Annotated in this window: 192 protein-coding genes, 1 tRNA gene and 2 pseudogenes (2 of these 195 running past the window's edge); 79 read left to right on the top strand and 116 right to left on the bottom strand. The window is 67.4% G+C overall.

The window, feature by feature from the left end; translation table 11 throughout:
• From Y958_RS17655 to Y958_RS17635, 5 genes are all read left to right on the top strand, one after another.
• Window positions 1-155, top strand: the final stretch of a protein-coding gene (locus Y958_RS17655) for an ABC transporter permease (protein WP_088873287.1). It extends 1,009 nt beyond the left edge of the window; 155 of the gene's 1,164 nt are visible here — the last part of the coding sequence; its start codon lies beyond the left edge, outside the window; the stop codon is at window positions 153-155.
• Window positions 156-180: 25 nt separating this feature from the next.
• Window positions 181-1,398, top strand: a complete 1,218-nt coding sequence (locus tag Y958_RS17650) for an ABC transporter permease (RefSeq protein ID WP_088873286.1) — start codon at window positions 181-183, stop codon at window positions 1,396-1,398.
• Window positions 1,399-1,877: 479 nt separating this feature from the next.
• Window positions 1,878-2,384, top strand: a complete 507-nt coding sequence (gene flaF / locus Y958_RS17645) for a flagellar biosynthesis regulator FlaF (protein WP_088873285.1) — start codon at window positions 1,878-1,880, stop codon at window positions 2,382-2,384.
• 160 nt (window positions 2,385-2,544) lie between these two features.
• Complete coding sequence (locus Y958_RS17640) at window positions 2,545-3,276, top strand: hypothetical protein (RefSeq protein ID WP_145727840.1); 732 nt, start codon at window positions 2,545-2,547, stop codon at window positions 3,274-3,276.
• A 160-nt stretch (window positions 3,277-3,436) separates the two neighbouring features.
• The gene (locus tag Y958_RS17635; protein WP_145727841.1) at window positions 3,437-3,796 is read left to right on the top strand and encodes a hypothetical protein; all 360 of its coding nucleotides are present in this window, start codon (window positions 3,437-3,439) and stop codon (window positions 3,794-3,796) included.
• Window positions 3,797-3,850: 54 nt separating this feature from the next.
• Here Y958_RS17635 and Y958_RS17630 read toward each other — a convergent pair whose 3' ends face one another.
• From Y958_RS17630 to Y958_RS17555, 16 genes are all read right to left on the bottom strand, one after another.
• Window positions 3,851-4,549 (bottom strand): putative metalloprotease CJM1_0395 family protein, encoded by a 699-nt coding sequence (locus Y958_RS17630; RefSeq protein ID WP_244909570.1) that lies wholly within the window; start codon window positions 4,547-4,549, stop codon window positions 3,851-3,853.
• Between the two features lie 282 nt (window positions 4,550-4,831).
• Window positions 4,832-7,549 carry a flagellar hook-basal body complex protein gene (locus tag Y958_RS17625; RefSeq protein WP_088873281.1) on the bottom strand — a complete coding sequence of 906 codons (2,718 nt, stop codon included), beginning with the start codon at window positions 7,547-7,549 and terminating at the stop codon, window positions 4,832-4,834.
• Window positions 7,550-7,990: 441 nt separating this feature from the next.
• Window positions 7,991-8,272: a hypothetical protein gene (locus Y958_RS17620; RefSeq protein ID WP_088873280.1), complete on the bottom strand. Its 282-nt coding sequence runs from the start codon at window positions 8,270-8,272 to the stop codon at window positions 7,991-7,993.
• Window positions 8,273-8,284: 12 nt separating this feature from the next.
• Complete coding sequence (locus tag Y958_RS17615; protein ID WP_088873279.1) at window positions 8,285-10,432, bottom strand: hypothetical protein; 2,148 nt, start codon at window positions 10,430-10,432, stop codon at window positions 8,285-8,287.
• Entirely contained in the window at window positions 10,429-11,838 is a 1,410-nt protein-coding gene (gene flgK, locus Y958_RS17610) for a flagellar hook-associated protein FlgK (RefSeq protein WP_088873278.1), read from the bottom strand. Before flgK ends, Y958_RS17615 begins: the two co-directional genes overlap by 4 nt.
• Before the next feature lie 210 nt (window positions 11,839-12,048).
• Entirely contained in the window at window positions 12,049-13,419 is a 1,371-nt protein-coding gene (locus Y958_RS17605) for a LysM peptidoglycan-binding domain-containing M23 family metallopeptidase (RefSeq protein ID WP_244909569.1), read from the bottom strand.
• 26 nt (window positions 13,420-13,445) lie between these two features.
• Window positions 13,446-14,210, bottom strand: coding sequence for a protein-L-isoaspartate(D-aspartate) O-methyltransferase (locus Y958_RS17600; RefSeq protein ID WP_088873277.1), 765 nt, complete (start codon window positions 14,208-14,210; stop codon window positions 13,446-13,448).
• Window positions 14,207-14,989: a 5'/3'-nucleotidase SurE gene (gene surE, locus Y958_RS17595; protein WP_088873276.1), complete on the bottom strand. Its 783-nt coding sequence runs from the start codon at window positions 14,987-14,989 to the stop codon at window positions 14,207-14,209. The genes Y958_RS17600 and surE overlap by 4 nt, the downstream gene beginning before the upstream one ends.
• 10 nt (window positions 14,990-14,999) lie before the next feature.
• Window positions 15,000-16,271, bottom strand: coding sequence for a serine--tRNA ligase (serS, locus tag Y958_RS17590; protein ID WP_088873275.1), 1,272 nt, complete (start codon window positions 16,269-16,271; stop codon window positions 15,000-15,002).
• Window positions 16,272-16,385: 114 nt separating this feature from the next.
• Window positions 16,386-17,219, bottom strand: a complete 834-nt coding sequence (gene tatC, locus Y958_RS17585) for a twin-arginine translocase subunit TatC (RefSeq protein WP_088873274.1) — start codon at window positions 17,217-17,219, stop codon at window positions 16,386-16,388.
• A 16-nt stretch (window positions 17,220-17,235) separates the two neighbouring features.
• Window positions 17,236-17,805, bottom strand: coding sequence for a Sec-independent protein translocase protein TatB (gene tatB / locus Y958_RS17580; RefSeq protein ID WP_088873273.1), 570 nt, complete (start codon window positions 17,803-17,805; stop codon window positions 17,236-17,238).
• Window positions 17,806-17,937: 132 nt separating this feature from the next.
• Window positions 17,938-18,165: a Sec-independent protein translocase subunit TatA gene (locus Y958_RS17575; RefSeq protein ID WP_088873272.1), complete on the bottom strand. Its 228-nt coding sequence runs from the start codon at window positions 18,163-18,165 to the stop codon at window positions 17,938-17,940.
• A gap of 165 nt (window positions 18,166-18,330) precedes the next feature.
• Window positions 18,331-18,735, bottom strand: coding sequence for a hypothetical protein (locus tag Y958_RS17570; RefSeq protein WP_088873271.1), 405 nt, complete (start codon window positions 18,733-18,735; stop codon window positions 18,331-18,333).
• A 49-nt stretch (window positions 18,736-18,784) separates the two neighbouring features.
• Window positions 18,785-19,042, bottom strand: coding sequence for a hypothetical protein (locus Y958_RS17565; RefSeq protein WP_088873270.1), 258 nt, complete (start codon window positions 19,040-19,042; stop codon window positions 18,785-18,787).
• A gap of 25 nt (window positions 19,043-19,067) precedes the next feature.
• Window positions 19,068-19,382: an ArsR/SmtB family transcription factor gene (locus tag Y958_RS17560; RefSeq protein WP_211098677.1), complete on the bottom strand. Its 315-nt coding sequence runs from the start codon at window positions 19,380-19,382 to the stop codon at window positions 19,068-19,070.
• 113 nt (window positions 19,383-19,495) lie between these two features.
• Entirely contained in the window at window positions 19,496-20,608 is a 1,113-nt protein-coding gene (locus Y958_RS17555; protein WP_088870575.1) for an ISAs1 family transposase, read from the bottom strand.
• Between the two features lie 183 nt (window positions 20,609-20,791).
• Between Y958_RS17555 and trmFO the strand changes: the two genes are divergently transcribed.
• On the top strand, window positions 20,792-22,159 hold the full coding sequence (gene trmFO / locus Y958_RS17550) for a methylenetetrahydrofolate--tRNA-(uracil(54)-C(5))-methyltransferase (FADH(2)-oxidizing) TrmFO (RefSeq protein ID WP_088873269.1): 1,368 nt from the start codon (window positions 20,792-20,794) through the stop codon (window positions 22,157-22,159).
• 18 nt (window positions 22,160-22,177) lie between these two features.
• On the opposite strand, the gene Y958_RS17545 is transcribed toward trmFO, so the two are convergent.
• Window positions 22,178-23,035, bottom strand: coding sequence for a phytoene/squalene synthase family protein (locus Y958_RS17545; protein WP_088874060.1), 858 nt, complete (start codon window positions 23,033-23,035; stop codon window positions 22,178-22,180).
• 211 nt (window positions 23,036-23,246) lie between these two features.
• Here Y958_RS17545 and Y958_RS17540 point away from each other — a divergent pair, with 211 nt between their 5' ends.
• Entirely contained in the window at window positions 23,247-25,502 is a 2,256-nt protein-coding gene (locus Y958_RS17540) for a TonB-dependent receptor (protein WP_244909568.1), read from the top strand.
• A gap of 81 nt (window positions 25,503-25,583) precedes the next feature.
• On the opposite strand, the gene wrbA is transcribed toward Y958_RS17540, so the two are convergent.
• On the bottom strand, window positions 25,584-26,189 hold the full coding sequence (gene wrbA / locus Y958_RS17535; RefSeq protein ID WP_088873268.1) for an NAD(P)H:quinone oxidoreductase: 606 nt from the start codon (window positions 26,187-26,189) through the stop codon (window positions 25,584-25,586).
• A gap of 46 nt (window positions 26,190-26,235) precedes the next feature.
• Window positions 26,236-26,964 carry an alpha/beta fold hydrolase gene (locus Y958_RS17530; RefSeq protein WP_088873267.1) on the bottom strand — a complete coding sequence of 243 codons (729 nt, stop codon included), beginning with the start codon at window positions 26,962-26,964 and terminating at the stop codon, window positions 26,236-26,238.
• A gap of 185 nt (window positions 26,965-27,149) precedes the next feature.
• Between Y958_RS17530 and Y958_RS17525 the strand changes: the two genes are divergently transcribed.
• A complete protein-coding gene (locus Y958_RS17525; RefSeq protein ID WP_186291459.1) occupies window positions 27,150-27,989 on the top strand; it encodes an IclR family transcriptional regulator domain-containing protein in 840 nt (279 codons plus the stop codon).
• Between the two features lie 20 nt (window positions 27,990-28,009).
• On the opposite strand, the gene Y958_RS17520 is transcribed toward Y958_RS17525, so the two are convergent.
• From Y958_RS17520 to Y958_RS17510, 3 genes are all read right to left on the bottom strand, one after another.
• Window positions 28,010-29,164 carry a CaiB/BaiF CoA transferase family protein gene (locus Y958_RS17520; RefSeq protein ID WP_088873265.1) on the bottom strand — a complete coding sequence of 385 codons (1,155 nt, stop codon included), beginning with the start codon at window positions 29,162-29,164 and terminating at the stop codon, window positions 28,010-28,012.
• Between the two features lie 36 nt (window positions 29,165-29,200).
• Complete coding sequence (locus Y958_RS17515) at window positions 29,201-30,013, bottom strand: citryl-CoA lyase (RefSeq protein ID WP_088873264.1); 813 nt, start codon at window positions 30,011-30,013, stop codon at window positions 29,201-29,203.
• A 63-nt stretch (window positions 30,014-30,076) separates the two neighbouring features.
• Window positions 30,077-30,640: a VOC family protein gene (locus Y958_RS17510; protein WP_088873263.1), complete on the bottom strand. Its 564-nt coding sequence runs from the start codon at window positions 30,638-30,640 to the stop codon at window positions 30,077-30,079.
• A gap of 215 nt (window positions 30,641-30,855) precedes the next feature.
• On the opposite strand from Y958_RS17510, the gene Y958_RS17505 reads away from it, so the two are divergent.
• Together Y958_RS17505 and Y958_RS17500 are read left to right on the top strand one after the other, a co-directional pair.
• Window positions 30,856-31,824 carry a squalene/phytoene synthase family protein gene (locus Y958_RS17505; RefSeq protein WP_088873262.1) on the top strand — a complete coding sequence of 323 codons (969 nt, stop codon included), beginning with the start codon at window positions 30,856-30,858 and terminating at the stop codon, window positions 31,822-31,824.
• A 249-nt stretch (window positions 31,825-32,073) separates the two neighbouring features.
• Window positions 32,074-32,670, top strand: a complete 597-nt coding sequence (locus tag Y958_RS17500; protein ID WP_088873261.1) for a superoxide dismutase — start codon at window positions 32,074-32,076, stop codon at window positions 32,668-32,670.
• 111 nt (window positions 32,671-32,781) lie between these two features.
• Here the strand turns inward: Y958_RS17500 and Y958_RS17495 are convergent, their stop codons facing one another.
• Complete coding sequence (locus tag Y958_RS17495; RefSeq protein ID WP_186291458.1) at window positions 32,782-33,159, bottom strand: Mth938-like domain-containing protein; 378 nt, start codon at window positions 33,157-33,159, stop codon at window positions 32,782-32,784.
• A 117-nt stretch (window positions 33,160-33,276) separates the two neighbouring features.
• Window positions 33,277-33,627, bottom strand: a complete 351-nt coding sequence (yajC, locus tag Y958_RS17490) for a preprotein translocase subunit YajC (protein ID WP_040849264.1) — start codon at window positions 33,625-33,627, stop codon at window positions 33,277-33,279.
• A gap of 253 nt (window positions 33,628-33,880) precedes the next feature.
• On the opposite strand from yajC, the gene Y958_RS17485 reads away from it, so the two are divergent.
• Window positions 33,881-34,783 carry an ATP-binding protein gene (locus tag Y958_RS17485; protein WP_425600686.1) on the top strand — a complete coding sequence of 301 codons (903 nt, stop codon included), beginning with the start codon at window positions 33,881-33,883 and terminating at the stop codon, window positions 34,781-34,783.
• A 305-nt stretch (window positions 34,784-35,088) separates the two neighbouring features.
• Window positions 35,089-35,568: a Ros/MucR family transcriptional regulator gene (locus tag Y958_RS17480; protein ID WP_040849265.1), complete on the top strand. Its 480-nt coding sequence runs from the start codon at window positions 35,089-35,091 to the stop codon at window positions 35,566-35,568.
• A gap of 103 nt (window positions 35,569-35,671) precedes the next feature.
• On the opposite strand, the gene torT is transcribed toward Y958_RS17480, so the two are convergent.
• Window positions 35,672-36,856, bottom strand: a complete 1,185-nt coding sequence (torT, locus tag Y958_RS17475; protein ID WP_088873258.1) for a TMAO reductase system periplasmic protein TorT — start codon at window positions 36,854-36,856, stop codon at window positions 35,672-35,674.
• A gap of 319 nt (window positions 36,857-37,175) precedes the next feature.
• On the opposite strand from torT, the gene Y958_RS17470 reads away from it, so the two are divergent.
• The 4 genes from Y958_RS17470 to Y958_RS17455 are packed head-to-tail and all read left to right on the top strand — an operon-like array spanning window position 37,176 to window position 42,547.
• Window positions 37,176-38,543, top strand: a complete 1,368-nt coding sequence (locus Y958_RS17470) for a DUF1800 domain-containing protein (protein WP_088873257.1) — start codon at window positions 37,176-37,178, stop codon at window positions 38,541-38,543.
• 13 nt (window positions 38,544-38,556) lie between these two features.
• The gene (locus Y958_RS17465; protein ID WP_088873256.1) at window positions 38,557-39,810 is read left to right on the top strand and encodes a DUF1501 domain-containing protein; all 1,254 of its coding nucleotides are present in this window, start codon (window positions 38,557-38,559) and stop codon (window positions 39,808-39,810) included.
• Between the two features lie 59 nt (window positions 39,811-39,869).
• On the top strand, window positions 39,870-40,502 hold the full coding sequence (locus tag Y958_RS17460; protein ID WP_088873255.1) for a phosphohydrolase: 633 nt from the start codon (window positions 39,870-39,872) through the stop codon (window positions 40,500-40,502).
• Entirely contained in the window at window positions 40,499-42,547 is a 2,049-nt protein-coding gene (locus Y958_RS17455) for a tetratricopeptide repeat protein (RefSeq protein WP_088873254.1), read from the top strand. Before Y958_RS17460 ends, Y958_RS17455 begins: the two co-directional genes overlap by 4 nt.
• 69 nt (window positions 42,548-42,616) lie before the next feature.
• Here Y958_RS17455 and Y958_RS17450 read toward each other — a convergent pair whose 3' ends face one another.
• The 14 genes from Y958_RS17450 to Y958_RS17385 form a co-directional block, all read right to left on the bottom strand.
• Window positions 42,617-43,213 (bottom strand): cadmium resistance transporter, encoded by a 597-nt coding sequence (locus Y958_RS17450; protein ID WP_088873253.1) that lies wholly within the window; start codon window positions 43,211-43,213, stop codon window positions 42,617-42,619.
• A gap of 55 nt (window positions 43,214-43,268) precedes the next feature.
• On the bottom strand, window positions 43,269-44,291 hold the full coding sequence (locus Y958_RS17445) for an aldose epimerase family protein (RefSeq protein WP_088873252.1): 1,023 nt from the start codon (window positions 44,289-44,291) through the stop codon (window positions 43,269-43,271).
• Window positions 44,288-45,751 carry a D-xylose transporter XylE gene (gene xylE, locus Y958_RS17440; protein WP_088873251.1) on the bottom strand — a complete coding sequence of 488 codons (1,464 nt, stop codon included), beginning with the start codon at window positions 45,749-45,751 and terminating at the stop codon, window positions 44,288-44,290. The genes Y958_RS17445 and xylE overlap by 4 nt, the downstream gene beginning before the upstream one ends.
• Before the next feature lie 144 nt (window positions 45,752-45,895).
• On the bottom strand, window positions 45,896-47,674 hold the full coding sequence (locus tag Y958_RS17435) for an IlvD/Edd family dehydratase (RefSeq protein ID WP_088873250.1): 1,779 nt from the start codon (window positions 47,672-47,674) through the stop codon (window positions 45,896-45,898).
• On the bottom strand, window positions 47,667-48,530 hold the full coding sequence (locus Y958_RS17430) for an SMP-30/gluconolactonase/LRE family protein (protein WP_186291470.1): 864 nt from the start codon (window positions 48,528-48,530) through the stop codon (window positions 47,667-47,669). Before Y958_RS17430 ends, Y958_RS17435 begins: the two co-directional genes overlap by 8 nt.
• Before the next feature lie 18 nt (window positions 48,531-48,548).
• Window positions 48,549-49,310 carry a D-xylose 1-dehydrogenase gene (xylB, locus tag Y958_RS17425; protein WP_088873249.1) on the bottom strand — a complete coding sequence of 254 codons (762 nt, stop codon included), beginning with the start codon at window positions 49,308-49,310 and terminating at the stop codon, window positions 48,549-48,551.
• A gap of 69 nt (window positions 49,311-49,379) precedes the next feature.
• Window positions 49,380-50,561 (bottom strand): fumarylacetoacetate hydrolase family protein, encoded by a 1,182-nt coding sequence (locus tag Y958_RS17420; protein WP_088873248.1) that lies wholly within the window; start codon window positions 50,559-50,561, stop codon window positions 49,380-49,382.
• Between the two features lie 138 nt (window positions 50,562-50,699).
• Entirely contained in the window at window positions 50,700-51,503 is an 804-nt protein-coding gene (locus tag Y958_RS17415) for an anti-sigma factor family protein (protein WP_088873247.1), read from the bottom strand.
• Window positions 51,500-52,048, bottom strand: a complete 549-nt coding sequence (locus Y958_RS17410) for a sigma-70 family RNA polymerase sigma factor (RefSeq protein ID WP_186291457.1) — start codon at window positions 52,046-52,048, stop codon at window positions 51,500-51,502. The genes Y958_RS17415 and Y958_RS17410 overlap by 4 nt, the downstream gene beginning before the upstream one ends.
• A 12-nt stretch (window positions 52,049-52,060) precedes the next feature.
• Window positions 52,061-52,411 carry a cupredoxin domain-containing protein gene (locus Y958_RS17405; protein ID WP_088873246.1) on the bottom strand — a complete coding sequence of 117 codons (351 nt, stop codon included), beginning with the start codon at window positions 52,409-52,411 and terminating at the stop codon, window positions 52,061-52,063.
• 12 nt (window positions 52,412-52,423) lie between these two features.
• Window positions 52,424-53,389: a metallophosphoesterase family protein gene (locus Y958_RS17400; RefSeq protein WP_088873245.1), complete on the bottom strand. Its 966-nt coding sequence runs from the start codon at window positions 53,387-53,389 to the stop codon at window positions 52,424-52,426.
• Window positions 53,390-53,466: 77 nt separating this feature from the next.
• Complete coding sequence (locus Y958_RS17395; RefSeq protein ID WP_040846938.1) at window positions 53,467-54,519, bottom strand: LacI family DNA-binding transcriptional regulator; 1,053 nt, start codon at window positions 54,517-54,519, stop codon at window positions 53,467-53,469.
• 311 nt (window positions 54,520-54,830) lie between these two features.
• Window positions 54,831-57,749 carry a TIM-barrel domain-containing protein gene (locus Y958_RS17390; protein ID WP_244909567.1) on the bottom strand — a complete coding sequence of 973 codons (2,919 nt, stop codon included), beginning with the start codon at window positions 57,747-57,749 and terminating at the stop codon, window positions 54,831-54,833.
• Between the two features lie 75 nt (window positions 57,750-57,824).
• A complete protein-coding gene (locus tag Y958_RS17385; RefSeq protein WP_186291456.1) occupies window positions 57,825-59,477 on the bottom strand; it encodes a GH35 family beta-galactosidase in 1,653 nt (550 codons plus the stop codon).
• 298 nt (window positions 59,478-59,775) lie between these two features.
• Between Y958_RS17385 and Y958_RS17380 the strand changes: the two genes are divergently transcribed.
• The 6 genes from Y958_RS17380 (at window position 59,776) to Y958_RS17355 (ending at window position 72,346) form a co-directional block, all read left to right on the top strand.
• Window positions 59,776-60,309, top strand: a complete 534-nt coding sequence (locus Y958_RS17380; protein WP_088873244.1) for an isochorismatase family protein — start codon at window positions 59,776-59,778, stop codon at window positions 60,307-60,309.
• A 953-nt stretch (window positions 60,310-61,262) separates the two neighbouring features.
• Window positions 61,263-64,136 (top strand): TonB-dependent receptor, encoded by a 2,874-nt coding sequence (locus tag Y958_RS17375; protein ID WP_088873243.1) that lies wholly within the window; start codon window positions 61,263-61,265, stop codon window positions 64,134-64,136.
• A gap of 123 nt (window positions 64,137-64,259) precedes the next feature.
• Entirely contained in the window at window positions 64,260-65,933 is a 1,674-nt protein-coding gene (locus tag Y958_RS17370; RefSeq protein ID WP_088873242.1) for a tryptophan halogenase family protein, read from the top strand.
• A 496-nt stretch (window positions 65,934-66,429) separates the two neighbouring features.
• Window positions 66,430-69,363, top strand: coding sequence for a TonB-dependent receptor (locus Y958_RS17365; protein ID WP_088873241.1), 2,934 nt, complete (start codon window positions 66,430-66,432; stop codon window positions 69,361-69,363).
• Window positions 69,364-69,510: 147 nt separating this feature from the next.
• A complete protein-coding gene (locus tag Y958_RS17360) occupies window positions 69,511-71,037 on the top strand; it encodes a tryptophan halogenase family protein (RefSeq protein ID WP_088873240.1) in 1,527 nt (508 codons plus the stop codon).
• Window positions 71,038-71,101: 64 nt separating this feature from the next.
• Window positions 71,102-72,346 (top strand): DUF418 domain-containing protein, encoded by a 1,245-nt coding sequence (locus Y958_RS17355; protein ID WP_186291455.1) that lies wholly within the window; start codon window positions 71,102-71,104, stop codon window positions 72,344-72,346.
• 65 nt (window positions 72,347-72,411) lie between these two features.
• Here Y958_RS17355 and Y958_RS17350 read toward each other — a convergent pair whose 3' ends face one another.
• Window positions 72,412-73,161 carry an SGNH/GDSL hydrolase family protein gene (locus Y958_RS17350; RefSeq protein WP_088873238.1) on the bottom strand — a complete coding sequence of 250 codons (750 nt, stop codon included), beginning with the start codon at window positions 73,159-73,161 and terminating at the stop codon, window positions 72,412-72,414.
• Window positions 73,162-73,231: 70 nt separating this feature from the next.
• Window positions 73,232-75,706 (bottom strand): glycoside hydrolase family 3 protein, encoded by a 2,475-nt coding sequence (locus tag Y958_RS17345; protein WP_244909566.1) that lies wholly within the window; start codon window positions 75,704-75,706, stop codon window positions 73,232-73,234.
• A 481-nt stretch (window positions 75,707-76,187) separates the two neighbouring features.
• On the opposite strand from Y958_RS17345, the gene Y958_RS17340 reads away from it, so the two are divergent.
• Window positions 76,188-78,587 (top strand): glycoside hydrolase family 95 protein, encoded by a 2,400-nt coding sequence (locus Y958_RS17340; RefSeq protein WP_088873237.1) that lies wholly within the window; start codon window positions 76,188-76,190, stop codon window positions 78,585-78,587.
• Between the two features lie 36 nt (window positions 78,588-78,623).
• On the opposite strand, the gene Y958_RS17335 is transcribed toward Y958_RS17340, so the two are convergent.
• The 5 genes from Y958_RS17335 to Y958_RS17315 all read right to left on the bottom strand — a co-directional run bounded on the left by Y958_RS17335 (window position 78,624) and on the right by Y958_RS17315 (window position 87,162).
• Entirely contained in the window at window positions 78,624-80,291 is a 1,668-nt protein-coding gene (locus Y958_RS17335) for a methyl-accepting chemotaxis protein (RefSeq protein WP_088873236.1), read from the bottom strand.
• 41 nt (window positions 80,292-80,332) lie between these two features.
• Window positions 80,333-81,124, bottom strand: a complete 792-nt coding sequence (locus Y958_RS17330) for a transporter (RefSeq protein ID WP_186291454.1) — start codon at window positions 81,122-81,124, stop codon at window positions 80,333-80,335.
• A 131-nt stretch (window positions 81,125-81,255) separates the two neighbouring features.
• Window positions 81,256-82,737 carry an efflux transporter outer membrane subunit gene (locus tag Y958_RS17325; protein ID WP_088873234.1) on the bottom strand — a complete coding sequence of 494 codons (1,482 nt, stop codon included), beginning with the start codon at window positions 82,735-82,737 and terminating at the stop codon, window positions 81,256-81,258.
• The gene (locus Y958_RS17320; protein ID WP_088873233.1) at window positions 82,734-85,907 is read right to left on the bottom strand and encodes an efflux RND transporter permease subunit; all 3,174 of its coding nucleotides are present in this window, start codon (window positions 85,905-85,907) and stop codon (window positions 82,734-82,736) included. Before Y958_RS17320 ends, Y958_RS17325 begins: the two co-directional genes overlap by 4 nt.
• Before the next feature lie 4 nt (window positions 85,908-85,911).
• Window positions 85,912-87,162, bottom strand: a complete 1,251-nt coding sequence (locus tag Y958_RS17315) for an efflux RND transporter periplasmic adaptor subunit (protein WP_145727933.1) — start codon at window positions 87,160-87,162, stop codon at window positions 85,912-85,914.
• Between the two features lie 633 nt (window positions 87,163-87,795).
• On the opposite strand from Y958_RS17315, the gene Y958_RS17310 reads away from it, so the two are divergent.
• From Y958_RS17310 to Y958_RS17295, 4 genes are all read left to right on the top strand, one after another.
• The gene (locus Y958_RS17310; protein ID WP_040845380.1) at window positions 87,796-88,053 is read left to right on the top strand and encodes a hypothetical protein; all 258 of its coding nucleotides are present in this window, start codon (window positions 87,796-87,798) and stop codon (window positions 88,051-88,053) included.
• Entirely contained in the window at window positions 88,050-88,235 is a 186-nt protein-coding gene (locus Y958_RS17305) for a hypothetical protein (RefSeq protein ID WP_040845379.1), read from the top strand. The genes Y958_RS17310 and Y958_RS17305 overlap by 4 nt, the downstream gene beginning before the upstream one ends.
• A gap of 147 nt (window positions 88,236-88,382) precedes the next feature.
• Window positions 88,383-89,159 (top strand): ribonuclease T2 family protein, encoded by a 777-nt coding sequence (locus Y958_RS17300; protein WP_186291453.1) that lies wholly within the window; start codon window positions 88,383-88,385, stop codon window positions 89,157-89,159.
• Complete coding sequence (locus Y958_RS17295; protein WP_088873230.1) at window positions 89,156-89,353, top strand: hypothetical protein; 198 nt, start codon at window positions 89,156-89,158, stop codon at window positions 89,351-89,353. The genes Y958_RS17300 and Y958_RS17295 overlap by 4 nt, the downstream gene beginning before the upstream one ends.
• 58 nt (window positions 89,354-89,411) lie before the next feature.
• Here Y958_RS17295 and gatA read toward each other — a convergent pair whose 3' ends face one another.
• Both gatA and gatC read right to left on the bottom strand, forming a co-directional pair.
• On the bottom strand, window positions 89,412-90,896 hold the full coding sequence (gene gatA, locus Y958_RS17290) for an Asp-tRNA(Asn)/Glu-tRNA(Gln) amidotransferase subunit GatA (RefSeq protein ID WP_088873229.1): 1,485 nt from the start codon (window positions 90,894-90,896) through the stop codon (window positions 89,412-89,414).
• Window positions 90,896-91,183, bottom strand: coding sequence for an Asp-tRNA(Asn)/Glu-tRNA(Gln) amidotransferase subunit GatC (gene gatC / locus Y958_RS17285; protein WP_040845375.1), 288 nt, complete (start codon window positions 91,181-91,183; stop codon window positions 90,896-90,898). Before gatC ends, gatA begins: the two co-directional genes overlap by 1 nt.
• Window positions 91,184-91,284: 101 nt before the next feature.
• Here gatC and ruvX point away from each other — a divergent pair, with 101 nt between their 5' ends.
• Window positions 91,285-91,863 (top strand): Holliday junction resolvase RuvX, encoded by a 579-nt coding sequence (gene ruvX, locus Y958_RS17280; protein ID WP_088873228.1) that lies wholly within the window; start codon window positions 91,285-91,287, stop codon window positions 91,861-91,863.
• 6 nt (window positions 91,864-91,869) lie between these two features.
• Window positions 91,870-92,796, top strand: coding sequence for an AEC family transporter (locus Y958_RS17275; RefSeq protein WP_088873227.1), 927 nt, complete (start codon window positions 91,870-91,872; stop codon window positions 92,794-92,796).
• A 62-nt stretch (window positions 92,797-92,858) separates the two neighbouring features.
• Here Y958_RS17275 and Y958_RS17270 read toward each other — a convergent pair whose 3' ends face one another.
• From Y958_RS17270 to Y958_RS17250, 5 genes are all read right to left on the bottom strand, one after another.
• Window positions 92,859-94,181: a sugar MFS transporter gene (locus Y958_RS17270; RefSeq protein ID WP_211098676.1), complete on the bottom strand. Its 1,323-nt coding sequence runs from the start codon at window positions 94,179-94,181 to the stop codon at window positions 92,859-92,861.
• A 135-nt stretch (window positions 94,182-94,316) separates the two neighbouring features.
• A complete protein-coding gene (locus Y958_RS17265; RefSeq protein WP_088873225.1) occupies window positions 94,317-95,912 on the bottom strand; it encodes a carboxylesterase/lipase family protein in 1,596 nt (531 codons plus the stop codon).
• 78 nt (window positions 95,913-95,990) lie between these two features.
• On the bottom strand, window positions 95,991-98,222 hold the full coding sequence (locus tag Y958_RS17260; RefSeq protein ID WP_244909565.1) for a beta-glucosidase: 2,232 nt from the start codon (window positions 98,220-98,222) through the stop codon (window positions 95,991-95,993).
• Window positions 98,223-98,263: 41 nt separating this feature from the next.
• Window positions 98,264-100,258 carry a glycoside hydrolase family 3 protein gene (locus tag Y958_RS17255; protein ID WP_186291452.1) on the bottom strand — a complete coding sequence of 665 codons (1,995 nt, stop codon included), beginning with the start codon at window positions 100,256-100,258 and terminating at the stop codon, window positions 98,264-98,266.
• A gap of 109 nt (window positions 100,259-100,367) precedes the next feature.
• Entirely contained in the window at window positions 100,368-102,557 is a 2,190-nt protein-coding gene (locus Y958_RS17250; RefSeq protein ID WP_088873224.1) for a TonB-dependent receptor, read from the bottom strand.
• Between the two features lie 645 nt (window positions 102,558-103,202).
• Here Y958_RS17250 and Y958_RS17245 point away from each other — a divergent pair.
• The gene (locus Y958_RS17245) at window positions 103,203-104,237 is read left to right on the top strand and encodes a LacI family DNA-binding transcriptional regulator (protein ID WP_088873223.1); all 1,035 of its coding nucleotides are present in this window, start codon (window positions 103,203-103,205) and stop codon (window positions 104,235-104,237) included.
• Window positions 104,238-104,394: 157 nt separating this feature from the next.
• Entirely contained in the window at window positions 104,395-105,684 is a 1,290-nt protein-coding gene (locus tag Y958_RS17240; RefSeq protein WP_088873222.1) for an Hsp70 family protein, read from the top strand.
• A 71-nt stretch (window positions 105,685-105,755) separates the two neighbouring features.
• On the opposite strand, the gene Y958_RS17235 is transcribed toward Y958_RS17240, so the two are convergent.
• The 6 genes from Y958_RS17235 to Y958_RS17210 form a co-directional block, all read right to left on the bottom strand.
• Window positions 105,756-105,905: an entericidin A/B family lipoprotein gene (locus Y958_RS17235; RefSeq protein WP_081486420.1), complete on the bottom strand. Its 150-nt coding sequence runs from the start codon at window positions 105,903-105,905 to the stop codon at window positions 105,756-105,758.
• Window positions 105,906-105,937: 32 nt separating this feature from the next.
• Window positions 105,938-106,402, bottom strand: coding sequence for a hypothetical protein (locus Y958_RS17230; RefSeq protein ID WP_088873221.1), 465 nt, complete (start codon window positions 106,400-106,402; stop codon window positions 105,938-105,940).
• Between the two features lie 50 nt (window positions 106,403-106,452).
• The gene (locus Y958_RS17225; RefSeq protein WP_040843868.1) at window positions 106,453-106,698 is read right to left on the bottom strand and encodes a hypothetical protein; all 246 of its coding nucleotides are present in this window, start codon (window positions 106,696-106,698) and stop codon (window positions 106,453-106,455) included.
• Window positions 106,699-106,817: 119 nt separating this feature from the next.
• Entirely contained in the window at window positions 106,818-107,300 is a 483-nt protein-coding gene (locus Y958_RS17220) for a ferritin-like domain-containing protein (RefSeq protein WP_088873220.1), read from the bottom strand.
• Window positions 107,301-107,606: 306 nt separating this feature from the next.
• Window positions 107,607-108,446 carry a lipid-binding SYLF domain-containing protein gene (locus tag Y958_RS17215; protein ID WP_088873219.1) on the bottom strand — a complete coding sequence of 280 codons (840 nt, stop codon included), beginning with the start codon at window positions 108,444-108,446 and terminating at the stop codon, window positions 107,607-107,609.
• Between the two features lie 130 nt (window positions 108,447-108,576).
• Complete coding sequence (locus Y958_RS17210) at window positions 108,577-108,777, bottom strand: CsbD family protein (RefSeq protein ID WP_088873218.1); 201 nt, start codon at window positions 108,775-108,777, stop codon at window positions 108,577-108,579.
• A gap of 497 nt (window positions 108,778-109,274) precedes the next feature.
• Between Y958_RS17210 and Y958_RS17205 the strand changes: the two genes are divergently transcribed.
• From Y958_RS17205 to Y958_RS17195, 3 genes are all read left to right on the top strand, one after another.
• The gene (locus Y958_RS17205; protein ID WP_040843864.1) at window positions 109,275-109,433 is read left to right on the top strand and encodes a DUF3309 family protein; all 159 of its coding nucleotides are present in this window, start codon (window positions 109,275-109,277) and stop codon (window positions 109,431-109,433) included.
• Between the two features lie 307 nt (window positions 109,434-109,740).
• The gene (locus Y958_RS17200) at window positions 109,741-114,129 is read left to right on the top strand and encodes a response regulator (RefSeq protein WP_088873217.1); all 4,389 of its coding nucleotides are present in this window, start codon (window positions 109,741-109,743) and stop codon (window positions 114,127-114,129) included.
• A gap of 302 nt (window positions 114,130-114,431) precedes the next feature.
• On the top strand, window positions 114,432-115,118 hold the full coding sequence (locus tag Y958_RS17195; protein WP_088873216.1) for a TetR/AcrR family transcriptional regulator: 687 nt from the start codon (window positions 114,432-114,434) through the stop codon (window positions 115,116-115,118).
• Between the two features lie 75 nt (window positions 115,119-115,193).
• Here the strand turns inward: Y958_RS17195 and Y958_RS17190 are convergent, their stop codons facing one another.
• The 3 genes from Y958_RS17190 to Y958_RS17180 all read right to left on the bottom strand — a co-directional run bounded on the left by Y958_RS17190 (window position 115,194) and on the right by Y958_RS17180 (window position 117,370).
• Window positions 115,194-116,282, bottom strand: a complete 1,089-nt coding sequence (locus Y958_RS17190) for a GGDEF domain-containing protein (protein ID WP_186291451.1) — start codon at window positions 116,280-116,282, stop codon at window positions 115,194-115,196.
• A 257-nt stretch (window positions 116,283-116,539) separates the two neighbouring features.
• Window positions 116,540-116,869, bottom strand: coding sequence for a hypothetical protein (locus Y958_RS17185; protein ID WP_088873214.1), 330 nt, complete (start codon window positions 116,867-116,869; stop codon window positions 116,540-116,542).
• Between the two features lie 102 nt (window positions 116,870-116,971).
• Window positions 116,972-117,370 (bottom strand): acyl-CoA thioesterase, encoded by a 399-nt coding sequence (locus Y958_RS17180; RefSeq protein WP_040843418.1) that lies wholly within the window; start codon window positions 117,368-117,370, stop codon window positions 116,972-116,974.
• Window positions 117,371-117,558: 188 nt separating this feature from the next.
• Between Y958_RS17180 and Y958_RS17175 the strand changes: the two genes are divergently transcribed.
• Together Y958_RS17175 and Y958_RS17170 are read left to right on the top strand one after the other, a co-directional pair.
• On the top strand, window positions 117,559-118,824 hold the full coding sequence (locus Y958_RS17175) for a CaiB/BaiF CoA transferase family protein (protein WP_088873213.1): 1,266 nt from the start codon (window positions 117,559-117,561) through the stop codon (window positions 118,822-118,824).
• A 71-nt stretch (window positions 118,825-118,895) separates the two neighbouring features.
• The gene (locus tag Y958_RS17170) at window positions 118,896-119,771 is read left to right on the top strand and encodes a dienelactone hydrolase family protein (RefSeq protein ID WP_088873212.1); all 876 of its coding nucleotides are present in this window, start codon (window positions 118,896-118,898) and stop codon (window positions 119,769-119,771) included.
• A gap of 402 nt (window positions 119,772-120,173) precedes the next feature.
• Here the strand turns inward: Y958_RS17170 and Y958_RS17165 are convergent, their stop codons facing one another.
• Together Y958_RS17165 and Y958_RS17160 are read right to left on the bottom strand one after the other, a co-directional pair.
• Entirely contained in the window at window positions 120,174-120,908 is a 735-nt protein-coding gene (locus Y958_RS17165; RefSeq protein WP_088873211.1) for an SDR family NAD(P)-dependent oxidoreductase, read from the bottom strand.
• A 110-nt stretch (window positions 120,909-121,018) separates the two neighbouring features.
• A complete protein-coding gene (locus tag Y958_RS17160; protein ID WP_088873210.1) occupies window positions 121,019-121,525 on the bottom strand; it encodes an Lrp/AsnC family transcriptional regulator in 507 nt (168 codons plus the stop codon).
• A gap of 160 nt (window positions 121,526-121,685) precedes the next feature.
• On the opposite strand from Y958_RS17160, the gene ald reads away from it, so the two are divergent.
• The 6 genes and pseudogenes from ald (at window position 121,686) to Y958_RS17130 (ending at window position 127,192) form a co-directional block, all read left to right on the top strand.
• Window positions 121,686-122,801, top strand: a complete 1,116-nt coding sequence (ald, locus tag Y958_RS17155; RefSeq protein WP_088873209.1) for an alanine dehydrogenase — start codon at window positions 121,686-121,688, stop codon at window positions 122,799-122,801.
• A gap of 183 nt (window positions 122,802-122,984) precedes the next feature.
• On the top strand, window positions 122,985-123,179 hold the full coding sequence (locus tag Y958_RS17150) for a hypothetical protein (protein WP_145727932.1): 195 nt from the start codon (window positions 122,985-122,987) through the stop codon (window positions 123,177-123,179).
• Window positions 123,180-123,184: 5 nt separating this feature from the next.
• Window positions 123,185-123,526: a cupin domain-containing protein gene (locus tag Y958_RS17145; protein WP_088873207.1), complete on the top strand. Its 342-nt coding sequence runs from the start codon at window positions 123,185-123,187 to the stop codon at window positions 123,524-123,526.
• A gap of 211 nt (window positions 123,527-123,737) precedes the next feature.
• Window positions 123,738-124,598, top strand: coding sequence for a site-specific integrase (locus Y958_RS17140; RefSeq protein ID WP_088870550.1), 861 nt, complete (start codon window positions 123,738-123,740; stop codon window positions 124,596-124,598).
• A gap of 12 nt (window positions 124,599-124,610) precedes the next feature.
• Window positions 124,611-125,798, top strand: coding sequence for an IS91 family transposase (locus Y958_RS17135; protein WP_088870551.1), 1,188 nt, complete (start codon window positions 124,611-124,613; stop codon window positions 125,796-125,798).
• A gap of 400 nt (window positions 125,799-126,198) precedes the next feature.
• Window positions 126,199-127,192, top strand: a pseudogene (locus Y958_RS17130) (IS630 family transposase).
• Here the strand turns inward: Y958_RS17130 and Y958_RS33035 are convergent.
• The 9 genes from Y958_RS33035 to Y958_RS17085 form a co-directional block, all read right to left on the bottom strand.
• Window positions 127,087-127,617 carry a DUF4262 domain-containing protein gene (locus Y958_RS33035; RefSeq protein WP_088873206.1) on the bottom strand — a complete coding sequence of 177 codons (531 nt, stop codon included), beginning with the start codon at window positions 127,615-127,617 and terminating at the stop codon, window positions 127,087-127,089. The pseudogene Y958_RS17130 and the gene Y958_RS33035 overlap by 106 nt on opposite strands.
• Before the next feature lie 46 nt (window positions 127,618-127,663).
• Window positions 127,664-128,029, bottom strand: a complete 366-nt coding sequence (locus Y958_RS17120) for a hypothetical protein (protein WP_145727559.1) — start codon at window positions 128,027-128,029, stop codon at window positions 127,664-127,666.
• 86 nt (window positions 128,030-128,115) lie between these two features.
• Window positions 128,116-130,392: a putative bifunctional diguanylate cyclase/phosphodiesterase gene (locus Y958_RS17115; protein WP_088873204.1), complete on the bottom strand. Its 2,277-nt coding sequence runs from the start codon at window positions 130,390-130,392 to the stop codon at window positions 128,116-128,118.
• Between the two features lie 96 nt (window positions 130,393-130,488).
• Window positions 130,489-130,923, bottom strand: coding sequence for a response regulator (locus tag Y958_RS17110; RefSeq protein WP_145727560.1), 435 nt, complete (start codon window positions 130,921-130,923; stop codon window positions 130,489-130,491).
• A 107-nt stretch (window positions 130,924-131,030) separates the two neighbouring features.
• Complete coding sequence (locus tag Y958_RS17105) at window positions 131,031-133,421, bottom strand: response regulator (RefSeq protein ID WP_088873203.1); 2,391 nt, start codon at window positions 133,419-133,421, stop codon at window positions 131,031-131,033.
• Window positions 133,422-133,694: 273 nt separating this feature from the next.
• Window positions 133,695-133,937 (bottom strand): hypothetical protein, encoded by a 243-nt coding sequence (locus Y958_RS17100; protein WP_145727562.1) that lies wholly within the window; start codon window positions 133,935-133,937, stop codon window positions 133,695-133,697.
• Window positions 133,938-134,131: 194 nt separating this feature from the next.
• Window positions 134,132-135,445: a pentapeptide repeat-containing protein gene (locus Y958_RS17095; RefSeq protein WP_276328591.1), complete on the bottom strand. Its 1,314-nt coding sequence runs from the start codon at window positions 135,443-135,445 to the stop codon at window positions 134,132-134,134.
• A gap of 156 nt (window positions 135,446-135,601) precedes the next feature.
• The gene (locus tag Y958_RS17090; protein WP_145960798.1) at window positions 135,602-137,953 is read right to left on the bottom strand and encodes a hybrid sensor histidine kinase/response regulator; all 2,352 of its coding nucleotides are present in this window, start codon (window positions 137,951-137,953) and stop codon (window positions 135,602-135,604) included.
• Between the two features lie 147 nt (window positions 137,954-138,100).
• The gene (locus Y958_RS17085) at window positions 138,101-140,905 is read right to left on the bottom strand and encodes a M16 family metallopeptidase (RefSeq protein WP_088873199.1); all 2,805 of its coding nucleotides are present in this window, start codon (window positions 140,903-140,905) and stop codon (window positions 138,101-138,103) included.
• A gap of 343 nt (window positions 140,906-141,248) precedes the next feature.
• Here Y958_RS17085 and Y958_RS17075 point away from each other — a divergent pair, with 343 nt between their 5' ends.
• From Y958_RS17075 to Y958_RS17055, 5 genes are all read left to right on the top strand, one after another.
• On the top strand, window positions 141,249-141,896 hold the full coding sequence (locus Y958_RS17075) for a paraquat-inducible protein A (protein ID WP_088873197.1): 648 nt from the start codon (window positions 141,249-141,251) through the stop codon (window positions 141,894-141,896).
• Window positions 141,893-142,612, top strand: coding sequence for a paraquat-inducible protein A (locus Y958_RS17070; RefSeq protein ID WP_088873196.1), 720 nt, complete (start codon window positions 141,893-141,895; stop codon window positions 142,610-142,612). The genes Y958_RS17075 and Y958_RS17070 overlap by 4 nt, the downstream gene beginning before the upstream one ends.
• Window positions 142,605-144,242, top strand: a complete 1,638-nt coding sequence (locus Y958_RS17065) for a PqiB family protein (RefSeq protein WP_004273373.1) — start codon at window positions 142,605-142,607, stop codon at window positions 144,240-144,242. The genes Y958_RS17070 and Y958_RS17065 overlap by 8 nt, the downstream gene beginning before the upstream one ends.
• Window positions 144,239-144,898: a PqiC family protein gene (locus Y958_RS17060; protein ID WP_088873195.1), complete on the top strand. Its 660-nt coding sequence runs from the start codon at window positions 144,239-144,241 to the stop codon at window positions 144,896-144,898. The genes Y958_RS17065 and Y958_RS17060 overlap by 4 nt, the downstream gene beginning before the upstream one ends.
• Before the next feature lie 203 nt (window positions 144,899-145,101).
• Window positions 145,102-146,781 carry a methyl-accepting chemotaxis protein gene (locus tag Y958_RS17055; RefSeq protein ID WP_088873194.1) on the top strand — a complete coding sequence of 560 codons (1,680 nt, stop codon included), beginning with the start codon at window positions 145,102-145,104 and terminating at the stop codon, window positions 146,779-146,781.
• A gap of 67 nt (window positions 146,782-146,848) precedes the next feature.
• Here Y958_RS17055 and Y958_RS17050 read toward each other — a convergent pair.
• Window positions 146,849-147,316: pseudogene (locus Y958_RS17050) on the bottom strand (DUF3833 domain-containing protein).
• Between the two features lie 235 nt (window positions 147,317-147,551).
• On the opposite strand from Y958_RS17050, the gene Y958_RS17045 reads away from it, so the two are divergent.
• On the top strand, window positions 147,552-148,688 hold the full coding sequence (locus Y958_RS17045) for a DUF5694 domain-containing protein (RefSeq protein WP_211098675.1): 1,137 nt from the start codon (window positions 147,552-147,554) through the stop codon (window positions 148,686-148,688).
• 64 nt (window positions 148,689-148,752) lie between these two features.
• On the opposite strand, the gene Y958_RS17040 is transcribed toward Y958_RS17045, so the two are convergent.
• From Y958_RS17040 to Y958_RS17015, 6 genes are all read right to left on the bottom strand, one after another.
• Window positions 148,753-148,828 (bottom strand) — tRNA-Phe (locus tag Y958_RS17040).
• Between the two features lie 210 nt (window positions 148,829-149,038).
• Window positions 149,039-149,251, bottom strand: coding sequence for a DNA gyrase inhibitor YacG (locus Y958_RS17035; protein WP_088873193.1), 213 nt, complete (start codon window positions 149,249-149,251; stop codon window positions 149,039-149,041).
• An 11-nt stretch (window positions 149,252-149,262) separates the two neighbouring features.
• Entirely contained in the window at window positions 149,263-150,579 is a 1,317-nt protein-coding gene (locus Y958_RS17030; RefSeq protein ID WP_088873192.1) for a ribonuclease E/G, read from the bottom strand.
• 13 nt (window positions 150,580-150,592) lie between these two features.
• Window positions 150,593-151,189 (bottom strand): Maf family protein, encoded by a 597-nt coding sequence (locus Y958_RS17025; RefSeq protein WP_088873191.1) that lies wholly within the window; start codon window positions 151,187-151,189, stop codon window positions 150,593-150,595.
• 47 nt (window positions 151,190-151,236) lie between these two features.
• Window positions 151,237-151,455, bottom strand: a complete 219-nt coding sequence (gene infA / locus Y958_RS17020; protein ID WP_044559220.1) for a translation initiation factor IF-1 — start codon at window positions 151,453-151,455, stop codon at window positions 151,237-151,239.
• A gap of 220 nt (window positions 151,456-151,675) precedes the next feature.
• The gene (locus Y958_RS17015) at window positions 151,676-152,233 is read right to left on the bottom strand and encodes a thermonuclease family protein (protein WP_186291450.1); all 558 of its coding nucleotides are present in this window, start codon (window positions 152,231-152,233) and stop codon (window positions 151,676-151,678) included.
• A gap of 249 nt (window positions 152,234-152,482) precedes the next feature.
• Between Y958_RS17015 and cysQ the strand changes: the two genes are divergently transcribed.
• The 6 genes from cysQ to Y958_RS16985 all read left to right on the top strand — a co-directional run bounded on the left by cysQ (window position 152,483) and on the right by Y958_RS16985 (window position 159,182).
• Window positions 152,483-153,283, top strand: a complete 801-nt coding sequence (cysQ, locus tag Y958_RS17010) for a 3'(2'),5'-bisphosphate nucleotidase CysQ (RefSeq protein WP_244909564.1) — start codon at window positions 152,483-152,485, stop codon at window positions 153,281-153,283.
• A gap of 128 nt (window positions 153,284-153,411) precedes the next feature.
• Complete coding sequence (locus Y958_RS17005) at window positions 153,412-154,728, top strand: SAM-dependent methyltransferase (protein ID WP_088873188.1); 1,317 nt, start codon at window positions 153,412-153,414, stop codon at window positions 154,726-154,728.
• Between the two features lie 153 nt (window positions 154,729-154,881).
• The gene (locus tag Y958_RS17000; protein WP_186291449.1) at window positions 154,882-156,384 is read left to right on the top strand and encodes a replicative DNA helicase; all 1,503 of its coding nucleotides are present in this window, start codon (window positions 154,882-154,884) and stop codon (window positions 156,382-156,384) included.
• A 19-nt stretch (window positions 156,385-156,403) separates the two neighbouring features.
• Window positions 156,404-157,564 carry an alanine racemase gene (gene alr / locus Y958_RS16995; protein ID WP_244909563.1) on the top strand — a complete coding sequence of 387 codons (1,161 nt, stop codon included), beginning with the start codon at window positions 156,404-156,406 and terminating at the stop codon, window positions 157,562-157,564.
• A 56-nt stretch (window positions 157,565-157,620) separates the two neighbouring features.
• Window positions 157,621-158,391 (top strand): MlaE family ABC transporter permease, encoded by a 771-nt coding sequence (locus Y958_RS16990; protein ID WP_004274441.1) that lies wholly within the window; start codon window positions 157,621-157,623, stop codon window positions 158,389-158,391.
• Window positions 158,388-159,182 carry an ABC transporter ATP-binding protein gene (locus Y958_RS16985; protein WP_088873185.1) on the top strand — a complete coding sequence of 265 codons (795 nt, stop codon included), beginning with the start codon at window positions 158,388-158,390 and terminating at the stop codon, window positions 159,180-159,182. The genes Y958_RS16990 and Y958_RS16985 overlap by 4 nt, the downstream gene beginning before the upstream one ends.
• A 44-nt stretch (window positions 159,183-159,226) precedes the next feature.
• Here the strand turns inward: Y958_RS16985 and Y958_RS16980 are convergent, their stop codons facing one another.
• Both Y958_RS16980 and Y958_RS16975 read right to left on the bottom strand, forming a co-directional pair.
• Complete coding sequence (locus Y958_RS16980; RefSeq protein WP_004274439.1) at window positions 159,227-159,595, bottom strand: hypothetical protein; 369 nt, start codon at window positions 159,593-159,595, stop codon at window positions 159,227-159,229.
• Window positions 159,596-159,831: 236 nt separating this feature from the next.
• Window positions 159,832-161,208: an amidohydrolase family protein gene (locus Y958_RS16975; RefSeq protein WP_244909562.1), complete on the bottom strand. Its 1,377-nt coding sequence runs from the start codon at window positions 161,206-161,208 to the stop codon at window positions 159,832-159,834.
• A 229-nt stretch (window positions 161,209-161,437) separates the two neighbouring features.
• On the opposite strand from Y958_RS16975, the gene radA reads away from it, so the two are divergent.
• The 3 genes from radA to purF all read left to right on the top strand — a co-directional run bounded on the left by radA (window position 161,438) and on the right by purF (window position 165,086).
• Entirely contained in the window at window positions 161,438-162,865 is a 1,428-nt protein-coding gene (gene radA, locus Y958_RS16970) for a DNA repair protein RadA (RefSeq protein ID WP_088873183.1), read from the top strand.
• 6 nt (window positions 162,866-162,871) lie between these two features.
• Complete coding sequence (locus tag Y958_RS16965) at window positions 162,872-163,570, top strand: CvpA family protein (protein ID WP_040850101.1); 699 nt, start codon at window positions 162,872-162,874, stop codon at window positions 163,568-163,570.
• 61 nt (window positions 163,571-163,631) lie between these two features.
• Window positions 163,632-165,086: an amidophosphoribosyltransferase gene (gene purF, locus Y958_RS16960; protein ID WP_004274437.1), complete on the top strand. Its 1,455-nt coding sequence runs from the start codon at window positions 163,632-163,634 to the stop codon at window positions 165,084-165,086.
• A 154-nt stretch (window positions 165,087-165,240) separates the two neighbouring features.
• Here the strand turns inward: purF and Y958_RS16955 are convergent, their stop codons facing one another.
• Window positions 165,241-165,651, bottom strand: coding sequence for a hypothetical protein (locus Y958_RS16955; RefSeq protein WP_004274436.1), 411 nt, complete (start codon window positions 165,649-165,651; stop codon window positions 165,241-165,243).
• 654 nt (window positions 165,652-166,305) lie between these two features.
• Here Y958_RS16955 and Y958_RS16950 point away from each other — a divergent pair.
• Window positions 166,306-166,692, top strand: a complete 387-nt coding sequence (locus Y958_RS16950) for a hypothetical protein (RefSeq protein WP_088873182.1) — start codon at window positions 166,306-166,308, stop codon at window positions 166,690-166,692.
• 15 nt (window positions 166,693-166,707) lie between these two features.
• Here Y958_RS16950 and Y958_RS16945 read toward each other — a convergent pair whose 3' ends face one another.
• The 3 genes from Y958_RS16945 to Y958_RS16935 all read right to left on the bottom strand — a co-directional run bounded on the left by Y958_RS16945 (window position 166,708) and on the right by Y958_RS16935 (window position 171,230).
• On the bottom strand, window positions 166,708-167,349 hold the full coding sequence (locus Y958_RS16945; RefSeq protein ID WP_145727564.1) for a hypothetical protein: 642 nt from the start codon (window positions 167,347-167,349) through the stop codon (window positions 166,708-166,710).
• 132 nt (window positions 167,350-167,481) lie between these two features.
• On the bottom strand, window positions 167,482-169,014 hold the full coding sequence (locus Y958_RS16940) for a Ppx/GppA family phosphatase (protein WP_088873180.1): 1,533 nt from the start codon (window positions 169,012-169,014) through the stop codon (window positions 167,482-167,484).
• Between the two features lie 29 nt (window positions 169,015-169,043).
• Entirely contained in the window at window positions 169,044-171,230 is a 2,187-nt protein-coding gene (locus tag Y958_RS16935; RefSeq protein ID WP_186291448.1) for an RNA degradosome polyphosphate kinase, read from the bottom strand.
• Window positions 171,231-171,404: 174 nt separating this feature from the next.
• On the opposite strand from Y958_RS16935, the gene Y958_RS16930 reads away from it, so the two are divergent.
• Window positions 171,405-171,935 carry a SixA phosphatase family protein gene (locus tag Y958_RS16930; protein ID WP_211098674.1) on the top strand — a complete coding sequence of 177 codons (531 nt, stop codon included), beginning with the start codon at window positions 171,405-171,407 and terminating at the stop codon, window positions 171,933-171,935.
• 441 nt (window positions 171,936-172,376) lie between these two features.
• Window positions 172,377-173,408 (top strand): methyl-accepting chemotaxis protein, encoded by a 1,032-nt coding sequence (locus Y958_RS16925; protein ID WP_040850092.1) that lies wholly within the window; start codon window positions 172,377-172,379, stop codon window positions 173,406-173,408.
• A 55-nt stretch (window positions 173,409-173,463) separates the two neighbouring features.
• Here the strand turns inward: Y958_RS16925 and Y958_RS32810 are convergent, their stop codons facing one another.
• Entirely contained in the window at window positions 173,464-174,627 is a 1,164-nt protein-coding gene (locus Y958_RS32810; RefSeq protein WP_276328593.1) for a M23 family metallopeptidase, read from the bottom strand.
• Between the two features lie 191 nt (window positions 174,628-174,818).
• Here Y958_RS32810 and Y958_RS16915 point away from each other — a divergent pair, with 191 nt between their 5' ends.
• Window positions 174,819-175,796, top strand: a complete 978-nt coding sequence (locus tag Y958_RS16915) for a malate dehydrogenase (RefSeq protein WP_088874048.1) — start codon at window positions 174,819-174,821, stop codon at window positions 175,794-175,796.
• A gap of 67 nt (window positions 175,797-175,863) precedes the next feature.
• Here Y958_RS16915 and Y958_RS16910 read toward each other — a convergent pair whose 3' ends face one another.
• Window positions 175,864-179,064, bottom strand: a complete 3,201-nt coding sequence (locus Y958_RS16910; protein WP_145727565.1) for a phosphoenolpyruvate carboxylase — start codon at window positions 179,062-179,064, stop codon at window positions 175,864-175,866.
• A gap of 316 nt (window positions 179,065-179,380) precedes the next feature.
• Here Y958_RS16910 and Y958_RS16905 point away from each other — a divergent pair, with 316 nt between their 5' ends.
• On the top strand, window positions 179,381-181,282 hold the full coding sequence (locus tag Y958_RS16905; RefSeq protein ID WP_088873177.1) for a CYTH and CHAD domain-containing protein: 1,902 nt from the start codon (window positions 179,381-179,383) through the stop codon (window positions 181,280-181,282).
• Between the two features lie 16 nt (window positions 181,283-181,298).
• Here Y958_RS16905 and Y958_RS16900 read toward each other — a convergent pair whose 3' ends face one another.
• The 3 genes from Y958_RS16900 to Y958_RS16890 form a co-directional block, all read right to left on the bottom strand.
• The gene (locus Y958_RS16900; RefSeq protein WP_186291446.1) at window positions 181,299-181,997 is read right to left on the bottom strand and encodes an HdaA/DnaA family protein; all 699 of its coding nucleotides are present in this window, start codon (window positions 181,995-181,997) and stop codon (window positions 181,299-181,301) included.
• A 66-nt stretch (window positions 181,998-182,063) separates the two neighbouring features.
• Complete coding sequence (locus tag Y958_RS16895) at window positions 182,064-183,215, bottom strand: AI-2E family transporter (protein ID WP_088873175.1); 1,152 nt, start codon at window positions 183,213-183,215, stop codon at window positions 182,064-182,066.
• 71 nt (window positions 183,216-183,286) lie between these two features.
• Window positions 183,287-184,531 carry a DUF2066 domain-containing protein gene (locus Y958_RS16890; RefSeq protein WP_088873174.1) on the bottom strand — a complete coding sequence of 415 codons (1,245 nt, stop codon included), beginning with the start codon at window positions 184,529-184,531 and terminating at the stop codon, window positions 183,287-183,289.
• A gap of 147 nt (window positions 184,532-184,678) precedes the next feature.
• On the opposite strand from Y958_RS16890, the gene purM reads away from it, so the two are divergent.
• Together purM and purN are read left to right on the top strand one after the other, a co-directional pair.
• Window positions 184,679-185,746: a phosphoribosylformylglycinamidine cyclo-ligase gene (purM, locus tag Y958_RS16885; RefSeq protein ID WP_088873173.1), complete on the top strand. Its 1,068-nt coding sequence runs from the start codon at window positions 184,679-184,681 to the stop codon at window positions 185,744-185,746.
• Window positions 185,734-186,411 carry a phosphoribosylglycinamide formyltransferase gene (gene purN / locus Y958_RS16880; protein ID WP_088873172.1) on the top strand — a complete coding sequence of 226 codons (678 nt, stop codon included), beginning with the start codon at window positions 185,734-185,736 and terminating at the stop codon, window positions 186,409-186,411. The genes purM and purN overlap by 13 nt, the downstream gene beginning before the upstream one ends.
• Before the next feature lie 3 nt (window positions 186,412-186,414).
• On the opposite strand, the gene Y958_RS16875 is transcribed toward purN, so the two are convergent.
• Together Y958_RS16875 and Y958_RS16870 are read right to left on the bottom strand one after the other, a co-directional pair.
• Complete coding sequence (locus Y958_RS16875; protein ID WP_088873171.1) at window positions 186,415-186,765, bottom strand: hypothetical protein; 351 nt, start codon at window positions 186,763-186,765, stop codon at window positions 186,415-186,417.
• Entirely contained in the window at window positions 186,762-187,232 is a 471-nt protein-coding gene (locus Y958_RS16870; protein ID WP_244909561.1) for a MarR family winged helix-turn-helix transcriptional regulator, read from the bottom strand. Before Y958_RS16870 ends, Y958_RS16875 begins: the two co-directional genes overlap by 4 nt.
• 121 nt (window positions 187,233-187,353) lie before the next feature.
• Here Y958_RS16870 and Y958_RS16865 point away from each other — a divergent pair, with 121 nt between their 5' ends.
• The 3 genes from Y958_RS16865 (at window position 187,354) to Y958_RS16855 (ending at window position 191,918) form a co-directional block, all read left to right on the top strand.
• Complete coding sequence (locus Y958_RS16865) at window positions 187,354-188,847, top strand: FAD-dependent oxidoreductase (RefSeq protein ID WP_088873169.1); 1,494 nt, start codon at window positions 187,354-187,356, stop codon at window positions 188,845-188,847.
• Between the two features lie 101 nt (window positions 188,848-188,948).
• Window positions 188,949-189,176, top strand: coding sequence for a hypothetical protein (locus Y958_RS16860; RefSeq protein ID WP_004272315.1), 228 nt, complete (start codon window positions 188,949-188,951; stop codon window positions 189,174-189,176).
• Between the two features lie 321 nt (window positions 189,177-189,497).
• The gene (locus Y958_RS16855; protein WP_088873168.1) at window positions 189,498-191,918 is read left to right on the top strand and encodes a tetratricopeptide repeat protein; all 2,421 of its coding nucleotides are present in this window, start codon (window positions 189,498-189,500) and stop codon (window positions 191,916-191,918) included.
• A 4-nt stretch (window positions 191,919-191,922) separates the two neighbouring features.
• Here the strand turns inward: Y958_RS16855 and Y958_RS16850 are convergent, their stop codons facing one another.
• The 11 genes from Y958_RS16850 to Y958_RS16800 form a co-directional block, all read right to left on the bottom strand.
• Entirely contained in the window at window positions 191,923-192,273 is a 351-nt protein-coding gene (locus tag Y958_RS16850) for a tRNA-binding protein (RefSeq protein ID WP_338039498.1), read from the bottom strand.
• A 107-nt stretch (window positions 192,274-192,380) separates the two neighbouring features.
• Window positions 192,381-193,844 carry an NCS1 family nucleobase:cation symporter-1 gene (locus Y958_RS16845; RefSeq protein ID WP_088873166.1) on the bottom strand — a complete coding sequence of 488 codons (1,464 nt, stop codon included), beginning with the start codon at window positions 193,842-193,844 and terminating at the stop codon, window positions 192,381-192,383.
• A 92-nt stretch (window positions 193,845-193,936) separates the two neighbouring features.
• Entirely contained in the window at window positions 193,937-195,397 is a 1,461-nt protein-coding gene (gene hydA / locus Y958_RS16840) for a dihydropyrimidinase (protein ID WP_088873165.1), read from the bottom strand.
• A 43-nt stretch (window positions 195,398-195,440) separates the two neighbouring features.
• Complete coding sequence (locus Y958_RS16835) at window positions 195,441-196,133, bottom strand: TetR/AcrR family transcriptional regulator (protein WP_088873164.1); 693 nt, start codon at window positions 196,131-196,133, stop codon at window positions 195,441-195,443.
• A gap of 40 nt (window positions 196,134-196,173) precedes the next feature.
• Window positions 196,174-197,430: a Zn-dependent hydrolase gene (locus Y958_RS16830; protein WP_088873163.1), complete on the bottom strand. Its 1,257-nt coding sequence runs from the start codon at window positions 197,428-197,430 to the stop codon at window positions 196,174-196,176.
• Window positions 197,431-197,445: 15 nt separating this feature from the next.
• On the bottom strand, window positions 197,446-198,732 hold the full coding sequence (preA, locus tag Y958_RS16825) for an NAD-dependent dihydropyrimidine dehydrogenase subunit PreA (protein WP_088873162.1): 1,287 nt from the start codon (window positions 198,730-198,732) through the stop codon (window positions 197,446-197,448).
• Between the two features lie 18 nt (window positions 198,733-198,750).
• A complete protein-coding gene (locus Y958_RS16820; RefSeq protein WP_088873161.1) occupies window positions 198,751-200,079 on the bottom strand; it encodes an NAD(P)-dependent oxidoreductase in 1,329 nt (442 codons plus the stop codon).
• A gap of 170 nt (window positions 200,080-200,249) precedes the next feature.
• A complete protein-coding gene (aptA, locus tag Y958_RS16815) occupies window positions 200,250-201,545 on the bottom strand; it encodes an omega-aminotransferase AptA (RefSeq protein ID WP_088874047.1) in 1,296 nt (431 codons plus the stop codon).
• Between the two features lie 427 nt (window positions 201,546-201,972).
• A complete protein-coding gene (gene ndk, locus Y958_RS16810) occupies window positions 201,973-202,395 on the bottom strand; it encodes a nucleoside-diphosphate kinase (protein WP_040844830.1) in 423 nt (140 codons plus the stop codon).
• A gap of 107 nt (window positions 202,396-202,502) precedes the next feature.
• Window positions 202,503-203,171, bottom strand: coding sequence for an ATPase (locus Y958_RS16805; protein ID WP_211098673.1), 669 nt, complete (start codon window positions 203,169-203,171; stop codon window positions 202,503-202,505).
• The gene (locus tag Y958_RS16800; protein WP_088873159.1) at window positions 203,168-203,515 is read right to left on the bottom strand and encodes a type II toxin-antitoxin system Phd/YefM family antitoxin; all 348 of its coding nucleotides are present in this window, start codon (window positions 203,513-203,515) and stop codon (window positions 203,168-203,170) included. The genes Y958_RS16805 and Y958_RS16800 overlap by 4 nt, the downstream gene beginning before the upstream one ends.
• 132 nt (window positions 203,516-203,647) lie before the next feature.
• On the opposite strand from Y958_RS16800, the gene Y958_RS16795 reads away from it, so the two are divergent.
• On the top strand, window positions 203,648-205,534 hold the full coding sequence (locus Y958_RS16795; protein ID WP_088873158.1) for an ABC-F family ATP-binding cassette domain-containing protein: 1,887 nt from the start codon (window positions 203,648-203,650) through the stop codon (window positions 205,532-205,534).
• 270 nt (window positions 205,535-205,804) lie between these two features.
• Window positions 205,805-206,476 carry a class I SAM-dependent methyltransferase gene (locus Y958_RS16790; RefSeq protein WP_244909560.1) on the top strand — a complete coding sequence of 224 codons (672 nt, stop codon included), beginning with the start codon at window positions 205,805-205,807 and terminating at the stop codon, window positions 206,474-206,476.
• An 11-nt stretch (window positions 206,477-206,487) separates the two neighbouring features.
• Here the strand turns inward: Y958_RS16790 and Y958_RS16785 are convergent, their stop codons facing one another.
• Together Y958_RS16785 and Y958_RS16780 are read right to left on the bottom strand one after the other, a co-directional pair.
• Window positions 206,488-207,633 (bottom strand): acyltransferase family protein, encoded by a 1,146-nt coding sequence (locus Y958_RS16785; RefSeq protein ID WP_276328592.1) that lies wholly within the window; start codon window positions 207,631-207,633, stop codon window positions 206,488-206,490.
• 147 nt (window positions 207,634-207,780) lie between these two features.
• Window positions 207,781-208,752, bottom strand: a complete 972-nt coding sequence (locus Y958_RS16780) for a LysR substrate-binding domain-containing protein (protein ID WP_186291444.1) — start codon at window positions 208,750-208,752, stop codon at window positions 207,781-207,783.
• A gap of 139 nt (window positions 208,753-208,891) precedes the next feature.
• On the opposite strand from Y958_RS16780, the gene Y958_RS16775 reads away from it, so the two are divergent.
• Window positions 208,892-209,350, top strand: coding sequence for a RidA family protein (locus Y958_RS16775; RefSeq protein WP_088873155.1), 459 nt, complete (start codon window positions 208,892-208,894; stop codon window positions 209,348-209,350).
• A 5-nt stretch (window positions 209,351-209,355) separates the two neighbouring features.
• Window positions 209,356-210,573 carry an aminotransferase class V-fold PLP-dependent enzyme gene (locus Y958_RS16770; protein WP_186291443.1) on the top strand — a complete coding sequence of 406 codons (1,218 nt, stop codon included), beginning with the start codon at window positions 209,356-209,358 and terminating at the stop codon, window positions 210,571-210,573.
• On the opposite strand, the gene Y958_RS16765 is transcribed toward Y958_RS16770, so the two are convergent.
• Window positions 210,570-211,346, bottom strand: coding sequence for an SDR family NAD(P)-dependent oxidoreductase (locus tag Y958_RS16765; protein ID WP_088873154.1), 777 nt, complete (start codon window positions 211,344-211,346; stop codon window positions 210,570-210,572). The genes Y958_RS16770 and Y958_RS16765 overlap by 4 nt on opposite strands.
• 249 nt (window positions 211,347-211,595) lie before the next feature.
• Between Y958_RS16765 and Y958_RS16760 the strand changes: the two genes are divergently transcribed.
• The 3 genes from Y958_RS16760 to Y958_RS31475 all read left to right on the top strand — a co-directional run bounded on the left by Y958_RS16760 (window position 211,596) and on the right by Y958_RS31475 (window position 214,147).
• Window positions 211,596-212,465, top strand: coding sequence for a YicC/YloC family endoribonuclease (locus Y958_RS16760; RefSeq protein WP_088873153.1), 870 nt, complete (start codon window positions 211,596-211,598; stop codon window positions 212,463-212,465).
• A 26-nt stretch (window positions 212,466-212,491) separates the two neighbouring features.
• Complete coding sequence (gene gmk, locus Y958_RS16755; protein ID WP_088873152.1) at window positions 212,492-213,154, top strand: guanylate kinase; 663 nt, start codon at window positions 212,492-212,494, stop codon at window positions 213,152-213,154.
• Window positions 213,155-213,607: 453 nt separating this feature from the next.
• Window positions 213,608-214,147: a hypothetical protein gene (locus Y958_RS31475; protein ID WP_145727566.1), complete on the top strand. Its 540-nt coding sequence runs from the start codon at window positions 213,608-213,610 to the stop codon at window positions 214,145-214,147.
• A 58-nt stretch (window positions 214,148-214,205) separates the two neighbouring features.
• Here the strand turns inward: Y958_RS31475 and Y958_RS16750 are convergent, their stop codons facing one another.
• The 5 genes from Y958_RS16750 to Y958_RS16730 form a co-directional block, all read right to left on the bottom strand.
• Entirely contained in the window at window positions 214,206-215,696 is a 1,491-nt protein-coding gene (locus tag Y958_RS16750) for a GDL motif peptide-associated radical SAM/SPASM maturase (protein ID WP_088873151.1), read from the bottom strand.
• A 78-nt stretch (window positions 215,697-215,774) separates the two neighbouring features.
• A complete protein-coding gene (locus Y958_RS16745) occupies window positions 215,775-215,957 on the bottom strand; it encodes a DUF1843 domain-containing protein (protein ID WP_040847175.1) in 183 nt (60 codons plus the stop codon).
• 29 nt (window positions 215,958-215,986) lie between these two features.
• Complete coding sequence (locus tag Y958_RS16740) at window positions 215,987-216,166, bottom strand: DUF1843 domain-containing protein (RefSeq protein ID WP_088873150.1); 180 nt, start codon at window positions 216,164-216,166, stop codon at window positions 215,987-215,989.
• A 59-nt stretch (window positions 216,167-216,225) separates the two neighbouring features.
• Window positions 216,226-216,408, bottom strand: a complete 183-nt coding sequence (locus Y958_RS16735) for a DUF1843 domain-containing protein (protein ID WP_040847170.1) — start codon at window positions 216,406-216,408, stop codon at window positions 216,226-216,228.
• A gap of 281 nt (window positions 216,409-216,689) precedes the next feature.
• Window positions 216,690-218,114 (bottom strand): MATE family efflux transporter, encoded by a 1,425-nt coding sequence (locus tag Y958_RS16730; protein WP_088873149.1) that lies wholly within the window; start codon window positions 218,112-218,114, stop codon window positions 216,690-216,692.
• Window positions 218,115-218,228: 114 nt separating this feature from the next.
• Between Y958_RS16730 and Y958_RS16725 the strand changes: the two genes are divergently transcribed.
• The gene (locus Y958_RS16725) at window positions 218,229-218,666 is read left to right on the top strand and encodes a MarR family winged helix-turn-helix transcriptional regulator (RefSeq protein WP_088873148.1); all 438 of its coding nucleotides are present in this window, start codon (window positions 218,229-218,231) and stop codon (window positions 218,664-218,666) included.
• 9 nt (window positions 218,667-218,675) lie between these two features.
• Here the strand turns inward: Y958_RS16725 and Y958_RS16720 are convergent, their stop codons facing one another.
• Both Y958_RS16720 and Y958_RS16715 read right to left on the bottom strand, forming a co-directional pair.
• A complete protein-coding gene (locus tag Y958_RS16720; RefSeq protein WP_145727567.1) occupies window positions 218,676-219,557 on the bottom strand; it encodes a hypothetical protein in 882 nt (293 codons plus the stop codon).
• Window positions 219,558-219,639: 82 nt separating this feature from the next.
• Window positions 219,640-220,578, bottom strand: coding sequence for a GlxA family transcriptional regulator (locus tag Y958_RS16715; RefSeq protein WP_088873146.1), 939 nt, complete (start codon window positions 220,576-220,578; stop codon window positions 219,640-219,642).
• Window positions 220,579-220,710: 132 nt separating this feature from the next.
• Here Y958_RS16715 and Y958_RS16710 point away from each other — a divergent pair, with 132 nt between their 5' ends.
• Window positions 220,711-221,517: an SDR family NAD(P)-dependent oxidoreductase gene (locus Y958_RS16710; RefSeq protein WP_088873145.1), complete on the top strand. Its 807-nt coding sequence runs from the start codon at window positions 220,711-220,713 to the stop codon at window positions 221,515-221,517.
• Window positions 221,518-221,586: 69 nt separating this feature from the next.
• Here the strand turns inward: Y958_RS16710 and Y958_RS16705 are convergent, their stop codons facing one another.
• The gene (locus Y958_RS16705; protein ID WP_244909559.1) at window positions 221,587-224,040 is read right to left on the bottom strand and encodes a penicillin-binding protein 1A; all 2,454 of its coding nucleotides are present in this window, start codon (window positions 224,038-224,040) and stop codon (window positions 221,587-221,589) included.
• 146 nt (window positions 224,041-224,186) lie between these two features.
• Window positions 224,187-225,551 carry an N-acetylmuramoyl-L-alanine amidase gene (locus Y958_RS16700; protein WP_145727568.1) on the bottom strand — a complete coding sequence of 455 codons (1,365 nt, stop codon included), beginning with the start codon at window positions 225,549-225,551 and terminating at the stop codon, window positions 224,187-224,189.
• Between the two features lie 719 nt (window positions 225,552-226,270).
• Here Y958_RS16700 and Y958_RS16695 point away from each other — a divergent pair.
• The 3 genes from Y958_RS16695 to Y958_RS16685 form a co-directional block, all read left to right on the top strand.
• The gene (locus Y958_RS16695) at window positions 226,271-229,411 is read left to right on the top strand and encodes an Rne/Rng family ribonuclease (RefSeq protein WP_088873143.1); all 3,141 of its coding nucleotides are present in this window, start codon (window positions 226,271-226,273) and stop codon (window positions 229,409-229,411) included.
• A 214-nt stretch (window positions 229,412-229,625) separates the two neighbouring features.
• On the top strand, window positions 229,626-230,285 hold the full coding sequence (gene pncA / locus Y958_RS16690) for a bifunctional nicotinamidase/pyrazinamidase (protein WP_088873142.1): 660 nt from the start codon (window positions 229,626-229,628) through the stop codon (window positions 230,283-230,285).
• A gap of 213 nt (window positions 230,286-230,498) precedes the next feature.
• Window positions 230,499-230,686, top strand: the 5' portion of a protein-coding gene (locus Y958_RS16685) for a glycosyltransferase family 2 protein (protein WP_244909558.1). It continues 526 nt past the right edge of the window; 188 of the gene's 714 nt are visible here — the first part of the coding sequence; its start codon is at window positions 230,499-230,501; its stop codon lies off the right edge, out of view.

Below are 230,686 nucleotides of genomic sequence, written 5' to 3'. Positions count from 1 at the left end.
AGCTCGCGTCGGGCGCCATCCCGGGACTGGCGTTGACCCTGCCCGTTGCCGGCCTGGGCGTGGCCTTCATGCTGCTTCTCGGGGTGGTGACCGGCTTCCTGCCGGCCTGGAACGCGCTGCGCCTGAACATCGTCACCGCCCTCGGGCGTCTGTGACCCGCCCTCGGAAGGAAACAACGTCATGCGCGTGTTCAACGAGATCGCGGTGGTCACCACCATCTGCATCAAAAGCATTCCGCAACGCTTCTGGGCCTCCTTCTCCACGGTGGTGGCGGTGGGGCTGGTGGTGACCGTGCTCCTGGCCTTCCTGGCCATGGCGGCGGGCTTCCAGCAGACCCTGCGCGGCACGGGCACCAAGGACATGGCCATCCTGATGCGGGCGGGGTCGCAGGCGGAACTGAACAGCGGCGTCACCCGCGATCAGGCGCGCCTGATCGAGGAGGCGCCGGGCGTCATGAAGGACGCGGACGGCAAGCCCCTGGTGTCGCCCGAGCTCTACGTCATCGTCGATGGCGTCAAGAAGACGGCCGTGCCGGCCGACGGCAACCTGAAGAAGGCCCCCCGCTCCAACCTCACCCTGCGGGGCCTGGGGCCCGCCGGCATCGCCGTGCGGCCCGGCCTGAAGATCGTGGAGGGCCGCGCGTTCAAGCCCGGCACCAATGAGCTGATGGTGGGCCGGGCCCTGCAGAAGGATTTCGCGGGCGTGGACGTGGGGGATACCGTCAAGCTGGGTAACAGCAATTGGCTGGTGGTCGGCGCCTTTGAATTGGGCGGCAGCGTCTTTGAATCCGAACTGTGGGCCGACACGCCCGAGGTGCAGGACCTGTTCCACCGCCAGAACGTCTTCCAGTCCATCCGTGCCCGCCTGACGGGCCCCGACGCCCTGAAGGCCTTGTCGGACTATGCCGCCAACGACCCGCAGCTGAAGCTGGACGTGACGACGGAGGCCGACTATTACGCGCAGCAGGCCAGCCGCACCTCCGACCTGATCCAGAAGCTGGGCTGGCCGCTGGCCATTGCCATGGCGTTCGGCGCCCTGGCCGGCGCCCTGAACACCATGTACAGCTCGGTGGCGGCCCGCGCGCAGGAAATCGCCACCCTGCGCTGCATCGGCTTCAGCGGCACCTCCTCCTTCATCGGGACGCTGCTGGAAAGCTTGGTGCTGGCGCTGGTGGGTGGGTTCGTCGGCACGCTGGTCACCTGGGTGCTGTTCGACGGGCTGACAGGCTCCACCCTGTCGGGCGCCAGCTTTTCCCAGATCGTCTTCACCTTCCACCTGACACCGGCGGTGGCCCTGCAGGGCGTCATCCTGGCCCTGGTGGTGGGCCTGGTGGGCGGCGTGTTCCCCGCCTGGCGCGCGGCGCGCATTCCCATCGTGGAGGCCTACGGCACGCCTTGAGCCACCGCCCAATCCCCGGGCACGAGCTTCAAAATATCTTTACCTTTTTACCTTAAACACGTCTCTCGAGGACGGCGGCGGCTGCCCCCAATTCCTGGCCCACCCCTTGCAACACTAGCAGGTGCAGGGCCCGGGAATGGGCGCAGGCCGGCATTTGTTGCCGGGTTGCTGGTCCCAAATGAGTATGGGATACTTGCAAGTCGGCATTATTGGCATACGCCTCGTGCGTGCGACCCCGCTTAGGGTAGCCACAAAGAGGTAGCCGATGATGTGGAACCGCCCGCTGGGCGGTCGGGAATGAGAGGGCCCGGTAGGCGTTCCCTAGAGGATGGGACCCTTCCGGTAAAGGTAGAGGGCGGCATCGGCACCGTCCCGTCCGTCGTTGACCAGCCTGCGGGAAAACAATCCTGGGCCGGCGCGCCGGACGGTGTCGCGGACCCGCCACCCGGAAACGAGTTAGCCAGGGATCACGTGATCTGATGAAGCCTTCGGCCGGATATACCAACCGTCCCGCGTCGGACAATCCCCGCGACATCGAAGCCTGGGGCCTGACGGAAGCTGCGCGTCGGCTGATGCTGGCGGCGCAGACGCCCGAGAATCCCGAACCCCTGCGCCAGGCGTTGTCGCTGAACCAGCGCCTGTGGACCATCTTCCAATCCTCGATGGCGGAGCCCGACTGCCCCCTGCCCAAGGATTTGCGCGAGAAGATCCTGGTGTTGTCCCTGATCGTCGACCGCCAGACCTTTGAACGGCTGGGCGACCTGGACGTCACCAAGCTGCACTCGCTGATCGACATCAATCGCAACATCGCCGCCGGTCTGTCGCAGCGTCCCGCCGACGCGGCCGCACCTGCCCCCGCACCCGCCGGAATGGCCCCGCGGGCGCCCATGATGGCCCCGCCGGCCGCCGGCCCTGGGGCGCAGCGTCCCGGCATGGCGCCGGGCGTGGCGGCAGGTGGTGTGGGCAAGTTCAACATATCGATTTAAACGGTCGGCGGCGCCAAAGCGGGCGCGAAAAATGAGACGTCGCGAAGGTTATCGCGGTAAATATCTTGCATTTTATGCTTTCATTCCGCAGACTAATGCAAGGTAGTCAGGACCACTCTCTCCCGCGTGGATGCGGGAACCGGCAATAGGGATCGTTCCCGTGAGCAACGTCGCAACAACCGCAACCTCGGCCGGCGCCAGCTCGAACGCCTCGGTGTTCGCGCAGCTGGCGCAAATCCAGTCGCAGTTGGCGGCCCAGAACGATGCCATCGCCGCCCAGGGCTCGGCCCAAACGTCCAATGCCATCGGCACCCCGCAGGACTTCACCAAGTCCGTGTCGAAGTCGCAATACAACACCGTCGCCTCGGCCACCGACATCGGCACGGTGATCAAGGGCCAGACGCGCGTGAACGCCTTCGGCAGCCTTGCCGCCGGGGACCAGGCCGATTACCTCAGCTTCAAGCTCTCCCGCAAAGGCGCCATCAACCTCGGGCAACTGAACCTGGATCAGACACGGGTTCAGGTCATGACCAAGACCGGCGTGGTCATGGCGGATAGCGACAGCAAATCCGGCAAGGCGTATGACGCCTACAACGCCATGGTCAACGGGCAGCAGTCCCTGGACTCTGGCACCTATGTGCTGAAGATATCGCGCGCCACGGGCGTCAAGCTGACCGAGAAGGTGAACTACGGTGTCCAGGTCGCTGCGGGCGACTATTCCAAGGACTACACCACGACGATCAAGGCCGCGTCCTCCACCGCGGCGATCTCCTCCAGCGCCGCCGCGATCTCTGGCGCACTGAGCGACCAGATCACCACCATGAAGAATTGGACCATCGGCCAAACGGGCACGCAGAAGCTGATGGGCAGCATGATGGATCTGTTTGCCTGAACAGGCCTTTCCGCCTGCAGGAACGCCAAGAAGCCGGCCATCACCGATGGCCGGCTTTTTAATTTGGAATTCCTGGCAAAGGTGTGATGATAAACACACCCTAAGGGTTGCAATCGGCACACCCTGGGCAAGGATTTCATCATAGCGGCGGGAGGTTGGTATGAAGACAATGACCGGCGTGCTGGCGGTGACCTTTATCATTTTGGCGGGCGCCGCCTCCGCCGCGGCGACCACGGGTGCCGCCACTCCCTACTGGAGCCCCGGTGGGGGCCTCGCCGCCGTCAACCCGGTTTTCAGTTATGACGCCTCCACGCCTTACGGTCATCCGCCAATCGTGGAGCCCAAGGGCATGACCGCCGCGACCAAGGCGCGCCTGACCAATGTGGCTCAGCGGGTGGACAGCCTGATCGATCAGCACAAGTGCGCCGACGCTGCCACGCTGGCCAAGAATGAGGGCGGTGCCGTCATGGCGGACATGGCGACCAAGATCTGTGCCCTGCGGTACAGCGACGCCAAATAAGACCGTTCTTTTCCGACGTTCGGCCAGCGACACCCGTCGCTGGCCATTCGCGTTTCAGGCGATCAGCGCCAGGGGCTGGGCGGCGGCGGCCTGGGCGGCCTGCACAATGCTGGCATCCAGCGCCCCCTGGCTTTTCCGGTAGGCGGCGGCCCCCTGCCGAATGGTGACGCCGCCGGTTCCCACCCGACCTGCCTCCACACCGGCTGTACCGCCGGAATCCGAAGCGCCACCGCTGCCAGTCGTGTCGCCATTGGCCGTCCCGCTACTGGACGTGCCGCCATCGGCTTGCGTTTTCTGCTTAGCCTCTTCCCCTTGGGCGGCGACAATGCCGGCCTGGGCCTGGGCAGCCACGGCGCGATCCTGACCGGAGGGATCAGCCGGCGCCAAGGCGGCGCGGCGCACCGTTTCCAGCTTGGTGATGGTGGCCTGGGGGTCGCCCTGGATCGAGCCGATGTCGATGGCGACCTCACCTGCCGTGGCGTAGTGCTGCCCATCGGGGCCGGTGGTGAAGGTGAAGGATTCCGACCCCGCGTAGGGCCCGCCCGCCGCCTTGTGCGCCGCCTCATGCGCCCGCACCGCCCGGTCCACGGTCTTGAGCTTGTCAACCTGCTGCTGCTGGGCATCGCTCAGCTTGGTGCCATCGCTGGCCGTGCCGTTGCCAGCCGCCTGGGCGCCGCCGGACTGCTTGGCCTGAGCCTGGCCCCGGACACTGTAAGGGTTGGGCGCCTGCCCAGATGGGCTTGCGGCGGTCACAGCCGCCCCTTGCCCCACCGCGGCGACGGCAGGGGTTGGGCCCGTCAGGGCGCGTGCCCAGACGGGCGACGCGGAAATGCCACCAAGGGCGGACATGCCGAAGCGGTCGCATTATTCTTAATAATGCAAATACTTCAGCACCAACCGTCCGCCGGCGCAAGACAAAGCCGCCCGCATCCTGCCGAGGACGCGGGACGGCTCTACCTAACCACCTGATGCGTCTGCCCTTCGGGCCCCGGACAGCGGCAATCTGCCACGCCGGGACCGTCAGGACGCTACGCCTTACCGCTTCAGGTTGATGGTGTCCTGCAGCAGGTCGTCGGCGGTGGTGATGACCTTGGTGTTGGCGGTGTAGGACCGCTGCGCCACGATCAGCTGGGTGAATTCCGACGCGATGTCGACGTTGGAGCCTTCCAGGCTGCTGGAGGCGATGTCGCCGGCGCCGTTCACGCCCGTGTCGTTGAAGCGGGCCTTGCCGCTGTCCACGGTCTCGGTGAAGACGTTGCCGGTGGAGCGCGACAGGGCGTCCGGGTTGTTGAACAGCACGATCGGAACCTTGGCGATGGTCCGCTGGCGGCCGTTGTCGTAGTTGGCCAGCACGGTGCCGTCGGCGTTGATCTGCACGTCCTTGAAGGTGCCGGCCGGGCTGCCGTCCTGCACCTTGGAGGTGACGTTGATGTTGGTGCCGTCGAACTGGGTCAGACCGGAGGACTGGCCGAAGTTGCCCAGGTTCAACACGATGTGCTGCAGGCCGTAGCCGAAGTCGAAGTCGAAGCCCACCTGGGCTGCGGCGTTGGCGCTCTGGTCGGCGCTGACGGTGGCGTTGCCGGTACCAATGGACGAGGTGTCCATGTGGCTCAGCGTGCCCGCCTGCGCTGTGGTGCCATCGGACAAGGTGCCGCCGAAGGTCAGGTTGATGTGACCCGGCGTCTTACCGACCACCACGCCCGGCGTGGAGGCGCTGGAACCGCCCGGGATGCTGGTGTAGAAGGCGGCGGCGTCGGTGTTGCCGGTCAGGGTGATGGTGCCGCCGGACGAGGTTGCCTGCACCGGGATGCCGGAGATGGCGTTGATCTTGGCCGCGATCTTGCCGCTGATGTCGGCCAGGCTGGTCTCGGTGCCGTCGGTCGTATAGGTGATGGCCTGGGAGAAGCTGGGCGGCAGGTTCTGGGTGGTGGACAGCGTGGCGTCGTTGGCCTTGGTCTGCAGTGTCAGGACACCGCCCGCCGACGACTGCACCGTGAAGGGTGAGTTGGTGTCGGCCGTGACCCGGGACGCCAGGTCGGTGATCACCGACTGCACATCCGGATAGTTGGCGATGTTGGAATTGGTCATCTGGATGTTGTAGGTCGAAGACCCCAGCGAGACGCTGTACAACTGGCCCACCTGCGGCGCCGTGGTGGCGCCATAGGGCGTTGCGAAGTCGTAGGTGTAGGTGGTGGGCGCGCCGGCATTCAGCTGTTCGACCGGCAGCACCGACTTGGCCTGCGGCGACTGGACGGTGAAGCTGTAGCTGGTGCCCACGTCACCGGGCTGCCCGGTGATGCTGATCTTCTCCACCTCTTTCGACCCGGTGGTGTTGCCGACGTAAGTCGACTGCGTCGCCGTGTTGGTCAGGCCGGCGGAGTCCACGGCGGAGGAGCTCTGGGTGAAGGTGACGCCGTTGCCACCCTTCACGGTCACCGTACCGTTGGACGGCGTGGCGGTGAGGCCCGTGGTGCCGGTGTCGACATTGATCAGCGACGCCAGTTTCTGCACCACGCCGTTGATGTTCGACAGGGAGCCGAGGTTCTGCGGCGTCACCGTGACCGAGTAGGTCGTGCCGTTGACGTTCATGCTGTAAACGTCATCGATGTTGATGGTGTTGCCGACAAAGGTCGAGGTGTGGATTTCCGGCGTCGTCGCGGTGGCGGTCTGCACCAACGTATCGGTCGAAGTGTGCGTGGTGATGGCACCGGCGTTCACGCTCTGGTCCAGCGTGAATGGCGTGCCGGGCGTCTTGGCTGCCAAGCGCAAGGCGCCCGTCGACGTGACCGTGGCCAGCACGCCGGAGGAGGTATCGGCGCCGTTGATCTTGTCGGCCAGGGCCTGGGCGATGTCCTTCATGCCGCTGAATTGCGCGGCGTTGGCCGTGGTGATGTTCTGGCTGTACGTGGTGCCGTTGACCACCACGGAATAGCTGTCGCCGACGTTGAAGCCGTAGGCCGGCGCCACCGCCGCCGTGGCGAAGGTCACGTCGTCGACCTGGGCGCGGTCGTTCTTGCCGGTCAGCAGGCTGCTTTCGGTGATAGCGGCGGGGAAGCCGGTGTTCAGCAGCGATTGGATGGGTTGCGACCCCTGGCTGCCGTCGGCGGTGACGCCCAGCTGCCAAGTGCCGTCGGTATTGCCCTGACGCCAGGACAGGTTCAGGTTGTGGGCCGTGCCTGCGCTGTCGTAGACCTGGATCTGGGTGGGCGTGATGCCGCCCGACGGGTCGGTCGGCAGGTTCGCCTTCAGGTCGATTTCCTTGGTCGGCACCGGGCTGTCGATGTCCGACTGCACCTGCACCGGCGTGGCGGAGGTGGCGTATAGGCCCGTGGTGCTGTCGTAGGAGAAGCCGTTCAGCGCGAAACCGGAATTGTTGACCAGGGTGCGGCTGGAGTTCAGCGAGAAGCTGCCGTCACGGGTGTAGAAGCGCTCGGTCGACGCGGTGGTCGTGCCGTTCACCGTCGTCAGCTTGCTGACGCTGAAGAAGCCGTTGCCGCGGATGGCGATATTGGTCGGCGTGTCCGAGGTCGAGATGGTGCCCGACACGTTGTTGACGTAGTTGGGCGAGGCCTGGACACCGCCCGCCTGGTACTGCGTGTTGCTGGCCGAGATAACCAGGGATTCGAACGATGTGTCGATGCGCTTGAAGCCCGTCGTCTGGGCGTTCGCGATGTTGTCGGAGATGTTGCTGAGCGCGGTGGACTGCGCCTGCAAACCGGAAATGCCGACGGACATCGAGCCGAAAATGCTCATGGTGCTGGCTCCCAGGAAGAGCGGTTGCGTATCTGGATCTCAAGGAAAGCAAGATAGATGCCAGTTTGCGAAGATTGGCGTGGCACCCACCATTTCCCCCGGCAGGGGGCGCTTCTCCCTGGGGAGTGCTCAATAGATTATTGTTATTATTGGATATTCTTGAAAAATGGGCCCCACCACCGCCATCACGTCGCGCGTCGCACCGCCTGGCAGGATGTGCCGCGGCAGCGGAGCACCGGGCCGTTTTTTCCTACCGGCTACCCCAACCCGGCCGTTTCTTCCCGGTAGGCGTCGCTTCGGTTCCGGGCCGGTAAACCGCAGCCCAAAAGCAAGGAAGGCCGGGCTGGTCTTCCCCCTTTTGGGGAGACCGGCCCGGCCTTTTCCTGGTCCGTTCCTGCGGGTCCCTTTTGGACCCTGACGCGTCGGAGAACGTCTGTCGGATCAGGCGCCCTGCTTCACCGAAAACTCACCGGAGCGCACGCTCTCAGCCAGGATTTCCAGGTATTCGGCGGTGGTGGTCTTACCGTACTTGGCCAGGATGCCGTAGATGGAGGCCATCACGGACATGGTGCCGATGGTGTCGTAGGGCACGCCCTCGCTGGCGGCGTTCACCCAATAGGCGTTGAACTGGTCGAACAGGCGGGCGCGCTGGGCCTCGTCGTTCACCGGAGCGGCGGCGACGGTGGCGACGGCGAAGGCTTCTGCAGGCGTATAGGCGTTCATGGCAAGGTCTCCTCAGCTCAGGAAGTTGACAAGGGAAAGGGAAGCGATTTTGCCGGCAACCGTGTAGGCGCCCTGCTGTTGGTTCAAAGCCGCTTGCAATTGTGCGGCCACAGTCGTCGGATCGACGTTCTGGATGTTGGCGATCTGGTTCTGGATATCGTCCATGGCGTTCTTGTGGTTGGTCGCCGCCGTGCCCAGGACGCTCTGCGCGTTCACCGTGCTGGCGTCCAGCTGGCGGATCTGCCCCTGGGCCTGCACGATGGTGGAACGCGCGGTGCTCATCATCGCCGTGTAACTGCCCGGGTTGCTGACCGCGGACAGCATCTGCTTGATGCCGATGATCAGGTTCTGGATGGCGGGGTCGTTGGAACTGACGCCGTAGGTCGCGGTGGTGCTGTCGTCCACGTTCAGCGTGCTGCTGGCGAAGGCGGCCGTGCTCTGCGCGCCGCTGGTGTACTGCGTGTCGTAGACCGCCAGGCTGGGCGGGCTGGTGATGGTGGTGCTGAACGAGCTGGCATCCTGGAAGGGGTCCAGCGTGTTGGTGGTGAAGCTGTTCTGGTTGGTATTGTTCTGCACCGTCGCCGTGGTGGCGAAGCGCTGCGTCCCGGTGCCGGTCAGCGTCAGCTGCGCGCCCAGCGGCGGATTGGCCGTGACCACCGCATCGGCCGAGCGCTGCGGGTCGGTGTTGATCACGCCGGCCAGCTTGTTGGCCACGTAGTTCATGGGGCCGTTCGGGTCGGCCTTGGCCGCAGCGATGTCGCCCGCCGTCATGACGTAGCTGTATGTCGTCGGCCCGCTCACCTTGTCGTATGAGATGTTGTTGGCCGGATTGGCATCGTCGCTTGTGACGTTGACGGTATTGCGATTGCCCATGGTGATGGTGAACACGTCACCGACGTCCACGCTGGCGCCGCTCAGGTTCACCTGGTCGATCTGCTGCTGACCCGTGACCGGGGGTACGGCGGTGGGATCGGCCGCGATGGCCGGCTGGGTCATGAACTGGGCGTAGATGGCGTCCTGTCCGTCGTTCGTCGCCGGCGTATAGGCCGCGGCCGGTGTGGCGGCACCACTCTCGGTATTGTTGTAGCCGGGCTGGCTGTAGACGTTGGACTGGGCGGTGAAGGTGTAGCCCGCGTCCATGCCGGTCAGCGTCATCACGTTGCCGGACACCGAAGCGACCACCGGCGGGTTCGGCTTCTGGCCGTTGAGGATGGCCGTCTGGTTGGGCCCGTTGACCTGCGACGCCAGGCCGTTGAGGATGTCGGACGGGCTGGTCTCGCTGCCCGTGGTGGTATAGGTGTAGCGCTTATCGCCCACATACATCTCGTACGTGTCGCCCGCCACGCCCAACGTACCCTTGAAGGTCATCTTGGTGACCTGCTTGGTCGCCGACAAGTCACCCACGGGCTGCGTGTCGTACCGGCTGCCGGCGAAGATGTAGCGGTCACCGGCCTTGGTGTTCAGCAGGCTGGACAGTTGGGTCAGGGCGCCCTGCAACAGCGCCTTGGGCGCCGACAGGTCGGGATACCCTACGCTGAACGTGGCGCTGCCCGTGCCCTTCAGCTGGTTGATGTCCAGCGCAATGGTGGACCCGTCACCCGGCCCGCCCGTCATTTCGAAGGTCTGCTGGCCGTCATCGGGCGGGATGGTGGTGAGGTTCAGCGTCTTGGTCGACACGCCGCCCATACCGTCGCTGACGGTCACGTCATAGCTGCCGATCTTCCCGGAATTGGAGGGAACGGCGCTGACCGTATAGGTGGCGGCGGCGTTGAACACGGACTTGGTCGTGTCCACCGACAGGCCCAGGTTGCCACTGTTGGACGAGGTGACCGCCGAAATGGTGGGATTGCCGGCGCCAGCCGGGATGTTGGCCGAGCTCAACAGATTGGAGACGATTTTCTGCATCGACGACAGCGCCGTCTCCGTCGCGTTCACCTGGGTCGTGGCTGCGGTGATGGCGCTGGAATAGCCGGTGCGCTGGGCGTACTGGGCCTTCAGGGCCAGCAGCTGGTTGGCCTGGGTGCCGTAGGCGGACAGGTCCTGCGACTTGATGCCGGTGTTGAACTGCTGCTGCAGCTCGGCCAGCGACGTCGAGTTCCCATTGATGCCGTTCAGCATCGACAGGTAGCTGCCGTAGGTGCTTACACGGGAGATGGTCATGTCACGGCCTGCGTCAGGGTGTCGAACATCTGCCCGATGACCGAGATCACGCGAGCGGTGGCCGAATAGTTGCGCTGGAGTACCTGCAGGTTCGCGACCTCCTCATCCATGTTGACGCCCGTCGAGCTGGCGTAGCGCGTCTGCAGGCTGGTCATGAAGGATGAGGTGGTGGTGGCCTGGGTGTTGACGTTGGACTGGATGGTGGACCAGTTGCTGGACACCTGGTCGGCCATGCCGCCGTAGCTGACGTTGGTGAGGGTCAGGCCATCGGCCGTCATGGTGCGGCCGGTCGCGGTCATGGCGCTGACCATGGCGTTCACGGCCGACTGCTTGATGGTCTTGGTGCCGTTCAGCAGGTCCTTGTTCACCGCCAGGGTACCGGCGTCGCTGCCCGAGAACAGGCCGCTGGCCAGTTCGCCGTCGTTGGTGGGGCTGGCCTTGTTGTAGGCGTCGGTGATGCTGGTGGGCTGGCCCGCCTGCGTCGTGCCGGTCAGGGCACCGGCCACGGCGTCCAGCTGCGACTTCAGCTTGCGGAAGACTTCGGTTGTGGCGTCGCCGCTGGCCGGGGCTGGCGAGCTGTCGGCCACCATGTCCAGCAGGCCGCCCAGCTTGCCGCCGCTGATGGCGGCGGTGATGTCGGCGCCGCCGGCGCCTGAGATCACTTTGCCGTCATAGCTCAGCTGGGTGGCGGTGCCGTCCACCAGCGTGGAGCCCGTGGGCGTGAAGACGGCGATGGAGCCGTCGTCGCGCTGCGTGGTGCGGATGTTGATCATCGAGGACAGGTCGCGCAACGTGGCGTCGCGCTGGTCCTCGAAATCGGCGGTCGGCTGGTTGGCGGCCTTCAGCTGGGAGATGGTGGCGTTCAACTGGTCGATCTGGGTCAGATCGGTGTTGATCGACTTCACCGTCTGGGTGATGTCCCCCTTGGCCTGGACCACCATCTGGTCCACCCCCGCCGACAGGGTGTGGATGGTCTGCACCAGGGCCTGGGCCTTCTGCACCACCTGGTTCTGTGCCACGGCATTCTCAGGCGTAGCCGACAGATCCTGCAGGGCGGAGGTGAAATCCTGGAACGCCTGGGTCAGCTTGGGCGTAGCGCTGTCACTGGAATTGGTGGAACTGGTGGTGCCCAGCATGCCGCCGATCTGGCTCATGTACTGGGACAGCACCTGCTGCATCCCGTTCTCCGACGTCGTCCCCTGAAGCTGAGCCTGCAGGGCCACGTCCACCGATCGCGAATACTGCGAGATGGTGACGCCGCTCAACGGATCGGTCGTTTGCGAAACGGTATGTTTCGTACGATCCGGGCTGTTGGCGTTGTTCATGTTGTCTGAAACGACCTGGATGCCGGCCTGAATGACATTCAGGCTGTTGGCGGCCGAATTCAGCGCGCTGAACAAACTCATGGGACCGGGCCTCGGTGGCGGGGACTTCCGCGCAGGGGACCGACCCCCATGGCCGATCCGTCCCCCACTACGCAAACCCCGGGCCACTTGGTCCGGCAAATTAGGGCGTTGGAATTATTCGTATTTTTGCAAACTGCCGGAAAAGGCAAGGGCGGCAAAATCTGCCGCCCCACCTCTATTCCCGAGTCCCGCTAGGCAGGGATGACCGGGCTAGCGGACACCTTTGCCCGGATCCAAAACATCCATGGGATCCAAGACCTTATTGCCCTGCCGTACTTCAAAGTGCAGCTGCGGGCTGGTGACGTTGCCGGTGGCGCCCACGGTACCGATGCGCTGCCCGCGCGCCACCTTGGCGTTGGCTTCCACCATGATCTGGTCCAGTTGGGCGTAAGCCGTCACCATGCCGTCGGCGTGCTGGATCAGCACCAGGTTGCCGAAGCCGCGCAACTGGTTGCCGGCATACTTCACCACGCCGGCGTCGGCGGCCACCACCGGTGTGCCCGTGGGGGCGGCAATGTTGATGCCGTCGTTGTACTGGCCGCCGGGCTTGGCCCCGTGGGTGGAGATCACCTGCCCCGTCACCGGCCACAGGAAGCGCGCGCCGCCCTTCGGGGCGGGGGCTGGAGCTTCAGGCGCCGGCGTGGCGGGCATGGCGGACGGCGGCGGTACCGAGGGGCCGGCGGCGACCACGGCCGGCGGAGTGGCAGAGCCGGGGGTACGCGTGGTTGGCGCTGAGGAAATGGCGGGGGCGGCGGAGGACGGCGCACTGGTGGGCTCGGACGAGGAGCCTGGCGTCACGGGGGCCCAGCGCGCGGCGGGCGCGGCCGTGGCGCCCGGCGGGATGGCGGCGCCGGTGGTGCCCGTGGGCAGCGGGGCCGCCGCCGGGGCCGAGGCCGACGGGGCCGCCAGTTCCTGGCTTTCCACCGTGCGGCGCGGGGCCACCGTGACGGGCGGCGGGGCGGCCGATACCTGCGGTGCGGGGGCGACCGAGACGGGCGCGCGGCCGGCGCTGGTAACGCCCGGCCGCGGCGCGGCCGCCGGCGGGGGCGCCTCCGCGACCGTGGGTGCGCCGCCCGGCGGCGTCCAGGCCGGGGCTGGACCGGCATGCGGCAGGTTCAGGGTCTGGCCCACGCGCAGCAGGTAGGGCGGCGCCAAGCTGTTCAGGCGCGCCAGTTCGCTGCTGTCGACGTTGAAGGTCCGGGCGATGCCGTACAGGGTGTCGCCCGGCTTGATGACGTAGGTGTGCGGCGTGGGCACCACCAGGCGCTGCCCGGCCGTGACCGTGTAGGGCGGCTGCAGGCGATTCTCGTCGATCAAGTCGCGCAGCGGAATGTTGTAACGCTTGGCCACGTCATAGATCGTCTCCCCCTTCGATACGAAGATGACGTTGGCCGGCGTGGGCGGTGGCGTGACCACCGGCGCCGGCGGCTCCGACCGGGTGGCGCAGGCCGACAGGCCGAATGCCAGGACGCCCGCCAGGGCCCCCTGCATCAGCAGCCGGGACAAGCCGCTCGTGGAATCGAGGGTCATGGTCGGAAGGGCGGCGGCACCGGTCATCCGGTGGAAAGTCTTCAAGGCCATCGCGCTTTGTCGTTCGAGGGAAGGCATCACGCCCGCTGATGGATTACGTCGGAAAAGTCGGGCGGAATTAGGGCCGGCGGAGGCATATCACCCCGCTCCATCCCCCCCTGCCCCGGTGCGGCCTGTCCCCGTCCGGGTTCGGCTCGCCCTGGCTCAACAGGGACTTCGGGTAACAGGGGCACGAACCGTACCGGCCACAGCTGCTCACGCTCCACCCCCGTCTCCGTCTTACGCAGGCGCACGACATGCAGGCTGCGGCGGTCGGCGCCCAAGGGTATGACCATGATGCCCCCCACCGCAAGCTGGTCCATCAGGTCGGGCGGCGGATCCATGCCGCCTCCCGCCGTCACCAGGATGCGCTCGAAGGGCGCCGCCTGGGGCCAGCCGCGCATACCGTCGCCATGGCGTGCGGTGATGTTATGCAGGCGCAGGGCCTGGAAACGCCCCTCCGCCTCCGCCAGCAAGGGTCGGTGGCGCTCGATGGTGTAGACCCGGCGGGCGATCTTGGCCAGCACTGCCGCCTGATAGCCAGACCCGGTGCCGATCTCCAGCACCTTGAGCCGGTCGCTCAGCTGCAGGGCCTGGGTCATCAGCCCCACCACCATGGGCTGGCTGATGGTCTGCCCATGGCCGATGGGCAGCGCCGTGTCCTCATAAGCCTGGTCGTGGAAGGTGGGGGGCACGAACACCTCCCGCGGGATCAGCTCCATGGCGCGCAAAACGTCCGTGCTGTTCACGCCATTGCGGCGCAACAGCATCAACAGACGGATCTTGCGCGCAGCACTGCTCACCCGAATACCCCCTCCAGCCGCTTCAAGGTCTCGTAGTGCGTCAAGTCCAGGTGGATGGGCGTGACGGAAATGCCGCCCAGCGCCTCCACCACGTGGACATCGGTGTCTTCCGGCACCTCGTTCAATCCCCGCGCGGCGCCAATCCAGATATAGGGACGGCCTCGGGGGTCCATGCGCTCGAACAAATCGTCGCCGGCCTTGCGGTTGGCATGGCGCACCACGTGGATGCCGGCCACCTTGTCCGGATCCACCGCCGGGAAGTTCACATTCAGCAGGACATGGCGCGGCCACTCCACGGCCAGGCCCTTGCGCACCACCTCCGGCCCCCAGCGCTCGGCCGTGGCCCAGTCGGGATCGCGGCCGTCGCGCAGGCGCAAGCTGAAGGCGAAGGCCCGGACGCCCAGGAGGGTTGCCTCCATGGCGGCGGCGACGGTGCCCGAGTAGGTCACGTCCTCGCCCAGATTCTGGCCGTGGTTCACGCCAGACAGCACCACGTCCGGTCGCTGGTCGGCCATCAACTGGTTCACGGCCAGCAGCACACAGTCGGTGGGCGTGCCGTCGACGGTATAGCGCCGGTCGGCCACCCGCTTCATGCGCAACGGGCGGTGGATGGTGAGTGAATGGCTGGCGGCGGACTGCTCCGCCTCCGGCGCCACCACCCAGACATCGTCGGTCAGCTGGCGCGCGATGCGCTCCAGCGCCGCCAGGCCGGGGGCGTGGATGCCATCGTCATTGCTGATCAGGATGCGCAGGGGGCGGTCTTCCCCCGGGGCCCGCATCGGCGTGCCCTCAGCCACGGACGATGCGCTCCAGCCCGTTCATGTAGGGGACCAGAACCTCGGGCACGCGGATGGAGCCGTCGGCCTCCTGATAATTCTCCATCACGGCCAGCAAAGCGCGGCCCACTGCCACGCCCGAACCGTTCAGGGTGTGGACGAACTGTGTGTTCTTGTCGCCCTTGTTGCGCCAGCGGGCCTTCATGCGGCGGGCCTGGAAGTCCCCGCAGTTGGAGCAGCTGCTGATCTCGCGATACATGTTCTGGCCCGGCAGCCAAACTTCGATGTCGTAGGTCTTGGCGGCGCTGAAACCCATGTCGCCGGTGCACAGGGTGACGGTGCGGAAGGGCAGACCCAGGCGCTTCAGCACCGTTTCCGCCGCCTCGGTCATGCGCTCATGCTCGGCGGCCGACTGATCGGGCGTGGTCACGCTGACCATCTCCACCTTGTAGAACTGGTGTTGGCGAATCATGCCGCGGGTGTCGCGGCCGGCGGCACCCGCCTCGGCACGGAAGCAGGGTGTGCGGGCCGTCATGCGCAGGGGCAGTTCTTCCGCGTCCAGGATGCTGTCGGCCACCAGGTTGGTCAGCGGCACCTCCGCCGTGGGGATCAGCCAGTGGCCGGTGTTGGTCTGGAACAGATCCTCGGCGAACTTGGGCAACTGGCCAGTGCCGTACGCGGCCTCGTCCCGCACCATCAGGGGCGGCGACACCTCTGTATAGCCGAACTCCCGGGTGTGGGTGTCCAACATGAAGTCGCCCAGCGCGCGCTCCAGCCGGGCCAGCGGCCCCTTCAGCACGGTGAAACGGGCGCCCGACAGCTTGGCGGCGGCGCTGAAATCCATGAAGCCCAGGGCCTCGCCCAGGTCGAAATGCTCCTTGGCGTTTTCGATCACGGATGGCGTGCCGACGCGGTGGCGCTCCACATTGTCGTGCTCGTCCTTGCCCTGCGGCACGTCGGTGGCCGGCAGGTTGGGGATGGTCGACAGCAGGCGGTCCAGCTCTTCCGACAGCGCCTTCTCGGTGGCCTCGGCCTCCGCCATGCCTTCCTTGAGGCTGGCGACCTCGTCCATCAGCGGCTGTGCGTCCTTGCCGTCCTTCTTGTAGGCGCCGATCAGCTTCGACGCCTCGTTCCGGCGGGCCTGCATGTCCTGCAGCGCCGTCTGGGCCGCGCGGCGGCGGGCGTCCAGGTCCAGCACGACGGCGGACTGGGGCGGCAACCCGCGGCGGGCCAAGCCGCCGTCAAAGGCTTCGGGATTGTCGCGGAGAACGCGGAGGTCATGCATGGCAGGCTTCTTGGAAGACGGTTAGACATTGGTCACCGACTTATAAGCGGGAAGCCCCACCGGGGTCCAGCCCGCCCCGCCATTTTGGCCCCACCCCTGGAGCAAGGCCCGGCATCAGCCGGGCGTGCCCTCGCCGTTCGCGGCCTTCTCTTCGGCTTCCGCCTTCGCCAACTCCCGCGCCCGGCTGCGCTCGATACGGCGGGGGGCGAACACCGACACCTCGTACAGGACGATCATGGGTGCCGCCAGGGTGGTCTGGCTGATGGGGTCGGGCGGCGTCAGGATGGCGGCCAGCACGAAGATCAGCACAATGGCATAGCGGCGCTTAGACGCCAGCTGATCAGCGGTCAGAATGCCGACCCGCACCAGCAGGCTGAGCAGAACCGGCATCTGGAAAGCGATGCCGAAGGCGAAGATCAGCGACATGGCGAAGGACAGGTATTGTTCCACCCGCGTCTCGGCCACGATGGGAACAACCCCTGCCCCGCCCTTCTGCTCAAAGCTGAGGAAGAAGCTGAGCGCCGTGGGCATCACGAAGAAATAAACCATGCAGGTGCCGAGCAAAAACAGCACCGGCGTCGCCAATAGGAAGGGCAGGAAAGCCTTGCGCTCATGCTTGTACAGGCCGGGCGCCACGAACTTCCAGATCTGCTGGGCGATGATGGGGAAGGCGATCAGCGCTGCCGCCCACAAGGACACCTTCACATAGGTGAAGAAGGCCTCGGTGGGCGCGGTGAAGATCAACTTATGCTCCGGCGCATGTTCACCCCAGGCCTTGACCATGGGGACCAGCAGCCAGCCGTAGATGCGGGCGGCGAACTGGTAGCAGACCAGGAACGCGACCAGCAGGGCGGACAAGGAAATGATCAGGCGGTTGCGCAGCTCGATCAGGTGATCCAGCAGCGGCATGCGCGAAGCGTCGATTTCGTCTTGGGTGGGATCGGCCATGGGGGCGCTGGCCCTATCAGGATTTGGTCAGGGCCGGCGCATCGGCGCCAGCGTGTTCGGCGTGCGGCGCCGGGGCCGCCGATGCCACTGGGGCCACCGGCACAGGCTCGGCCGCCGCCTCCGGCGTCGATTCAGGCAGAATCAGGGGCATGGCGGGGGAGCCGATGGCCGGCAGCTCGGCTTCCGCCGTCTCGACCTTGGGCTGGGTTTCGATGGTTCCCTCAGGGCTCCCCTCTGAGGCTCCCTCGGGTGCGGCGGTCGGCGCGGGCGTGACTTCGGTCGCCGTCAGCGACGCGGTAGGGTTGATCTCCAGGGCCTGGCGCACGCTGTCGGTGGGGTCCACCATCTTGGTGACCTCGGCCGTCAGGTCGAATTGTGCCACCTTCTGGGCCTGCTTGCGCAGATCCTCAAGCTCGGCCTGGCGCACCATGTCATCCAGGTGGGACTGGAAATCACGGGCCAGCAGGCGCGCCTTGCGCATCCACTTCCCGGCGGTATAGAGCGCCACCGGCAGGTCCTTGGGTCCGATGACGACCAGCGCCACCACACCGATGAGCGCGAGTTCGGACCATGCGATGTCGAACATGGGCGGCGTGCCTTATTCCCGACAATTCCCCGACGTCGGCCCACAACGGCTGCGGGCGCGGTTGCACCCCGGCCGTTCCGGCGCGACGGATCCGTCCAGCGGGGCCCGGCGTCCGCCTGACCCCGAACCGGTTCAGCCCTTGGAAACGGTGTCCTTGGGCGCGGAGGTCGTCGAGGCGTCCGTGTGGCCATCGATCGAGCGGGGCGCCGAGGCGCCGCCTTCTTCCTGTTCGTTCAGGCCGGCCTTGAAGTTCTTAATGCCCTTGCCGAAGTCACCCATCATACGGGGCAGGCGGTTGCCGAACAGCAGCAGGGCGATGAAAAGAACGATCAGCCAGTGCCAGATGCTAAAAGAGCCCATGGGTGGGTCCCGTGTCCTGAATAAGGTGTAGGTCGATAACGACGCCCGTGAAGGCGCGGCACTATGGCATGGCGGTGCCGCCCGCCGCAATGCTTGGCCTCCTAGAGGTGGGGACGACCGGCGCCCGATGTAAGCCCCCCGCCCGGCGCCGGTCATCCCGTCGCATCAGCGCCACGCCCAGCGGTCACCGGACTGGGTCACATAGCGGTCAATGACATAGCGCCAGGGGATGATGAACCAGTAGATGGCACCGATACCCACCGCGAAGATGTTTTCCGCCATGCCGTCGTCGATGTGACCGGACATCCAGGCCGGCAGCGCCACCCGCGCCAGCCAGATCATCTTCCACGTCAATTCGAACATCAGCAGGGGCAGCATCTGCAGTGGATAGCGCACACCCAGCAGGCACAGCAACGTCAACGCCCCCAACATGCAACGGACCACGCCCTGGTTGAAGCTCCAGTCCGCCGCCGGGTCCAGGATCTCGGGCCAGGTCAGCCCGCCCATGGCCAGCGCGATCAACAGATAGCCCGCCCGCAACAGATAAAGCCGAAACACCGATATCGTCATTTCCCTGTCCCCTGTTTTGATTTTGATGGGCACGCCCGGCGACCGGGCCCTATTCCACTTCGCGTAGGATGCGTTCCACCGCAGCAAGGCTGGCGGCCAGCTTGGCCATGTCGCCCGTCAGCGCCGCCAGGGCGGCCCGGGTCTCCGCCTGGGCCGCGATCGCCCGCTCGGCCAGGGCGCGATAGCCGGCCTCGGTCTCCAGCTTGGCGCGAGCCGCCACGGCGGCGGAGAAGTACTTGAAGCCGAAGATCAGCACGAAGGTGCCGAAGAACAGCAGCAAGGTAAGAAGATAGATACTGGGCGACATTCTTTTGTTCCTTCAGTTCAAGGTCTTATTCGGTCTTGGCACTGAGCGTCGCCGCCGCCTGGACCAGTAGGTCCGGCGTCAGATGCACTGCGAAATCCGCCACCGCGAAGAAGTTCAGCGCCTTGCCGTCCGGCGACAACTCCAACTGGCTGGTGACCAGCCCCGCCTCTTCCAGCTTCTGCAGGTGCAGGTGCAACAGCGGCCGGCTGATACCGACCTGCCGCGCCAGCTGGCTAACATAGCTGCGACCCTCGGCCTTCAGCGTGGCCAGGATCCGCAGCCGGTGCGGATTAGCCAACGCCGACAGCATCGTCAGCAGATCGTCTCCGGAAATGGACAAGCGCAAACCCCATCGGACATGTGTCAGTAAATTCTTACAGGTGTCAGCGAATTGCAAGCGCCTTTTCCGGCGCCCGCATCGACCCCACGTCCAGGGGAATCGCTTGAAGGGGGTTATGCGGACTGTGTGATGACGGCGTGAAGGTATTGGGTATCCCATGCGGCGGATTTTCTTCGGACTTTGAGGCTGTGCTTATCCTTTGCGCCGCGCAGGAGGTTCAAGGCCATGTGTCGGATGGTTGCCATGTTGTGGGGGCCGTTGCCGGATCTGAGACGGCTCAAGTCTTCATGGAAGACGACATCGAGGACCCAGTGGAGCCGGTTTTCGATATGCCAGTGGGCTCGGACGGCATGAGCGAAGAGGCGCGTGTCGAGTTTTTGAGATGACAGGTAGTATCGGCGTTCCCGGCTGGTTTTGCCGTCACGCTCGATCTCGGCTTCGACCATGGCGATGGCCTTGAGGCCGGGGAAGCGGGGCTCGCCGGGGAAGCGGCGGTCTGTGGTAAGCCAGTCAACTTCGTGGCTGACGACATGGCGGCGCACCTCGATGCGGCCGTGCTCGCCATCGGTCGTGTCGAACGTGTCGGCGGCAGGCAGATCGTCGAAGTGGCGGATGACCTCGCTGTGCAGGTTGGGCCAGTTCTCTTTGATGGCCAGCAGGTAATCGGCGCCTTTATCGAGAATCTTCTGGGCGATCTTGGTCTGGCAGCCCATCGCATCGATGGTGACGAGCGCCCCGGTCAACGCCAAGCGGTCGAGCAGCAACGGAATGGCCGTAATCTCATTCGACTTGGCCTCGCAAGCTTGCTGGCCCAGCACCAAGCGCTGCCGGCTGGCCCAGGCTGAAACGAGATGCAGCGGATTGCGATCCTTCGCCCGGTCATGCGTCCGCCGCGAGGTCTTACCGTCGATCGCGACGATGTCGGGCTCGGCCTCGCGCAGCCCCTCGACCCAGTCGCCGAAGCATCGCGCAAAAAGATCGCCGTCGAGCGCGTTGAGGATGTCGTTCAGCGTATCGTGGCTCGGAATCCCGCCCGCATAGGGCAAAAACCGCCGCAGGAAATCCCGGTTCATCGTGCCCCAGCGCCGAATCTCGACGAAATCCTCAGCCCCCGCGATCGTTGCGCAGAGCACCACAAGCAGAATCTCCGGCAGTGGATAAATGACCTTCCAGGATTGCCGCGGATCGCTGAGCGCCGCAAAATGGTCGAGAAGCGAACCGGCCATCGAGAACTCCAGATCAATGGAGCCTCCTACGAATCACAGATCGCCACCGCTCCGAAAGCCCCGTCTTGTCAAGACCCGCTTCAAGCGATTGCCGTGACCCCACGTCCCAGGGCTTGACGGACGGCGCCGGCTGGCGTCTCTGGCCCCACACGGTTTCAGTTTTGTTGAAGGCAAGATCTGGTCATGAGCGACACCCCCACCATCCCTCCCGTGCACGTCATTGGCGGCGGCATGGCCGGCAGCGAGGCCGCTTGGCAGCTGGTGCAGGCCGGCGTGCCCGTGGTGCTGCATGAGATGCGGCCCGTGCGGGGGACGGAGGCGCACCAGACCGAGCATTTCGCCGAGCTGGTCTGCTCCAACTCCTTCCGTTCCGACGATCATGAGTATAACGCGGTGGGCCTGCTGCATGAGGAGATGCGGCGCTGTGGCTCCCTCATCCTGGCCTGCGCCGATGAGCACAAGGTGCCGGCCGGCGGCGCGCTGGCCGTGGACCGCGACGCGTTCGCCCTGGCGGTCACCGCCAAGCTGACCGCCCACCCGCTGGTGACCGTGGTGCGGGACGAGGTGGCGGGCCTGCCGCCCGAGGAATGGGACAGCGTCATCGTCGCCACCGGCCCCTTGACCTCACCCGCCCTGGCGCAGGCCGTGCTGGACCTGACGGGGGAGGCGCAGCTGTCCTTCTTCGACGCCATCGCCCCCATCGTCCATTTCGACAGCATCGACCTCAGCAAGGCCTGGTTCCAGTCGCGCTACGACAAGGTCGGCCCCGGCGGCACGGGCAAGGACTACATCAACTGCGCCATGGACAAGGCTCAATACGAGGCCTTCATCCAGGCCCTGATCGAGGCCCCCAAGACTGAGTTCAAGGAATGGGAAAAGGACACGCCCTATTTCGAGGGCTGCCTGCCCATCGAGGTCATGGCGGAGCGGGGCCTGGACACCCTGCGCTATGGCCCGATGAAGCCAGTGGGCCTGACCAACCCGCATGACGAGCGCCGGCCCTATGCCGTTGTGCAGCTGCGCCAGGACAACGCCTTGGGCACGCTGTACAATTTGGTCGGCTTCCAGACCAAGATGAAGTACGCCGACCAGACGCGGGTCTTCCGCATGATCCCGGGCCTGGAGAACGCGGAGTTCGCGCGCCTGGGCGGCCTGCACCGCAACACCTTCCTGAACAGCCCCCGCCTTCTGGATCCGACCCTGAGGCTGAAGGCCGCCTCGCGCCTGCGTTTCGCCGGGCAGATCACCGGCTGCGAAGGCTATGTGGAAAGCGCCTCGGTGGGCCTGATGGCCGGCCGTTTCGCCGCCGCCGAACGCTTGGGGACCACACTGCCCACCCCGCCCGTCACCACCGCCTTGGGCGCCCTGCTGAGCCACATCACCGGCGGGGCGGAGGCCGAGACCTTCCAACCCATGAACGTGAACTTCGGCCTGTTCCCCTCGCCCGAGGAGCGCGACGCGCGCGGCCGCGAGCTGCGCGGCAAGGAGCGCAAGCTGGCCTACACGCGCCGGGCGCTCAACGACTTGGCTGGCTGGCTGGGGGCGGACTGACTGGGGTAAGAGACCCTGTCACCACCTGCCGCTAAATGCCGCCCAGGCCAGCCGAGCGGCCCGTAGGCCATCGGGGCGCAGCAGCTCCGGGGCCAACGGATCGTGGCTGGCCTTGGCCAGGCGGGCCAGCGACAGGCTGGCCAGGCGGGCCGGTAGCAGGGCGGGTACGGCGGCGCGCGGAAGCTGACCGCGCAGGCGCCGGGCGGCTGTCAGCTCGGCCTGTGCCGCATCCGCGATCTCCTCGGCCACGACGGCCAGGCCGGGCTGGGGCTTCAGCTCGAACAGAGCGGCCTCATCCGCGCCATGCTTCAGCATGAGATCGGCCGGCATGCGCGAGCGATGGGCGCGGGCCAGGAAAGGCACGGCGCGCAGGATACCAGCCAGGGCCCAGCCCCGACCGACATGGGCCGCCACCGTCGCGGCAGCCCCCTCCGGCGCGACGCCGAGGATCTGCAACGCCAGGCGCACCAGCGGAGCGGACGTCACCTCGGCATAGCTCACCAGGCAGGCGAGATCCGCTGGCGCCGCGTCGTCCATGTCGGCCTCGCGCGCGTCCACCAGCAATTCCAACTGCGCGCGATCCAGGCCGTGGCGCTGCGCCGCCTGGGCCAGGGGCTGCACCACCTCGTGCCGGCGGGGCTCGCCCTCATAGATGCCGGCGATGCTGTCGCGCCACCATTGCAGGCGGATCTGGCCCAACATGGGCTCGGTCACCACCTCCCGCGTCTTCGCCACCTCGTGGTTGAAGGCGTACAGCGCGGCCAAATCTTCCCGCCTGTCCGCCGGGGCGAACAGCAGGGTCAGGAAGCGGTCCGGATCCTGACGGCGGACGGTGTCCAGGCAATAGGACAGGGTGGGCTGGGCTGAGGGGGCCATGGCGCTGCGCATCCGGCGGGAAAGAGGCCGCCTTTATGAACCGCCCGCCCCGCCCCTGACCAGCGCCACCTTCACCACCCCGCCTCCCTCCCAAAGGACGATAACCGGCCGGCGTCGTGCCGGGGCCGGCGTCTTGACGATCTTCGCCAGAATGCTAAGATACGTTTATAGAAAATATTTTCGTTATACGAAAAAAACGGGGAGGACAACGATGCCGCCAGCGGCCGTGCACGGGGATCGCCTGACACCTGACCACCACCTGCGCCGCCGCAAGGCGCGCTCCGCCTTCACCCGGACGACCTCGCGGCTGGCACTGACGGCCGCTCTGCTTTCCGGCGGCAGCGCCCTAGGCCAGACCAACGCCGCGAGCGACAACAGCGCCGTTGGCCAGTTGGAGGACATCCTGGTCATCGCCCGCAAGCGCGCGGAAAAGCTGACGGACGTGCCGGCGGCGGTGACGGCCTTCACCGAGGCGCAGATCGAGGCGGCGGGCATCACCGCGCCCCGCGACTTCATCGCCATGACGCCCAACGTCACGCTGGTGGAAACCCAGAACGTGGGCACGGCCTTCGTCGTCGTGCGCGGCATCGGCCAGGCGCGCAACAGCGAGCCGTCGACCGCCGTGGTGGTGGACGGGGTGCAGCAGGTGAACCCGTCCCAGTTCAACCAGGACCTGTTCGACATTTCGGGGATCGAAGTGCTGAAGGGTCCGCAGGGCGGCCTTTACGGCCGCAACGCCATCGGCGGCGCCATCCTGATCACCACCAAGGAACCCACCGACACCTATGAGTTCAAGGTCAAGGCGGGGGTGGAGAACGGCCCCGGCTATACCGAGCAGGCCACGGCCAGCGGCGCCATCGTCCCTGGCAAGCTGAAGTTCATCGGTTCCATCAGCCACACCAGCAACGACGGCACCATCAAGAACACCTACCTGGATACCGAGGCCAACCCGGTCAAGCAGACCTCAGGCCGGCTGAAGCTGCTGTTCACGCCCACCGAGGATCTGACCGTGGACACGCGCTTTTCCATGTCGGAACTGGATACGCGCGGCTTCTACTACAACATCGTCAGCGACGTGAACGACACCAGCCTGCCGGTGCGGGTCAACAACGCCGGCATCGACAACCGCCGTCTGCTGGACGCTTCGGTCAAGGTCGACTGGAACCTGGGCTTCGCCACCGCCACCTCGGTCACGGCCTATGACGTGGTGCGCGAGATCGTCACCGGCGACGCCTTCGACTTCCTGCCCATCAACGAATCCTTCTTCAAGGGGCTGCTGGGCTTCGACATGAACCAGAGCCAGTTCCTGGACGTGAAGGCGGTCAGCGAGGACTTCCGCCTGACCTCGCCCAACGAGGGCTTCCTGCGCTGGATCGTTGGCGGCTATCTCATCCATACCGACCGCTACATCTCCACCGGCAACATGGTGGACACCGGCAACGGCGTCTTCCCCGTCTACCGCAGCCCCAGTACCAACCCGCTGAACCCGCAGGCCACCTTCCTGGCCGACAGCCAGGACAACATGGCCTGGGCGCTGTACGGCGACCTGACGGCGGAACTGACCGACCAGCTGGAGCTGGCGCTGTCGCTGCGCTACGACAGCGACAACCGGCGCAACACCACCCTGACCCCCACCGCCTTCCTGCCCAACATCCCGGGCTTCCCCCAGGGGGTCAGCGGCGAGGTGCGTGAGCGCACCTTCGACCGGGCCCAGCCCAAGATCGTGCTGCGCTACAAGCCGGACACGACCACCATCCTATATGCCGACTGGGGGCGCGGCTTCCGCAGCGGCGGCTTCAACCAGACGGGCGTGGGCGCCGTGGCCGCGGCCAACGGCATCCTGGGCGTATCCGACCTGTTCCAGGCGGAATGGGCGGACACCTACGAACTGGGCTTCAAGAAGACCCTGTTCGACCACCGGCTGGAGGTGGAGGGCGCCGGCTTCTACACCCGTTCCCACAATCCCTATTTCTTTGTCTTCCTGGCCGCCAACTCCACCCAGAACCTGGGCAACCTCGGCCTGGTGGAATACAAGGGCGCCGACGCCGGCCTGACCGCCCACCTGACGGACAGCCTGCAGGCCAGCATCGGGGCGGGCTACACCGACAGCAACATCACGGAAGCCACCGATCGCACGGTCATCGGCAACCAGGCGCCCGGCGTTTCCAAGTACACCATCAACGCCGCCCTCCAGCACACCTGGGACTTCGGCAAAAGTTCATCCCTGGTCTCCCGCCTGGAATACCAGCGCATCGGCGATACCTATTGGGATCCGCAGAACTCCACCGTGCGCGACCCGGTGGATTTGGTGGACGTGCGCACCACCTACACCCGTGATGACTGGTCCGTGGCCCTGTGGGCAAAGAACGTCTTCGACAAGCGCTACAACGCCGAATATTCGCCCGGCGGCTTCGTCTTCAAGGCCCTGCCCCGCCGCTTCGGGGCGGAGGCGACCTTCTGGTTTTAAACCCCACCTCCATCCCGGCCGTCGCCACCGCCGGCCGGGATATTGGGGCCGTCCCGGATCGACCTCCGAGGCGGCCGCTTTTTATTGCGCGGCCTGCTTGGCGGCCACGCCAGCCACGAAACGGCCCTGGGCGCGGGCGATAGTCAGTTCGTTGGCGCTGGGCTGGCGCTCGCCCTTGGGGCCGGCGATGGTGCTGGCGCCATAGGGTGTGCCGCCCGTGACCTCATCCATCACCGTCAGGCCCGGCTCGGAATAGGGTACGCCACAGATCACCATGCCGTGATGCAGCAACGTGGTGTGGATGGAGGTCAGGGTGGTTTCCTGGCCGCCATGCTGGCTGGCGGTGGAGGTGAAGGCGGCGCCCACCTTGCCGACCAGCGCCCCCTGGGCCCACAGCGGCCCCGTCTGATCCAGAAAATTGCGCATCTGTGCTGCCATGTTGCCGAAGCGGGTGGGCGCACCGATGATCACGGCGTCGTAGTGCCCCAGTTCCGCCGGATCGGCCAGGGGGGCCTTCTGGTCCAGCTTGGCATGCGCCTTGGCCGCCACGTCCGGCGGCATCAGCTCCGGCACGCGCTTGACCGTGACCTCGGTGCCGGCGACATCGCGGGCCCCGTCGGCGATGGCATAGGCCAGCGTCTCCACATGGCCGTAGGTGCTGTAATAGAGGACCAGGACCTTGGTCATGGCGGTGTTCTCCATGGTGTTGAGGATGGGATCAAGGCTGGGTCGGTCAGCGCGACAGCCAATCCACCAATAGGGTGGTGGTGGCCTCGGGCGTCTCCAGCGTCACCATATGGCCGCAGCGGGGGATGATGGCCAAGCGGCCCTCGGGAATGGCCTCGGCGACGGCGGCCTGCTGCGCGGGCGGGCTCCACGGGTCATCCTCCCCACCCAAGACCAGGGTGGGACAGGCCAAGGGGGGACACGTCAATGTGGGAAGCACATCACGTGCGTCCCGGCGATTCAGCGCCGCCCGGATCTGCCCCTCATGGATGGCGGGGGTGGCCCGGCACCACATCGCCGCCAACCGCCCCACCAGCTCCGCATTGCCGCGGCGATCGGGATGCAGCACCGGCGGCAGCCAGCGGCGGGCCAGCGCTGTCATGCCCTGTTCCCAGGCGAAGCGGATCAGTTCCTCCCGCTGCGCCGCCTCATTGGGCAGCACGGGATGTACGCCCGTGCTCAGCAGGGCCAACCGCTCGACCCGTTCCGGCGCCTTGCGCATGATCTCCAGCGCCACCCGGCCGCCCATGGAATGACCGGCCAGCGCGAACCGGGGCGGGGCGTGGGCCAACACCCCGTCGGCCATGGCGTCGAAGCTGTCCTGGCCCCAGAAGTCCGCCACCTGGATCATCCGGCGGGAAGATAGGGCCGCAATCTGCGGTTCCCAGACGGTGCGGTCGCACAGCAAACCGGGCAGCAGGACCAGGGTAGGCTGGGGGACAGGATCGGATGCCATGGATATCGCTCTCCCTGCGACCTAAAATTCGTTTATCGAATTCTTTTTCTAATATCGTATGGTAGCAGCACCCATCCGGCGGCGCAATTGCCGCGGCCCTTGCCGTCGCTTGACAAGGACAAGCGGCCAAGCCGACCCTCCCGCCGCCTGGTTGGCATGATTTGAAGCAGCGAAGGATGCGCGGCATGGATGAGGACGCGGGCACGGAGGGCGAAGGCCGCCGCGAAGAGATGGCCGGGCTGGCCAAAGGCCTCAGCGTGCTGCTGGCCTTCAACCACGACCATCCCAGCCTGTCGCTCAGCGAGATCGCCACCATCACCGGCCTGGCGCCGGCAACCGCGCGCCGCTGCCTTCTGACCCTGCAATCCCTGGGCTATGTCGGCTCGGTCAAGCGCCGCTTCTTCCTGCGGCCCAAGGTGCTGGACCTGGGGGCCGCCTATCTAGAGGCCCTGGATATAGAGCGCCTGGCGTCCGTGCCGCTGACGGAACTGGCCAACGCCACGTCGGACAGCGCGTCCATCAGCGTGCTGGACGGGGAGGACATCATCTATGTCGCCCGCGCCTCCGTCCGTACCCTGGTGCGGCTGGAGGCGCATGTCGGCAGCCGCTTCCCCGCATTCGCCACGGCGATGGGCCGCGTACTGCTGGCGGCCCTGCCCGACCCCATGCTGCGCGCCTTCCTGGACAAGGCGGCCATCGCGCCCATCACCGAGAAAACCGTGGTGGACCGGGACCAACTGTTCGACCTGATCACCCAGGTGCGCAAGGACGGCTACTGCGCGGTTGAGGATGAACTGGCCTACGGCGTCGTCTCCCTGGCCGTGCCGCTGAAAGACCAGGGTGGGCGCACCATCGCCACCCTGAATTCCGCCAGCCATTCCAAGCGCTATGCCAAGGACCAGCTGGTGGCCGAGCGCCTGGACCATCTGCGCGGTGTGGCCGACCAGATTTCCCGCGAACTGCGCCGCCTGCCCTCGGGTAACGGGCTGCTGCCCGTGGCCGACACGGTGGCCCTGGGCCGCTGACGCTGATGCGTCGGCGCTGATCACCCGGGCCAGGTGCCGGGGTTCTCGACCAGGGCTGCGCGGATGCCGGCGCTGTGCTGGCCCAACAGCGGGGCCGCCACCACCGCATCGTCGCGGGCGCCACCATAGGCGAAGGGCGAGCGTACCAGGCGGCTTGCCCCCTCGATCCGCTTGGCCACGGGCACCAGCATCTTCAGGTGCTCCACCTGTGGATCCGCGGCGGTGTCGGCGATGGAATTCACCGGGGCAAAGGGCAGGTCCGTATCGCTCAGCAGCGCCACCCACTCCGCCCGCGGCCGGGTCGCGAAGATGGCGTTCAACGCCGCCACCAACTGTGGATAATGGTCGATGCGGGCTAGGCGGGTGGCGAAGCGCGGATCTTGGGTCAGGGCCTGCCCGCCGATGCCGGCCACCAGCGCGTCCCAGAACTTCTCCAGCGACGACATATGCACGGCTACGTGCTTGCCGTCGCCACAGGTCAGGATCATGGCCTGGGCCAGGCGGGGCCGATCCATGCCCGTCGGCACCTCGCCCAGGGCGAAATACCCGGCGAACGGCTCGATGGCGAAGTGCATCATCGCCTCCAGCATGGAGATTTCCAGCAGGCGGCCCACGCCCGTCCGTCCCCGTTCCACCAGCGCGCCCAGGATGCCCAGGGCGGCATATAGGCCGGTGATGGCGTCGGCCAGGGCGGGGCCCAGCAGGCGCGGGTTGGCGGGGTCGATGGCGACACTGAGGAAGCCGCTCAGTGCCTGGGTCACGCTGTCATAGCTGGGCCGGCGGCTGTAGGGCCCGTCCGGGCCGAAGCCACTGATGGAGCAATAGACCAGCTTGGGATTCACCGCCGACAAGTCGTCCCAGCCGGCACCGATGCGGCCGGCGACGCCGGGGCGGAAGTTCTGGATATAGACGTCGGCGCTGCTGACCAGCCCGTGGAACAGCGTGCGGTCCTCCGCCTTCTTCAGATCCAGGCACAGGCTGCGCTTGGCATGGTTGTAGGCCTGAAAGTGGGCACTGTAGTGCCCGTCCTTGAAGGTGCGGTAGGGGTCGCCGCCCTCGGGCGATTCGATCTTGATGACGTCCGCCCCCAGGTCCGCCAGCAGCATGGCGGCACAGGGACCCGTGATGAACGTCCCCTGCTCCACCACCCGTATGCCTTTCAGCACCTCAACCATCAGCCTGCAACCTTTCGACTATCCGTTCTCATCCACTCAATTCTCATCGGCGACAAAACCGTCCGGCGCCGGCCCGTCATACCGGATGGCGCCGCTGGCCGCGTGCGACATGCGGAAGCCGATGGGGTGCCGCTGCTCCTCCAGCAAATGGGCCACCAGGCTGGCGGTGCGCGCCAGCAGGGGCACGCCCTTGACCGCCAGCAGCGGGAATCCCGCGTCCAGCAGCACGGCTGGAATGGCGGCCGACACGTTCATCTTCAGCGGCTTGCCCACCAGGTCGGGCAGCAGGTGTTCCGCCCGGCGCGCCACCTCCATGTGCGGGCCCGCCAGCGACGCCTCCTCCGCCAGGGTGAACAGGCGCAGAGCGCGGGGATCGCCGTCCTTGTGCAAGGGATGGCCATACCCCGGAATGGCCCGCTTCTCCGCGCGATAGGCCCGCACGGTGGCGGTGATGGCAGCGTCCAGGTCACCGTCGTTGCCCCTGGCCACGTCCAGCACCTGGCTCTGGAAGCGGCCCGCCGCCTCGGCACTGCCCAGAATAACGGAGCCGCAGCCCAGCAGGCCGGCAGCGACGGCGCCTTGCAGGGCCTCCGGCGCGGCCGCCAGGGTCATGCGCGCCGCCTGCACGCTGGGCACCAAGCCATGCTCGGCGATGGCGACCAGGGCGGCGTCCAGCACCCGCCGCTGCTCCGGGCTGGGCAGCGTGCCGCAGACCAGCAGCCACACATGGTCCGTGAAGCTGACCGTGCCGATCAGATCCTGAACGAGGTCATGGCCCCGGACGATGATGGTCTCGGCGTTGGAGCCGGAAATGGCCGTGGTCGGCGTCGTGTCAGGTCCGATCTTCATCAATGACTTTCCTTTGAAGGGCGGCGACGGCCGTCCCCCTGGCGTCGGCTGGGGTGAAGCCGGTTATTGCGGGCGGTAAAGGTTGTTGGAACGGTGGTCGCCGCCCAGCCAGCGGGCAAGGTCGGCATGCGCGTTGCGCTTGCGCTCCTCATCCGTGTCCTCGATGCCGGGCGCGTCCACCGTCAGCTCCACGATCAGGCCGTTGGGGTCGCGCACGTACAGCGACTGGCAATATCCATGGTCCAGGAAATAGCAGTCGTCCGACGGCTCGGGCACGCCGGCGTCGCGGAAGCGGCCGTGGACGGCGGCTTGCGTGGCGGCATCCACCTTGAGCGCGATGTGATGGAAGGGCGAGGGCGGCATGGCCGGACCGAACAGGGCCTGGTCCTCGGGGCTGGCGAACTGGAAGAAGGCCAGGGCTCCGCCATCGTTGAGCGCGAAGAAGCAGTGGCAATAAACCCGGTCGGCGCCGAATAGATGGTCGGTCTCGCAATATGTGGCCACCAGCGGCATGCCCACCAGATCCTCATAAAAGCGGCGCGTCGCCTCCATATCCGCCGTGACATAGGCGTTGTGGTGCAGCCGCAGCGGCAACCCGGCCCCCGCCGTTCCAGCCTGGACAGTCATGCCCACCCTCCCTCTTTTATTTTCGTATATCGAATATATCTTCGATGTTCGTATATTAGGCAAGCGGACCGGATCCGTCAAGGCGGCCCCGTGCCCCTGCCCCTTCCACCCACTTCGGCCTCTGCCAAACGCAAGCTTCATCCGGCGGCCAAGCTCTGGCACTCTGTGTCCCTATTCCATCCCGCGTCCTTCGCTGCCCGGACAGAAGACCGCCCATGGCCGACTTCCGTATCAAGACCGCCCATATCGGACGCACGCGCGCGGCCCCCCGCCGCCCGCCCGTCCAGGGGGGCTACGCCTCGGCCCTGCGGCGGGTGCCCAAGGCCATGCGGCGCCACGCGGCGGCCTTCGCTTCGTTCCTGAAGCTGGCGCACGACATCACGGGCGACGCCAACCTGGAGCCGGAGGCCAAGGTCGCCCAACTGGACGCGCTGGAACGGGCATTGGTCAGCGGCGGCGGCGTGTCCTCATGGCTCAGCCCCGCCTTGGAACTGAAGGCCAGCCTGGCCATCACCGGCGGGTCCTCCCTCCACGCCCGGCAATTGCTGCAGGCCTTCCGGCGCGATGCGGAGGGGTACCGGGCACGAACCTGGGGCGATGTGCTGATGGCCTGCCGGCTGGCGGCCAACCCGGTAGGGCACCATATCCTGGAGCTCTACGGCGAAAGCGCCGACGCGCTGGCCGCCACGGACGCGCTGTGCACGGCCATCCGCCTGCTGCGGGTTGTGCAGGAATGCCGGGACGATTGGGTGAGGCTGGGCCGCTGCTACTTCCCCTTGGATTGGTTCGACGCCGTGGGCGCCAGCCCGGAGCACCTGGTGGAGCACCGGGCGACCCCGGCCGTGCGCGTCGTGCTGGACCGCATGCTGGACCGCATCGACCGCCAGCTGGACCATGCCCGCGCCCTGCCGGGCGCTTTACGCGATCCCGGCCTGCGCATGGAAACGGCCGTTCTGCTGCATGCCGCGCGACTGATGGCCGGACGCCTGCGCCGCCGCGACCCCCTGGCCCAGGGCATCAGCCTGGGCCCGCTCGCCCGCGGCTGGGTGGTGGTGCGCGCCCGGCTGGCGCTGGCCCGCAGCATGGCGGGCATGGCGCCCGCCCCACCCTCCGGCCCGCCCATCGACCCGGGCGGGGAGAGTGATCAGGACACCCCCGGCCCGGAACGGCAGCCGCAACAATAAGGTTAATCTTTCCGCCCCCAAACCGGTTCTATTCGCTTCCCGGGATGGGAATGTTCGTGTTACCCCCTTGCTCCGGGTGCGCAAACCAGGGCGCGGGCGGCTGCCCTGATGTGATCGCGCCCACATGCCCGGGCGTCCCCGCCGGGGCATGATTTCGTTGAAGAATAACGGTCCCGGTGGACCGCCGGCCCCCGCATGACGGCCGCGTCGGCCCACTCCCGAATAACCCCGTAGAAGACGAGGAAAACCATGGCTTTCGAACTTGCCCCTCTGCCCTACGCCAAGGACGCCCTGCAGCCCTACATGTCGTCCGAGACGCTGGATTTCCACCACGGTAAGCACCACAACGCCTACGTGACCAAGCTGAACGAGCTGATCGCCGGTACCGCGTTCGAGGGCCAGAGCCTGGAGGACATCGTCAAGGCGACCGCCGGCAAGGCCGAGTCCCAGGCCATCTTCAACAACGCCGGCCAGCACTGGAACCACACCTTCTTCTGGAACAGCCTGACGCCGAAGGCCTCGGCCATCCCCGGTGAGCTGGAGAAGCGCATCATTTCCGACTTCGGCAGCGTCGAGGCCTTCAAGAAGGCCTTCGTTGACGCCGGCATCGGCCAGTTCGGCAGCGGCTGGGCCTGGCTGGTGGAAGACACCAAGGAAGGCAAGCTGAAGATCACGAAGTCGGCCAACGCCGACACGCCGCTGGCCCACGGCCTGAAGCCGCTGATCACCGCCGACGTGTGGGAACACGCCTACTACATCGACTACCGCAACCGTCGCCCCGATTTCCTGAAGGCCTTCGTCGACACGCTGGCCAACTGGGAATTCGCGGCCCAGAACCTGGGCTGACGAACCTCGGCCGATGACCCTGGGCTGAAAAGTCCAGGGCGGAAGCTCAAATACGAACCCCGGCCTTCTTGCGAGGGCCGGGGTTTTTGTTCGCCTGAATTCCGGGGGCGCTCAAGCCGGCAGCAAAGCCGCGGCGACGCGGCGGCCTTCCGCCAGCAACACATTATAGGTGCGGCAGGCGGCACCCGTGTCCATGGCGTCGATGCCGCCCAGGCCGCGTTCCTTGACGGCACGGCGCAGGGTGGAGGTGAACAGCTGCATGGTGGGCCCGGTGCCCAGCAGCACGATCTCCAGCGACGGCTGTTCGGCGATCAGGGCCGCGAAATCATCCGGCTGCAGACCGGCGAACCCATCGACGGTCCAGGGGATGGTGCGGTCGGGGAAGACGATGATGGGCGTCTCATAGACCACGTTGCTGACGCGGAAGCGGCCGGGGCCGTAGGCGTCGATGACTTGGCGGTCTGCCGGGATCAGGGGGGTGATGTCCATGGGCTTCCAGCCCTCCCACAATGAAAAAGGCCTGACACTCGCCCCTTGGGGGATGCGGGTGCCGGGCCTTTTACCTGGCGTGCAGCGGCATCGGTTTCAAACCCGACCCGCCTTGGCTCACTTGGAGTCGGTCTCGGTCTTGGCTGGTTCGGTCTTGGCCAGCACGGTGGTGATGGTGCTGCGCAGGACGCGGAACTTCACGCCTTCGCCGGCGTCGATGGTGACCTCGTCGTTGTCGCCAACCTTCACCACGGTGCCGATGATGCCACCGCCGGTGACGACCTTGTCGCCACGGCGCAGCGACTCCAGCATGTTCTTGTGTTCCTTCATCTTCTTCTGCTGCGGCCGCATCAGGAAGAAGTACATGACCAGGAACACCGCCACGAAGGGCAGGATCTGCATCAGCGAGCCGGCATCGACGGGGCCGGCGCCGCCGGTGGTCTGGGCCTGGGCGGTGGACACGAACATGGGACGATTGCTCCAGCGTGCGGGAATAACAAAAGCCAACGGGGCGGGCATGCCCACGTTTGGGCGCGACTATACCGACCGCCGGCCATGTTGCAACCCAATCTCAGACCCTCCATCGGTGCGGGTTGCCGCCCGGCGGCCATCCCCGTACCGTTCCCCGGTTGAATAGGCAGGCCGCCGCCCACCCCCGCCGCCGCTGGCGGGGAAGAAAGGGATGGGCGCGATAAGAAATGGACAGAAGGAAACAAGCCCTGTGATCGCCCCCATAAGCACCGATTCCGCCTTGCTGCCGCTCCTAACCCGCATCGCCGACGCGTTGGACCGGCTGGCACCGCCCCCGCCGGCCCCCATCGATTTCCAGGCCGCCGACGCCTTCGTCTGGCATGCGGAGGGGGATCGCCTGTCGCCTGTGCCCGAGGTTTCCAAGGTGGACATCGGCCTGCTGCAGGGGGTGCAGCGCCAGCGCGACATCCTGTTGGAAAACACCCGCCGCTTCGCCCAGGGCCTGCCCGCCAACAACGCCCTGCTGTGGGGCGCACGCGGCATGGGCAAAAGCTCGCTGGTGAAATCAGTGCATGCGGCGGTGAATGAGGCCGCCGGTGCCGCTCCTGGCCACGGCCCCCTGGCGCTCGTGGAAATCCACCGCGAGGACATTCCGTCCCTGCCCCGCCTGCTGGCCGCCGTGCGCGACAGCGGTCGCCGCTTCGTCCTGTTCTGCGACGACCTGTCCTTCACCAACGATGACGCCCATTACAAATCGTTGAAGGCGGTGCTGGAAGGCGGGGTGGAGGGTCGTCCGGCCAACGTGGTGTTCTACGCCACCTCCAACCGCCGCCACCTGATGCCCCGGGATATGATCGACAATGAGCGATCGACGGCCATCAACCCGTCTGAAGCGGTGGAGGAGAAGGTCAGCCTGTCGGATCGCTTTGGCCTGTGGCTGGGCTTCCACAATTGCGACCAGGATACCTATTTTGCCATGGTTGACGGCTATGCTGCGGCATTGGGCCTAACCCTGCCCTCTGAAGAGTTGCACGCCCGCGCCGTGGAATGGGCGGTAACGCGGGGCAACCGCTCCGGCCGCGTGGCCTGGCAGTTCATTCAAGACATCGCTGGGCAAGACACCACCGGGCAGCACCTGAAGCCTGGTGCCTGAGCCGTTGAACCGTGGTTAACGCGCCATTCAACTTTTCCCAGCGAAGCGTTTGAAACGGATTGGGAGTCGCCATAAAGGCGACTTCCGCTCCTGAGCATGTAACGGGTTACAGCTTCCGATTCTCTCGGGTTTTCGCCTTAATGGGGTGGGTAACTGGACCGCCCATTACTCTAGCCCCCCAAGTTTTCCCCCATTTCTGCAATTCCAAGGGGGAAACCACTTCTTTTCAATACAAACAAGATAAATTCGGTTATAGTCCGTCCAACAAAACCTGCAACAAGTGACAAACAACGCCAGGGCTGGACATGACACAACCGATATCCGATTCCAATGACGACCTGCAGATCATCGCCCTGACCGGAAAGATCGTCACGAGCTATGTTGCCGGTAACACGCTGGCCCCGGCCGCCCTGCCCGATCTGATCAAGCAGGTGCACGACACCCTGCGTCGACTGGTCACGCCCGAGGAAGTGGTCGCCACCCCGGCGGAACCCTTGACCCCGGCCGTTCCGATCCGCAAGTCGGTCACCCCCGACTACATCGTGTGCCTGGAAGATGGCCGCAAGCTGAAGATGCTGAAGCGCCACCTGCGCACCGCCTACGGCCTGTCGCCGGAGGAATACCGCGTGAAGTGGGGCCTGCCGTCCGATTATCCCATGGTCGCCCCCAACTATGCCGAGCAGCGTTCGGGCTTGGCCAAGGCCATCGGGCTGGGCCAGCGCTCCCGCACCGAGGACAAGCCCAGCGGCAAGCGCCGCCGCAGCAGCAGCGCCGCCGCCGAATAAGGCGCCGCGGCTTAGTGCCTCAGTCATGGAGAAGGCGGGCCCTGGCGCCCGCCTTTTTCATTTGGCCGCTTTCACACTCCAACCTTAACCGTGAAGCGGCTTTTCATGATCCCCAGCCGGGTGGCGGACCGCCCACGCCGGCAGGCAACGGGCCAGGCGGCACGCTTGGCCCCAGGGGTGGCCCCAGGGGCGGGCCCAGAGGCGACAGGGGGCGCAGCTGAAACCGCGCCCCCTCCGGCACGGCGATGCGGGACAGGTCATAGCCGGCCAGCCGCGCCCGGTCCAGCCGGTCCACCGTCATGACGTTCCATACGCCGTGGGGCCGTCCCTCCAACGCGCGCACGGCCAAATCCACCGCAATGCGCGCCTGCACGATGGGGGAGTCGGATACCGCCAGCTCGATGGTGCCGTCGCGGACCAAATCGGTGATGCCGTCGGTGGCGTAGGTCGCCACCAGGTGGGTGCCGCCGTCGTGACGGGAGCGCAGGTAGTTCGCCGCCGCCTGGATGGCCACGGCGTTGCCGAAGACCACGTCGACATCCGGCACCCGGTCAAACAGGGCGCGCACCAAATCCATCTGCGTCGACATCCCGGTGGCGCCATAGCCGCCGTGGATGACCTCCACGCCCGCGCGGCGCAAGGCATCCAGCGCGGACGCCTCCATGGCGTCCGCCCATTCGGCTCCTTTAGGCCCCGGCAGCCATCCCACCTTCAGCGGCCGGCCGGCCGCCTTTTCCCAGTCCGCGCGGTGTTCCAAGATATAGTTGGCGCCAAAGCGGGCGTTCTCGCGAAAATTCCCCAGGATGTGCGCGGTGACGTAAGGGGATGCCATGCCGTTGATAAGGTCGATCAATGGCCGGCCACCGTCGGCGATGGCGGCGACTTGCGCGTCCAACCCATCGCTGGTGATGGCGGCCACGATGTAGGCGTCGGGCTTCAGCGTGCGGCAGGTGTCCAATTGCGCCTTCTGCACATCCAGCTTGTCATAGCCACCGGCCTGGTAGACGCCTATGACCACACCCTGCCGCTCAGCCTCGCGCACCAGCCCCCAGGATACGCCCCACCAGAACTTGTCCTGCGTGCCCGGCAGCAGGGCACAAATCCGCCAGGGATGCGCCGCCCGCGCCAGGGGAACATAGGGTCCCACCCGCCCGTCGCGCGACACCGACACCGGCGACCAGTTGTCCCGCGACAGGTTGTCCCGCGACACGTTGGCGGGCGACAGATGGGCCGGCGGTGGCGCCTTCTGGCCGGCCTCCGCTCCCGGCGGCACGCCCGCCCGCGCCATTCCTAATCCGAAAACTACGCCGACCGTGGCGAGAAGGCCCCCCAGCCCCCGCCGCCGACGCCGGCCCCGCCCCGAAGCCATGCCCGCCCCCGCCTTGCCTACACCCAATGCTGACACCCCCGGCGCGGCGATGGAAGGCTGACGACGCCGGTGGGCCCGCCATTCTTCGGTCATCGCGGGCATTGCAGGGTCCGGCCGGCATGGGTCGTACCAGGGGCAAGACGGGATGTTTCCCCTGGCGCCAAACGCGGCGCTGAAGCACAGGCGTGGAAACACCGGGACGCCGATCCCGAAATCGGCCTGTTCGAGGACCATCCGCATGACCCTGCAAGCGGCCATCGCCACCAACCGATTCGGCCTGGGCGCCCGCCCCGGCGACATCACGGCGGCCCAATCCGATCCCCGCGGCTGGTTGGAAGCGCAGCTGGCGCGGGACCCCGGCTTGCCGCCGGATCTGCATGGGGTGGAGGACAGCGCCACCCGCCTGGCCGCGACCTACGCCGCCCGCAAGGAAAAGGACGAGGAGGCGCGCAAACCCCTCCGCGAGGCGCTGCGCGCCGCCTATCGCGACGACGCCGCACGGCGCACCCGGGCCGCGATCGCCACCGACGCGCCCCTGCGCGAACGGCTGGTGCATTTCTGGTCCAACCACTTCACCGTCTCGACCAGCCGGCCCATCGTCGCTGCCGCTGTGGTTCCCTACGAGAACGAGGCCATCCGCCCGCACGTCACCGGCCGGTTCGCCGACATGCTGCTGGCCGTGACCCGCCACCCGGTCATGCTGGCCTATCTGGACAATGCCGTGTCCGCGGGGCCGGATAGCGTGGCGGGCATCCGGCGGCAGCGCGGCCTGAACGAGAATCTGGGCCGCGAATTGCTGGAGTTGCATACCCTGGGCGTTGACGGGGGCTACAGCCAGACCGACGTGCGCGAGCTGGCCCGCGTGCTGACGGGCTGGAGCGTCGCGGCGGAGCGGGATCGAGATACCGGCACCTTCCTGTTCCGCGCCAACCTGCATGAGCCGGGCGACAAGATCCTGTTGGGCCAGCGCTACAGCGAGGATGGCATGGGCGAAGGCCTGCTGGCCCTGCAGCGCCTGGCCCGCCATCCGGCCACGGCCCGCCATGTCGCCACCAAGCTGGCCCGGCACTTCATTGCCGACGATCCGCCGCCAGCCGTGGTGGCGGCGCTGGAGAAAAGCTACCACGACAGCGACGGCCATCTGGGAGAGGTCACCCGCACCCTGTTGCACCAGGATGCCGCCTGGGCACCCGAGGCCCGCAAGGTGAAAACGCCGACGGAACTGGTGGTCTCCACCGGCCGCGCCTTGGGGACGGACATCCACCCGGCGGTGGACGACGGCGACACCGACATGAAGGCGGCGCGCGCCGAGCCCGCCCTGCGCTCCCTGGCCTTGCTGGGTCAGATGCCCTTCGCCGCCCCCTCGCCCGCCGGCTGGCCGGACCAGGCCGCCGACTGGGTGGGGCCTGAAGCCATGGTGCAGCGGGTCGACTGGGCCTTGACCGTGGGGGAAAAGCTGGGCGACCGCATCGACCCCCGCCGGATCGCGGAGCAGGCACTGGGCCCGTTCGCGGGTGACGCCACCCGCCAGGCCGTGGCCCGCGCCCCCAGCGCCGCCGAGGGCCTGGCCCTGCTGATCTCCGCCCCCGAATTCCAGCGGCGCTGAAGGAGTGCCCATCATGACCGCCTTTCTTCCCTTTAACCGTCGCCACCTGCTGGCCGGCCTGGGCGGCGCCGCGGCGCTGTCGCTGCTGCCGCAGGTGAGCTTCGCCCGCACGGTGGGCGAGCAGCGCTTCATCCTGATCGTGCTGCGCGGCGGCATGGACGGCCTGGCCGCCGTCGCCCCTTATGCCGACCGCGACTATGCGGCCCTGCGCGGCCGCCTGGCCCTGCCGGATCCCAACGCCCAGGGCGGCGTGCTGGACTTGGATGGCTTCTTCGGCCTGAACCCGGCCTTGGCGGACATCCATCCCTGGTACAAGGAAGGCCAGTTGCTGGTGGCCCACGCCGTCGCCACCCCCTACCGAGACCGCAGCCATTTCGACGCTCAGGATCTGCTGGAGAACGGAACGGTGACACCGCACGGTGTGGCCAGCGGCTGGCTGAACCGGGCCCTGGCGCAGCTGGGTGGCGACACCGGCGGGCGGCGCCTGGGCCTGGCCGTTGGCCAAGGCGTGCCCCTGGTGCTGCGCGGGGCCGCCCCCGTCGCCTCCTGGTCGCCATCGCCACTGAAGGAGGCGGACGGGGATTTCCTGGACCGGGTGGTGGCGTTGTACGCCGACGATCCCATGCTGGCGAATGCCCTGAAGGCCGGCCTGGGCTCGGCGAGCATGGCCGACCATGCCCTCAATACCGACGCCGATGGCGCCATGGACGGGGCGATGATGGACGGCGCCCCCAGACCCAAGGCCGTGCGCCTGGACCCGGCGCAGCTGGGTACCGCGACCGGCCGCCTGCTGGCCGACACGAACGGCCCGCGCGTCGCCGTCATGGACCTGCAGGGTTGGGACACCCATGCCCAGCAGGGCACGACCGCCGGCCGGCTGGCCGGCGCCCTGGGCAACCTGTCCAAGGTGCTGGTGGCCTTGCGCGCCAGCCTGGGCCCCGCCTGGCGGCAGACGGTGGTGGCTGTGGTGACGGAGTTCGGGCGCACCGCCCGGCCCAACGGCACCGGCGGCACCGACCACGGCACGGCCACGGCCGCCCTCCTGGCGGGCGGCGCCGTGCAGGGCGGGCGCGTGCTGGCCGATTGGCCCGGCCTGGCCAACGATCGCCTCTACCAGGGCCGCGACCTGGCGCCCACGCAGGATCTGCGCGCCGTGATGAAAGGCATCCTGCGGGATCATTTCGGCCTGGACACCGGGGCCCTGGACAAGGCCGTCTTCCCCGGCGGGGACACCCCCGCCGCCACGCGCGACCTGATCCGGACCTAGCCCTGACCCCATCCGACGCGCTATCTGTTACAGGATGGCGGTGGAGGGAGGCGGCAGGCATGAGCGGTGAGGCACGGGCCTGGGTCAGGTTGCCATCGCGGCGCCATCTGAACCTGCTGGCGCCCACGCCCCTGGACTGGGATGACGAGGACCTAGCCATGGGCCTGGCCCGCACCTACCGCTGGGGCGGGCATTCCCGCTGGCCCCTGCCCCTGTCGGTCGCCCAGCATTCCCTGACCGTGCTGGCCCTGTCGCGCGCCCAGGCCGAAAAGCCGCTGAGCCCGGCGGCGGAGTTGCGGGAGCTGCTGCACGACGCCGACGAGGGCCTGCTGGGCTTCGACGCCATTTCACCGCTGAAGCCCTTCCTGGGACCGGAGTATAAGGCCCTGGCCGCACGGCTGGAGGGGGCGATCACCCTGAGGTACCAGATCCCGGCCTGGAACCTGACCACCAAGAAGAACCATAAGCGGGCCGATCGCATCGCCGCCGCCAGCGAGGCGCTGCACGTGGTTGGCTGGTCGCGGGACGAAATCCGCCGCACGCTCAAGATTCCCTATCAACCCCTGGACGACGATCCCCTGCACCAGGAATACGCCGGCATACCTTGGGAGCCCTGGCCGGCCGACGTGGCGGCGGAGCGCTTCCTGGCCGCGCTGCGGGTCCTGCTGCGGAAGCGGGACGGCCGGGGATGACCACGCCTCTGCTGGGCCGGGCGCAGGCCGCCCTGGCCGCCGGCCGCATGGCCGATGCGGCCACCCTGTACCGGGAGGTGGTGGCGCGCTGGCCGCACGATGGCGCCGGCTGGCTGGCCTTGAGCGTGGCCGCAGCCGCCCTGGGCCAGGCGGACGACGCGCTGGCCGCCGCCGAGCAGGCGGCGTTCCTGCTGCCGGCCTACGCCCCCGCCTGGGCCAACGTGGCGGAGCAGCGGCGGCAGGCGGGCCGCATGGAGGAGGCCGGCACCGCCTATGCCCATCTGGCCGCCCTGCCCAGCCTGCCGGCCGACCTCGCCGCCGATGCCGAGAACGGACTGGCCCTGGTGGCCCGCCACAATGGCCAGCCCCTGGTGGCGGAGGCCCACTGGCGCCGCGCCATCGCCCTGGATCCCACCTTCGCCGGCGCCTATGCCAACCTGGGCAAGATGCTGTTCGACCAACAGGCCATGCACGCGGCGCGCGCGGCCCTGCGCCAGGCGGTCTCCCTGGATCCCGCCAACGGCGGCACCCGCATGAACCTGGCGCTGGCGCACAAGGCGCTGGAGCAGCAGGCGGTGGCGGTGGATGAATTGCGCCGCCTGCTGGCCCAGCCTGGAACAAGCGAACAGCTAGCCCACGACGCCCGCTACAACCTGGCCCGCCTTCTGCTGCTGCGGGGACCGGGGGCGGAGGCCTGGACCCTGCATGAAAGCCGATGGAAGGTCAGCCACTTTCCCTCCGTGCGCCGGTCCTTCCCGGTGCCGGTGTGGCAAGGGGACAGCCTGTTGGGCCGCCGGCTGCTGCTGTGGGGGGAGCAAGGCCTGGGCGATGAAATCCTGTTCGCCAGCCAAGTGCCCGACCTGGCCGCCGGCCTGAGCGACGCCGTACGCGCCGCCGGCACCGACATCCTGCTGGAATGCGACGAGCGGCTGGTGTCCCTGTTCGCCCGGTCGTTCGCCCCCATTACGGTGGTAGGTCGCCCGGCGGCGGTGGCCCGTAGCGGGTCGCGGGATACCTCGGCCGACCCGCGCACCGCCACGGCCACGACGCAACTGCCCACCGGCAGCCTGGCACGCTATTGCCGTCCCACCTTGGCCAGCTTCCAGGCCGCCCGCCCCTTCCTGAAGCCCGATCCCGAGCGTTCCACCCTGTGGGCAGGGCGGGTGGCGGCCTTGGGGCCGGGACTGAAGGTGGGGCTGTGCTGGACCAGCGGCCTGCTGACGGCGGAGCGGGCCATCAGTTACACCACCCTGGCCGACTGGCTGCCCCTGGCCCAAGTGCCGGGCATCCATCTGGTCAGCCTGCAGTACAACCGCGACATCGCCGCCATCGAAATACCCCAGGCGCGCGCCCGTGGCCTGGACATCGCCGACTGGCCGGACCTGGACCAGCGCGACGACCTGGAAGGGGCGGCTGCCCTCATCTCCACCCTAGATCTGGTGCTCACCGCCCCCACGTCGGTGGGGGAGATCGCGGCCGGTCTGGGTGTGCCCACCTGGCGCATCTCCACACCCAGCCAGGATTGGAGCGGGCTGGGCACCATGGTCCGCCCCTGGTACCCCGCCATGCGCATTTTCCCCGCGCCCAGGGAGGAAGAGACCCTGGCCGATGTGATCCAACGCATGGTTCACGCCCTGGCGGCTTTGGCGGTGGGCCCGGCGGCGGCCTCCCCACCCCCGACGCTGCCCACGACGCTGAACGGGGCGCTGGCCCTGCACCAGGCCGGCCGGAGGGACGAGGCGGAGGCCGCCTATCGCCGCCTGCTGGCAGACGGGCCGGCGGACGCCCAGGCGCGGGGCGACACCCTGCACCTGCTGGGCCTGCTGCTGCACCAGACCGGCCGGTCGGAGGAGGCCGAACCGCTGCTGCGTCAAGTGCTGGCGGCGGAGCCCGGCTTCTTCGAGGCATGGAACAGCCTGGGGGCCGTGTTGCTGGCCTTGGGGCGGCGCGCGGAGGCGGCGGATGCCTGGCGCACCGCCCTGCGCCTCAATCCCGGCTACGACAAGGCTGCCGCCAACCTGGGCCGGCTGGGTCCCTACGCGTAAGCCGAAACGCCGCCGAACATCCTAAGCACGCCCGCATAGGCCATATCATCATTGGCTGAACAAGCAAACTCAACCCAACCAGGATCGGACCAGCGCGAACGTTCCCGCATCGGCGATCACCCAACCGCCGATGCCGATCAACACCCAGGGCAGCAGCCGGCCGCCCCAGCGCCGCACCGGCGGCCCGGCCGACGGGTGGGTGGCAAGCCAATGGGCCAAGGCCACCCAGGCGCCCGTCAGCACAGCGAACACTGCCACGGTCACGACGATCTGGCTGGCGTCCTGGGCGGCGAAAAGCGGCACGTAGGCACCGATATTGTCCCCGCCCCCAGCCACCGTGACAGCGGCGACGGCCCACGCGCCGCCCTGGGCGGCAGGCGCGTCGCCTTCCCCCTCACCTCCGCCCAGCCATAGCAGGCGTACGCCCAGCAGGACCGGCGCCACCCCCAGGAATCCCAGCCAGACCGGGTCCACCACCAGGGCGGCCAGGGCCCCCGTCAATCCGGCGGCCACCAGGACGGCGATACCCATGAATTGTCCCGCCGCGATGTCCCGGGCACGCCATCGCCCCCCGGCGAACAGCGCCACCAGGATGAAAAGGTCATCGATGTTGGTGGCGGCGAAGACAGCCACGGCAGCGGCGGTGCAAAGAAAAAGGGTGTCCATCGCGGGCGATGACGCCTTGATGGGCACCCTTTGTCAATACATGCCGCCAGGTGGCTCACCAGCTGAGGCTGAAACGCATCATCCTGCTGTAGCGGTCACCCGCCTTCAGCATGGTGTCCGGAAAGGACGGCTGGTTGGGCGCGTCGGGGAAGGCCTGGGGCTCCAGGCAAACACCCGTGCCCAGGTCCGGGTATTGGGATGCCAGCCCCTGGCCGCCGTAGAATTGCACCGACGGCTGGTCGGTATGCAGGCGCAGGCTGACGCCGCTGTCGGGCGAGGACAGCGTGGCGGCCCAGTCCGCCGCCTCGTCCCAGGTGTCTTCCCGGTCCAGGACAAAGCAATGGTCATAACCACCGGCCTGGAAGATTTGGGGATGGTTGTGGCGCGGCGTCGCCAGACGCGGCCGGCGGAAGTCGAAGGCCGTGCCGGCCACCGGCTCCAGCGCGCCGGTGGGAATCAAGCCGGGGCCCACGGGCAGGAAATGCTGGGACCGAAGGCGCAGCATCTGCCGATCGGCCGCCACCTGCGGGTCACCCGCCAGGTTGAAATAGGGGTGCCAGGTCAGGCTGACCGGTGTGTCCGCGTCACCGATGGCGGTGAAGCGCAGGGTCAGGTCACCGCCACTGATGGTGATTTCCGCCGTCACCTCCAGGGTGCCGGGGAAGCCGTTCTCCCCATCCGGGGAGGTCAGGCCCAGCACCAGCCGGGAGTCCGCCCCACCTTGGAAATCCTGCAGACGCCAGACCTTGCGGCCGTAAGCGCCAGGCCCGCCGTGCAGCTGGTTGACGCCCTCATTGGGCACCAGTTCCACGGTGCGGCCCTGATACGTGTAGCGGGCGTTGGCGATGCGGTTGCCGTAGCGGCCCACCAGGCATCCCAGATAGGCCGGGTCGTTCTCATAGGCCGCCACGTCCGGCAGACCCAGGACCAGGTTGCGCCGGCCCTTGGGGCCGGGTACCGACAGCTGTCGCAGGATGCCGCCGTAGGTCAGCACCTCTGCCTGAAGGCCGTCCGCCGGCCCGAGCGGCACCGCCCGGACCGGCGCGCCATCCCTGGTTGTCCCGAAGGATCGGATCATGACCGCGCCGCCCTCACCTGTTGCACGGCGTCATGCAGGGGCTTGTGGGTCCACAGTTCCTGGATGGCTTCCAGACTGCGGCCCTTGGTTTCCGGCACGAAGCGCCACACGAACAGGGCGGACAGTAGGCTGAACAGGCCATAAATCCAATAGGCGAAGCCGTGGTGGAAATGGGCATTCAGGACCGAATTGCCGTCCATGACGTTAAAGGACCAGGTGACCAGCAGGTTGGCGATCCATTGCGCCGCGACCGCGATACCCAGCGCCTTGCCCTTGATGGCGTTCGGGAACATCTCGGCCAGCAGGATCCAGACCACCGGGCCCCAGGAGAAGGCGAAACCGGCAATATAGACCAGCATGGCGGCCAGCGCCGCCAGCCCCGCCTGGCCGGTGGCGAACAGCGTGCCCAGCGCCAGCATGGAAACGGTCATCACCAGGCCGCCCGCGATCAGCAGCGGCTTGCGCCCCAGGCGATCAACCGAAACGGTGGCGACCAAGGTGAAGGCGACGTTGGCGATGCCGACGATGACCGTCTGCCACAGCGAGGCATTGGTATCCATGCCCATGTTCTGGAACATCTGCGGGGCATAGTAGAGCACGGCGTTGATGCCCACGAACTGCTGGAAGACCGACAGCAGGATGCCGACGAACACCACCAGACCGCCGAACGCGAACAGGCGTTCGTTGGTCACGACCAGGCTTTCCTCGATCTCGACCAGCGTGACCTTGGGGTCGGTGGCACCGCCCAGACGCTTCAGCACGTCCAACGCCTCATTGTCACGGCGCTGCATGACCAGGTAGCGGGGGGTGTCCGGGGCAAACAGCAACAGGACGGCGAACAGGATGGAGGGCAGCCCTTCGGAGGCGAACATCCAGCGCCAGCCGGTGCTATGCAGCCAGGTTTCGTCCCCGAGGCCGGCGATGGCCCAGTTCACGAAATAGACGCCCACCATGCCGCCGACGATGGCGATCTGGTTGAAGGAGATGAGGCGGCCGCGGGACTCGGCCGGCGCGATCTCGGCGATGTAGAGGGGGGAAACCAGCGAGGCGATGCCCACACCGACGCCGCCGATGATGCGGTAGATGTTGAAGGGCGTCAGCGCGTCCGGGCCCATCTGGCCGATGGTGCCCAGACCGAACTCCGGCCAAGCCGATCCCAGCGAGCAGATGAGGAACATCAAGGCGGCGACGATCAGCGTCGGCTTACGGCCGAAACGGTCGGCCATCTTGCCCGCGACGAGGCCACCGACGACGCAGCCGGCCAGCGCGCTGGAAATGGTCAGGCCCTTAAGGCTGTCATGCGCTGTTTCCGTCAGATTCAGCGGCTTGATGAAATTGATGTCGATGCTGGCCATCGCGCCGGAAATGACGGCGGTGTCATACCCGAACAACAGACCGCCCAGGGTGGCGATCAGTGTCAGGCCCGTCGTCAGCGACAGTGCGCCTTGCTTGTTGCCCATTCATTCCTCCCCGACGGGCTACGTCGCCCGCCATTTGTCCTAAAGCCAGGCGCCCCCGCTCCACCTGGAACGGGGACGCCTTTGCACCTCAGATCACCGCCGGCACCCGGACATGACGTCGCCAGGCACCGGGGATCCGTCAGATCAATGGTTGTGCCGTGGCGGATGGGCCACGACACCCCGATACTTCAACGCCGGCTCCATGCAGCCGCCACTATCCAGCTGGCCCACGGTCTGGCGGTACATCTCCTGCCACGGCGTGTAGCTGGGCGGGGTGGGCGGGATGCCATCGGCCTTGCGCTTCTGGATCTCGGCATCATCCACCAGCATGTCGCAGGTACCCTGGTTCAGGTCGATGCGGATGGTGTCGCCGGTGCGCAGCCATGCCAGCCCTCCGCCTACTGCACTCTCCGGCGAGGCGTTCAGGATGGACGGGCTGTCCGAGGTGCCGGACTGGCGGCCGTCGCCGATGGTCGGCAGGCTGGTGATGCCGGCCTTCAGCAGCGCGTCGGGCGGCTGCATGTTCACCACCTCGGCCGAGCCGGGGAAGCCCAGCGGACCGGCGCCGCGCACCACCAGGATGCAGCGTTCGTCGATGTTCAGCGCCGGGTCGTTGATGCGCTCGTGGTAATCGTCCGGCCCGTCGAAGACGATGGCCCGGCCCTCATACACACCCTCGCGGCCCGGCTCGCTCAGGTAACGCTGGCGGAACTCTTCCGAGATCACGCTGGTCTTCATGATGGCGAAGTCGAACAGGTTGCCCTTCAGCACCAGGAAGCCAGCACGCTCCTTCAAGGGCGCGCTGTAGGGCGTGATCATCTCCCGGTCCGGGCTCTCGCGGCCCTCCAGGTTCTCGCCGATGGGGCGGCCGGTGACCGACATCGCCTTGTCGAACAGCTTGCCCGCCTGCTGCAGCTCCCACATCACGGCGGGCACGCCGCCGGCGCGGTGGAAGCGTTCGCCCAAATATTTGCCCGCCGGCTGCATGTTGACCAACAGCGGTACGTCATAGCCGTGGATGCGCCAGTCGTCGGCCGTCAGTTCCACGCCGGCGTGGCGGGCCATGGCGTTGATGTGCGGCTGCGCGTTGCTAGAGCCGCCGAGCGCACCCACCAGCTTGATGGCGTTCAGGAAGCTTTCGCGCGACAGGATCTTGGACGGGCGTAGATCCTCATAGGCCATGTCGACGATGCGGCGGCCGGTCTCGTACGCCATCTGCCCGCGTTCGCGGTAGGGCGCGGGAATGGCGGAGCAGCCGGTGAGCGACAGGCCCAGGCCCTCGGCCACGGCGTTCATGGTGCTGGCCGTGCCCATGGTGTTGCAGTGGCCGGCCGACGGCGCCGAGGAGGCCGCCGCGTCCAGGAACTCCTCCTCATCGATCAGGCCGGCCGCCAGTTTGCGGCGGCTGCGCCAGATGACGGTACCCGACCCTACCAGGTCTCCCTCGTGCCAGCCATCCAGCATGGGGCCGCCGGACAGGACGATGGCCGGAATGTCGACCGTGCTGGCGGCCATGATGCCGGCGGGCGTGGTCTTGTCGCAGCCGGTGGTCAGCACCACGGCGTCGATGGGATAGCCGTATAGGATCTCCACCAAGCCCATGTAAGCGAGATTCCGGTCCATGGCCGCCGTCGGACGACGGCAGTTCTCAAAGATGGGGTGTACCGGGAATTCCATGGGAATGCCGCCGGCGTCGCGGATACCGTCGCGGACGCGCTTGGCCAAATCCAGGTGAATACGATTGCAGGGAGAGATGTCGCTGCCGGTCTGGGCGATGCCGATGATGGGCTTGCCGGAGCGCAGTTCCTGCGGCGTGATGCCGTAATTCATGAAGCGCTCCAGATAGAGCGCGGTCATGTCGATCCGGTCCGGCGCGTCAAACCAATCGCGGGAGCGGAATCGCACAGAAGGACGGTCAACCATACGCTATCTCCGCCGGGGGCAGGCCCGGCACCGTGGCCCTGAAATGGAACAAGCCGCCGGCCAGCGGCTGGGCGGCGCGATCGTCGTCGCTCAGGCCCTTGGCGGCGGTGGTGGCGTAGAGATCCAAGCGGTCATCGCCGCCGAAGGCAAGCTTGGTGATGTTGGCGCAGGGGAAGCGCACGACCTGCAACAACTCCCCCGCCGGGGAGTAGCGGCGGGCGGCCCAGCCGCCGAACAGGCCCACCCACAGGCAGCCCTCCGCGTCCACCACCGTTCCGTCGGGCCAGCCGGCCCCGTCCTCGATGGTGATCAGCAGGCGGCCGTTGTCCAGCGCGCCATCGACCGACAGGTCGTAGGCGGTGATGGTCTTGCCCAGGGTATCGGTGTGGTAGAAGGTGCGGCCGTCCGGGCTGGTGCAGGGCCCGTTGGTGATGACGATGCCGTCCACATGGCGCTTCAGCGTCCCGGTCCAGGAATAAAGGGCGCCGGTCGGCCCCTCCTCCGCGTCATCCATGGAGCCGAACCACAGCCGGCCCTGGGCATCGACGAAGCCGTCATTCAGGCGGTTGCCCGCCCGATCCCATTCCAGGGGCACCAAGGGCTCGAACACACCCGTTTCGCTATCGAAACGAGCCAGCTTGCCGGGAAGGCCCACGATCAACCCACCCCCGGCGCGCGGCAGGGCGAAGCCCGGCTGGTCCGGCGCGTCGAAGCTGCGGGTGTCCCCGTCCGCGGGGCGGAAGCGGTGGATTTGCCGCTTCTTGATGTCCACGAACCACAGGGCCCGGTCGCGGGGGGACCACACCGGTCCCTCCCCCAAGGTGGCGCCCAAGGCCCAGATGCAGCGCGGCTCCATCGTCACCGGCCCCAATCCTCAGCGCCAGCCGGCGTCGACGAAGTATTCGTGGCTGGTGCACATGCGGCCATCGTCGGAGGCCAGGAACAGCACCATGGCAGCGACGTGCGGCGGGTCCACGCGTTCTTTCAGGCATTGCTGCGACAGGATGCGGGCCTCTTCCTCCGGGTTGTGCCACAGGCGCATCTGGCGCTCCGTGCGCACGCCGCCCGGCACCACGCAGGTGACGCGGATGTTGTGCTCCCCCAGGTCGCGGGCCAGCGAGCGGGTCATGCCCTCGATGCCGGCCTTGGCGGTCTGGTACATCAGCAGCTCCGGCAGGGCCACATGCCAGGAGATGGAACCGAAGTTGATGATGGCCCCGCTGCGCTGCTGCTTCATGCCCGGCACGACGGCCTGGGACGCGAAGAACATGTGCCGCAGGTTCACCGCCATGCGGTTGTCCCAGTATTCCGGCGTGATCTGCTCGATCGTGTGCCGGTCGTCGTTGGCGGCGTTGTTCACCAGCACGTCGACCGGGCCGGCGTTCTGTATTTCCGCCAGCGTCGCCTTCAGTTGATCCAGGTTGGTCAGGTCACACTTATAGAACTTGGGCGCATGCGTCGCGCCCTCGGCCAGCGATTGTTCCAGGGCGCGGCTGTCGGTTTCCGCGATGTCCAGGAAGGAGACCTGGGCGCCCTGACGGACGAACGCCTCGGTGATGGCGGCGCCGATGCCGGAGCCGCCACCGGTAACAATGACCCGCTTGCCCTGCAGGCTGGGATAGATGGCGTGCGTCATGATGTATTCAGGCCCAAAAGGAAAGGGTTTGCCCAAAAGAACGGATTTGGGTGGGTGACGCCAGGGGCATCACCCGTTCAGCAGGCCGCGGCGGGCCAGGTTACGCATCAGCTCGGTCAGGCCGAAGGTCCAGGGCGCCGCCTCGTGGCAGGGCACCACCTTGTTGACCAGGGTACCCAGGCGCGGGCTGGAGACGCTGACGATGTCGCCCGTCTTGTGGGTGAAGCCACGGCCCGGCGCGTCGCGATCCTCGACCGGCGCGAACAGCGTCCCCAGGAACAGCGCGAAGCCGTCGGGATACTGGTGGTTCTTGTTCAGGGTCTGGCCGACCAGGTCCAGGGGATCGCGGCTGATCTCGGACATGGTGCTCTTGCCGTCCAGGACGAAGCCGTCCTCGCCCGTGACGTTTAGGTGCACCACGGCCTCGCGGACGTGGTCCATGGTAAAGGTGTTGTCGAACAGGCGGACGAAGGGGCCGATGGCGCAGGACGCGTTGTTGTCCTTGGCCTTGGACAGCAGCAGGGCGCTGCGGCCTTCAAAGTCGCGCAGGTTCACGTCGTTGCCCAGCGTGGCGCCGCGCGCGCGGCCCTGGCCGTCGCACAGGATCACCACCTCGGGCTCCGGGTTGTTCCAGTGGCTGTCGGCGCGCACGCCAATCTCCACGCCCCAGCCCATGGCGGACAGGGTCGGACCCTTGGTGAACACCTCGGCGTCGGGACCGATGGCCACTTCCAGGTACTGTGACCACAGGCCGTCGGCGATCAGCGCCTCTTTCAGGCGGGCGGCATTCTCGGAACCAGGCTTCACCAGGCGCAGGTCGGTGCCGACACGGGACGACAGGGCCTGGCGGATTTCCAGGGCCTTGCCGGCATCGCCGCGCGCCCGTTCCTCGATCACGCGCTCCAGGGCGGAGACGGCGAAGGTCACGCCGGCGGCCTTGATGCACTGCAGGTCAATGGGGGTCAGCAGCTTGGCGCCTTTAGTGCCACCGGCCCAGGTGGGGTTCAGGTCCCAGTCGGCCACGCGGCCGATGGACTTGCCCTCGGGGATCTGGCCGGGCTCAAGACGGTTCATCAGTTCGGACACGGTCGGGCCCACGCCCGACAGGTCAAAAATCTCGCCGTTGCGGATCAGGATGGGCGTCGGCCCCTCGCCCGCGTCGATACGGCCCAACAGAACGGCGTCCGCGCTGTCCTCGGGAAAAATGCTGTCGTGCGTAGTCTGCACCGGCGTGTCGACCGGGTACCCCATCTCTTGAACTCCTCCCAAGGTGCGTTATCGCCAGGCGGCCCTTGTTAACGCTAACATTAGAGGCCAGGGAGAAGCGCTGTCAAGGCGACGTTACCATACCAGTCCGGAATTCGACGCGGGACGCACGAAGGTTTCGCGCTAAGGTTTGCCAGGATTCTGGGCCGCGACGGCCCCGGCCAGGGCTGTGGCAAAGGCGTGCATCTCCTCCACACCCACGTCGCTCACCGCCCAGTAGGCCATGCCGCCGTCCCGCCACCTCATGAGGTTGTAGCCATCACGCGCCTCGAAGGCCGGCTCGCGGGGACCGTCGCCGGGCCAGACATAGAGGTTCAGGACATGGGCGCCGTGGCGATAGACCAAGGCTGCCACCGGCCGGCCGGCCAGGTAATCCAGCCGCCCGCCCTGCAAGGGGAAGCCGGCCGCCGCCAGTTCCGGCACGGGCGGGGAGTAATCCAGCTTGCCGGCGAACCAGGGCTTCACCGTATGGTGGTCGCTGGTCGGTACGTCCAGCAGGTGCTGCGCCTGAAGGGAGCGGACATGCCCCGCCACCAATTCCCGTTCCAGCGCCGCGTCGCCCCCGAACGGGGCCACCATCAGCAACAGCAGGCTGGCGGCGATGGCGACACCCATCCCCGCCCCGCCCCAGCGCCGCAGCTGGCGGGACCAGGGTCGGCCCCGGGGCCGGCCCTGAGACTTGCCGACAGGGCGCAAAGGATCGACGGCGCCGATGTCCGCGAGGACGCGGGCGCGCAAGGCCGCCGGCGCCTTGGGCCGCAGGGTGGGATCGGCCAGCAGCGCGCGCAGGGCCCACAGCTCCGCCAACGCCTCGGCGCAAGCCGGGCAGGTGGCGATGTGCGCCTCCAGCTCGCGGGCATGGGCCGCATCCAGTTCGTTGTCCAGCAGGCCGTGCAGCAGCTCCGCCTTGTCCGGGCATGCCGTCATCTCGTCTCTCCAGCCTCTCGCCGCCGCCAGGCGGCGGCCAGCAGGTCGCGCGCGCGGGCCAGCCGCGACATGACAGTCCCCACGGGCGCGCCGGTCACGGCGGCGATGTCGCGATAGGACATCTCTTCCATCTCCCGCAGCAGCAGGGTTTCACGAAAGGCCGGCGGCAGTCCCTCGATCAGGGCACGCAGGTCGGCCGCATCCTCCTGCGCCGCCAGCCAGGCCTCCGGGGTCGGCGCCGCCTCATCGGCGATGTCCGCGCCCTGCCCGGGCACCGACTCCAGCGCCTGCTCGGCCCGGTCACGGCGGGCAGCGGCCCAGCTGCGGACATTGTTGCGCACAATGGTCAGCAGCCAGGCCCGGGCGTCGCCGCCGCGAAAGCCGTCGAAGGCGCGGTGGGCCCGCAGGAAGGCGTCCTGGACGATATCCTCCGCCACCACCGGGTCGCGCGTCATGTAGCGCGCCAAGCCATAGGCGGCGTCGAGGTGGATCAGCACCAGGTCCTGGAAGCGACGGGTCCTGTCCGCCGTCTCGTCACCCTTCAAGGCGCCCGCCTCCTAATGCCCCCCTGCCCCACCTGAGCCGTTGCCATCCACGATGATGCGACCGGTCATATGCGGGTGCAGGGAACAAAAGTAATCGATCGTACCCGGCCCCGCCACGGTGCGGCTGTACTTCTCCTCCGTGTCCAGCACCTTGGACCTGAAGGACTTGTCGTTGGCAGCCACGGCATGGGGAATGTCGTCGGCGTTGATCCAGACGATGGTGGTGCCCGGCGCCACACGCACCTCCGCCGGGCTGAAGGTAAAGTTGTCGATGCGGATCTCGACAGTTTCGGCCTGAGCCTGTCCCGCCAGAGCGCAGAACAGCACGGCCGCGACGCGCGCGGCATGAATAAAGGAACGCATGGGCTTTCTCGCTTAACCGAGGGTGGCGTCGACGACGGCCAGGGGGCCGGCCTTGGCGCGGTAGGTAACGGTGGTGACTCCCAGGGCGCCGCGCAGCTTGTCCGCCGGCAGCTTCATGGGCCCCGGCGACGGGGCGCTGCCGGGTGACGGCTGGGGGAAGGCCGTGGAGCGGGCGGTGTGGAAGGCCACGTTGCCCTCCACCTTCTGCAGGATCTGGTGGATGTGGCCATTCAGCACGGTGACGCTGCCAAAGCGGGCCAGCAGGCTCAGCGCGCGGGCGCCGTCGTCGGTGCCCCAGCCCCATTCCGGATAGACGGTCCACAGCGGGATATGGGCGAACACCACCACCGGCGTGCTGGCGGACAGGGCGCGCAGGTCATCGGCCAGCCAGGCCAACTGGTCCTCCCCCAGGTTGCCCAGCCCGCCGCCCTTCAGGTTCACGACATTGACCAGGGCCACGAAGTGCACGCCCCCATGGTCGAAGCTGTACCAGCCCGCCCCCAGCGCCTTGCCGTTGGGCCCCTTGCCGTAACGGGCCAGATAGGCGGCGCCCATGCCGTCGTCCAGCACATCGTGCTCGCCGGGCACGAAGAAGACGGGCACGCCCAGTTCCTTCAAGGCCTGGTCGGCGGCGTCGAACTGCTCATCGCGCGACAGGTGGCTGATGTCGCCGGTGTGGATGACGAAGGCGGGCTTGGTCGGCAGGCTGCGGACACCGGACACCGCCTCCCGCAAGGTCGCCAGCGCGTCGGGGTTGGCCGGCTTGTCGAAGCCGACATGGCTGTCGCTGATCTGGGCGAAGGTCAGGCCGGGATGGACCGGCGCCGCCTGAGCGCCGCCGCCAATCAGGCCGGCCGTCAGCGGCACGCCGCCAGCCACGCTCCATACCAGGCCAGTGCCGGCCCAGGCCATGCACCTCAGGGCGTGCCGGCGCCCCGTGTCGATCTCATCCGCAGGCAATGAAGGTTGGTGGGCCATGCTGCCGCTCCCCTGGAAAAGGTGGTTCCAGGGGGCAAGACCGGCCGGTGCCCCGGCTTATTCCCGACCGACGGAAATTATTTTCCGGAGGGGGCCGCCGTCGACTCGCGTTCCACCAGCGTGTGGCGCAGCAGCTGCTGCGCCGGGGCGCTGGTGCCGCCGCCGCGGCGGCGCTTGACCTCGTCCAGCAGCATGCTGACGGCGGCGCGGCCCATGGCGGCGATGGGCTGGCGCACGGTGGTCAGGGCCGGCCAGATGGTCCCCGCGATCAGCGTGTCGTCGAAGCCGGCGATGGACAGGTCGACCGGCACGTTCAGGCCCAGGCGGTGAGCGGTTGCCAGCACGGCGGCGGCCATGTCGTCGTTGGCGGCGAAGATGGCGGTGGGCCGGTCCTTCAGGGCCAGCAGCTTATCCGCCGCCGCCAAGCCGGAACGGTAGTTGAAGTAGCCCTGCTCCACCGGGGCCGCCGCGGGATCCAGCCCCGCCTCGCTGAGGGCATCCAGGAAGCCATGCAGGCGCTGGTCGCTGACGGTCTGATTGGGGTGGCCCTTGATGAAGCCGATGGTGCGGTGGCCCAGCGACAGCAGGTGCTGGGTCATGCGGTGCGCGGCCTTGTAATTATCGATGCGCACGGTGGCGACATCAGGGCCCGGCTGACCGGCGGCCACGGCCACGGCGGCCACGCCGGACTTGGCGATCTCCGCCAGGATGCTTTTGGCCTCGCACAGCGGCGGCGGCAGGACGACGCCGTCGACGCCGCTCTGCAACAGCTTCTGCAGGGCCGCCTTTTCCGTGGCGGCGGTGGCACCGCACTTTTCCACCACCAGTTGATGACCGGTCTTGCTGCTTTCGTCGAGCGCGCCCAGCAGGAATTCGCTCAGGAAGGCGACGCTGGGGTTGCTGTACAGCAGGCCGATACGGAAGGTTTCCGAGCCCGCCAAACGGCGGGCCGCCGGGTTGGGCGTGTACTTCAGCTCCTGAATGGCGGCCATCACGGCGGCGGAGGTGGCCGGCGTGACGTTGTTCTCATTGTTGATGACACGGGACACCGTCATCGGGGAAACACCGGCGCGCGCCGCCACCTCACGAATGGTGACCCCCTGCGAACTCCGCCCACGCCGCTTTTCCATACGCTTCCTGCTCCGCTTATCGGATCCGCGCATCCACTGCCGGTTTGCATCGGTGATAGCAGTACCATTGGGATTTGCGCAATCGCCTGCTGCCAGTTTTGTGTAAAAACTGGCCGGGATGCAGGCCTGCAGGGATGTTTGATGCCGCTTTACATGGGTAGGCGGCGTTAAAGTGGCGCCAATACAGGGCTATGGGGGTCGCAACTTGGCCTCGGGGCCTGCCGGCGAGTCGGCAAAGCGCCCCGCCGCCTTGCCAAATCTGCAAAGCGGCGGGGCCGTTCCCCCTTAAGGACTTGACCGTGCTCGCGTTTTCACACCTTGGCCCGCGTTACCGTGACGGCCTGCCCGGTGTAGCGAACCGTCTGGTCTGGCTTGGCGGTGAAGTCGGCCGGGGCCGCCTGGGCACCAGGCCCGACGAAGCGGACGTTGATCACACGATCCTGCACCATGCCGGGGAAGCTGCCGGCGCGGGTGCCGATGGTCAGCGTGCCCGACGCCTGGTCGAAGGACAGCGGGATGCGGCTGAAGGCGCCGTGCTCATAGCCGTAGGTCGTGCCCTCGTCCTCATAGAGGTCGAAGTGGCCGTCGGCGCCGGTATAGACGACGATGGTCAGCGGCGCGTCCGGCATCTGTCCCGTGTACTGCGTCACCGGCGCCGTGGGCACGATGGACCCGGCACGGACGAACAAGGGCATGCGCTTCAGGGGCGCGTCGGCGGCGATGCGCTGGCCGCCGTCATACAGCTTGCCGGTCTGGAAGTCGTACCACTGGGCGCCTGAGGGCAGATACACGGCCCGGCTGCGCGCCCGGTAATCCGTCACCGGCGCCACCAGGAAGGCATGGCCGAACAGGTACTGGTCATTGATGTCCCACACCTGGCGATCGGCTGGGAAGTCCATCACCAGGCCGCGCATGATGGTGCCGTCGCGGTGATAGGTGTCGGCCGCGAGGGTGTAGATGTAGGGCATCAGGCGGTAGCGCAGCTCGTCATACCAGACCAGGCTGTCGTAAACCTCCGACCCCTTGGGCGCGAGATTATAGATTTCGCGGTACGGGAACTCCCCATGCGAGCGGAACAGGGGAGAGAAGGCGCCGAATTGGAACCAGCGCAGGTTCAGCTCCCGCCACTCCGCCACGTCGGACGCCTTGGGGTTCTTGGCCGAATAGCGCTTTTCCAGGGCGAAGCCGCCGATATCCGTCGTCCAGTTGGGCACGCCGGACAGGGAGAAGTTGACGCCAGCCGAGATCTGGTTGCGCAGGTCGGTCCAGCGCGAGGCAACGTCGCCGCTCCAGCTGGCCGCAGCGTTGCGCTGCTGGCCGGCGAAGCCCGAGCGGGTGAGGATGAAGGCGCGCTTGTCGGGGTTGGCGGCGCGGTTGCCTTCATACACCGCCTTGGTGTGCATCAGCGGGTAGGAATTGAAGAACGCCGCCGACGGTCCCATCGCCGTGGGCCCCATGCGCAGCATGCGCTCCGGAATGTCGAGGTTGGAGTGGGTATCCGGCTCCGATGCATCCAGCCACCAGGCGTCGATGCCCAGTTTGTTCAGGTTCTCATTGATCTGGCGCCAATAGATTTGCCGCGCCTCCGCCGAATAGGGATCGTAGAAGGCGTTCTCATAGCCGTCCTTGCCCACCCAGTCGTGCTCATGCACCTCGACATTGCGGCGGTAGATGTGGCCCTTGGCGTCCAGCTCCTTATAGTTGTCCGTGGTGGGGTAGAACTTGGGCCACACGGAAATCATGAAGTGGGCGTTCTGGCCGTGCAGGGTGTCGACCAGGCCCTGCGGGTCGGGGAAGCGGGTGGCGTCGAACTTGTGGCTCCCCCAGTCGTCCTCGCGCCAGTAGAACCAATCCTCGACAATGTTATCCAGCGGCAGCTTGCGCTTGCGGAACTCCGCCACCGTGCCGGTCAGCTCGTCGGCCGTCTTGTAGCGCTGGCGGCTCTGCCACAGGCCATAGGCCCAGCGCGGCATCATCACCGCCTTGCCGGTCAGCTGGCGGTATCCCGCGATGACGTCGTCCATGTCCTTGCCCGCCACGACGTAATAGTCGATGGCGCGGGCGACGTCGGAGGTCAGCGACAGCTCATGCCGCTCCCCATCCGGCAACGGGTTCTGATGCATCAGGGAGATGAAGCCCCCTTCCGGCACCCATTCCACCTTCAGCGTCTGGGCCTTGCCCGCCACCATGGGCAGATCGAAATTGTGGTACCAGGGGTTCCAGTCCTGGCGCCAGCGGTCCATGACCACCTTGCCGTCCAGCGTCACCTTGAAATAGCCGCTGGCATAGACCTGAAAGCGGTGGACGCCGTCCACCGGGGACTCGATCTTGCCTTCCCACACCACGGACTTGTCCTTGGTGGCGCGCTGCTTGGCGTTGACGCGGCTGCCGCCGACCTCCTCCGGCCAGGCGGCCAGATCCTTGATGTACTGATAGTTGATGTCGCTTTCGACGCGGGTCAGCTTCAGCTTGCCGTCCTGGTAGTAGCGGGCGGTCAGGCCGCCCTCCTTCCCGTCGGCATCAAAGAGCTTCAGTTCCTTGGACATCAGCGGGTATTCGCGGGCATCGCCGAAGCGCGTGATGCCGTTGTTGTCCCACAGCACGCCGTAATTGCGCGTCGACACCACGAAGGGAATGCCGATGTCCATGTTGTGCTGGGCGAGTTCGACGTCCTCGCCGTTATAGTTCATCTGGGCGTTCTGGTGCTGGCCCAGGCCATAGAAGCCCTCATCCGTGCCGCGGTTGAACTGCTGGCGCACCTGGAAGAAGCCGGCCTCGCCCGTGGGCAGGGTGGCGGGCGCGAAGCTGCCGCCATCCACCGCCGTCAGCAGGGGCTGCCCCTTGGCGTCGAAGACGTTGACGGCGCCGCTGGCGACACTGACCTCGGCCCGCAGCTGCGGCGTGGTCAGAATGACCTGGCCGCCGTGCTCCGCCACCTGAAAGCCGCCGGTGGCGGGCTTGGCCACGGCCATCAGGCTGGCGGGCAGATCCAGGCTGTCACCCGGCACGGCGGTGACGTGGACGATGCGGTCGTTGATGACCTGCAGCCGCACCTTCTTGACGGCGGCGCTGGTAACCGTGACCACCACGCCGTCGGCGGTTTGCTGGAAGGGCGGCGACGGCGCCGTCATGGCGGCGACATCGGACGGGGATTTGGCCGTCTCGCAGGAGGCGAGCAGCAGCACGGGCGCCAAAGCGGCAGAGGCCAAGGCCCAGGAACGAACGTTCATGGCGATTCTCCGTGGGAGAAGATCGGGAAGGCGGGATCCGGCCCGGCCCCAGAGGCCAAGCCGGATCAACCGGGATCAGTAGGTGGCGAACCGCACCTTCAGGATCTGGGGGATGGAGGTGAAGTTCAGGCCGTAGTCGGTCTGGTCACCGTTCCACAGGCGCTCGAACACCCATTTGCCGTTCTCAAAGTGCCCCTCCTCCACGCTGGCCATCATGAAGCCGTTCTTGCCGGCCTTGGTGGTCTGGGCGAAGTCGACGCGGGCGTGATATCCCGCCACCAGGTATTCGTTGGGCGCCAACTCGGCGATGACGACGCCGCCGCAGGGCTTGTCGTTGCCGGTGGGTTTGGCCTCGCCGAACTGCGGCAAGCCATAGCCGACGGTGACCTTGTACGGCCCGAGGTCTAGCGTGTTGCTATGCTCGGCCGTCGGCTCCGAGGCACCCCAGACCTTGCCCTTCAGACTGAGGGCCGCCAGTTCGCGGTTCAGGGAGCCCAGCAGCTTGAAGTTCATCGCGAAGGGTTCCAGCGCCTCCGCATCGATCTTGGCCGCCCCCAGCGGGTAATTCACATAGCGGGTGTAGTCGATGCCGAAGGGCGCAAAGCCGATGCCCTGGTGGCCCAGGGTGGCGAAGACATAGCGGGCATAGACGCTGTCGTTGCCCGTCTCGGCCACGAACAGGGCGTTGTCCGGCCGCTTATACTGTTCCAGGGTCTTGGTGTAGAAATCGTAGCCGCGCTCGTAGATGTCCGGCCCGATCAGGTCGATGTTGGGCGCCGCCGCCTTCCAGATGTCCAGCACGTTCCAGGTGGGGCCGCCACTGGAATAGCTGTAGGGGTCCTGGTCCTTGAACGGGTCGCGCAGGGCGGCGTTCACGTACATGGGAATGGGGTATTCCGCCTTGCCGGCGGCCGCGACCTGGTCGACGAAGCGGGCGACGTAGTAGGCGTGGAAGAACTCATCCGCGTCCTTGCCGAACACATCCTTCCAGGTGCCGGGCTGCTTCTTCAGGGCCTTCACCAGATCGTCGGGCACCTTGCCGTCGAACACCTTCTGCGCCATGGGGCTGAAGTCGCGGATGGCACGATAGGTGCCGGTCTCATTCTCCACCTGCACCATCAGCACCGTGTGCTGCTGGCCGTCCACCTGCTTCAGATGGCGCATGAAGGCGACGAAGGCCTTCCTGTCGGCGTCCAGCGTGGCGGGGGCCAGCGGCGAGAGGGAACCGCGCATGATACCCTTGGATTCCACGACACGGGGGAAGCGGTCGTTGTCCAGCTTCACCCAATCCGGCGCGTAGGACGGGCTATTGTTCTTCCACGTGCCGAACCACAGCAGCACCAGGTGCTTCTTGTGCTCGCGCGCCTGGGCCAACAGGGTGTCGAGGAAGCTGAAGTCGAATTTGCCTTCCGTAGGCTCGATCTGCTGCCAGGCGATGGGCATGAGCAGGGTGTTGGCCTGCACCTGGTCCACCGCCGGCCACACCTGCGGCAGCACCGAGGGCCAGTTGCTGGAATTGTTGGCCTGGGCGCCCAGCACCAGATAGGGCGCCCCATCGACCATCAGGGCATAGCGGCCGTCCTCACGCACCAGGCGCGGCATCTCAGCGCTGTGCCCATCGGCGGCTTGCGCCCCCGAGGGGTGCGCCATCGGGGCCAGGCCGGACAGCATGGTGGCCGCCATCAGCAGGGAACGCCCAGCCTTCGTTATGTTCGAAACGCGTATCATCGGCAGGCCCTCCCAAGCCCGTATCTCTTTATTCAGGGCGCCGGTCACGCCAGCCCCCATCCCATCCAGCACTAGCCACATTTATATGATCATAGTGACCCGGGCGCGATCATACGCGTTAGCGGTATCAAATCAATCCGCATGTCTGATACCGCTACCAAGGCCGTGTGGCGGCGCACGCCCTTACTTTTGGCCTAGCCGTTCGCGTCTGCCCCAGGCGATCCGCCGCTGTTGCCGATGCGGCCGGCCCCTCACATAGTGGGTTTCACCCCCTTTGCCCCAGCCGAAAAGCCTAGCCGTGCCCCGTCTTGATCCCCGCCGCAGCACCCTTGCCGTGATCGACCTGCAGGCCCGGCTGATGCCGGCCATCCAGGGTGGCAGCGGCGTGGTGGCCAACACCCGGCGCCTGCTGGCCACCGCCGCGCTGCTGGACATTCCCGCCCTGTTCACCGAGCAGAACCCGCGCGGCCTGGGCGCCACCGTGCCGGAATTGGCGCCCGACGCGTCATCGGTGATCGCCAAGATGACCTTCGACGCCACGCCGGCGCCCGGCTTCCTGGATCGCCTGCCCCCGGACCATGCCGTGGTGCTGACGGGGTGCGAAACCCATGTCTGCGTGCTGCAGACGGCGCTGGGGCTGCTGGAGCGGGGGCGCCGCGTCTGCGTGGTAGAGGACGCCGTGGGCTCGCGCACGGTGGAGAACAAGGCCGCCGGCCTGCGCCGCCTGGCGGCCGAGGGGGCGGAGATCATCACCACCGAAATGGCGGTGTTCGAATGGCTGGAAAGCGCGGAACATCCGCGCTTCCGCAAGGTCATCGCCCTTATCAAGTAGAAAGGGCATTTCCTTGCGCGTTGGGGCACGCCTATAGACTGCGTAGGTCGTCCCCACAGCCAGGGCGGGACAAACGGTCGCGGCGACCGGAACCGCGAGTATTTGGAAGCGCTGTTCAGCGGACCACGAGGGCGCCGGCCGGCACTCTTGGCCTTGACCTGGCCACCGTCAAGTTTCATACGTCCAGGCCAAACAAAATGGCCGGAACAACACGGGCTTCGCGGCTCCCGGCTTCAGCGGGGCTGCATTCCCCAGTTGGCACAAATTATCATATTTAGCAGATTCGCATGGCCGCAAGATATCTTGTGACAAGAACCGCATATTTTCTTTTACCACTCAACGTAATATCTTTCTGTTGTTTTAAATTGACATCTATGTTGGTTATATCATTTGAAGTTTGGAAGTGACTTGGCAGAGATGCACAATTTCCCAGCAATGAAGCCTGCTATTTTAACGTGTAAATTCTGACACCCTCGTCGGCAGATTCCCTTGGCGATCCCGATAATGGCCATAGCCGGCGGCAAAGGACTTAACCGCGCCCAATTCGCGAAACGTGTCCGCTCTAATCCCCCGCAAAATTAGACGGATCAATCCCTTGGCATGGAGTGGCGGACTGAGCTGCCAGGAGGACACGCATCCCGCCCGCTCTCTCCCGAAAGGGGTGGGAAAGGGGACGAAAATTCCTCCAAAAGAGGCGTCTGTGCCCTTATCGCAACACATATCTATAGTTGAGCATATTGATTTTGCTGATAAATTCGCAAAATCGCCCGCCTCGTGAAGGGACCGGTACCAACTTTCATGGGAGCGCTAACATTCTCCCGTTGCAGGTCCGCATGAATCTCCATATGCATTTATATGACTACGGCGTGACGCATTAAAACGGCACTCCGGGCCAAAACGCGCGCGGGCCTTTTTGACCCGCGAGAATAAGATATCCAGGGAAGGGAAACGCCATGAGTTGGCCCCAGAATTCCTATCGTTCCTTTGTGCTGGCCGGTGCGTCCGTGCTGGTTCTCGGCGCCCTGACCGCCGCCTCCGTCGCGCGGGCCCAGGCCGCGGCGGCCGATGACGACCTGCAGGAGATCGTCGTCACCGGTCAGCGCTTCGCCCTGTCCGATGCCAATAAGCGCAAGGCCAACGCCGACCAGATCCTGGACAGCATCTCCGCCGACGACGCCGGCAAGCTGCCGGACAACAGCGTGACCGAAGTGCTGCAGCGCGTCCCCGGCGTGTCCATCACCCACTTCGCCGCCGTGGGCGACCCCGACCACTATTCGGTGGAAGGCTCCGGCGTGACCGTGCGCGGCCTGTCCCAGGTCAGCAGCACCCTGAATGGCCGTGAGGCCTTCAGCGCCAACGGCGGCCGCGCGCTGCTGTTCGAGGACGTGCCGCCGGAACTGCTAGCCGGCATCGACGTGCTCAAGAGCGGCACGCCCGACGTCATCGAGGGCGGCATCGGCGGCTCGGTCAACCTGCGCACCAAGATGCCGTTCGACTACGACAAGCAGACCATTAGCGGGTCCGTCGGCGCGAACTACGGCGACTTCATCCAGCAGACCAAGCCCGAAGCCTCGGTCCTGTACGCCAACCGCTGGCAGACCAGCATCGGCGAGGTCGGCGCCATGTTCGACGTCGCCTACAGCGACATCAGCACCCGCCACGACACCATCCAGGTCGAGCCCTACTTCCCGCAGACCTTCAACGGCAAGAACGTCTACGTTCCCGGCGGCTTCGACTGGCGCTCCGGCGAGTTCGACCGCAAGCGCCTGGGTGCCTATGAGGCCCTGCAGTGGTCGCCCAATCCGGACCTGACCTTCTACCAGACGGGCTTCCGCTCGGATTACTGGAGCAGGTCGACCGAGGCCGGTGTCTACAACGCGGGTGGCAACGCCGTCACGGTAAGCCCCGGCAGCACCAGCACCTTTAGCGCTTCGGGCGGTCTGCTGACCTCCAACAACCTCAGCTCCACCGCCGGCGATCCCTTGCAGATCGGCTCCGAGACCGGTGGCAGCGTGGCTTCCGCCAATCCCGGCCTGACGAACCAGCACAACGTCACCACCGACCTGTCCCAGGGCATGAAGTGGACGCCGACGAAGAACTGGACCATCAACACCGACTTCCAGTACGCCATCTCGCAGTCGCAGACGCAGCGCATCGACCTGTTCTCCCAGGTCTCCGTGCCCAGCTACGCCATCGACCTGACCGGCGACCTGCCGTCCATCAAGGTTAGCAACCCGGCCCAGGTCGCCGACCCGTCGCGCACGATCTGGGGCGCGACCATGGACCATCTGGAGAACCATATCGGCCGCGAGCTGTCCTGGTCGGGCGATGCCGACTACCATATCTCCGACACCGGCTTCCTGCGCGGCATCAAGGTCGGCGCCCGCTTCGCCGACCGGACCGAGAAGGACAACGTCTCCGGCTACAACTGGGTGGGCCTGACGGCGTCATTCAACGACCCGTCCACCTTCAAGTACCTGAGCAACGCCGCCCCCGGCGCCGTGACCGTCAGCGGCTTCAGCAACTTCTTCCGCGGCGCCACGGGCCTGCCCAGCGCCGCCGCCTTCCCGTCCTGGGCCTTGGCCGAAGGCTATCCGGCTAACCTGACCGCCATCCACCAAGCCTATGGCGAGCCGGGCGACAACACCCAGCCGGTGACCTACACGGCCTCCAGCCTGTCGCACACCAAGACCCGCACCGAAGCCGCCTACATCATGACCCGGTTCGGTGACGACGATCTGTTCGGCTGGAAGATGAACGGCAACTTCGGTGTCCGTGTCGTCAACAACGAGAACACGAGCGAAGGCTTCATCCAGCAGCCGACGGGCACCGTGTTCTATAACGGCGCCTCGGGCACCCTGCCGGGCGGTTTCACCGCCAATAGCGGCGGCCACAACAGCTTGATCGCCCTGCCGTCGTTCAATATCCAATTCATGCCGACCGACGAGGTGCATCTGCGCTTCGCCGCGTACCAGAACATGACCAACCCCAGCTTCAGCAACCTGAACGCCTCGGGTTCGCTCGGCCTGACCACCGACAACAACCACCTCATCACCGGTGCGACCGCGACCTCGGGTAACCCGAATCTGAAGCCGCAGTTGGCCAATAACCTGGACGTTTCGGCCGAGTGGTACATGCCTGATGGTGGCCAGTTCCATGTCGCCGGCTTCTACAAGCAGATCAAGGACTACATCTCCTACGGCGTGACCTCGGTCGATGTCCCCTTCGCCCTGCCCGGCGGCGTGACGCAGAGCATGAGGGCGGCGGTCAGCGGCTACTTCAACGCCCAGCCCGCCTATGTGAAGGGTGCTGAAATCGGCCTGCAGAAGTTCTTCAACTTCCTGCCGGCGCCGTTCGATGGCCTGGGCATCGACACCAACTTCACCTACATCTACAGCAAGAGCCCCGGCGATCTGTCCTATGACATGCTGGGCAACCGCATCAACGGCCTGCCGGTGGATCTGCTCTCGCGCTACAACTACAACATCACCGGCATGTACGAGAAAGGCCCGATCTCGGCCCGCCTCGCCTACACCTGGCGCAGCAAGTATCTGCTGACCCCGACGGCCAACGGCACCAACGGCACCTACACCAATGCCGCCGGCCAGACGGTCACCTACAACCTGCCCGTCTTCGCGGATGACTACGGCACGCTGGACGCCTCGGTCGCCTACAGCTTCGACGATCACATCACCCTGACCATCGAAGCCCAGAACCTGACCAACAGCGAAACCAAGACGCTGATGGGCTTCGGCAACCAGCAGTACGGCCGCAGCTGGTTCGTTGCGGACCGTCGCTACTCCGCCGTGCTGCGCTTCAACTATTGATCCTCCGCTCGCGGATGATATTCCGTCGGTAACGGAACCCCCGGCCTGTCATGGGCCGGGGGTTTTCCCTTTGTTAAGGTCCAGGCTCCATAGGGGCTGATACCACCACGGGAAGGAAGGACCATGGCCGACACTGAGGCCCCCACCGATGACGCCCGCGCCAAAGGCGCACCGGTCAAGAACGTCCTCATCGTCGGGGGCGGCACCGCCGGCTGGCTGGCCGCGGCCTACCTTGCCCGCACGCTGTCCATCGGCCAACCGGGCAGCGCGCGCATCACCCTGGTGGAATCGGCCGACATCGGCATCCTGGGCGTGGGCGAAGGCACCTTCCCCAACATCCAACGCACCTTGCGCCGTATCGGCATCGATGAATCGGTGTTCATGCGCGAGAGCGAGGCGACCTTCAAGCAAGGCATCCGCTTCGATCACTGGCAGCATGCCCCGGGCCCATCCGCCACGGGCGCCGGCCAGCGTGACCATTACTTCCACCCCTTCCAGTCCGCCATCGGCCCGCAGGATCTGGACCTGATACCCTATTGGCTGCTGGGTGCCGCGGGCGATGGCGTGCCGCTGGATACCGCGCTGACGATGCAGAAGCGGGTGGCCGACGCGGCCCTGGCGCCCAAGCGCTCCGGCGATGCCGACTACGCGGCCCCCCTGAACTACGCCTATCATTTCGACGCGGTGAAGTTCGCCCGTCTGCTGCGCGTCGTCGCCACGGATCTGGGCGTCCGCCACGTGATCGACACGGTGGACGCTGTGCCCCTGGACGAAACGGGCGCCGTCGCCGGCGTGGTCACGCGCGAAAACGGAACCCTGACGGCCGACCTCTACATCGATTGCACCGGCTTCCGCGCCCAGCTGATCGGCCAGGCGCTGAAGTCCCCCTACCAGTCCTGCCGCAAGTGGCTGTTCTGCGACCGCGCCGTGGCGCTGCAGGTGCCCTATGACCAGCCGGACGCCCCCATCCCCTCCTACACCATCTCCACCGCGCACGAGGCCGGCTGGACCTGGGACATTGGGCTGGAGACCCGGCGCGGCATCGGCCACGTCTATTCCTCCGACCATACCGACGACGCGCGGGCCGAACAGGTATTGCGCGACTACATCGGCCCCGCGGCCGCCGACAAGACGGCCCGGACCTTCCGCTTCGAGGCCGGTTACCGGCCGGAACCCTGGGTGCGCAACTGTGTTGCCATCGGCCTGTCCAGCGGCTTCTTCGAGCCCCTAGAATCGACCGGTATCGTCCTGATCGAGGTGGCGTCCGTGCTGCTGACCAGCCTGTTCCCCTGGGCGGGTGACATGGCCACGGCGGCGCGGCAGTTCAACCGCATCATGCGCCAGCGCTATGAACGGGCGCTGGACTTCCTGAAGCTGCACTATTGCCTGACACGGCGGACCGATACCGCCTTCTGGCGCGACAACGCCGACGCGGCCACCGTGCCCGACACGCTGCACGACCTGCTGGACCGCTGGCGCCATCGCCCACCGGAGGGGTTGGACTTCGACCTCAACCTTGACACCTTCAGCGAGGCCAGCTGGCAGTTCGTGCTGTACGGCATGGGTTACCACACCGATCTCAGCGCCCAGGCCGGCGCCTTCCGCCATATGGATGAGGCGCGTCAGCAGTTCGCCGCCATCCGCGCCGGCACGGAGCAGGCCCTGGCCGCCCTGCCCCGGCACCGCGACCTGATCACACAGATTTACCGCCATGGCCTGCGCCCGCGCACGCCCTTCGGGGGCGCCCCCTCAGGCCGGGCCAACCTGTCCTCCGGCATGGCCGGCCTATCCCGCTAAGCGCTCTCCCGAAGCAGCCCTCGCCCAATGTCTGATAAAACCGTCGGAGGTCCTCTCCGGCGGTTTTTGACTCTTGTCTGAAAAATACGACCTGAGTCTCAGGCCTACCTAAGTAGCGATCGCGGGCGTGGCGGCGGTGGGGCGTGGGAACCGAAATCGCGCTGTCTTTGTCACGGATAGCGGCATCCGCGCAACACCTCGCCGCCGCGGCGAAGCAACTACCAGAGGTGGTTGCTATGTGCAGGATTTAAAAACACTTTTTCAATATTCGCTACGCTATGGAGCGTTTGGATATTGGTTAAAACCGCGACTTCCTAAACATTGTGTAAAGGACCGCTACCATTTTTGATGGGAGCGCTAACATTCTTTGGTTGCATGCAGGCGAGAAGTCCCATATGGATTTATATGACCACAGGCTGACGCCTTAGAGCGGCGCCTTGGCAAAAAGAGCCGCGGTTCTGCCGTGGAATAATATAAATCAGGGAAGGGAAACGCGATGCGACGCTCCAATCGCTCCTATCGTAATTTCATGTTGGCGGGCGCTTCGGCGCTGACCATTGGCGCGATCGGCGCCACGTCTTTCGCATATGCACAAACCGCCTCCCCAGCGGCGGGCGATGATTTGCAGGAAATCGTCGTCACTGGCCTTCGCAAGAGCATCGAAAGCTCGCAGGCCATCAAGCAGAACTCCGAACAGATGGTGGATTCCATCACCGCGACGGACATCGGCGCCCTGCCCGACCGCAGCGTGACCGAAGCCCTGCAGCGCATCTCCGGCATCACCATCCAGCGCACGCCCGACCCGCGCGACGCCGACCGCATTTCGGTCGAGGGCGACGGTGTACAGGTGCGCGGCTTGAGCTGGGTGCGCGGTGAATTCAACGGCCGCGACAGCTTCTCGGCCAAAAGCGGCCGCACGCTGAGCTTCGCCGACATCCCGTCGGAACTGATGGCCGGCGTCGACGTCTACAAGAACCCATCGGCCGATTTGGTCGAAGGCGGCATCGGTGGCACCATCAATCTGCGCACGCGCCTACCCTTCGACAGCGAAGAGCGCATCCTCGCCTACTCCGCCGATTACAGCTATGGCGACCTGGTGGGCAAGGGCAAGCCGTCCGGTTCCGCCCTCTACAGCGACCGCTGGAACACCGGCATCGGCGAAGTGGGCGTGCTGATCGACGTGGCGGACGGCAAGTTCGCCAGCCGTACCGACACCGTGTCGGTCGACCCCTTCCAGGCCCGCACCGACCTGGTGCCCGGCCAGACCGTCTATGTCCCCACCGGCTTCGGTTACCGCAGCCTGGAATTCACGCGGGAACGCAAGGGCATCGTCGGTGCGCTGCAGTGGCGGCCCAGCAGCGACCTGGAATTCACGGCGCAGTACATCCGGTCGGAAGCCACGGAAGAGTCGCTGGAGAACGCCATCGGCCTGGATTCCGGCACCGGCAACGGGCCGGCCGCCGGGACCAGCTTCAAGTATGACGCCCAAGGCAACTATATCTCCGGCACCATCGCCGACACCGTGGGCGGCACCACCAACAACCCCGACGTCATCGACAGCCGCTACGACATCAAGGAATCGGTCACGTCCGACTATTCCCTGCACATGAAGTGGACGCCGACCAAGAACTGGAACATCAGCGGCGACGCCCAGTACATCGACGCCACCAGCAAGCAGCTGGACTTCACGGTTTTCGAAGCACTGACCAATCCCCTGCCGGCGGCGACGCTGACGCTGAACGGCAGCGGTCTGCCCACCATCAACATTCCTGCCAACAGCAGCTTCATCTCCAACCCCGCGAACTACTACTACAACGCGGCGATGGACTATCATAACAACAACGAGGCGCATGAGTGGGCCGAGCGCCTGGACGCCGAGTACAGCTTCGACGACGCCGATTGGCTGAAGTCCTTCCGCTTCGGCGTCCGTCACACCGACCGCAAGTCCATCACGCGTGAAACCAACTACAACTGGGGCGGCGTGGTGCAGAGCTGGGGCGCCAACGGCATCCAGACGCTGAACCAGACCACGCCCGGCGCGTCGTCGGCCAGCGTGTGGCCGCTGCAGAACTTTTATCGCGGCGGCGTGACCGTCCCGACGCAGTTCGTCATCCCCAGCGCCTCGCTGAGCAAGGGCTTCTACAATGGGGTCGCGGCCCAACTGAAGGCGCTGTCGGCGGCGGACTCGTTCGGCAACTGGGTCCCATTCAACGGCGACTACAGCAGCTACAACGGCGGCGGCGCCGGTGTGAACACCCAGACGGAAGAGACCACGGCCGGTTATGCCCTGGTGCGTTTCGAACATGATGTGCCCTTCTTCGGCGGCAACAAGCCGTTTGACGGCAATGTCGGCTTCCGCGTCGTCAACACCGATGCCCAGGGCTCGGGCAACGCCAACTTCGTAACCGTGACCAACCTCAACGGCGCGCCCTCGTCGGACCTGGCCTTCGCCAACGGCGCCCGCACGGTCATCAGCGGCGGCCGCAACTACACCGACCTGCTGCCCAGCGTGAACCTGCGCCTGAAGCTGCGCGACGACCTGCAGTGGCGCTTCGCCTTCGCCCAGTCCATCGTTCGTCCGGACTTCTCGCAGTTGCAGCCGTCCTTGAACATCGGCGCGACCGCCGGCCTGCTGGATAGCAGCGGCCACTGCCAGAGCCTGGGAACGGGCGCCACGGGCAACTGCGTCTATCAGTGGACGGGCTATGCCGGTAACCCGAACCTGAAGCCGATGCGGTCCAACCAGTTCGACACCTCGATCGAGTGGTACTTTGCCCCCACGGGCAGCATCACCGCCGCGGTGTTCAACAAGGATGTGTTCGACTTCATCACCACGTCGCCCCAGAACGTCGCGTTCACCAACAACGGCGTGACCCGGAACGTCCTGGTGGTGCAGCCCTACAACGCCGGCCAGGGCAGCGTTAAGGGCTTCGAGTTCGGCTACACCCAGTTCTATGATTTCCTGCCGGGCATCCTGAGCGGCCTGGGCTTCCAGGGCAACGTCACCTTCGTGCAAAGCGAGGGTGGCCGCAACGCGGCGGCCAACCCCTACGACGCCACCCAGGTCACCAACGCCGCGCCGACCAGCACCAGCCTGCCGCTGGAAGGCATGTCGAAGTGGAGTTACAACCTGGCGGGCATTTACCAGAAGGGCCCGTTTGAGTTCCGCCTGGCCTACAACTGGCGCCAGCGCTACCTGCTGACCACGTCGGCGGCCAACATCAACATCCCGGCTTGGTCGGACGATTACGGCCAGTTGGACGCGTCCTTCTTCTACACCGTCAACAGCTACCTGAAGGTGGGCGTGGAGGCGGCCAACCTGACCGATGCGCAGACCCGCATCCTGGTGGGATATCCGGGCCATCTGACCTATCACAACTGGGTCGACGCCGACCGGCGCTACGCCTTCGTCATCCGCGGCTCCCTGTAACGCTTTCTCCCGGGGAGTCTCGTTGTCTGGCCCTGTCACTTCCCGGTCGCGCTGGTCGCGCCGGGAAGGCAGGGCCTCCTTCTTTAAGGCCGTTCCCTGCCGTAAGCTGGGCGGCCAACGATAAGATCATGTGGGGAGGATGCCGCCATGGCCGAGGCGATGCGGAGCGGGCGTAGGATCGTGATCGTGGGCGGCGGCACCGCCGGCTGGATGGCCGCGGCTGTCCTGGCCCGGGTGCTGAAGGGCAGATACGGCACCATCGAACTGGTGGAATCCGCCGAAATCGGCACCGTCGGCGTGGGTGAGGCCACCATCCCCCCCATCCAGTTCCTGAACCATCTGCTGGGCATCGACGAGGTCGACTTCGTCCGCAAGACCCAGGCCACCTTCAAGCTGGGCATCGAGTTCGTGGACTGGACGCGGCTGAACCACCGCTATTTCCATCCCTTCGGGCCGCATGGCCACACCATCGACGCCGTGTCCTTCCATCATTACTGGCTGCGCCAGCGAGCCAAGGGCGACACCAGCGACATCGGCGACTACTCCCCCTCCACCGTCGCAGCGCGCATGGGCAAGTTCCAGCCGCCGGCACCGGACGCGCGACCCGGCGGCCCCGTCATCGCCTACGCCTATCACTTTGACGCGGGCCTATACGCCCAGTACCTGCGTGGCATCGCCGAGCGCAACGGCGTGAAGCGCACCGAGGGCAAGATCGTCCAGGTGACGCGGCGCGCCCCCGATGGCTTCATCGACAGCCTGGTGCTGGAGAACGGCACCCGCGTGGCGGGCGACCTGTTCGTCGACTGCTCCGGCTTCCGCGGCCTGCTGATCGGGGAGACGCTGAAGGCCCCGTATGAGGACTGGTCCCATTGGCTGCCTTGCGACCGCGCGGTGGCCGTGCCGTGCGAGGGCGTGGCGGCGATCACGCCCTACACCCGCTCCACCGCGCGGCCGGCCGGCTGGCAGTGGCGCATCCCGCTGCAGCACCGCATCGGCAACGGCCATGTCTACAGCAGCCGCTTCATCAGCGATGACGAGGCGACGGCCACCCTGCTGGCCAACCTGGACGGCAGGCCCCTGGCCGACCCGCGCCCGCTGCGCTTCACCACCGGGCGCCGCCGGAATTCCTGGACCAAGAACTGCATCTCCCTGGGCTTGGCCTCCGGCTTCATGGAGCCGCTGGAATCCACCAGCATCCATCTGGTGCAGAGCGGCCTGTTCCGCATGGTCTCGCTGCTACCCCGCGACGGGTTCGAGCAGGCGACGGTGGATGAGTACAACCGCCTGACCAACATCGAATACGAACAGATCCGCGACTTCCTGATCCTGCATTACCATGCGGTCGAGCGGGACGATTCTCCGTTGTGGAATTACTGCCGCACCATGGAGATCCCCGACAGCCTGCGGCACAAGATCGACCTGTTCCGCGCCCGGGGCCGCATCGCCCGCTTTGATGAGCAGTTGTTCGCGGAGCCCAGCTGGGTGGCCGTGTTCCTGGGCCAGGGCATCCAGCCGCACTCCTACGACCCCGTGGCCGACGTCATGCCGGAGGCGGAGGTGACGGCGCGCCTTGCCCGCATCCGCGAGGCCATCCGGCGCATGGCCGACGCCCTGCCCACCCACGCCGACTTCATCAACCGGCATTGCCGCGCCGACCGGCCGGTGGCAGCATGACAACGCTGGCATCCCCGGGAAGATGTCCAGCCAGGGGGTAAGAAGAACAACGGGATGGCCTGATATGAGTGCATCGGGAAGCGCATCGAGATCGGGTGTGGACGGATCGGGCGACCGCATCACCGTCATCGACGCCTTGCGGGGAACGGCCCTGGTGGGCCTGTTCCTGCTGCACACCATCGAGCATTTCGATTTCCTGAGCGATGCGGCCGTGCCGCCGGCTTGGCTGAAGCCGTTCGACACCGCGGCTCACGACACGGCCTTCTTCCTGTTCGCTGGCAAGGCCTACGGCATCTTCGCCCTGATGTTCGGCATCAGTTTCTCCCTGATCCTGGGCAGCTGGTCGCGGCGGGCGGGCAGCACGTCCGCGCGCTTCCTGTGGCGGCTGGCCGTGCTGTTCGCCATCGGCTATCTGCACGGCCTGATCTACTGCGGCGACATCCTGACCATCCTGGCCGTCATGGGCGCCCCCCTGGTGCTGCTGCACCGCCTTGGCGATCGGGTTCTGCTGGCCCAGGCGGCCGTGCTGCTGATCCAGCCGCCCACCCTGTGGCAGGTGGCGGGCCTGCTGAGCGGCACCGCCCCCACGCCGGCCGTCCCCGTCCACTGGACGGTGTATGAGGGCCTGATGCCCATCTACGCAAACGGCGGCTTCTGGGACGTGGTGAGGGCCAACCTGTGGCAGGGCGTGCTGGCCCGCACCTTCTGGACCATCGAGACTGGCCGCTATATGCAGATGATGGGCCTGTTCCTGGTGGGTCTGGTGGTGGGGCGCAACCACGTCCTGGAGCGGGCATCCCAGCATCGCCGCCTGCTGCAGGGCATCCTAGCCAGCGGCGCGCTGGCCTTCGCCGTGCTCTATCCCCTGAAGCGCCTGGCGGAGGGCGCCGGCCTGCCAGCCATGACAGCCTATGAGGTGACGAACCTGGCCAGCGCCTATTGCGGCCTGGCCCAGATGGCCATGTGGGCCAGCGGCTTCGTCCTGCTGTATCCCCGCCTCCAGGCCCTGGCACCGCTGCGGGCGCTGGCCTCTTTCGGGCGCATGAGCCTGACCTGCTACGTCACCCAGGCCCTGGTCTTCGTGCCGCTATTCTACGGCTACGGCCTGGGGCTCTATCGCTACATGGGCCCGTTCTACAGTGTGGCCAGCGGCATGGCCTTCGTCATCCTGCAGTGCGCCGTCGCCCACTGGTGGCTGCGCCGCTATCGCTACGGTCCGCTGGAATGGGTCTGGCGCGCCGCCACCTTCCGCACCCTGTCCCTGCCCCTGCGCCACACCCCGAAGGCGGCGCTGGCGGACGCAGCGTAAACACACCCGAACGCCCGGAACCAGCCAGTCCCGGGCGTTCGTCTTTCCGGCAACGTTCGGCGGGTTTACTTGGCCTTGGCCAGCGCTTCCTTCACCACCTTGTCGGCCAGGGGGGCCATGGCGACGTAGCCGGCCTCGGTCGGGTGCACGCCGTCGGACGCCAGGCCGGGCTTGAAGTCGCCCTTGCCGTCACCCACCACGTCCTTGTAGTCAACGAACAGGGCGCCCACCTGGGCCGCGTAGTCCTTCAGCCAGGCATTGTGCGCGGCGATCTTGGGCGCCGGGTCCAGGCCATGGTGCCACTTGAAGTCCAGCGCCGGGGGAATGCCGGCCAGGATCACGGTGATGCCGTGCTTCTGCGCCAGCTCCACCATGCTCATGATGTTGTTCTTCAGCTGCTGCGGCGATACCGGCCCCCAGTTCTGGGCCAGGTCGTTCGTACCGGCCATGAGGTGCACGACCTTGGGGTGCAGGTCGATGACATCCTGCCGGAAGCGCAGCAGCATCTGCGCCGTGGTCTGGCCACTGATGCCCCGGCCCACGCGGCCGGGCGTGAAGAAGCCGGGCGTCTTATCCACCCACAGCTGGGTGATGCTGTCGCCCATGAACACCACCTGCACCGAACCTGGCTTCAGCTTCTCATTGTCCGCGGCATAACGGTTGAGGTAGGCGAAGTCGTTGTGCAGGCGGTCTTCCTCTTCCTGGTGCCACTTGGCCACCTGCTCAGCACTGGGCGGCTTGTTGTCCTCGGCCAGCGCCGGGGCGGCCATCAGACCGGCCAGCATCAGGGCGGCAGCGACGGTACGTTTCTTCATTCAAGGTTCCTCCCATGCGGACCCCGCAGCCGGGATCCCAATTAATAAAGCATATTAATCTATTTAACCGTCAATGGCCCGGACAAATGGAGCCCGCTGGATCGGCGGATAGCCGCACCGTGGCCAGCGACAGGCGCAGGGTGCCGCTGGTGCTGAGCGCGAAGGGGGTGGTAACCCGGGACAGGTCGGCCCCCGCCTGCTTGAAGCAGGACAGCTTGACCTTCAGGGTCTGCCATTGGCCCACGGGGGCCGCCTTCAGCACGCTGGTCAGGTCCAGGGCGCCCGGCATGGCGGGCCCGGTGCCGCTCCCCGGGCCGGAAATCAGCCAGACGGTGCCGGCCGGCGCCTCATCCACCCGATAGTCCACCTGCAAGGACAGGGCGCCGTTGGCCTGGCGTGTCAGGTCCAGGGCGTTGCCGCCGGTCACGGCGATGGCGGCTTCCCCCTTGCCGGTCCAGCTCAGTTGACGGCCAGCGCCTTGTATGCCGCCGGCGTCCACCGGCTTCAGCGCCAGGACGCCCGCCACCTCGGTCGCCGTGCCGTCGCCCAGCACGGGCATGCTGGCGGACCCGTGGCGCAGCACGAAGCTCCACGGTGCGGGGTTGCGGCCCTTCACGAAGTAGGTGTCGATGTTGGCCGCCGCCGCATCCACGCCCGATACCTCCGGCAATTGCGGCACGGTCATGGGCTCGGCGTCGGCGTAACGCAGGCCATACCCGAAGGGGAACAGCGGATCATAGGGCTGGCGCAGCCGGTTCAGTGTCGCCTGCGCCGCCGTCTTGGGCCAGGAATAGGAGAGCGTGCCGGTGAAGTCATAACGCGGCTTGCCGGCGCGGTCGCCCACCAGCACGTCGGCCACGCCGCCCCCCTCCGACCCTGGGAACCAGGCCGCCACGAAGGCGTCGGACGCGTTGATCTCCGGGTTCACCCACAGCGGACGGCCGGACAGGAAGATGGAGACGACCGGGATGCCCTGGGCCTTCAGCTTCTTCAGCAGTGCCAGATCCTGCTTGTCGCCCGCCTGGAACTCCAGGCTGGGAATGTCGCCCTGGAACTCGGCATAGGGCGTCTCACCGAACACCACCACGGCCACGTCCGGCTTGGTGGTGAAACTGCCGTCGGCGCTGAGGTCCACGCTGCCGCCACCAGCGGTCACCGCCTGGCGGATGCCCTCATAGAGGGAGGTGGCGCCGGGGAAGTCGCTGTTCTTGTTGCCGGTGCCCTGCCACGACAGGGTCCAGCCGCCCGTCTGGCGGCCGATCTCGTCCGCCGCCTCCCCCACCACCAGGATGTGGGACTTGGCCTTCAGCGGCAGCACTTGGCCGTTGTTCTTCAGCAGCACCAGAGACTTGCGCACCGCCTCGCGCGCCAGGGCGCGGTGCTCGGCATTGCCGATGACGCCATCCTTCAGTTCGAACGGGCGGGCGGGGTCGAACAGGCCCAGCTTGGCCTTGACCCGCAGAATGCGCCGCACGGCGTCGTCGATGCGCGCCATGGGAATCTCGCCCGCCTTCACCTGGGCGACGGTGTTGGTGAACAACGCCTTCCAGTCGTTGGGGGCCATGAACATGTCGAGACCGGCCAGGACGGCGGTGGGACAGGAGTCCGCCGTGCAGCCCGGCACCTGGCCATGACCGTTCCAGTCGCCGACGATGAAGCCGTCGAAGCCCATGCGGCCCTTCAGCACATCGGTCAGCAGCGACTTGTTGCCGTGCATCTTGGCACCCTGCCAGCTGGAGAAGCTGGCCATCACCGTCATGATGCCGGCGTCCACCGCCGCCGGATACCCCGCCGCATGGATGCGGATCAGATCCTGTTCGCTGACGTCGGCGTCGCCCTGGTCCACCCCGTTGGTGGTGCCGCCGTCTCCCAGGAAATGCTTGGCCGAGGCCGCGACGTGGCCGTGCTGCAGCGCCTGGCCGGCGCCCGCCTGACCCTGCAGGCCCAGCACCATCTCGCCCGCGTACTGGCGCACGATGTCCGGATCCTCGGAATAGCCCTCATAGGTCCGGCCCCAACGGTGGTCCTGCGGTACCGCCAGGGTGGGACCGAAGGCCCAGTCGATGCCCGCTGCCGCAGTCTCCTGCGCCGTGGCGACGCCGATGCGGCGGATCAGGGCGGGATCGTGGGTGGCACCCAGGGCGGAGTTGTGGGGAAACAGCGTGGCGCCCACCACGTTGTTGTTGCCGTGCACGGCGTCGATGCCGAACATGATGGGGATGGCCACGTGCCCGGGCCGTTCCGCCAGCGAGGCCGCACGGAAGGCGCGCGCCGTCTCCACCCACTTGTCGGGGCCGGCGCGATCGTCGCCGCCCGCCGGCGCACTGTCGCCACCCGCCAGGATGGAGCCCAAGGGGTAATTGGCCAGGTCCGCTGGGGTTACGGTGGAAATGTCGGCCTGGATCATCTGGCCGACTTTGTCCTCCAAGCTCATCTTGGCCATCAGGCCGGTCACGAAGGCTTCGGTCTTGGCGTCCACCAGGCCCTTGCTCTTGGCGGCCGGCCACAGCTCAGGGTGGGCGACGCCGCGGGCGCTGTCTGTCACGGTGGAAGCTGCCTTCTGCGGGGGATTTGAGGTTTGCCGGGCTGAGACCTGGAGCGGTGTCAGGGCCGCAAGCAGTAAGGCCGGCGTCACGGACGCCAGAAGGGCCATGCGGTGCTTCATGGATGTTCCTTGTTCTTCTCAGGTCTTCTTGGGTGCCGCTAGCCGATGCCGCCACCGCCCCGGACCTCCCTAGTGCCGGACAGGTGGATCCGCGGGGCCCCGTCCCACCTCTATTCCCGTCGGGATGGGCGGATTTTCAGGGGCGCGAATTAATAAGATGATAACGCTATCATCCAGCGCGGGCAAGCGAGCCACACCTTGCTCCATGATACCGGTCACATTAGGATCACCGGCAACGGCGGCGCTGATCGCCGGTGATGGAGGAAACGGGCGCCCGAGCGCGGCCGGCGGCCTGGCGGGTCCGCCGAATACCGATCCCCTGTCCTGACTGTTGCTCCACCGAGGGGAAGGTCGCCTGCCCATGTCCAGCATATCGCGCCGGGAAATCCTGATGGCCAGCGCCGCTGCCCTGCTGTCGGCCAGCGCCGCGCGGCCCGTCCTGGCGCAGGAAGCGCCGTCCGCCGCCCCGGTGGCGCCCCTGCCCACCCCGGATCCGGCGCAGACGCTCTGGTACAACCAGCCGGCGGCGCAGTGGGTGGAGGCCATGCCCGTGGGGAACGGCCGGCTGGGCGCGATGGTGTTCGGCGGCATTTCCATGGAACGGCTGCAGTTGAACGAGGACACGTTCTACGCCGGCGGGCCTTACGACGGCGTGAATCCGGAGGCCAAGGCCAACTTGCCGCAGGTGCGCGAGTTGATCTTCCAGGGCAAGTATCTGGAGGCGGAGGCGCTGGCCGGCGCCAAGCTGATGGCCAAACCCCTGAAGCAAATGCCCTATCAGACGCTGGGCAACGCCGTGCTGCTGTTCCAGAGCCTGGACACGGTGCACGACTATCACCGCCGGCTGGATCTGGACACCGCCGTGACCACCACCCGCCTTGTCAGCGGCGACGGCGCCTGGTCGTCCACCCACACGCGCGAGGTGTTCGCCAGCGCGCCGGACCAGGTGATCGTCACCCGGCTCTCGGCCAACAAGCCGGGCCTGGTCAGCGCCAACCTGTCGCTGCTGACGCCACAGAACGCCACCTTGGTGGCGGATGGCCCGGACGGCTTGCTGCTGACCGGCACCGGCCCCAGCCGCTCCGGCATAGAGGGGCGGCTGAAATTCGCCGTGCGCCTGAAGGTCATTGCCAGCGGCGGCGCGGTGCGGGCCGGCAGCGACGGCATCGTCATCGACCACGCGGATGAAGCCGTGGTGCTAATCACCGCCGCCACGGGCTACAAGCGCTACGACGACATCAGCGCCAATCCGGCGGCCCTGACGGCCGCCACCCTGGCCCAAGCCGCCGCCAAGCCCTATACCCGGCTGCTGGCCGACCATGTGGCGGAGCATCAGCGCCTATACCGCCGCGTGGCCCTGGACCTGGGGACGACGCCCGCCGCCGGCCTGCCCACGGATGAGCGGGTGCGCGCCGCCGCCCCGCAGGACGACCCTGCCCTGGCCACCCTCTACTTCAACTACGGCCGCTACCTGCTGATCAACAGTTCCCGCCCCGGCGGCCAGCCCGCCAACCTGCAGGGCATCTGGAATGAGCAGGTGGATCCGCCCTGGGAATCCAAGTGGACCATCAACATCAATACCGAGATGAACTACTGGCCGGCGGAGTTGGTGGACCTGGGTGAATGTGTGCAGCCCCTGGTGGGCATGCTGAAGGACCTGTCGGAAACCGGCGCGCGGGCGGCGCGGGATATGTACGGCGCCGGCGGCTGGATGGCCCACCACAACACCGACGTCTGGCGGGTGGTGGGGCCGCCTGACGGCCCAAAATGGGGCCTCTGGCCCATGGGTGGGGCGTGGCTCTGCCGCCACCTGTGGGACCATTACGACTATGGCCGGGACAAGACGTTCCTCGCCGACATCTACCCCATCCTGAAGGGCGCCTCGCAGTTCTTCCTGGATACGCTCATGGTCCTGCCGGGCAGCGACTGGCTGGTCACCAACCCGTCGCTGTCGCCGGAAAACGTGCACCCCCTGGGCACCTCGCTGTGCGCCGGGCCGGCTATGGACCGGCAGATCCTGCGCGACCTGTTCGCCATCACCGTCAAGGCCGGCGAAATCCTGGGCAAGGACGCCGACTTCCGCGCCAAGGTGACGGCCGCCCGCGAGCGCCTGCCCCCGGACCGCATCGGCGGTGCCGGCCAGTTGCAGGAATGGCTGGAGGACTGGGACATGCAGGCGCCGGAGATCCACCATCGCCACGTCTCCCACCTCTACGCCGTCTACCCCAGCGACCAGATCACCCGGCGCGGCACGCCGGACCTGATCAGGGCCGCGCGCAGGACGCTGGAGATCCGGGGGGACGATGCCACCGGCTGGGGCCTGGGCTGGCGCCTGAACCTGTGGGCGCGCCTGGGCGACGGCGACCACGCGCACGCGATCCTGAAGCTGCTGCTGGGGCCCGACCGCACCTACCCCAACCTGTTCGACGCCCACCCGCCCTTCCAGATCGACGGCAACTTCGGCGGCACGGCGGGCATGGTGGAGATGCTGGTGCAGAGCATCGGCGACGATATCGAGCTGCTGCCCGCCCTGCCCCGCGCCTGGGGCCACGGCAGCCTGCGCGGCGTGCGGGTGCGCGGCCAGGGCCGGCTGGACCTGGCTTGGAAGGACGGCACCCTGGCGCAGGCGGCCTTGCGCAACGCCGGCGCGCAGCCGCGACGCTGGCAGGTGCGGTTAGGCGAAGACGTGGTGGCGGTGACGGTGCCGGCTGGTGGCGAGAAACGCTTGGCCCTTAAGAACGGTAGGCTGGCCCTCGCCTGAGGACCGGCCTGCCGCCTATCATGAATGCCCCCGCGGCTACGCCGCGCGCAGCTGCGCCAGGAAGGCGTCGACCTGCGTGCGCAGCACCTGGGCCTCGCTGGTCAGCTCGGTGGAGGAGGCCTCGACCTCCGCCGACTTGCGGGCCGTTTTGCCGGCACGTTCGTTGACGCCGTAGATGTTCTCGGTGATCTCCTCCGTCGCCCGCGCCGTCTCGCCCACGTTGCTGACGATGGCCTGGGTGGCGGCACCCTGCTCCTGCACCGCCGCGGCGATGATGGAGGCGATCTCGTCGATGCGGCGGATGGTGGCGCCGATATCGCCGATGGCCGTCACCGCCTGACCGCTGGCCCCCTGGATGGCGCCGACATGGGCGGCGATCTCATCCGTGGCCTTGGCCGTCTGGGCGGCCAGCGCCTTCACCTCGGATGCCACGACGGCGAAGCCTTTGCCCGCCTCACCCGCCCGCGCCGCCTCGATGGTGGCGTTCAAGGCCAGAAGGTTGGTCTGCCCGGCGATGTCGCTGATCAGCTGGACCACGGCGCCGATGCGGTTGGCCACGTCGGCCAGGCCGTCGACCGTGCCGCGCGTCGCATCCACCTGGACCACCGCCTCGCGGGCCACGACGGCGGAATTCTCCACCTGTCGGCTGATCTCCCCGATGGAGGAGGACAACTCCTCGCTGGCCGTCGCCACGGTGCGCACGTTGCCGGCGGACTGGCTGGCGGCGGCCGACACGGTGGTGGTCTGCTGTAGGCTCTCCTCGGCGGCGGAGCCCAGTTCGCGGGCCGTCATCTGAATGTCGGCGGCGGCGGTCGCCACCTTGTCCACCACCGCGCGCACCGTCGCCTCGAAGTGATCGGCGGCGCTGGCCATGGCTGCCTTGCGCTGGGCCTCGGCCGCGGCCTTCAGCGTCGCCTGCTCGGCCGCCAACGCGTCGCCCTGGATCAGGCTTTCCTTGAACACCTCGACCGCGCGGGCCATGGCGCCGATCTCATCCCCGCGCGCCACGCCGGGCACATCCACCTGCCGGGCACCACCGGCCATGGTCTCCATGACGCCGCGCAGCAGATCCACGGGCCGAGTGATGGACCGCCCCGTGGCCCAGGACAGCACCAGGCTCAACGCGATGGCGATGCCGGCGAAGGCGAAGCCCAGGGCGCGGCCCTTGGCGGAGGCGGCGTCGAAGGCCTTCTCCGCATCCTCCGACTGTTGCAGGTTCAGCGCCGCCATCTTCTCCAGGTTCTGGGTCATCTGGTCGCGCGCCTCGTCCACCTTGCCGTCAAGCTCACGAATGGCGGGGGTCAAGGCATCGGTTTTCTCCAGCGCCGGCAGCATCTGCTGCTCGAAGATAGCCATGTAGTCGCGTAAGCCCGCCTCAGCACCATCCAGGGCGGCCTTCTCCTCCGGCAGGTCGGCCTCAGCGCGCAGGTCCTTGAACATGGCCAGGATGCCTTGCTTCTTCTCGGCCCAGTCCTTGCGCGTCTCATCCAGGTTGTGGTTGATCTCCGCGTCCGCAACGATGGCGTAGAGGTCGTTGCCCGCCGACACGGCGCGCACCGACTTGGAAGCCACGCCAGACGTGCCCGTCAGCGTCGCCTTGCTCTCGGCCAACCAGCTGAGGGTCAGGGTGAAGACCCCCGCGATCAGCAGGATCATCAGCACGGTCATGGCCGAAGACAGGGTCAGTTTGTGTGCCAGTTTCATCGCGGGCCTCCGGGTTCGGTCACGAAATCCAAGTCAAAAAATCAGAAGCGGATGGTGAAGCCGATGAAGGGGTTCACATCATCGGCCGCCTTGCTCAGGCCGATGTTCACGCCGCCATCCACGGAGAAGTTCGGCGTCATTTGATAGGTCACGCCTAAGTCCAGGGTGGCGACGGTGGCGGCGTCGGGGCCGGTCTGCCGCTCGCCATACAGCTCGACATAGCCGTCCAGCACCTCGCCCAGCGGGTGGCTGAGGCTGACGGAGAAGGTCAGGTCGGGGTCGTAGCCGTCGCCGATGGCGTTGCGGTTCACGGCCAGCGTGGTCTGCGTGCCCAGTTCCCATTCCCCACCCAGCTTGATGGCGAAGGGCACGCCGATGCCGCCCTCGAAGGCGCCGTTGCCGTAGGCGGTGGCGGCCGTGGGCAGCTTCACGAAGGGGATCAGGCCCAGGGCAGTCGTGCCCTCGCGGTCATTGCCCCACAGGTTGATCTTGGCGCGCACGGTCATGTCCGACCAGCCGTGAAGGCGGGTGTGGCCGCCCCCCCGCTCCGACAGGCCCATGACGGTGTACGCGGGGGCGATGATGTCCAATTCCGTGTCGTCCCAGACGCCGATGCGGATGTTGGGCGCCATGAAGACGGACTCGTGCTTGCGCGTGCCGTCGTCGTTATAGAAGTCGCGGTTGTGGCTGATGATGTCCGTCTCGACCTGGACGTGGCCCGGATCGATCGTGTAGGGGCCGTCGGTCTTGTCCGGCCGGTCTGGCGCGAATTCGCGCAAGCCCCCCTCTTCAGCGAAGGCGGGTGCGATGCCGGCCGTGGCCAACAGCGCCACCGCCCACAATCCGGTTCTTAAGGAAAAACTCCGCAAAGCCAGCCCCGCCATCGCCTGTGACAAATCGTCCCTGCGACACACGGTGCCAGGATTGGGTTTCCAGATGGTTAACCAAATGAACCATCGAAGGACTATCGGGTGATGAAGCCTCCATCGGGCGGGGCGGCGTGGCCGGGCTCGTCCCCCTCCTGCGCCGGCGGCACGTTCCACCAGCCACCGCCCAGGGCCTGGAACAGGGCGGCGGTGTCCATCAGGCGAGTGGCCTGGGCCTGCACCAGGGCCATCCGCGCCTGCGCCGCCGCCTGCTGCGCCGCCAGCACGGCCGAGGGCGCCGCCGCCCCCAAGGCCAGCTGCCGCCGGGCGAGGTCCAGGGCATGGGCGGCGGCGGCGTCCGCCCGCTGCGCCGCCGCCAGGGCGTCGCCGTCGCTCTTCAGCGCCGACAGGGTATCGGCCACGTTCTGGAAAGCCAGGACCACGGTGGACCGGTACTGCGCCGCCGCCTGGTCCAGGGCCGCCCGCGCCGCTTTTTCCTTATGCGCCAGGCTGAACCCTTCGAACACCGGCTGGGTCAGGCTGGCGCCGAAGTTCCAGAAGCCGTTGCCGGCGGTGAACAGGCTGTTCAGTGCCGAGGCGCTGGACCCCGCCGCCCCGCTGAGCGTCAGGTTGGGCAGGCGGTTGGCCACGGCCACACCGACGTTGGCGCTGGCGACATGCAGGTTGGCGGCGGCCAGGCGGATGTCGGGCCGCTGTTCCACCAGCCGTGCCGGCAGGCTGTAGGGCAGCTCCCCCGGCAGGGCCAGGTCGCCCAGCTGGAAGGTCTCCGGCGTCGGGTCGGCCGGCATGCGGCCCAGCAGGGCGTTCAGCTGATGGCGCTGCTGCTCCAGCTGCTTTTCCAGCGGCGGCAGCGTCTGCTCGGCTTGCGCCAGCGCCGTCTCCCCCGCCGCCACGTCGGCGGCCGAGACCTGGCCCAGGTCCCGCTGGCGTCGCAGGATGGCCAGGGCCTTGCCGGCGTCGGCGATGATGGACCGGGTGGCGTCGATCTGGCCGCGCAGGCTGGCCTCCGTCACCGCCGCCACCACCACGTTGGACGTGAGGGTCAGGTACGTCGCCTCGACCTGGAAGCGCTGGCCCTCGGTGGTGGCGTCCAGCGCCTCCTGCCCCCGCCGGGTGCCGCCCCACAGATCCGGGCTGTAGGACACCGACAGCTGCGGGGTGAACAGGTTCAGCTGTGGCGCGTTGTTGGCCGCCGTGGGCGCCACAGTGCCGGTGGGGTCCTTCTGCCGCGTGGCCTGGAAACTGGCGTCGATGGCGGGCAGGAAGGAGCCGGCGTTGGCGTAGGCGTTTTCCCGCGCCACGCGCAGGGCCGCCTGCGCCGCCGCGACGTCGGCGTTGTGGGCCATAGCCTCACGCACCAGCCCGTCCAGGGCCGGCGACCTGAACAGCGCCCACCAGTCGGCCGGAATGTCGCGGCCGGCCAACAGGCCCTGGTCCGGCAGCTTGGGCGGCGGGGCCAGCGCCGTCTTGGGCGGGGCGGCCGGCGCCTGGTAGTCCGGACCGACGGCGCAGGCCGCGAGCAGCAGGGCGGGGATGAAGGGAAGGACGCGGCGCATCATTCAGCCTCCCCCACCTGGACCGGCCCGTCCTGCATGGGCAGCGCGGTACGGCTGGAGAACAGGCTGATGAGCACCGGCAGCACCACCAGGATCAGGATGGGCGCCAGCAGGATGCCGCCCACCACCACCATGGCCAGCGGCCGCTGCACCTGCGACCCGATGCCGTGCGATAGGGCGGCCGGCAGCAGGCCGACACAGGCGGCGATGCAGGTCATCATGACGGGACGCAGGCGCGTCTCCGCCGCCTTCACCAGCGCCGACGCCCGTTCCATCCCCGCATGGACCAGCTGGTTGAAGTAGGAGATGACGATGATGCCCTCCATCACCGAGATGCCGAACAGGCCGATGAAGCCGATGGCGGCGGAGATGGAGAAGGGCGTGCCCGTGGCTGCCAGGATGAAGATGCCGCCGATCAGCGCCATGGGCATGACGCTGGCCGCCAGCAGCGTGTCGGTCATGGAGGCGAAGTTGAGGTACAGCAGCACGCAGATCAGCGCCAGGCTGACCGGGACGGCCACCGCCAGGCGGCGCACCGCATCCTGAAGGTTGCCGAACTCCCCCACCCATTCCAGGCGATAGCCGCCGGGCAGCTGCACCTGCTCCGCCACCTTCTGCTGCGCCTCCAATACCGCGCTGCCCAGGTCGCGTCCGCGCACGCTGAACTTGATGGGGATGTAGCGCCCCTGCCCCTCGCGATAGATGAAGGACGCGCCGGAGACCATGCGGATGTCGGCCACGTCGGCCAAGGGAATGGGGGCCGTCCCCGTGCCAAGCGCGGTCGTCCCCACGGTGATGTGGCGGATGGCGTCCAGGCTGCCGCGATCCTCGGGCGACAGGCGCACCATGATGGGGAAGTTGCGGTCGCTGCCGTCTTCATACAGGTTGCCGGCCGCCTGCCCGCCGATGGCGGCCTGGACAACGGCGTTGGCGTCGCCGGTGGACAGGCCGTAGCGGGCGGCCTTGGCCCGGTCCACCGTGATCTTGATCGTGGGCTGGCCCAGCGACTTGAAGACACCGAGGTCGGTCACGCCGGGCACAGTGGACATCACCTGCTTGATGCGGTTGGCGGTCTTCTCCAGCGTCTCAAGGTCGTTGCCGAACAGCTTGACCGAGTTCTCGCCCTTAACGCCGCTGGCCGCCTCCTCCACATTATCCTCGATATATTGGGAGAAGTTGAACTCGATGCCGGGGAAGCGCTCGCTCAGCTTCGCCTCGATGTCGCGGGTCAGGCGTTCCTTGTCCCAGCCCTTGGGCCAGTTGTCGAAGGGCTTCAGCGGCACGAAGAATTCGGCATTGAAGAAGCCGGTCGCGTCGGTACCGTCATCGGGTCGACCGTGCTGGGAGATGACGGTCTCCACTTCCGGATAATCCTTGATGATGCGGCGGATGCCGTCCACCGCCTCGGTCCCCGCCTCCAGCGAGATGGACAGGGGCAGGTTGGCACGGATCCAGAGGTTGCCCTCCTCCAGGTGCGGCAGGAATTCCATGCCCATGAAGCGGGTGCAGACGATGGCCAGCACCATCAGCGCGCCGGCCACGGCCAGCACCAGGCGCCTGTTGGCCAAGGCCAGGCGCAACAGGGGCGGATAGAGGCGGTGCAGCACACGCACCACCACCGTGTCACGCTCCCGCACCTGCTCGGGCAGCAGGATGGCGCTCAAGGCGGGGGAGATGGTGAAGGTGGCGATCAGGCCGCCGGCGATGGCATAGGCGTAGGTCTTGGCCATGGGGCCGAAGATGTGCCCCTCCACCCCCGACAGGGTGAACAGCGGCACGAAGCCGGCGATGATGATGGCGGCGGAGAAGAAGATGGCGCGGTTGACCTCGACGGCGGAGTTGGCGATGACGCCGAACCGGCCGCGCAGGATCACCTCCTGCCGCACGCTGTGCATGATGGAGGATTTGGCGAACCGTTCCTTGGGCGGTTGCGCCAGGTGGCGGAAGATGTTCTCCACCATGATGACGGTGGCGTCCACGATCAGGCCGAAGTCGATGGCGCCGACGGACAGCAGGTTGGCCGACTCCCCGCGCAGGGTCATGATCAGGATGGCGAAGAACAGGGCGAAGGGCACCGTGGCGGCCACGATGACGGCGCTGCGCAGATCACCCAGGAACAGCCACTGCACGAAGAAGATCAGGACGATGCCCATGACCATGTTGTGCAGCACGGTGTGGGTGGTCAGGTCGATCAGGTCCGACCGGTCGTAGATGGTCTTGAGGTACACGCCCGGCGGCAGGATGCCTGACGTGTTGATCTTCTCCATCTCCGCCTTGGCGGCCAGAATGGTGGGTTTGCTCTCCGCCCCCCGGCGCATGAGCACGATGCCCTGGACGATGTCGTCCTGGCCGTCGCGGCCGGCGATGCCCAGGCGCGGCTGGTTGCCCACGGTGACGGTGGCGACGTCGCCCACCAGCACCGGCGTGCCGTTGTTGGCCGCCAGCATGGTGCCCCGGATGTCGTCCAGCGAATGGATCTGGCCCACGCCGCGCACCACCATGGCCTGGTCGCCGATGTTCACCGTCTGGCCGCCGACATTGATATTGGCGTTGTTCAGGGCCTGCAGCACGCCGGGGATGGTCAGGCCGTAGGCGGTCAGCTTGCGCTGGTCCACCGTCACCTCGTACGCCTTGGTCTTGCCGCCCCAGCCCGACACATCGATGACGCCCGGCACGGCCTTGAACCGGCGCTGCAGCACCCAGTCCTGCAGGGTCTTGAGGTCGGTGACGGAATAGCCCGGCGGCCCCACCACCTGATAGCGCAGGATCTCGCCGATGGGGCTTTCAGGCGAAATGGCCGGCTGCACGCCCGACGGCAGGTTGGACAGCTGCGACAGCTGGTTGACCACCCGCTGCACCGCCTCGTCATAGGTGAAGTCGTAGGTGAACTGGATCTTGATGTCCGACAGCCCGAACAGCGAGACGGAGCGGATGGCCGTGACATGGGGAATACCGGCCATCTGCACCTCGATGGGCACGGTGATGTAGCGCTCGATCTCCTCGGCCGACTGGCCGCTGTTCTGGGTCACGATCTCCACCATGGGTGGGACCGGATCGGGATAGGCCTCGATGTTCAGGCGCAGGAAGGCGCCCACGCCCACCACCAGCAGGACGGCCAACGCCGCCAGCATCAGGACGCGCTGGCGCAGCGCGAAAATGACGACCTTGTTCATGATGTCAGTCGCCCTGCGCCGCGCGGTCGATGAACAGGGCGCCCTTGGTCACCACACTGTCGCCGGCCTTCAGGCCGTCCAACACCTCCACCAGCCCGTCCTGCTGCCGCCCCAGGGTCACGGGGCGCAGCGCCAGGGCGTGGTGGGCGGCGTCGGCCACCCAGACGCGCGACACGTCGCCCTCATGGATCACCGCCCGTTCCGGCACGGCCAGGGCCGGGGCGGCGGGGGCGCTGGCCCCAGGGTCGGTAAACAGGCGTACGGTCGCCATCATCTCCGGCTTCAGGGCGCCGTCGGCGTTGTCCAGGGTGACGCGCACCGCCAGGCGCCGGGTGGCGGGGTCGATGGCCGGGGCCACCGCCGCCACCCGGCCGCGGAACACCCGGGCCGGATAGGCGGGCACGCGCACCTCGACCTCCTGCCCCACGGCCACCGCCGGGGCATCGCCCTCGCGCACATTGGCCAACAGCCAGACGGTGGAAAGGTCGGCCAGGCTGAAGGCCATGGTGCCGCCGTTGGCCGCCCCGTTGACGTACTGGCCCGGGGAAACCTGGCGCTGCAGCACAGTGCCGGCGACGGGCGCGCGCACCGGGGTCGGTGCCAAGGCGACCCCCTCATGCGTAAGGGCCGCGATCTCCTGCGGGGTGCGGCCCAGCACCCGCAGCCGGTCGCGGACGGCGGCCAGGGCCGCCTGCGCCGTGCGCGCGGCCGTTTCCGCCGTCACCAGGTCCACCTGAGCCTGCTGCCAATCCTTCAGAGCGCCGCCGTCGGCCTGGTACAGGTCACGCTGGCGCTGTTCCGTCACCCGCGCCTGCCGCAGTTGGGCATCAGCCGCGGCGGCGGCCGATGCGGCGGCCGCCAGGTCGCTGCGCCCCTGCGCCATGTCAGTGGCGTCAACGGTCATGAGCACGGCGTCCTTGGCCACATGATCGCCCACGCGGGCGGTCACGGTTCCCACCTGACCGGAAACGGGGGAATAGACCGGCGTCGTCGCCTCGTCATTGGCCGTCACCCGGCCATCGGTGTCGATGTGGGTTTGGAAGGGGTGCGGGGCCACGATCTCCATGCCCAGCGTCGCCCACTGGCCCGGCGTCACCTGGAAGGTGCCGGGGGCGGCCTCGGGCTGAGGCGGCGGCGCCGGCGGCGCATCGCTTTCCCTGATCACGATCATTCCCACCACCGCGGCCACCAGCAAGGCGGCACCCAGCCACTGCAGCCCACGACCGGGACCGGGAAGAAGGCGGAAAGAAGGCACCCTAAACACTCCACGCGACAGTCGCGGGCAAACGGGGGAAGGCCTAAACAGCCGCGTCGCGATGACGCATCCGCACGGTGCACCGCAAAAACCAAGGAAACGCGGGATCGCATCTTTGCAGGAACAGGGCAATGGGCCATTTCAGCGCAGGCGCCGCCCGATTTATTGGAGACATTCCTAAATTTTATGGTTAGCGCCTCATCGCTGTGACGATTTGATTACGCCGCATCGCGCGCACCGTGGGCGGAACGCTTGTTTTCCTTGGAATGCCCCACACAGCCGGCCCGCCGACGGACTTCCCGGACGGCCAGTGGAGGGTTGGGAAGGCGCCCTTCGGCCGGCTGGGCCATTTGACGCAGGTCATAGGCCGAATGGCCGAAGACACAGTTTCGCCTCTCCACCGGCCGCCTTTGGTCATGCCGGCCGGCAGGCCGGATATTCCCATCCTCGACCCGCCTGATGGGTGGATAGGCATTCCGGCACGGCCCTTAGCGCTTTGGCCCGCCTGCCTGTTGCCACGGCAACCGACCCCGCTATTTCCCAATTTGTTACCAGGGAAGGCCCGGTGGGCCCTTCCGAATGGATCGTGAGATGCGCCGTTGGGGGCCGTCTAAGAAGGTCTGGAGGTCGCCCGTGCTGAATGCCCTGCGCAACCTTTTGTCGGTCACCGTCGTTCTTCTGCTGCTGGTTCCCCTGACGGATTTGGCCATGCAGGTGCTGCCCCCCGTCATCGGCGCGCTGCCGCCGTTGCTGGTGGGCCTGGTCTTCCTGGCCTTCATGGGCCAGGTGCTGGTGGCCGCCGTCCGCCATGCCCGCCTGCCGAGCATTCCCTTGCCCAAGCCTGGGACCGGCCCCCATCCCGGTTCCCTGACGAGAGAGATCGCCCCATGAACGCCCCCCTCCGCAACATCCTTTACGCCATCCTCAGCCTGCTGCTGATCATCATGCTGGTGGATTTGGCCGTGACCCTGCTGCCGCCCATCCTGGCAGAGGTGTTGCGCATCATCGTCGGCATCGGTGTCTTCCTGTTCCTGCTGCAGTTCCTGGCGGGCCTGTTCCGCAGGACGCCTTGACGCCTTAAAGGCCCGACAACGCCGAATAGGCCTGGCCACCATCGCCAGGCCTATTCCTTTTGTTCCCCTTTTGGACCTCTTTCCCCTTGACGGCGACCGCGTGTTCCCACACTCCATAAGGGCAAACCGGATGGGGAGATGCACGCGATGCGCAAGGGTCTTCGGAACACCGCCACGGCTTTGGTCATGGCCGCCTGCCTGGCCGGCGGCGGCGCCTTGGCGGCCGACGCCGCCGGAGGCGCGTCGGTTCCCGGCGACAAGCAGACACCGGGCCACCACACCTACATGTTCGTGCTGAGCTGGGAGCCGGAGTTCTGCTACCTGCACGGCGATGGCCATCCGGAGTGTGCCGCCGGCGACCGCGCCACCAGCTTCGGTGCCACCCACCTGACCCTGCATGGCCTGTGGCCGCAGTGGAGCAGCGCGTGCTCCCTGTCCGCCAAGGACAACGACCCCACCTGGAAGGACCGCGTGCTGCCGCCCCTGTCGCCCGCGGTGCAAGGCACCTTGGCGGAGGTCATGCCCGGCATCGCGTCCGGCCTCACCCTGCATGAATGGCAGAAGCACGGCTACTGCAGCGGCCTGTCCGCCGACCAGTACTACGCCCAGGCCGGCGCCATGGTGAAGACGCTGGGCGGCGGCAAGGCCGGCACCCTGCTGGCCGACGCCACGGGCAAAAGCGTGACGCGCAAGGCCCTGTGCGACGCCCTGGCCGCCGACTTCGGCGAGGCCGCGCGCCAGTCCGCCGTGCTGGGCACGGGCAAGGCCGCCTTCCTGACCCAGATCACCTTCACCCTGAAGGCGGCCGACGACGGCACCACCGCGCTGGACGCCGCCCACCTGACCGACAGCCCCGCCGACCAGCCCGGCCGCTGCGACAAGGGCAACCCGGATGAGGCGCTGAAGGTGGCGGGGTTCAAATGATCCGGCCGACACTGGCGGAGATCGGATGGTCGATGTTCTCGGGCCTGATCATGGCCGCCCTATGCGCCGGCGTCGACGCCGTTGAGGGTGTCCACGACAGCGCCCTCGTCCGGCATTCGGTCGTGCTCTTCATAGTCGCATCCGCCGTTGACCTGGGCATGACCCTGCGGCGCCGGTCCAAGCGGCGGCTCTAACGAAAAAGGCGACGCCCGCGAGGACGCCGCCTTTTTCATTCCGGGACCGGAACGGCGCTTACGACACCAGCGGCGGGAGGGGCTGCGGGCCGGCGGCCTGTTCGATGACGTGGCCGACCTTCAACACGGTGGCTTCATCGAACGGACGGCCCAGCACCTGCAAGCCCAGGGGCAGGCCCTCGCCGCTGAGGCCGGCCGGCACCGACAGACCGGGCAGGCCCGCCAGGTTGGCGGGAACGGTGAAGACGTCGTTCAGGTACATGGCGATGGGATCGTCCATCTTCTCGCCGATGCCGAAGGCGGCCGACGGGGCGGTGGGCGTCAGGATGACGTCGCACAGCTCGTACGCCTTGGTGAAGTCCTCGGCGATGCGGGCCCGCACCTTCTGCGCCTTCAGGTAATAGGCGTCGTAGTAGCCGGCCGACAGCACGTAGGTGCCGATCATGATGCGGCGCTTCACCTCGGCGCCGAAGCCCTCGGCGCGGGTATTCTCATACATCTCCTTCAGGTCCTTGCCCTCGACGCGCAGGCCGAAACGCACGCCGTCATAACGGGCCAGGTTGGAGGAGGCCTCAGCCGGGGCGACAATGTAGTAGGCCGGCAGGGCGTACTTGGTGTGCGGCAGGCTGATCTCAACCGGCGTGGCGCCGGCGGCCTTCAGCCATTCGATGCCCTGCTGCCACAGCTTCTCGATCTCCGCCGGCATGCCATCGACGCGGTATTCCTTGGGAATGCCCACGCGCAGGCCGCGGATGTCGCCGGTCAGGGCGGCGGCGTAGTCCGGCACCGGCACATCGATGGAGGTGCTGTCCTTGGGGTCGTAACCGGCCATGGAGCGCAGCATGAGCGCCGCGTCCTTCACCGTGCGGGTCATGGGGCCGGCCTGGTCCAGGGACGAGGCGAAGGCGACGATGCCCCAGCGCGAGCAGCGGCCATAGGTGGGCTTGATACCGACGATGCCGACGAAGCTGGCCGGCTGGCGGATGGAACCACCGGTGTCGGTACCGGTGGCGCCCAGCGCCAGGCGCGCGGCCACGGCGGCGGCAGAGCCACCCGAGGAACCGCCGGGCACCAGCTTGCGGGTGAAGTTACCGGCTTCGTCCTTGGGCGACCACGGGCTGATCACCGGGCCGTAGTGGCTGGTGATGTTGGCCGAGCCCATGGCGAATTCATCCAGGTTCAGCTTGCCCAGCATGACGGCGCCGTCGCGGAACAGCTGGGTGGTGACCGTGCTCTCATACGGCGGGACGAAGCCGTCCAGGATGTGGCTGGCGGCCGTGGTCTGCACGCCCTCGGTGCAGAACAGGTCCTTGATGCCCAGGGGCAGGCCGTCCAGGGCCCGCTGCTCGCCCTTGGCGTAGCGGGCGTCGGCGTCGGCCGCCTGCTTCAGCGCCACGTCCGGCGTCTCGATGATGTAGGCGTTCAGCTCCTTGGTCGCCGCCATGGCGTCCAGGTGCGCCTGGGTCAGCTCGACGGCGGTGAACTCCTTGGCGGCCAGGCCGGCCAAGGCATCGGCCATGGTCAGGTGGGTCAGCTTCGTCATCACTCGACAACCTTGGGCACGGAAAAGAAATTCTCGGTGGCATCGGTGGCGTTGGCGACCACCTTTTCCGGATAACCGCCGTCGGTCACGGCGTCGGGGCGCCGGCGCAGGTTGGCGGCGACCACGCTGGTCATCGGTTCCACGTTTTGGGTGTCCACCTCGCCCAACATCTCCACCCAATGCATGATGGTGTTGAGTTCGCCGGCCAGTTGCTCCAGATCGGAGTCCGGGACCTTGATGCGGGCGAGATGCGCGATCTTCGCCACGGTGGCCTTGTCGAGGGACATGGTGCTAAGTCTCTCCTTCGGAATAAGGAGCCACGGGGGCGATGACAGGCGGCGTGTCGTATGCCGCCGGCCCCCGGGCGGCGCGGAAGGTAACACCCGGTATGGCGATCCGCAACATCAGGGACCTCAAGGCCCAGTTGCCCCCCGGCGGGCGGCTGATGGGCCTGGATCTGGGGTCCAAGACCATCGGCATGGCGATCTCCGACCCCGGCCTGACCGTGGCCTCGCCGGTCGGCACCATCATGCGGCGCAAGTTCACGACCGATGTGCAGGATCTGGCCAAGGAGCTGCGCGGCCGCAACGTCGCCGGCTTCGTCATCGGCCTGCCCCGCAACATGGACGGCAGCGACGGCCCGGCCGCCCAATCCGCCCGCAGCTTCGCCCAGAACCTGATCGAACAGCCCCAGCTGCTGGGCGGCCAAGTGCCCGAGATCGCCTTCTGGGACGAACGCCTGTCCACCTCGGCCGTCAGCCGCATGATGATCGAATGGGACATGACCCGGAAACGCCGGGACGAGGTGGTCGACCGCATGGCCGCGGCCTACATTCTTCAGGGCGCCCTGGACTTCATGGCGGCCGAGGCTGCGCGCGCCGCCCTGGCCGCCCGTGACGAAGCGAAGGGTGACGCGGCGGGCCTGGATGGAAGACAGGATGAAGAAGACCGCGATCGGGATGACTGACCAGGCATGCTGCAGGTCCTGACGGCGCTGGCGCCCACCTTCCTGCTGATCGCGATCGGCTTCGGGTTGCGGCATTTCAAGCTGATCGACGCCGCCTTCTGGGGCGCGGCCGAGCGGCTGATCTATTACCTGCTGTTCCCCGCGCTGCTGATCGACGGCACCGCCAAGACCGATCTGTCGGGCATGGACATCTGGGCCATGGGCAGCGCCCTGGTGGGCGGCATCCTGCTGCTGAGCGCCGCCCTGCAGCTCAGCTGCCGCCGCCTGTCCGGCAGCGACCCGGCCTACACCTCGGTCTTCCAGGGGGCGGTGCGGGTCAACACCTATGTCGCCATGGCCTTGGGCGCTGCGCTGCTGGGCCCGCATGGCACGGCCCTGATGGCTATCGGCGTGCTGTTCTGCATGCCCACGGTGAACATCCTCAGCATTCTGGTGATGCAACGCCACGGCGATATGCCGGCCGGCATGAAGCGCCACCCGCTGCGCACCCTGTGGCAGATCCTGAGCAACCCGCTGGTCTGCTCCGTCATCGTGGGTGCCGCGATGAACCTGGCCGGCATCCGCCAGATCCCGGTGGTGTCGCCCGTCATGAACGTGCTGGGTCAGGCCAGCCTGCCCTTGGGACTTCTGGCCGTAGGCGCTGGCCTCGGCTTTTCCGCCATCCGTGGCGCCAAGGTGGCCGTGGCGGTCAGCAGCATCGCCCGCCTGGCCGTCCTGCCCGTCATCACGGCACTGCTGGCCAAGGCGTTGGGCGTCCAGGGCAACGCCTTCGTCGCCGTGGTGCTGTACAACGCCCTGCCCACCTCGGTCAGCGCCTACGTCCTGGCCCGGCAGATGGGCGGCGACGCCCCGCTGATGGCGGGCATCATCACCGTCCAGACCCTGGCGGCGGCTGTCACCCTGCCGGTGCTTCTGGCCTTCTTGACCGCCTGAAACGACATCGGCGGCGCAGGGTGCCCAACGCCGCCGATCATCACGTCAAAGGCCAACACGCGTCAGTGCATGGACACCGCACGGGGAGCGCCGCCGGTCTTGGCGGCGGGCTTGCCCGACAGCAGATGCAGGCCGGTCAGCAGGCCGTAGCCGGCGATCATCAGGTAGCAGGCCACCGGCACGATGAAGGCCAGCACCAGGCTGGTCAGATCGGCGACCTTGCCCGTGATCATGGGCACCACGGCGCCGCCGAAGATGGCCAGGCACAGCATGCCGGCGCCCTGGGGCGTCTCTTCCTCCAGCCCATCGATGGCGATGGTGAAGATGGTCGGGAACATGATGGAGTTGCACAGGCCCACCGACAGGATGGTGGCCATGGCGAGCGTGCCGCTGCTGGCCATGGACAGGCTGACCAGCAGGGCGGCGGCCAGCGAGCACGCCATCAGCACGATGCCGGGCCGGGCGAAGCGCAGCACGACGGACCCGATAAAGCGGCCGACCATGGCGCCACCCCAGTACAGGCTGACCAGCACGGCCGCCTTGGACTCCGGCGTGTTCAGCACGTCGTGCAAGTGGATCAGGCCGGCGTACCAGGTGCCCAGCTCGGACGCCGCGTCCCGCGTGCGATCAAGGATCAGGTAGTTGACCATGGCGCTGCCGATGGACACCTCCGCCCCGACGTAGACGAAGATGGAAACCACGCCCAGAGCCAGCTGGCTGTGGCGCAGCACCCGCAGGCTGAGGGCACTGCCCGACTGCTGGTCGGTGGCGGCCCCCTCACGGCCCCGCAGGAACCAGAACAGCAAGGACAGGACCACCAGCAGGGCTGCGATCATGAGGAAGGGCACGTGCACGCCGCGCGCGCTGGCATCCCCATCCGCCGCCTTGGACAGGATGAAGACCGAACCCAGGATGGGCCCCAGCGTCGTGCCAAGGGAGTTGAAGGCCTGCGCCAGGTTCAGGCGGCTGGACGCCGTCTCCGGCCGGCCCAGCAGCGACATCAGCGGGTTGGCCGCCACCTGCAGCACGGTGATGCCGCCCGCCATGACGAACAATGCCAGCAGGAAGGCGGCGAACAGACCCATGCTGGAGGCCGGCACGAACAGCAGGCAGCCCAGGGTCATGATGACCAAGCCGGCGACGATGCCGCGCAGATAGCCCAGGCGCGCCAGCAGGGCGCCCGCCGGAACCGACACGACGAAGTAGGCCAGGAAGAAGGCGAACTGCACCAGCATCGCCTCGGTGTAGTTCAGCGAGAACTGTTCCTTCAGCTTGGGGATCACGGCGTCCACGATGGATGTGGCGAAGCCCCAGGCGAAGAACAGCATGACGACGATCGGGGCCAGCGACGTCATGGATTTATTGTGGGCGGATGCGGTCGACATCGATCGTTCGTCCAGTCGGTATGATAAGTCCGGGCCCGAGGGGTTTGACATCCGTCGGGCCCAGGTTCAATGGCTATTACGACACATTCGTATTTTATTGCGTTGCGAAATGAAATTTTCCGCGACGCAATATGACTAGTTCGATGCTGCCTTGGTCCGCTGCTCCACCACCTTCTGCGCCAGGTCCAGCCGGTCCTTCATCGGGTCGACCTCCAGCACCGGCCCCTTGGTGCCGAAGTCCATCAGGCGCTCATCCTGGCCTGCCTTGAAGGGCGTCCAGGCCGGCAATCCCTGGGGCTCCGGCTTGCCCGTCTTGGCGAAGGCCACCCAGTAGGCGTGCGCCGCCTTGGCCGCCGCCGCGTCCGCCGCCGTCAGCGCGTCGCCATAGCGGGCCTTCACCGTATCGAAGACGAAGGGGATTTCCGTCGCGTGCGGCGTGCCCCACCATTCCTTGCGCATGCTTTCCGCCACATAGGAATAGCGGAACAGGTAGACGGGCGATTTGTGAGCCGACAGCAGGCGGGCGGTCTCGCGCGCCGGCTCGATGAACATGAAGGCGCCTGCCACACGGTGGCCGATCAGCTTCACGTCGCGTGACCCGTCGGGATCGAACAGGGCCAGCGCCTTGTCCTTGTCGGCGCCGAAGGGCGCCAGCACATCGTCCAGCGAACCACCGAAGAAGAAGCCGTCGGCCCCGGTGGCGCCCACCATCACCGGCACGTCGGCGCCCGCCCCCGCCGCATAGGCCGGCACCGGCGCCGAATAGCGGACCACGGCGCCATCCACCATGGGTCCGGAATAGGTCGGCACGTTCATGGTCGCCATGTTCAGGCCGTCCACCACCGCCTCCGCCGGTAGGGCGCGCAGGGCCGCCAGGCCGGCGGCGCCCGTGTCGGTGATGTCGTGCTGGGCGGCATAGGCCAGGCCCGATTTTTCCGCCGACGGCGCGTCACCGTCCGCATGCAAGGGCGGCGTGGGCAGGATGCGCTCGCGTCCGGCGCCCGACTGGACGATGCCCCGATTGAACAGACCCTTGGCCATGGGCGAGGTCAGCAGGGTGTGGACGGAGATGCCGCCCGCGGATTCACCGAAGATGGTGACATTGTCGGGGTCGCCGCCGAAGGCGGTGATGTTGCGCTTCACCCACTGCAGGGCCGCCAGCTGGTCGAGATAGCCATAGTTGCCCACGGGGCCCTGCCCCGCCTCCGCCACCAGGGCGGGATGGGCGAAGAAGCCGAAGCGGCCGACGCGGTAGTTGAAGCTGACCAGCACAACGCCGTCACGGGCGAAGTTCGACCCGTCATAGACGGCGGGGGAGCTGCCGCCGTTCACGAAGCCACCCCCGTAGATCCACACCATCACCGGCCGCTTGGCGCCCGGCTTGACGGTGTCGGCGGGCGCCCAGACGTTCAGGTACAGGCAATCCTCCGCCGGGGCCACGCCCAGGGGCGCCGCGTCGCCCGGCAGCGGTTTCTGCATGCAGTCGGCGCCATACTCGGCGCCGGAACGTACGCCGGCCCAGGCGGCGGCCGGCTGCGGCGGGCGCCAGCGCAAGGGGCCCACCGGCGGGGCGGCGAAGGGGATGCCCTTGAACGCCGCCACATCGCCGCTGACCACGCCGGAAACTCGGCCCTGTTCCACCTGCACCACCGGCGCTTCCGCCGCGAGCGCCGGTGGTGCAGCGGTCAGCAGCAGCGCCGCGACCGCGATCCGCTTCATCATCTTGGACATCGCATTTCCCCTTGTCAGGATCATCGCCACCGGTCGCAGCTTGGCCGGAACCGGTGGCGATCCAAGTTCCAAAAAGGCTTATGGCTGGCGGGTGGAGGCCTTGACGGCCGCCTCGCCCTTGAGATCCAGGTCGGTGGCCGAGGCCCCCACGGCAACCTGGTACTCGCCAGCCTTGACCTGCCAGGCGTGCGCGGCCTCATCGAAGCTGCCCAGCAGTCGGGTGTCGGCGGTGACGGTCACACGCTTCTTCTCTCCCGGGGCCAGGGCCACCTTGGACCAACCGATCAGGCGCTGGGTCTTGGTACCGGCGGCGTTGGTCAGATAGACCTGGGGCACGTCCTGGCCGGGGCGCTTGCCGGTGTTGGTGACCTCGAAGCTGACGGTCAGGGTGTCGCCGCCCGTCACCTTCACGTCGCCATAGCTGAAGTGGCTGTAGCCCAGGCCATAGCCGAAGGGGAACAGGGGCTTGGCCCCCGTCTTGGCGTAATGGCGATAGCCGACGTCGGCGCCCTCCGTATAGGTGATCTCCGCCGGGCTGAACTCCGGCTTGTCGGCACCGGGGATGTCCTGGTGCAGCAACTGGCTGTCGTCCGCCGGGAAGGTGATGGGCAGGCGGCCGGAGGGATTGGCGTCACCGAACAGGATATCGGCGATGGCCTCGCCCCCCCGGCTGCCGGGATACCAGGCCTCCACCACGCCGGCCACCTTGTCCAGCCAGGGCATGTGCACCGGCCCGCCCGTCTCCAGCACCACGATGGTGTTGGGGTTGGCGGCGGCCACGGCGGCGATCAGGGCGTCCTGGCCGTTGGGCAGGCTGAGGTCCGGCGCGTCGGCGCCCTCGCTCATCCACTGGGTGGCGAAGACGATGGCCACGTCCGTGGTCTTGGCCACGGCCGCCGCCTCCGCCGGATAGGAACCGTCGTTGAAGCGCACCTGCTTCTCCCCCGCCTTGGCGCGGATGGCCTTCAGGGGCGAGGACGCGTGATAGACCACGGTGCGGAAGGGGCCCATCATGCCGTCGCCGCCCAAGGGGATGCTGGCGCCCGGGCCCGCGTCCGACACCACCTGGGAAGAGCCGCCACCCGACAGCACGCCGGCGTTGGCGAAGCCGCCGATGACGGTGATGGTCTTGCCTTTGGTGGCCAGGGGCAGCACATCGCCCTTGTTCTTCAGCAGGACGATGCCCTCGGTCCCGGCCGCCTTGGTCACCTGGGCGTGGGCGTCGAAGTCGATGGGCGCCTTGGCCGCCGGCTTGTCGAACAGGCCGGCCGCGAACATGGAGCGCAGGATGCGCCGCGTCATATCGGACAGGCGTTCCGCCGGCACGGTCTTGTCCTGGATGGCGGCCTTCAGCGGCTCATTGAACCAGACCTTGCCGCCGGGACTGAGCATGACGTCGATCTGCTCACCCGATTCCTGGTCCAGGCCGTTCACAGCCGCCTCGACACCATGAACCGCGCCCCAGTCGGACATGACCCAGCCGGGATAGGCCCAGTCGGTCTTCAGCACCTTGTTCAGCAGGAAGGGGTTGTCGCAGGCATAGGCGCCGTTGACCTTGTTGTAGGCGCACATGACGGAGCCGGGCTTGCCCTTCTCGATGGCGATCTGGAAGGCCAGCAGGTCGCTTTCGCGCGCCGCCGCCTCCGCGATCTTGACATCCAGGGTCATGCGCTGGGTTTCCTGGTCGTTCACCGCGAAGTGCTTGATGGTGGAAACGACGTTCTGGTCTTGGATGCCCCGGATGGATTCACCGCCCAGGGTGCCGGCCAGCAAGGGATCCTCGCCCAGATATTCGAAGTTGCGGCCGTTGCGCGGATCGCGCGCCAGGTTGACGCCACCGGCCAGCAGGACGTTCAGGCCCTTGGCGTGCGCCTCCTTCCCGATCATGGCGCCGCCCTTGTAAGCGGTCTCAGGGTTCCAGGTGGATGCGAGCGACAGGCCGGACGGCAGGGCCGTGGACGGGTCGCCCGGTCGCACGTTCATGGGGTTGGCGACACCCAGGCTGGCGTCGCTCTCCTGCAGGGCCGGGACGCCCAGGCGCGGCACGCCAGGGATGTAACCGGCAGATCCGATGGCGCCTTCGGGCAGCTTGGCGCCCAGGAAGGGCATGGCCATGGGCCCGTGGACCAGGCCTATGCGCTCATCCAGCGTCAGTTCCTTGTTCAGCAGGTCGGCGCGCTGGTCCGGCGACAGCTTGGTGTCCATCCACGGCCGCGCCGCCTCGGCGGCCAGGGCGGTGGTCGCCAACGGAGCGGTGAGCGAGAGCGACAGGGCTGTGCCCAGCAGCAGGCGGCGCATGCGATCGGTCATGGGGTGCGTTTCCATCCAGTTGTTTCTTTTGAAAGAAGGGGTCACGGCAGACGCAGGCCGGCACCCATGGGGTACAGCGGATCCTTGCTGTCATGCGGCACGTCCGACGCCTGGGCCGCCACAGCCGTCATACTGCGCGGCAGCTCGAACGGGAGGTGCCCCTGCGCCGCCACCTTGCCGGTGACCACGTCCAGGAAGGCCCGGTCGCTGACGCCGAAATCAACGTACAGGCGGGCGGCCTTGTCGCGGATGTTGCTCAGGATGGCCGGGCGGTCGAGATAGACGCTGACCACCGCCGGCACCCTGGCGGCGGCCACGGCCTTCAAGCCCTCGTAATCCGCGTTGCCGTCATGGAAGCCCAAATCGCCCTCATGCTGCAGGCTGCCGAAGGTGTAGTTGGGATGCAGGGTCTGGAAGGGCGCGGACAGGCGCAGAAGGGCGACCTCCGCCTGCTTGGGATCGTCCACCACCGTCAGGCCGGCGGCCTTGGCGGCCTCGGCCGACACGCCGCGCAGGTAGACCTTGCGGCCTGCGAGGGCCACAGGGCCCTCACCCGCCTCCAGCAAAACCATGGAGCGGGATTGCGCCGCCAGGCCCTCGGCCAGGAACTGCGGCGTGCCCACAACCTTGGCGGCGGCGTCGGCATCCACGTAGGGGTTCTCGAACAGGCCTTGCTGGAACTTCAGGGCCAGGATGCGGCGCACCGACTGATCCAGCCGCGCCTCGGTCACCAAACCCTGCTTCACCGCCGCCAGCAGGGGCGCGGGATCGTCCACGCCGCCGAACTGGTCCAGCCCCGCCTCCAGCCCCTTGGCGAAGCGCGCCGGGGTGGAGAGGTCCTCCACGCCCCAGGCGGTGGAGAAATCCTTGAAGGTGGGCCGCTCACCCGCAGGGAAGCCGTTGCGGCACACCGCGTTGCAGTCATTGGCGATGGCCCAGTCGGACAGGATTATGCCCTGGAAGCCATAGGTGCCGCGCAGCAGGTCGGTCAGGAGCCAATGATTGAAGCCCGCCCCCACCTGCTCCACCGGCTTTCCGTCCACCACCATCTCTTTCAGGATGGAATAGGTGGGCATGACGCCGGCCACGTGGGCGGCGAAGGCGCCCTTGAAGGGCAGGACGTGCAGGTCGAAATGGGCCGGTCGCACCAAGGAATAGCGGCCATAGCTGTTGTGGCTGTCGAAGCCCTCCGCCGCCGCGCCATAGCCCACCCAGTGCTTGACCACCGCTGATACGCCGGTGACACCGGGGCCGTCATCCCCGCCCTGAAAGCCCTCGACATAGGCCTGCACCAGGCGGCCGTCCAAAACGGGATCCTCGCCAAAGGTGCCGTTGATGCGGGACCAGCGCGGCTCCGTCGCCACGTCGGCCTGGGGCGACAGGGTCTGGTGGATGCCCACCGCCCGGTATTCCTGGCGGGCGATGTCGGCGAAGCGGCGCACCAGGGCGGGGTCGCCGATGGCGCCCAGGCCCAGCGTCTCCGGCCATTGCGAGAAGCCGGCGGACAGCTGGCTGGCGCCGGCCGTCACCTGGAAATGGTTGCGCGGGTCGGTGCTGAGCGTCAGGGGGATGCCTAGGCGTCCGCCCTCCGCCACCGCCTGCAGGCGGTTGTCCTGTTCCGCCAACTGCTGGGGCGGCGTCGCCTGGCGGGTAATCAGGGTGGTGATGCCAAAGTCCCGGATCATGTGGGTGGCCAACGGGAAATCGTAGGGCCCCCGCATGGTGGCGAAGGTGAAGCCGCCTTCCGGCGGAACCGTGCCGTGCAGCAAGGTGCCCGCCTTCTCCGCCACCGTCATGCGGCCCAGCAGATCGGTCACGCGGGCGTCGACCGGCAGGCGCCAGTCCTCGTAAGGGTCCAGCTTGCCGTTGCCGTTCAGGTCGCGGAAAGACAGCCCGTCCACCGACAGCAGCGGCTTCACTCGGCCGCCCAGCACCGGCTGCGGCGGTCCGCCAGCCGTTCCGCTCCCGAGGGCGGGGGCAGCCAGCAGCAGGCTCAAGGTCACCAAGGCGGTCAGGCGGCGGCGCGGCGAAGGCATGGGCTTTTCATCCCGTAAGGCGAAATGGAAAAAGAGGCGTGCCGCCGGGGAAGGAAGTTCCTGCGGCACGCCCAGGGGAAGTGAGGCGACTGGCCTCGGAGGAAGCGGGTTAGAAGTTGGCGGACACCCTCACACCATAGGTCCGGGGCGGGGCGTAGGAGCCGCTGCCGGCCAGGCGGTTGCCCGACCCGTTGGTGTCGGGGTTGGCCACGACCAGCACGGCGTTGTTCTCCAGGTTGCGGACATAGGCCATGACCCGCCACCGGCGGTCGGCGTCGTCATAGGCCAGCGACAGGTTGGTCTTGGTGTAGGCCTTCTGCTCGGTGACGGCGAAGTTGCGGTAGTCCAGGTTCTGGTCGCCGACATAGACGCTGTCGACGCGGGCCGTGATCATGGCGCCGGACGCCAGGTCCCACATGTGCTGGTAGCCCAGGTTGATGGTCCATTCGGGCGACTTGGCCAGCGTGTTGCCGATGTAGACGGCGGCGCTGCTGGGGTGGAAGACGTCGCCCGTGGCCAGGACGAAATCGGTGTAGCGGGCATGGATGTAGGAAACGCTGCCGTCCACCCGGTCGCTCTGGGTCAGCAGGGCAGCGCCCTCCACCTCCACGCCGTAGACCTCGGCCGTGCCAGCGTTGACCGTGACGGTGGACGCCTGGCCCGCCACCTGGCCAATCGCGCTGACCTGGAAGTCCTGATAGTCGTAATAGAAGCCGGTCAGGTTCAGCTGCAGCTTCTTGTCCATGAACTGGTTCTTCACGCCGACCTCATAGGCGGTCAGCTTTTCCGGCTGGTAGGGATTGTTATTGGGCGGCTGGCCGTCGCCATAGCCGCCGGCCTTGTAGCCCGTGCCGATCGAGGCGTAGAGCATGCTGTCCGGCGCCAGATCGTACTCCGCACCCACCTTCCAATTGGTGGAATGCCAGGTCAGGTCCGCGTCGTTGAGGTACAGGGGGGAGCCGCCGACATAGGTGTTGCCGACAATGTGGCCGAAGGCCTCGGTGGCGCCGGTGCGGGCCTTGTTGTCCTCGGTATAGCGCAGGCCGCCCGTCACCCGCAGACTGTCGATGAGGCTGTAGGTCGCCTGGGCGAAGGCGGCCTTGGACTCCTCCGTCACCACCGGCTGGACGAAGGCAAGCGAGGTGATACCAGCGATGGGGTCCAGCGCGAACAGGACGTCGTTGTTTTCCTTGAAGTAATAAAGACCTGTCACCCATTTCAGCGGCCCATCGCTGTTGGCTAGGCGCAGTTCGTGCGACATCTGGTCCTCATCGGACCGGAAAATGCTGGAGGCGCAAAGCGCGCCGGAGGGGGCGGCGCAGGTGGAGCTTTGCGTGGAACCGCCATGGGTGTGGTCGGTGTCCGTGCGGTAGGCGCCGACATAGGTCAGGGTGGCGAAGCCCAGATCCCAGTCCGTGGTCAGCGATACCCCCTTGTTGGTGTGGTTCAGGCTGCCGTCCGCCGACACCGGATAGGTGTAGGGCGAACCGAACTTAGCGTACTGGCCGATGGGGGCGGAGGCATAGCCCACGCCGCCCTCATGGAAGATGTCCACCGACAGCAGGGCCTTGAACGTCTCGCTGGGCGTCAACTGGACCTGCAGGCGGCCGGCCTGCGTATCCTCGTCATTGAAATTGCTGGAGCGGCCGTTGTTGGTGTAGCCGTCGTGCCGGCTGGTCTGAAAGGCGGCGCGCACGGCCAGCGTGTCGGTCAGCGGCACGTTCAGCATGCCGGAGGTCTGAAGGTTGTTGTAGTTGCCGTAATCCAGCGACGCGTTTCCCTCGAACTTGTCGGTGGGTCGCTTGGTGATGACGTTGATGCTGCCCGCGGTGGCGTTGCGGCCGTACAGCGTGCCCTGGGGACCGCGCAGCACCTCGATCCGGTCGATGTCGTAGAGCGCGCCGATGGCGGCGCGCGACCGGGCCATGTAGACGCCGTCGACGTTGAAGGCCACGGCGGGGTCACCCACCTCGGTGTCGTTGGTGCTGCCGATGCCACGGATGGCAATCTGGACGGACCCGCTGCCGTTATTGCCCACCGCCAGGCCGGGCACCATGTTGTTCAGGTCGGTGGAGCTGGAAACGCCGCGCTGCTGCAGGGTGTCGCCGGAAAAGGCGGTGATGGCGATGGGCGTCTTCTGTGTCGTTTCCTGCCGGCGCTCGGCGGTGACGACGATGTCCTCCAGCTGCTGGGACGCGGCCCCCGGAGAGGCGTTTTGCGGGGCGGCGGTCTGGGCCAAGCCCGGGGCGGTGATCAGGCTGGCCAGCGCGGTGGCGGCCAGCAGGGTGTGGGTACGCATCTCTCCCAATTCTCCCATTCTGCTTCTTTGTTCTTGTCGTCGTGAAGACAGGCCCCGGCTTCTGTGCCGAGCCTCTTTAGGGCCTGCCTTGAGGATGAGCGGCGCCCGCCCCGGCCCTTGTCATCCAAGGGCCAAGCCGCACCCAAGCGGGTGGCTAAGCCGGCAGGCTTTCATCGCGTTGTCGGGGCGCGGGGTGGCGGCTCAGGGCAAGCCCCCGCCGTTCACCGCCGCCCCATGGGGGCGCGATGGCTCATATCCGATGATGTTTTTTAAAAGGGCGGCCGGCTTACCGGATGGCCCGGTCCTGGAACGCGCAAGCGTCACGCATGATCGTCTCTCCCGTTTGTTGGGCCCCGCCTTGTTGTTGTCCTTCGATCCCGGGGCTTAATGACAGCGCTGTCCCCAGTGTCGAAAAAATAAGGAGGCCTCGTTGGCCCTATTTTGTTATCATTCAGAACAACCCCACGCAAGAGGGTTTCTCAAAAACCGGCTGCAAGGACACCCCGTATCAGCACCGGCCCACCGCTGCCGGTTTCACGCACTATCTTTGCCGCCCGCCGATGCTATGATCCCGCCGCTTTCAGGAGGCGGGGCAAAAAACCTCCGGTATGGCAGGGGCAGCGGTCTGGTTGGAGGTTCGGGGCGTTGAGCAAGGCCACCATTTACGATGTCGCCCGCGTGGCCAACGTCTCCATCAAGACGGTATCCCGCGTGCTGAACGGTGAACCCAAAGCCAGCGCGGAGACGCGCGCCCGGGTGATGGAGGCGGCGCGCAGCCTGAACTACACGCCCAGCCTGTCGGCCCGCGCCCTGTCGGGATCGCGCAGTTTCCTGATCGCGCTGGTCTCCTCCGGCGGGGTGTCGGACAACGCCATGCTGTACGTGACCGAACTGCAGATGGGCGCCATCCAGGCCTGCCGCGCCGGCGGTTACCACCTGCTGACGGAATACATCGACCTGGGCGCGTCCGACTTTACCGCCCTGACGGAGACCCTGGTTTCCACCCTGCGCGTCGATGGCGTCATCCTGATCCCCCCGTTGTGCGACGATCCCCAGTTGTTGTCCCTGCTGGCACAGCGCGGTGTCACCTGCGTGCGCATCTCTCCCACCCTGGACGGCAGCGCCGAGGAGAAATGGGGCTGGGGTGTCGACATCGACAATTACCAGGCAGCGTTCCAGATGACGCGCCACCTGATGGACCAAGGGCACCGCGACATCGGCTTCATTCAGGGCCACCCCAAGCACGCGGCGGCGGCTCAGCGTGAAGCGGGCTATCGCGACGCCCTGTTCGACGGCGGGCCCATCCCAGACCGTCTGATCCAGCCGGGCCTGTTCACCTTCGACAGCGGCCTGTCGGCCGCCCGCGCCCTGCTGGAACAACCGCGGCGCCCCACCGCCATCTTCGCCGCCAACGACAGCATGGCCATGGCCGTCCTGTCCGTGGCCTACAAAATGGGCATCCCGGTGCCGAGCGCCCTGTCGGTGGCCGGCATCGACGACCTGCCGGCCGCCAGCGTCGTTTGCCCGCCGCTGACCACTGTGCGCCAGCCGGTGATGGAAATGGGCGCCGCCGCCGCCCGTTTCATCATCGACCGCACCGCCGGCCAGGTGGGCAGCTACCTGAAGAAGGTGTTCGACCACAGCCTAGTGGTCCGCGAGTCCACCGCCCCGCCGACGTGAAGCCGGCGGCATCGCCGCTGTAGCCTACCAGCCTGCGGAAATGAGCCCGGCGCCAAGGGAAAGACTCCATTTTTCCTGGCCGCGCCCGGCTATTTCCGTTACAAACCGCGCCCCCATTCAAAAACCGATCCTTTCGGCCGTCGTTGGAGCGCGCACCATGGGCTATTGCGGCCTGGACTTTGGAACGTCGAACAGCACCCTGGGCGTCGTCGAGGATGGCGAGGCCCGCCTGCTGCCGCTGGAGGGGGAGGAGACCACCCTGCCCAGCGCCCTGTTCTTCGACTTCGCCGCCAAGCGGGAGGAGTTCGGCCGCGCCGCTATCCAAATCTATGCCGAGGGGGCCGACGGCCGCCTGATGCGCTCGCTGAAGTCGGTGCTGGGTACCGACCTGATCGACATGGAAACCCAGCTGGACCGGCGGCGCATCCGCTTCCGCGACGTGCTGAAGACGCTGCTGACGGAAATCAAGCGCCGGGCGGAGGAGCGGGCCGGCCGTCCCCTGACCCAGGTGGTGCACGGCCGCCCCGTGCATTTCGTGGACGGTGACGACGCGGCCGACCGCCGGGCGGAAACGGCGCTGGCGGAGATCGCGCGCGACATCGGCTACACCGACGTCTCCTTCCAGTTCGAGCCTATCGCCGCCGCCCTGGATTACGAGCGCCAGGTGAATGCGGAGGAGATCGCGCTGATCGCCGACATCGGCGGCGGCACCTCCGACTTTTCCATCGTGCGCATCGGACCGGACCGGCGGGAGGCCGCCGATCGGGGCCAGGACATTCTGGCCAGCACCGGCGTGCGCATCGGCGGCACGGACTTCGACCGTCTGCTGTCGCTGCACGGCGTCATGCCGCACCTAGGCTACCAGTCGCCGATGAAGCGCGCCGGCCTGCTGGCGCCCAACAGCTATTTCAACGACCTGGCCACCTGGTCCAAGATCAACTTCCTCTACGCCCCCAAGGTAATGGCGGAGCTGCGCCAGGTGCTGCGCGAGTCCGCGAAGCCCGACCTGATCGGCCGGCTGATCCATGTGGTGGAGGAGCATCTGGGCCACCGCGTTGCCATGACGGTGGAGCGCACCAAGATTCGCCTCAGCGCCACGGCGGCCCAGTCGGCCTCCAGCGGGCCGGGTGGTTCCGACCTGGTGGTGGACATTCCGTTCGACTTCATCCAGCGTAGACTGACGATCCCCTTCACCGTGCCCGGCTTCGCCACCGCCACCACGCCGCTGACCGACGGCATCGCCGGCATGATCCGCAAGGCGCTGGGCGACAGCGGCCTCACGCGGGACAAGATCGACGCCGTGTTCCTGACCGGCGGATCCACCCTACTGCCCAATGTGCGTGCCAGCATCCTGGCGGAATTGCCGGAGGCCCGGGTGGTCGAGGGCGACAAGTTCGGCTCGGTCGGCCTGGGCCTGACGCTGGAGGCCCACCAGCGCTATCGCTGAGGCGGGCAGAAAAACACCCGCCGGCGGTGTCGCGGGCGGGTGTTTTTCTGCGGCTGCACGGGAACGCCGTATTACGGCGTGTCCTTGCGGGCCTCCTTGCTGATGGTATGGCCAGTGGCGGAGATATCCTCGCCGGCGCCCTCGGTGGTATGGCAGGCGCTGACCAGCGCCCCCATGCCCAGCATGGACAAAAGAACAAGCGCGCGGAGTTTCGTAGTCATCGTGGCCCTCCTTGATGGGCTAGGGGTTGCATTCACTTGCGGTCGGCGCGACTGCCGGGGCTTCCGACAATCAATCCGGCCACCACGGCGGCCAGCAAGGCTGGCACCTTGTGTTTGACCACCAGGCGCTGGGCTTCGGTCAGCAGCACCTCGGGGTCCAAATCCAGGGCGGGATGCACCGCCGGCGGGGCCGGCGGCTCTCGCCGGCTGACCAGCAGCCGCATCACCAGCAGCAGCACCAGGCACAGCACGATCAGGGCCAACGCCACCAGCGCAGGCGTCCAGACCGGCCCCATCTGCGGTTCCAGCCCGGCCCACAGCGCGGCGCAGAGCAGGCCCACCGCGGCGATAACCGCCAGCATGGCCATCACGGCGGTAATGACGACGGTGACGACACCGTCGACCAGCGGCGCCGGAGAGGACCGGTGCACCGGACCAAAGGGGATGACCCCGAGTTGCGACAAGGCCATAACGGCCAGCTTGGTCCAGCCTTCCATCACCGGTCCCCCTTATGCGGCGCTTATGATCCAACCACGCCCGCCCCGCCTCAGCGGGACAGCAGGCGGCTGGCGATGAAACCGGCGGAGAAGGCCAGCAACAGGCTGGTGATGGGCTGCGCCTCCACCTGGGTGCCCACGGCCTTGGCGGCTGCCTCGCCCTTGGCCGCCAGCGTCTTGTAGAGGTCGCTGGCCTCCGCCTTGATGGCGTTGGACAAGTGGTCGGCGTCCTCCCGCGCGGCATCGCGCACGGTACGGGCGGCGGTGGCGGCGGCGTCGATGGTTTCGCTCTTCATCGTCCTTCTCCTTCGTCGGTTGGGGGCGCCGACCCGTTGGGTATCGGCATTGGCCCCCGCAGATTGGCGGGCCCGCTCAAGCAAAGAGGCCCGCCGGATCTGGTGTCACGCGCCGCCGGTCAGCGGCGTTCCAGCGCGTGTTTAAGGGTGCTCATCTGGTCGTGGTCGGCCTTGATGCTGTCGTAGCAGGTGGCGACCACTTCGCGGGCCGGCATGGGCAGATCGCCCTGCAGCGCCTTCTCGAAGCTCGTCTTGATGTCATCTTCGCCCGCCTCGACGGCGGCGACGACGCTTTGGTCGCTGCCGGTGACGGCATTCTTCAGGTTGACGAACATGCGGCGGGCGGCGCCCAGCACCGTGCCGTCCGTTTCCGGCTGGCCGCCCAGGCTGATGACCTCGGCCTGCAGGGCGGTGGTCAGCTGCCGGCGCTGGCGGGCACGGGTGGCGAACAGCGTCTTGAAGCTGTCGTTGGTCGCCTCTTCCGCGGCGTCCTTATAGCCAAGGGCGCTGTCCAGGGTCTTCTCGATCAGGTCATTCAACACCTTGACGGAGTGCTCCGTGGCGGCGGGGGGGACGCTGGGGGGAACCGTGGGCGGGATCATGGTCTGCTCCTCTCCTTGAATGATTACCGTGTCGGGGTCGTATTATTTGTCCCGACCGTAAATAAACAAACTCCGCACAAGGACTGTTTCATAGAAATTGTTTGCTATATCTTTATCAGTAAATTTAGCCAGCTATTCATAGTATATAATGTTTGTCTAAGCTTTGAGGCGGATCAATTATTGGAAGACCTTCCTCCTAGATCGGACGCGTCAGCGTTCCGTCCATGGGCATACCCCGACGCGACCCGAACATTGTCCGGATGAGGTGGGACGGCACGCCGCCCCACCCCTTTCGGCCAACAACCGTCAGCGTATGGTCGCCAGGTTCTTGCGCAGGCCGTCGGCGTCGGCATTCTTGACGCTGCGGGCCGAGACGATGGCCGACACCGATTCCGGCTTGCCGTAATAGGCCTCGTTCCAGCTGTCGCGCGGCTTCAGGACCGAGCCGTTGAGCGTCAGGCCGGCATAGGCGCCACTGGCCGAGGACCAGACGATGATGTCGCCACTCATCGAGGTGCCGGTGGCGGCCTCGGCGGTGGAGCCCAAGGTCACGACGGCCAGGCCCGCCTGGGCCCCGATCTTGAATTCATCCTGCAGCACGGACGACAGGGCCTTGTCGCTCATGATGAACAGGACCAGCTCCGCCTGCTCCACGCCAATCTGCAGGCCGAAGGAGGCCGAGCCCAGGGTGTAGAAGGCGGGATAGCTGAATTCGCCGTTGGGGCCCCGGGTCAGCAGCACGGCGTCGCCGCCCTCGCCGCCCACGAAGAAGCCGCCCTTGATCAGCTGGGGCACGATCAGCACGCCCTTGGCGCGCTTCATCAACTCACGGGCGTTGCCGAATTCCTTGTCCTTGCGCAGGTCGTCAACGGTGACGCGGGCACGCTCCACCAGGTTGCTCTGGTCGGTGCCATGCGAGGCGACGGCGGCCAGCGCGTGCGGCGCGGTCGCGGTCATGGCGCCGAAAACCATCAGGGCCGACAGGGCGGCGGGAATGACTCGGGACTGCAGGGACGGCTTGGCCGCCGTCGAGATGTGCGACACAGGCATCATGGTCACTCCGTTATTGGGCCGGCCGGGGGCACCGGCCAAGCCATCGCCGCTGAGGGTCCAGCCGGCGGGGATGGTGGACGGGAACGGCCGCACGGGCGGCTCCCTTTGCTGTTTCAAAGCACTCGTCAATAAGGTCAGGGACCCCGCCGCAGCGCGGGGGGTGACGGCGTTCACGCCGTCACCGGTCCAGCGGCGGGCGCAACGGCAGACCACCGCTGCCCTATCAGTCCAGTGCCTTCTTGGCGGTGTCCTTCAGGGCCTTGCCGGCCTCCTGGATCTTGCCGGCAGCGTTCTGGGCGTGGCCTTCGACCTTCTTGGCCTTGCCTTCCGCCGCCATCTGGTCGTCACCGATGACCTTGCCGGCCGCTTCCTTCACGGCGCCACCGGCGATCTTGGCATTACCCTCGATACGGTTCTTGTTCATGGTCGTCTTCCTCACTTGGGGTTGAAGTGTCAGTCGGACTGAAGAGCAGGGCCGCCATCCGGGCCCCGTGGATCCACCCTGGGAACGCCTGTTCCAGTATGGGCAGGCCATTTCCCAAGAGTTGACCCGTCAATAGCCAGTCAATGTTCGACACGCCTTATGGCGGGAATGTGGCGTGTTTAGGTGGATCATGCGGCAATTATCATCGGGAAATAAAGTAGGAGATTGGAAAAGAAGGACATTATTTATTTCGTCATCGCCACGATGGCCACATCCCACCCCCGTACGACCAACTACCTATGCCATCTCTTTTACTTACGCGCCAACCTGACAGTACGGGATACATCTGGGCGCTTAGGCATTATGGTTCAGGTTATGTAGGCCCCTTTTCTTTGGCGATTAGACGGTTTTTCATGCCGGCGGGACTTCAAAAACATGTTTTGGTCACAATGAATTTCCATCATCCGTACGCCTTCGAATTCTGGAGAGAGGCCGCTATGAACCTTGGAACCATCATCCTGATCATTCTAATACTGTTCCTGATCGGCGCCTTGCCCACCTGGCCGCACAGCGTCAACTGGGGCTACTACCCGGCCGGCGGCCTGGGCACGCTGATCGTCATCGTGCTTGTCCTCATCCTGATCGGCCGGTTGTAGGACGGCCTGTCCAGACGGGCTTTAACGGCCCCGGCGCTTTCCCGCGCCGGGGCCGTTCGTGTATCCCCGGCCCGGATCGGGCGCCCACAACTGACGGACGAGTAGCCTTATTGATTTCACCCAGCGGCCCCGATTGGAGATAGAATTGGCCCGGGGTCGGAACTACCCCCTATTTCCCGTCGATTTCGCGGGATTTGGTTGCTTGATTGATGGGAATGGCGCCGCCGATCATGGCGCGGCCGTCCCATGGCCCCGCCCCCTTCCCACAGGGGGGGGCGACGGCGGCGCTTCCGAGCGGGGGAGATGCATGCGGTTCGGCTTGCGGCACCGTCTGCTGTTGTTTCTGCTGTTGTCGGTCCTGCCTTTCATCCTTTTGCTCGCTTGGGACATTCAGCAGCGCCGGGATGAAGCGGTGGCGGGCGTGCAGGCCACCGCCCTGTCCTTCGCCCGGTTGGCGGCCAACAGCCAGCAGCGCCTGTTGGAACAGGTCCGCGACCTGATGGCCAGCTTCGCCACGCATTCCGCCCGGCTGACGCCCGATGCCTGCAACGACGACGCCGCCATTATGAAGGATGCCCAGCCCTGGCTGGCCAACATCCACGTCGCCACCCGCGACGGCCAACTCGTCTGCTCCTCCCTGCCCAAGCCCTGGCCCAGCTACGCCGACCGCGCCTTCCTGCAGGAAGCAGTGCGCAGCGGCAGGCCCACCGTCAGCGGCTTCTTGATGGGGCGGGCCGCCGCCAAACCCATTGTCGGTATGGCCTACCCCATCCTGCGGCCCGGCGGCGACGTGGACGGGCTGGTGGTGGCCGGCATCAACCTCGATTGGGTGGAGCACAACAGCAAGGTCATCCTTGAGGACGACATGACCTTCCTGATGGTGGACAAGGAAGGCACCGTGATGGCCCGCCTGCCCGCCATGCCGGAGGCCATCGGCAAAAAGATGGCCGATACACCCACCATCCGGTTCGCCCTGCAGCGGGATCAGGGCAGCGGCAGCGCCATTGGCCTGGACGGCCGAGAGAAGTTGTTCGGTAGCGCCGTCCTGCCCGCCACCGGCATGCGGGTGATCATTGCTTTCGACCGGGCCGCCGTGTTGTCCAAGGTGGACCGGGATTCAAAGCGCATCACCCTGCTGGCCCTCGCCGTGACCCTGGCAACCATGAGCCTGGCCTGGGCGACGCTGAGCGGCACGGTGCTGCGCTGGCTGGCGTCCCTGCAGCAGGCCGTGGACCGCCTGGGCGCCGGCGACAAGACCACCCGCGCCCACTTGCCCGCCGGCGCCGGGGAACTGGAACAACTGGCGAACGCCTTCAACGTCATGGCCGAGGCCATCACCTGGCAGGACCGGGAACTGAAGGCGCGGGAAGCCCGCTTCCGCGACCTGACCGAGATTTCCAGCGACTGGTTCTGGGAAACAGACGGAACCGGGCGCATCTCCGCCATGTCGCAGGGCATCACCACCATAGGCCTGGATCCCGCGGACATGCTGGGGCGCACCCGGCGGGAACTGACGGCCAACCCCACCGATCCCTCCATCACCCGGTATGAGGCCTTCCTGGCCGCGCGCCAGCCTTTCCGAGAGCTGACCTACGCCGCACTGGACCACCAGGGCAACACGCACTTCATCGCCATCAGCGGCATCCCCCGCTTTGGTGAAGACGGCACGTTCCTGGGCTTCCGTGGCTCCGGCCGCGATCGCACCGCCGAGGTCAAGGCGACCCATGCCCTGGCCGCCAAGGTGGCGGAACTGGAAAGCGCGCGCATCGACCTGCAGGCGCAGCGCACCCTCCTGGACAGCGTCATGAACAGCTCGCTGGACAGCATCCTTGCCCTGGCGGTGGTGCGCGATCCGAAGACCGGCGCCGTCATCGACTTCCGCTTCGCGCTGGTGAACCGGGCAGCGGAACACTTGATCGGCCAGCCGGCCGCCTACCTGGTGGGCAAGCGCCTGCGGGAGGAATTGCCCGGCCCCCTGGGGGGTGGCCTGTTCGAGCGCTACGCCCGCATCGTCAGCCAGAACGTCACCGAGACGTTCGAGCATCTGAACCGCCAGGAGGGCGGACCGGATGGCGAAGGCACCTGGCTGCGGGTCTCCGCCGTTCCCTGGGAAAGGGGTCTTGCCGTCACCCTGTCCGACATCACGGCGGAGAAGACGCGCGCCGCCGCGCTGGCTGAAAGCGAGCAGCGCTTCCGCCTCCTGGCCGACAACGCCACCGACATCGTGGCCATGCACGCCCTCGACGGCCGCTGCCTGTACATGTCGCCTTCGGTGGAACGGGTCCTGGGCTGGCAGCTGAACCAGGTGATGGGTCGGCGCACGGTGGAGTTCACGGAGCCGGCGGACATCCCCATCCTGGCCGACGCGCAACGCCGCCTGATCGCCGCCCCGAATGGCGAGCCCGTCACCTACCAGTTCCGGGTCATCAGGGCCGATGGCTCCACCGTGTGGCTGGAGACGGTGGCCCGCCTGATCGTCGACCCGGTGGAGGGACCGCGCTTCGTCGCCTCCTCCCGTGACGTGACGGAACGGCGGCGCCACCTGGAGACGATGACCGAGGTCAACAGCCGGCTGGAGGCGCAGGCCAGCGAACTGGTGGCCCTGGCCGACGACCTGGAACGGTCCCGCCACGTGGCAGAGGCGGCCAACCAAGCCAAGTCGGAATTCCTGGCCAACATGAGCCACGAAATCCGCACGCCCATGAACGGCGTCATGGGCATGACCCAGATCCTGCTGGAAACCGACCTAACCTATGACCAGCGCACCTACGCCGAGACCATCTATGACAGCGCCGAGGCGTTGCTGAACATCATCAACAACATCCTGGACATCTCGAAGCTGGAGGCCGGCAAGGTCGAGCTGGAGATGCTGGAATTCGACGTAGGCGACGTCGTGGACGGCGTGGTCGCCATTCTGGCCACACGGGCGCAAGAGAAGAAACTGGACCTGACCGGCCTGGTCGACGCCAAGGCCGCCGGCATCTATCGCGGCGATCCCACCCGCCTGCGCCAAATCCTGCTGAACCTGGCGGGGAACGCCGTGAAGTTCACGGCCGCAGGCCAGGTGGGCATCAAGGTCACGTCGGTGGCGTCCAAGGGCGCCGATAAGAAAAGCCGCCTGCTGGAATTCTCCGTCACCGACACCGGCCCGGGCATGACGGAAGACCAGCAGGCCCGCCTGTTCCAGAAGTTCACCCAGGCCGACACCTCCATCAACCGCAAGTTCGGCGGTACCGGCCTGGGCCTGGCCATTTCCCACCAGCTGGTGCGCCTGATGGGCGGCGACATCGTCGTGACCAGCAGCCCGGGCCAGGGTGCCACTTTCAGCTTCGCCATCCCGCTGGAGGTCGTGTCGGCCAAAGGCCGCAGCGGTCGCGCGCCTGTGCTGAAAGGCCGGACCGCCCTGGTGGTCGATGACCTGCCCCTGAACCTGGCGGTGATGGAAAGTCACCTGAACCGGCTGGGCATCGACTGCGTCACGACCTCGGGCGGCAACGCGGCCCTGCGCCAGCTGGAGCTGGCCGCCCAGGCGGGCCGCGCCTTCGACGTCATCTTCGTCGACCAGGCCATGCCCATCATGGACGGCCTGGCCTTCGCCGCCCAGATCCGTCAGGACCCGGCCTACGCCGGGGTGAAGATGGTGCTGGTCACCTCCGTCGGTGGCGAGTTGGGGGAGATGAAGGGCCTGTTCGACGGCGTGCTGACCAAACCCGTGCGGCTGGCCACGCTGAAGGATTTGCTGACCCGCCTGATGCAGCAGAAGGCCCCCGCCAGCCGCAGCCGCGCCGGCCGCCCGGGCGCGGTCGCCCGTGGCAGGACACGGGCGACTGCCACGGCGGGGCGCAAGGCACAGCCTGCCGCCCCCCATCCCGGTGAAGGGCACACCATCCTGCTGGTCGACGACAATGAGACCAACCGCGCCATCGCGCGCATCATGCTGGAACGGGAAGGCTATGCGGTCGACGACGCCATGGACGGAGAGCAGGCCGTGGGCCGCTGCGCCGACCGGGCCTACGACCTGATCCTGATGGATGTGCAGATGCCGGTGATGGACGGCGTGGCCGCCACCCGCGCCATTCGCGCCGGCGGGCCCTGCGCCCAGACGCCCATCATCGCCATGACGGCCAACGCCATGGTGGGCATGCGTGAGGAATACCTGGCGGCGGGCATGAACGATTATGTGTCCAAGCCCTTCGATCAAGAGCAGTTCCTGCGCAAGGTGGAACATTGGGCGGGACAGCCGGCCGCGCCCCCGCCTGAAGCCGCCGGCCTCGCCACGGCAGGCCCGCCGGAACCGGCGGAGCGGTTGGAGCCCGCCTTCGATCCCGGCGTGCTGTCCGGCTTGGGCGCTGCGGTGCCCGCCGCCGCCTTTCAGAGCCTGGTGCGCGGCTTCGCCGATAATGGAATGGCCCGCATCGACCGCCTGCGGGCCCTGGATCCCCGCACCGACCTTGGCGCCATCCAGGGCGAGGCGCACGACCTGGTTTCCACCGCCGGCAACGTCGGCCTGCGCCGGCTGCAGCGCCTGGGCCGCGACCTGCACCAGGCCTGCATGGATGGCGACCCGACCGGCGCTCGGACGGTCCTGGACTGCATCGTACGCGAGGGGCCGCCGGCCTGGGCCGCCCTGCGCCGACGTTTCGTCGGCGACGATCGCCCCGCCCTGGAATCCAGCGCCAACGGTACGGACGATTGAACCATCGCCCAAGTCTGCGACCGAGCTGACCTATGGCGAAGGCAGAAGCGGGCGATGACACCGGTTCCCTGTTCGGCCGCAAATAATATGACCCATTGTTGCCAACCAGCATCTTGTTTGTTGCGGTCCGGTGCGATAAGAGGGGCTGGACAAGACGCCGCGCAGCCAAGCCAGGGAGTGGTTGCCGTCACCCGAAACGCCGTCATTCCAAGCGCTTCCGCACCCTTTTCGGGGCGTTTGGAAACCGTCGCCCGGGTTGGACCGTCTTCCGAATTCCCATGCCGTGAGAGCGCAGACGCCCAATGACCGCCACCGCCCTCGCCACCACTCCTGACCCCGGCCAGCCCCCCCGGCAGCGTTCCGTCCGTGGCCGTCCGCGCTGTGACAAGTCGCGCCAGGCCATCCTCAGCAGCGCCTATGATTTGCTGGTGCAAGCGGGCTTGGCTGGCTTCACCATCGAGGCGGTGGCCGCCCGGTCCGGCTGCGCCAAAACCACCATTTATCGCTGGTGGCCCACCAAAGGCGCGCTGGCCGTCGCCTCGCTGCTGGAGATGGTGGAGGTGGCGGCCCCCATTCGCGCCACCGGCTCCGCCCGCCGCGATCTGGAAAGCCTGCTGGAGGTCATGGCCGGAACCATGGCGGGCCCCATGGGCCGGGTCATCGCCAGCATCATCGTGGAAGGGCAAAGCAATCCGGAAGTGCTGGAGACCTACTGCACCCAGGTGCTGCAGCCCCGCCGGGAACGCATCCGCGAGATTGTGCGCACGGGCATGCGCTCCGGTGAGTTGCCAACCGACCTGGACGAGGCGGTAGTGGTGGAACTGCTGTACAACACCCTTTATAGCCGCCTGCTGATCCGCCACCAACCGCTGGACGAACCCGGCTGGACCCAGCGCCTGGTGGCCGCCGTGCTGGGCCCGGCGAACGCCGCCTCCCAGCCAGTGGCCAAGCCCCTGCGCATCCATAGCGACGCGCTGTACCCAGCTTAGAGTGCGATCACGTCAGATGGCCTCATGCGGGGCGATATCTGAGGCGATCGTACGATTGAACAGAAACTCAAAAACCTACGCCGCCACCGACACGCGGTTGCGGCCGGCGTTCTTGGCGGCGTAGAGGGCCTTGTCGGCACGGCCCAGCAGGGTGTCCACGCTGTGGTCGTTGGCGGACAGGGTGGTGACGCCCAGGCTGCAGGTCAGGGTCACGGACACGTCCGGCGCCAGGGGGATGGGCGCGGCGGCCACGGCGCAGCGCAGGCGTTCGGCCACCCGCTCCGCCTCCGGCCGGTCGGTCTGCGGCAGCAGGATCACGAATTCCTCCCCGCCGAAGCGGCCGATGACGTCGGTGTCGCGGATGGCCCCCTGGCAGAGGTCGACCACGGCGCGGATGGCCTGGTCGCCGGCCTGGTGGCCCCAGGTGTCGTTGATGCGCTTGAAATGGTCGATATCCAGCATCAGCACCGACAGCGGCCCGCCATAGCGCCGGGCCCGCGCCATCTCGCGCGCCGCCGTGTCGGTGATGAATCGCCGCGTGCCGGCCCCCGTCAGGCTATCGGTGATGGCAACCAGCCGCAGCAGCCGCTGGCTCTCATAGCTGGTGTAGTTGATCTGCTCGAACGCAAAGAGCACGCAGATGAACATGGCGCCCACCGGCCCCAGCAGCAGCGGGTACTTCACATATTCGAAGTCATGGGCGAAGCCCACGGCCCCCGCCGCCGGTGGTAGGGAAATAATCAGCACCATGAAGGCGGCGCCGGTGGTGAAGGGCACGTACTGCATCACCAGCAGCGGCAGGAAGGTGAAGAACAGGAAACCGGAGAATTGGGCCTGCATGCCGTGATCCAGGCGGTTCAGCACCTCGATGAACAGCATCTGGCACGTGAAGGCGCCGATGAAGGCATAGGCCGTGGTCAGGCGGCGCGGCACCCGGAAATGCAGCAGCAGGGCGTGCAGCACAATGATGACGGACATCACCAGCCGCAGGCCGATGGTGCGCCGCGCCCCTTCGGCGTCGATCACGTAGTCCCATCCCCACAGGCCACTGACGGTGATGGAGGTCGCCACCGTCATGATGGTGCTGAACAGCCGGTGGTGATCGAACTTGTAGTCGACATAGGCCCGGTCCGGCCAGACGACCTGTTTGATATGGTGGCCCACCGGGTCCGTTCCCTGTCTTCCCATCCCGGCGCGACACATGCCAGATGGACTTATCTTGGTCAGCTTATACCGAGCCGGCCAATCCCGACTACGCCAGTATTTTGATGGTCACGCTGCCACGATGCCGCAGGATAAGGCCAGTCCAGGCAGGATAAACAACCCCATTCTGACCTTGTGGCCGAATTTAAACTGGCACTGCCTTTGGCCCCACCCCTCAGGTAATTTAATACCGTCTTTGGGAAATACTATTTCCCGCCCTAGACCTTACGCGCGGGTTTGGTCGTCTTGGTTGCCGCCTGCCCGTAAGCCTTGGCCGCCGCCTCAGGCTTCTTCATTTCTTCCATCAGTTTCATGGCGAAGCGGCCGCCATCATGGCGGGACTGCAGGAAGGTCATCACCACGTCGCGCGCGGCCTGGCGGTCGAAGGGGACGTCGGGGGACTCCTCGGCCGGAGGGGGGCCGGTGGGGGCCGACCGCGCCGTCTGCATGCGCTCCGCCGCCGCCGCCGCCTTTTCCAGGACGTCCGGGTCTATCCGCCGCCGGATGGCGCGGATCTGGCGCAGCAGTTCGTCACGGGGATCGGCCATGAAACCAGCTCTGACTTCAGCAAAAGGGGACGACGGTAGAGTGCGCGCGCCATGCCCCTGATGTCGAGGGAACTTTGGTCCGGGTCCCCGGTTCCCGCCCGCTTATTCCTCCACGACCGGCAGGGGGCGGGGGCGGCGATTCTCGTCGATGGCGACGAAGGTGAAGACCGCCTCGGTCACCTTGTTGGTATCGTCGGCATCACGGCTGCGGCGCCAGGCCTCCACCTCGATGCGCATGGAGGTGCGGCCGCGCGACACCAGCCGGCCGAACAGGCTGACCTCATCCCCCACGAACACCGGGCCCAGGAAGGCGATGGCGTCCACCGCCACCGTGGCGGCGCGCCCCCGCGCCATGCGGGCCGCCACATTGCCCGCCGCCAAATCCATCTGCGACATCAACCAGCCGCCGAAGATGTCGCCGGCGGGGTTGGTATCGGCCGGCATGGCGATGGTGCGGATGACGGGGACCTCGTCGGGCATCTTGGCGTTCTTATCGAGCATCGGGGGCCTCGGGTTCGGCAGGTAAACAATTGGGATATCAGAGCGTGAAACGGCCCGCAGGGGAAGCCTGGGCTTAACAACACCGATGCCACCTAGGCGCTGGTCGCGTCCGCCGTGTAAGATCGCCGCCGTGCAGACCAGGCATCCCCGACAGCCAGGCATCCCCGACAGAAGGTAGATCTGCGCCCATGACCCAGCCGCCCATCCCCGCCACCGGCCCGCTGACCGGCCTGAAGGTCCTGGACATGAGCCGGGTGCTGGCGGGCCCCAGCGCCACGCAAATCCTGGGTGACCTGGGCGCCGACGTGGTGAAGGTTGAACGACCGGGCCAGGGGGACGACACCCGCGCCTGGGGCCCGCCTTTCCTTAAGGACGATGCCGGGCAGGACACCCGGGAAAGCGCCTACTACCTGTCGGCCAACCGCAACAAGCGCTCGCTGACCCTGGACTTCACCAATCCGGCCGGCAAGGCGCTGGCCCTGCAGCTGATCGGCCACGCCGACGTGGTGGTGGAGAACTACAAGACCGGCACCCTGGACCGCTATGGCCTGGGGTATGAGGATCTGCGCGACGCCTTCCCCCGGCTGATCTACTGTTCCATCACCGGCTTCGGCCATACCGGGCCTTATGCCGCCCGCGCCGGCTACGACTACCTGGTGCAGGGCATGGGCGGTTTCATGTCCCTGACGGGGGAACCGGAGGGTCAGCCGCTGAAGGCCGGCGTCGCCATCGCCGATTTGATGACCGGCACCTACGCCGTCATCGCCATCCTGGCGGCCCTGCGCCACCGCGACCACACCGGCCGGGGCCAGGCCATCGACCTGTCGCTGTTCGACACCCAGGTCGCCTGGCTGTCCCACCCGGGCCAGTATTACCTGACCAGCGGCCACTTGGCACCGCGCGTGGGCAACGCCCATCCTACCATCGTGCCCTACCAGACCTTCGCCACCAGTGACGGCTGGATCATCCTCGCCGTGGGCAATGACGAGCAGTTCGCCCGTTTCTGCCACCTGACCGGCAACGCCGCCTGGGCCAGCGACCCGCGCTATACCACCAACCAGGCGCGGGTGGGCAACCGCGACAGCCTGGTACCCGCCATCTCCGCCGTCATCCAAGGCCAGAGCAGCCAATTCTGGATCGACGCGCTGGAACCGCTGGGTGTGCCCTGCGGCCCCATCAACAGCATCGACAAGGTTTTCGCTGACCCGCAGGTGGCCGCCCGTGGGATGCGCGTCACCCTGCCCCACCCCCAGGCGGGCGGGACCGGGGCGCCGGGTGCCGGCCTGCCGGGCACGGTGGAGCTGATCGGCAGCCCCATGAAGTTCAGCGACACGCCGGTCAACTACCGCCAAGCCCCACCCACCCTGGGCCAGCACACCGACGCCGTGCTGCAGGACTGGCTGCGGCTGGATGAGGAGGAAATCCGGCAGCTGCGGCATACCGGCGCCTTGTGAGCCGCAAGGATGCGACGCGGAGGGGCTTGCGGTAAGAGTTCAGCCATAACAACGACGAAGGGGCGACTTCCATGGAAGACAACGTGATCAACCGTCGCGGCTTCACCACGGCCGGCCTGGCCGCGGGCTTCGCGCTGGCGGTGCAGCCGGTATCGGCCGAAACCATCATCACCGACGCCGACAACCTGGAGGCCGGCATGGTTCAGGTGCCCGTGGCCGGCGGCGCCACCATGGGCGCCTACCGCGCCGTGCCCAGGTGGGCGGGCCAGGGCGGGCACCATCCGGTGGTACTGGTGGTGCAGGAAATCTTCGGCCTGCATGAGCACATCCGCGACCTCTGCCGGCGCCTGGCCAAATCGGGCTATTACGCCATCGCCCCCGACCTGTATTTCCGCCAAGGCGACGCCACCAAGGTGCCGGACATCCCCACCCTGGTACGCGACATCGTGTCCAAGGTGTCCGATGAACAGGTGATGGCCGACCTGGATGCCACCGTCGCCTTCGTGAAGACCGATGGGAGAGCCGACACCCGCCGCATGGCCATCACCGGCTTCTGCTGGGGCGGGCGCATCGTCTGGCTCTATTCCGCACACAATCCCGATCTGAAGGCCGGCGCGGCCTGGTACGGCCGCTTGGTCGGCAACACCGACGCCGCCCATCCCAAGAACCCCATAGACCTGGTGGATCAGCTGAACGCCCCCGTCCTGGGCCTGTACGGCGCCAAGGACGAAGGCATCCCGGTCGCCAGCGTGGATCAGATGCGGGCCGCTCTGGCCAAGGGCGACAAGGCCGCCAGCGACTGCAAGCTGATGGTGTTCGAGGACTCCGGCCACGGCTTCAACGCCGACTACCGTCCCAGCTACAACCCTGTCGACGCCAAGGCGGCGTGGAAGCAAATGCTGGAATGGTTCAAGAAGCATGGCGTGCCCTACGTGCCGCACGCCTGAGACACCCGAAATTTTTCTTGAATAGGACGCGACCGCGTCCGCCGGAGATTTCCGGGGAGCCGTAGGCGGACTGGAAATCGAGGACGAGCCAAAGCCACGGATGTGGCTGCCCGGCGTCTGAGGTATCAAAAAAAAGAAAAAAGGCCCGCCTGCGGGGGAGCGGCGGGCCTTTTAAGAGGCCGGGTTGGGCGCGGGGAGCAACCCACCCGGACGGGGAAGCAGAAACGGGACCGAGGTCGCCGTCTCGGGTGCCGGAGAGGTTGGGGCCATCCCCGGCACAAGAAGAAGACTATGCCCGCCGAACCGCTGCGGCTGTGACCAATATCACTACGGTGCGGAGCGTAAGCATGCCCTGCCATGCGTGAACCGCCCTTGAATGGGGGCCCCCACATCCCACGCGCCTCAGTACAGGGCGATGCACTCACCATGGCGGGTGTTGTCGGGCGCCACCAGGTCCAGGATGGTGGGTACGACCCGGGTCACGGGCGGCTGGGTATCGGGCTTTTCCCCAGGAAACGCCTGGGCCCGCAGCTTGGTGGGCATAGGGCCGGGATCCACCAGGTTCACCTTCAGGGGGCTCTGCAGCACCTCCTGCGCGTAGGTCAGCGCCATCATCTCCAGCCCCGCCTTGGCCACGGCGTAGGCGTTCCAGTAGGCCACCGGCTCATGGCCATAGCGGTCGGTAATGAAGACGGCGCGACCCGCGTCAGAACCGCGCAGCAGAGGATCCAGCGTGCGGATCAGGCGCATGTTGGCGGTCAGCGTCAGGGCCAGCACCTTGTCCCACTGCTTCACGTCGGCATGGGCCATCGGGCCGATGGCGCCCAGCATGCCCGCATTGGCCACCAGGATGTCCACCCGCTTGAACCGGTCCAGCAGGGCCGGGCCGAGCACATCCAGTTGAGCAGGATCGGCCGCCATGTCCTGGGGGATGAGGGTGGCGGTGCCCCCGGCGGCGCGGATGGCGTCGTCCACCTCTTCCAGCCCACCCACGGTGCGGGCGATGAGCACGACGTGCGCGCCCTCCGCCGCCAGGCCCTTGGCCACGGCGGCGCCCAGCCCGCGCGACGCGCCGGTGACAACGGCGACACGGCCTTTAAGACGGCCTGGGACGGCGGGGGAGGCAGGCTCGGTCATGCGGGACGCTTTCCTCGGATAAAGGTTTTTCGGCGACACGGGTGGGCGCGAGGTGCCCACGCGTCACCGCAACGGCTGGCTTTGCGGTTTACGGCCTGGCACCGCGTCCGTCAATCGCCGCCCACGGTCACCACGTCGGCCAGCGGCAGAGCCGTGCGCTTCATGACCGTCCGCAGGGTGAAGCTGGAATGGACGCGGGCCACCCCCGGCAGGCGGGTCAGGATGCGGTTGTGCAGGGCCTCATAATCGGCGGCCCCCGCCACCACCACGCGCAGCAGATAATCGCTGTCGCCCGACATCAGATAGCACTCCATCACCTGCGGGCAGGTGGCCAGCGCTTCCTCGAAGGCGCGCAGGTAGGGCTCCGTCTGCTTTTCCAGCGTCACCTGCACGAACACGCTTTCCGGCCGCCCGCAGGAGGCCGGGTCCAGGATGGCGGTGTAGCCGCTGATGATCCCCGCCTCCTCCATCGCCTTGACGCGGCGCAGGCAGGCGCTTTCCGACAGGTGGACATGGGCGGCGAGTTCCGAATTGGGAACGCGGCCATGCTCCTGCAGGCGGGCCAGGATGGCACGATCAATCCTATCCAGCACCGTTGTTCGCAGACTCTGCCGCATGACACGCCTTTAACGATGGTTCCTTGCGCATTGTGCGCCAAGCCTAACCCTCAACGCAAGGACATGCACCGGCCTTCGGCCTTATCTTGGGCTCCGAAATCGAGGCAACGGTTGCGCGACCGGACAGGCGGCGCCAACCCAGATGATCCGGGAGATAACCATGCTGGTCGGCGTTCCTAAGGAAATCAAAAACCACGAGTATCGCGTCGGTCTGATCCCCGGCAACGTGCGCCAGCTGGTGGCCCACGGCCACTCGGTCATCGTGCAGAAGAACGCCGGCACCGCCATCGGCCTGACGGACGAGCAGTACGCCGCCGCCGGCGCCACCCTGGTGGACACCGCCGAAGAAATCTTCGCCAAGGCCGACATGATCGTGAAGGTGAAGGAGCCGCAGCCGCACGAGTGCCGCATGCTGCGCCCCGGCCAGGTCCTGTTCACCTACCTGCACCTGGCCCCCGATCCGGAGCAGACCGAGCTGCTGCTGGCCTCCGGCGCCATCTGCATCGCCTATGAGACCGTGACCGACGCCCGCGGCGGCCTGCCCCTGCTGGCCCCCATGAGCGAGGTCGCCGGCCGCATGTCCATCCAGGCCGGTGCCAAGTGCCTGGAGAAGAGCTACGGCGGCAACGGCATCCTGCTGGGCGGCGTGCCCGGCACCCCGGCCGCCAAGGTCGTCGTCATTGGCGGCGGCGTGGTCGGCCTGAACGCGGCCCGCATGGCCGTGGGTCTGGAAGCGGAAGTGACCGTGCTGGACAAGTCGCTGGATCGGCTGCGCCAGATCGACCAGCAGTACGGCCGCCGCGTGAACACGCTCTACGCCAACATCGACACCATCGAGCAGGCGGTGCTGGACGCCGACCTGGTGATCGGCGCCGTGCTGGTGCCGGGCGCCAACGCCCCCCGCGTCGTCACCAAGGAGATGGTGGCCAAGATGCGCCCCGGCAGCGTGCTGGTGGACGTGTCCATCGACCAGGGCGGCTGCTTCGAGACCTCGCACGCCACCACCCACGCCGACCCGACCTATGTGGTCGACGGCGTCATCCACTACTGCGTGGCCAACATGCCGGGCGCGGTCGCCCGCACCTCCACCTTCGCCCTGAACAACGCCACCTCCCCCTTCGTGCTGGCCCTGGCCGACAAGGGCTGGCAGCAGGCCCTGGCCGACGACGTGCACCTGCGCAACGGCCTGAACGTGTTCCGCGGCAAGCTGACCCACCCCGCCCTGGTGGAAGAGGGCGACGCCCGCTACCTGGCCGCCGACAAGGCCATCGCCTGATCTCCTCCGGATCAGCGATTAAGTTGTATGCGAAGGCCCGGCGGCGACGCCGGGCCTTTTCGCTGCCCGCCCCCACGGCCGCCCCACGGCCAGCCGACGTGCGACACCGTAACCCGGGCTTTTTCCCTGGCCTGGGCCCTGACGTGTCGCTTAAGTTGTATTGATTGATACGCGGGGATGCCTATGACGTTCACTGACGGGCTTTTGTTGCTCCTCCTGTTCGGCGGAGGCTTCGCATTGTGGAACTTGTCGGACCTGATCGAAGCCAAGGAGCAGGAGATCCGCGAACGCACGCGAAAACAAAAACTGGAAAACGATCGCGAAGAACAGCGGATGAAACAGGAACAGGACGGCGCAGCGTCCTCGACTGGCGCCTGATCGTAATGCAAACCCCGCCTTGGCTTCTTTCGGCCGTCCCCGCCCTGGCCACCCTGCCCGATGTCCCGGCAGGAGAACGGTTCCAGTACCTGCTGGAGCACGGCAGCATGAAGGTGGGCATCTACGCCCCGCGGGGCCATGACCCTCAAGGCCCCCACGTCCGCGATGAAATCTATGTGATCATCAGCGGCACTGGCACCTTCGTGAAGAACGGTGAGCGCCATCCCTTCCAGCCGCACGACCTGCTGTTCGTGGAGGCTGGCGCCGAGCATCGCTTCGAGGATTTCAGCGACGACTTCGCCACCTGGGTGCTGTTCTGGGGACCAAAGGGCGGGGAGGCGGCTTAGCGCTTGTCGGGCATCCTCGGGGCTGAAGACCCCATGCTCCATTCAACCCCTGAAGCACACTCAAGTGATACCAAGGAGCGCTGATGGCGACTCTCACTGGGGGGATTGAACGAACCCGCTGTCGCGGGAATGGCGCCGCTGTTGGCGTATGAGGCCTCCGGTCTGAGGATTGCGGTTGTCGAAGCCCAATCCACAGACAGGAGGTTCCGCGATGGCCGAGTTGAGCCCTCTACGTCGCCGCATGATCGAGGACATGACGGTCCGTAATCTGTCGCCGGCGACGCAACGATCCTACGTGCATGCCGTGGCGAAGTTCAGCCGGTATTTTGGGCGGTCGCCGGACCGCCTTGGTCTTGAGGACGTCCGTGCTTTCCAGGTCCATCTGGTCGCCACGGGGATATCGTGGCCGGCGTTGAACCAGACGGTGTGCGCCCTGCGGTTCTTCTATGGCGTGACGCTGGGGTATGGCGATCTGCCCGAACGCATCCCGTACGCGCGCGAGCCACGCAAGCTGCCGGTGGTGCTGAGCGCGGACGAAGTGGTGCGTTTCCTGGAAGCGGTGCCGAGCCTGAAGAGCCGGACGGCGTTGACGACGGCGTACGCGGCGGGCTTGCGGGCGTCGGAGGCCGTCAGCCTTAAGGTCGGCGATATTGACGGTGGGCGGATGGTCATCCGGGTCGAGCACGGCAAGGGTGGCAAGGACCGCCACGTCATGCTGTCGGCGCAGTTGCTGGGCATCCTGCGCACCTATTGGCGCCTGGCCCGGCCCGGTCATTGGCTGTTTCCCGGCCGGGACGGGAGCCGGTCGATGGACGTGCAGGTGCTCCATTCGGCCTGCCGTTCGGCTTGTGCCGCCGCCGGGCTGGCCAAGCGCGTGACGGTCCACACGCTCCGGCACAGCTTCGCCACCCATTTGCTGGAGGACGGCACGGACATCCGCATCATCCAGGTCCTGCTGGGCCACAGCAACCTGTCGAGCACGGCGCGGTACACCCAGGTCTCCAACAGCGTCATCCGGCGCACCGAGAGCCCGCTCGACCGCCTGAAGCTGGAGGTGGTGCCTCCCGCCTGAGCCGGCATCGCCATGCCGGCCGGGCTGGAGGTGGCGGACGTCTTCCGCCGCCACGGCGACGCCTATCGCCAGGCGCACGATGGCCACCTCGGCTGCGTCGAGCGCCGGGTGATGGGTGCGATCGAGGCATGCCGCACGGCGGCACTGGGCGGCCACGCCGAAGCTTGCCCGGAGTGCGGCCTGGTGCGGTGCGCCTACAACTCCTGCCGCAACCGGCATTGTCCCAAGTGCCAGGGCGCCGCGCGGGCGGAATGGCTTGCCGCACGACAGGCCGATCTGCTGCCGGTACCCTACTTCCACGTCGTGTTCACGCTGCCGGCACCCGTGGCGGAGATCGCGTTCCAGAACAAGGCGGTGGTCTATGCCATCCTGTTCAAGGCCGCCGCCGAGACCCTGCGCATCATCGCCGCTGATCCCAAGCACCTGGGCGCCGAGATCGGGCTTGTCGCCGTGCTCCACACCTGGGGCCAGACCCTTCACCACCATCCGCATGTCCATTGTGTCGTGCCCGGCGGTGGACCGTCGATCGATGGCACGCGCTGGGTCGGATGCCGGCCCGGCTTCTTCCTGCCGGTCCGCGTGCTCTCCCGCCTGTTCCGCCGCTTGTTCCTCGACGCGCTGGCCGCCGCGTTCGAGGCCGGCACCCTCGGCTTCTTCGGCGACCTCGCCCCCCTGGCGGAGCCCGCCGCCTTCCACCACCGCTTGCGCGACCTGCGGCGGGTCGAATGGGTCGTCTACGCCAAGCCGCCCTTCGGCGGCCCCGCCCAGGTGCTGGCCTATCTGGGCCGCTACACCCATCGGGTCGCCATCTCCAATACCCGCTTGGTCGCCATGACCGGCAGAGACGTCACATTCCGATGGAAGGATTATCGCCATCATGACAAGGCCAAGGTCATGACCCTGGCATCCTTCGAGTTCATCCGGCGCTTCCTGCTCCACACCGTGCCGGATGGCTTCCACCGCATCCGCCATTATGGCTTCCTCGCCAACAGTCACCGGGCCGGAAAGCTGGCACTTTGCCGCAAGCTCCTCGATGTCCCACCGCCGGCGCCAACGGTGGCCGAAGAACCCACCGACCGCTCCCCATTGGCCAGCCCCCCGCTGGATCGCTGCCCGTGCTGCGGTGGCGCGATGATCCTCCTGGCCGTCTTGCCGCCGCTTCGGCCCCATCGCCCGCCCCTCCGGTACGACACCTCATGAACCGACAACATTCCAACATCGCCCGGCCGTCCACCCCGGCAGCCCCGCGCGCCGGCCGGAGGTGTTTTACCCGCCGCACCACCGCGGACAGCTCCCGGCTTCAAAATAGCGGCAAAGCTGACGCCAGTCCTCGCCCGTGGGCCGCCAACGAGCGCCCTACGGTCAATCCAGCCCCATCAGAACCCTTCCAACGGGCCCGGATCGGCATCACGAACCAGGCCCCAAAGCCACTTTCCCCATAGCCCGCGCCCGTCATCCCGCGGCTTCGCTCAATCCGGCTTCAATGAGGTCGCGGTCGCCCCCGGTAGCACCCTCGGCGCAACGCGACCTCACAGAAGCCTCCAGATTCCCATCGGGCTGATTTTCTGATTCACCAGAGCAAGCACAGAGGAGGCTTGCGATGGGTTCGGCAGTCGAGGTTCGTTCGGATTATTCAGCGGCGGCCTTGCGCCAATTCGCCCGCCGATGCGGCGATGCTGATCAGGTTCGGCGGTTGTTGGCCCTGGCGCAGATCCTCGACGGTCGGAGCCGGGGTGAAGCGGCCAGGACGGCTGGTGTGACGCTGCAGATCGTGCGGGACTGGGTCCTTCGTTTCAATGCGGGTGGCCCGGATGGCTTGGCAACGCGCAAGGCGCCCGGCAAGGCATCGCTGCTGAACGATACGCACCGCGCGCGCTTGGCCGCAGCCGTCGAGGCCGGGCCCATTCCGGCCGTGCACGGCGTCGTGCGCTGGCGGCTTGTCGATCTGGCCCAGTTGCTGTGGGACGAGTTCGGCGTGTCGGTAACGCGCTTCACCCTTGGTCGCGAGTTGCGCGCGCTGGGCTATCGCAAGCTCTCGGCCCGCCCGCGCCATCGCGGCCAGAAGCCCGAAGACCTCGCCGATTTTAAAAAACCTTCGCAACCCGCCTGGCGGCCAGCAGACCGAGCTCACCCGGCGCTGGGCCAGGATTGGCACCAGGCCGTCAGCACCAAAGGATCAGCGCCGGGCCTCAGCCTGGATCTTCGGTGCGATCTGCCCGGCGGAGGGTAAAGGTGCCGGCATCGTCATGCCCCGCTGCAACAGCGCCGCGATGAACCGCCATCTCCAGGAAATCGCCGTCCACGTCGCGCCCGGCGCGCACGCCGTCCTCATCCTTGATCAGGCAGGGTGGCATCACTCGGCCGAACTCATCGTGCCGGTCAACATCACGCTCATGTCCTTGCCGCCTCGCTGTCCGGAACTCAACCCGGTCGAAAACCTTTGGCAGTTCATGCGCGGCAACTGGCTCTCAAACCGCATCTTCCAGAACTATGACGACATCGTCGACCATTGCTGCCGCGCCTGGAATAAGCTCGTCGAACAGCCATACCGCATCATGTCCATCGGACTTCGAGGCTGGGCCCATGGGTCATAGTCAGCGCTCTTTGGTATAAACCCCACTGACATGTCCGGCACGTCGATGGTGCGATGCCCGTCGTCGGGGCACACTTGGACGGCAGGCACAGTCTCATTGTTATAATAGTCAAGCGCCCCCAGCATGAGCTGCCGCACCCATGATTGATGGACAGGTCGCAGGTCGAATTGCCCGATCTGATCAACGGAGAATGAGGTGTCGTTGATCCCCTCCCCCCGTAAATACCGGCGCGCCAATGTGGCGATTATCTCAAAAACCGCATCAGCGGAATAATACGCACCACCAGCAAGAATTATTTCCTTACCAACCACATTTCGCAATCCAATTGTATAGGAGAACGTTGGAATATCTCCGCCAGATACGAGGTATGCATGGTATCCAAATTTTTGGATGTTATTTCTGATTTTTTTTATTGATCTTTTCATTTATTTTCTATTTTTTCGTTTTGTGATTATGAGGAGTAATTTTTAATTACATATTGATTGAGATGTAATCGTATTTTATCCTGTTCGCCGTGGTCCACCATCGGCGCGGTTCAAAACAAGTCCATTGGGCAATCAGAAACGCCTCACCTTCCTTGATCTCAAGCGTGAGTATTTCACCATCCTCTTCCTTCATGTTGAACGATGAAGGGCTGATCTCAGTATATGTTCCATCAGCGTTACTGGAATGAATTTCTGAGATATTGCCGAACGTCAGTGACAGATTGATCGGATGGCCACCCATTCTGGCATCCGATATCTTCAAGGTGATTGACGATCCCTCTACGGCAATATCGTCAATGCCCGCGTCATGAAAGTTGAAGTCCCTTACTTCCACCATGCCTCCATAGACCACGCGGGCCGGTTCCTACCTCGCCGGTTCCTACCTCACAACACTTCCGCCTGTCCTGGTGCCGGCAGGGCCGGAGGCATCCTGGACGATCAGGCGCTGCGCCCCTCGCGGCTCTCTTCCTGCGCCATGACCAGCGGGTGCAGGAAACGCGCTTCCAGCTGGCGGGCGGGCATGGGCTCGGCGATGAAGAAGCCCTGGACGACGGGGCAGCCCTCGGCCACCAGCCAGGCCAGCTGCTCCTCCCGCTCCACACCCTCGGCTACCACTTCCAACCCTAAGCGCGCGCCCAGGGTCAGGATCATGGCGGCAATGGCGCTGTCGCGCGGCAGGTCCTGCACGAAGGCCCGGTCGATCTTAAGCGTGTCGATGGGCATCTGGCGCAGGTAGGACAGCGAGGAGAAGCCGGTGCCGAAATCGTCCACAGCGATGCGCACGCCCAGACGCTTCAGGCGCCACAGCACCTCCAGCGAGCGGGCGCTGTCCACCATCACGCTCTCCGTCACCTCGATCTCGATGCGGTCGGCGGGCACGCCGCTGCGCGCCAGGCAATCGCGCACCCGCTCGACGAAGCCGGGGGCGATGATCTGGCGGGCGGAGACGTTCACGGCGATGTGGAAGTCGGGCAGCAGCTTGGTCCAGTGCGTGGCCTCGCGCACCGCCTGTTCCAGCACCCAGCTGCCCAGTTCCATGATCAGGCCCGAATCCTCGGCCACGGTCATGAAGGCGCCGGGCTGCACCAGCTGGCCGTCATGCTTCCAGCGCACCAGCGCCTCCGCCCCCACCAGGGCCTGGTCAGCCGCCCGCACCTTGGGCTGGAAGTATAGTTCGAACGAGCCGATGCTGAGCGCCTGGCGCAGGTTGGCCTCGGTGCTCAGCCGGTTCTCCGCCCGCTCGCTCATCTCGCGGGAGAAGAAGCGGTATTGGCCGCGACCGGCGGCCTTGGCGGCATAGAGGGCCGTGTCCGCCTGGCGCAGCAGGGTGCTGGCGGTATCGGCGTCGCCATTGGGGGCCCCCTCGCTGGCCAAGGCCACGCCGATGGAGGCGCCGGCGTGCAACAGATGCCCGCCCTCCACCATCAACGGCGATTCCAGGGCCTTCAGCAGGCGCTCCGCCAGCACGGCGGCATCCACCGGCTCCAGCGCGTTTTCCGTCACCACCAGGAACTCGTCGCCACCCAGGCGGCCCAGCATGTCGTCCTCGCCGATGCAGTCGCGCAGGCGCCCCGCCACGGCCTTGAGCAATCGGTCGCCCACGTCGTGGCCCAGGCTGTCGTTCACATGCTTGAACCGGTCCAGGTCCAGGAAGAACAGGGCGATGCCGCGCCCGCCGGCCCGGTCCATGCGGCCGTGGGGGTCTTCCTGGCGGGCCAGTTCCGGGTTGTACAGCCGCCGCTCCCGCCGTCTCAGCGCCTCTTCCAGGCGGCGTTGCAGCAGCAGCCGGTTGGGCAGGCCGGTCAGAACGTCATGGGTCGCCAGTTGTTCCATGTCCGAGCGGCTGCGGTCTAGCAGGCGCAGCACCTCGTTGAAGCGGCGGACCAGATAGCCCAGCTCGTTATCCGCCTGGCGGGGGAAGTCGGGCAGGCGGGCCGCCCCCGGGCGCGACGGATCGATGCGGGCCACGGCAAGGCCCACCGCGCGCAGCGGCCGGGTCAGGAAGGTGTGCAGCAGCAAAGCCAGCACCACGCCCAGCGCCAGGTCGCGCACCAGGCCGCCCAGCACCGTGGTGCGGATGAAGGCGGCGTAGTCGGCCGCCGCCCGGCTGGTGTCCATCTCCAGCTCCAGCCGGCCGATGATGGGACTGTTGCGGGGGCTGCCGGCCGGGCGGTACAGCAGGCGCTGGGTCCGCGCCAGGTCCTGGAAGACGGAAGTGAAGCGGGCGCCGGACAGCCAGCCGCGCCAGAAGGCCCCGCCCTCCTCCGCCGGCGGCAGGTCACGCGCGCCGTCGGCCAGCACCCGGTCCGGCATTTCGATGAGGCGCACGGCGCGCACGCCGTCGATGGCCAAGACGGATCGAACCAGTCCGGACGCCAGGTCGGGATCCAGGTTCCACACGGCGGCACTGGCCGTGTTCTCCACCAGGTCCAGCACCATGCGGCCGGCGTTGGCGAACTTGGCCCGCTCCCGCTCCGCCTGGCCGATACCCTGGATCAGCGACAGGATGGCGCCGATGACCAGGGCAGACAGCAGGGCCAGGGCCGCCTGGCGCACCGCCAGGGACCGCCAGAAGGCCACGGTCATTTGATGGCGGCGCATCGCCTCCTGCCGGCGGGCGCGGCGCACACGCCAAGCGCACACCCAGCGCGGCAGGCGGACGCCGAACAGCCGGGGGGCCGGCACACCGGAACGGATGGCGTTGGTCTTGGTCACGGCACGCCCTTCGCCGGTGAAACCGCCGGCGTCCGCCCAATTCCGTTTTCCTCGCCCCGCGCCATCGCCATTCCTATTCCCCGCCGCCGTCCTCGCCTATCGCCGCGGCGCCATCACCACCTGCAGCTTCTCCCGCAGGTTCACCAGGGTGACGGGCTTGGCGATGAACGCATCGACACCCAAATCCCTGGCCTTCAAAACCGTTACCTTGTCAGCGCGATTGGTCAGAAAAACCACAGGAATGTGATGTCCTTGAGTTTCCCGCGCCCGGAGGTGCTGCAGGAAGGTCAACCCATCGACCGGCGCCATGTCGATGTCGGCGATGATGACGTCAGGCCGGCGTTCCATGGCCACGTTCAGGCCGGACGACCCGTCCTCCGCCTCCATCACCGTGCCGAAGTCCAGCTGCCGCAGGATACGGACGACGACACCACGGATGAAACTTTGATCCTCAATCACCAGGGAGCTGCGGAAATTGAATGAAATCGCACCCATCTGCCATCCCCAAACGGCCGCCGCCTTCAAATCCAAACAATTTTATTTTAACGAGGAATGAATACACACCCCATCCCGGCTTCCGGAACATGAAGCTCCGGAATACAGGATTAGTATAGGCAGAAATGATGGTGGTCGTCTTCTTATAAAGAAGCGATGGCCGCCGCGACCTGTTCCAGCGCGCCCGGAACAGCCTTTGCCGCCTGCCGCGCCTCATCAACCTTCCCTTGGACCAGGGCTTCTTCCACTCGGTCGGCCACGCGGGCCAGGACGTCGGCCCCGGCGCTTTTGGCCACCCCGGCCAGGGCATGCGCCTCGCGCCGGGCGGCGCCCGCGTCATCCAGGGTGAAGGCGTGGACCAGGCCGTCCGCCAGCGGGCGCGCCGCCCCCAGGAAGTCGCTCAGGAAAGCCCGCGCCTCATCATCCAGCACGCTGAACAATTCCAGCGTGCGGGCCAGGTTCAGCACCGCTGTCGTATCCCCCCGCGTCGCGTCGCCGGGCGTCGTATCAAGCAGCGGCGGCACGGCCTTTGCACCTCCGTCCGACAGGGGCGGCAACCATTGCGCCAGGCAGCGGTCCAGCCGGTCCAGTTCCAGGGGCTTGGCCAGAAAGCCGTCCATGCCCGCCGCCAGGCAGCGCTGGGACTCGCCCGCCATGGCGTTGGCTGTCAGGGCGATGATGGGGGTGCGCAGACCGGTGCCCGTTTCCGCCTCGCGGATGGCGGCGGTCAGCTCGAACCCATCCATCTCCGGCATGTTGCAGTCGGTCAGCACCAGGCCGAAGCGGCCCGTGCGCCAAGCGGCCAAGGCCTGGCGCCCATCCTCGGTGACCTCGGCGGCAATGCCCAGCAGGCTGAGCTGCCGGCGGATGACCATCTGGTTGACGGGCTGGTCTTCCGCCACCAGCACCAGGCGGCCTTGCGCCATGGCCACCTCGATCGGCGGCGGCTCGCCGCGCCCCTGGCGCAAGGGCGACGCCGCGGCGCGGGCCGCCGTCTCCTGCCCGGCCGCCGAAGCCACGGCCCGGATCAGGGGCACGCGGCGCACTGGGCGACCGATCTGCACCGTGCCCGACGGCAGGCCCGCCGGCCGCACGGAATCCGCTGCGGCCACCAGCACCGCCGGCTTGCCCAACGGCAGGGCGGGCCACACGTCGCCCGGTCGGGGAACGACCACGGCCACGTTCCAGGGTTGGCCATCGCCCGCCACCCGGCCGCCGGCGGCCTCGATATAACAGTTGACGGTGTCGCGCAGGGCCTGGGTCTCGGCCGCCACCAGCACGGTGAGGCCGGCCAGTGACGGCAGGGCCGGCTGGGGCGCCGCCACCGGCTGTTCCTGGGCGACGGCCAGGTCTATCTCGAACCAGAAGGTGGACCCCTGGCCCAGCGCGCTGTCCAGGCCGATGCGGCCCTGCATCAAATCGATCAGGCGGCGGCTGATGGACAGGCCCAGGCCCGTGCCGCCGAAGCGGCGGCTCGTGGAGCTTTCGGCCTGGGTGAAGGGCTGAAACAGCTGCTTCTGCACGTCGTCGTCGATGCCGATGCCGGTGTCCTGCACCGCCACCCGTACCAGAGCCCGGCCCGGCGCCGCGCCGGGCAGGCAACGCACCGATAAGGTGACGCCGCCCTTCTCGGTGAATTTGATGGCGTTGCCCGTCAGGTTGTACAGCACTTGGCGCAGGCGCAACGGGTCGCCCATCAGCAACTCGGGGATGGCGGGGTCGATGTGCACGTGCAGGTCCAGCGCGCGCTTGCGCGCCTGGGCCGCCAGCATGTCGGCCACGCCCTCCACCAGCGGACCCAGGGCCACCGGATGGCATTCGATATCCATGCGTCCCGCCTCGATCTTCGAGAAATCGAGGATGTCGTCGATGATACGCAGCAGGGTGCCGGCCGCGTCCCGCGCGGTGAACAGCATCTCCATCTGGTCATCGTCCAGGCCCGTGTGAGACATCAGTTCCAGCATGCCCAGCACGGCGTTCATGGGCGTGCGGATCTCATGGCTCATCGTGGCCAGGAAGCTGGACTTCAGCCTGCTGGCGCTCTGCGCCTCGCGCGCGGTGCGGATGTTGTCGTAGGACCGCAGCGCCGTGATGATGGTGATGAACAGCTTCTCCGAGGTGAGCTCGGTCTTCGCCTTGTAGTCGTTGATGTCGTAATTGACGATGACGTCGCGCACCGGCGCCTGGCCGGGCTGGCCGGTACGCAGCACGATGCGCACGTCGTTGTTGTCGAATTCCTCGCGGATGCGCCGCGCCAGCACCAGGCCAGCGTCGTCCGTTTCCATGACGATGTCCAGCAAGGCCACGGCGATATCGCCGCGCCTGGTCAGGATGCCCGCCGCCTCCGCCGCCGACCGCGCGGTCAGCAATTCCAACGGCCGGCCCTTGTACGTCAGCCGGCTGAGCACCAGCCGGGTCATGATGTGCACTTCCTCGTCGTCGTCGACGACCAGGATGGGCCAGGGCGGAAGCTCCGGCGCGCGCATCGCCGGTGCATCCTCCGCCAGGAACAGGGAATCGAGGTCAGACGTCATCGCCGCCCGTCTTCAGGGCGGTGGGCAGTGACGGCCTGCTGTCGTTTGGAACCGCTGGTCACAGCCATGGATCGACGTGTCGGCACCTTTATGCCGCTGGATGATTGGACCCCATCGGGACAGGGCGCCAAGCGCGCCCCACCCCTGTGCTCAGCGCACTGTACATGACAGGGCCCGGCCAATCCAGCCGCGCACAATCCAGCGATCGATCCGGGAGTGTAACGTCACCGGACCGCAACAGTGGACCAAAGGAGTCGAGGGTAAAGCGCAGCCTTAGCGGCTGGCGGCCTTGCGCCCGCGGCCGGTGGCCTTGGGGGCCGCCTTGGCACCACGGCGGCCGCGCTTCACCGGCTCGGGCGGCGGCGGGGGCGGCGGCGCGATGCAGGCTTCAAGCCCCTGGTACGCCATCACAATAATCGACGGCAGCGCCTCGACACTGACGGGATTGGACCGGGCATATGACGTTGCGATCTTGACCGCCAGTTCCCGCAATTCCGGCTTTAGTCGATCGTTCATCTAACGCTCCCACCCGCTTCCCATGGACGACTTGATAGAGGGGACCGTAATCAAAGACGCTTCGTTTAGCGCCCATTAATTCGGTCTATGCGGTTTGGGTGAGTAATACCGGCCAAGAGTACTGGCCAGGCGCCGGTTCACTATGACCCGGGACGGAGGTGGGCAAGGGTTCGGGAAGCGTGCCGAGACCGGTTTCAGCCCACCCGGGCCGACGGCGACAGCTCGGGCCGATCCAGACCCACCACCCCGTCAAGGCGAGCGTCGGCAAAGCGCACGCCGGTGGTGTCCGCCTGCGCCAAATCGGCGCCGCGCAAGTCGGCGCCGGTGACGTTGGCGTATTGCAGCTGGGCGCGCCACAGGCTGGCCCGGGCCATGTTGGCGCCGGTCAGGTCAGCGGGCCATGACCGGCCGCTGGGATGGCCGTCCGATTGCAGGATATCCGCGGGGTCCAGGCGGGCATCGGCCATGTCGGCGCCCGCCAGCCGGGCGTGACCCAGCGTGGCGCCGCGCAGCACGGCGCCACGCAGGCTGGCCTCCGTCAGGTCGGCACCGGACAGATCGGCCAGCGTCAGGTCGGCGCCGCCCAGCAGGGCGCCCCGCAGATGGGCGCCGCGCAGGGTGGCGCCGGATAGCCGTGCGCCGCGCAGATCGGCGCCGTCGAGATTGGCGCCCTCCAACTCGGCACGGGCGCCGCGTGCACCACCGCTGTCTATCCAGCGTTCGTGGTCGTGCACGCGATGGCGCATGTCCAGGGCCAGCGAATCGAGGGGGCGGGAGAAGCGCGCTTCATCCAGCAGGGCCTCGCTAAGGTCGCAATGGTCCAACTCCACCCCGACGAGATCGGCACCGGCGAAGCGCGCGCCCTGCAGCCGCGCACCCACCAGCAGGGCGCCGCTGAGGCGGGCGGCCGTGAGGTTGGCCTCGCTCAGGTCGGCGCCAGTCAAATCCACCTCCCGCAGGACGGAACCGGTGAGGTCGGCACCCCGCAGGTCGGCGCCCCGCAACACCGCGCCGGTGATGTCGCATTCCAGCATGACCACGCCGGACAGGCGCGCCCCCACCAGAAGGGCACGACCCAGGTGGGCCTGGCGGAAGACGATGCCCTGGCCGGACCGCGGCACCTCTGCCGCCCCCTCGCCTTCCCCCCCGGAATCCGGTACCGCGATCAACATGTCGCTGGAGCGTAAATCGGCACCGCGCAAATCCGTACGGTCCAGCAGGGCGCCCCTCAAGGCGCAGCCGCGCAGGTCCGCCCCCGCCAGACAGGCCTGGGTCAGGTCGGCATCCGTAAGATCGGCGCCATAAAGGTCGGCCCCCTCCAACCGGCAATTCGTCAGGATGGCGCCGGACAGGTCGACCCCCGCCAACTGAGCGCGGGACAGGTTGCGGTTCGACAGGTCGACACCGCGGAGGATGAGCATCGCCAGATTGGCGCGCCGCCCGCCCGGCTTGGCCGCCAGCCAACGCTCATGCTCGTCAATAATCTGGGTCAGCTGGGCGCCGAACATGGAACCATCCGCTCGCGACCAAGTAACAGGCATGCGGGACAGCCCGCCGGGCCAATCCCAAATGGGCGGGGTCGCTCCGCCGGGATCGAGTATAGGCGGCGGCGGGTTAATGGAAGCTGAAAGCCAGATGGGGAATCCGCATAGGACGGCGGAATTTCAGTCCAATGCGTCCAGGGCGTCCAGCAACTGATCCATGCGGTAGGGCTTGGGCAGCAGGCGCATGCCTTCCAGCGGCGGCAGGTTTTCCGCATAGCCCGTTGTCAGCAGCACGGCGAGATCGGGACGCAGCAGCCGGGCCACCTTGGCCAGTTCCACGCCATTCATGCCGCCGGGCATGACGATGTCCGAGAACAGGACATCGATGGTGTCGCCGTCCTGCAGCAGGGCCAGGGCCTGGTCGGCGCGCGAGGCCTGCATCACGGTGAAGCCGCGTTCCTTCAGGCTGGCCGACACGGTGGCGGACACGGTGGCGTCATCCTCCACCACCAGCACGGTGCGCGTCTCCACCCGGTCGGCCGGGCGGGCCTCGGCCGGCGCGGAAGGCCGGCGGGGGGCAGTGGCGGCGCGGGGCAGGAACAGGGTGACCGTGGTGCCCACGCCCGGCACACTGTCCAGATGGACGGTGCCGCCCGACTGGCGGGCGAAGCCATAGACCTGCGACAGACCCAGGCCGGAGCCCTTGCCCACCTCCTTGGTGGTAAAGAAGGGCTCGAACACATGGGGCAGCACAGCGGAGTCGATGCCGGAGCCGGTGTCGGTGACGGCCAGGCGCACGAACTGGCCTTTCAGCGCGTCTTCCGTCTGGTCCGGCGCCAAGTGCACATTTTCGGCCACGAAGCGCAGCACGCCGCCGTTGGGCATGGCGTCGCGGGCGTTCACCGCCACGTTCAGCAGCGCCAGTTCCAACTGGGCGCTGTCGGCCATGGCTGGCCAAAGCCCTTGAGGCAGCACCATTTCCAACACGATGTCGGCGCGCAGCGCGTGCATCAGCAACTGGCGCATGGTGCGCATCAGGTCGGCCACGTCCAACGGCTCGGGACGCAGGGCCTGACGGCGGGCGAAGGCCATCAGCTGGCGGGTCAAGCCGGCCCCCCGGTCGACGGCCTGCATGCCGGCACGAATCAGGTCGCGGCTGCGGTCATCCGGGGCCCGGCGCAACAGCATGTCCAGACAGCCGGACACCGCCTGCAACAGATTGTTGAAATCATGGGCGATGCCGCCGGTCAGGCGCCCCACCGCCTCCATGCGGTGGGCTTGGAACAAGGCGGTGTTGGCGCTCTCCGCCTCCGCCACCGCCGCCCGCACCTTCTCCTCCTGCTCGGCACTGGAACGGGCCAGGCGCTGGCTGGCGTCGGCCAGTACCTGGGCCACGGCATCCGCCTCGGCCAGGCCCAGTGTCTCCGTCGGCACGAGCGCCCCGCGGCCCAGCGCGGCCGCCCGGGCGGCCAGCTGTTCCACCGGATAGGTGATGCCCCGGGCCAAGCGCAGGGCCAAGCCCATGGCCAGCGCGAACAAGGCCACCGCCCCCGCCAGCGCCAACAACAGGCCACGCCAAGCCTCCCGTCCCAATTCGTCCCGGGGGGCCGCGATCGCCACGACCAGATCCTGGCTGGGCGTGCGGCGGAAGGAGACTATGGTCGGCATGCCCTCCAGCGACACGCCGGGCATGCGGCCCGATGTCTGCTTGGCATACGCCTCGGCGAATTCCGGCCGGGCCTTTTGCCCGACGTAGCGCTCAGGGTCGCGGGTACGGGCGATGATGACGCCGGAGCGGTCGACGACAGCGCCGATCCAGCCGGCCCGCAGCTGCTGGTCCGTCAACAGCTGGGTGAATTCCGTCGACGGCATGACCAGCGACAGGATGTAGGCCGGGGCGCCGTTCCGGAACACCGGCTCGTGCAGGGCTATGGCCTGCTGGTTGGTGACGGTACTGTTGAACAGATTGCCGACACGGCTGCGCCTCGTCTCCAGCGCGGCACGCAGGTTCGGGCCCAGCTGGCCGCCGGAGAGCGGTGTCCCCGGCGGCAGCGCGGTGTTCATCAGCACCCGGCCGTCGCTGGCCGCCGCCAGGCGGAACCAGTAGCCCTTGGGCAGGTCGATGGCCCTGGCCTGGGCTTCCAGCGCCGCAATATCACCCTGGGCCAGGGCGGGAGATGCGATCAGCGCGCGTAAATAGGCCTGGCTTTGCCCCAGCTCCTGGTCCACCGCCAGAGCGAGCATGTGGGCCGTCTCATCAAGGTGGCGTTCCGCCACCCGGCGTTCCCGCGTGTAGGCCCCACCCAGCAGCAGGGCGCCGCCCAGCAGGGGCGGCAGCAGCAGGGCGACGGCTGCCAGCAACAGCCGCCCACGCACCCCCAAGGCTGAGGAGGAGGTCCGCGCCGGGCGGTTGGACACAGCCACGCGCAGGCTCGCCGGTGCCGGCATCGTGGCCGCGATGCCCCGTCCTCCCGCCGCTACATCCTCACCATCCGCCACGTCTCGATCCCCTTCGCCGGGGTCCAGCCGCACGCCTACCCCGCATGAAGCCAATGCCCGGTCCGCCGCCCATCGCCATCGCCGGGGCGCCAAGCTAACCCGGCCATGCGCCCCTGGCTAGAGGAGGTATTCCATGGTGGGTGGCACCGCCCGGCCAGGATACGCCCGAAGGCAGGGGCTTCAGTTCGTCGCTTTGGCGAAGTCCCCGGCGCGGAAATAGGACAGCTTGTCCGGATCGATGCGGGCGCGCAGAGCCGACGCCACCTGTGCCGGCGTCACCGCCGCCACCTTGGCTTCCATTTCCGCCGACCAGGCCATGGTGCGACCCAGATAAAGGTTGGTGGCCAGCAGGCTGGCCAGGCGCGCATCCTCTGTCCGACCCATGCGGAACTGATCCAGGAAACCGCTTTTGGCCTCCGCCAGTTCCTGGTCGCTGACACCGTCGTGCACCAGGCGCGCCAATTCCTCGCCAAACGCCGTCTTCACCTTGGCCACGTTCTGGGGGGCGGCGATGGCCTGCAGGGTCAGCCGTCCCACGTGGTCGATGGCCCCGACCGACAGGGCGGAGCCGGCGCCATAGGACAGGCCTTCCTTCTGGCGGACGCGGTCGCCCAGGCGGGAATGCAGGGTGCTGCCACCCAGGATGCGATTGGCCATCAACAGGGCGGGATAGTCAGGGTCATCCTCGGTCATGGCCAGGGGCAGGCCGGCCAGCAGGATGGCGTTGGCCTTGTCCGGCGTCTGGATCACCTGGTCCAGGCCGGCCACCTGGGCGGGGGTCTCGGGGATGCGGGTGTAAGGCTGTGGCGCCACGAATCCGCCCAGGGCCGCCTGCACCAGCTGCGGCATGGCCGCGGCGTCGAAGTCGCCGACCACGGACACCTGGGCCCCGCGAGCGCCGTAAAAGGCGTGGTAGAAGGCCTTCACCTCCTCCAGCTTCAGCGCCTTGATCTTGGCGATCCACTCGTCAACCGTGTCGATATGGCCGGGATGGTCGGGCTGCGTCGTGTCGAAGGCGCGGTCGAAGGCGTTGCTGGCCAGGGACTGGGGATCGGTGCGGGACGATTCCAGGTCGGAAATGGTAGCGGCGCGCCACTGCTCCAGTTCATCGGCCGGGAAGGCAGGCTCCCGCAGGATCTCGGCCACCAGCGCCAGCACCTCGGCCACGTGCGCGCGGTCGGTACGCACGGCGATGCTGGTCTGCTGCGTGCCGGACGAGATGGCCAAATTGGCCTTCATCTTGTCCAGCAGGTCGGCAATCTGCTGGCGGCTGTGCTTCGCGGTGCCCTTCAGCAGCATGCTGGCCACCGCCTCGGACGCCGCGTCCTTCCCCGTCAGGCTGGCATCATCGCCATAGCGCAGCCGGATCAGCAGGTTCACCGCCTGGCCCCGGGCCGGCTTGGCCAGCAAGGCCAGCTTGCCACCGTCCGGCAAATCCAGGCGCTGGGTGTGGGCGTCGATGTTGGTCGGGCTGCTGTCGAACACGGTGTCGGCCACCGCCGCGTCCCGCCCCTTGTAGCCATCCACCAGGGACGCGGCGGTGGGCGCGGCCGGGATATCCACACGTTCTGGCGCCGTGGTCGGAATGAAGTGGCCCTCGGTGCGGTTGGCCTGGCGGAAATAGGTCTCCGCCACGCGCTGCACGTCCGCCGTGGTCACGGCGGCGATGCGGTCGCGCCCGACGAACAGCAGGCGCCAGTCCCCCTGCGCGATGACGTCGGTCAGGCTGAGCGCCACGCCGCCGGGGTTGTCCATCAACTGGTCGTAATTCTTCAGCATGCGGGTCTTAGCGCGGTCGACCTCCTCATCCGTGATGGGATGGTCGTGCACGCCCTCCACCACGCCCGTCATGACCGACAGCACCTTGGCGGCGTCGCCGCCCTTGGGCACCTCCGCCAGGGCCATGGCCAGGCCGGGATCCACGCGCTTTTCGGCCGAGGCCGACACGCCGGTGGCCAGCTTCTGCTCCACCAGCGCCTTGTGCAGACGCCCCGAGGGCGTGCTGCCCAGGATGAAGGACAGGATGGACAGCGCGGCGCTGTCGGGATGGGTGGCGGCCGGGATGTGATAGGCCAGCCCCTCGTACCCCGTGTCGCCCACGCGGCGCAGGGTGACGGACCGCTCGCCGTCCTGTGCCGGTTCCACCGTGTATTCCGGCGGCAGCGCCTCGGCCGGGTTTTTCAGCCCGCCGAAGGCCGCCTGCACGCTGGCCAGGGCTTTGGCCGGGTCGAACTTGCCGGCGATGACCAGGGTGGCGTTATCCGGCCGATAATAGCGGTGATAGAAGGCCTGCAGGTGGCCGATGTCCACGTTCTCCACGTCCGAGCGCGCGCCGATGGTGGAATGGCCGTAGTGATGCCAGAGGTAGGCGGTAGAGTGCATGCGCTCCATCAGGATGCCGACGGGGTTGTTCTCCCGCATCTCCATCTCGTTGCGCACCACCGTCATCTCGCTGTCGAGGTCCTTGCGGGCAACGAAGGAATGGACCATGCGGTCCGCCTCCAGGCCCAAGGCCCAGTCCAGATAGTCCTGCCGCGCGTCGAAGGTCTCGTAGTAGTTGGTGCGGTCCTCGGCCGTGGTGGCGTTGTTCTGGAAACCGCGCTTCTGCGTTTCCTGGGGGATGTCGTGGTGATCGGGCGTGCCCTTGAACATCATGTGTTCCAATAAATGGGCCATGCCCGTCTCGCCATACCCTTCCATGCGCGAGCCGACGCGGTACACGACGTTGACGGTGATGGTGGACTTGGCCTCGCTGGGGAACAGCAGCACGCGCAGGCCGTTGGCCAAGCGGTATTCCGTGATACCCTCGACGCTGGTCACCGCCTTGGGGGCGGCGAGGTCAGCCTTGCCCGCCTTGGCGAAAGCGGCGGCCTTGGGTTGGTCCGCGGCATGCGCCACAGCGGGAACGAGAACAGGCGCCATCAGCGCGGACAGGGCGCAACTGGTGGCGAGGGCCGCCGCCAGGAAAGTCTTACCAGAGGCCAAAGTCGTCCCTTTCTTTCACACCCGGCACAGGGCCTACCCGGGGGGCGCACCACATTGCCCACCGAATGGGCAGGCCGGCCAGTGTGCACGAGGCCGCATCATCTGGGCAGGGAATTATCAGCGCACCCGGCCGCCCCGTGCGGCAGCGGCGCGGGGCCTATCCGTTGCAGGACTGCTACGTCGACCGGCCTCCCCCGATCAGCATCGGGTTCACATCCGCCCACCCGATGGTGCTATTCAGGAAGCTGGGCTATCGTGGCGGCGGCAAGCCGCTCACCATGAAGGCTAAAGTGGCAACGGCCATGCACCGGGGCCGAACCATGACGACGAACTGGCATCCTCTGTGACCGACTCCCTGGTCGCCTGTCCTGAATGCGACGCCCTGCACGAACGGCGTGAGCTGGCGCCCGGCACCAAAGCCCGATGCGTGCGCTGCGGGGCCGTGCTCTACCGCCGCTCCTACCTGGAACTGGACCACCAGCTGGCGCTGGTGACCACCGCCATCCTGATCTACCTGATCGCCAACAGCTTCCCCATCGTCGATCTTGAGATCCAGGGGCGCAGCAACAGCACCACCCTGGTCGGCAGCGTGCTGGCCCTGTGGCGGGAGGGGCGGGAGATCGTGGCCGTCCTGGTCTTCGCCACCACGCAGCTGTTCCCCCTGGTGGATCTGGGCGCCCTGTTCGCCCTGCTGCTCATGATCCGGCGGGGCCGGCCGGCCCTGGCCTTCGCCCCCATCCTGCGCTTCCTGCAGGCTCTGCGGCCCTGGGGCATGATCGAGGTGTTCATGCTGGGCATCGTCGTGGCCCTGGTGAAGCTGTCCAACATGGCCGAGGTGGTGCCGGGCATCGCGCTGTGGGCCTTCGGCCTGCTGACCATCCTGCTGGCCGTCATCCTGTCGCTGGACCTGCGCAGCCTGTGGCGCGCGGGCGAACGCGTCATCGTGCGGCCGAGGCGGCGCTTCCCGCCCAAACAATCGGCGCATCCATGAGCGCGACCCCGACCACATCCTCTTCGGAACCCCGCGTGACCACAGCGGCACAAGCGGGTTTGGTCGCCTGTCCGCACTGCCATCTGGTATGCCGCGACACGGCCGCCAGGGATGGGCACGGGAAGGGCCGCGTCCGCTGCCCCCGGTGCGCCGGGCGGCTGCACCCGCGCAAGGTGGACAGCCTGTCTCGCACCTGGGCGCTGCTGATCGCGGCGGCCATCCTGTACATCCCGGCCAACGCCTTTCCGGTGATGCAAACCTCCACCCTGCTCAGCACCCAGAGCGACACGATCCTGTCCGGCATCCTTTATTTCTGGAACACCGGCTCGCCCGAACTGGCGGTGCTGATCTTCACCGTCAGCATCCTGGTGCCGCTGCTGAAGCTGGCGACGCTCAGCACCCTGGCCGTGTCCATCCAGCGCGGCGCGCGGGGCCGTGCCGACCAGCGCGCCCGCCTTTACCGCATCATCGAGTTCGTCGGCCGCTGGTCCATGCTGGACGTGTTCGTCGTGGCCCTGATGGTAGGGCTGGTGCACTTCCAGGGGCTGGCCGTCATCCAGGCCGGCCCGGGCGCGGCCGCTTTCGGTGCCGTGGTGGTGCTGACCATGCTGGCCGCCCACAGTTTCGACCCCCGCATGATCTGGGATCGCGCCCGCCGCCCGCGCGGGAAGCGCCCGCCCAAGAAACGACTAGCCTTCGGAACCCGCCATGGCTGAAACCACGCCCCCCGCCCCTCACCAGGACGACCTGCCGGAACCGGTGGTGGACTCGGGCCGCCGCTGGATCCCGTCCTTGGTTTGGCTGATCCCGGCCATTGCCGCCATCGTGGGCCTGACCCTGGTGGTGAAGACGGTTTGGATGAAAGGCCCCAGCATCACCATCAGCTTCCTGACCGCGGACGGCATCGAGCCGGGCAAGACCAAGGTGAAGTTCAAGGACGTGGACATCGGCGAGGTGAAGGGCGTCACGCTGACCGACGACCACGCCCGCGTGCTGGTGACGGTAGAGCTGACCAAGGACGCCAAGGGCTTCGCCGTGGACGACAGCCGTTTCTGGGTGGTGCGCCCGCGGTTCGCCGAGACCGGCGTCTCGGGCCTGAACACCCTGCTGTCCGGGTCCTACATCGGCGTCGATGCCGGCAAGTCGGACAACCAGCGCAAGGACTTCACCGGGCTGGAGGATCCGCCGGTGGTGGCCTCCGACGTGCCGGGGCAGCGCTATGTCCTGCACACCGACGACATCGGCTCGCTGGCGGCGGGATCGCCCGTCTACTACAAGCGCATCCCCGTGGGCCATGTCGAGCGCTACACCCTGGATGAGGACGGGCGTCACATCACCCTGCATGTCTTCATCAAGTCGCCCTACGATCATTTCATCACCAAGGACAGCAAGTTCTGGCACGCCAGCGGCGTGGACGTGCGTATCGACGGCTCGGGCCTGAAGGTGGATACCGAGGCGCTGGCCACCATCCTGATGGGCGGCATCGCCTTCGAGGATCCGCCGGACACACCCATGACCCCGGCGGCGGCCGGCAGCCAGTTCTGGCTGGCCGCCAACCACGTCGACGCGATGAAGGCGCCGGAGGGCTACCACGTCGCCATGGTGATGCGCTTCCATCAATCCATACGCGGCCTGACTGTGGGTGCGCCGGTGGACTTCCGCGGGGTGGAGATCGGCAACGTCACCGGGGTGGGTATCGACTACGACCCGGCCACCCAGGATTTCACGTCCCGCGTCATGGTCAACATCTTCCCGGACCGCCTGGCCTCGTTCGAGCAGACGCTGCCGCCGGAAAGCGAGCGCGCCGCCCGGATGCAGCGCCTGGCGGAACTGGTGGGCCGCGGCCTGCGCGCCCAGCTGCGCACCGGCAGCTTCCTGACCGGGCAGCTGTATGTGGCGGTGGACTTCATGCCCAAGGCGCCGCCGGTGCAGTTCAACCCAAACACCGATCCCGTGGAATTGCCCACCGTGCCGGGCGACCTGGAGGAGCTGTACCAGAAGGTGCAGGAGATCGTGGCCAAGCTGGACAAGATCCCCTTCGACGCCATCGGCGAGAACGCGCGCAAGGCCCTGGCCAGCGTGGACGGCGCCACCCGCCATATCGACGAACTGGTGCAGCATGCCGACCACGACGTGCTGCCGGAAATCCGCGACAGCCTGAAGCAGATGGAACAGACCCTGGCCGCCACCCAGGCCAGCGTCGCCCCGGACGCCCCCCTGCAGCAGGACACCCGCCAGGCCCTGAAGGGCGTCATGGACGCCACCCGATCCCTGAAAGCGTTGAGCGACAGCCTGGAACGCCACCCGGAATCCCTGGTGCGCGGCCGGAAGGACAAGGACGAATGAGCACGAGCCCCACCCCGTTCCCCCGTTCCCTTTCCGCCCTCGCCGGCCTGACGGGCCTGGTCCTGCTGGCCGGTTGCGGCGGTTCCACCCCCATCCGCTACCACGCGCTGGCCCCGCAGCCGGCCGGTGAGCCGGCGACCGGCGCCGCGCGGGTGCTGGTGGAGGTATTGCCGGTGACGGTGCCGGAGCGGCTGAACCGCACCCAGCTGGTGCTGACCGATGCCGGCGGCCGGCTGGACGTGCGCGACGACGACCGCTGGGCGGCCCCGGTGGCGGATGAAATGCGACTGGCGCTGGCCAACGTCCTGTGGCAACGGCTGCGCGCCACCGATATCTACCAGGCGCCCGTGGCCCCGGCACCCAACGGCCCGCCGCAGTACCGCCTGGCACTGCGCATCGAACGCTTCGACGCCACCCCCGGCGGCACCGCCGTGGTGGACGGCAGCTGGACCATGCGGCGCCTGCCGCAAGGCGCGGCGTCCACCTGCCGCGCCGGCTTCAGCCTGCCCGTGGCCGCCGCCACGCCCGACGCGGCCGCCGCCGCCCTGTCCAATGGCGCGGCGCAGCTGGCCGCCGCCGTGGCCGACAGCCTGGGCCGCCTGGACGCCGCGGCGCCGGGCCCCGCCGCGTCCCCCTGCGCCGACGGCGGGAGCTGAGGGGATTGGCGCCCTAACCCACAGCATAGGTCCGCGCTTTACCGATCCTTAATATGCTTAACTGAGTATTCGGCTTCATGGCGCCGTCCCTCCGTAAGTCCTCAATGCTGTCTGGCCGAGGGCCATTTGATGGCGATGGCGCCCTGATTTTTGGGGGGCACCCGCGTTGGGGGCACCCGCTAGGGTGAGGAGCGTCGAAGGCCATGAAAAACCTGTCCATCCGCCACAAGGTGATCCTGGCGTTCAGCGCCGTCTTGGGCATCACCCTGATCCTGGGCGTGGTCGCCATGATGCAGGCCGCGCGCATGAACGCCTCCGCGATGGATATCCGTGACGACTGGCTGCCCTCCACCCGCGCGGTGGGACAGATCGTCCAGGCGACGGAACGCTTCCGCTCGCTGGAAGGGTCCTATCTGCTGGTGAAGGAGCCGGCCATGCGGGCAGAGGTGGAGAGGCGCTTCGCCGCCACCCTGGCGGACTTTGACAAGTCCTGGACGGCTTACCAGCCGATGATCAGCCCCGGCGAGGAACGCGGGGCGGCGGACGACATCCAGCGCATCTGGACGACCTATCTGGGCATGCATGAGAAGCTGCTGGCCACCGCCCACGACGGCAAGTTGGACGACGCCGTCGCCTCCTTCCGGGGGGAGATGATCGACACCTTCACCAAGTTGCGCCAAGCGTTGAAGGCCGATGCCGACATCAACATGAAGGGCGCGGACGAGGCCGCCAAGGCCAACCGTGACAACTACCAGACCGCCAGGACGGTGGTCATCGGCGCGCTGATCCTGTCGCTGGCCCTGGGTGGCCTGGCCGGCTTCGCGCTGATCCACCTGGTGTCCAAGCCGCTGGACGACATGACAGGCGCCATGGGCCGCCTGGCCGACCATGACCTGTCAGTCCAGATCCCCGGCGCCGACCGCCTGGACGAGATCGGCCGCATGGCCGCCGCCGTGGCCGTCTTCCGCGACAGCATGATCCGCGCCGATGAGTTGGCGGAGCAGGCCCGGCAGGAGCAGCTGCGCCGTGAGGCCCGCGTGCGCCTGCGCGAGCAGCATATCGAGGAGTTCGATAAGGTCTCGACCGAGCTGGTGAACTTCGTCGCCCACGCGTCGGAGGAACTGGGCCAGACGGCCGCCCGCCTGACCCAGATCGTGGACGGCAACCGCCGCCAGGTGCAGGCCGTGGCCACGGGCGCGGAGGAAGCGTCCACCAACGTGCAGACCGTGGCCGCCGCGACCGAGGAGCTGACCGCCTCCATCGGGGAGATCAGCCGCCAGGCCCTGCAATCCGCCACTGTGGCCGATGAGGCTGTGCGCCAGGCCGAAGAGACCGACGCCACCGTCAACGGGCTGGCCGAGGGCGCCCAGCGCATCGAGGCGGTGATCAGCCTGATCCGCGAAATCGCCAGCCAGACCAACCTGCTGGCGCTGAACGCCACCATCGAGGCGGCCCGGGCGGGTGAGGCCGGCAAGGGCTTCGCCGTCGTCGCCACCGAGGTGAAGGCCCTGGCCAACCAGACCGCCAAGGCGACCGAGGACATCGGCGCCCAGGTCGCCGCCATCCAGCAGGAGACGACGGACGCCGTCAGCGCCATCCGCCAGATCCAGTCCACCATCCGCGACATCGGGGCCGGCACCTCCGTCATCGCCGCCGCGGTGGAGGAGCAAGGTGCGGCCACGCGGGAAATCACCCGCAACGTGAGCGAAGCCTCCAAGGGCACGGTGCTGGTCTCCAACAACATCGGCGCCGTGGCCGAGGCCTCGGAAGAGACCGCCGCCGCCTCGGTCCAGGTGCTGGGCGCCTCGCAGAGCCTGGCCAAGGAATCAGCCCGCCTGCAGGAGGCCGTGGCCGACTTCTTCGCCAAGCTGCGCGCCGCCTGAAGCCAAGGCCGGGCCGGGGCCGGGGCCGGCGGACCGCCGCGCCCGGCCTGGCCCCGGTCCTTCGCCTTTATTCCTTTTGGAAGAAGATGCTGACCGACCCGATTTCGATGCCCCATTTGGTGACGTGGGCCCGGTTCAGCAGGACGCCGCCGGGCTGCAGGAACATCTAGTCATCGAAGGCGACGCGCATGGTGCCGTCGCCGACCTTGAGGTCAAGGCGGTAGGCCCAGTTGAAGGCGTTGCCCGACGCCACGCCACGCGCCACGCCCACGACGTCGCCGGCCGTCCCCTCATAGCGATCTGGCGCTACCCGACGCACCGTCCAGGTCCGCTCCTCCCGTTCGCCGTCGTTGTACAGGAAACGTTCGTGAAGGATCAGGGCGCCATCCTGCCGGGTGCCGTCGATGTCGACGGTGAATTGGCGGCGCACCTTGCCGAAACGATCCTCGAACAATCCCCAGGCCTTGGTATGGCCGGTGAAATAATCCTCCAAGACCAACGGGGGCGTGCCGCCCGCGAAATCCTTGGGCGCCATCCCGGCGCAGCTGGTGAGCAGCGGAACGCACAGCAGCGCGGCGCAAATCCGTCTCCACATCTCAAGCCCTTTCCAGCCGTGCCCCAGGGCCCGTTGTCCCCGGCACCGAACGATACGGTGTTGGACGTGCGGCGGATCATAGGCGGACCGGGCGACGGGCGGCGAAGCGGCCCTTTCGCGGGACCGTGGAGATCAGGATGATCACCGCGTTGACGCACAGTCTTTTGGGGGGTCCATGAAACGCGTCCGTTACCGGTCAACCCGCCTGGGGTCAGCCCGCCTGGGCTTGGCCCTGTTTCTCAGCGCCCTGACATATGCCGGGGCCGTCCCGGCGAACGCCGGGACCGCTGCAACGGATTACCACCCGTCGTTCAAGCCCGACCGATTGAAGGGGCCGCCACCAGGCAAGGCCAACGAGGTGCTGGTCTTGGGTAGCCCGCATTTGTCAGGGTTCAAGGCCGATCCGCGACCGGACATGCTGGAACCGTTGCTGACCCGCCTCGCGGCTTGGCATCCCACCGCCATTGCCACCGAAAGCCTCTCGGGCCTTCAATGTGACAGCCTGCGCCGCTATCCGGCCCGTTACGCATCGACCGTCCAGGATTATTGCCCCGACCTGACGGCCGCCGGGCAGGCCACGGGACTGGACGTGCCTGCGGCGACCGCCGAGGCCGAACGCCTGCTTGCGGCTTGGCCGGCCGCGCCCACCCCCGCCGATCGCCGTCACCTGGCGGCCATCTTCCTGGCGGCGGGGGAACCGGCCTCCGCCCTGGTGCAATGGCTGCGCCTTGAGCCGGGTGAGCGGCGGGAGGGGGACGGCGTGACCAGCGAGCTGGCCGCCAAGCTGGACACGCTGAAGAGCCGGCGCAACGAGACCTATCTGGTCGCCGCCCCGCTGGCGGCACGGCTGGGGCTGGAACGGGTGTGGAGCGTCGACGATCACACCGCCGACACGCCCGACCCGGCCGACCGCGACGCCTACGCGGCCGCGATCACCAAGGCCTGGGACAATCCCGCCACCAAGGCCCGCGAGGCCGCGGACAAGCGGCTGGAAGCCGACCTGTCCCTACCCGACGGGCTGCTGAAGATGTACCGGGCGTACAATGCGCCGACGGTCCCGCTGCTGACCTACCAGTCCGACTTCGGCGCCGCTCTCATGGAGCCGTCACCACAAGCCTTCGGCAGAGGCTATGTCGGTTATTGGGAGACGCGCAATCTGCGCATGGTCGCGAACATCCGCGACGTGCTGGGCCAGCATCCGGGCACGCGCCTGCTGGCCATCGTCGGCGCTTCCCACAAAGGCTACTACGAGGCCTATCTGGACCAGATGCACGACGTGCGCCTGGCGGATTCAAACGGCGTGCTGCGGTAAGCGATGACAAAAAGCGAAACACGCCAGCCAAGCCAAACAAACTGCTGATTCTATTGGAAGAAAATGGTGCCCAGGGGCGGAATCGAACCACCGACACGGGGATTTTCAGTCCCCTGCTCTACCAACTGAGCTACCTGGGCATCCAGAGGAACGTAGCAGGCGCTAAGTCCCTGATCTCGCGTGGGTTTTTGTGACCCGTTGCCGTGGCGTTGGCGTCCGCGGCGCGTCGAGGTGGCTGTATGTAGACAAGTCCGGCGGGCTTGTCCAGCCTGTTGTTTCGATCTTTTTCAGATTTTTTTTAGATGGCTGATTTTACTCGCAAATTTAGGGATATGACGGGGTGCCGGGACTCAGTCCCGCTCCACTCCTGGGGCGGTCTCGCCATCCTCGTCCGTCTCCTCGGTCACGGGCACGCGGTAGCTTTCGTTCAGCCAGCGTCCCAGGTCGACGTCGGCGCAACGGGGGGAACAGAAGGGCTTCGCCTCGGGTGCCGGCGGCCGGCCGCAGATGGGGCAGGCCGCGCGGGACTTGCGGGGCTTCAGGGGAATCGGTTGGTCGGTCATGGCAACATCACTCACATCACGGCGTCATCATCGTCGGACAAAACGCCCGGGGCCGGCGCGTCAGCCGCCACAAGGTCCAGCAGGGATGGTCCCCGGCGCTGGCGCGTCATCTCGACCAGGCCCAGGCGGGACATGCCATAGACCTGGGTATTGCCGGGATCGTCCGCCACCGCCCCGGTCAGGGCGAGGATCAGCCGTTCGCGGTCCGGCGGCCGCGACAGGTTGATGAAGTCCACCACCACGATGCCGCCCACATTGCGCAGACGCAGCTGGCGGGCGATTTCCGGCACCGCCGCCAGGTTGACGGCCAGGGGGTCGCCCTTCTCACCGCCGTTCACGTCGATGACGGTCAGCGCCTCGGTCCGCTCGATGACCAGGCTGCCGGCGGCGGCTCCCCGCAAGGGGACGCGCGGACGCAGCAAGGTGGCGATGGCGCCGTCCAGGTCCCCGCCATCGAACAGCGGCAGGCCGGTGGGGACGCGTTTCAGCGTTGGCAGCAGGTCGGTGGCGCGGTCGTCGCACCAGCGGCGCAGCTCCGCATACAGGTCCTGGCCGTTGGCGGCGCGGTCATCCACCAGGATGGCCGATACAGGCTGTCCCGTCTGTTCCATCAGGGCGCGGACGCCGGCATGGGGTGCAGCCAATAGCGTGGCCGGCGGTCCGTTGCCGGCCCGCGCCACGCCGCGCCAGTCCATCGCCAAGGCCTCCGCCTCCTGCGCCAGCCAATCGGCGGGCACGGCGGCGGCAGCGGCGCGCACGATCCAGCCACCTGCCCAGCCACCGGCCCGACCCTGGCTGCTGATGGGCACGGCGTCGCGCACCACGGTGGTGAGGCGCGCACGCTCCGCCGCGGCGCTGGCCCCCTGCCCCAGGCGCTTGGACACGTGGATGCCGGCCGCCAGCGGCGTGTGCACCAGGAAACGGCCGGGCAGCGCCACGTCCATGGACAGCAACGCGCCCTTGGCGCCCACGGGGTCGGCCTTGACCTGGACGATGATGGTCTGCCCGGCCCGCAAGGCCGTGCCGATGGGGCCCTGGGGCCGCGCGGCCGGACGATCCTTGGGGGCGCCCTTATCACGCCCCTGGGGCACGCGCACGTCGGCGGCGGGCAACAGACCGTCGCGGCCGGTGCCGATGTCGACGAAGGCGGCGTTCATGCCGGCAACGATACGGGTGACACGGCCGCGAATCACGGCGCCGGCCAGGGTGGGCCGCTCCACCCGGTCGATGTAGAGATCCGACAACACGCCGTCGGTCAGCACGGCGGCGCGGCGCAGGGCGGGCCCCTGCGCCGGCGATGTCACGTCGATATGGAGTTCGCGGGCCATCAGGGCCGGCCCGTCACGCGGCCAAGAGCGGATCGATGCCGGCGGCACGCAACAGGGCCGCCGTCTCGAACAGGGATAGGCCCACGACATTGCTGTGGGAACCGACCAGCCCGCGCGCGAAGAGTGCGGCGCGTCCCTGGATGGCATAGCCCCCGGCCTTGCCCACGCCCTCGCCACAGGCGAGATAGGCGTCGATCTCGGCGCGGCTCAGTTTCTTGAACAGCACGGCGGTCTGCACCAGCCGGGTGCGGACCTTACCCGCCGCGTCGATGACGCACAGGCCACCATAGACGCGATGGCGGCGGCCGGACAGCAGATCCAGGCAGCGGCGCACGTCGTCGGCGCTTTCCGCCTTGGGCAGGATACGGCGGCCGCAACCCACCACCGTGTCGGCGGCGAGGACGACCGACCCCGCGCTACGGGCGGCCACCACCTCCGCCTTGGCCTTGGCCAGGCGCAGGGCGTGATGGGCCGGCAGCTCATCCACCAGCGGGCTTTCGTCGATGTCGGCCGGGTCGATGCCGGCCGGCGTCACCCCGATCTGGGCCAGCAGTTCCCGACGGCGCGGGGAACTGGACGCCAGCACCAGCGGCGGGAGCTGTCGTGGCATCCGCCCCGTCCCGTCCGCTTGCACGCGCACCATGGGCGACCGTCCGCTTACTTGAAGCGGAAGGTGATGCGGCCCTTGGTCAGGTCGTAGGGCGTCATTTCGACGTTGACCCGGTCACCCGCCAGCACGCGGATGCGATTCTTGCGCATCTTGCCGGAGGTGTGGGCCAGCACTTCGTGTTCGTTATCGAGCTTGACGCGGAACATCGCGTTCGGCAGCAGTTCGGTCACCGTGCCGGAAAACTCGATCAAATCCTCCTTCGACATAACTTCCTTTCAGGAAAAAACGGGTGGACTGCGGGATACGCGCAATTTCGGCGACATAGGTGATGGCCCCGGCGGTCGCGGTCAAGTGTTTTCCAGGCGTCAGCAGGGGTGCGCCCGTGTCTTTGCGCGGCACTGTGGCTCTGGCCCCCTACCGCCCCCCCCTCAATCACGTAGGTGGCATCCCGGCGGATTGCAGGCCGCCGGTATCTTCAGGCCGGCCTCACGGCTGGCCCGAGGGCTTTTTCCTGGGCTTGCCGGTGGCATCGGCCTCCAGCGTCGCCTGCCGGTCGCGCCACAGCCAGGGCGGCTCCACCCGCCCGCCCCACATGCCGGCGCGGTGGCTCATGGCCAGGACCTGGGTGTTGTAATAGTCCGGCGTCAGGGCGGTGTAGGCCAGCGCCCAGCCGGCCCGCACCATGATGCCGGCGACGTCCCGCCCCTCCACCGTGCACACGGCCAAGCGCCGCTGCTTGGGCGGGCTTTCCTTGGTGGTGCAGCGGACGATCTTGTCCTGGACAACGGCCTGCAATTCCTTGGTCGCCTGGGCGAAACAGTCGTAAGTGGCGCCGCGTCGGTTCTGGCAGGTTTGGCCGGGGTCGGGCGCGTCGATACCGTACAGCCTGATCTCCCCCCCATCGACCAACAGGGTGTCCCCCTCGGTCGCCTGGGCATGCCCCTCGATGACATCGCCGCCCCCCCCGACAGGGGGCGGTGGGGCGGCCAGGGCGTCGGCGGACACGGTGAGGACGGCGATGAGGAGGGGAAGCGTCAGTCTCATGGGCGCCAGTCTAGCACCCGCCGCCGCCCACCCGCCATCGCCGCCCGCTGCCACCCAATCGCGCGGATTCGCGGCGCGGTTGACGCCGCCCAATAGCCCTACCCTTAGAATGCGGTTTAAAATTGGACAGCCGCGCGCATGAGAGCCGCGCGTGGGCGTTCGGGTTTGGACTGTTGCTGAGCAGGGCGCCGATGCACTATTCCCCTCCCCGATCATCCCCCGCGACACTACAGAGATAGGCTTGGCCCCATGACCACCGCCCCCGTCCTCGCCCGAATGGACCTTGTCGCCCTTCTGGATGACATCGCGGCGCTGGCGGTCGAGGCGGGGCACGCCACCCTTCCCTTCTATGAGGGCGACCACGGCGCCACCGCCAAGTCGGACGGCAGCCCCGTCACCCTGGCCGACCACGCCGCCGAGGCGGTCATCCTGCCCGGCCTGGCGCGCCTGACGCCCGCCATCCCAGCGGTGTCGGAAGAAGCGGCGGAGCGGGGCGAGATTCCAGCCGTGGCGGCCCGCCAGCCCTTCTGGCTGGTGGACCCGCTGGACGGCACCAAGGAATTCATCAAGCGCAATGGCGAGTTCACGGTGAACATCGCCCTGGTCGACAAGGGCCAGCCCGTGCTGGGTGTGGTCTACGCCCCGGCCAGCGGCGAGCTGTTCGCGGGTTCGCTGGCACCCAAGCCCCTGGCATGGCGCCAGCGCGCGGGCGGGGAGCGGGAAACCATCACCTGCCGCCCGCAGCCGCGCGCCGGCGTCACCGTCGTCTCCTCCCGCTCCCACGCCAATGACGAGGCGCTGGCGGCCTATCTCAAGGCCTATTCGGTGGCCGAGACCCTGGCCTGCGGCAGTTCCGTCAAGTTCTGCCGCATCGCCGAGGGCGTGGCCGACCTCTATCCCCGCTTCGGACCGACCTGCGAATGGGACACGGCCGCCGGCCACGCCGTGCTGCTGGCCGCCGGCGGCGGCATGACCACGCCGGAAGGCGATCCATTCCGCTACGGCAAGGCCGGCTTCCGTAACGGCCCCTTCATCGCCCACGGGAAATAAGGCCGAGGCACAGGCGAACCCTGCCCTTTTGAGTAAACCTTAGAGCTAATAGACCCCCTGGCCACCCGCTCGCAAACTACCTACATGTCTTTGATATGCAGGTGATTTGAGACGAGGGAGCCTTCGGCATGCTCTTGGCCAGCCTGTTCCGGTCCCTGATCAAGACCGGCCATCTGACACTGATCGACGCCCACGGCCGCCGCTACGAATTCGGCCGGCGCGACCCCGACGCCCTGCCGGGCGGAATCAGCCCCGGCGGCATCGCCGACGGCGGCCCCGCCAGCTACGGCCCCGTCACCGTGCGCGTGACCGATCCCAGCCTGCATTGGAAGCTGGCGCTGGCGCCACGCCTGTACGCCGGCGAGGCCTATATGGACGGCACGCTGGTGATGGAGGAAGGCAACATCTATGACCTGCTGGCGCTGGTCACCCGCAACAGCGGCTGGCAGCATATCGGCTGGTCCGATCACCTGATGGGCCCCATCGAGACACTGACGCGGTACGCCCAGCAGTTCAACCCGGCGCAACGGTCCAAGGCCAACGTGGCCCACCATTACGACCTGTCCGGCAAGCTCTACTCACTATTCCTGGACAGCGACCGCCAATATTCCTGCGCCTACTTCCCCACGCCGGAGACGACGCTGGAGGAGGCGCAGAGCCTGAAGAAGCGGCACATCATCGCCAAGCTGCGGCTGGAGCCCAGCATGAAGGTGCTGGACATCGGCTGCGGCTGGGGCGGGATGGCGCTGGAGATCGCCCGCCAGGCGCCGGGCGCACGCATAATGGGCATCACCCTGTCGGAGGAGCAACTGGCCGTCGCCCGCCAGCGCGCCATCGACGAAGGCGTTAACGACCGGGTGAGGTTCGAGCTGGTGGACTATCGCCACCTGAAAGGCCAAGGCTACGCCGGCCATTTCGACCGCATCGTCTCGGTGGGCATGTTCGAGCATGTGGGCCTGCCCCACTATCCCGAATATTTCGCCGCGGTGCGCGACCTGATGACGCCGGAGGGGGTGGCCCTTATCCATTCCATCGGCCGCCTGGACGGGCCGGGCGCCACCAACCCCTGGATCCGCAAGTACATCTTCCCTGGCGGCTATGTCCCGGCCCTGTCGGAGGTCATGCCGGCGGTGGAAAAGGCGCGCATCGTCACCACCGACATCGAAATCCTGCGCCTGCATTACGCCGAGACCCTGCGTGCCTGGCGCCACCGCTTCCTGGCCAAGGCGGATGAAGCGGCCGCGCTGTATGACGAGCGTTTCGTGCGCATGTGGGAATTCTACCTGGCGGGATCGGAATGCGCCTTCCGCTACCAGGGGCATATGGTCTTCCAGATCCAGCTGTCCAACGCCCTGGCCGCCGTGCCCCTCACCCGGGATTATATCCACAAGGCCGAGGAAGCCATGGCACCGCGCGCCCATACTCCGGCGATGGTGGCGGAATAAGGAAAATCAGGGTTTAAGGGCGGGATTGGCACCCCTTTTCCGCTCTTATCCCCATGATTATCCCCCTGTGGACAAAATCCATCCGCATGTTGCACTTGCCGTGCGCACGGCGGCCGGCTATGCCATGCCTCCCCCGCTGCTACACTGATGCCCATGGACACCAAGTTGACCGACCCCACCGCCCCCACCGGCGCGTTGCCCTATCGCACGCCGCCCCATAACCTGGAGGCGGAACAGGCGCTGCTGGGCGCCGCCCTGGTCAACAACAAGGCGCTGGAGAAGGTGGCCGAGTTCCTGCGGCCGGAGCACTTCTTCGACCCCGCCAACGGCCGCGTCTTCGCCGCCATCGCCAAGCTGGTGGAACGGGGGCAGATCGCCAGCCCGCTGACGCTGAAGGCCTATTTCGAGCAGGACGCGGACCTGAAGGAGATCGGCGGCACCGAGTACCTGGCCCGCCTGGCCGCCGGCGTCGTCACCGTCAGCAACGCCGAGGATTACGGCCGCATCATCCATGACGCCTACCTGCGCCGGCAGCTGATCGACGTGGGCGAGGACATGGTCAACGCCGCCTACAAGCACGACCTGGACGTGGTTGCCACGGACCAGATCGAGGAGGCGGAGAAGAAGCTGTTCGACCTCGCCTCCACCGGCGACGCGCAGGGGGGATTCATCCCCTTCGAACGGTCGCTGAAGGCAGCGATCGAGATGGCGGAGGCGGCCTACAAGCGGTCCAGCCACGTCACCGGCGTCACCACGGGGCTGCGCGACCTGGACGGCAAGCTGGGCGGCCTGCACCCCTCGGATCTCATCATCCTGGCCGGCCGCCCCTCGATGGGTAAGACGGCGCTGGCCACCAACATCGCCTTCAACGCCGCCCGCGCCCATATGAAGAGCAGCGGCAAGGAGGGGGCGCCGGTCGGCTTCTTCTCGCTGGAAATGTCGGCGGAACAGCTGGCCACCCGTATCCTGGCCGATGAGGCCGAGGTCAGCGGCGACAAGATCCGCCGCGGCGAAATCCACGGCAGCGACTTTCCCCGCTTCATCGAGGCCAGCAACTACATCTCCAAGGTGCCGTTCTTCGTGGACGACACGCCGGCCCTGTCCATCACCGCCGTGCGCACGCGCGCCCGCCGCCTGAAGCGCACCCATGGCCTGGGCATGATCGTGGTGGACTACCTGCAGCTGCTGCGCGGCGGCGGGATCAACAAGACCGACAACCGCGTGCAGGAAATCTCCGAGATCACGCGTGGCCTGAAGGCCATCGCCAAGGAGCTGGACCTGCCGGTGATCGCGCTGTCGCAGCTGTCGCGCCAGGTGGAAAACCGCGAGGACAAGCGCCCGCAGCTGTCAGACCTGCGCGAGTCGGGCTCCATCGAGCAGGACGCCGACGTGGTCATGTTCGTCTACCGCGAGCAGTACTATCTGGAGCGTGCTGAGCCATCGCGCCGTCCGGAGGAGGCGGAGGACAAGTTCAACGACCGCTACCAGCGCTGGCAGCAGCGCCTGGAAGAGGTGCACGATACGGCCGAGGCCATCATCGCCAAGCAGCGTCACGGCCCGGTGGGCACCGTGCGCCTGCACTTCCATGGCGAGTTCACCCGCTTCTCCGACCTCGACACCCACCACGCCCTGGCCGGTGCCGGCGACGATTACTGAGGAGCCGGGGGTGTCGTCCGTGGATTTCCCGAGCCAGGTGCCGGTCGGCGCCGGTGCCGTCCTGGCCATCGACCTGGATGCCATTGCGGGCAACTGGCGCGTCCTGCGCGACCATGCCCAGCGGACCGGCCGCGCGGTCGAATGCGCCGGCGTGGTCAAGGCCGACGGCTATGGCCTGGGTGCCGTGCCGGTGGCCACGGCCCTGGCCGAGGCCGGCTGCCGCAGCTTTTTCGTCGCCGATCTGGAGGAGGCCGCCGCCCTGCGCGCGGTGTTGTCCCCTGGCACCTTCTCCGGCGCGCGCGTCCTGGTCCTGCACGGCCCCACGGCGGGCACGGAGCGGGAGATGGCAGCCCTGGGCCTGACGCCCGTCCTGAACAGCCTGGACGACATCGCCCGCTGGCGGGCCACGGCGGTGGAGCTTGGCCGCGCCCTGCCCGCCTTCATCCATATCGACACGGGCATGAACCGCCTGGGCCTGGACGACCGCGACGCGCGGCATCTGGCCGCGGAGCCCGCCCTGCTGACCGGCCTCACGCTGGCGGGGTGGATGAGCCACCTGGCCAGCGCCGACGTGGCCGGCGACGGCCTCGCCGCCGAGCAGGACGCCCGCCTCCGGGCGCACCTGGCCCGACTGCCCCGGGCGCCGGCCAGCCTGGCCGCCTCCTCCGGCATCTTCCGGGAGCCGGCGCTGCTGCACGACCTAGTCCGGCCGGGGGCAGCGCTGTACGGCGTGAACCCGACGCCGGAGGCACCCAACCCCATGGCGCCGGCGCTGCGCCTGCTGGGCCGCATCCTGCAGGTGCGGGAGGTGCCGGCCGGGGCCACGGTGGGTTATGGCGCGACATATCGCACCACGGCGCCGGCGCGCCTGGCCACCATCGCGGTGGGTTACGCCGACGGCTACTGCCGGGCCCTGGGCTCCTCCGGGCATGTCACCATCGCCGGCGTACGCGCCCCCGTGGTGGGGCGCATATCCATGGATCTGCTGAGCGTGGATGCGACGCGGGTCCCCCCGGAAGCCCTGGTTCCCGGCGCCTTCGCCGAGCTGATCGGTCCCGATCGGCCGTTGGACGACGTGGCCGCGGATGCCGGCACCATCGGCTATGAGATCCTAACAGGGCTTGGCCGGAGGTTTTGCCGCGTGTATCAGGGGGCATGGCCTGTTGCGGCGCACCCGTGACGGGACAATGGCAGTTCGGCATTGTAAGTCCCTTATATGACTGAGGAGCGGAGCGGATGGGGTTCTTGAGCGGGATCGGCCGGGCCACCCTGGTGTTCCTGGCCGCCACCGGGCGGCTGGCCCTGTTCACGGCGCGCAGCCTGTCGCACTGCGTCCGTCCCCCCTTCTATCCCCGCCTGCTGGTCCAGCAGATGCGGGAGATCGGCTACAACAGCCTGCCCGTGGTGGGGCTCACGGCCCTGTTCACCGGCATGGTGCTGGCGCTGCAAAGCTATACCGGCTTCGCCCGCTTCAACGCCTCCAGCGCCATCGCCACCGTGGTGGTGCTGTCCATCACCCGTGAGTTGGGGCCCGTCATGGCGGGCCTGATGGTGGCCGGCCGTGTGGGCGCCGCCATGGCGGCCGAGATCGGCACCATGCGGGTGACGGAACAGGTCGATGCCCTGACCACCCTGTCCACCAACCCGTTCAAGTACCTGGTGGCGCCCCGCCTCCTCGCGGGCACGCTGATGCTGCCCTGCCTGGTGCTGGTGGCCGACATCATCGGCGTCTTCGGCGGCTATGTCGTCAGCATCTACCGCCTGGGCTTCAACCCGTCGGCCTACCTGACCAGCACGGCACAATACCTTGAGACCATCGATGTGGTCTCGGGCTTGGCGAAAGCGGCCGCCTTCGGTTTCATCATCGCGCTGATGGGCTGCTACAACGGCTACCATTCCAAGGGCGGCGCCCAGGGCGTGGGTGCGGCCACCACGCACGCCGTGGTTTCCGCGTCCATCATGATCCTGATGATCAACTATCTGCTGACGGGGCTGTTCTTCTCATGAGCACGGTATCCCCCCACTCTGGCACCCCCAAGATTGAACTCATCGGCGTCAAGAAGGCCTTCGGCCCGAAGAAGGTACTGGACGGCGTGGACCTCAGCGTCGCCAAGGGTGAGTCCTTCGTCATCATCGGCGGTTCGGGCACCGGCAAGTCGGTGATGCTGAAATCCATCCTGGGCCTGCTGCGTCCCGATGCCGGCACCATCAAGGTGGATGGGGAGGAGACGACCCACATCGGCGGCCGCGCCCGGGACCGGGTGATGACCAAGTTCGGCATGCTGTTCCAAGGCGGCGCGCTGTTCGACAGCCTGCCCGTCTGGCAGAACGTGGCCTTCGGCCTGATCCAGGGCCAGGGCATGAAGCGGTCCCAGGCGCGCGACATCGCCATCGAAAAGCTGGCCGCCGTGGGCCTGGGCCCCGATGTTGCCAACCTGTCGCCGGCGGAGCTGTCAGGCGGCATGCAGAAGCGCGTGGGCCTGGCCCGCGCCATCGCCACCACGCCGGAAATCATCTTCTTCGACGAACCGACGACGGGCCTGGATCCCATCATGGCCGACGTCATCAACGACTTGATCGTGAAGTGCGTGCGCGACCTGGGCGCCACCGCCCTGACCATCACCCACGACATGGCCAGCGCCCGCAAGATTTCCGACCGCATCGGCATGCTGTACCAGGGCAAGCTGATCTGGCAGGGCCCCACCAGCGCCATCGACGACAGCGGCAACGCTTACGTCGAGCAGTTCATCCACGGCCGGGCCGAGGGCCCGATCCAGATGCAGGTGAAGCTGGGATAAGGACCGGCGCGGATACGCCCGCCCCGCGCTTGAGGGAACCGGCGTTAAGCCGCCACCCTTCCCCAGCCGGCAACGGCCATTTCCAGGGGCAGGTCGACCTGCCGCCCCGCCGCCCAGGCATAGGCCGTTGCCATGTCGCTGAAGGCGCGCAGCTCGTGCCCGGGGATGAACAGACGGGCCAGGTTCAGGAGGAAGCGCAGGCCGGCGTTATGGCTGACCACGGCCGCCCGGCCGCCGGCACGGCCGCGCATGGCCTCCCCCATTATGGCGCCCATGCGGCGGATGGCGTCCGGCGAGACATTGCCGACATGCAACCGCAGGTCGGTCACGCTGTTCCACGTGGCGACGTCCATATTCCAGGCCAGGATTTCCTCGATGTAATCGGCGATGGTTTCACCGCCGACATCGTCCATGATCAGAACACAGATGATCCTGGATGAAGGATTCAATTTATGCTGTATTTTATACATTTCCGCACTGCCACCGGAAACGAGGACGGCGGAAGGGGTAACACAGCCGAAACTTTACCGGCATGATCATTTTACCGGTCACAATTTCAAAAACGTAACCAGCTTAGCTACATAGGTAGCAGACAGGTGCCCCCAATACTGGACGCCCGCCGGCACCGGCCTTTCCTGGAGTCACTTGTTCAGTCGACGTCACCCGCTTCATCCGGGGCGATGGGCCGGAAGTCGGCACGGTTGTACCGGCGGCCGCGTTTCACCGTGTAGACGACGCTGCGCAGGTTGGCGATATCCTGGGTCGGGTCCTTGGCGACGAACACCAGGTTGGCCAGCTTGCCCACCGCCACCGTGCCCATCCGCGACTCCAGGTTCAGGGCGCGGGCACCCATCTGCGTACCGGCCTGGATGGCGGCCAGGGGCGTGAAGCCGGCCTGGTGGACCAGCAGCTCCAGTTCCTCATGCAGGGCGGGATAGGCATCGGCGGCGGGCGTCTCGCCATCCGTGCCGGCGGAAATGGCCACGCCGGCGGCATGCGCCTGGGCGGTGATGCGGGCCGCCAGCTCACCGGGGCAATAGGAGCCGGGCGGGTTGGGCTGGCCGGCCCAGCGCTTGTCGCCCTCGGCATAGACGCGCACGGTGGCGTCCAGCACCTGGCCGTGGCGCTTCATGCCGTCAAACAGCCCGGCGAGAATGGGGTCGGGATTGCCGATACGGGCCGAGTCCACCGGCGCGCGGTCATGGTACTGCGTCGGCTTCACCGGCAAGGCCTGGTAGGCGAGCATGCAGGCGTGGGACAGCACATCCACGCCGGCCTCGATCTCCTCCGCCGGGGTGGCGGGGAAGACCATGGCATGGGCCCAGACGCGGAAGCCCTGGGCGTGCGCCTCGCGCGTGATGCCGGCCACCAGGTCGGCCGGCAGGTTGGCGTAAATCTTGATGGCACTGGCACCGGTGCCGCGCGCCAAGGCCACCGCCACCTTCAGGTCCGTGGCCGGGGTGATGGCCTGCATCCACGGCACCTCCCCCGGCGTATCGCCCTTGGCCGACGCCGCCGTGCGCGGGTCCTTGAAGAAGCTGGGGCCGGCCATCAGGGCCGCGTAGTAGATGTCCGGCGCCGGGATTTCGCCCAGCAGCGCCGATCGCGACAGGTCGGCCAGCGCGCGGGTATCGCCCGCCATGTCGCGCTCCGCCGTGACGCCGCCGTAGACCGCGCGACGCAGCAGCGCCTCCTCAGCCTTGCGGTTGGGCACGGTGGCGAGATGCACATGGGTGTCGATCAGGCCGGGCAGGACGTAGAGGCTGCTGGCATCCACCACCGTGGCGCCCCGGGCCAGCTCGGCCGGCACTTGGCCCACGGGCGCCACCAGGGCGATGCCCTGGCCCTTGGTCACGACCGCCATGCCGGCACGCGGCGCCGTCCCCGTGCCGTCGATCAGGGTGGCGCCGCGATAGATCACCACCGACTCCAGCGCCGGCCGCGCCTCCTGCGCCGCCGCCATGGGCGGCACCAGTACGGACGAGACCAGCAGGGCGGAGCGGAGAAGCGTGGCGAGGGGCTTCAAGGCGGTACATCCAGACAGGAAACGGGTGGTGGCAACTGTGGGCGCCAGGCCACGCGCTGTCAATTCGCGGCGGCATCACGGCATGGCCGCCCACACCATCCTGTCGTGCGTCCCGCACGCCCCTACCCCCTAAATCTAGTGGCTGTATACCCGGCGCCGGGGTGGCGGTTCCGTCACCCAAGCTGTTATGATGGCGACCGTCAGAACATCCCGTCAGGAACCCTTTCCCGTGGCCCGAAACACCAACCGCTACGTCTGCCAGAGCTGCGGCACTGCCCACCCCAAGTGGAGCGGCCGGTGCGAGGGCTGCGGCGCCTGGAACACCCTGGTGGAGGAGGCTGCCCCCGAGGCGGCGCCCAAGGGCCTGGGCAACAAGGTGCAGGGCCGCCGGCTGGAATTCGTGGAACTGTCCGGCGTGTCGGAGCAGGCACCGCGCCGCATGACCCACATCCAGGAATTCGACCGGGTGTGCGGCGGCGGCCTGGTGCACGGCTCGGCCCTGCTGGTGGGCGGCGACCCCGGCATCGGCAAGTCCACGCTGCTGCTGCAGGTCATCTGCCGCCTGGCCCAGGGCACATCCTGCGCCTATATCTCCGGCGAAGAGGCCGTGGACCAGGTGCGCATGCGGGCCTTGCGCCTGGGCCTGGCGGCGGCGCCGGTGAACCTCGCAGCCGCCACCAACGTGCGCGACATCGTGGCGTCGCTGGATGCGGCCGACGGCCCGCGCGTGGCGGTCATCGATAGTATCCAGACCATGTATGTGGACACGCTGGACAGCGCGCCGGGCACGGTGGCCCAGGTGCGGGCCTCCGCTTCCGAGTTGATCCGGGTGGCCAAGCGTCGGGGCATCACCCTGCTGATCGTGGGCCATGTCACCAAGGACGGCCAGATCGCCGGCCCCCGCGTGCTGGAGCACATGGTGGACACGGTGCTGTATTTCGAGGGGGAGCGCGGGCACCAGTTCCGCATCCTGCGCGCGGTGAAGAACCGCTTCGGCGCCACCGACGAGATCGGCGTGTTCGAAATGGCGGAGGATGGCCTGCGCGAGGTCGCCAACCCGTCGGAGATCTTCCTGGCGGAACGGCGCGGCGACGTGACCGGCACCGCCGTCTTCGCCGGGATGGAGGGCACCCGCCCCGTGCTGATGGAGGTGCAGGCCCTGGTGGCGCCGTCGCCCCTGGGCACGCCCCGCCGGGCGGTGGTGGGCTGGGACACGGCGCGCCTGGCCATGGTGATGGCGGTGCTGGAGGCGCGCTGCGGCCTCGCCATCGGCGCCAATGATGTGTATCTGAACGTCGCTGGCGGCCTGAAGGTCACGGAGCCGGCGGCGGATTTGGCGGTGGCCGCGGCCCTGGTCTCCTCCCTGACAGGGGAGCCTGTGCCGGCCGACGCGGTGGTTTATGGAGAGATCGGGTTGTCGGGGGAAATCAGGGCGGTGAGCCAGAGCGAGACGCGGCTGAAGGAGGCGGCGAAGCTGGGCTTCGGCACGGCGCTGGTGCCCACCCGGCGTAAGGGGTCGGGCGGCGACGCCGGCATGCGCCGCATCGAGTTGCACCACCTGTCGGATCTGCTGCCCCTGTTCCAGGCCGCCCCTGCGCAGAAAAGCGCACCGCCCAAGAACACACCCAAGGCCGTATCCGGCGGCGGGCGGGGCTGAGGCATCATGGATATCAACGGTTTGAACCCCCTGGACATCGCCGTCGTCGTCATCGTCGTGCTGTCGGCGCTGCTGGCCTTCGCCCGCGGCTTCGTGCGCGAGGTGTTGTCGATCGGCGCCTGGGTCGGGGCTGCCCTGGTCACGCTGTATGCCTTTCCCCTGGTCAAACCCTTCGTACGCGCCCATATCGAGCGTCAGATGATTGCCGACGGCGTCGCCATCATCACCCTGTTCGTGGCGGCCTTGCTGGTGTTGCAGATGATCTGCCATACCCTGGCAGGCCGGGTCAGCGACAGCGCCCTGTCGGCCATCGACCGGTCGCTGGGCTTCGGCTTCGGGGTGGTGCGCGGCGCGGTGCTGGTCAGCCTGGGCTATATGCTCATGGGCTACATCTGGCCGGACAATAAGCCCGACTGGCTGCGTGATGCGCGCACCCGGCCGGCGCTGGAGGCCGGGGCGGACATGCTGCGCACCCTTGCGCCGTCCGACCTGCGGCATGAGGGTGAAGGACGAATTGACGCCGCCCGGATGGAAGCCGAGCGGGCCCTGGCCGCCAAGCAGGACTTGGAACGGCTTCAAACCCCGGCGATCACCCCTGCGGTGAACGCGGGTGCCAAGCCGGGTGAACAGGGCTATAACGACCGCGAACGCACGGGCCTTGATCAGTTGATCGAGAATTCCGTCGATAAGAGGAAGCCGGAGTAAGGTTTCCTCACAACGGACCGCAACGTACCAACCTCGCGCGAAAGGCGCCCGGTGACCGCTCATGCTGACCACGAACCCCTTCGACGACGACAAGTTGCGCGAGGAATGCGGCGTCTTTGGTATCCTGGGCGCCACGGACGCAGCCGCCCTGGTGGCCCTGGGCCTGCACGCCCTGCAGCATCGCGGCCAGGAATCGGCGGGCATCGTCGCCTTTGACGGGGAGCATTTCGCCGTCCACCGCGCGTTGGGCCAAGTCGGCGACAACTTCAGTTCCGAGGCGGTCATGCGCCCCCTGAAGGGCAATGCCGCCATCGGCCATGTGCGTTACGCCACCACCGGCGACACCGCACTGCGCAACGTGCAGCCGCTGTTCGCGGATTTCGAGTTCGGCGGCTTCGGCCTGGCGCACAACGGTAACCTGACCAATGCCATGACCCTGCGCCGCCAGCTGGTGCGCCGTGGCTGCCTATTCCAGTCCACGACCGACACCGAGGTCATCGTCCACCTGATGGCGACCGCCCGGGGTGGCAGCGTCATCGACCGCATGGTCGAGGCCCTGCGCCAGGTCGAGGGCGCCTATTCCCTGGTCGCCATGGCCAAGGACCAGATCATCGGCGTGCGCGACCCGCGCGGCGTGCGCCCGCTGGTGCTGGGCATGCTGGGCGACGCGCCGGTCCTGGCATCGGAAACCTGCGCCCTGGACATCATCGGCGCCGACTTCGTCCGCGACATCGAGCCGGGTGAGATGGTGGTGCTGACCGCCGCCGGGGTGCAGAGCCTGCGCCCCTTCCAGCCGGAAAAGAGCCGCTTCTGCATTTTCGAGTACATCTACTTCGCCCGGCCCGACAGCCTGGTCGAGGGGTCCAGCGTCTACAAGGTACGCAAGGCCATTGGCGCCCACCTGGCGCAGGAAAGCCATGTGGACGCCGACGTGATTATTCCGGTGCCCGACAGCGGCGTGCCGGCGGCCATCGGCTATGCCGAGGAAAGTGGCATTCCGTTCGAGCTGGGCATCATCCGCAACCACTATGTCGGCCGCACCTTCATCCAGCCGACCGACAAGATCCGCCATCTGGGTGTGAAGCTGAAGCACAACGCCAACCGCCACTATATCCAAGGCAAGCGCGTCATCCTGGTGGATGACAGCATCGTGCGCGGCACCACCTCGGTGAAGATCGTGGAGATGATGCGGGCGGCCGGCGCCAAGGAGGTGCACATGCGCATCTCCAGCCCGCCCACCCGGCATTCCTGCTTCTACGGCATCGACACGCCGGAGAAGGAGAAGCTGCTGGCCCACAAGCTGTCGGTCGAGGAGATGAACCGCTATATCGGCTCCGACAGCCTTGCCTTCATCTCCAACGACGGCCTGTACAAGGCGCTGGGCCACGCCGGCCGCGACGCCAGCGGCCCGCAGTATTGCGATGCCTGCTTCACGGGGGACTACCCCATCCCGCTGACCGATTACGAGGGCACGCCGGGTGGCGAAGTCGCCTTCCTGGCGGAGCGCCGGGCCTAAGCACCACGCCAAATAGTTCTGTGCACAAACGAGCGCCCCCGGAAGAAGACTTCCGGGGGCGTTTCGATTCCCCATCCCCGGCCGCGCCAGGACCGTGCGCGGGATGGGGGCGCGGGATGGGGGCGCGGGCCAGGGCGGTGCGGGATGGCCCCGCTTATGTTCGGAGTTTGGGCGGGGTACCGCCCTCCGCCCTCTCCAGATGCCAATCCAGAGACCTCATCTCCGGCGGCAGGGCGTCTTGCCCGGACGCCCAAGCAAAGCCTTGCCGCATGTCGGAGAAGTGCCGGAGATCATAGTCCCGCATATAAACACGGGCCAGATTGACTAAGAATTTCTGGCCGGCGTTGTAGCTTACAACAGCGACCCGACTGCCATCATTATCCGGGGATCGCTTCAGCGTCCCCGACTCTTGCTTTTCATTAAGTAGCTTGGATATCCGCTCCAAAGACGAATGATGGATGTTGCCGATGAATGACCTCAGATCAACCAGGCAATTCCAAGTCCGGCCAACAGCGCCGCCCTGTATGATCTTCCCGATGTGATCCGCTATTTCATCGCCGTCCATGTCCCCACTATAGATAATGCATATTAACCGCAGTTGCGGAAAAAGCCGGTAATCAGCCCTGTGCATTAACCCTGTCCTACCGCGATAGGCAAAGGCTCCGGCCCGCTGTGTTGGCGCAGATTGGGCGTTGCGATCAGGTCCGGGAGCTTTATTCTATCAGGTCTTAATCAAACTTTTACCTGAACGGATGTACCGCTCGGGGGAGAAGCTACGCGTACTTGGATGGTGGCTTGGCCCGAGGAGGATCGTCGGCCTGTTTTGGGATCTTTTTTCAACACCCCCGGTGCGCCCGTCACGACCGCCTGCGTCTTCCGCGGGTGGGGCGCGGCCTGCACACCCCTACCCCATCAACCGTCTTAATTCCCAAACGACGGTGCCTTGGAACGCCATTCCTATGGTCGCTCCGGACACCGGCGCCCTTATGCGACCCCGTGACATCAGGAGTGGTCAAGGAGTGTTCCGACTGAACGCGAGATTGAACATGGCACGTTTTTTCGTGCCAATGAAGCACAAAATTTCGTGCCTCCGTCTTTCTCTTGCCGCCACTCCTCCCGCCCTCCGTCCGCGCGTCGAAGGGTTGCGCGCGACGCCATGACGGGACTGAAGGGCAGGTTACGCCAAGTTCGCGAGCACCTCGGCGAAACCCAGAAAAGCATGTCCGCCCGGTTCGCCCTGGGTGTGAACACCTGGCAGGGATACGAACGCCTGGGCAAGCTGCCCAAGGGCGAAACCCTGGCCCGTTTGCTGGAGTTGGACATCTCGGTGGATTGGCTGCTGACCGGCCACGGCAACATGCACCTGACGGGCAACCGGCCAGGGCTGGACACCCAGTTGCTGAGCCAGATCATCGATGGTGTGCTGGCGCTCTACGCCCATGACGGGCTGCGCAGCATGCCGGCGGAGCGAGGCCAGCTGATCAGCCGCATCTATGACCGGCTGATCGCGATCCCCGACGACAGGGAAAGGCGCGGCGCCCTGCGGTACGCGTTGGAACAGGCGCGGGAGGATCTGTTCAGGGCGGGGACCAACGGACCGCCGTGAGGAAAAGCCGGCGCCTCAGGTGGGCGTCGGCTTCACCGCCACGATGGGAGGAAGCTGAGTGACGCCCAGGCCTAGGGCGCGCAGGGCGGCCTCGTCCCGCGGCTGCCGGGGGCCGCCGGTCTGTCGCAGGGCGTTCAAGTCTATGCCCGTGGCCTGGCGCACCCGCTCGACCACCGCCGGCGGCGCGTCCGGGCCTGCGCTGAAGTCGAAGATCGCTTCCGGCGTCACCAGGCGCTTGGGCGCGGCCGCCAGCCACCACACGCAGGGGCCGGCGCAAGGGCCGTCGATGATGACGGTGATGCCCCGGTCGACGATGGTCTGCGCCAGGTCGGCCGCCGCCTGCGCGTCACCGCCCCCTTGCGACCAGATCACCAGCGTCCGGGCATCGATCGAGGTGATGCGGGCGATGGTGTCCCGCATGACGGTGGTCTTGGCCTCGCCATGGGCGCATACCAGGTTCTGCCCACCCACCCCGACGCCCGCGCCCTTCGCGTTGGGCCTGTGGCCATAGCTCCAGCAATTCAGGACCTGCTGGATGATGGGATCGGTCTCGCCCGGGCGCGCGGGCGGAAGGAAGTCGGCCCGGGCCGGCATATCGCCGGCCGCCAGCGCCACCAGAACACCAAGCGCGAGGACAAGTCGAGGGAAGAGAGCCATGGCTGCTGTCCGGGCGGAAATGAACGGGACTGATCTTATATGGCGGTGGGGCCCGGTATTCCAACCGAAAGCCCCGTCACCGGCTAGAGCGGATTTACACGATCAAGGGACTCAACCTGATCACGGTCCGCCCTAGGCACCCGCTTCCGCCAAGGCCGGTCCCTGGACCACCACCGTGCCCTTGCGGCCCAGCACCTTGGCCAGGCCGTCCAGGCGGCGCTGCACGGCATCGCCGTCCAGCATGGCGGCGTCGCGGGGCAGCAGCAGGGTCAGGGTGTCCGGCGTCAGCCGCAAGGCTGTGCGCTGCAACAGCGTGGCAGCTCCCCCGGTCAGCGTATGGGCCAGGCGCAGCGCCAGGCCCACGATCATGGCCCGGCTCAGCTGCGCCTCCGACAGCAGGGTGCGGGTCAGGCCCAGGGGCTGGCCGTCCATGGTGCCGGCATAGCGCACGAAGGAGGCCAGCGCCAGAAAGGCACGTTCGGCATGGTCGGCACCGGCGAACGGCATGCGCAACACCCGCAAATAGGCGTGCTCGGCGCGATAGTCGGGATGTTCCGACCACCCCAGGTCGGACAGCAGGCAGGCGGCGGTGCGCAGGCGCGCGGCCGCCTCATCCTCTCCGGCGAACAGGGGGGCCGTCCATTGCGTCAGGGTGGCGGCCTCGCCGAACCGGCCCAGCCGTTCCGCCACCTGGGTGCAGCTGTCGATCAGGGGGTCGCGCCGCCGCTCTTCGGCCGACAGCTGGTCGAACAGGAACCCTTCACGCAGCCCGTAGGCGGAGAAGACGACGTTGGACGGCTGCACGGTGCGCAGCACCCGCTCCATCACCAGGGCCGCCATGGGCAGCGTTTCCAGCCGGCGGCGGGAAACGCCCGGCATCTTCTCCAGGGAGGCGCGGCTTTGCCGCCCCACCAGCCCGGCGAAGTCAGCCATAACCCGGGCATCGACCATGTAGTGATGGATGATGTGCAGCGGGTGTCCCGTCTGCTCCATGTGCATCTTGGCCAGCGCGCGCCAGCCGCCGCCCACGGGGTGGAATTCCCGCCCCCGGCCATCCAGGGCCCACGGCAGCTTGGCCAATTGGGTGTCGATCAGCTTGGCCGCCGATCCCGGCTTGCCCTCCACCGCCTCGATCAGGCGCAGGGGCCCCAGCGGCAGGGTTGCTTGGCGGCCGATGAGGCCCTTGTCCAGCGTCACCAGTTCCAAACTGCCGCCGCCCAGGTCGCCCATCAGGCCATCGGCGCCGGGGGTCCCCGACAGCACGCCCATGGCGGACAGCCGCGCCTCCTCCTCCCCCGCCAGGACTGTGACGGGGACACCGGTCAGCGCCTCTACCTCCGCCACGAACTTCGGGCCATCCTTGGCGTCGCGCACGGCGGCGGTCGCCAGGATGTCCACCCGCCCCACCTGCATGCCCTCGATCAGGCGGCGGAAACGGGCCAGATTGGCCAAGGCCAGTTTCACTCCCTCGGGGTGCAGCTTGCCGGTCTTCTCCACCGACCGGCCCAATCCGCACATGATCTTCTCGTTGAAGATGGCGATGGGCGAGCGTTCCAGGCGGTCATAGACCACCACCCGCATGGAGTTGGAACCGATGTCGATGACGGCCAACCGGTCGGCGCCAACGTGGCGTTCAGGGGCGGGTCGGTCAAGCTTTACGGGCATGGCATCCGGTACGGGCTAAGGCAGGCAATTCAGTCGGCACGCTTCGCGGCCTTGGCGGCCGCCTTCAGCAACAGCTTGGCCGGCCCCTTGGGATCGGTGACCGCGCTGCTGCCCCGCCCCGACAGGCTGGGGTTGGTCATGAAGAACGTGTGGGCGTTGAAGGCGCCCAGCGGTGCTTCGATACGATGATACTCGCCATCAGGGCTAAGCTGCCAGCTTTGCGCCTCATCCTTCAGGTTGGCGACCATGATCTGGTCCATCACCTGACGGTGGCAGGACGGCGTCTCGATGGGCACCAGCGTCTCGATGCGGCGATCCAGGTTGCGCGGCATCCAGTCGGCGGAGGAGATGAAGACCTTGGCGCCGGGGTGCGGCAAGCCCACGCCGTTGCCGAAGCAGACCACGCGGCCATGCTCCAGGAAACGGCCGACGATGCTCTTCACCCGGATATTTTCCGACAGGCCCTTCACCCCCGGCCGCAGGCAGCAGATGCCGCGGATGACCATGTCAATGCTGACGCCCTGCTGCGACGCCTCGTACAGCTTGTCGATGATGCGGGCGTCCACCAGGGAGTTCAGCTTCACCCAGATCTGCGCCGGGCGGCCGGCGCGGGCGTGGGCGATTTCCGCGTCGATCAGGCTGACCAGCCGGTCGCGCAGGCCGATGGGGGCGATGGCGATCTTCTCCAGCGCCTTGGGCGTGGCGTAGCCGGTCATGTAGTTGAACATGTGGGCCGCGTCGTGCACCAGCGCCGGGTCGCAGGTGAAGAAGCTGAGATCGGTGTAAATCTTGGCGGTGATGGGGTGGTAGTTGCCGGTGCCGAAATGAACGTAAGAGCGCAGGCCCTTCTGTTCCCGGCGCACCACCAGCGACACCTTGGCGTGGGTCTTCAGGTCGACGAAGCCGTAGACCACCTGCACGCCCGCCCGTTCCAGGTCGCGCGCCCAACGGATGTTGGCCTCTTCATCGAAGCGGGCCTTCAGCTCCACCATCGCCGTGACGCTCTTGCCCGCCTCCGCCGCCTCGATCAGGGCGGCGACGATGGGGGAGTTCTTGGAGGTGCGGTACAGCGTCTGCTTGATGGCCAGCACCGACGGATCCTGCGCCGCCTGGCGCAGGAACTGCACCACCACGTCGAAGCTCTCGAACGGGTGGTGGACGATGATGTCCTTGTGGCGGATGGCGGCGAAGCAGTCGCCGCCGAAATCGCGGATACGCTCCGGGAAGCGGGCGTTGTACGGCTGGAACAGCAGGTCCGGCCGCTCATCGATGATCAGTTGCTTGGTCTCCGCCGGACCGATCAGGCCGTCCAGCACGAACACGTCGTCGGTCGGCACATGCAGTTGGCCCGCCAGGAAGTCGCGCAGGTCGCGCGACATGCCGGCGTTGACGCACAGCTGGATGACGCTGCCGCGGCGGCGGCGCTTCAGCGCCGTCTCGAAGGTGCGGACCAGGTCTTCGGACTCTTCCTCGATTTCGATGTCGCTGTCGCGCAGCACGCGGAAGAAGCCATGTCCCTTCAGGGTGAAGGGCGGGAACAGCCGGTCGATGAACAGCAGCACCAGCTCTTCCAGCAGGATGAAGCGCACATCGCTGCCCGGCAGGCGCACGAAACGGTCCAGCTGCGCCGGCAGCAGGACCAGGGCGTCCAGATGGGTGTTGCGCGCCGGGTCGTACAGCTGGACGGCCAGCGAGAAGCCGGAATTGGCGATGAAGGGGAAAGGATGGGCCGGGTCGACGGCGATGGGCGTCAGCACCGGGAAGATATCGTCCAGGAACTTCGCTTCCAGCCAGTCGGTCTCCGACGGGGTCAGCTCGCCGGGGTCGATGGCGGCGATGCCGGCCTTGGCCAAGTCGGCGCGCATCATTAGCCAACACGCCTGCTGTTCGCGCATCAACTCGGCGGCGCGCTCGTTGATGGCGGCCAGTTGCTGCGCCGGGGTCAGGTTGTCGTCCGAGGGGGTGGCGACGCCAGCCGTCACCTGCGCCTTCAGCGCCGCGACGCGGACGGTGTAGAACTCATCCAGGTTGCTGGCCGAAATGGACAGGAAACGCAGCCGCTCCAGCAGCGGATGCTGGGCGTTGTACGCTTCCTCCAGAACGCGCTGATTGAAGGCCAGCCACGACAGTTCGCGGTTGATGAACCGGTCCGCCGACGTCATATCGATGGGGGTGGACTCAGCTTCGCGGATCGGGGTTTCCACCGCCGTGGACATGGTCGCCTCATTAACAGCACGGGTATCGGGTCGATCACCATAGGCCGCCAACGTTACCGTTTCTGGTTCTCGCGTTGTCGATCCCGTTGTTTTCGTACCCATTCCTTTTTTCTTTTCCGGGGCCGCCGGTTCCACAGCGGGCTCGGGCAGCCGGTCCATCCTGGGGGATGTCGCGTGAAGACCCTGTTCCTGCTCCGGCATATGAAATCCTCCTGGGACGATGACAGCGTCCCTGATCATGAGCGTCCCCTGTCGTCCCGGGGGGAGCGCGCGTTAACGACCATGGCCGACTATTTCAGGCGCCGCAAGGGTGGAACACCCCAGCCCGATCTCATCCTCTGTTCCACGGCCGCCCGTACCAGGGCCACGCTGGCGGGCCTGCTGCCCCTGTGGCGCGAGACGCCACCCATGAGCGTGGACCGAGTCTTTTATATGGCGTCGGCCCGCGCCCTGGCCGATCGGCTGCGCGCCTTGGCCGACCCCACCGCCACCGTCCTGCTGATCGGGCACAACCCCGGGCTGGAGGAGCTGGCGCTGGACCTGGCCCAGGCGGAAGAGACCCCTCTTCGCACCCGCATCATGGAAAAATACCCGACCGGCGCCCTGGCGCGGCTGGAATTGCCCCTGGACCGATGGGCTGATCTTGCCCCGGGGACTGGTCGTCTGGCCGAATTCGTCACGCCGAGGGAGGTGGCGTCGGCGTAACGGCCGGCACCCGGGCATCAACCGTCAGGGTTGTATAATCCATGCAATCAAGCGATGCGCCCCAGACAAAAACTATCCCATCCCAAATCTGCAAACTCCATCAAAAAAGTAGATGGCAGTGGGCTGCATCAATGGCATAAGGCGCGGCATTCCACGATCATGCGGCGGCGGAAGACGAAACCGATTTCACTTTCGGACACCGCCTATAGGTTGCACATCGACTGTGCAGCCCTTTGCCCGCAATTTGGCCAATCCTCCACTTTCGGTTAGGGACAGGGCAGCGTTCCTGCCACGAATGAGCAGGCCATCCCCCTTGATTCTTAACGACTTATTAATGGCGCGGTACACCATTCGGCTCCCGGCACGTCTTTTGCGTTAGCGTAGTAACGTGACGTTCTTTGCTGCGACGCACAAAAGCTAATCAAGAGAGTGGGGGAGCCGATGGACAACAGCCTGATCGACCTGACGAAGAACGTTCTGGATGTCGCCAGCCAGAAGGTTTCGGTGATCGAGGATATCAACCGGACCACCAAGATGCTGGCTTTCAACGCCCTGATCGAGGCCGGCCGCGCCGGCGACGCCGGACGGGGCTTCGCCGTGGTGGCCAACGAGGTCAACTCCATCTCCCAGCGCGTCAGCGTGGTGGCGGGTGAACTGCGCAGCGAAATCGGCCAACTGGTCGATCGCATGACCACGGTGGGCGAGGATCTGATGACCCGCTTCCGGGGCCAGCGCCTGGCCGACCTTGCGCTGAACAGCATCGACATCATTGACCGCAACCTCTATGAGCGGTCGTGCGACGTGCGGTGGTGGGCGACGGACAGCGCCGTGGTCGCCGGCCTGCAGAGCCCCTCGCACGAAGCGTTCCGCCACGCCAGCGAGCGGCTGAACGTCATCCTGCAAAGCTATACCGTCTATCTCGACCTGTGGGTGGCCGACCGCAGCGGCCGCGTCATCGCCACCGGCCGCCCGGACCGCTTCCCCCACGCCATCGGCACCAACGTTTCCAACGAGGCCTGGTTCATCGACGCCCTGCGCACCCGCGACGGCGGCGACTTCGCGGTGGAGGACGTCCGTCCGAACCCGGTGCTGGAGAATCGTACCGTCGCGACCTATTCCACCGCCGTGCGCCGCGACGGCGCCCAGGACGGCGAGGTTCTGGGCGCGCTGGGCATCTTCTTCGATTGGGAGCCACAGGCCCGCGCCGTGGTAACCGGTGTCCGCCTGGAAACGTCGGAACGGACCAACACCCGCTGCCTGCTGCTGGATGCCGCCGGCCGCATCATCGCCGCCAGCGACGGCCGGGGTGAACTGACGGAAAGCTTCCACCTGGTGACCCAGGGCCAGCCGATGGGCCATTACCTGGACCGCCACGGCCGCCTGATCGGCTTCGCCCGCACACCGGGCTATGAAACCTATCGCGGCCTGGGCTGGTACGGCGTCCTGGTCCACAATCCACCCGGCCAAAGCTGAGGCCTCTCCTCCGCACCTCGCCCGGCATCCGCCGCCGGGCGAGGCGCCGGCCGGCTCAAGGAAAGCGCACCACGTCGCCATCCAGGGGCATGGCGTGGCGGATGGCCCGGGGGCTTCCCTCCAGCGCGACCGGTGTATCGACATCGAAGGTCGCCTCGACATTGGTCTTGCCCTGCCGGGTGTAGCCCTTGATCACGAAGGGCAACCCTTCCGATTGCTCAAAGGTCGGCCGGTCGCTCAGGTGGAAATGCAGATGCGGCGCGCCGGCGGCACCGGTCTGCCCCAGCCGGCCGATCACCGCCCCCGCCTGGACGCGGTCGCCGACCTTTACCGTGACACTGCCTGTACGCAGATGCGCGTAGTGCGCGAAGACGCCAGGCGCGATTTCCAGGATGACGAAGTTGCCATAGAGGGTCCGGGCGGTCAGATCGTCCGGAACGGATTGTGGCGCCAGCGGCGTGCCATCGGGCACATCGTTGCGCACATTCCGCACCACGCCGTTCGCAACCGCCAGCACCTCGGCACCATAGCCGATCCAGTCCTCATCCCGGGTCGCCGACAAGCTGTCATGGCGGTCGCGCAAGGAATGGCCGGTGCCGGCCAGGCCGAACCAGTCGATGGCGAAGCGCTGGGGGATGGTGAGTTCCCCATCGACGGCGACCATGCTGCCCCAGTGGTGGGAATGCGGGTTGCCCGGCCCCTCCACCGCCAGCCAATCGCCGCCGCGCAACGGCGGCCCGATCTCCAGCGCCGTCGTGCGGGCGACCGCGCAGGCCACGGCGCCCGCACGCTGCACCTGCCCCGCCGCCGTCCGGAAGTCCAGCTGATGGCGCAGGCTCGCCGGCGGCGCGCCGGGCGGCAGGGTCAGCCAGAGGAACAGCACCTGGCGCCGGCCGGGCCCAATGGCGACACCATCGTCCGCTTTATCCTCCGGCGGCTGGGCCAACAGGCCGGCCAGGTCCGCGCCGGCCACGGTCAACAGGGGGGCCACCGTATCACCAGCGAACACCGACAGCCGCTCCAGCGTCAGCGGCCCGTCGCCGGAATCAAAACTGGTGATGTGGAGTTCATAGGCCAGGTGGTTCCGCCCATCGCTGGCGGCAACCGCCCGGGGCAGCCAGGGGACGCGGGCCTCGACCTGGGCCTGATGGATCTCTGCCGCCCGCGCCGGTGCCAAGACGCACAGCAGGACGCCCACCATAAAGCCAAGAAATCGCATCACAAGCCGCCCCCCGGGTTGTGCCCCTAAGGCAGCATGATCCCGGAAAGCCGGCAAGGGTCTTACCTCGAGCCCGCTGCGACCAATCATCAATAAACCGGATCGGTTCATTCAATACGTTCTGTTGGAACGATCTCAGGATGGCGCGCAGCTTCATGGGGCAAGCGCAAACCAATCCTGAGGTGCCTGTCATGACAACCGCCCCCCTTCGTGTCGCCGTCTCCGGTGCCGCCGGGCAGATCGCCTATTCCCTGCTGTTCCGCCTGGCCAAGGGCGACGTGTTCGGCTCCGGCCAGCCCATCCACCTGTCGCTGTTGGAGATCACGCCGGCCCTGCCCGCCTTGCGCGGGGTGGTGATGGAGCTGGAGGATTGCGCGTTCCCGCTGCTGAACGGCATCAGCGTCAGCGACGATCCGGCCGTGGCCTTCCGCGACATCGACGCAGCCTTCCTGGTGGGGTCCCGCCCCCGCGGCAAGGGCATGGAACGGCGCGACCTGCTGTCGGCCAACGCCGCCATTTTCAAGGCGCAGGGCCGCGCGCTGAATGAGCAGGCCAAGCGCACGGCCAAGGTGCTGGTGGTGGGCAACCCCGCCAACACCAACGCCTGGATCGCCATCCGGCATGCCCCGGACCTGCCGCACGACGCCATCACTTCGATGATTCGGCTGGACCACAACCGCGCCCAGGCGCAGCTGGCGGCCAAGGCTGGGGTGGACGTGACGGCCGTCGAACGGCTGGCGGTCTGGGGCAATCACTCCCCCACCATGTTCGCCGACTGGCAGCACGCGGTGGTGCAGGGCCGGCCCCTGCCCGACCTGATCGGCGACCACGCCTGGTACCGCGACACCCTGATCCCCACGGTGGCCCAGCGCGGCACCGCCATCATCGAGGCGCGCGGCCTGTCCTCCGCCGCCTCGGCCGCCAATGCCGCCATCGACCACATGCGCGACTGGGTGCAGGGCAGCGGCGACCGCTGGGTTTCCATGGGCCTGGCGTCGGAGGGGGATTACGGCCTGCCCCAGGGCCTGGTCTGCGGCGTGCCCGCCCTATGCCGTGACGGCCGCATCGAGCGGGTGCGCGGGCTGGAACTCGACGCGTTCGCCCGCCGCATGCTGGACCGCACGGTGGCCGAACTGATGGAGGAGCGGGCCGCCGTCGCCGACCTCTGACCCCTCCCGCAAAAACGAAGGGCGCCCTCCTCATTCCCGGGGAAGGCGCCCTTTTCCATGGCGCCCGTCAGCCGAAGAAGCCGATGCGCTGAGTGATGCCGTTGCCCACCCGGCGTACCAGGTCGTACAGGCTGGCAATGGGTTTGAAGATGCGCTCGTTCTCCTGCCCATAGTTCTGGCTGTCATCGCTGACGTAGGTGGCGCTTTCGCCGAAATCGCCCTCCCCCGCGGTCTCTGCCACGGGGAAGATGCGGGACAGCAGGTCCAGGGCCCAGGGCACGTCCAGCTGCATCAGCCGGGCCAGCAGGCGGCGATGGGTGATGTTGTGCTGGCTGGAGAACTGCGGGATGTGCGTCGCCCGCAGGAACACCTCCTGGATCAGGGCGATGCGCAGGGCGTGCAGCACCAACAGCCCGTTGCTCAGCGCCTCATCCGGCGGCGGAACCTGGCCCGGCACCGGATGACGCTCCACCCGGGCCAGCCCTTCCTCCAGCACGTCGAAATCGCGGTAGAGCTTGCGGAAAATGCGGATCAGCCGGCTGTGGAGGGGGTTGTCCTCCAGGATGGCCGCCAGGCGCCGCATCTCCTCCACCCGGGCGGGGTCGGCGGTGTGCGCGGCGCGCAGCAGCCAGAAGGCCGGGTCCAGGGTGTCGATATAGGCCTTCAGCGCGTCGGGGCTGGCGATGGCCACGCCGTACTCCACCATGCCCAGCAACTGCCGGAAGCGGGGCGAGGTGCGGTAGAGGTCGGCGAAGTGCTCCGGATCCTTGTCGATGGCCTCGCCCACGCCGCTGACGGTGTTCGCCGGCAGGCCCATCTGCTGCAGGATGGCGTTGTGGGGGATGGCGCGGAATTGCGAGGCGCGGCTCTGGTCCACGTCGTCGGCGTTGCCGTCGTGCTGGCGCTTGATGGCCCGGCTGCCCGAAGGATAGAGCAGGTTGGTGCCCAGGGCCGACAGCAGGGCGCCGTAGTTCGGATCCTCCACCAGCGACACCTGGAATTGCTTCACCGTGGTGAAGAATTCGCGAATGTAGTCGGCGTCGCCATAGAACGGGTCGTCGTCCAGGGTGGCGTGCTTGCCGCCCAGCATGTGTTCCAGGATGCGCGTGACCACGGCCAGGGCGCCCGGCTGGGTCACGAAGTAGAGATAGCCGTCGCCACCCTGGAAGCTGACCTCCTGCTTGAAGGCGATCTTGTGGTGGGTCATGAACGACAGCGTGGCCGGGGCCGCGACATAGCCCAGGCGTTCCGGGAAGCCCGCCGGATGGGCGCCGCGGCCGATGGATTCACCGTGGGTGTCGAAGATCACCAGCTGCACACCATCCAGGCGGTGGCGGGTGAACAGCCGGGCGATGCGCAGGCGCAAGCGCTCGATGCTGGCGGAGGCGGGCGTCTGGCCCAGGTAGCGGCCGGCGTCGGAGAAGCCGGTCTGGATGCACAGCCGACCGCGCCGCTTCACGTAGTCGCGGTAATGCGGGTTGTCCAGCAGCTGCTCGATGACGCGGCTGCCCACCTCCAGCGCCCGTTCCGTCTCGAATAGGGGGCTGATGTCCACCTTGTCGGCCACGCCGAACAGTCGGGCGTAATAGAGCGCCGTCAGTACGGTGAAAGCCGATTCTGATTCCGCGATCAGGAAGCGGACAGGCACGGAGGCGTCGGCGTACTTCAGCATCTGGGCCACGACCATGAACAGCCGCTTGGCCGAGGTGCGTTCGGCGATGATGCTGCCGAAATTGATGCGCACCGGCCGCACCTCATCCAGCAGGCCGGTGATGGCGTTCAGGTAGGATTGGCGGTAGCGCGGGTCGTCCGGCGCCGTTTCCATGCCCACGGTCTTACGCACGGCGTTGTGCAGCTGGGTGGCGTTGATGCGCACATGGGTGTGCGCCTGCCCCAGGCCGTAGTTCGACAGCTCCGCCTTCAGGATGGCGAGCCGGCGCACCACCTCATCGCCCTTCATCTCCTTGCCGGCGGCGCCCTTCCCGGCGACAGAGGCCAGGCGGATGGCGCGGTCTACCTGCTCGATGGCGTGTGCGGCCTCCACCAGGCGCAGGGACAGGCCGTCGTGCATGCGCTGGGCGATGGCTTCGATGTCCTTCTGGGTGGTCGTCTCCCTGCCGAAGGCGGCGACCTCGTCCGACACCTGGGCGATGGCAAGCGCCAGGCGGGATTCCAGCAGGTCCAGCGTGTTGCGCAGGTCTTCCTGCACCGGCGCCACCTTGCGGATGGCCTGCACCTCGGCCAGGTAATGGCGCAGCTGGCCCAGCTGCACCACCAGGCGCTTGTGCAGGGTGTCGGACCAGCGGATATCCGAGCGGCCGTCCAGGTCGTACCCCACCCAACTGGCCACGGTCAGCAGGCGCGGCGTCAACTCCGACCATTGCTCGGGATAGCGTTCCCGTGCCACCGCCAGCACGATGTCGTAGACGGTGCGCAACGCCGCCTGGATGTTGGTGATGGCGGCCAGCGACAGGCGGTGTTCATCGACCAGCGACAGCTCACCCGGGCGCAGTTCCGTCGCGGCGACGGATGCGATCAGTGCCTTGCGCGCGGCGGCCGTCAAGGGCACCCCGGCCTCGTCCCGGCCGGTGGCCAGCTTGGCCATGGCGTCCATCAACTCACCCGTCAGGTTGAAGGTCGGGTGCGCGGTGATGACGATGCCGAAAATCTCCTTTTCCACCTGGGCGCGAAAGGCCTCGAACGCCACGGGCTGGCCGTCGGCGCCCACCGCCAGTCCCTCGATCAGGGCGCGGATGCGGGCGGCGTTGGCGGCGGGATCGGCCTCGCCCAGATAGGCGCCCAGGCGGCGGGCGCGGGCCAGGAAGCCCTCGGCCCCCAGGTACTGGATGGCCTGCTCCACCGCCGCCAAATCCAGCTCACCGGAATGCAGGCGGCGGGAGACGTCCAGCGCCAGCAGGGAAACGGGGTTGGCGAAGGGGTCGGCGTCCGCCAGCTTGGTATAGCGGGTGAGGCGCGCCACCAGGTCGGCCGTCAGGCCCACGGCGTCGGCCTTGGGGGCGCCCGGCTGGTCCAGGCTGGCGAACTTGGCGACGGGGCGGTCCAGCAGCGGGCCGGCTTTGGCCAGGGCCGCCAGCGTGGCGGCGTCGGCCGCCTTCACGTCCACGCCGGGCGTGGCGGTGGCGGTGCCAGCGGAAGCGGTTTCAGGGGTCTTCGCCGGCGTCACGGTCTTGGCCGGGGCCTGCCCGGAGTCGGTGGACTTTTCCGCGGACTTCTCAGCATCCCGCGACGCTGCCAGCGATGACTTCATGATGGTTCGATGCCCAGTTTGGTTGCTCATCCCTGATGCGCCGGACCGCCTGTGCCCATACGTTCCGCGTCCAACCGGCGTTAAGCATGACTTTGAGTCATTATCCTACCTCGCAACGGCGAAATGGGCCGGTGGGGCGGGGGCCGGTAAGGACGGACGAGGGTGGCGATTTATTGTGACGCAACGGAACTGTGAGACTATCGCAACTGTGCGCTGCAAGGCAACATAACGGAAAAAAATTTCCCGATTGCATGGAATCGATGTAATTCCGCAACACGATCTTAACGTAAGCCCCGTCTTCGGTTATCCATTCAGGATGACAAACGGCCCCGCCCGCCCCACACCGACCACCACCGGTCCCGACACCTCCGCCCAGGAGGCGGGGCGCGCCGCCGTTTCCTCCCCCGTCGCTTACGAAACACCCCCTCCAACACCGTCGTCGCCAGACGGTTCCCCGGCCGTCGCCACACCCCCGCCGCCCAAGCGCGCTCTGGCCGTGCGGGAGGTGGAGGTGAAGCTGGCGGCCACGCCGGCGGCACTGGCCCGCCTGCAAGCGCTGCCCCTGCTGGCGCGCATGGCCGACGCCCCCCCCGCCCACCGCCACCAGGTAACGACGTATTACGACACCCCGGACCTGGCCCTGGCCGCCCACGGCCTGGCCCTGCGGGTGCGGCGTCAGGGCGACCGGCGGGTGCAGACGGTGAAGACCTGGGCGTCGGACGCCGGCACCGCCGCCGCCGCCGGCCGGCGCGAATGGGAATGGCCGCTGCCGGTTGAGGGCGACGGGCCCGATATCGGCCTGCTGCCCGCCGGCATCTTCAACCTGCTGACATCGGCACAGTGGGCGCAGGTCGCCCCCCGCTTCGCCACCGACATCGAACGGACCGCGCTGCTGCTGCATCCCGACCCGCGCACCAGCGTGGAACTAGCCCTGGACCAGGGCGAGGTGCGCCTGTCCGTGCCCAATAACGATGAAACGGGGGCCGCGGAGGAGACCACCTGGCCGGTGGCGGAGGTGGAGCTGGAGCTGAAGGGCGGCCGGGTCGCCGCCCTGTTCGAGGTGGCGGCCGCCCTGCACCACCACGCGCCCCTGCGCATCACCACGGGCAGCAAGGCCGATGCAGGCCTGCGCCTGTTGACCGGCAAGCCGGCGGCGGCCGTTCCCGCCCAGCCGGCGGCCCTGACGCCTGTGACCACGGTGGCGGAGGGCTTCCGCCACGCCACCCGCCATGCCCTGGGCCACCTGCTGGAAAACGCCACGGTGCTGCTGGAAAGCGGCGACACGCAGGCCCTGCGCGAGATGGCGGCGGCCAGCCGCCGGCTGGACACGGCGATGCGCCTGCTGCGCCTGGCGATGACCTTGCCGTCCACGGCCGGTCCCGCGCCGCTGCCCAGGGTGGGGGCCAAGGTGGGAGCCAACCCGCATGCGGAAGCGGCGGACGCCCTGCGCCGGCGCCTGGCCCCCCTGCGCACCCTGCTGGAAACCGCGCGCGGCTGGGATCGCCTGGCCGAACGCGCCGCCCTGCTGCCCGACCGCAAGGGGGCCGCCGGCCTGAGCAAGCGCCAGCGCCTGGCCCTGGACCACGCCGCCACGCAGGCGCGCCGGCGGGTGATGAAGCATCTGCGCGGCGCCGGACATACCGCCCTGGTGCTGGACCTGGCCGCCTGGGTCGAGGGCGGCGGCTGGGCCTCCCCCGCGCTGGATCAGCCGTTGAAGACCGTGGCGCCCCGCCTGCTGGCCGAACTGCAGGACAAGGTGGCCCGGGCCATCGACCGGCTGGAGCTGCCGTCCCCGCCCCCGCCTGGCGCCAGGAACGCCGTGCTGGTGGCCAAGGCGCCCCCCGCCGCCGACGCGCTGGAGCGCCTGCGCCGCCGGGCACAGCGGCTGTATGAGACGGCGGAGGTCTGCCGCGGCCTATATCCCCTGGCGACGGCCAAGGCCAAGACTGTAAAGGGCGCCAAGATCACCCCACCCAAGCGCCCCGCTACCGATCCCCTGGCCCCCCTCACCCGCCTGCACGGCGCCGTCACCGCCCCGGTCCTCGCCCGCCAGGCCGCCCAACTGGTGGCGCAGCTGGCCAAGGGTACCGGCCCCAAGGCCCGCAGCACCCGCCTGCTGTCCCGCCTGGCGCAGGAAGAGGCCGTGGCGCTGGCCAAGCTGCCCGCCACGTGGCGCGGCTACAGCCGGCGGCGCATGTTCTGGATGATGGGGCGGTAGCCGCCCCAGGACGGCGTCAGGCGTCCGCCGGCTTGTCCTTGGGCTCCAGCACCTGGCGGCAGAAGGCCACGGTGATGGGCTTCTTGGCGGCCAGGGCGGCGCGGTCCAGCAGGGCCACGGTGCGCCGTGCGCTGTCGAAGGAGCGTTCGGTGTGGGTCATCAGCCAGGCGATGACCTCTTCCCCCACCCGCACCTGGCGATCGTCGAACAGCTTGACCAGCACGGCCATTAGCAGGGCGTCGTCCGGGGCGGCCATGCCCACGGCGGGGGCGGCCACCAGGCGGGAGCGCAGGTCGGGCAGGCGCAGGGTCCAGTTGACCGGGGCGTAGTGCGCCAGCAGCAGCAGCTGGCCACCCGCCTCCTTGGTCACGTTGTAGAGATGCAGCAGGGCGCGCTCGCGCACCGTGTCGCCCGAGATCTCATGCGTACGGTCGATGACGGCGGTACGGGTGGGGCCCAGCAGGTGCGGCACCTCCGCCGGGTCCAGATCCTCCGGCCCCAGCAGGGGGGCGCGCGACCGGGCACGCCACACCTGGGCCAGGTGGCTCTTGCCGCAGCCGGGGGGGCCGTACAGCACCAGGGCCGGGGCCGGCCAGTCCGGCCAGGCGTCCAACCAGGCCACCGCGTCGGCGTTGCCCGGCGCCACCAGGAAGTCGGCCTCCCCCATGGCGGAACGGTGCCCCAGATCCAGGGGCAATTGTCTCAAGTCGGCCATGATTCCAGGGTCTTACCGGCAACGGGCACGAAAGGCGGACGGACGGGGCGCTGGCGGAACGCCGGGTCAGGGCACCGGCGGCGGCGCCCCGGCGTCCGTCCCCGGCGTGACCAGGCCTTCCTGGACCAGATCCTCGCGCAGCACCTCTTCCGGAGGCACGCCGGTGTAATAGCTGCTGGCGAGGTACTGACGCAATCCGAAGCGCACCAGCACACCGATGACGGCCGCCACCGGCACCGCCAGCAGCACGCCGGTGAAGCCGAACAGGCTGCCGCCGGCCAGCAGGGCGAACATGACCCAAACGGGATGCAGGCCCACCTTGTCGCCCACCAGCTTGGGCGTCAGGACATAGCCTTCCAGCAGGTGGCCCAGGATGTACAGCGCCACCACCAGCCCCTCGCGCCACAGGTCGTGGAACTGGAACAGGGCCACCCCCACGCTGGCGCCGAAGCCCACCACCGTGCCGACATAAGGGATGAAGGACAGGATGCCCGCGATCAGGCCGATGACCAGGCCGAAGTTCAGCCCCACCGCCGTCATGGCCAGGGCGTAGAAGGCGCCCAGCGCCAGGCAGACAGTGGCCTGGCCGCGCACGAATCCGGCCAGCGTGCGGTCCACGGCGCGCAACTGCTCGCGCACCACCTCGGCGTGCTCACGCGGCAGCCAACCGTCCAGCGTCGCGACCATGCGGTCCCAGTCGCGCAACAGGTAGAAGGCCACCACCGGCGTGATGAACAGCAGGGACACGAGGCCGAACAGGGCAGCACCGCCGCTGAACAGGTTCTTGATGAAGTCCGCCCCCCAGCCCACCAGGGTGCCGACATATTCGCTGGCAGCACCGCGCAGCCGCTCGATGTCATCCGGGGGCAAGGCGGCCATCAGGCTGCGGACGCGCTGCATGGTCTCATCCCTGGCCCAGGTGATGATGGCCGGCAGGCTTTCGATCAGTTGGGTGACCTGCTGCTGGATCAAGGGCACCAGCAGCAGGATGCAAAGCACCACGACGACGACGAAGATCAGCAACACCACGCAGGTAGCGGCCAGGCGCGGCAGCCCGAACCCCTCCAGCCGGTCGGCCACGGGGTCCAGCAGATAGGCGATGGCCATGCCGGCGACGAAAGGCAGCAGCATGCCGCGCAGCAGCCAGATCAGGACGACGCCCACGACAAGACCGACCAGCCAGAACCGTATCTGCCGCCCCGCATGCGTTTCCGCCATCGTCCCCCCACCAACACCGAATCAGGCACAAGCCCAGACAGTAACAGATAAGACCCTGGAATCAGGCACTCTTATGATGGGGCGACGGCCAGGCTGATCTGGTAATGCACCTCAGCCGGCGTCGCCGACGCGGGGGCGGGGGCGGCCCCGGGGGTGGGTGCCGGGGCGGCATCCATGTCGGACAACACCAGGTCGCGTTGGGCCAGGGCCGTCTTCAGGTGGCCCACGTCGCCCAACACGGTCAGGGTGAGCAGGGCCTCGGTGGTCTTGAGCGCACTGGTGTCCACCTGGGTGACCATGGGCACACCGGCCAGGCGGCGCCGCACCTCCACGAGGGTGGTGAGGTCGGTCAGGGGCACGCGCACGGCCACCTGGCCGGACTGGTGGGCGTCCACCACCACGCGACGCTTCCACCCCTCCTCCACCCGGTCCACCACCGTGGCCACGGCCAGGCCCAGGGCGGCGGGCAGCGGGGGCGGGGCGGCGGCAGCGGGCGGCTGGGTGTCGGTGGCGACGGGCAACGGGCGGGGGACGAAGGCCGATTGCGGCACGGTCTCGGCCGGCGACAGGCCTTCGCCCGGCACAAAGGTGCTGAGGGTCAGCTGATAGCCCTTGGCGGCGTCGCCCTCCAACCGGGCGACGACAACCTGGCCGGCGCCGTGGCGGGCGGCGATGTGGGCCAAAGCGGTCGCGTCCGGTGTCAGCGCCGCCTTGGCCGGCAGCTCGTTCTGGTCGGCGGGGTCCGGCGGCACCAGGGCCACGGGCACCAGCCCGTCCACCGGGCCGATCTGCGACCAAGCCTGGCGCCAGGGGCCATCGGTCCACAGCGCGGGCTCGGCGCCCGTGGCGTCCACGGGCAGCACCAGGGCGGGCTTGCCCACCATCTCGGCATAGCGCACGCCGTTCTGCTGCAGCAGCTGGCGTACGGCGGCGGGGCGGAACCGGACGGTGAAGCGGCCGACGTACCGGACGGACGACGCGCGCTCCTGCTCCAGCTCGAAGCCGGCCACCAGGGCCTCCAGCTCGCCCTGGCTGACGGCCGGTGGCTGGCGACCGTCGGCGGCCGGGGTCAGCTTGCGGAACAGGCGGGCCAAGGCCTCGCGCTGGGCTTGCAGGATGGCCTGGTCGCGGGCCTGGTTGGCGTTGCCGGCGGTGACGTCCACATCCACGCCCTGCTCAACAAAGGCCTGTTCCGCGGCGACGCTCCGTCCCGCCTCGGCACGGGCGGTGCCGGCAAGGGCGCCGGCGGCCAGGGCCAGGAAAAGGGCGCCCCGAAACCCGGTCTGGCGCAAGAGGGGGATGCAGCGGTGCGGCATTGCAAAGCCTTCCGATATTGCTATGTTCGGCCCCGAAACCCGGGCGGGTCATGGAACCGTCTTAAACGGACGGTCGCGGGCGGCGGCCTTGAGCGCAGCCGACCCCTGACGGACGCCCCTTCTTAGCCCAGGCCCTGCGAGGACGCCATAAGCACCTATTCGTACAAGGACGCCGGTGTCGACATCGACGCGGGCAACGCCCTGGTCGAGGCCATCAAGCCCCTGGCCAAGTCCACCGCGCGCACCGGTTCCGACGCCGGCCTGGGCGGCTTCGGCGCCCTGTTCGACCTGCGCGCCGCCGGCTTCACCGATCCGCTGCTGGTCTCCACCACCGACGGCGTCGGCACCAAGCTGAAGGTCGCCATCGACGCCAAGCGCCATGACACGGTCGGCATCGACCTGGTCGCCATGTGCGTGAACGATCTGGTGGTGCAGGGTGCCGAGCCCCTGCTGTTCTTGGATTATTTCGCGACCGGAAAGTTAGACGTGGCCGCCGGCCGCGCTATCGTCGCCGGCATCGCCGAGGGCTGCCGCCAGGCGGGCTGCGCCCTGGTGGGCGGTGAGACGGCCGAGATGCCGGGCATGTACGCCGATGGCGACTATGACCTGGCCGGCTTCTCTGTCGGTGCTGTGGAACGCAGCCAGGTGCTGACCGGCGCCGGTGTCGCCGCCGGCGACGTGGTGCTGGGCCTGGCGTCCAGCGGCGTGCATTCCAATGGCTATTCCCTGGTGCGCAAGCTGGTCTCCGTCTCCGGCCTGAGCTATGAGGACGAAGCCCCCTTCGCCCCGGGCAAGACCCTGGGTGAGGCGCTGCTGACCCCCACCCGGATTTATGTGAAGAGCACGCTGGCCGCGGTGCGCGCCGGCCTGGTGAAGGCCATGGCCCACATCACCGGCGGCGGCCTGATCGAGAACATTCCGCGCGTGCTGCCCGACGGCTTGGGCGTCACCCTGGACGCCACGTCCTGGACCCTGCCGCCGGTGTTCCGCTGGATGGCCGGTGTCGGCACCATCGCCGACCTGGAACTGGCCCGCACCTTCAACTGCGGCATCGGCATGGCCGTGGTGGTCCCCGCCGACAAGGCGGATGAGGCGATCTCCGTCCTGACCCAGGGCGGCGAGACGGTCGCCCGCATCGGCCAGGTTGTGCCGGTCGCGGCCGACGCCGCCCATCGCGTCACGGTGACCGGCACGGACAAGGCATGGCACGCCTGAACAGCGGAACGCCCGGCAAGCTCAAGCTGGGCGTTCTCATCTCCGGGCGGGGCAGCAACCTGCAGTCCCTGATGAACGCCGCCGCCGCGCCGGATTTCCCGGCCACGGTGGCGCTGGTCCTGTCCAACAAGGCAGACGCCGCGGGGCTCGAGCGGGCGCGGAGCGCGGGCATCCCGGCCCTGGCCCTGCCGCACAAGGACTATGCCGACAAGCCGGCGTTCGAGCAGGCCATGACCCGCGCGCTGGAGGATGCCGGCGTGCAGCTGGTCTGCCTGGCCGGCTTCATGCGCCTGCTGTCGCCCTGGTTCGTGGACCACTGGCGCGACCGGCTGATCAACATCCACCCGTCGCTGCTGCCGGCCTTCCCCGGCATCGACACCCACCAGCGGGCGCTGGACGCCGGCGTGCGCTTCCACGGCTGCACAGTGCACTATGTGCGCAGCGAGGTGGACAGCGGCCCCATCGTGGCCCAGGCCGCCGTGCCGGTGCAGTCAGACGACACCGCCGACACCCTGTCGGCCCGCGTCCTGGCGGCGGAGCATGAACTCTATCCCCTGGCCGTGCGCCTCATCGCCGAGGGCCGGGTGACGGTGGAGGGCGATCGCGCCGTGCTGGCATGCCCCCTGCCCATCCCCGCGACGGCCTTGAACCCGCGCCCCGCCTGACGTTCAGCCGGGCACCGCCGGCACCACCTGCCGCAGGTCGGGCTCGTCGTGCAGGAAGGTCAGGTTCAGAGCCGCCGGAACCTCCGCCTCGGGCGCCCCGGCCCCGGCGGCGTGTGCCGCCAGCCGCGCCCGGCTGTCTTCATCCAGCCGCACCCCCGCCGCCGCAAGGGCTGCCGCCCATCCGGCCAAACCGTCCGCCGGCAGAACGAAGCGCAAGGCCATCGCCAGATTGGAAAACTGGGTGCTGTCCACCAGCCAGCCCCCGGCGTCCATGATGGCGTCGATGACCGCCCCCACGGCCTGATGCCGCTCGCGTCGCGTGATGGCGGCGAGCGTGAACGGGCGGGGCCTCATGATCGCTCCTCCCCCGTCCCGGTTGGCGGCGTGGCCGTCCATTCCTTGGCCCGGTCGGCCAGACGACGCAGCAATCGAATCAGGGTGGCCTTATCCTCTTCCGTCCAGTCCGCCAGCACCGCCGCATACATGCGGTTGCGCGCCCCGCCTATGGCGTCGACCATGGCCTGGCCGGCGGGTGTCACCACGGCCTCGCGCACCCGCGCGTCGGTGGCCCCGGCCCGCCGTTCGACCAAGCCCAGACTTTCCAGCTTCGCCACCTGCCGGCTGACCGTGGAATGGTCGCGGCCCGCCAGTTCGGCCAACTCCACCACGCCCAGGGGCCCGCGCAGGCCGATGCGCACCAGCAAGGGGAACAGCGCCCGGTCCAGCGACACGCCGGCCAGGTTCAACAGGTATTGGTCCGGCTGGGGGCGGTTCACCACCCCCACCAGATCCATCAGCGCTTCATGCAGCTCGTTTCTCATATGTGCATTATGCACATTTTTCTTGGCAAGCGTCCAGGGTGCCGATATATGTGCGTTATACACGGACATCGCGGCTGATCGCGCCCATATCCGTGCATCACGCACATAATTGGAGAGTCCCGTGGCTCGTTTCGATACCGATATCCTGATCGTCGGCGCTGGCGCTGCCGGCCTGACTCTGGCGCTGGATCTGGCCCGCCGGGGCGTGGGTTTCCGCCTGGTGGAGAAGAACGCCGGGCCCTTCCCCGGCTCGCGGGGTAAGGGCCTGCAGCCCCGCAGTTTGGAGGTGTTCGAGGATCTGGGCGTGCTGGCCGACCTGCAGGCCGTGGGCGGCCCCTACCCCACCGTCCTGACCTATGAAGGCGGTCAGGTTGTGCGGACCCAGTTGCACGACGTGCAGCCGCCCACCCCGGCGGAGCCCTACGGCAACCCGCTGATGGTACCGCAATTCCAGACGGAGGCGGTCTTGCGCCGACGCCTGGCGGGCTTCGGTCACGCCCCCGCCTTCGCCAAGGAGCTGACGAGCTTCGACCAGGATGCCGAGGGCGTCACCGCCCGACTGCGCACCACTGAGGGGGAGGTCAGCTTGCGCGCCCGCTACCTGGTGGGCACCGATGGTGGCCGCAGCTTCGTCCGCCATGCGCTGGCTATCGGCTTCCCGGGTGAGACGCTGCCCTTCCGCGCCATCATCGGCGACATGCCCATCGCCGGGTTGGCGTTCGACGCCTGGCACCGCTGGTACGCCCCCGACGCCCAGCTGGCGCTGTGCCCGCTGGCCGGCACCGACCTGTTCCAGGTGGTGGCCCAGGTGCCGGATGAGGTAACACCCACCCGGGACCTGATCAGCGCCATCGTGCGGGAACGCACCGGCCGCGACGACCTGACGGTAGGGGAACCCACCTGGCTGTCCACCCTGCGCGTCAACCTGCGCCTGGCCGACCGCTACCGCATGGGCCGCGTGTTCATCGCCGGCGACGCCGCCCATGTGCACCCGCCGACGGGCGGCCAGGGCCTCAACACCAGCGTGCAGGACGCCTATAATCTGGGTTGGAAGCTGGCCGCCGTACTACGGGGGGCGTCTGACGGCCTGTTGGACAGCTATGAAGCGGAGCGCCGGCCCATCGCCGCCCACGTGCTGGGCCTCAGCGGCCGGCTACTGGGCCAGATGGGCACGGCGGAGGGGATGCGCCGGGGCCGCGAGACGCGCGAACTGGACCTGAGCTATCGCGACGGCCCGCTGGCCACCGAAAGCGGGGCTGTCCACGGGCGGGTGGTGGCCGGCGACCGGGCCCCGGATGCCCCCTGCCGGACGGCTGCGGGCACCCCCACCCGGCTGTTCGAGGTCTACCAGGGGCCGCACTTCACACTGCTGGGCTATGGCGTGGACGAGGATGGGGCGGGCGGCGGCTGGCCGGAGGAGGTCAGGGCGCTTACCGTGGCGCCGCAAGGCAGCGGACAACCGGCCGACCTGGCGGACGACGCCGGGCACGTCGCCCAGGCCTATGATCTCACCCCCGGCACCTGGGTGCTGGTGCGGCCCGACGGCTACATCGCCGCCACCGCCCGGGACGCTGGCGCCATCCGCGACTGGCTGTGGGCCACAACCAAGGCGTGACCTGAACCGTTCGGCGAACAACGCGGCCCCTTGCCAGGGGCCCGCGTTTGCGCATAAACCTTGGGAAACGGGTTTCGTCTCGGGATAAGGGAGGGAAAGATATGGCCGGTGCTCACAGCGGTGCGGTCGCGGTCAGCGACGCGGTGGTCAAGGAACATGCCGACGGCTGGCATTCGTTCACCCGCTTCGTGAAGGCGGGCATCATCTCCGTCGTCCTGCTGCTGCTGATGTTCCTGGCGCACTTCGCCCTGGGCTGGGGCTTCTCCATGTTCCTGATGATCGTCGGCGACATCATCCTGGTCCTGGCCCTGCTGCTGGGCAAGGTCTAGCCTTTCTCCTTGGGCCATCAGGCCGCCTTACCCGTCGGCGTCTTCCGCAGTTCGTGCATCACGAAGTCGCGGGAGGCGCCGATGCGTTTTGAGCCGCACAGCGCCCGCGAAATCCGAATCAGGCCCTGTTCCTGAGCCTGGGCGCCCTCTGCGAGAAAAGCAGCGTGCCGATGCCAAGGCCGGCTGACGTGGTGCCACCATCATATCTGGGTATAGGGGGACAATCCCCCCGGGTGTAAGCACCCGGGCCGGGACACGCAGGCCCATTGTGTCCACGCGCGCCTTCGACATATGTGTAAACAAATGACTTAAGGCCCCAAGATGTCGAAGCACCTGGACGCGGCGATTCAGTTCCATCAGGCCGGACGCCTTGCCGAAGCCGAACAGCAGTACCGCCGCGCGATCGATACCGGCGACAAGGGGCTGGCCCGCAACCTGCTGGGGGTGCTGTGCGCCCAGACGGGCCGCGTGACGGAAGGCATCACCCTGATCCGCCAGGCCATCGCCCTTAACAAGCGGGTGCCGGAGTTTCATTCCAATTTGGCCGTGGTGCTGCTGGAGGCCGGGGATGCACAGGGCGCGGCGGCGGCCTGCCGACAGGCCCTGCAATTGAATCCCAACCTGGCCGACGCCCAGATCAACCTGGGGGCCGCCCTGCTGCGGCTGGGCCAACACCAGGACGCGGTGCCGCCCCTACGACGGGGCGCCAAGGCCAGCCCCGGCAATGTCGAGGCGCACCGGAATCTGGGCCTGGCCCTGCTCGGCACCGGCCAGCCGGTCGAGGCGGCGGACAGCTTCCGCGCCGGCATCGCCCTGGCCCCCACCCATGCCGGATGCTGGTCCGGCCTGATCGCGGCCCTGGAGCAGTCCCAATCCCCCCACCTGGGGCAAGGGTTGGAGGAGGCGGTGGCCCGCTGCCCGGGCGATGTCCGTCTCAGGGTGAAGCTGACGGCACACCGGCTGGCGGCTGGCGACATGGACTCGGCCGAAGCCATGGCCCGGCAGACGGCCGCCGCCGCCCCGGCGGCCCTGGACGCGACCCTCATGCTGGCCAATGTCCTGGCCGCCCAGGGTCGCAAGCCCGAGGCCCATCGGGTGCTGAGCGATTGGCTGGATCGGGGCGACGCCCCACCGCAAGCCTTGACCACCCTGGCCGATGCCTTCATGGGCCTGGGCGACGATGCCCTGGCGGAACAGCTTTTCCAGCGGGCCATGGCGCTGGAGCCGGGCGCCGGCCAGGCCATGCTGGGGCTGGGCCTGCTGATGCGCCGCCTTGACCGTGGCCAGGAGGCGCTCGCCCTGCTGGAATGGTGCGCCCGCGATCTGCCGGACTCCGCCCTGGCGCAGGCCGCCTTTGGCGACCTGCTGCTGGCCATGGGCCGGCCCGCCGCCGCCCTGACCCATGTCCGGCGCGCGCACGAGATGGCGCCCGATGACCCCGACATCCTATTGACGCTGGGCAATGCCCTGCGCGACGTGGGGGAGATCGATGCGGCGCTGGCGGCGTTGGCGCATGCGGTGGACATGGCGCCGGGGCGGGCCGACATCCATTCCAACTTGGTCTATACCCGCCTTTTCCACCCGGCAGTGACCCTGGCCCAGGTGCGGGCGGAGCATATCGCCTGGGCGCAACGGCATGCCCAACCCGTTCCACCCGCCCCGCCGGCCGGGGACCGCGGGGCCCTGCGCATCGGCCTGGTTTCAGGCGACTTCCGCAACCACCCCGTGGGCTATTTCATCGTCCGGGCGCTGGAGGCGCTTGCCAGGCGAGGGGTGACGCTGATCGCCTACGCCAACCAGCGGGTGGAGGACGACATCACCCGCCGGGTGCAAGCCGTATGCGCCTGGCGGCCCATCCAGGGGCTGGACGCCCCGACGGTGGCGCGGCACGTGCGCGAGGACAGCATCAATGTCCTGATCGATCTCGCCGGCCACATCGCCGGCAACCGGCTGGACGTGTTCGCCTTGCGGCCCGCCCCGCGCCAAGCCACCTGGGCCGGCTATATGGCGACCACCGGGCTGGCGCAGATGGACCTGATCATCGCCGACCCCCATCACATCCCGCCCGAAGCCGAAGAATTCTATACCGAGCGGGTCGCGCGCATGCCGCACAGCTTCCTGTGCTACGACCCGCCGGCCGCGGCCCCCGCCATGACGCCGCCACCGGCGGAGCACAACGGCCACGTCACCTTCGGATGCTTCAACATCGCGGCCAAGCTGAATGCCGAGGTCATCGCCTGCTGGGCGCAAATCCTGAACCGCGTGCCGGGCTCCCACCTGCTGCTGAAGTCGCGCGGCCTGGATGAGGCGCCGGTTCAGGCCCGCATCCTGGAGCAATTCCGGGCCGGCGGCATAGATGCCGCGCGCCTCGACTTTCTGGGTGCCACACCACAGGCGGAGCACGTCGCCTGCATGCAGCGGGTCGACATCGCGCTGGACCCGTTCCCCTTCGCCGGCAGCACCACCACCTTGGAATCCCTATGGATGGGCCTGCCCGTGGTGACATTGACGGGGCAGACATTCTCGGCCCGCCACTCCACCTGCTTTCTCAGCGTGTTGGGCCTGACCTCGCTGATGGCGACCACCGTTGAGCAGTATGTGAACATCGCCGCCCGGCTGGCCACCAACCTGGAAGAGGTCGCGGACCTGCGCCAGCGGCTGCGCCCCGCCATGGCCGCCTCCCCCCTGTGTGACGCCGAGGCCTTCGCCGACGACTTCATCCGGCTGCTGCGGTCAGCCTGAGTCTTCAGTAGACCGTTTCCCCCGGCGGCACGGCCGACCAGGGCGTCAGCACGATGACGTTGCCCTCGGCGTTGCGGGCGCCCAGGATCAGAACCTCAGACAGGAAGCCGGCGATGTTGCGCGGCGGGAAGTTGCAGACGCAGACCACCTGCGCGCCCACCAGGTCGTCGGGCGCATAGTGCGTGATCTGGGCGCTGGACCATTTGACGCCCAGTTCGCCCAGATCCACCGCCACCTTGTAGGACGGGTTGCGCGCCTTGGGGAAAGGCTGGACCTCCGCCACCCGACCCACCCGGATGTCCAGGTTCAGGAAATTCGCCACCTCCGCCTGCGGCTTCAGGGGTGCCACCGCCATCGTCATCCTCCCATGCCTCGATGCCTGGGACTATGGCAGGCGGCGGAGGCGCCGTCTTGGCCCAGGCTGCGGTTTCCTGGGCCTGGCCTCCACTTCGTCACAAGTCATCATGCCGCCGGCCGGCGCATGAGCGCGGCGTACAGGATGGTGGAAATGAACAGGCCAGTGAACCAGGCGTAGCTGTAGATGGCCTGGAAGAAGGCCGGCACGCCGGCGAAGGCCGCCGGGAAGGCGGCGTGCAGGAAGCCCGGGATATTGGGCAGCACGGCAAGGACGAAGGCCGCCAGGGCCGTCAGGTTCCAGCCGCCGCTGTAGGCGTAGGGTCCGTCAAGGTCGAACAGGCCCTCAAGGCTCAGGCGCGCCCGGCGCACCAGCCAATAGTCGGCCAGCATGATGCCCAGCAGCGGCCCCAGCAGGGCGCCATAGCCCAGCAGCCAGGTGAAGATGTAACCCTCGGTGCTCTCGATCAGCTTCCACGGCATCATGATGACGCCGATGGCGGCGGTGATGTAGCCGCCGCGGCTGAAGTTCACCGCCCGGGGGAAGATGGCGGCGAAGTCGTAGGCCGGCCCCACGGTGTTGGCCGCCAGGTTCACGCACAGCGTGTCGATGACGATGATGGCGAGGCCGATGGCGACAGCGATACCCTCCATCCGACCGGCCAGGTCCACCGGATCCCAGATGGCCTTGCCATAGACGGTGATGGTCGCCGACGTCACGGCCACGCTGATGAAGGCCAGGCCCGCCATGGGCAGCGGCAGCCCCAGCGCCTGGCCCTGGTACTGGTCCTTCTGGCTGCGGGCGAAGCGGGTGAAGTCGGGAATATTGATGGCCAGGGTGGACCAGTACCCCACCATGGCCGTCAAACCGGGCAGGAAGGCCGCCCAGAACCCGCCCTCCTTGGCGCCGCCGGGGCCGAACTGCGACGGGGCCGACAGCAGGCTGCCGAAGCCGCCGGCCTTGTCATAGGCCCACCACAGCAGCGCCAGGATGATGAGGATCTTCAAGGGCGCCGTCACCGTCTCCACCCAGCGGATGGATTCGGGCCCCTTGGCGATGAAATAGAGGTGCAGGGCCCAGAACAGGAAGAAGCACACCAGCTGGCCGGCGTTGATACCGACCCAGCCCAGCTTGGCCCCGTCCAGCGCGCCCGCCGTCAGGATGTTGCCAATGGCATAGATGGCGCTGCCGCCCACCCAGCACTGGATGCCGAACCAGCCGCAGGCGATCAGCGCGCGCAGCAGGGCCGGCAGCTTGTTGCCCCGCACCCCGAAGGCGGAGCGGGCGATGACGGCGAAGGGCACGCCGTACTTGGCGCCGGAATGGCCCACCAGCAGCATGGGCACCAGCACGATCAGGTTGCCCAGCAGCACCGTGCCGACGGCCTGCCACGCCGACATGCCCTGTTCGATCAGGCCCGACGCCAGCATGTAGGAGGGGATGCACATGACCATGCCCACCCACAGCGCCGCGAAGTGTATCCATCGCCAGGTGCGGTGCCCCGCATCCACCGGCGCCAGATCCGCGTTCCAGATTTCGGAGGTCGTATCGACCCCGTGCCCCGTGCCCATATGTGCCCCCAGTCCAACCTTATGGTTGCTTATACCTGCGGCAATCCCAATCCCGTTCTCATTTTCTTATTTTTTGAGAAAATTAAAGGCGCTCAGCCTCGGTCGACACCCCTGGGCTTCAGCGCCTCCTTGCGCTTGGCGGCGGCGTCGAAGCCGGGCGCGAAGGCCGGGCGGTTGACATAGCGCCCGGCGCCGCGCACGGCGCGCAGGTCGCCGTCCTGCCAGGCGACACGGCCGGCGGTCAGGGTCACGCGCGGCAGGCCCGTCACCTCCATGCCCTCGAAGATGTTGTAGTCCACATTCTGGTGGTGGGTCTTGGCGGAGATGGTCTTGGTCGCGGCCGGGTCCCACACCACCAGATCGGCGTCGGCGCCGACGGCGATCGAGCCCTTGCGCGGGTAGATGTTGAAGATCTGGGCGGCGTTGGCCGAGGTGACCTTGACGAATTCGTTCATGGTCAGCCGGCCGCTGTTCACCCCATGGTGCCACAGCACGGCCATGCGGTCCTCCACCCCGCCCGTCCCGTTGGGGATGCGGGTGAAGTCATGGCGGCCGGCGGCCTTCTGCGGCGCGCAGAAGCAGCAATGGTCGGTGGCGGTGGTGTGCAGGGTGCCTGATTGCAGGCCGTGCCACAGGGCGGCCTGATGCTCCTTGGGGCGGAAGGGCGGGCTCATGACATGGGCGGCGGCCACCTCGAAATCGGGATGACGATAGACGCTGTCGTCCACCAGCAGGTGGCCGGCCAGCACCTCGCCATAGACGCGGTGGCCATCCATGCGGCCGCGCGCGATGGCCTCCAGCGCCTCGCGGCAGCTGACATGCACGATGTAGAGCGGCACGCCCAGCACCTTGGCGATCTGGATGGCGCGGTTCGCCGCCTCCCCCTCCACCGCCGTGGGGCGGGACAGGGGGTGGGCCTCGGGGCCGGTCAGACCTCGGGCCAGCAACTGCTTCTGCAGCTGGAACACCAGCTCGCCGTTCTCGGCATGGACGGTGGGCATGGCCCCCAGTTCCAGGGCACGGGTGAAGCTGTTCACCAGCACCTCGTCATCGCACATGATGGCGTTCTTGTAGGCCATGAAGTGCTTGAAGCTGTTCACGCCGTGCTCGCGCACCAGGGCGCCCATGTCGGCGTGCACGCTGTCGTCCCACCAGGTGATGGCGACATGGAAGGAATAGTCGGCCGCCGCCTTCTCCGCCCAGCCGCGCCAGGTGCGGTAGGCCTCCATCACGTTCTGCTTGGGGTTGGGGATGACGAAGTCGATGATCATGGTGGTGCCGCCGGCCAGGCCCGCCGCCGTGCCGGTATAGAAATCATCACTGGCGACCGTGCCCATGAAGGGCAGTTGCATATGGGTGTGCGGATCGATGCCGCCCGGCATGACATAGCAGCCGCCGGCATCCACCACCGTCACGTCCGACGGCGCGTCCAGGTCCGGGCCCACCGCCTTGATCACCCCATCCTCGGCGTAGACATCGGCGCGGAAGGTCTGGTCGGCGGTGACCACGGTGCCGCCCCGGATCAGGGTGCGCGCGGAAGTGGAGGTGGTCATGGTAGATGGCTCCTGTTTAAGCGGAACTCGGGGTTGGCCTCCGTCACGCGGTGGGCAGCGACAGCCCAGCACCCCGCAGAATGAAGCGCACGACCTCCACCGTGATGGCGTCGAAGTCGCGACGGGTCAGCTTCTTGCGGCCCAGCACGGCGCGCACCTGGGCGTCGAAGTCGGCGTAGTGCTGGGTCACCGCCCAGATGAAGAAAAAGAAGTGCCGGGTATCCACCGGCGCCATGCGGCCCTCGGCGATCCAGCCGTCCAGCACGGCCGACTTCTCATCCACCAGTTTCTTCAGGTCGGACGTCAGGAAACCTTCGATCTCGGCGGCACCATGGATGATTTCGCTGGCGAAGACCTTGGACACCACCGGGCGGTCGCGCGTGGCCCGCATCTTGGCACGAATGTAACCCGCCAGCGCCTGGGCCGGGTCACTGTCCGGCGTGACATGGGCCAGGGGGTCCAGCCATTGCTTCAGGATATCGGCCAGCACGGCGCGGTACAGCTCGTGCTTGGTGCTGAAATAATAGTGCACGTTGGCCTTGGGCAGGCCGGCGCGCAGCGCGATGGCCGCCGTGGTGGCGCCGCCGTACCCCTGCTCGGCGAACACCTGTTCCGCCGCCGTCAGGATGCGCCGCAGATTCTCACGCCGGATCCCACCCTCGGGCGCCGCGGCCGACGCGTCCGCCCGTACCGTCTTCTGGTCCTTCTTGGACGCTCCCCCAACACCTTGCGCCATCTGTACTCCCAACCCCTCGACCCATTGCCTGGAACGCGGGTCAGGTGGCGTCGGCCTTTGCCACCACGGCCCGCAACAGAACATTGCATCCAGCCTCACACCATTCCGGATGCGCGTGTTCAATCTCGTTATGGCTGATGCCGTCCACACAAGGAATGAAGATCATCGATGTCGGGGTCACACGGGCCAGGTAGCAGGCGTCGTGCCCCGCCCCGGACACCATGTCACGGTTGCTGTAGCCCAATTCCGCCACGGCGCCGCGCACGGCATCGACGCAACCCGCATCGAACTTCACCGGGGCATAGTACCAAATCTGCTCGAATTCAGTTTCCAGGCCGATTTCCTGGGCGACTCGTGTAACGGCGTTACGCAGCTTGGCGTCCATCTCCGCCAGCACGGCATCGTCCGGGTGGCGGAAGTCGACGGTGAAGAACACCCGGCCGGGGATGACGTTGCGGGAATTGGGGTGAATCTGCATCAGGCCCACGGTGGCGCAGGCCAAGGGGGCGTGTTCCAGGCCAATGCGGTTGACCGCGTCCACCACGCGCGCGGCGCCCAGCAGGGCATCGCGCCGGCGGCTCATGGGCGTAGGGCCGGCGTGGGCCTCCTGCCCGGTGAAGGTGACCTCATACCAGCGCTGGCCCTGGCAGTCGGTGACCACGCCAATGATCTTGTCCTCCGCCTCCAGGATGGGCCCCTGCTCGATATGCGCCTCGAAGTAGGCGCCCAGGTCGCGGCCGCGAATGGGAGCGTCGCCGGCGTAGCCGATGCGCGCCAGCTCCTCCCCCATGGTCTTGCCGTCCAGGTCCTTGCGCGACAGGCCGTACTCCAGGTCGAAGGTGCCGGCGAAAACGCCCGATGCCACCATGGCCGGCGCGAAACGGGACCCTTCCTCATTGGTCCAGGCCACGACCTCGATGGGCGCCTCGGTCTGGTAGTTCAGGTCGTTCAAGGTGCGCACCACCTCCAGCCCGGCCAGGACGCCATAGACGCCGTCGAACTTGCCGCCCGTGGGCTGGCTGTCCAGGTGGCTGCCCATCAGGATGGGCGGCAGCGCGTTGTTGCGGCCGGGGCGGCGGGCAAAGATGTTGCCGATGGCATCCACCGTGATGGTGCAGCCGGCGTCCCGGCACCACGTCACGAACAGGTCGCGGCTCTGCTTGTCCAGGTCCGTCAGGGCAAGGCGGCAGACGCCGCCCTTGGGCGTGGCGCCGATCTTGGCCATTTCCATCAGGCTGTCCCACAGCCGGCTGCCGTTGATGGCGACGTTCGTGCCGAACTTGGCCTCAGTGCTCATGACTCATGCGCTCCCTTATTCGGCGGCTTTCGGCGGCTGGACGCGGGCAGGGTTCTGCGGATGCTCCGGCCAGGTCAGGTAGGGACGGCCCGTCTCCTGCTCATGCATGGTGATGCAATCCGGCACCGGGCAGACATGGGCGCACAGGTTGCAGCCCACGCATTCCTCATCCACCACCTCGAACAGGCGTTTCCCGTCGCCGGGCAGGATGCGGATGGCCTGGTGCGAGGTATCCTCGCAGGCGATATGGCAGCGGCCGCAGTCGATACACAGGTCCTTGTCGATCCTCGCCTTGGTGACGAAGTTCATGTTCAGGTCGTTCCAGTTGACGACGTTGGGCACGGCGCGGCCCTGGAAATCGGCCAGGGTGCGATAGCCCTTCTCATCCATCCAGGCCGACAGGCCGTCGATCATGTCCTCGACAATACGGAAGCCATAGGTCATGGCGGCGGTGCAGACCTGGACGGAACCGCAGCCCAAGGCCAGGAACTCCGCCGCGTCGCGCCAGGTGCCGATGCCGCCGATGCCGGAGATGGGCAGGCCCCGCGTGTCCGGATTGCGCGCGATCTCCGCCACCATGTTCAGCGCGATGGGCTTCACCGCCGGGCCGCAATAGCCGCCGTGCGTGCCCTTGCCGCCCACGGTGGGGGTGGGCGCCATGGCGTCCAGGTCGACGGAGGCGATGGAGTTGATGGTGTTGATCAGCGACACGGCGTCGGCCCCGCCGCGCTTGGCCGCTTCCGCCGACCACAGCACGTTGGTGATATTGGGCGTCAGCTTCACGATCACCGGCAGGCGGGTGGCGTTCTTCACCCAGCGGGTCACCTGCTCCACCATTTCCGGCACCTGGCCGATGGCGGAGCCCATGCCGCGCTCACACATGCCGTGGGGACAGCCGAAGTTCAGCTCCAGCCCGTCCGCCCCGGTGGGCTCGACCCGCCGAGCCAAGCCGGCCCATGCCTCCTCCGTCATCACCGCCATGAGGGAGACGACGACGGCGCGGTCGGGCCAGGCCTTCTTGACCGCCGCGATCTCCCGCAGGTTGACCTCCAGCGGGCGGTCGGTGATCAGCTCGATGTTGTTGAAGCCGATCATGGTGCGGTTGCTGTCCAGCAGGGCGCCGTAGCGGCTGCTGACGTTGACCACGGGCGGGTCCTCGCCCAGGGTCTTCCACACCACACCGCCCCAACCGGCCTTGAAGGCCCGGACGATGTTGTATTCCTTGTCCGTGGGCGGGGCGGAGGCCAGCCAGAACGGGTTGGGCGATTTGATGCCGGCGATGGTGCCGCGAAGATCGGCCATGGGTCGTCCCTCCCCTGTTCAAGCCTTGAGGTAAACGTCGATGGCGAAGGCCGCCGCCTTGCCGTCCGCCACGGACTGCACGGTCAGATCCTCGCCGCTTTTGATGCAATCGCCGCCGGCATAGACGCCGGCCAAGCTGGTGGCCAGGGTCTCGTCCACCTGGATGCGGCCCCCCGCCAGGGCCAGGCCGTCCAGCCCGCCGGGCGCCAGCTTCTGCCCCACGGCCTTCAACACGACGTCGCAGGGGATGGTCACCGTCTCGCCGGTGCCAACCAGGCGGCCGGCGTCCATCGCCATGCGTTCCAGCACGATGCCGCTGACGGCGCCGCCGGTTCCCAGGATCTCGCGCGGCGCCAGCCAGGTGCGCAGGACCACCCCCTGGGTGCGGGCCAGATCCTGCTCATGCCCGGTGGCGCCCATCTCGGCCGTGCCCCGGCGGTAAGCCATGGTGACCTCCGCCGCCCCGGCGCACAGCGACTGGATGGCGGCGTCCACCGCCGTGTTGCCGCCACCGATGACCACCACACGGCGCCCAGCCAGGGGGCCGGCCAAGGCCACCGGCGGGGCGGCCCGCTGACGCAGCGCGGCGATGACGTCCACCGCGTCGGCCACACCGGCCAAATCCTCGCCGGCCACGCCCAAGGTGTTGATGCCTGCCAAACCAAGGCCCAGGAACACGGCGTCATGGTCCTGGCGCAGTTGGGCCAGCGTGACGTCGCGGCCCAGGGCCACGCCCGTCTTCACCGTGATGCCGCCCAGAGACAGGATGAAGTCCACCTCGCGCTGGGCGAAGTCGTCGACCATCTTGTAGGCAGCCAGGCCATATTCGTTCAGGCCGCCGGCCTTGGTGCGGGCCTCGAACACCGTGACCTCGTGCCCCAGCAGGGCCAGCCGGTGGGCGCAGGCGAGGCCGGCCGGGCCGCCGCCCACCACCGCGACATGCTTGCCGGTCGGCGCCTGTCGCGTGAAGGGCTGCACGCCCGCCTTGAACAGCACGTCGGTGGCGTAGCGTTGCAGCCTGCCGATCAGCACCGGTTCCGCCTCTGCCTTGTTGCGCACGCAGGCCTGCTCGCACAGCACCTCCGTCGGGCAGGCGCGGGCGCAGGTGCCGCCCATGATGTTGGCGTCCAGGATGGTGCGGGCGGCCCCCTTCACATTGCCGGTGCCGATCTTGCGGATGAAGCCCGGAATGTCGATGGCGGTGGGGCAGGCCGTGACACAGGCCGCCTCATAACAATAGAGACACCGGCTGCTCTCCGCCATGGCCTGCAAGGCGGTGAAGGGGGAGACCAAGTCCCGGTCCAGGCTAAGCTGGTTGCTGCGGGCGGCCCCGTTTACGCCACTCATCTACTGCTCCCGTCCTTTCCCGCCCTTTGCTGGGCCCCCGCCGGAACGGTCGTGCGTTCGCGGCGGTCCTGTTCAGAGGTACGCGTGTCGCAGGCGTATGCCTTTGTTCGTTTTATTTTTCGATCTTTATTTTCTGCCGAGCCACCCTGCCCCTTTTGGATCGCCAATCCTCACGGCAGGTCGCGCAGCACCTCGGCCAGCGTGCCGAAGATTTGGTCGATATGGCTCTTCTCGATGATCAGCGGCGGCGACAGGGCAATGATGTCGCCGGTGGTGCGGATCAGCAGGCCCTTCTCGAAGGCCCGCAGGAAAGCGTCGAAGGCGCGCGCCGTGGGCTTGCCGGCGATGGGCTCCAGCTCGATGCCGGCGATCAGGCCCAGGTTGCGCACGTCGATGACGTGGGGCAGGCCGCGCAGGCTGTGCGCCGCCTCCTGCCAATAGGACGCCAGCTCCGCCCCCCGGGTCAGCAGCCCCTCTTCCTTGTAGATCTTCAGGGTCGCCAGGCCGGCGGCGGTGGCCAGCGGGTGGCCGGAATAGGTGTAGCCGTGGAACAGCTCGATGGCGTTCTCCGGCCCGGTCATGAAGGCGTCATAGATGTGGTTCTTGAAGAACACCGCGCCCATGGGGACGGTGGCGTTGGTCAGGCCCTTGGCCGCCGTGATGATGTCCGGCACCACGCCGAAATAGTCGGTGGCGAAGGGCGCGCCCAGACGGCCGAAGCCGGTGATGACCTCATCGAAGATCAGCAGGATGCCGTGGCGGTCACAGATGGCCCGCAGCTTTTCCAGATAGCCCTTGGGCGGCAGCAGCACGCCGGTGGACCCCGCCACCGGCTCCACGATCACGGCGGCGATGGTGGAGGCGTCGTGCAGGGTGACGATGCGCTCCAGCTCATCCGCCAGGTGCGCGCCCCATTCCGGCTGACCCTTGGTGAAAGCCTGGTGCGCCTTGTCATGGGTGTGCGGCAGATGGTCGACACCGGCCAGCATGGGCCCAAAGAACTTGCGGTTGGTGACGATGCCGCCGACGGAGATGCCGCCGAAGCCCACGCCGTGGTAGCCGCGTTCGCGCCCGATGAAGCGGGTGCGCGTCCCCTCCCCCCGGGCGCGATGGTAGGCGAGCGCCACCTTCAGCGCCGTGTCCACGGATTCGGAACCGGAATTGGTGAAGAACACCTTGTCCATGCCGGTGGGCAGCAGGGCCGCCAGCTGCGCCGCCAGCTCGAAGGCGCCCGGATGGCCCATCTGGAAGGCGGGGGCGTAGTCCATGGCCGCCACCTGGGCCTGTACCGCCTGAACGATCTCAGGCCGGCAATGGCCGGCGTTCACGCACCACAGGCCGGCGGTGCCGTCCAGCACCTGGCGCCCGTCGTCGGTGGTGTAGTGCATGTCCTTGGCACCCACGAACAGCCGCGGCGCCTTCTTGAACTGGCGGTTGGCCGTGAACGGCATCCAGAAGGCGTCCATGTTGTTCGGAACGCTGCCGCTCAAGCCCGGGCCGGCCCCACGGCCGTCGGGGGCCGCGTAGGGGATGGAGGGATGGATGCCGAAGCCGTCGTGACGCTGTGCCAAAGCCACTCTCCCAGCAGGCGCCCGGCCCCTGTCGGCCAGGCGGACCCGTATTCTATAGCCCGTAATTTATGGAATGGAGAGTGACATGAATTTGACCATTTGGTCAGGTTTTTTTTGACCGCACGGCCAGAAAAATGCGCAAAACCGCGCCAGCGCCCACCGCCGCCTAATTTAATGGCAAAATCCCACCGTTTCCAATCCCCTAAACCCATGGTTGCCGCCGCCCTGACACCCAGGAGGAACCGGCGCAGCCAAAAGAAAAGCGGCCCCGAGGCATCCCCCGGGGCCGCTTCCCTTAGATCGTCATCCGTGACGCCGGCGTTCAGCCGACGATCTCGGTGCCGGCGAAGAAGTAGGCGATCTCGATCTTCGCGTTCTCCAGGCTGTCGGAGCCGTGGACGGAGTTGGCTTCGATCGATTCCGCGAATTCCTTGCGGATGGTGCCGGCGTCGGCGTTGGCCGGGTTGGTGGCGCCCATGATCTCGCGGTTGCGGGCCACGGCGTTCTCACCTTCCAGGACCTGCACGACCACCGGGCCGGAGGTCATGAAGGACACCAGGTCGCCGTAGAACGGGCGGGCGGCGTGCACTTCGTAGAACTTCTCGGCCTGCTGCTTGGTCATCTGGATGCGCTTCTGCGCGACGATGCGCAGGCCGGCTTCCTCGAACTTGGCGTTGATCTTGCCGGTCAGGTTGCGACGGGTGGCGTCGGGCTTAATGATCGAGAAGGTCTGTTCGACGGCCATGGCCGGATCTCCTGGGATTTGATACGAGGAATCTCGAAAGTGGCGGCGTTATATACGGGCGCACGCGGGGCCGCAACAGGCGTCGCTCTGCCCGCGATGCGCAGCCGTCAGGCCTTTTCGGCACCACCCGGCCCCTTTGCCAGGTCGCGCGCCGCCTGGAAAATGGGCTTTGCCCAGTTTGGAATGGACGCCAGCGCAGCCCAGTCCCCGGCCGGTGGCACAAAAATTTCACGGTCCCGCATCTCCAGGACCAATCGCGCCGGCGGGATGTCGTCACCCGCCCCGACAGTAAAACTATTGTCGAAAAGCTGAAGGTGACTGATCACCGGCAGGATACGGACCAGATTGGCGCGAGACGTAACCCAGCGTTCCCGTATCTTAGCTTCCGGGATGGCATGCCCACCGAAGGCCACGCGCTGAGCGACCCGCCGCAGATGCAGCTCCACCGTTTCCAATCCACAATACAGCATGATGATCCGATGCGTGGCCGCCGCCTTCAGCAATAGGGAAGGAATGGCGTTTCCGCTCAGCGTGGTCTCGAACGCGTAGCTGGTTTCATCAGCGATAGCCTGACGGAGATTGCTCAAGCCCTGGCGCCCGGCTCGCACATCCGCAGCCTCGGCCCCCATCCCGGTTTGCGCGACTATTCGACGGGCCATCGTGTCCGGGTTAAAGAACGATAGGCCGTGGGTCGCCAAGATCGTACCACCGACAGAGCTTTTGCCGGCACCGTTCACCCCCGCCAGCACCACAATGAAGGGCCTGGGGTCGCTCAATATGAATAGCCCGCCTTCGGTCGAGGCCCGCCCTGGCCTTGGGATGCCAGCATGTCCTCAAGCCGATCCTTGGCCCCGGGCTCCCGCAGCGTGGCCAATTCCGCATCGAACTGTGCAACCAACCGATCCAAGGTAGCCTGCTGTTGCACCAGCCCGCCAGCGGCCTTGGTCGCCAGCCGTTCGTATTCCTCAGCCGAAACCAACACCATTTCCACCCGGTCATGGTTGGTGATGGCCACGCTGCCGCTGGCCTGCACTTCCCGCGCCACCTCGGCCCAGCGGCTGCGCACTTGGGTGGCGTTGCGCCGGGGCAAGGCTTCAATGCTCGATCGCCTAGCGACCATAAACACAGCTCCTCAATACCTCATGACGTATATTAGGTACATTATATACGTACTGTACAGTTCGCCTTTCTGAGACCTGACCGCTTAAGCTGAGCAGTGCCTTCTGGCGCGCCTCATGCTAAGAGGGCCGCCATGCTGACCATCACCGACCTGACCTACCGCATCGCCGGCCGCACCCTTCTGGACCAGGCCTCCGTCGTCGTGCCCAGGGGCCACAAGGTGGCGCTGGTAGGCCGCAACGGCACGGGCAAGTCCACCCTGTTCAAGCTGATCGCTGGCGAGTTGCACCCCGACGGCGGGGAGATCAGCCTGCCCAGCGGCATGCGCATGGGCATGGTGCGGCAGGAGGTGCCGGCGGGGGCCACCAGCCTGCTGGACACGGTCATGGCGGCGGACACTGAACGCACGGCCCTGCTGGCGGAGGCGGAGACGGCGACGGACCCCGCCCGCATCGCCGAGGTGCACACCCGCCTGGCGGACATCGGTGCCCATTCGGCGGAGGCGCGGGCGGCGCAGATCCTGTCCGGCCTGGGCTTCGACGCGGCGGCACAGGAGCGCGCTTGCGCCGACTTCTCCGGCGGCTGGCGCATGCGCGTCGCCCTGGCCGGCGTGCTGTTCACCCAGCCTGACTTGCTGCTGCTGGACGAGCCGACCAACCATCTGGACCTGGAAGCCACGGTGTGGCTGGAGAGCTATCTCAAGAACTATCCGCACACCATCCTGCTGATCAGCCATGATCGGGAACTGCTGAACAAGGTCCCGACCACGACCATCCACCTGGATCAGCAGAAGCTGACCTCCTACAGTGGCGGCTATGACCAGTTCGTCACCGTGCGCGCCGCCAAGCTGGAGAACCTGAAGGCCCAGTCGGCCAAGCAGGAAGCCCAGCGCAAGCACATGCAGGACTTCGTGGACCGCTTCCGCGCCAAGGCCAGCAAGGCCAAGCAGGCGCAAAGCCGCCTTAAGGCGCTGGAGAAGCTGGGCCCGGCCATCACCGTGCTGGAGGAACACCGCACGCGGTTCGACTTCCCCTCGCCCGAGGAGTTGTCGCCGCCGCTGATCAACATGGACGGCGCCGTCGTCGGCTATGGCGACAAGGCCATCCTGCGCAACCTGAACCTGCGCATCGACCCCGAGGATCGCATCGCCCTGCTGGGCGCCAACGGCAACGGCAAGTCCACGCTGGTGAAGATGCTGGCCGGGCGGCTGGCCCCCATGGGGGGCGAGGTCCGCCGATCCTCCAAGCTGAAGGTCGGCTACTTCGCCCAGCACCAGGCGGAGGAGCTGAACCTGGCCTGGACGCCGGTGCAGCAGACCCAGGCCGCCATGAAGGGCACCACCGAGCAGCAGGTGCGCAACCACCTGGGCCGCTTCGGCTTCCCCCAGGTGAAGGCCGACACCCTGATCCGCGACCTGTCGGGCGGGGAGAAGGCGCGCCTGCTGTTCGCGCTGATGAGCCGCGAGGCGCCGGGCATCCTGCTGCTGGACGAGCCGACCAACCACCTGGACATCGACAGCCGCGAGGCCCTGGTGGAGGCCATCAACGGCTATCAGGGGGCCGTCATCCTCATCAGCCACGACCCGCACCTGGTGGAGCTGACGGCCGACCGGCTGTGGCTGGTGGCCGACGGCACGTGCAAGCCCTATGACGGCGACCTGGACGAATACCGCGCCTGGCTGCTGGACCAGCGGCGCAGCGACAGCGCCTCCCGCGACGTCACCCCCGCCGCGGGCCGCGACCGCAGGGAAGAGCGGCGGGCCGCCGCCGAGCTGCGCCAGCAGCTGGCCCCCCTGCGCCGCAAGGTGGAGGACGCGGAAAAGCGCATGGGCCAGCTGGGCACCAAGAAGGCCAAGCTGGACGAGAAGCTGGCCGACCCCGCCCTGTACCAAGGCCCGAAGGAGGCCGTGACCAAGCTGCAGATCGAGCTGGGCCAGGTGCAGAAAGACCTGGACGCCGCCGAAGAAGCTTGGCTGACCCTGTCGGAACAGCTGGAGGAAGCGATGGCGGCGGGGTCATGAGCTACGGCCGATTCCGCCCGGCGCCCATGCCCTGCGCCCCACTGCCGCACCCCGCTCCTAAAGTCTAATCCGAAATTGCGTAACGGAAACGGGGGTGTAACACACCCGTCATTGCAAATCGGGGCGGTGCGTGCCATCTCTGCCCCTATGTTCCGTGCACGCGACCGTTTCGGGGGCCTGGGGCCCCTGAGTACCGACCTGAACAGAGCCTTGACGCCCCGGTTTGGGCGCACCGCCGCTGGAATGCCGATGCTGAGGAACGCCTGAACCATGCCGACCGACCGCGCCGAGACGACCTTGAACGGCAAGAAGTTCGCCGCCCGGGGTTCCGCCAAGAGCTGCCAACCGCGCGGCCATTCCCCCCGGACGCAGAGCCCGGCCAATGAGAATCCCGCCTGGCTGTTCTTCCGCCGCTGGGCCGCCAACCCCGTCTCCATCGCCTCCATCACCCCCTCGGCACCGTCGCTGGGCCGCCTGATGGCCCGCCATGTGCGGCGCGAGGCGGATGAGATCGTGGTGGAATATGGTGGCGGCACGGGCGCCATCACCAAGGCCCTGCTGGACTCCGGCATCCCCGCCTCGCGCCTGTTCGTCATCGAGCGGGACAAGGAGCTGCACGCCTACATGACGGCCAAGTTCCCCGGCGTCTCCGTGCTGCTGGGCGATGTGAAGGACGTGCGCAGCCTGCTGCCGCCGCAATGGGTGGGCAAGGTCGGCACCATCGTCTGCGGCATCCCCATGATCCTGATCCCGGCGGAAGCGCAGCGCCTGATCATGGACGAGGCCTATGCCGTCATGCCCAAGGGCCGGCAATTCCTGTCCTTCACCTATTCCCTGCGCTCCCCCCTGCGCCGCCAGGCCCTGCACCTGTCGGGCAAGCGCCTGGGCTGGGCCGTCTCCAACATTCCGCCGGCGGCGGTGTGGGGCTACACGCGGGACTGAGGCGCGACGCGTCAAAAGCTGGGGGGCTGCGGCGCCACCGCCTCCCCGGAAAGGGAATCGGCCGTTGGCCGCGTCCTCAATCCCCCCAGATGCCGCCCAAGGGCACGCAACGCGCGCTGCATCGGCTGGTCGAACGTGACGCTGACCAGCAGGGAAGCGGCGGAGAGCAGCAAGAGGCCGGCAAGGAACAGCCCGTGCAGGGCCCACCCACCCGCACTGAACGCCGGCAGGTTCAATTCCAGCGCCAGCAGCAGCGGCATGTGAAGAATATAGAGGGGATAGGACAAGGCACCCGCCCGATCGGCGAAACGGCCCAGTCGCAGCATGCCATGATCTTCCAGCGCCGCCAGCCCCAGCAGCGTGACGGCGAACAGGACGGACATCCGCATCATCATGGCCGGCGTCCCATAGTCCCTGCCCCAATCGATCTCCGGCAATGTCGCCAGGATGGTCACGACGCCCAGCGCCACCAGGGCCAGGCTGGCCCGGGGACCCGGGCGGCGTTTGAGGAAGATCCAGCCGGCGGCCAGTCCTGCGATGAAATAAAAATTAAAGTAACTGAAAAGCCGCTCGCCCAAATAGGTTTCCACCACGTGATTGAGCCAGGTGGGATGTGGCAGGCGCAGCATGTCCAGCACCGGCCACGGCACCCACCGCCAAAGGGTGGCGCCGATCCAGAGGGCCAGGATGGGACGGCCGACGCGCGGCATCAGCGCCAAGCCAAAGAAGAAATAGAACACCAGCTCATGGCGCAACGACCAGGCGGCGGGAATGAAGTCCTTATCGTGCCAGGGCGAGAGCAGATACATCTGCGCCAGCGACGCCGGCGCCACGGTGCTGTGCAGGTAGTAAACCGGGATCAGCAAGGCCAGCCAATAAGTGGGATAGATGCGGCACAGCCGCCGCCACCAGAATCGCGGCACGGCAGCGGCGTCGCCCCAATCCCGGTGATGGGCCGTCATCATGACAAAGCCGGACAGAACGAAGAAATAAGTCACGCCGAACGCCCCAGGGGGCCGCCATCCGCCCAGGAGCGGACCCGTGCCAGGGGCCGCCAACTTGTTCACCCACAGGAGGAGGTGAGTCAGGACGATGATGGTCGCGGCAAGGAAACGGCCAAGTTCCAGCGTACGTAGCTTGGCCGCGCCGACACCCACGCCCGCGTCACGATCCGGTCGAACACCTGCATGTGATGCCAAGGAGCCTGTTCCCCAACCCAACCCCAAGACGCCTAGGCAGTGAACAGAGCACCCCGAGATCGTCGCTGGACCACCACGACTTATGTTCGCAGTCTAGGGACCGTTTCACCCGACATCAAGCATGCCGCCAGAGGCGGCCAGGGCGACATCAAGCATGCCGCCAGAGGCGGCCGGGGCGGCATCGGTCACCGCCGCCACGATCCAGTCGATGAACGCCGTCATGGCCGGGGTCGGCGCCCGCGCCGCCGCCCAGACCAGCCAGTGGGCCACCTGGGGCGTCTCCACCACCACCTCCGGGAACAGCGACACCAGCGTGCCGGACCGCAAGCGATCTTGCACCAGCAGCGCCCGGCCCATGGCCACACCCTGTCCCTCCACCGCTGCCTGCAGCACGATGTTGTAGTCGGTCAGCTGCACCGTGCGGGCCGCCTTCAAACCCACACCCGCCGCCGCCGCCCACACCCGCCATTCCAGCGGGCGGATGGTGAACAGCAGCGGATGGGCAAGGAGGTCACCCGGCGCCTGGAGCGGCGGCCCGCGCCGCAGAAGGGCGGGTGCGGCCACGGGTGCCAGGCGGTCCATGTGCAGCAACCGGCCCGCCAAGCCGTCACCGGGCTCCGGCCCTGCGCCATAGCGGATGCCAATGTCGGCCTCGCCATTCGGCACGTCCACCTTGCGCAGCGTGGGGTCCAGGATCAGGTCGATGTCCAGGTGGGCGGCGGCAAAGCGGTCCAGGCGCGGCACCAGCCAATTGGCGGCGAAGGACGGCACCATGCTGACCCGCAGCGTCTGGCGCGTGGCGTGGGCCCGCACGTCGCGCGTGGCCTCCGCGATCAGGCCGAAGGCTTGGCGCACCGACGCCAGATACCGGGCGCCCGCCTCCGTCAAGGTCACGCCCCGGGCGTGGCGGAGGAACAGGGGCACGCCCAGGCTTTCCTCCAGTTGGCGGATGTGGTGGCTGACGGCGCTCTGGGTGATCAGCAGTTCCTGCCCTGCCTGGCGAAAGCTGAGCAGCCGGCCGGCCACCTCGAAGGCGCGCAGGGCCGGCAGGGGCGGCAGGATGGGGGACAGGCGCATGGACCGGACTGTAACCTGTGGCCGACCCATGAGCCAGATCGATCGCTCCCCCGTGCCCCTTTGAATTGGCGGGGAGCATTGGCGGCGGGCATCCTGGCGCCACATTATTGAATTCCGCAGTCAAGGAAATGCCGCCGCCATGCCCATCTCGATCGCCGGAAAGGTCCAGTCCCTGGGCCTGACCCTGCCGCAGCCCTCCAGTCCCGCCGCCAACTATGTCTCCACCACCCGGGTGGGCCCCTTGCTGTTCGTGGCCGGGCAGATCGCCCCGGCGGGCGCCCAGGGACGGCTGGGGGACCAGGTCGCGGTGGAGGATGGCGTGCGGGCGGCCCAGGCTGCGGCCCTGAACGTCATCGCCCACGTCGCCAAGGCGGCGGGCGACGATCTGGCCAAGGTGCGGCAGGTGGCCAAGCTGACCGTGTTCGTCGCCAGCGCGCCGGACTTCACCCAGCAGCCGCTGGTGGCCAACGGCGCATCGGACCTGATGGTGGCGGTGTTCGGCGAGGCAGGACGCCACGCCCGATCCGCCGTCGGCGCCGCCGCCCTGCCGCGGGGCGCGGCGGTGGAGGTCGAGGCCATCATCGAATTGGCGGAGTGATCCCCATGCCCCTCCTGACCGATGCCCTGATCGAAGCGCTGCGCGCCGATACGCCCGGCTGCGCTGGCCCCCGCGTGCACTTCAACCACGCCGGCGCCAGCCTGTCCTCCCGCCGCACCCTGGCGGCCATCACCGATCATCTGGCCCTGGAGGCCGAGGTCGGCCCCATGGAGGCGGCGGTGATGGCGGCGGACGGCGTGGCGCGGACGCGCGCGGCGGCGGCCACCCTGCTGAACGCCACCCCGGAAGAGATCGCCTTCGCCACCGGTGGCTCCGCCGCCTGGGGCACCGCCATCGCCAGCCTGCCGCCCTTGCGCCCCGGTGACCGCGTTCTGGTGGGTCGCCAGGAATGGGGCGGCAACCTGACCACTCTGCGCGACAAGGCTGCCCGCGCCGGCGCCGGGGTGGAGGTGATTCCCAGCCTGGAGGACGGCCGGGTGGACGCCGACGCCCTGGCCGGCCTGATCGACGACCGCGTGCGCCTGGTCAGCCTGACCTGGGGGGCTGCCAACGGCGGCCTGGTCAATGACGCGGCGGCGGTGGGCCGGGTGGCCCGCGCCGCCGGCATTCCCTATGTTATCGACGCCGCCCAGGTGGTGGGGCAAATCCCCGTCGACGTACGGGCGCTGGGCTGCGACATGCTGAAGGCGCCGGGACGCAAGCACCTGCGCGGGCCCCGTGGCACCGCCCTGCTGTATGTCCGCCGCGACTTCCTGGACAAGGTCACGCCCGCCTGGCTGGACGTGCAGTCCTCGCCCTGGGCCACGCACTTGGGGGCTGACCATGCCCCGGTGTCGCCCCGCGACGATGCCCGCCGCCTGGAAGCGTCGGAGGCCTCGGTGGCCCTGCAGCTGGGCCTGGGCAACGCCCTGGAACAAGCCCTGGCACTAGGCATCGACCACATCCGCGCCCGCATCCACCATTTGGCGCAGGGGCTGCGGGGACGCCTGGAGGGCATCCCCGGCGTCACCGTGCGCGACATCGGCGATCCGGAAACCCGCAGCGGCCTGGTGTCCTTCACGGTGGAGGGCCTGGCGGGCTCGGCGGTGCGCGCCCGGTTGATGGACCAGGGCCTGACCCTGGGCGCCAACGGCATGCCCTACACACCGCTGGACATGACGACGCGCGGCCTGACGGAAATCGCCCGCGCGTCCCTGAGCTATCTGACGACGGAGGCGGAGTTGGACCGGTTGGCCGACGCCCTCGCCAGGCTGGCGCCCTAAACCTTGCGCGGCGCCTGGGCCAGCAGGGCGTCGGTCAGGCCGGGGGGCAGGACGCCCAGCAGCCAGGACACGGCATAGGTGGGCCAGGGGAAGGCGATGCGCGCCCGGTTGGCGGCCAGCCCCGCCACCACGATGCGCGCGGCCTTGTCCGCGTCCATCAGGAAGGGCATGGGGAAGCTGTTTACCGCCGTCATGCGGCTGCGCACGAAGCCGGGGCAGATGACGTTGACCTGCACCCCCTTGCCCATCAGCTCCCCCCGCAATCCCTCGCCATACGACCGCACCGCCGCCTTGGAAGCGCAGTAGGCGGGCGCCCCCGGCATGCCGCGAAAGGCGGCCAGCGAGGACATCAGCGCCAATTGCCCCCGTTTGCGCGCCACCATGCGCGGGATCAGGGGGTGGAGGGTGTTCAGCACGCCCTCGATGTTCACGGCCAGGATGCGGCGCGCCTGCTCCTCCGTCTCGCCCGAGGTGGCGGCATCCCCGCCGCCTGTGCCGCCCGAGATGCCGGCGTTGGCGATGGCGAGGTCGATGGGCACGCCGTTGTCGGCGGCGATGATCCAGTCGGCCAGGGCTTGGCGGTCGAGCACGTCCAGCGTGGCCGCCGTCACCCGGGCGCCCTTGGCGCGCGCGGCGTCGGCCACCGCGTCCAGCCGCGCCGAATCACGGCCGGTCAGCCACAGCTGACGCCCACGCACCGCATAGGCCAAGGCCAGGGCCTCGCCAATGCCGCTGGACGCGCCGGTGATCAGAATGCTGTTCGGCGACTGCACCGCCCGTCCCCCCTGTTGTCCCCGTGGTGAAGCCCGCATCATCAATGGGGCCACGCACTTACCGCAACCGGCCCACCCCCGGGCCTTGCTTGTTTGTCGCCGCCGCCACGGGCTATAACCCTAGCCTCAAGACGATGCAGCATGTCTCGCCGCCGGTCCAGCCGGCAGCGCGGCGGAGGTTGCGTCCCTGTCGCCTTCCTCCTTCCCTTGGGGACCCGCCCTTTGAGCAAGACTTCCCCCCTCGCCAGCATGACCGGCTTCGCCCGCGCGGAAGGTGCCGCCAGCGGCACCTCGTGGATCGTCGAGGTGAAGAGCGTCAATGGCCGCGCGCTGGATCTGCGCACCCGCCAGCCCTCCGGCTTCGACGCCATCGAGGCCCTGACCCGCGCGGAGGTGAACCGCCTGATCCGCCGCGGCAACGTCACCCTGAACCTGACCGTCAACCGTACCGCCACCACGGCCCCGCTGCGCCTGAACCGTGAGTTGCTGGCCCAGGTGCTGGAATTGGTGCGGGAGATCGAGGGCGCCGGCGCGGCGCCGCCCCGCATCGACGCCCTGCTGTCCGTGCGCGGCGTCATCGACACGGGCGAGGAGACGGAACAGCCGGAGGAGCGGGCGGAACTGGAGGCTGCCATCGGTAAGACCGTGACCCAGGCCATCCTGGCCCTGGCCAGCGCCCGCGCCGCCGAGGGCGCGCGCCTGCACGCGGTGCTGACCGGCCACCTGGATGAGATCGCGTCGCTGACCGAGGCCGCCGCCAGCACCGCCGCGCTGCAGCCCGCGACACTCCGGGACAAGCTGAAGACCCAGGTGCAGGCCCTGCTGGAGGCCGTGCCGGCCCTGCCGGAGGAGCGCCTGGCCCAGGAGGCGGCGCTGCTGATCGCCAAGGCCGATGTGCGGGAAGAGCTGGACCGCCTGCGCGCCCACATCGCCCAGGCCCGCGACATGCTGGCCGAGGGGGCCGCCGTGGGCCGGCGCCTGGACTTCCTGTGCCAGGAATTCAACCGCGAGGCCAACACCCTCTGTTCCAAGTCCGCCGACGTGGAACTGACCCGCATCGGCCTGTCGCTGAAGGCCACGATCGAGCAGTTCCGCGAACAGGTTCAGAATATCGAATGAGCACGCCCCCCCTAGTGAGTACGCCCATGACCGCCGACACCCCGTCCCCCGCCCTGCCCCCCTACATGCACCGCCGCGGCCTGATGCTGGTGCTGTCCTCGCCGTCCGGCGCGGGCAAGACCACCATCGCCCGCCGCCTGCTGGAGCAGGATGATGAACTGACCATGTCGGTTTCCGCCACCACTCGCGCCAAGCGGCCGGGCGAGGTTGCCGGCGTGGACTATCACTTCACCAGCCTCACCGAATTCGACCTGATGGTGAACCAGGGCAAGCTGCTGGAATACGCCAAGGTCTTCGACAACTACTACGGCACCCCGCGCGAGCCGGTGGAACAGGCGCTGGCGGGCGGCCGCGACGTGCTGTTCGACATCGACTGGCAGGGCACGCAACAGCTGAAGGAAAAGGCCCGCGACGACCTGGTCAGCATCTTCATCCTGCCCCCGTCGGCCCGCGAACTGGAACGCCGCCTGACCAGCCGCGCCCAGGACAGCCAGGCCGAAATCGCCAAGCGCATGAGCAAGGCGTCCAACGAGATGAGCCACTGGGCCGAATACGACTATGTCATCATCAACAATGACGTGGACAGCTCCGTCGCCAAGGCCCACGCCATCCTGACCGCCGAACGCCTGGTGCGCCGCCGCCAGGTGGGCCTGTCGGAGTTCGTGAAGGGCCTGCAGGCGGGGGTGTGAGGCCATGCGCCGCCGGGACCCGGCCCCGGTGGCAGCTTCCTTACCACCATCACCTTTTCGGCGCAGGGCCATGCGGCCGACAGGCAGTCGGCCGCGTTGTCTGCTTTCCTGGAAACTGCCGCCGACGGCGGAGCGGGACCCGCAATGGCCGCCCCGTGTCGCCGCCCCCGTTGGATCTGAGCGCGGCGCGGGGCGGCCAGGTGTGGTCTATTTGCACGATCAGCGCTGGTGCATCCGTGCTGGCTGCACCCTCTTGATCCTGACACCGGAAGGCGGCAGTGATCGGGGCGTGTTCAAAACCATCATCAGCTAACAGCCGATTCGAGTTATGGACGATGCCACTAACGGCTGGCACGATATCGCATTTACGTTGGAGAGTTGACCCCTTTTTGAAGGGGGATTTCGACCTGCATCCATTACATCAGATAAACTTATTTCATCTGGGACCAAAATATGAACAATGTATTTACATACATCTTCATTACCATCATCCCCCTGTTAAAGTGGTGTGGAGGTGGCTATCTTCTGGCTATTGATAAAATATTGAAAAGATTTTTTCCAGCAATGCACGAAAAATTTGGCGTAATACCCCAGAAAACACGCACAACTATTGAAGTTATTCTTATTATCTTAGGGGTTTTTTACGTTGGATATAGCGCGTGGAATGATGAATATGAGAATAATCAAAAAATATATTCATCGATCGAAAAACAAATTCCATCGGACAAGGAAAATACCGACCCAGATGGCATATACCAGGGATCTGAGAAAGTTGGCCAGGTAGTTGGAGCGGAGCAAAATCTCAGTGAGTCCAAAATAACATTTAAAGAAATACAGGCTAATGGCGATTTCTCTAAGGAAACTCTATTCAAATATAGAGGATATTATCTCCTGATGACCAATAGTGATTCCGCGACCCGAAATAAGATCGGGAATAAAATTCAGAGCCAGACATTCTATAATGTTGAATGCCAAGTACTTACAAGGCCATAATTATTCAGGATTTATCTGTTAATAAATAAACTGCCGCGCCCAATCCCAAGACGAGAACTCACTCCATCCCCGCCGTCTGCAGGCCTGCCAGGAAGCGCTTGGCCTGCTCTATCAGGGCACGGCGGCGGGCGGTGTCCTCCGCGTGGCGGGCGGCTTCGGCGGCCACGTCTGAGCCACAATGGGGGCAGGTCTCCTCGTGCGGCCAGATGTATTGGTCGCAGCCCCGGCAGACCTCCAGCCTGGGCGGCGTGGTGCCGCCGCCCGCCGCGCGCTCGCGGGGGTGGATGTGGACATGTTCCGGGTCGCGTGCCGGCAGGGGTGGCGCATCCTCCATGCCCGGGATGGCCTCGGTGATCAGGGCGAATTCGCTAATGGCGAAGCTCTCTGGTGGCGCCTCCTTGACCTTCACCACCCGCTCGCGCAGGCCGTGCTTGGCCAGATCCAGCACCCGGTGGTGGCAGTAGGGGTTGTTGCCCCGGCGGCCCAGCAGCGATTCGGACGTCCAGGTGCAGCCGGCGCGGCAGGCGTCGGCGTAGTAGCAGGTGCGGCAATAGCCCCACATCTCCTCCACCGAGCGCAGACGGCCGAAGCTGATGCGCTCCGTATGGCGCCAGATATCCTCCACCGTCATGTCGCGCACATGACCGGCGGAATAGAGCGAGGTGGCCAGCGAGGGGCAGCCCTTGATGGTGCCGTCGGCCTCGATGCCGATGGTGGTCTGGCCGGCGGCGCAGCCGGTCCAGTGCATGGACTCATCGCCATAGCCGCGCCACATGCGCTCATAGGGCCCGAAATAGCCGATGTTGTTGCCCACGATCATCAGCAGCCCGCGCTCCACCCCCTCCTGATACAGGCGGGCCAGCAGGGGCATGACGTCGATCAGCTGATAGGGCTGCAGCAGCAGGTCGGGGTTGTCGACGGCGTTGCCCATGGCCACGGTCAGTTGGATCTGCCAGTGGGTGGCGCCCGCTTCGATGATGCGGTCCATCAGGTCCGGCAGATGGGCCGGCGTCTCCGGCCCGATCTGGGTGTTGACCGACACGTCCAGGCCCAGCACCTTGGCCCGGCGCAGCGCGCTGATGGCCTGGTCGTAGGAGCCGGGGACGCCGCGCACCCGGTCGTGCAGATCGGGCAAGCCATCGATGGAGACGCCCAGCCCCTGCAGGCCGGCCGCTACCGCCTGGTCCAGGCGGGCGTCGGTCAGGTTGCGGGCGCCGGTCTGGATGGCGGTGCGCATGCCATGGTCGCGGCAGCGGCGCACGATGTCGATCCAGTCGCGGCGCAGATAGGCCTCCCCCCCGATCAGGGTCATCTCGCGCGTGCCGAGGGCCGCCAGTTGGTCAACCAGGTCCAGCGCCTCCGCCGTGGTCAGCTCATCGGCGCGGGGCCGGCCGGCGCGGGAACCGCAATGCTGGCACTTCAGATTGCAGGCCAGCGTGATCTCCCACACCACATGCACCGGCACCAGGTTGTGGTGGTCCTCCATCCGGCGGAAGCGGACGGGCACCTCTTGCGGGGCAGGCGACAGGGCGGACGCGCTGGTGTCCATGGGGCGGGTTCCTTGAGAGATGGGCGGGAAAGCGGCCGGCACCCGTAAGCGCCGGCCGGCCTCAAGACGGCACCGGGCTCAGGGCTTGCGCGCCTCGGCCTTGGCGATCTCCAGCTTCAGGTGCGTCAGCAGGGTGGGGACGTCGCCGTATTGCTGCACATGCGCCTCGGCCTCGGCGGCCAGCTTCTTCAGTTCCGCCAGGTCGCCCTTGGCGATGGCATCGGTGATAGCGACGCCGTACAGAGTGTGAACGGATGACATGGTTTACCTCCCGGGTTTGGCGCTTGGGATCAGGGCTTGGCGGCCTCGGCCTTGGCGATTTCAACCTTCAGCAGCTGCAGCACGGTGGCGACGTCGCCGTATTCCTGCAGGTGCTTCTCAGCCTCGGCATGCAGGCTCTTCAGGTGCGCCAGGTCGCCCTTGGCGATGGCCTGGGTGGCGGCGACGGCATAAAGGGGGATGTGACTCATGATATATCCCTTATAAGTTGTAGTTGTGGACGTGAAAAGGCCCTGTCCGGGCTTCGGAATCAGGGCGTCTTGCCGGCCTCAAGCTTGGCGATGGCCGCCTTCAGGTGCGTCAGCAGCGTCGGGATGTCGCCGTAACGCTGGACGTGGTCCTCGGCCAGGGCCTTGGCCCGCTTCATTTCCTCCAGGTCGCCGCTCGCGATGGCCTGGGTGATGGCAACGCCATAAGGCTGAATGATCGTCATCGTTTTCCCCACTGTTTTGAAAGGGCCACTGTTTTCGAAGGGTCGCGGATGGCGCGCGGGTGCGGCCGCCCCGCCCGGGGGCGGGGACCTGACATCATGGAATGGTCAAAAACAGCACGGTCCCTGCGGACCGGGGAGCGGGTCCAGCGTCTGGGCGCCGCCTCCCGAGCGGCAGGGTGGTCAGGCCACGGCTTCGTTGTCTTGGCCGAACTTTTCTGGCCCGAGGCCGCCCCGGAGTCAACTTAAATGATTGCAATATGCAGTTAATACAACTTATGGAGTCACTCCCGCCCCGGCCGCCAGATGGCGCCGCTGAGGGTGGCGGCAACACACAGCGCGGCGGAGGCCAGGGAGGCCGCAGCCACCAGGCTGAACAAAATGTCGAGGCCGGCGCCCAGCCCCACTGCCAGCCAGCCCAGCCCTGCCGCGACAATCAGGCGCAAGGTGCCGGCCAGGAAGGCCCACAGAGGCCGACCGCCGCCCTGGGAGGCAAAGCCCAGGATGAAGGTCAGGCCCACGGCGCCATAGACCGGCCCTACCGTGCGCAGGTAATGGGCGCCATGGGCCAACACAGCGGGGTCATGGCTGAACAGATCGACCCAGGCGGACGGCCACAGCGCCACAGCCAGGCCGATCGCCTCCGTCACCGCGGCCCCCATCAGGGCGCCGATCCAGGCGGCGCGGCGCGCACGGGCCTGGTTGCCCGCCCCCATGGCTGTGCCCACCAAGGTCAGAACCGCCGTGCCCAGGCCAAACAGCAGGGGGATCAGCAGATAGTCAAGGCGGGAGCCCATGCCGAAGCCGGCCAGCGCCTCCGTCCCGAAACGGCCGACGGCACCCGTCACCAGAAGAGTGATCAGGTTCAGCTGCAGGGCGCTGAGGGCCGAGACGATGCCCACGCCCAGGATGTCGCGGAACAAGCGCCCCTCCAGCGGGACGCGGCGCAGGACCAGGCCCGACCGGCCGCGCACCATATAGGCCAGCAGCACGCCCGCCGCCACGGTGTAATAGCCGCTGACCGCCATACCGGCGCCGGCGACACCGAAACCGTGGATGGGGCCGATGCCAAAGATCAGGAAGGGCGACAGCGGGATCATGACCGCCGCCCCCACCAGGGTGACCAGCGCCGGCACCCGCACATTGCCGATGCCGCGCAGCACGGCCGACATGAGGTTGATGATCCACACCGGCACGGCGCCGGCGAACAGCCAGCCGGAATAGGACAACGCCGCGTCCAGCGCCCCGCCAGTGCCGCCCAGCAACCGGTACAGCGCCGGCCCGCCCAGCCGCAGCGCCAGGGTAAAGACTAGGCCGAAGGCGGCGGCCAGGACCAAGGCGTGGAATACCAGGGCGTTGGCGTCGCGCACCCGCCCCGCCCCCATGGCGCGCGATACGGCCGCCGCCACGCCGCCGCCGATGCCGCCGGCCGCCACCATGGTCATCAGCATGGATACCGGCAGCACCAGGGCCGCCCCCACCAGGGCGTCCGTGCCCAGCGCGCTGACGTAATACGTCTCCGCCACGCCGACGGCCGTCTGGATAACCAGCACCACGATAGTGGGCAGGGCCAGGCGCAGCATGGTGGGCACGATGGCCCCGTGCAGCAGGGCGTGGCGGGCGGGCGGCACCGGCTTGGCCTCCACCCGGGCGCCTTCCCCGGCCTCGGATAAGGTTTCCGCCGGCGTCGTGCCGATGTCGGTGGTCATGATTCTCGTCCCCATCTGGATGGAATAGGAGGATATGCTCTTATATGCAGGCATATACTCCTATCTGGCGCGATGCGCCAGCGCCTGATAGAACAGCGGCGTAAGGAGAGCGGAATGAGTTTCGACCAGCAGCGCGACGGCGTCGCCCATTGCAACTGCGGTGCCCTACGACGGGCGGCCCGGCGGATGACCAATTTCTATGACGCCAAGCTGGCGCCCACCGGTCTGCGCATAACGCAGTTCTCGATGCTGGCCATGGTGTACGAGGCCGGCACGCTGTCGGTGAACGAGATGGCGGCGCGCCTGGATCTGGACCGCACCACCACCGGCAAGAATTTGCGCCCGCTGGAGCGGGAGGGTCTGATCCAGACCACCCCCTGCCCCACCGACCGGCGCAGCCATGAGATTACCCTGACCGACAAAGGCCGCGAGGCCCTGCGCGCCGGCACCCCCCTGTGGCGGGAAGCCCAGCGGGAATTCGAGGCGGCCAATGGCGGGGACGAGGCGGCCGCCCTGCGCCAAACACTGGGCAGCCTGAGCATCCCAACCTGACCGGCCTTCCTAGAACGAGATGCGGCCGGTGAAGACCCAGGCGTGGTCCAGGGTCGGGGTCAGCGCCGGCTCCCGCTGCAGGCTGGGCGAAACGGCGAACTGGTAACCGAAGCCGAAGTTGGCTTTGGAATGGCCGCCCAGCGGGAAGCGGCCGAAGATGATACCGGGGGTCAGCAGCACCTGGTTCTTGCCGTCGCGCAAACCGCCGGACCAATAGGTGTCGTTCACCTCCAGCTCCGGCCAGAAATAGTCGTCCAGGTGGTACTGAAAGGTGACGTTGGTGGCCACCGCCGTGCCGATGGTGTTCTCATGCGCCATGGGGATGGCCACGCCCACGGTGCCCTGCACGTCGAAGCGGCCGAAGCCCTTGCCGGCGGCCAGCGTCGGCGTCACCAGCCAGGCGTCGTTGGTGAAGGCCTTGATGCCGGTGGGCGCCTGGAAGCCCAGAAAGGCCGTGACGATGTAGTCGCCTTGCTCCGCATTGGCGGACAGCAGGCGCTGCTTCACCAGCAGCACGGGGTCATCCCCGAAGCCCTGTACTGGCTTGACGTTGCTGCGCACCTGATATGGGGGGATGTTCAGCACCACCTCGGTAGTGGCGGTAGGGATCAGTTCCAGGCCTTTGCCGCCGCCATAGTTGCGAACCATGGCGCCGGTGCCCTGGTACTGGTTGGTCTGGTCGAAGCGGAATTCCTGCTCCAGCCGCGGGGTCACCGTAACCAGGGGTGTCACCCAGCTGGGCTGAGTCGACTGGGCCTGATCCACGCGGGCGTACCAATTGTTGAAGTAATCGCTGATGGCATCGGTGCTTGCTGCATGCGCCGAGCCAGCCGGCGCGCTTAAGACAAGCAAACTTGACACCACAGCACCAACGGCAGTGGGACGGATCATGACGAGAACTTCCTTCGGGATTTTCGTTATATTTTCCCGTATACATCGCCCCCAGCCGATGGCCGATTAAAATACTTTTTAATCAGGCGCTGAGCCGCGCGGCCCGCTGGAAGGCCTGGGGCGGCTGGCCGAAGGCGCGCAGGAAGGCCCGGCGCATGCGCTCACGATCGCCGAAGCCGGTCTCGCGCACGATGATCTCGATGGGATGGCGCCCCTCCTCCATCAGCACGCGCGCGGCCTCCAAGCGCAAATTCTCCACCGCCTTGGCCGGCGACTGGCCGGTTTCGGCATGGAAGGCGCGGCTGAACTGCCGGGGGCTGAGGTTCGCCACCTCCGCCAGTTTTTCCACCGACAGATCCGCCGTCAGGTTTTCGCGGGCGTAGCGCAGCGCCTTCTGGATGCGGTCCGACCGGGGCTCCAGTTCCAGCAGGGCGGAGAACTGGGACTGTCCGCCCGGACGGCGGTGATAGACCACCATCTTGCGCGCCACGGCCCGCGATATATCTACACCCAGGTCAGCCTCTACCAGGGCCAGCGACAGATCGATGGCGGCGGTCATGCCGGCGGAGGTCCAGATGGGTCCGTCCTGGATGAAGATGCAGTCCTCATCCATACGCACAGCCGGAAAATCCCGCTGCAGCGTGCGAGCATAGACCCAGTGGGTGGTGGCCCGCCGGCCCTCCAACAAGCCGGCCTCGGCCAGGATAAAGGCGCCGGTGCAAACACTGGCCGTGCGGCGGGAAACACGAGCAGCGTCCCGGACCAGGTCCACCAGCCCAGGCGACGTCGGCGTGATCTCCATCTGCCCGGCCACCATCAGCGTATCATAGGCCAGCTCGTCCGGGGCACGGCTGTCCACGGCCACCCCAGCGGAGCTGACAACCAGGCCGCCCGTCTCCGACACCAGGTGCACGTCATAGATGGCGCGCCCGGCGATGACGTTCGCCACCTCGAACACCGTGACCACTACCAGGTCCAGAATCTGGAAACCGGGGAAGACGACGAGACCAACGCGCCGCATGGCGACCTCCAACACCCCTGACAGACATGATGTCCTAAAAGGTGGCATCAATGACATTCAGGTCATGACCGTGCGCTCGTATTCTTCCCTTGTCAACGCCGGCATCCCGCCGGCCTCAAGGGAAACCGGATCATGAGCACCACTTCTTCCTCCAAGGGCACCGCTGTCGTCACCGGTGCCTCCTCCGGCATCGGCGCCATCTACGCCGACCGCTTGGCCCGCCGCGGCTATGACCTCATCCTGGTGGCGCGCAACGCCGCCCGGCTGGAGAGCCACGCCCAGCGCCTGGCGGCCGAGACCGGGCGCAAAGTGGAGGTGCTGGCGGCCGACCTAACCAAACCGGCCGACCTGCGCGCCGTCGAAGCCCGCCTGCGGGAAGACCGCAGCATCACTGCCCTGGTCAATAATGCCGGCGTGGGGGCGACCGCCCCGCTGCTGGAGGGCAACGTGGACGCCATGGAGGCGATGATCCAGCTGAACGTCACCGCCCTGACCCGCCTGACCTACGCGGCGGTGCCCGGCCTGGTGGCGAGGGGCGGCGGCCTGGTCATCAACATCGCCTCCGTCGTTGGCATCGTGCCGGAGCTGATGAACGGCACCTACGGCGGCACCAAGGCCTTCGTCGTGGCATTCACTCAATCTCTGCATCATGAGCTGGCAGGCAAGGGGCTCCGTGTCCAGGCCGTGCTGCCCGGGGCCACGCGGACGGAGTTCTGGGATGTGGCCGGCGTGCCGGCCGACAACCTCCCGCAGGAATGGGTGATGTCGGCGGAAGAGATGGTCGACGCCTCCCTGGTCGGCCTGGACCAGGGCGAGTTGATCACCATCCCCGCCCTGCCCAACCAGGCCGACTGGCAGGCCTATGAGGACGCCCGGCAGAAGCTGAAGCCCAACCTGTCCCACTCCAGCGCCGCCGCCCGCCTGAAGCCGGCCGCATAAGCCAGCGCACGAAACGGAACGGGCCGCCCCATCGCTGAGGCGGCCCGTTTGCTTACACCTGAGGTATACTCAATAAACAGTCCCCGTTCCCGTCCCCATCTGCGTGCTCTGCTGCTGCGCCGCCGGGGTGGCCTGCACCCAGACGCTGCCACCATCGCCACCGTCCAGCACGCCTTCGCCGCCCTTGGGCTCGGTGCCGGGAATGAAGGCTTCCCAGATGGCCTTGCGGTCCCCGGGCTCGGCCAGGCGGCCGGTTTCGGGGTTCACGCGCACCAGGCGCACGCCGGGCGGCACGCGGAAGGGCAGCGAGGGCTTGTCGGCCAGCGCCGTCTCCATGAACTCCTTGAAGATGGGCACGGCCACCGAGGCGCCCGTCTCGTGATCGCCCAGGGAGCGCGGCTGGTCGTAGCCGGTGAAGACACCGAACACCAGGTCGGGGGAGAAGCCGACGAACCAGGCGTCCTGGCTGTCGTTGGTGGTACCGGTCTTGCCCGCCAAAGTCTTGCCCAGCACCCGCAGCGCCGCCGCCGTGCCGCGGTCGACCACGCCCTGCAGGATGTTGACGATCTGGTAGACGGTGCGGGGATCCTCGATCTGCTCGCGCGTGTCGGGCACGTCCGGCACCGCGCCCACGTCAGCGACAGGCGCCACGGAGCCCGGCGTCAGCTGGCAGCCTTCGCAGGCGCGCTGGTCGTGGCGGTAGATGGTCTTGCCGCTGGCGTCCTGCACCCGGTCGACGAAGGTGGGGGTGATGCGCTTGCCGCCGTTGTCCAGCATGGCGTAGGCGGTGGTCAGCTTCAGCACCGTGGTTTCCCCGGCGCCCAGGGCCATGGACAGTTCCGGCGCCAGGTGGTCGCTGATGCCGAACAGCTTGGCCTCATTCACCACCGCCGGCATGCCGATGTTCTGCGCCAGGCGCACGGTCATGACGTTGCGCGACTTCTCGATGCCCACGCGCAGCGGCGTGGGGCCGTAGAACTGGTCGGTGTAATTGCTGGGCCGCCACTTCTCCTGCCCCGCCCCCTGCTCCAGCGAGAAGGGCGCATCCAGCACCAGGCTGGAGGGGGTGAAACCCCGGTCCAGCGCCGCCAGGTAGACGAAGGGCTTGAAGGCGGAACCGGGCTGGCGGTTGGCCTGTGTGGCGCGGTTGAAGGCGCTGATGCGGGCGCTGAAGCCGCCGCTCATGGCCAGGACGCGGCCGGTGCGCGGGTCCATGGCCACGACCGCCCCTTGCAGCTCGGGAACCTGGCGCAGGGCGTAGACACCAGGAATGGGCTTCGCGTCTTCCGCCTTCTGGCCCTTCGAGGCCGGCTTGGCCTCCGACATCGCGGCATCGACCATGATCAGGTCGCCGGGCGTCAGCGCGTTGGCGCGCTTGGCCCAGCGCACGTCGGCCGGCAGCAGCTTGCCCTGGCTGCCGTCCTTCAGGCCGATGGCGGCCTCTTCGCCATCGGCCTTCAGCACCACGGCCAACTGCCAGCGTTCACCGCCGGCCGGCAGGGTCGCCTTGGCCAGCTGGTCCTGCCAGTTGGCCGGGCCATCCAGGTGGGCCACCGGGCCGCGCCACCCCTTGCGGCGGTCGAACGCCTCCAGCCCATGGCGCAGGGCCTCCACCGCCGCCTGCTGCAGCTTGGGATCCAGGGTGGTGCGGATGGACAGGCCGCCCTCATACAGCTTGGACTCGCCGTAAACGGACAGCAGCTCGCGCCGCACCTCCTCCACGAAGTAATCGGCGTCGACCTGGCCCTCGGAATGGCGGTCGCGGAAGGTCAGCGGCCGGGCCTGGGCCTCCTTGGCCTCGGCGGCGGTGATGTAGCCATCCTCCGCCATGCGGCCCAGCACGTAGTTGCGGCGGGCGATGGCGGCGTCATGGAAGCGGTCGCGGTAATAGCGGTCCGGCGCCTTGGGCAGGCTGGCCAGGAACGCCGCCTCATCCACCGTCAGCTCATCCAGCGACTTATTGAAGTAGTTCAGCGCCGCGGCGGCCACGCCGAAGGAGCGGTTGCCCAGGAAAATTTCGTTCAGGTACAGCTCAAGGATGCGGTCCTTGGAGAGCGCGTCCTCGATCCGGTAGGAGAGGATAGCCTCCTTGATCTTGCGGACGTAACTGACCTCGTTGTTCAGCAGGAACAGGCGCGTCACTTGCTGGGTGATGGTGCTGGCGCCGATGGGCCGCCGGTCCTGCCCCACCCGTTCCACGTTGGTGGCCATGGCGCGGGCGATGGCCAGCCAATCCACGCCGCCATGCTGGTAGAAGTTCTGGTCCTCGGCCGAGACGAAGGCCTGGCGCACGCGCTTCGGGATCAGGCTGATGGGCACGAACACCCGCCGCTCCGCCGCGAACTCGGCGATCAGCCGGCCGTCGCCGGCCTGAACCCGTGTGGCGGTGGGCGGCTGGTAGTCCACCAGCTGGTGATAATCCGGTAGGTCGGCCGCGTAATGGCGATAGCCCAGGTAGAGGCCGACGCAGCCAGCGCCCGCCAGAATCAACAACACGACCAACAACTTGACGAGAATGCGCATGGAACCGACCGACACCCGCAGGCGATAAGACCGAAAGACGGCCGCACCCTAGCAGGAAGCGCCCGCCCTGTCGCCGTCCGGGCGGCGGCGGCGCGCATGCCCCAGGCGCACGACTGCCGGCGACAGGTTATTGCGTCGAGTGTGGCTTATTTGCGTGAGCGGGAGCGGCGCGGCCCAAAATAGCCGTCGATTGCGCGCACCAGGTCGGCGGCGAAACGGCGGCGATGGCTGTCCGAAGCCAGCAGGCGGGCGTCGGTGGGATGGGAGAGGTACCCCATCTCCACCAGGATGGCGGGCACGTCGGGCGCGGTCAGCACGGCGAAACCGGCGGAGCGCAGGGGCGAGTTCAACAGCGTGATGTCGCGCCCCACCGACTCCACCACCAGGTTGGCCAGGCGACGGGACTGGTTGCGGGTATCGCGCTGCGCCAAGTCGATCAGGATGCTGGCCACCTGCGCGCTTTGGTCCGCCAAATCCATGCCGACGATGGCGTCGGACCGGTTTTCGCGCTGGGCCAGCATGTCGGCCTCACGGTCGGTGGCCTTGTCCGACAGGGTGTAGACCGACAGGCCGCGCACCGGCCGCCCCACCACGATGTCGGCATGCAGCGAGATGAACAGGTCGGCCCCCAGCGCCCGCGCCTTGCCGGGCCGCTCGCGCAGGGGGATGAAGACGTCGCTGTCCCGGGTCAGCGCCACGCGGTAGCGGCCGGTGGCCTCCAGCGCGCGGGCCACCGCCCGGGCCATGGCCAGCGTGATGTCCTTCTCATAAGCGCCGGTGACGGATGTCGCGCCCGGATCGTCGCCGCCGTGGCCGGGGTCCAGCACGATCAGGGGCGTGCGGTCGCGCAGGGTGGGCTTGGCGCCCGGCGCTGGCGGCACCATCACCACCGGCGCCGCCTTGGGCGGGGGCGGCGGATCGGACGGCAGTGTGGGCAGGGCGCCCACGCGGTTGGCGGCGGGCACCACGGCGGCCCCCACGGACGGAACGCCCGGCGGCGGCGCCTCCGGCAAGACGGCGACGGCCTTCTCTTCCGCGCGGGGTGGCGGCGGTGCGGATGGGCCGGCGACGGCCGCCATCAGGCTGCCCAGATCGCCGTGGGCCAGGTCCAGCACCAGGCGCGGCGGATGGCCGTCACGCGCCGGCAGGAAATCGGCGTTGGCCACGCGCACCGGGCCATCGGTTTCCAGCACCACCTGGGCCGACCCGGTCAGGCTGCTGGTCATGCGGACGGCCTTAACCAGGCCCCGGCCGGCCCCGGGCAGGGCCGCCTGCCAATTGACCGCTGGCAGATCGATGACCACCCGCGTCGGGCTGACCGAGGTGGCCACGCGGTAATCGGTGCGCTCGCTCATCTCCAGGACGAAGCGGGTCTCGTCGCCCTGCAACCCCAAGCGCACGGCCAGCACCGCGCTGCGCTTGGGCGCGGATGGCACGCGCAGTACTTGCGCCTGCGCCACCTGGGTCTGGGCCATGTCTAGAGTGCCCAGGCTGCCGGCGGAAACCGTCATGGGAATGATCGCGGATATCAGGCTGAGGGTGCCCGCCAGGGTCCCGGCCAGGGCCGCGCGCCGCGTCCCCCGGTGCCCCCAGAACAAACAGTGTCGGCGCCCAAAGGCGGACAAGACACATCCCCCCGAAACAGAACGAGACGGGCTCAGCACCCGGCCTTATACCGCCCTTGAATCAACCGCTTCAAGCATGATCATGAGATCTTGTCTAAGAAACGACGGATAGGTGGCGCCGGAGCGGCACCGATACCGGCCCGGCGCCTGCTGCAATCGACGCCCGCGTCATGACCTGTCCCGTTCCCCCCCCAAGGGGCGCACTGCGGGGACTGTGATTCTTTCATTGTAGTATGGGCCACCCCGTGTTTATCTTGAATTCGCGACAACCAGTATCCTGGCCCGCCCCTCCCCGGGGCGGGGCGTCGCCCCCGGGTTTCGTGCCGCAGCCAGCCAAGTCCGCTGTGATGCGATCCGTGGGCGTGACGCCTGGAAGGATGCTCGGTCCTGTGAAACCACGAAGCCGGCGCTGGCCCCTTTGAAAGTCTGGGCCGGCGCCAGGTTCCGGTCGCCCGCCCCCCCGCTGGCCGCTTCCTGGAAGCGCCGTTTCGGGGTGTTCTTTCCTCGGCGGCGATGGGGACCCGATGCTTCGGCACTAAACGGTGGCACACCGGTCAACCCGTTCGTCGCGCGGGCCGGCCGTCTCTGTGCCATGAGGATAAAAAATGGCCAAGCGTATGCTTGTCGACGCCACGCATCCGGAGCAGACCCGGGTTGTCGTGGTCAATGGTAACAAGCTGGACGAGCTTGATTTCGAAATCGCCAGCCGGAAGCAGCTGAAGGGCAATATCTATCTTGCCAAGGTGATCCGGGTGGAGCCGTCGCTGCAGGCGGCTTTCGTGGAATACGGCGGCAACCGCCACGGCTTCCTCGCCTTCTCCGAAATCCATCCCGACTACTACCGCATCCCGGTCGCCGACCGCGAAGCCCTGCTGCGGGAGCAGGAGGAGCTGGAGCGCGAGCGCGAGGCGATGGAGCACGAGGAGGAGGAGGCCCTGCACGCGGCGGAGCACCCGCCTCTGCTGGAAGCCGGCGCCTCCGCCGTGAGCTATGAGGAAGGCGAAGCCGCCCCGGCCGCCGCTTATGAGGCGGTGGCCGACGAGGTTGGCGCGCATGAAACCGTGGCCACCGACCTGGTGGTGCCGGAGGGTCATCCGGAAGAGGCCTACGTGCCCCCGGCCCAGCCCCTGACCATTGAGCAGCCCTACATCACCGAGGATCTGCCGGCGGAACACGCCACCACCGGCGACGCCGATGGCGAAACTGCCGAGTTCGCCGAGGGTGCGGACTTCACCGAAGGCGACGACGACGTCGAAGACGGTGACGAGGGTGAAGACGGCGAGGCCGCCGAGGGTGAGACCACCGAGGGCGAGAATGCCCGCCAGGGTGGCGACCGCCGCCGTCACCGCGGCCGCCGGGGCCGTCGCGGCCGTAACGATCGCGGCGGGGATCGCGCCCCGCAGGAGAACGGCCACCATGGCGAGGCCGCGCACGCCGACGAGGAGGGCGAGGAACGCCGCCGTCCGCGCTCGCTGCGCTCTTACAAAATCCAGGAAGTCATCCGCCGCCGGCAGATCCTGCTGGTGCAGGTGACGAAGGAAGAGCGCGGCACCAAGGGTGCGGCCCTGACCACCTACCTGTCCCTGCCCGGCCGCTACTGCGTCCTGATGCCCAACACCCCCCGGGGCGGCGGCATCAGCCGGAAGATCACCAACCCGCAGGATCGCAAGCGCCTGAAGGAGTTGTTGGAGGAGCTGGACATCCCGAAGGGCATGGCCGTCATCCTGCGCACCGCGGGCATGGAACGGTCCAAGCAGGAGATCAAGCGCGACCTCGAGTACCTGATGCGCCTGTGGGACAACATCCGCGAGCAGACCATGCAAGCGGTGGCGCCGGCACTGATCTATGAGGAAGCGAACCTCATCAAGCGGTCCATCCGCGACCTGTACGCCAGCGACATCGACGAGGTGCATGTGGAGGGCGCGGCGGGCTACCGCACCGCCAAGGACTTCATGCGCATGCTGATGCCCAGCCACGCCAAGAAGATCCAGCTCTATACGGACGACATTCCGCTGTTCCACCGTTTCCAGGTGGACAACCAGATCGACGCCATGTTCAACCCGGTGGTGCAGCTGCGCTCCGGCGGGTACATCGTCATCAACCAGACGGAAGCCCTGGTCGCCATCGACGTCAACTCCGGCCGCGCCACCAAGGAGCGGAACATCGAAGAGACGGCGCTGCGCACCAACCTGGAGGCCGCCGAGGAGGTGGCCCGCCAGCTGCGCCTGCGCGATCTGGCCGGCCTGATCGTCATCGACTTCATCGACATGGAGGACGGCCGCAATAACGCCGCCGTCGAGAAGCGCCTGAAGGAGGCCATGAAGGCCGACCGGGCGCGCATCCAGCTGGGCCGTATCTCGCCCTTCGGCCTGATGGAGCTGTCGCGTCAGCGCCTGCGCCCGTCGCTGCAGGAAATCAACTTCGAGCGCTGCCCGCATTGTGAGGGCACCGGCATGGTGCGCTCGCTGGAAAGCGCCGCGCTGGCCGTTCTGCGCGCCATCGAGGATGAAGGCATCCGCCGGCGCTCCACCGAGATCACGGTGACAGCCGCCAGCTCGGTCACCCTGTACATCCTGAACCAGAAGCGCGACGCCCTGACGGCCATCGAACGCCGCTACGGCTTCCGCGTCTTCCTGTCGGCCGACGACAGCCTGGTGCCGCCGGACCACCGTCTGGAACGCATCCGCGCCCGCACTGCGGCCGACGACCAGCCCGCCGCCGCCGTGAGCGCCGAGCGCATCTATGCCGAGACCGATCGTGCGCTGGAGCACGTGGACGAGGTGGAGGACGAGGTCGCCGAAGAGGAGATCGAGGAGACCACGGCCGAGGCTGCCAACGGCGAAGGCAATGGCCAGGATCGCCGCCGTCGCCGCCGCCGCCGTCGTGGCGGTGCTCAGGACCGGTATGAGGGCGCGCCGCAGGCCGTGGAAGCGGCCGAGGGTGAGCAGCCCGTCGAAGAGGCCGACCTGGCCGTTGCCGAGGATGCTGATGGCGAAGGCGCCGAATCCGCGGAAGCGGCCGATGGTGATGACGCCAATGGCGAGCGCAAGAAGCGCCGGCGCGGCAAGCGCGGCGGTCGCCGTCGCGGCCGCCATGGCGTCGAGGGCGCGGCCGAGGGTGAGGATCATGAGGGTGGTGCCGAGGGCGAGGACGCTGTCGACGCCGAGGGCGTGACCATCCCGGCCGAAGGCGAGGCCGTGCCTGTGCCGGCCACCGAGCCGGTGGAGACCACCACCACCGAGGCCGCCCCGGTGGACACGCCGGTCGCCGAGGTTCTGGTGGCCGAGGCCGCACCGGTCGAAGCGGCCCCCGCCGCCGAGCCGGTCGCGGAAGAAGCCCCCGCCAAGCCCAAGCGCGCCACGCGCAGCCGCAAGAAGGCCGCACCGGTGGCGGAGGAGGCCCCTGCCGCCGAAGCCCCGGTGGCCGAGGCCGCACCGGTCGAAGCGGCCCCTGCCGCCGAGCCGGTCGCGGAGGAGGCTCCGGCCAAGCCCAAGCGCGCCACCCGCAGCCGCAAGAAGGCAGCCCCCGTGGACGCCCCGGCTGATGCTCCGGTCGCCGAGCAAGCGCCGGCGGTGGCCGAGCCCGTCGCCCCCATCGCGGCGCCCGAGCCGGTGGCGGTGGCGGTGGAGCCTGCGCCCGAGGCCACGTCTTCCGAGACGGCCACCCCGGAGGTCCACCCTTCGGTGGAGCTGAACCCGGTGGTGGAGCAGCCCAGGAAGGGCTGGTGGAACCGTATCCTGAAGTAAGCCCCTGCTGGACAGAGGGCCTAGTGCCATAATCCTAAAAGAATCAGCCCTCCCGAACTGCGGTTCGGGAGGGTTTTTTCATGTACGATGTGTTTCAGTGAATGGGTTCCCCGTGTGAAGGCGACGGTGCCTTTGGGCACGATGTTCACTGAACGCCATCCCGCGACTCGCCCTTCTCGCGGAAATTGCCCTTTTTTAACGCTAGGTCGTCCTCATGCACACTGACACCGATGCCTTGATCCTGATCGATATTCAGAATGACTTCTGTCCCGGGGGCGCCCTGGCGGTTAAGGACGGCGACGCGGTGGTGGAGCCGGCCAACGACTTGGCGGCCCATTTCAACACCGTCATCCTGACCCAGGACTGGCATCCGGCCGGCCATCTCTCCTTCGCCAGCGCCCACCCCGGGCACCGGCCCTATGACATGGTGCAAATGCCCTACGGCCCGCAGATGCTGTGGCCCGACCATTGCGTCCAGGGCTCCGCCGGCGCGGCGTTCCACCCCGGGCTGGCGCCGGCGGTGGAGAAGGCGCAGCTGGTGGTGCGCAAGGGCTTCCGCCCCCACATCGACAGCTACTCCGCTTTTTTCGAGAACGACAAGGTGACGCCGACGGGCCTGGCCGGCGCCCTGCGGGAGCGCGGCATCCACCGCATCTACCTGGCCGGGCTGGCCACGGATTATTGCGTGGCCTACTCCGCCACCGACGCCGCCCGCCTGGGCTTCGAGGCGTTGATCGTGGAAGACGCCTGCCGCGCCATCGACCTGCATGGCTCGCTCACCGCCGCCCGCCGTGATTGGATGGCGGCCGGCGTGCGCAGCGTCAGCGTCGCCGACGTCCTGGCCCTGGCCGCCCCTCTGGCCTCGGTGGCCTGACCGCCCCAGCCCTCACCCCCACGAGTTTCCGGGGCGGCACCGTTCAAGGCGTCCCGCCGCAGGGCACCCCTGCCCTATGCGGCCGGCGGGACAAGGCCGCCCTTGTTGACGCTGGCGGCAATCTGTAGCTTTCTGGCCCAAATGATCCGGACCGCCTTCGCCGGGCGGCGGCCCGGTCTATTTTTATGCCCTTCGTGCCCCGAGGTGATGGGTTTGCGCTACACCATCCTGATTTCCGTCCTGAACGAGCAGGGGAACATCCTGCCGCTGCTGGAAGAACTGCAAGCCGTCGCTCCCTACCCCGGGGACTATGAGGTCCTGTTCGTTGACGACGGCAGCACGGACGGCACGCCGGATGAGCTGCAGCAGGCCAAGGCCAAGTATCCCTTCGTGCGCGTCAT

The sequence above is a fragment of the Nitrospirillum viridazoti CBAmc genome, from assembly GCF_000730165.1.
GTDB classification, from domain to species: Bacteria; Pseudomonadota; Alphaproteobacteria; order Azospirillales; family Azospirillaceae; genus Nitrospirillum; species Nitrospirillum viridazoti.
This window is presented reverse-complemented; position numbering and strand designations above follow the sequence as displayed.

Bases quoted from the DNA above. Each gene is read 5' to 3' on its own strand.
- Y958_RS17650 (WP_088873286.1), top strand. From the start codon at position 181: ATGCGCGTGTTCAACGAGATCGCGGTGGTCACCACCATCTGCATCAAA.
- flaF (WP_088873285.1), top strand. From the start codon at position 1,878: ATGAAGCCTTCGGCCGGATATACCAACCGTCCCGCGTCGGACAATCCC.
- Y958_RS17635 (WP_145727841.1), top strand. From the start codon at position 3,437: ATGAAGACAATGACCGGCGTGCTGGCGGTGACCTTTATCATTTTGGCG.
- Y958_RS17625 (WP_088873281.1), bottom strand. From the start codon at position 7,549: ATGAGCATTTTCGGCTCGATGTCCGTCGGCATTTCCGGTTTGCAGGCG.
- Y958_RS17620 (WP_088873280.1), bottom strand. From the start codon at position 8,272: ATGAACGCCTATACGCCTGCAGAAGCCTTCGCCGTCGCCACCGTCGCC.
- Y958_RS17615 (WP_088873279.1), bottom strand. From the start codon at position 10,432: ATGACCATCTCCCGTGTAAGCACCTACGGCAGCTACCTGTCGATGCTG.
- flgK (WP_088873278.1), bottom strand. From the start codon at position 11,838: ATGAGTTTGTTCAGCGCGCTGAATTCGGCCGCCAACAGCCTGAATGTC.
- Y958_RS17605 (WP_244909569.1), bottom strand. From the start codon at position 13,419: ATGGCCTTGAAGACTTTCCACCGGATGACCGGTGCCGCCGCCCTTCCG.
- surE (WP_088873276.1), bottom strand. From the start codon at position 14,989: ATGCGGGCCCCGGGGGAAGACCGCCCCCTGCGCATCCTGATCAGCAAT.
- serS (WP_088873275.1), bottom strand. From the start codon at position 16,271: ATGCATGACCTCCGCGTTCTCCGCGACAATCCCGAAGCCTTTGACGGC.
- tatC (WP_088873274.1), bottom strand. From the start codon at position 17,219: ATGGCCGATCCCACCCAAGACGAAATCGACGCTTCGCGCATGCCGCTG.
- tatB (WP_088873273.1), bottom strand. From the start codon at position 17,805: ATGTTCGACATCGCATGGTCCGAACTCGCGCTCATCGGTGTGGTGGCG.
- Y958_RS17575 (WP_088873272.1), bottom strand. From the start codon at position 18,165: ATGGGCTCTTTTAGCATCTGGCACTGGCTGATCGTTCTTTTCATCGCC.
- Y958_RS17570 (WP_088873271.1), bottom strand. From the start codon at position 18,735: ATGACGATATCGGTGTTTCGGCTTTATCTGTTGCGGGCGGGCTATCTG.
- Y958_RS17565 (WP_088873270.1), bottom strand. From the start codon at position 19,042: ATGTCGCCCAGTATCTATCTTCTTACCTTGCTGCTGTTCTTCGGCACC.
- Y958_RS17555 (WP_088870575.1), bottom strand. From the start codon at position 20,608: ATGGCCGGTTCGCTTCTCGACCATTTTGCGGCGCTCAGCGATCCGCGG.
- trmFO (WP_088873269.1), top strand. From the start codon at position 20,792: ATGAGCGACACCCCCACCATCCCTCCCGTGCACGTCATTGGCGGCGGC.
- Y958_RS17545 (WP_088874060.1), bottom strand. From the start codon at position 23,035: ATGGCCCCCTCAGCCCAGCCCACCCTGTCCTATTGCCTGGACACCGTC.
- Y958_RS17540 (WP_244909568.1), top strand. From the start codon at position 23,247: ATGCCGCCAGCGGCCGTGCACGGGGATCGCCTGACACCTGACCACCAC.
- wrbA (WP_088873268.1), bottom strand. From the start codon at position 26,189: ATGACCAAGGTCCTGGTCCTCTATTACAGCACCTACGGCCATGTGGAG.
- Y958_RS17530 (WP_088873267.1), bottom strand. From the start codon at position 26,964: ATGGCATCCGATCCTGTCCCCCAGCCTACCCTGGTCCTGCTGCCCGGT.
- Y958_RS17525 (WP_186291459.1), top strand. From the start codon at position 27,150: ATGGATGAGGACGCGGGCACGGAGGGCGAAGGCCGCCGCGAAGAGATG.
- Y958_RS17520 (WP_088873265.1), bottom strand. From the start codon at position 29,164: ATGGTTGAGGTGCTGAAAGGCATACGGGTGGTGGAGCAGGGGACGTTC.
- Y958_RS17515 (WP_088873264.1), bottom strand. From the start codon at position 30,013: ATGAAGATCGGACCTGACACGACGCCGACCACGGCCATTTCCGGCTCC.
- Y958_RS17510 (WP_088873263.1), bottom strand. From the start codon at position 30,640: ATGACTGTCCAGGCTGGAACGGCGGGGGCCGGGTTGCCGCTGCGGCTG.
- Y958_RS17505 (WP_088873262.1), top strand. From the start codon at position 30,856: ATGGCCGACTTCCGTATCAAGACCGCCCATATCGGACGCACGCGCGCG.
- Y958_RS17500 (WP_088873261.1), top strand. From the start codon at position 32,074: ATGGCTTTCGAACTTGCCCCTCTGCCCTACGCCAAGGACGCCCTGCAG.
- Y958_RS17495 (WP_186291458.1), bottom strand. From the start codon at position 33,159: ATGGACATCACCCCCCTGATCCCGGCAGACCGCCAAGTCATCGACGCC.
- yajC (WP_040849264.1), bottom strand. From the start codon at position 33,627: ATGTTCGTGTCCACCGCCCAGGCCCAGACCACCGGCGGCGCCGGCCCC.
- Y958_RS17480 (WP_040849265.1), top strand. From the start codon at position 35,089: ATGACACAACCGATATCCGATTCCAATGACGACCTGCAGATCATCGCC.
- torT (WP_088873258.1), bottom strand. From the start codon at position 36,856: ATGGCGCGGGCGGGCGTGCCGCCGGGAGCGGAGGCCGGCCAGAAGGCG.
- Y958_RS17470 (WP_088873257.1), top strand. From the start codon at position 37,176: ATGACCCTGCAAGCGGCCATCGCCACCAACCGATTCGGCCTGGGCGCC.
- Y958_RS17465 (WP_088873256.1), top strand. From the start codon at position 38,557: ATGACCGCCTTTCTTCCCTTTAACCGTCGCCACCTGCTGGCCGGCCTG.
- Y958_RS17460 (WP_088873255.1), top strand. From the start codon at position 39,870: ATGAGCGGTGAGGCACGGGCCTGGGTCAGGTTGCCATCGCGGCGCCAT.
- Y958_RS17455 (WP_088873254.1), top strand. From the start codon at position 40,499: ATGACCACGCCTCTGCTGGGCCGGGCGCAGGCCGCCCTGGCCGCCGGC.
- Y958_RS17450 (WP_088873253.1), bottom strand. From the start codon at position 43,213: ATGGACACCCTTTTTCTTTGCACCGCCGCTGCCGTGGCTGTCTTCGCC.
- Y958_RS17445 (WP_088873252.1), bottom strand. From the start codon at position 44,291: ATGATCCGATCCTTCGGGACAACCAGGGATGGCGCGCCGGTCCGGGCG.
- xylE (WP_088873251.1), bottom strand. From the start codon at position 45,751: ATGGGCAACAAGCAAGGCGCACTGTCGCTGACGACGGGCCTGACACTG.
- Y958_RS17435 (WP_088873250.1), bottom strand. From the start codon at position 47,674: ATGGTTGACCGTCCTTCTGTGCGATTCCGCTCCCGCGATTGGTTTGAC.
- Y958_RS17430 (WP_186291470.1), bottom strand. From the start codon at position 48,530: ATGGAGCCGCGCTGCATCTGGGCCTTGGGCGCCACCTTGGGGGAGGGA.
- xylB (WP_088873249.1), bottom strand. From the start codon at position 49,310: ATGACGCACGCCATCTATCCCAGCCTGCAGGGCAAGCGGGTCATTGTT.
- Y958_RS17420 (WP_088873248.1), bottom strand. From the start codon at position 50,561: ATGGGGTACCCGGTCGACACGCCGGTGCAGACTACGCACGACAGCATT.
- Y958_RS17415 (WP_088873247.1), bottom strand. From the start codon at position 51,503: ATGACGGCATGCCCGGACAAGGCGGAGCTGCTGCACGGCCTGCTGGAC.
- Y958_RS17405 (WP_088873246.1), bottom strand. From the start codon at position 52,411: ATGCGTTCCTTTATTCATGCCGCGCGCGTCGCGGCCGTGCTGTTCTGC.
- Y958_RS17400 (WP_088873245.1), bottom strand. From the start codon at position 53,389: ATGGCCCACCAACCTTCATTGCCTGCGGATGAGATCGACACGGGGCGC.
- Y958_RS17395 (WP_040846938.1), bottom strand. From the start codon at position 54,519: ATGGAAAAGCGGCGTGGGCGGAGTTCGCAGGGGGTCACCATTCGTGAG.
- Y958_RS17390 (WP_244909567.1), bottom strand. From the start codon at position 57,749: ATGAACGTTCGTTCCTGGGCCTTGGCCTCTGCCGCTTTGGCGCCCGTG.
- Y958_RS17385 (WP_186291456.1), bottom strand. From the start codon at position 59,477: ATGATACGCGTTTCGAACATAACGAAGGCTGGGCGTTCCCTGCTGATG.
- Y958_RS17375 (WP_088873243.1), top strand. From the start codon at position 61,263: ATGAGTTGGCCCCAGAATTCCTATCGTTCCTTTGTGCTGGCCGGTGCG.
- Y958_RS17370 (WP_088873242.1), top strand. From the start codon at position 64,260: ATGGCCGACACTGAGGCCCCCACCGATGACGCCCGCGCCAAAGGCGCA.
- Y958_RS17365 (WP_088873241.1), top strand. From the start codon at position 66,430: ATGCGACGCTCCAATCGCTCCTATCGTAATTTCATGTTGGCGGGCGCT.
- Y958_RS17360 (WP_088873240.1), top strand. From the start codon at position 69,511: ATGGCCGAGGCGATGCGGAGCGGGCGTAGGATCGTGATCGTGGGCGGC.
- Y958_RS17355 (WP_186291455.1), top strand. From the start codon at position 71,102: ATGAGTGCATCGGGAAGCGCATCGAGATCGGGTGTGGACGGATCGGGC.
- Y958_RS17350 (WP_088873238.1), bottom strand. From the start codon at position 73,161: ATGAAGAAACGTACCGTCGCTGCCGCCCTGATGCTGGCCGGTCTGATG.
- Y958_RS17340 (WP_088873237.1), top strand. From the start codon at position 76,188: ATGTCCAGCATATCGCGCCGGGAAATCCTGATGGCCAGCGCCGCTGCC.
- Y958_RS17335 (WP_088873236.1), bottom strand. From the start codon at position 80,291: ATGAAACTGGCACACAAACTGACCCTGTCTTCGGCCATGACCGTGCTG.
- Y958_RS17325 (WP_088873234.1), bottom strand. From the start codon at position 82,737: ATGATGCGCCGCGTCCTTCCCTTCATCCCCGCCCTGCTGCTCGCGGCC.
- Y958_RS17320 (WP_088873233.1), bottom strand. From the start codon at position 85,907: ATGAACAAGGTCGTCATTTTCGCGCTGCGCCAGCGCGTCCTGATGCTG.
- Y958_RS17305 (WP_040845379.1), top strand. From the start codon at position 88,050: ATGAACGCCCCCCTCCGCAACATCCTTTACGCCATCCTCAGCCTGCTG.
- Y958_RS17300 (WP_186291453.1), top strand. From the start codon at position 88,383: ATGCGCAAGGGTCTTCGGAACACCGCCACGGCTTTGGTCATGGCCGCC.
- Y958_RS17295 (WP_088873230.1), top strand. From the start codon at position 89,156: ATGATCCGGCCGACACTGGCGGAGATCGGATGGTCGATGTTCTCGGGC.
- gatA (WP_088873229.1), bottom strand. From the start codon at position 90,896: ATGACGAAGCTGACCCACCTGACCATGGCCGATGCCTTGGCCGGCCTG.
- gatC (WP_040845375.1), bottom strand. From the start codon at position 91,183: ATGTCCCTCGACAAGGCCACCGTGGCGAAGATCGCGCATCTCGCCCGC.
- ruvX (WP_088873228.1), top strand. From the start codon at position 91,285: ATGGCGATCCGCAACATCAGGGACCTCAAGGCCCAGTTGCCCCCCGGC.
- Y958_RS17275 (WP_088873227.1), top strand. From the start codon at position 91,870: ATGCTGCAGGTCCTGACGGCGCTGGCGCCCACCTTCCTGCTGATCGCG.
- Y958_RS17270 (WP_211098676.1), bottom strand. From the start codon at position 94,181: ATGTCGACCGCATCCGCCCACAATAAATCCATGACGTCGCTGGCCCCG.
- Y958_RS17265 (WP_088873225.1), bottom strand. From the start codon at position 95,912: ATGTCCAAGATGATGAAGCGGATCGCGGTCGCGGCGCTGCTGCTGACC.
- Y958_RS17260 (WP_244909565.1), bottom strand. From the start codon at position 98,222: ATGACCGATCGCATGCGCCGCCTGCTGCTGGGCACAGCCCTGTCGCTC.
- Y958_RS17255 (WP_186291452.1), bottom strand. From the start codon at position 100,258: ATGCCTTCGCCGCGCCGCCGCCTGACCGCCTTGGTGACCTTGAGCCTG.
- Y958_RS17250 (WP_088873224.1), bottom strand. From the start codon at position 102,557: ATGCGTACCCACACCCTGCTGGCCGCCACCGCGCTGGCCAGCCTGATC.
- Y958_RS17240 (WP_088873222.1), top strand. From the start codon at position 104,395: ATGGGCTATTGCGGCCTGGACTTTGGAACGTCGAACAGCACCCTGGGC.
- Y958_RS17235 (WP_081486420.1), bottom strand. From the start codon at position 105,905: ATGACTACGAAACTCCGCGCGCTTGTTCTTTTGTCCATGCTGGGCATG.
- Y958_RS17230 (WP_088873221.1), bottom strand. From the start codon at position 106,402: ATGGAAGGCTGGACCAAGCTGGCCGTTATGGCCTTGTCGCAACTCGGG.
- Y958_RS17225 (WP_040843868.1), bottom strand. From the start codon at position 106,698: ATGAAGAGCGAAACCATCGACGCCGCCGCCACCGCCGCCCGTACCGTG.
- Y958_RS17220 (WP_088873220.1), bottom strand. From the start codon at position 107,300: ATGATCCCGCCCACGGTTCCCCCCAGCGTCCCCCCCGCCGCCACGGAG.
- Y958_RS17210 (WP_088873218.1), bottom strand. From the start codon at position 108,777: ATGAACAAGAACCGTATCGAGGGTAATGCCAAGATCGCCGGTGGCGCC.
- Y958_RS17205 (WP_040843864.1), top strand. From the start codon at position 109,275: ATGAACCTTGGAACCATCATCCTGATCATTCTAATACTGTTCCTGATC.
- Y958_RS17200 (WP_088873217.1), top strand. From the start codon at position 109,741: ATGCGGTTCGGCTTGCGGCACCGTCTGCTGTTGTTTCTGCTGTTGTCG.
- Y958_RS17195 (WP_088873216.1), top strand. From the start codon at position 114,432: ATGACCGCCACCGCCCTCGCCACCACTCCTGACCCCGGCCAGCCCCCC.
- Y958_RS17185 (WP_088873214.1), bottom strand. From the start codon at position 116,869: ATGGCCGATCCCCGTGACGAACTGCTGCGCCAGATCCGCGCCATCCGG.
- Y958_RS17180 (WP_040843418.1), bottom strand. From the start codon at position 117,370: ATGCTCGATAAGAACGCCAAGATGCCCGACGAGGTCCCCGTCATCCGC.
- Y958_RS17175 (WP_088873213.1), top strand. From the start codon at position 117,559: ATGACCCAGCCGCCCATCCCCGCCACCGGCCCGCTGACCGGCCTGAAG.
- Y958_RS17170 (WP_088873212.1), top strand. From the start codon at position 118,896: ATGGAAGACAACGTGATCAACCGTCGCGGCTTCACCACGGCCGGCCTG.
- Y958_RS17165 (WP_088873211.1), bottom strand. From the start codon at position 120,908: ATGACCGAGCCTGCCTCCCCCGCCGTCCCAGGCCGTCTTAAAGGCCGT.
- Y958_RS17160 (WP_088873210.1), bottom strand. From the start codon at position 121,525: ATGCGGCAGAGTCTGCGAACAACGGTGCTGGATAGGATTGATCGTGCC.
- ald (WP_088873209.1), top strand. From the start codon at position 121,686: ATGCTGGTCGGCGTTCCTAAGGAAATCAAAAACCACGAGTATCGCGTC.
- Y958_RS17150 (WP_145727932.1), top strand. From the start codon at position 122,985: ATGACGTTCACTGACGGGCTTTTGTTGCTCCTCCTGTTCGGCGGAGGC.
- Y958_RS17145 (WP_088873207.1), top strand. From the start codon at position 123,185: ATGCAAACCCCGCCTTGGCTTCTTTCGGCCGTCCCCGCCCTGGCCACC.
- Y958_RS17140 (WP_088870550.1), top strand. From the start codon at position 123,738: ATGGCCGAGTTGAGCCCTCTACGTCGCCGCATGATCGAGGACATGACG.
- Y958_RS17135 (WP_088870551.1), top strand. From the start codon at position 124,611: ATGCCGGCCGGGCTGGAGGTGGCGGACGTCTTCCGCCGCCACGGCGAC.
- Y958_RS33035 (WP_088873206.1), bottom strand. From the start codon at position 127,617: ATGAAAAGATCAATAAAAAAAATCAGAAATAACATCCAAAAATTTGGA.
- Y958_RS17105 (WP_088873203.1), bottom strand. From the start codon at position 133,421: ATGACGTCTGACCTCGATTCCCTGTTCCTGGCGGAGGATGCACCGGCG.
- Y958_RS17100 (WP_145727562.1), bottom strand. From the start codon at position 133,937: ATGAACGATCGACTAAAGCCGGAATTGCGGGAACTGGCGGTCAAGATC.
- Y958_RS17095 (WP_276328591.1), bottom strand. From the start codon at position 135,445: ATGTTCGGCGCCCAGCTGACCCAGATTATTGACGAGCATGAGCGTTGG.
- Y958_RS17070 (WP_088873196.1), top strand. From the start codon at position 141,893: ATGAGCGCGACCCCGACCACATCCTCTTCGGAACCCCGCGTGACCACA.
- Y958_RS17065 (WP_004273373.1), top strand. From the start codon at position 142,605: ATGGCTGAAACCACGCCCCCCGCCCCTCACCAGGACGACCTGCCGGAA.
- Y958_RS17060 (WP_088873195.1), top strand. From the start codon at position 144,239: ATGAGCACGAGCCCCACCCCGTTCCCCCGTTCCCTTTCCGCCCTCGCC.
- Y958_RS17055 (WP_088873194.1), top strand. From the start codon at position 145,102: ATGAAAAACCTGTCCATCCGCCACAAGGTGATCCTGGCGTTCAGCGCC.
- Y958_RS17045 (WP_211098675.1), top strand. From the start codon at position 147,552: ATGAAACGCGTCCGTTACCGGTCAACCCGCCTGGGGTCAGCCCGCCTG.
- Y958_RS17035 (WP_088873193.1), bottom strand. From the start codon at position 149,251: ATGACCGACCAACCGATTCCCCTGAAGCCCCGCAAGTCCCGCGCGGCC.
- Y958_RS17030 (WP_088873192.1), bottom strand. From the start codon at position 150,579: ATGGCCCGCGAACTCCATATCGACGTGACATCGCCGGCGCAGGGGCCC.
- Y958_RS17025 (WP_088873191.1), bottom strand. From the start codon at position 151,189: ATGCCACGACAGCTCCCGCCGCTGGTGCTGGCGTCCAGTTCCCCGCGC.
- infA (WP_044559220.1), bottom strand. From the start codon at position 151,455: ATGTCGAAGGAGGATTTGATCGAGTTTTCCGGCACGGTGACCGAACTG.
- Y958_RS17015 (WP_186291450.1), bottom strand. From the start codon at position 152,233: ATGAGACTGACGCTTCCCCTCCTCATCGCCGTCCTCACCGTGTCCGCC.
- cysQ (WP_244909564.1), top strand. From the start codon at position 152,483: ATGACCACCGCCCCCGTCCTCGCCCGAATGGACCTTGTCGCCCTTCTG.
- Y958_RS17005 (WP_088873188.1), top strand. From the start codon at position 153,412: ATGCTCTTGGCCAGCCTGTTCCGGTCCCTGATCAAGACCGGCCATCTG.
- Y958_RS17000 (WP_186291449.1), top strand. From the start codon at position 154,882: ATGGACACCAAGTTGACCGACCCCACCGCCCCCACCGGCGCGTTGCCC.
- Y958_RS16990 (WP_004274441.1), top strand. From the start codon at position 157,621: ATGGGGTTCTTGAGCGGGATCGGCCGGGCCACCCTGGTGTTCCTGGCC.
- Y958_RS16985 (WP_088873185.1), top strand. From the start codon at position 158,388: ATGAGCACGGTATCCCCCCACTCTGGCACCCCCAAGATTGAACTCATC.
- Y958_RS16980 (WP_004274439.1), bottom strand. From the start codon at position 159,595: ATGGACGATGTCGGCGGTGAAACCATCGCCGATTACATCGAGGAAATC.
- Y958_RS16965 (WP_040850101.1), top strand. From the start codon at position 162,872: ATGGATATCAACGGTTTGAACCCCCTGGACATCGCCGTCGTCGTCATC.
- purF (WP_004274437.1), top strand. From the start codon at position 163,632: ATGCTGACCACGAACCCCTTCGACGACGACAAGTTGCGCGAGGAATGC.
- Y958_RS16955 (WP_004274436.1), bottom strand. From the start codon at position 165,651: ATGGACGGCGATGAAATAGCGGATCACATCGGGAAGATCATACAGGGC.
- Y958_RS16950 (WP_088873182.1), top strand. From the start codon at position 166,306: ATGTCCGCCCGGTTCGCCCTGGGTGTGAACACCTGGCAGGGATACGAA.
- Y958_RS16945 (WP_145727564.1), bottom strand. From the start codon at position 167,349: ATGGCTCTCTTCCCTCGACTTGTCCTCGCGCTTGGTGTTCTGGTGGCG.
- Y958_RS16940 (WP_088873180.1), bottom strand. From the start codon at position 169,014: ATGCCCGTAAAGCTTGACCGACCCGCCCCTGAACGCCACGTTGGCGCC.
- Y958_RS16935 (WP_186291448.1), bottom strand. From the start codon at position 171,230: ATGTCCACGGCGGTGGAAACCCCGATCCGCGAAGCTGAGTCCACCCCC.
- Y958_RS16925 (WP_040850092.1), top strand. From the start codon at position 172,377: ATGGACAACAGCCTGATCGACCTGACGAAGAACGTTCTGGATGTCGCC.
- Y958_RS32810 (WP_276328593.1), bottom strand. From the start codon at position 174,627: ATGCGATTTCTTGGCTTTATGGTGGGCGTCCTGCTGTGCGTCTTGGCA.
- Y958_RS16915 (WP_088874048.1), top strand. From the start codon at position 174,819: ATGACAACCGCCCCCCTTCGTGTCGCCGTCTCCGGTGCCGCCGGGCAG.
- Y958_RS16910 (WP_145727565.1), bottom strand. From the start codon at position 179,064: ATGAAGTCATCGCTGGCAGCGTCGCGGGATGCTGAGAAGTCCGCGGAA.
- Y958_RS16905 (WP_088873177.1), top strand. From the start codon at position 179,381: ATGACAAACGGCCCCGCCCGCCCCACACCGACCACCACCGGTCCCGAC.
- Y958_RS16900 (WP_186291446.1), bottom strand. From the start codon at position 181,997: ATGGCCGACTTGAGACAATTGCCCCTGGATCTGGGGCACCGTTCCGCC.
- Y958_RS16895 (WP_088873175.1), bottom strand. From the start codon at position 183,215: ATGGCGGAAACGCATGCGGGGCGGCAGATACGGTTCTGGCTGGTCGGT.
- Y958_RS16890 (WP_088873174.1), bottom strand. From the start codon at position 184,531: ATGCCGCACCGCTGCATCCCCCTCTTGCGCCAGACCGGGTTTCGGGGC.
- purN (WP_088873172.1), top strand. From the start codon at position 185,734: ATGGCACGCCTGAACAGCGGAACGCCCGGCAAGCTCAAGCTGGGCGTT.
- Y958_RS16875 (WP_088873171.1), bottom strand. From the start codon at position 186,765: ATGAGGCCCCGCCCGTTCACGCTCGCCGCCATCACGCGACGCGAGCGG.
- Y958_RS16870 (WP_244909561.1), bottom strand. From the start codon at position 187,232: ATGAGAAACGAGCTGCATGAAGCGCTGATGGATCTGGTGGGGGTGGTG.
- Y958_RS16860 (WP_004272315.1), top strand. From the start codon at position 188,949: ATGGCCGGTGCTCACAGCGGTGCGGTCGCGGTCAGCGACGCGGTGGTC.
- Y958_RS16855 (WP_088873168.1), top strand. From the start codon at position 189,498: ATGTCGAAGCACCTGGACGCGGCGATTCAGTTCCATCAGGCCGGACGC.
- Y958_RS16850 (WP_338039498.1), bottom strand. From the start codon at position 192,273: ATGGCGGTGGCACCCCTGAAGCCGCAGGCGGAGGTGGCGAATTTCCTG.
- Y958_RS16845 (WP_088873166.1), bottom strand. From the start codon at position 193,844: ATGGGCACGGGGCACGGGGTCGATACGACCTCCGAAATCTGGAACGCG.
- hydA (WP_088873165.1), bottom strand. From the start codon at position 195,397: ATGACCACCTCCACTTCCGCGCGCACCCTGATCCGGGGCGGCACCGTG.
- Y958_RS16835 (WP_088873164.1), bottom strand. From the start codon at position 196,133: ATGGCGCAAGGTGTTGGGGGAGCGTCCAAGAAGGACCAGAAGACGGTA.
- Y958_RS16830 (WP_088873163.1), bottom strand. From the start codon at position 197,430: ATGAGCACTGAGGCCAAGTTCGGCACGAACGTCGCCATCAACGGCAGC.
- preA (WP_088873162.1), bottom strand. From the start codon at position 198,732: ATGGCCGATCTTCGCGGCACCATCGCCGGCATCAAATCGCCCAACCCG.
- Y958_RS16820 (WP_088873161.1), bottom strand. From the start codon at position 200,079: ATGAGTGGCGTAAACGGGGCCGCCCGCAGCAACCAGCTTAGCCTGGAC.
- aptA (WP_088874047.1), bottom strand. From the start codon at position 201,545: ATGGACGCCTTCTGGATGCCGTTCACGGCCAACCGCCAGTTCAAGAAG.
- ndk (WP_040844830.1), bottom strand. From the start codon at position 202,395: ATGGCCGTCGAACAGACCTTCTCGATCATTAAGCCCGACGCCACCCGT.
- Y958_RS16800 (WP_088873159.1), bottom strand. From the start codon at position 203,515: ATGGTCGCTAGGCGATCGAGCATTGAAGCCTTGCCCCGGCGCAACGCC.
- Y958_RS16795 (WP_088873158.1), top strand. From the start codon at position 203,648: ATGCTGACCATCACCGACCTGACCTACCGCATCGCCGGCCGCACCCTT.
- Y958_RS16790 (WP_244909560.1), top strand. From the start codon at position 205,805: ATGCCGACCGACCGCGCCGAGACGACCTTGAACGGCAAGAAGTTCGCC.
- Y958_RS16780 (WP_186291444.1), bottom strand. From the start codon at position 208,752: ATGCGCCTGTCCCCCATCCTGCCGCCCCTGCCGGCCCTGCGCGCCTTC.
- Y958_RS16775 (WP_088873155.1), top strand. From the start codon at position 208,892: ATGCCCATCTCGATCGCCGGAAAGGTCCAGTCCCTGGGCCTGACCCTG.
- Y958_RS16770 (WP_186291443.1), top strand. From the start codon at position 209,356: ATGCCCCTCCTGACCGATGCCCTGATCGAAGCGCTGCGCGCCGATACG.
- Y958_RS16760 (WP_088873153.1), top strand. From the start codon at position 211,596: ATGACCGGCTTCGCCCGCGCGGAAGGTGCCGCCAGCGGCACCTCGTGG.
- gmk (WP_088873152.1), top strand. From the start codon at position 212,492: ATGACCGCCGACACCCCGTCCCCCGCCCTGCCCCCCTACATGCACCGC.
- Y958_RS31475 (WP_145727566.1), top strand. From the start codon at position 213,608: ATGAACAATGTATTTACATACATCTTCATTACCATCATCCCCCTGTTA.
- Y958_RS16750 (WP_088873151.1), bottom strand. From the start codon at position 215,696: ATGGACACCAGCGCGTCCGCCCTGTCGCCTGCCCCGCAAGAGGTGCCC.
- Y958_RS16745 (WP_040847175.1), bottom strand. From the start codon at position 215,957: ATGTCATCCGTTCACACTCTGTACGGCGTCGCTATCACCGATGCCATC.
- Y958_RS16740 (WP_088873150.1), bottom strand. From the start codon at position 216,166: ATGAGTCACATCCCCCTTTATGCCGTCGCCGCCACCCAGGCCATCGCC.
- Y958_RS16735 (WP_040847170.1), bottom strand. From the start codon at position 216,408: ATGACGATCATTCAGCCTTATGGCGTTGCCATCACCCAGGCCATCGCG.
- Y958_RS16730 (WP_088873149.1), bottom strand. From the start codon at position 218,114: ATGACCACCGACATCGGCACGACGCCGGCGGAAACCTTATCCGAGGCC.
- Y958_RS16725 (WP_088873148.1), top strand. From the start codon at position 218,229: ATGAGTTTCGACCAGCAGCGCGACGGCGTCGCCCATTGCAACTGCGGT.
- Y958_RS16720 (WP_145727567.1), bottom strand. From the start codon at position 219,557: ATGATCCGTCCCACTGCCGTTGGTGCTGTGGTGTCAAGTTTGCTTGTC.
- Y958_RS16715 (WP_088873146.1), bottom strand. From the start codon at position 220,578: ATGCGGCGCGTTGGTCTCGTCGTCTTCCCCGGTTTCCAGATTCTGGAC.
- Y958_RS16710 (WP_088873145.1), top strand. From the start codon at position 220,711: ATGAGCACCACTTCTTCCTCCAAGGGCACCGCTGTCGTCACCGGTGCC.
- Y958_RS16705 (WP_244909559.1), bottom strand. From the start codon at position 224,040: ATGCGCATTCTCGTCAAGTTGTTGGTCGTGTTGTTGATTCTGGCGGGC.
- Y958_RS16700 (WP_145727568.1), bottom strand. From the start codon at position 225,551: ATGACGGTTTCCGCCGGCAGCCTGGGCACTCTAGACATGGCCCAGACC.
- Y958_RS16695 (WP_088873143.1), top strand. From the start codon at position 226,271: ATGGCCAAGCGTATGCTTGTCGACGCCACGCATCCGGAGCAGACCCGG.
- pncA (WP_088873142.1), top strand. From the start codon at position 229,626: ATGCACACTGACACCGATGCCTTGATCCTGATCGATATTCAGAATGAC.